Source organism: Streptomyces sp. NPDC051909 (assembly GCF_040681095.1).
Lineage (GTDB): Bacteria > Actinomycetota > Actinomycetes > Streptomycetales > Streptomycetaceae > Streptomyces.
On the sequence record NZ_JBFAYA010000003.1, the window covers coordinates 56,241 to 280,898 of the forward strand.

The following is a 224,658-nucleotide window of genomic DNA, read 5'->3' on the forward strand; positions in this document are numbered from 1 at the left end:
TACCGCCGCGGCATGCCCTCCGCGCCCAGCCAGTGCTGCACGAGGAAGGTGGTGTGGAAGCCGACGAACAGCGTCCAGAAGTGCGCCTTCCCGAGCCGTTCGTCGAGCATCCGCCCGGTGAACTTGGGCCACCAGAAGTAGAAGCCGGCGAAGGTCGCGAAGGCGACCGTGCCGAAGACCGTGTAGTGGAAGTGGGCCACCACGAAGTACGAGTCGGTGACCTGGAAGTCCATCGGCGGCGAGGCCAGGATCACCCCGGTCAGCCCGCCGAACAGGAAGGACACCAGGAAGCCGACCGCCCACAGCATCGGCGTCTCGAAGGACAGCGAGCCGTTCAGCATCGTGCCCGTCCAGTTGAAGAACTTCACTCCGGTCGGCACGGCGATGAGGAAGGAGAGCAGCGAGAAGAAGGGCAGCAGCACCGCCCCGGTCGCGAACATGTGGTGCGCCCACACCACCACCGACAGGCCGGTGATCGTCATGGTGGCGGCGATCAGGGTCACGTAGCCGAAGATCGGCTTGCGGGAGAAGACCGGGATGATCTCGCTGACGATGCCGAAGAACGGCAGGGCGATGATGTACACCTCGGGGTGCCCGAAGAACCAGAACAGGTGCTGCCACAGCAGCGCCCCGCCGTTCTCCGGCAGGAAGACCACCGAGCCGAGCCGCCGGTCGGACTCCAGGACGAGCAGGGTCGCCGCGAGCACCGGGAAGGCCATCAGGACCAGGATCGTGGTGAAGAGCACGTTCCAGGTGAAGATCGGCATCCGGAACATCGTCATGCCCGGGGCCCGCATCCCGATGATCGTCGCCAGGAAGTTCACCGAGGCGAGGATGGTGCCGAAGCCGGAGAGCGCGAGCCCGACGATCCACAGGTCGACGCCCACGCCGGGCATCCGCAGCTGGCTGTTCAGCGGGGCGTAGGCGGTCCAGCCGAAGGCGGCGGGCCCGCCGGGGGTGAGGAAGGAGGCGACCACCAGCAGGCCGCCGAAGAGGAACAGCCAGTACGAGAACATGTTGAGCCGCGGGAAGGCCACGTCGGGGGAGCCGATCTGGAGCGGCACCAGCTCGTTGGCGAAGCCGGCGAAGGTGGGCGTCGCGAAGAGCAGCAGCATGATCGTGCCGTGCAGGGTGAAGGCCTGGTTGTACTCGAGATTGGTCACCAGCTGGAGCCCCGGCCGGGCCAGCTCGGCCCGCATCACCATGGCCAGCACCCCGGCGATCAGGAAGAAGGCGAACGAGGTCACCAGATAGAGGTGGCCGATCTTCTTGTGGTCGGTCGTGGTGACCCAGTCGATCAGCACCCGGCCATGCCGCTGCCGCGGTGGTTCGACGCCGGCGGTCTCGGTCTCGGTAGCCATCCCCGGATGATGGCCCCGGCCGGGCGGGCAGCGGGGGAGGCGGACCGGCGGGTCGTCCGGTCGGCGGACGGTGTGGACGGGGTGCGGGGAAATCGTGAATGCCGCGCGGGCGGCGCGGTCCGGTGGGGGCCCGTCCCGGCCCCCGGCCGAATTACCAGGCGGGGCACATGTGTACGGAATTCGGGAAGCGCTTTCCGGAGGTGCGCGCGACGGGCGCGGGAGAACGCCGGACCCGGTCGGGAATTACCACGGAAACGGCTGGAAACCGTCGTTGCCGATCGGCGCGGTCTCGCCAAACATATGTCGAGAAGCTGTGACACAAGCGTGACCGGCGGGGTACTAACGTGAGCTGTATGACACCCGAACACACACCCGACCACGCCGACGAAACGTATGTGGGGCTCACGGAGGAGGAAGCCGAACGGCTGGCCAGGATCCGCGGCCACCATGTCGTCCGCGCGCTTCCGCCGGGCTCGATCATCACCATGGAGTACCTGGAGGGGCGCATCAACTTCGAGGTCGAGGGCGGTGTCGTCACCCGCGTCTGGCACGGCTGAGCGGCGCCGGGCGGGCGCGGGCCGGGCCGCCGCCCGCGGGACGCGAGAGGGCCCCGGCCGAGGGATCGGCCGGGGCCCTTCGTCGTACCCGGGTCGCGGCGGCTCAGCCGCCGGTCGCGGGCCGTGAGTGCGGCGGGCGGCGGCTGCCGGCCGGACCGACCGGGCCGCGCTCCGCGCGCACCGCGTGATGCGCGCCGTGGTGCGCCGGGTGGGCCCGCGGCGCCGCCAGCGGCTGCCCCGCGCGCGGCGGGCCGCCCCGGGTGGCCGTGGCGCGGCCGGAGCCCGAGCCGGCGCCGACGGCCTCGCGGACCGGCTCCTCCGCCCCGGTCGGGCGCTGCGGGAACAGGCCCGGCAGCGGGCCTCCGCTCGCCACCGGCAGCGAGGGCACCAGGCGCCGGCGGGACCGCAGCTGCTCGCGCAGCCGGTCGCGCAGGGCCAGGATCCAGGCCTCCGCCACCGCGAGCACCGGCTCGCACCAGGGCAGCGCGAGCAGGACGACCAGGCCGGCGGCCCAGCCGAGCAGCACATCGCTCAGCCAGTGCGTACCGAGGTACACGGTGGTGAGGCCGACGCCGAGCGCGACCACCGCCGACAGGGCGGAGAGATAGCGGCGGGCCCTCGGCGTGGTCGCCAGATAGGCCAGGATGCCCCAGGTCACGACCGCGTTCGCGGTGTGCCCGGACGGGAATATGTCGCCGCCCGCGAAGAGCTCGGCGGAGCCGACCTGCGTCGCGTAGTGGGGGCCGAGCCGGCCGAGTCCGAGTTTGACCGCGCCGACGGTCGCGTTGAGCAACAGCAGCGCGGCGCCGAGGCAGAGCAGCGGTCGCAGCGTGTGCTGGCGCCAGGAGCGCCAGCCCAGCCACGCCGCCACCATCACGGCCGTGGGGCCGCGCTGGCCGAGGACGACGTAGTAGTCGAGGAAGGCGTGCAGCCCCTGCCACTGCTGGTAGGGGCGGAAGAGCATGATCTTCCAGTCGAGGGTGACCAGCCAGGTCGACAGCAGCACGGCGACGACGATGGCCAGATAGAACGCCAGCGTCCCGCCGAAGAGGGCGAGACGCGTGCGGGTCATCCGCGGGACCTCTATCTTCGGCGGTTCCGGCTCCCGGTCCAGCCGGGCAAAGATGTCGGTACGCACCCAATCGACGTTACAGGGAGTGAGTAGCGACCTTGGTCGTTCCCGTGCCTTCGTGATGACGATGTGATGTGGAGTTGCTCTCAGCCGGGCGTTTGTTCCCGTCACCCGTCGGAATATCCGATGACCTCCGGCCCTATTGACCGACCGGTTTATCCGGAAGCCTGTTTGAGGCCCCGGAGTAATCCCCCGAACGGCTCCGGAGGTGGAATTCACCCCGGTCACCGGCCGGTTCGCCGGTCGGCCGGAGTGGCGTACGCCACACCGTGCGGCCCGCCGGGGTGAGAGCTGCACCACGCGCTCGGGCCTTGAACTCGCGTACGCTGACGGCTCACTCGCCCGTCGATGCCGGGCCGTCCCGGGACCGCTCCCGGCCGGGCCCGCCGAGCGCGAGGGCTTCACTGGGAGGTACGTACATGGCGCGGACGAACACGGCCGGAGCACGTCTCCGCACCGCCGGCGGTGGTGCCAACCGCTGGGTCGTCCTCGTCGTCCTCTGCGTCAGCCTGCTGCTGGTCGCGCTGGACTCGACCGTGCTGCACGTCGCCGTCCCCTCCCTCACCGAGGACCTGCACCCCAGCTCCACCGCGCTGCTGTGGATCGTCGACGCCTATCCGCTGATCTGCGCCTCGCTCCTGATCCTCTTCGGCACCCTGGGCGACCGGGTCGGCCGCAGACGGGTGCTGCTGCTCGGTTACGCGCTGTTCGGCCTCGCCTCCGCGATCGCCGCGCTCGCCACCGCGCCCGAGGTGCTGATCGGCGCCCGCGCGCTGCTCGGTGTCGGCGGCGCGATGATCATGCCCGCCACGCTCTCCATCCTGCGCGCCGTCTTCCCCGACCGGCGCGAGCGGGCCACCGCCATCGGCATCTGGACGGCCACCGCCGCCATCGGCGCCGCCACCGGTCCGGTGCTCGGCGGCTTCCTCGTCGAGCACTTCTGGTGGGGCTCGGTCTTCCTCGTGAACATCCCGCTGATGGTGCTGATGCTGCCGCTCGGCCGGCTGCTCCTGCCCGAGTCCCGCGGTGACGCGGACGGACCCTGGGACGTGCTCGGCGCGCTGATGGCCGCGGCCGGCGTGCTCGGCGTGGTCCTCGGCGTGAAGCGGCTCGGCGCCGGCGACCCGCCGCTCGCCCTCGCCACCCTCGGCCCGCTGCTGCTCGGCGCCGGGCTGCTCGTCCTCTTCGTACGGCGCCAGCGGCGGCGCCCGTACCCCCTGATCGACATGCGGCTGTTCGCCCGCCCGGCCTTCACCACCTCGGTGGGCTGCGTGGTGCTCGCCATGCTCGCCCTGGTCGGCCTCCAGCTGATCGCCGTCCAGTACCTCCAGCTGATCCTCGGCCTCAGCCCCGTCGAGACCGGCCTGCGGCTGCTGCCGCTGACCTTCGCCGCGATGGCGGCCGGCGTCACCGGCTCGTACACCCTGCGCCGGCTCGGCCCGCGCCGGATGGTCTGCTGGGGCTTCCTGCTGACCGCCGCCGCGGTGCTGCTGCTCGTCCTCATGGGCCAGCACGACCGGCCGCTGCTGCTCACCGTGGGCTTCGTCCTGCTCGGCTTCGGCCTGCAGACCACGCTCTTCTCGGCGTACGAGTCGATGCTCAGCGAGGCCCCGCCGGAGAGCGCGGGCGGGGCGGCGGCGATCGGCGAGACCTCGTACCAGCTCGGCGCCGGCATGGGCACCGCACTGCTCGGCAGCGTGATGAACGCGGCGTACGCGCCCGGTCTGAGCGGGGTGCCGGGAGTGCCGGACGGTACGGCGAAGGCCGCCACGAACTCGCTCGGCGAGGCCTACCAGGTCGCCGCCCGGCTCGGCGGCGCGGCCGGGGACGCGCTGCACCACGCGGCCCGGCACGCCTTCGTGAACGGACTGCACGTGACGCTGTTCGTGAGCGCCGGGCTGCTCCTGGCCGGCGCGCTGATGGCGCTGCGCCTGCCGCGGGTGATGGAGTGCCCGGCGGTCGACCCGCGCCTCGCGGACGCGGTGGACACCAGGGGCGGCGTGGCCGCCGGGGCGGGCCCGGCGGCCCGGACGCTGCCGGGACCGGACGGTGAGCCGCGGACGGGGGGCGGGGCCGCGGATGCCGTACGGGTCCCCGCCACGCGGGGCCGGACCGAACCGGCCGGCTCGGGAACGCCGAGCCACTGACCGACCCGAGGGCGTCGGTCAGGACTGGTTGAAGAAACCGCCCTGCGAGCGGCCGCCGGACTCGCCGCTGACGATCTCGGTGTCGGCCGGGGTCAGCAGGAAGACCCGGGTCGCCACCCGCTCGATCGAGCCGCGCAGGCCGAAGGCGAGACCGGCGGCGAAGTCGACCACGCGCTTGGCGTCGTTCGGCTCCATCGCGGTCAGGTTCACGATCACCGGGACGCCGTCCCGGAACAGCTCGCCGATGCCCCGGGCGTCCCGGAACCCGTCCGGGGAGACGGTCGCGATCCGACGGCCGTGCTCCTGCGCCGTGTCGGTCGCCACCCGCACCCGCGGGTCCGTCACCCAGGCGTCGTTGCTCTCGGCACCGTCGGCGTACTCGTCGTCGTAGTAACGCTCGTCGTTGTCCTCGACGAGTCCCAGCCAGGCACTGGCCTTGCGCACCGATCCCATGGACGCCTCCTTTCGCGCGGTCACTCGTGGTTCCGCAATCCCTATCGTCGTCCATGATGCGGATCGCGCGCCAAGTGGATAGTCGGCGCGCAGGGGATTCGTGACGGTACTGGTGCAGAACGTGAGGGTCGAAATCTGGCGATTCGTCAGGGATCTTGCGGTATGCGGGGGCTGACTGGGGGTCGGATCGAGCCGCGCAACTTAAATGACGAACGTCGGGCCGGAAGGGTGACGGCCGGGGCGTACGGGTGAACAGACCGGCTGGGTACGATGCCCGTCGCAGTCGCGCGGAGCCCCGCGCCGGTCCACGGGGGAGTGTCTTGTTCGGAATCGTCAGGCCCTGCGCGCACCGTCTCACCGAGCGTCTGAAGACCGAGTGGATGGCCCATCTCTGCGGACTCTGTCTGGCACTTCGGGCCGACCACGGGCAGTTCGCCCGGGTGGTCACCAACTACGACGGCCTGATCGTCTCGGTTCTGACGGAGGCTCAGACCGGCCGCACCGAGACCGGCCGGCGCACCGCGGGCCCCTGCCCGCTGCGCGCCATGCGGACCGCGCCCGTCGCGCGCGGCGAGGGCGCGCGGCTCGCCGCCGCCGTCTCCCTGGTGCTCGCCTCCGCGAAGATCCGCGACCATGTCGCCGACCGGGACGGGCTGCTCGCCCGCCGCCCGGTCGCCGCCGCGGCCCGCCGGGTGGCCCGCTCCTGGGACCGGGCCGGTGCCCGCACCGGCCGCGAGCTCGGCTTCGACACCGCCGTCCTGGTCGACGCGGTCGACCGGCAGACCGGCCTGGAGGCCCTGGCCGGGCCCGGCACCCCGCTGCTCGTCGTCACCGAGCCGACCGAGACCGCGACCGCGGCCGCCTTCGCGCACACCGCGGTGCTCGCCGGGCGCCCCGGCAACGCCGAGCCGCTCGCCGAGGCCGGCCGGCTCTTCGGCCGGCTCGCCCACCTCCTGGACGCCGTCGAGGACCAGGCCGCCGACGCCGCCGCCGGCGCCTGGAACCCGCTCACCGCGACCGGCACCTCCCGCGAGGAGGCCCGCCGGCTCGCCGACGACGCCCTGCACGGCATCCGCCTCGCCCTGAAGGACGCCGAGTTCGCCGACGGACATCTCGCCCATGTGCTCCTCGCCCATGAGCTGCGGGTCTCGGTCGACCGGGCCTTCGGCACGACGACCTGCGCGCACGGGGTGCCGGGGCCCGCGCAGGGCAATCCGTACGGCGGCGGCGCCCCCGGTCCGTACGACTCGTACAACCCCTACGGCGGTGGCGCGGGGAACCCCTACGGCGGGCCGGGCGGCGGCCAGGGCGGCCCCGGCGGTCCGAGCGGTCCCGGCGGCGGGCTGCCGCCGCAGTTCGGCGCCGGCGGACCCCAGCAGCCCAAGCCCCGCGGCTTCCTCGCCGGCTGCGCCATGTTCACCTGGCTGTTCTGCACCTGCCAGATCTGCTGTGCCAAGGAGTACGAGGGCCCCTGGTCCCGGAAGAAGCGCGAGGGGTGCTGCCGGGACTGCGACTGCAACTGCAACTGCGACGGCTGCGACTGCTGCTGCCCCTGCGACGGCTGCTGACGCCCCGCCCGGCCTGCCCCGTACCGGGAACCGTGCTGTGGAAAGCTGACGCACCATGAGCACGGATGACACGGACCGGGGCGCGCTGGACGCCGACCCCCGGCAGGAGTGGCAGCACTGGCACGAGCAGCGGACGGCGGCGGTCGCCTCGTCCTACGGACCGCTCTCGCTGACCGGCACCTACTGGCTCTCCGACTTCCCGGAGGGTCGGATTCCGGCCGTTCCGGGGCTGTGGCGGGCCGAGGGCGACGAGGTCGTCCTCACCGCGGGCGCCGAGGACGCGATCACGGTCGACGGGGAACCGCTCATCGGCACGGTCCGGCTGACCGCCGACCACGCCCCGATCCACGAGTCGCGGGCCGAGTCCGCCGGGCGGCGCCTGGTGGTGCTGCGCCGCGAGGGCGAGTGGGCGGTACGGGACTTCGACCCCGAGTCGGAGGCGCGGCGCGCCTTCCGGGGCATCGAGGCCACGCCGTACGACGAGAAGTGGGTGCGGCCGGGCGTGTTCCGTCCGTACGCCGAGTCCCGCAGCGTCCGGGTGGAGAACGCGGACGGCAGGGAGCGCGGCCTCGGGCTCGCCGGCGAGGTGGTCTTCGACCTGGACGGCACCGACCACAGCCTGCAGGTGGCGATCGAGGAGGACGGCTCGCTGTGGGCGGTGTTCGCGGACGCCGGCAGCGGCAAGGACAGCTACCGCTTCCGCTTCCTGCGGCCGGCCGCCCCGGCCGCGGACGGCTCGGTGACGGTGGACTTCAACCGGGCGCTGCTGCCGCCGTGCGCGTTCGCGGCGCACTTCATCTGCCCCTTCCCGCCGCCGGGGAACACCCTCGACGCGGAGATCGCGGCGGGGGAGCGGCGGGTCGCCGGGAGCTGATCAGGCCGGTCGCGGACGGCGCGGGCCCACGGGGGGCGCGCCGTCCACGCGGGGCCACGTCGCCGCCACGCGCGTAGACCGGGCGTGCGGGCGGTCTTGTGCGTTCCGGATGGAGGGGCCAGTATCGCTCGCGGTGCATGTCAGGAACACGTCACCTGACAGTGCCTCATGGACCCGCCACCCACGGGTCCCTCTCCGCCGTACCCGAAGGAGAACAGTGAGGACCACGCGCATCCGCCTGCTCGCCGTCGCCGCCGCCGTCGCGGCCGCCACCGCCCTCGGACTGCCCGGCGCCCAGGCCGCCCCCGCCCCCGGACTGGCGAGCGCCCAGGCGCTCGCCCGCGCCGACGCCGCCGTTCTCACGGCCGATGTCGGCGGCACCGCCTGGTACGTCGACAGAGCCGCCGGCCGGGTCGTCGTCACCGCCGACTCGACGGTCTCCGAGGCCGGACTCGCCAAGATCCGCCGGGCCGCCGGGGCCGACGCCGGCGCGCTGCGCGTCGAGCGCGCCCCCGGCGTCTTCAAGCCCCTGCTCGCGGCCGGTGACGCCATCTACGGCAACGGCTACCGCTGTTCGCTCGGCTTCAACGTGCGCAGCGGCAGCACGTACTACTTCCTCACCGCCGGCCACTGCGGCAACGTCGTGAAGACCTGGTACGCCAACTCGGCCCAGTCCACGCTGATCGGCCCCACCGTCGGGTCCAGCTTCCCGGGCAACGACTACGCCCTGGTCCGCTACGACAACGCCTCGCTCAGCCACACCGGCGGCTTCACCGCGGCCGACGCCTACGTGGGCGAGTCCGTCAAGCGCTCCGGCTCCACCACCGGTACCCGCAGCGGCACCGTCACGGGCCTCGACGCGACCGTGCACTACTCCGGCGGCGGCACCGTGCGCGGCATGATCCAGACCAACGTCTGCGCCGAGCCCGGCGACTCGGGCGGTGCCCTCTACGACGGCACCAAGGCGCTCGGCATCACCTCCGGCGGCAGCGGCAACTGCTCGACCGGCGGCACCACGTTCTACCAGCCGGTGCCCGAGGCGCTCGCCAAGTACAAGGTCAGCCTGTACTGAGCAACTCCCTTGCCCGGATGGTTGGTTGAAGGCTGCACGGCTGAAAGCCGCCCTTGCGGCCCGAAGCCGTGCGACCCGAGACTCCCCCACAGCGCAGGCCCCCCAAGGCCGCGCCTCACGGGTCCGTCACCCCACGGCGGGCCCCCGATTCCCCTCTGGAGGAACGAGAAGTGAGGACCACGCGCACCACCCCCACGAGAACGGTCCGGATGCTCGCCATCGCGACCGGTCTGGTCGCCGCGGCGGCGATCGCCGTTCCCACCGCCAGCGCCGACTCCGCCGCGTCGGCCGGCACCTTCAGCGCCTCCCAGCTCTCGGCCGCGGGCGACGCCGTGCTCGCCGCCGACGTGCCGGGCACCGCCTGGAACCTCGACCCGGCGACGAACAAGATGGTCGTCACCGTCGACTCCACCGTCTCCCAGGCGGAGATCGCCAAGATCAAGCGCCAGGCCGGCGCCAACGCCGGAGCCCTGCGCATCGAGCGCACCAACGGCACCTTCAGGAAGCTGATCTCGGGCGGCGACGCCATCTACGCGAGCAGCTGGCGCTGCTCGCTCGGCTTCAACGTCAAGGACAGCGCCGGCAACTACTACTTCCTCACCGCCGGTCACTGCACCGACGGCGCGGGCACCTGGTGGTCCAACTCCTCCCACAGCACCGTGCTCGGCAGCACGGCCGGGTCGAGCTTCCCGACCAACGACTACGGCATCGTGCGCTACACCAACAGCACGATCACCAAGTCCGGCACGGTCGGCAGCGTCGACATCACCAGCGCCGCCAACGCCACCGTAGGCATGTCCGTCACCCGCCGCGGCTCCACCACCGGCATCCACAGCGGCTCGGTCACCGGCCTCAACGCCACGGTGAACTACGGCGGCGGCGACATCGTCTACGGCATGATCCGCACCAACGTGTGCGCCGAGCCCGGCGACTCCGGCGGCCCGCTCTACTCCGGCAGCCGCGCCATCGGCCTCACCTCGGGCGGCAGCGGCAACTGCTCCTCGGGCGGCACCACCTTCTTCCAGCCCGTGACGGAGGCGCTGAGCGCGTACGGCGTGAACGTCTACTGATCCCACGCCCATGTGTGAGTGCCCCCGGCGGACGCGCCGGGGGCACTCACGTGCCCGGCTCCGCCGCCGGCTGCCGCTTCAGCGTGGACATCACCAGGGTGACGGCCGCGCCGACCACCGCCCAGGCGGAGAGCACCAGCATCGACGCGGTCATGTCGTTGCCCTTGAAGTACGCGATCGAGCGCGCCGCCCAGGTGCCCGCGCCCGGGGGCAGGGCCGGGCCGATCGCCTTCCAGAACGGCGGCAGCATCGGCAGCGGGAAGGCGCCGCCCGCGCTGGGATTGCCCGCGACGACGATCAGCAGGATCGCCAGGCCGATGCCGACGATCCCGAAGAGGGACTGCAGGGCGAGGGTCGCGGCGCCGACCGCGAAGACGACGAGGGCGCCCAGGCCCCACAGCGCGGCGACGCTGCCGGGCAGCGCGCCCAGGATCGGGCCGACGATGACCGCGCCGCCCAGACCGCCGAGGACCGCGTAGAGCGCGAGCACCCCGAGCCGGATGACCGCCCGGTGCGGGTTCGCGGGCCGGGCGCCGGCGCTGATCGCCAGGATCGCGGCGCAGATGTAGCCGCCGACGCACCAGCCGACCACCAGGTAGAAGGCGGAGAGCCCGTCGAAGTCCTGCGGGGAGGCCGGGGCCACGTCGACGGTGCGGATCGTGCGCTGGTTGGCCGCCTCCACCTGGGTGAACATCTTCTCCAGGGCGGAGGAGAGCACCGTGCCGCCGCCGGAGGCGACGAGCAGGGTGTCGGTGCGGCCCCGCGGGTCGACGATCAGGGCCCCGTCGATGTCCCGGTTCAGGATCTGGTCCCGCGCCTCGGCCGCGTCGGTGACCGTCCGTGGGTCGAGCGGATCGCCGGGCAGCTTCTCCAGGCGTTCCATGAGGACGGTGGAGACCTGCTGCGGGGCGACCACGCCGAAGGGCACGTCCGTCGGCCTGGGGTTGTGCAGGGCCCCGACGTACGAGGCGATGAACAGGAGCTGGAGGGCGAGGACGCCGACGACCAGCAGGGCTGCTCGGGGGGTGACGGCGCTCTTCAGTTCGTCGACGAGGCTCATGCCCCCACGCTCGGGCGGCGCCGGTGTCCGCGCAGGTGGGACGGGCCCGAACGGATGACGGGAGGTGAGGGTGGGGAGACCCGACCCGGTTATCGCACGCACGTTCGAAAATGAGCTAGGGTGGGGATGAGGGGGTGGGAACGTACGTACGATTTTGCTGTGGGAGGTGGGACGGCGCATGCCGGGCTTCACGCATCTGCACACCGCGTCGGGCTTCTCCCTGCGCTACGGCGCCTCGCACCCCGCCCGCCTCGCCGAGCGCGCCGCCGAGCGCGGCATGGACGCCCTCGCCCTGACCGACCGCGACACCGTCGCGGGCACGGTCCGCTTCGCCAAGGCCTGCGAGCAGGCGGGGATCCGCCCGCTCTTCGGCGTGGACCTCGGCTGCGAACCCTTCCTCGCCCCGGTCCCGCACGGCGCCCGGCCCGCCGGCCGCGCCGGTGCGGCAGCACCGGCCGGGGGTGCGGGTGCCGGACCGGCCGCCGGCGGGGTCGGCTCCGCCCGGCGGGTGCCCGTGCGCGGCGGCGCCTTCGTCGACGAGTCCGCGCCCCGCGCCGTCTTCCTCGCCCGCTCCCGTACCGGCTGGGCCGAGCTCTGCGCGCTGGTCAGCGCCGCCCACGCCCACGCGGGGGAGGGGCGGCCCCTGCTGCCCCGCACCGCCCACCCCGACGCCGGGGCCGACGCCGGGCTCCTCGTCCTGCTCGGGCCCGGCTCCGACGTCGGGCGCGCGCTCGCCGCCGGCCGGCCCGACCGGGCCGCGCGGCTCCTCGCGCCCTGGCGCGAGCGGTACGGCGACGCCCTGTGCCTGGAGGTCGTGCACCACGGGCGCACCGGCACCGGGCCCGGCTCGCTGCGGCTCGCCGCCCGCACCCTCGGCTTCGCCGCCGAGCAGGGCGTGCGGCCCGTGCTCGGCAACGAGGTGCGGTACGCCGACCCCGGCCAGGGCCCGGTCGCCGACGTGCTCGACGCCGCCCGCCGCCTGGTGCCCGTCGACCCGCGGGCCGGGCTCGACAGCGGCGAGGCCTGGCTCAAGGACGCCGGCACCATGCTGGACGTCGCCGAGCGGGTGGTGGAGGCCACCGGCTTCCGCCGGGACGCCGCCCACCGGCTCCTGGAGCACACCGAGGGCGTCGCCGCGGCCTGCCGGGTCGACCCCGAGGACGACCTCGGCATGGGCTCGGCGCACTTCCCGGAGCCGTATCTGGTCGGCGCCGCGCACCGCACCGCCCAGCGGGTGCTCGCCTCCCGGGCCGCTGCCGGCATGGTCCGCAAGGGGTACGAGAAGCGGCGTGACTACTGGGACCGGATGCACCGCGAGCTCGACGTCATCGCCCACCACGGCTTCGCCACCTACTTCCTGACGGTCGCCCAGGTCGTCGACGACGTACGCGGCATGGGCATCCGGGTGGCCGCCCGCGGCTCCGGCGCCGGCTCCCTCGTCAACCACCTCCTCGGCATCGCCCACGCCGACCCGGTCGAGCACGGCCTGCTGATGGAGCGCTTCCTGAACAAGCGCCGCACCGCGCTGCCCGACATCGACATCGACGTGGAGTCCGCCCGCCGCCTGGAGGTCTACCGGACGATCCTCGACCGCTTCGGCGCCGAGCGGGTCGCCGCCGTCGCCATGCCCGAGACCTACCGGGTCCGCCACGCGGTACGGGACGTGGGCGCCGCCCTGTCCATGGACCCGGCCGAGATCGACCGGATCGCCAAGGCCTTCCCGCACATCCGCGCCCGGGACGCCCGTGCCGCCCTCGACGAACTGCCCGAACTGCGCGGACTCGGAGGGGAGCTGGAGCGGACGGCGGGCCACGAGCGCTTCTGGCGGCTGGTGGAGGCGCTCGACGCGCTGCCCCGCGGCATCGCCATGCACCCGTGCGGGGTGCTCCTCTCGGACGCCTCGCTGCTCGCCCGTACCCCTGTCGTCCCCACCAGCGGGGAGATCCCCGCGGGCCCCGGCGGCCCGGGCCCCTCCCCGATGCCCATGGCGCAGTTCGACAAGGAGGACGTGGAGGACCTCGGGCTGCTCAAGCTCGACGTCCTCGGCGTGCGGATGCAGTCCGCGATGGCGCACGCCGTCGCCGAGGTCGAGCGCGCCACCGGCACCCGGCCGGACGTCGACGCCATCCCGCCCGGCGACCCCGACACGTACAAGCTCATCCGCTCCACCGAGACCCTCGGCTGCTTCCAGATCGAGTCCCCGGGCCAGCGTGACCTGGTCGGCCGGCTCCAGCCCGAGACCTTCCACGACCTCGTCGTCGACATCTCGCTCTTCCGGCCCGGACCGGTCGCCGCCGACATGGTCCGCCCGTTCATCGAGGCCCGGCACGGCCGCGCCCCGGTCCGCTACCCGCACCCCGACCTGACGGAGGCCCTGAAGGAGACCTACGGCGTCGTCGTCTTCCACGAACAGATCATCAAGATCGTGAGCATCATGACCGGCTGCGGCCGCGACGAGGCCGACCAGGTGCGCCGCGGGCTCTCCCACCCCGAGTCGCAGGGCCGGATCAAGGCCTGGTTCGCGGAGCGGGCCGAGCGGCAGGGGTACGCGGACGAGGTCGTCGCCCGCACCTGGGAGATCGTCGAGGCCTTCGGCTCGTACGGCTTCTGCAAGGCGCACGCGGTGGCCTTCGCCGTGCCGACCTACCAGTCGGCCTGGCTCAAGGCGCACCACCCGGCCGCCTTCTACGCCGGGCTGCTCACCCACGACCCCGGCATGTACCCCAAGCGGCTGCTGCTCGCGGACGCCCGGCGGCGCGGGGTGCCCGTGCTGCCGCTCGACGTGAACCGGTCGGCGGCCGCTCATCGTATCGAACTGGTGTCCGACGTGCCTGCGGTGTGGGGACTCCGGCTCGGGCTCGCCGACGTCCACGGCATCAGCGAGGCCGAAAGCGCCCGCATCGAGGCCGGACAGCCCTACGCCTCCCTGCTCGACTTCTGGGAACGGGCCCGCCCGCGCAAACCCGTCGCCGAACGCCTCGCCCAGGTCGGCGCGTTGGACGCCTTCGGCGCCAACCGCCGCGACCTGCTGCTCCACCTCACCGAACTGCACCGGACACAGCGCGGCGCCGCCTCCTACGGCGGACAGCTCCCGCTCGCCCAGGGCCGGAAGACCGCCCCCGTCGGCCTGCCCGACCTCGACGAGACCGAACGGCTCAGCGCCGAACTCGGCATCCTCGGCATGGACGCCTCCCGCCACCTCATGGGCGACCACCGGGCCTTCCTGCGCGAACTCGGCGTGGTCTCCGCCGAGCGGCTGCGCTCCGCCCGGCACGGCCAGACCGTCCTGGTCGCCGGCGCCAAGGCGGCCACCCAGACCCCGCCGATCCGCTCCGGCAAGCGGGTCATCTTCACCACCCTCGACGACGGCACCGGCCTGGTCGACCTCGCCTTCTTCGACGATTCGCACGAACGCTGCGCCCACACCGTCTTCCACTCCTGGCTGCTGCTCGTCCGTGGCGTGGTGCAGCGGCGCGGACCGCGCAGTCTCAGTGTGGTCGGAGCCGCCGCCTGGAACCTCGCCGAGCTGGCCGAACTGCGGGAGAGCGGTGGCCTGGCGGCGGTGGGGGAGCGGCTCTCGGAAGAGCCCGTTCCCGTGGCGAGCGACACCGACACCGACACCGACACCGATGCCGACGGCGGGCGGCGGATCACCCTGTCCACCGGCTACACGATGAACCCCTGGGCCGACCTCCAGCCGGCCGGGGAAGGCGCCGCGACACCGTCGCGGAAGCTGTGGCACAGCAGCCCCGGGAGCGCCGGATGATCCTCTGCGTACGGTTCCGACTGGAGGCGGCGGGGGAGGTCGTGCTCCCCCGACTGCTCGACCTGCTTGGCGAGTTCACCCCGCTCGTCGAGGCGGCCCCGCCCGACGGGGCGCTCGCCGACGTGCGCGGCGCGCTGCGCTACTTCGGCTGGAGCCCGGCCGAACTCGGCTCGGTGATCCGGGTCAGAGCGCTCGCCCTGTACGGCGTCGACTGTGTCGTCGGCGCCGGACCCAACCCGATGCTGGCCCGGATGGCGGCCCGCGAGGCACGCCCCGGCACCACCCTGGTCGTCGAGGACCCGGCGGCCTTCCTGCGCGACCGGCCGGTGGCCGCCCTGGACGGCGTCGGCCGCGCCACCGCCCGTACCCTCTGCGGCTACGGCCTGGACTCCGTCGGCCGGGTCGCCGACGCGCCGCTCGCCGTGCTCCAGCGGCTCGTCGGCGCCAAGGCCGGCCGCGAGCTGTGGGAACGGGCCCGCGGCATCGACCGCACCCCTGTCATCCCAGGCGAGGTCTCCCTCCCCCACAGCTCAGCGCGTGGGGGGACCCTCATGGCCGCCGAACGGTCCTTCCCACGCGACGAGTTGAACACCGCCGAGCACCGCAGGGCGCTGCTCTCGCTCACCGAGGAACTGGGCGCCAGGATGCGCACCGAGCACCAGGTGTGCCGCTCCCTGACGGTGACCGTCCGCTACGCCGACCGCACCACGACGACCCGCACCCGCACCCTGCGCGAACCCACCGCCCACTCGACGGACCTCAGCACGCTCGCGTACGCGATCCACGCCTCCTTCGGCCTCCAGCGCGCCCGGGTCCGGGGCATCGCCCTGCGCGCCGAGGGCCTGGCCCCGGCCGAGTCCGCCGCCCATCAGCTCACCTTCGACCCGGCCGACGACAAGGCCCGCCGCATCGAGGCGGTGGCGGACCGGGCCCGCGCGAAGTACGGCCCGCGGGCGGTGCTGCCTGGCTCCCTTGCGGCGTGAGCGCGGCGGCGCAAGCACGACGGTGTAGGTGACACGGGACTTTTTACCGACGCGTAACTTCCCACCGGGGCTACCCATCCGTAACTTGGCGGAAAGCGCACATCCCCACTTGTGGTCCGGACCGCAGGGCGTAGCACTCCCTCATACCCCTTGAGCCGCAAGGAGATCGCCCGATGCTGCCCTGGAAACGGCCCTGGAAGCACATCGCCCGAGCGCTGTCCGTCCTGCTCCTGACCGCCGCCGCCATCCTCGTCCCCGCCGCCGCCGCACAGGCCGACGCCCCCAGCCGCGGCTGGAACGACTACACCTGCAAGCCGTCCGCCGCCCACCCCCGGCCCGTCGTCCTGGTGCACGGCACCTTCGGCAACTCCGTGGACAACTGGCTGGGACTGGCCCCCTACCTGGTCAACCGGGGCTACTGCGTCTTCTCGCTCGACTACGGGCAGCTGCCCGGCGTCCCGTTCTTCCACGGACTCGGCCCGATCGACCAGTCCGCCGCCCAGCTCGACGCGTACGTCGACACGGTCCTGGCCGCCACCGGCGCCGCCGAGGCCGACCTCGTCGGGCACTCGCAGGGCGGCATGATGCCGCGCTACTACCTCAAGTTCCTCGGCGGCGCCGACAAGGTGAACGCCCTCGTCGGCATCGCCCCCGACAACCACGGCACCACGCTCAGCGGCCTCACCCGGCTGCTGCCGTACTTCCCCGGCGCCGAGGACCTGCTGACCAGCGCGACCCCGGGGCTCGCCGACCAGATCGCCGGCTCCCCGTTCATCACGAAGCTCAACGAGGGCGGCGACACCGTGCCCGGAGTGCGGTACACGGTGATCGCCACCAAGTACGACGAGGTCGTCACCCCGTACCAGTCGGGCTGGCTGTCCGGCCCGAACGTCAGCAACGTGCTGCTCCAGGACCGGTGCGCGCTCGACCTGTCCGAGCACGTGGCCATCGGCACGGTGGACCGGATCGTCTTCCACGAGGTGAACAACGCCCTCGACCCGGCCCACGCGACCCCGACGACCTGCGCCTCGGTCTTCGGCTAGCCCTTCGGCACGCTACTGGTGCTGCCGGCGGCGGGCGGTGACGAACAGCACGGCCGCGCCGAGACCCAGGACGGCGGCGCCGCCCATCGCCAGATACGGCGTGGCGGCGTCGCCACCGGTCTCCGCCAGCTCCTCGCCGGAGTCCGCGCCCTGGGGTGCGGGGGCCGGGGCGACGGGGGCTTCGCTCGCGGGAGCGGTGGCCTCCGGAGCAGTGGCCTCCGGAGCGGTGGCCTCCGGAGCGGCGGTCTCCGGCGTGGCCGTGTGCCCGGCGTGCTCCTCGTGCCCGGTGGTCGGCGCGTCCGTGGGCGCGCTCGGCGCCGGCGCCGGGGCGGCGCCACCGGTGTCCTTGCCGAACACCACGTCCGAGCAGGTGTAGAAGGCCTCGGTGGAGTCGGACCGCTGCCAGATCGAGTAGATCAGGTGCCGCCCCGACTTCTCCGGGATCGTGCCGGCGAACACGTAGTCGCCGTTCTGCATCCCCGGGTCGACGACCGTCGCGAACGGCTTCGCCTCCAGGTCCGACCACTTCAGCGGCTTCGACGGGTCGTACCCGTCCTTCGTCACGTACAGCTCGAACCTGCCCCGGTGCGGCGCGGTCCCCTTGTAACGGAAGGTGTGCGGACCGGGGTTCAGCGAGGTCGCCGGCCAGTCCGTCCGCGCCAGGTCGAGGCCCTTGTACGTGTCGTTCCCGGCGCTGCACAGCTCGCCGTCCGGGATGATCTCGCGGTGCCTCCCGGCCGCGTTCGCGATGTTCACCCCGTTCCAGTCGTACAACGCCTGTGTCCCGCCCGCGGCCACCGCCGCCTTGCACGCCGCCGACTTCGGGTTCTCCGGGCCCTCCGCGTGACAGCCGGCGACCCGGCTCACCGGATCGGTCATCGACCCGTGCGCGAGGGCGGGCGCGACGGCGAGCCCGGACAGCGCGAGGACGGCGGTGGAGGTGACGGCCGCGGCCGCCGTACGGCGTGAGGTCATGGGGGGACGACTCCTTCACGAGGGTGGGGTGTGGGGGGTTGCCAAGGAAACTAGCCCTCGAAAAGCCCCGATCCGGGCCCCGGACGCCGCACCGGCCGATCCTTATGGTCGCGTTAAGGAGCGCCTAAGCGGGGGCACAGACAACGCCCTCGCCTTCGCGTCAGCCCACCCGGCGGTAGCGCCGCTCGGGCCGTCCCGTGCCGCCGTAGCGCAGCGAGATCTCGGCCCGGCCGGTCGCCGCGAAGTACTCCAGATAGCGGCGGGCGCTCACCCGGGACAGCGAGCCGGCCTCCGCGCACTCGGTGGCCGACAGGCCCTCGGGATGCGCGCGCAGAATGGCGTCGACGAGGTCGGCGGTCGGGGCGGCGAGGCCCTTGGGCAGCTCGCGCGAGCCGCGCGGGCGCGCCCCGAAGATACGGTCGACGTCCTCCTGACGGGCCTCCGCCAGGTCGTCGAGCCGCCCGTGCAGGGCCGCCACGTGCCGCAGCTGCTCCTGCAGCGCCGCCTGGTTGAACGGCTTGATCAGATAGTGCAGGGCCCCGGCGCGCAGCGCCGAGCGGATCGTGTCGGCGTCCCGCGCCGCCGTGATGAACAGCGCGTCCGTCGCGAGCCCCGCCGCCCGCAGCTCGCGCAGCACCGCGACCCCGTCCATGTCCGGCAGGAAGATGTCGAGCAGCAGCAGATCGGGCCGCAGCGCGTGCGCCGCGCGCAGCGCCTCGGCGCCGGTGTGCGCCACCCCGGCGACGGCGAAGCCCGGCACCGCCGACACATAGCGGCAGTGCAGCTTGGCCACCATGAAGTCGTCGTCGACCACCAGCACCTTCGTCACGCCGACAAGGTAGGACGCGACCACAAGGACCACAACGTCCGTTGGTTGCGGAAGAGAGACAGCTTCCTCACGCGCAGGCAACATGTGGGCCACCTCACATCCCCCGTTCCCCTTCGAGAGGCGGCACCCGTGCGCCTGCGCACTCCCCTCGCCCTGCTCGGGGCGGCGCTGCTCGTGCTCGTCGGACCGCCGCTGCTCACCCCCGGCAGCGGCGCCGGCACCGGCACACAGATACCCGGCCTGCGCTTCATGGTCCCCAACACCCCCGGCGGCGGCTACGACATCACCGCCCGCACCGCGGCGAAGAACGCCGAGGACGCCGGACTCACCTCCGGCATCGAGGTCTTCAACCTGCCCGGCGCCGGCGGCACCGTCGGCCTCACCCGGCTCGTCGGCGAGCACGGCAACGGCCGGCTCGCCATGTCCATGGGCCTCGGCGTCGTCGGCGCCGTCCACACCAACAAGACCCCGAAGACCCTCGCCGACACCACCCCGATCGCCCGGCTCACCATGGAGCAGGACATCGTCGTGGTCGGCAAGGACTCCCCGTACAAGACCATCCAGGACCTGCTCGCCGCCTGGCGGAAGGACCCCGGCAAGCTGCCCGTCGGCGGCGGCTCCTCGCCCGGCGGACCCGACCACCTCGCCCCCATGCTGATGGCCCGCGCCGCCGGCATCGCCCCGAAGAGCGTCAACTACGTCCCCTTCGACGGCGGCGGCGAGCTCCTCGCCTCCATCCTCGGCGACAAGGTCGCCTTCGGCGTCTCCGGCGTCGGCGAGTACCTCGACCAGATCAAGGCCGGCGAACTGCGCCTGCTCGCCGTCACCGGCGCCGAGCGGGTCCCCGGACTCGACGCGCCCACGCTCCGCGAGGCCGGACTCGACACCGAGTTCATCAACTGGCGGGGCATCGTCGCCCCGCCCGGCCTCACCGACGCCGAACGCGACAAGCTCGTCGGCCTCGTCACGAAGCTGCACGCCTCGAAGGAATGGCGGGAGTCGCTGAAGACCCACGGCTGGAGCGACGCCTTCCTGCCCGGCGAGGAGTTCGGCACCTTCCTCACCGCCCAGGACAGGCAGGTCGGAACCGTCCTGAAGGAGCTCGGCCTGTGACCACCACGACACCCACGACCACCGAGACCCCCACCGCCAGGAGGTCCTGGCTGCGCGAGCACTCCGAACTCGGCGTCAGCGCTCTGCTGTTCCTCCTCGGCGTCCTCGTCCTCACCGACGCCCTGGCCATGAACATCGACATGGGCCGGCGCGGCCCCGTCGGCCCCCGCACCGTCCCCCTCGTCGTCGGCACCGGCCTGCTCGTCGTCGCCGTCCTCCTCGCGGTCGACGTGCTGCGCGGCGGCCGCGGCGAGGCCGAGGGCGGCGAGGACGTCGACCTGTCCGAGCCGGGCGACGGACGCACCGTGCTGCTCCTCGCCGGAGTCTTCCTCGGCTTCGCCGTGCTCATCGGCCCGCTCGGCTTCCCGATCTCCGGCGCCCTGCTCTTCTGGGGCGCCGCCTACGCCCTGGGCAGCCACCACCACCACCGCGACCCGCTGATCGCCGCCACCCTCTCCCTCCTCACCTATGCCGTGTTCGACAACCTGCTCGGAGTCCCGCTGCCCGGCGGCCCGCTGATGGGAGTGCTCTGACCCATGGACTCGCTCACCTCCCTGCTCGACGGGTTCGGCACCGCGCTGACCCCGATGAACCTGCTGTGGGCCGCCGTCGGCGTCCTGCTCGGCACCGCCATCGGCGTGCTCCCCGGCATCGGCCCCGCCATGGCCGTCGCCCTGCTGCTCCCCGTCACCTACGGCCTGGAGCCGACCGGCGCCTTCATCATGTTCGCCGGCATCTACTACGGCGCCATGTTCGGCGGCTCCACCACCTCCATCCTGCTCAACACCCCCGGCGAGAGCGCGGCCGTGGTCGCCGCCATCGAGGGCAACCCCATGGCCAAGGCGGGCCGCGGCGCCCAGGCCCTCGCCGCCGCGGCCATCGGCCACTTCACCGGCGGCCTGGCCGGCACGATCCTGCTCGTCGCGCTCGCCCCGACGGTCGCCGCGCTCGCCGTCGACATCGGCGCCCCCGACTACCTCGCCCTCATGGTCCTCGCGTTCATCGCGGTGACCTCCGTCCTCGGCTCCTCCCGGATCCGTGGCCTGGCCTCCCTCCTCATCGGCCTCACCATCGGCCTCATCGGCCTCGACCAGATGACCGGCCAGCAGCGCCTCACCTTCGGCTCCCTCCAGCTCGCCGACGGCGTCGACGTCGTCATCGTCGCCGTCGGACTCTTCGCCATCGGCGAGGCCCTGTGGGTCGCCGCCCATCTGCGCCGCACCACCGGCGAGGCCATCCCGGTGGGCCGCCCCTGGCTCGCCCGCTCCGACGTGAGGCGCACCTGGAAGGCCTGGCTGCGCGGACCGCTCATCGGCTTCCCGTTCGGCGCGATCCCGGCCGGCGGCGCGGAGATCCCCACCTTCCTGTCGTACGTGACGGAGAAGCGCCTCTCCCGGCACAGGGACGAGTTCGGCAAGGGCGCCATCGAGGGCGTCGCGGGCCCCGAGTCCGCCGCCTCCGCCTCCGCCGCCGGCACCCTGGTCTCCATGCTCACCCTCGGGCTTCCGACCACCGCCGTCGCCGCCGTGATGCTCGCCGCCTTCCAGCAGTACGGCATCCAGCCCGGCCCGCTCCTCTTCGAACGCGAACCCGACCTGGTCTGGGGCCTGATCGCCTCGCTGTTCGTCGGCATGGTGCTGCTGCTCGCGCTCAACCTGCCGCTCGCGCCGGTCTGGGCGAAACTGCTGCGCATCCCCCGCCCGTACCTCTACTCCGGCATCCTGTTCTTCGCCGCCGTCGGCGCGTACGCGGTCGGCGGCGAGGCGCTCGACCTGGTGATCCTCCTGGCCATCGGCCTCGTCGGCTTCGGCATGCGGCGCTACGGCCTGCCCGTGCTGCCCGCCGTCATCGGCGTCATCCTCGGCCCGGCCGCCGAACAGCAGCTGCGCCGCGCCCTGCAGATCAGCGACGGCTCGCCGGCCGGGCTCGTCGACACCCCGTTCTCGGTCACCGTGTACGCGGTGGTGCTGATCCTGCTGGCCTGGCCGCTGCTGCGGACGTCTATCGCCCGCCGTCGTAACGTGACGGTATGACGAGTCACCCGCTCCGCCCCGCGACCGCGGCCGACGTGCCCGCCGTGAAGGCCGTGATCGACGCGGCCTTCCGGCACTACATCGAGCGGATCGGCCTCGTGCCGGCACCGATGGAGGAGGACCACGCGGCCAACGTCGAGGCGGGCCGGGTCTTCGTCGCGGGCGAACCGGTGACCGGCCTCGTGGTGGTGATCCCCGAGGCCGGTCACCTCTACCTCGACACGATCGCCGTCCACCCGGACGCCCAGGGCACCGGCCTCGGCCGGACCCTGCTGGCCTGGGTCGAGCAGCGGGCCCGCGCACTCGGCCTGCCGGAGGTGCGGCTGCTCACCAACGCGATGATGTGGGAGAACCAGAAGCTGTACGAGCGGTACGGCTACGAGGTCACCGAGCGCCGGCGGACCGGCCCGTACGACCGTATTCATTACCGGAAAGTCCTCAACGCGCCCCCGATGGGGTGAGTTTCGGACCGTCGGCGTCCTGATCCGGTATCCCTGGCGGGCAGCGTCCCACCCCCACCCCGAAGGGATCCCCCTCGATGCGTGCTCGCCTAGTCCTCGCCGGCGCCCTGCTCGCCACCGCCGCGGCCACCGCCCCCACCGCCTACGCCGGCCCCGCCGACGGGCTCTCCGTCGACCCGCGGGGCACGGTCGCCGCGGACGGCACCGTCACCCTCTCCGGCACCTACCGCTGCGTCGACGACAGCGCCGGACCGGTCTTCGTCAGCTCCCGGCTGATCCAGGCGGACCACGACTCCGGGATCGGCGGCACCCGGGCCGTCTGCGACGGCATGGTGCACCCCTGGACCAACACCGCCGTGGTGAAGGAGCCCGCCTACCGGGCCGGCACGGCACGGGTGGAGGCCACCCTGATGCAGCTCACCGCCACCGGCCCGATGGGCCTGCCGATGCCCGGCTTCCTCGCCACCGAGGGCGCGGACGTCACCCTCGGCTGAGCAGCCCGATCAGCCCGTCCCGCCCGAGCAGCTCCAGCTCGTCGAGGGCGCGTACGGCACGCTCGGCCGCCTCCGGGTCGGAGGCGGCGAGCCCGCTCGCCGCGAACTCGTCCTCGTCGAGCCGCAGCACCTCGCGCCCGTCGGCCGACACCCACAGGTCGAGGTCCAGGTCCTCGACCACCACCCCTGTGCCGTCCGCGGCCACGACGGCCGGCCGGGTCACGTCGCAGTACCAGCCCTTGAGCGTGCCGTCGCCCGCCCGGACCTCCTTCACCGCGTACCACCGGTCGCGCCAGTAGTGCTCGGTGAAGACGTCGCCCGGCTCGAAGCGCACGAAGCCGAAGTCCCGGACGCCCTCGGCGGCCCACGGCGCGCGGACCGTCAGCCGCACCCCGTCGTCGGCGAGCAGCTCCGCCGGATACCGGATCTTGGTCCGACCGGCCTTCACCAGGGCGATCTCGATCTCGACCTCAACCGATGCGGCGGACATGACGGGTCTCCTTCGCGCGGATCTCGTAGCCGAACCATCGGTTGACGGCCAGCATGGGGGCGTTCTCGGCGTCGTTGCCGGTGACGGCCTCCGTACAGCCGGCCGACCGGGCCAGATGCAGCGAGGCGTTCTTCACCAGCTTGGCCAGGCCCCGGCCGCGGAAGTCCGGGGCGGTGCCGGTCATGCCCGAGCCGTAGCGCCCCGCGCCGTCGGTACGGGCCGCGCTGAAGGCGACCGGCCGGCCGTCGACCACCGCCACCGTGGTCAGCGCGTGGTCCAGCAGCGGATGCTCCCAGGTGGTGGCCAGCCAGTGCGCGTAGTCGTCGAGTTCGGCCGCCACGTCGCCCGGCTCGTCGGCCGTGGTCAGCGCGTCCAGCTCGAACAGCGGGCGCGGGTCGGCCGCGAACTCCGCCGCCGTGCGCAGCTCCACCCCGGCCGGCGGCTCCTGGAGCGGCGGCAGTTCGGCCGTCGTCAGGTCGAGGCACAGGAAGTAGGCCGAGCGACTGCCCCGGTAGCCGTGGCGTCCGGCGAAGGCGAGGTTCGCGGGTCCGTCGAGCACCCAGCTGTAGAGGGTGTCCGCCCCGGCCCGCGTCAGGTGCTCCTCGGCGGCGCGCAGCAGCAGCGCCCCGGCGCCCCGGCGGCGGTGCGCGGGGTCGACGAAGATGTTGACGCCGCCGATGCCCGGCTCGGGCGACTCGTGGGCCAGCGACACCTCGGCGGTGCCGATCACCTGCCCGTCGGCCTCGGCGAGCAGCGGCCGGGCGCGGGCGTCGGGATGGGCGTTCGCCCAGTCGTGGGCGACCTGCGGGCCGGTCGCGAGCATGAAGGGCAGCGCGGCGCGCCGTACCCGGGCGAAGGCTTCGGCGTCCTCCGGGACCGAGGGCCGTACATCGCGGACGATCACAGTCATGTCACCGCACGGTATGCGCCGGGCGGCGCCGCCCGCCTCCCATTTTCCGGCGGGCCGGGTGCAGAATCAGGCGGGTGACGCTTCGAATCAGCGTGGATCCCCGTTCCACCACCGCTCCGTACGAACAACTGCGCGCCCAGATCTCGGAGAGTGCCCGCTCGGGCGAGCTGCCCGTCGGCTACAAGCTTCCGACGGTGCGCGGTCTCGCGGAGGACCTGGGCCTCGCGGCGAACACGGTCGCCAAGGCGTACAAGGCCCTTGAGTCGGACGGTGTGATCGAGACCCGCGGCCGCAACGGCACCTTCGTCGCCGCCGCCTCCGACGCGGCCTCCCGGCTCGCCGCCACGGCCGCCGCGGCCTACGCCACGGAGGCCCACCGGCTCGGCCTCAGCCACGAGGCGGCGGGCGCCGCGGTCCGGGACGCGCTGCGGGCCGCGTACGAGGAGTAGGCCGGGTACGGCGTACGAGGCGGGGGAGCCGGAAGGTCCGCGTACCCCTCCTGCGGATACAGCCCCTACAGATACAGCCCCTACAGATACAGGCCCGCGGCGGCGGTGCGCGGCTCCGGAAGGCCCGGCGCGTGCGTGCCGCGCCGCAGGGCGAACAGCTCGGCGAGGGTGGCCCCGTCGCGCCCGACGCCCTCCTCGCGGCCCAGCCACTCCACCGCCTCGGCCCGGCTGAGCGGCCCGACCTCGACCCGGGCCAGACAGCGGCCGGGGCGCACCACGGCGGGGTGCAGGCGCTCCAGGTCCTCGTTGGTGGTGACGGCGACGAGGACGTTGCGCCCCTGTCCGAGCAGTCCGTCGGTGAGGTTGAGCAGCCGGGAGAGGGCCTGGCCCGCGGTGTGCTTGGCCTCGCCGCGGATCAGTTCGTCGCAGTCCTCCAGGAGCAGCAGCCGCCAGCGGCCCTTGGCGGTGCCCTCGTCCTCGCCGATGGCGATGTCCATGAGATAGCCGACGTCGCTGAACAGGCGCTCGGGGTCGAGGACGCAGTCGACCTGGCACCAGTCGCGCCAGGAGCGGGCGAGGGTGCGCAGCGCGGAGGTCTTGCCGGTGCCGGGCGGGCCGTGCAGGAGCAGGAGCCGGCCGGAGATGTCCTCGGGGGTGACGGTCATCAGGCGGTCCATCGCCTCGGCGACCGGCGCGGTGTAGTTGGGGCGGATCTCGTCCCAGGTCCCGGCGCCGATCTGACGGGTGGTCCGGTACGGGCCGCGGCGCGGCGACACGTACCAGAAGCCCATGGTCACGTTGTCCGGCTGCGGCTCCGGCTCGTCCTTGGCCCCGTCCGTGGCCTCCTTGAGCACCCGTTCGGCGAGCTCGGGGTCGGTGGCGGTGACCGTGACGTCGGCGCCGCGACTCCAGCGGGAGACCAGCAGGGTCCAGCCCTCGCCCTCGGCGAGCAGTGCGCTGCGGTCGTCGTCCTTGGCGGCCCGCAACACCCGGGCGCCGGCGGGCAGCAGGGTCGCGTCCGGCTTCACGCGGTCCAGGTTGGTGCTGTGACTGTGGGGCTGCTCGCCGGTGGTGAAGCGGCCGAGGAACAGCGCGTCGAGGACGTCGATCGGGGAATCGTCGTCGTCGATGTGGAGGTGGACGGGCAGCGCCCGTTCGGGCGAAGCGGGGGCAGACATGCGCCCATGATCCGGGACGGGGACGCGTGGCGCACCGGGTTTTGGATGCTCGTCGTACTTCGTGACGGTTCGTCGACTGGCTTGAAATCATTGGTTCCTGAAGAGGTTTCAACGCGCGTCCACCACGAGTTTTGACATGAACACTTCCGAAAGGCCGGATCCGCTGCTACTACCTGGTAACGCAGAGATCCTGCTACAGGGAGGTTCCATGAAACTGTCCCGATTCACGGCTTTCACGTCCTCGCTACTTCTCGGCGCCGTCCTCGCCCTCACCGGGGCCGGGGTCGCTCAGGCCGCCGAGACCGCCGCGGTGGACTACGTGGCCCTGGGCGACTCGTACTCCTCCGGTGTCGGAGCCGGGAGTTACGACAGCGCCAGCGGCGACTGCAAGCGCTCCACCAAGGCCTATCCGGTCCTCTGGAAGAACGCCCACGCGCCCTCCTCCTTCGCCTTCACCGCCTGCTCGGGCGCCCGAACGGGTGATGTCACGGCGAATCAGCTCGGACCCCTCAACACCGGCACCGACCTGGTCTCCCTCACGATCGGCGGCAACGACGCCGGTTTCGCCGACGTCATGACGACCTGTGTCCTGCAGTCCGAGTCGACCTGTATCAACCGAGTGAATCAAGCCAAGAGCTACGTCGACACCACCCTGCCCGGCAAGCTCGACTCGGTCTACAACGCCATCCGCAACAAGGCCCCCAACGCGCGCGTGGTGGTGCTCGGTTACCCGCGCTTCTACCAGCTCAACGGGACCTGTATCGCCGGCCTGAGCGAGAACGAGCGCCGCGCCATCAACGACGCCTCGGACTACCTCAACGCCGCCACCGCGAAGCGCGCCGCGAACCACGGCTTCCCCTTCGCCAGCGTCGTCCCCGCCTTCACCGGACACGAGATCTGCTCCGGCTCGGCCTGGCTCCACAGCGTCAACTGGCTCAACATCGGCGAGTCGTACCACCCGACCGCGGCCGGCCAGTCCGGCGGCTACCTGCCGACCTTCAACGGCGCTGCGTAGCCGAAGCCGTACCCGCACCCCCGTCCGGCGCACCGCCGGGAGCACCACCCGGGGAGGCGGTCCCGCCCGAAGGAGTCGCCGTCGTCGCGGGCGGCGACGACGGAGGCGGGGCCGTCTCCTCGCACGTCACCGAGAACGCCACCCAGTTCGACCGCCGTTCCACCGGCTCCCGCACCTCCAGGCGGATCCGGTCGCCGACCTGCGCCCCCGCCGGATAGTCCGCCTGCGTCCGGGTCAGCCGCTGCTCGGTCGGCCCGCCCTCGGGGAAGTCCAGGGTCCGCCAGGCCGCGTCCTGCTTCTCGCCGCTCTCCGTCGCCCAGCGGTACGACACGGTCGCCGGCGTCCGGTCCACCGTCACCGCCGCCGTGAACTCCGGGGCCGCGTCGAGCGGCGGCGGACACGCGCCCTCGTACGCGTCACGCACCGCCCGCACGCTCACGATCACCGACACCGGGGGAGTGGTCGTCGCGCTCGGCGAGGTGGTGCTCGGCGCCGCCGACGTGGACGGCGAGGGTGTGCTCGGCGCCGTCGTCGCGCTCGGCGTCACCGACGGCACCGGCGAACCGCCGTTGTCCGCATCCGAGTCGCGCAGCGTCGCGTAGGTCAGCCCGCCCGCCACCAGGAGCAGCGCGGCGATCCCGGCCACCAGGCCCCACCGCCGGCGCGACGGCCCGCCGGACCCCTCCGGGCCCGGGCCGGGCACCGGGGCCGGTACGGGCATCGGGGGGGTCGGCCCCGTCCCACCGGGTCCGCCCGGTCCGCCCGGGCCTCCTGTCGGGAGCGGTGCGTACGCCCCCGCCGGCGGCGGCTCCGTGCGCGGCGCGCCGCCCGCGCCGACCAGGCGCAGCTGATCCTCCGCCACCCGCGCGGAGAGCCGCTGCTCCGGGTCCTTGCGCAGCAGCCCCTCGATCACCGGCGCCAGCGGGCCCGCGTGCGCGGGCGGCAGGGGCTCCTCGTCCACCACCGTCCGCAGGGTGTCCAGGGGAGTCTCCCGCCGGAACGGCGACGCACCCTCCACCGCCGCGTACAGCAGCACGCCGAGCGACCACAGGTCGGCCGCGGGCCCCGGTGTGTGCCCCAGCGCCCGCTCGGGCGCGAGGTACTCGGGCGAGCCGATCAGCTCGCCGGTCATGGTCAGCGGGGACACGCCCTCCACGGCCGCGATCCCGAAGTCGGTGAGCACCACCCGCCCGTCGTTCGAGAGCAGCACGTTCGCCGGTTTCACGTCCCGGTGCAGCACCCCCGCCTCGTGCGCCGCGCGCAGCGCCGCGCACACCTCGGCGCCCACGTGCGCGGCCCGGCGCGGCGGCAGCGGCCCCTCGGCCTCCAGGGTCTCGGCCAACGTGAGCCCGCGGACCAGCTCCATCACGATCCACGGGCGGTCGTCGTGCAGCGCCACGTCGTAGACGGTGACGACATTGCGGTGGGTGATCCGCGCGGCGGACCGGGCCTCCCGCTCCAGGCGGGCGAACAGCCGCTCGCGGTCCGCGTCCGGCAGGCCGGCCGGGGCGCGCACCTCCTTGACCGCCACCTCGCGCCCCAGGACCTCGTCCCGGGCGCGCCAGACGGTGCCCATCCCGCCCTCGCCGAGCACGTCGAGCAGCCGGTAACGCCCCGCGATGACCGTCATCTCTCCACGGTAGCGGAGCGTCGCCGCTTTTGGTGGCGGAGATCACACCCGGTTGCGGGCCCGCAGGCGGGAGTCGTGCGGGCAGGATGGTTCGTGACGGTTCGACAGGTGTTCGATCGCTGTCCAACTCACCCTGGAATCAGACGGATTCGGACAGTGATCGTCAACCCCCGTACACAAGCGGTGAATCCTGCGGCCGGAATACACGGGTGTCGTAGCGGAGCGATAGGGTTAACCTGCCCGGGCCGGGTGCCCTCGTACGGGTGGGGAGTGACATGGAACAGATAGCAATGCGCAGCAGGCCGCGAGTGCCTGCCATCACCTGCGGGAGCAGCGCGACCAGTTCGCGACTCGACCGCCATCTCGCGGTGCTCGGCGGCCCCGCCGTGCCGCAGCGCGAGGCGGCCGAGGCCACGCTGCTCATGCGGGAACTGACGACGCGTACGCGTGAGGTGCCGATGCAGGGCCACCGCAGCCGCAGCTCGCGGGTCTCGCTCTTCGCCCCGCTCCGCCGACTGCGCCGCTCGCTCTTCGGCAGCCACCACTGACCCTCGACGCCCCGCGCTGACAGGCCGTCCGGGCCGGGCTCCCGCGTACCCCGACGCACCACTCCCGCCCGCACCCGCTCGGCCCACGACCCGCTTCCGACCCGCCGCCGGACGTGTCCCCGCCCGTCCGGCGCCTTCCCTCACCCGGCCCAGGGCCTCCCGACGCCCGTCGTCGTCTCGGCTCACCCCCGTGCGTAACGCCTGACCGCCGCCGGGACGCACAGCGCGAGCAGCGCCAGCGACCAGAGCAGCGCCCCGGCCACCGGGTGCGTCACCGGCCAGGCGGCCTCGCCGGGCGCCGGCACCGGCGCGTTCCCGAACAGGCCCCGGACGGCGGTCGTCACCGCCGAGATCGGATTCCACTCCGCGACCGTGCGCAGCGGGCCCGGCATGCCGTCGGTCGGCAGATACGCGTTCGACAGCAGCGGCAGCATGAAGGTCGCGCTGCCCAGCTGACCGGCCGCCTCCTCGCTCTTCGAGGCGAGCCCGAGCAGGATGCCCACCCAGGTCGCGGTGAACCGGAAGAGCAGCAGCAGCCCGAGCGCGCCCAGCGCCTCGACGGCCGTCCCCTCGATCCGCCAGCCCATCGCGAGGCCGACGAGCAGCAGCGGCACCGTGCCCACCGCGGTGGTGACCAGATCGGCGAGCGCCTGTCCCAGCGGCACCGCCGCCCGGCTCACCGGCAGGGTGCGCAGCCGGTCCGTGACGCCCCGGTGGGTGTCCTGGGCGGCCTGGAACATCCCGGTCATCATCCCGTTCGCGGCCGTCGCCACCAGCATGCCCGGCACCAGGAACGCCCGGTAGTCGGCGCCCGGCATGGCGAGCGCGCCGCCGAAGACGTAACCGAAGAAGAGCAGGAAGACGATCGGCATGGTCTGCGTCATGACGGTGATCGCCGGGGCGTGCCGGACCCGCAGCAGATTCCGCCCGAGCATCGCCGTGCCGTCGTGAACGAGGGTGCTCATGCGGCCGGCTCCTTGCGGTCGGTGAGGCGCAGGAACACCTCGTCGAGGGTCGGCGGGCGCAGCGAGGCGTCCAGGACGGGGACGCCCGCCGCGTCGATCTCCCGGACGAGGCGCGGCAGGGTCAGCGAGGGGTCGGTGGCGACCGCGCCGACCGTGCGGCGCTCCGCGTCCAGGACCGGCAGCGAGCCGGTGAGCCGGTCGAGCACGGCCGCGGCGGCTTCGAGGGGCGCCGGTTCGGCGACCACGACCTCGGCGTGGTTGCCGATCAGCGCCTTGAGTTCGGCCGGGGTGCCGCGCTCGGCGGCCCGGCCCCCGTCGATCAGGACGACCTCGTCGGCGAGCCGGTCGGCCTCCTCCAGGTACTGGGTGGTGAGCAGCACGGTCGTGCCGCCGGCCGCCAACTCCCGTACGGCGTCCCAGATCCCGTTCCGGCTGTGCGGGTCGAGGCCGGTGGTCGGCTCGTCGAGGAAGAGCACCCGCGGCGGCACGATCAGGCTCGCCGCCAGGTCGAGCCGGCGGCGCATGCCGCCGGAGTAGGTGCGGGCCGGCCGGTCGGCGGCCCCGGCGAGGCCGAAGCGCTCCAGGAGTTCGTCGGCGCGCGAGCGCGGGGCACGCAGGAGCCGGGCGAAGAGCCGCAGGTTCTCGGCGCCGGTGAGATCGCCGTCGACCGAGGCGTACTGCCCGGTGACCGCGATCCGCCGCCGCACCCCCGCCGGGTCGCGGACCACGTCGCACCCCGCCACCCGGGCGCTGCCGGCGTCCGGCCGCACCAGCGTGGTGAGCACCCGGACCGCGGTGGTCTTCCCGGCGCCGTTGCGCCCGAGGATCCCGCAGACGGTGCCCTCGGGGACGGCGAGGTCGAGCCCGCGCAGCGCGCGCACCTCGCCGTAGCGCTTCTCCAGGCCCTCACTAAGTACAGCGTACGTAGTTGTTGTCATGAGGTGACCCTAGCGCATTACGTACGGTGTACGTAACGGCTGGGCGGGGGCGGCGGCGTCGTTACGATGGGGCGACGAGGTGATGAGTGATGGCGGGCCGAGCGGCCGAACCCGAAGTGATCTGGGCGCGCCCCGAGCGCACCGGCCGCGGCCCCAGGCCGGCCCACAGCCGGCGCGACGTCGTCGACGCCGCCGTCCGCATCGCCGACGCCGAGGGCATCGACGCCGTCTCCATGCGCCGCATCGCCGCCGAACTGGGCTGCGGCACCATGTCGCTGTACAACTACGTGCCGCGCAAGGAAGACCTCTACGAGCTGATGGTCGACGCGGCGAGCGAGGAGTACGAGCTCCCCGACCGGCCCAGCGGCGACTGGCGGGCCGACATGACCGGCATCGCCCGGCAGACCCGCGCCATCATGGAGCGGCACCCCTGGCTGACCCGGATCATGACCACCGCCTACGGCTTCAGCCCCAACGCCCTGCGCTTCCTGGAGTGGTGCCTCGGCGCCCTGGACCCGCTCGACCTCGAACCCGGTCTGAAGATGCAGCTCATCGCCATGATCAACGGCACCGTCATGGCCACCGTGCGCAACGAGCAGGCCATCGCCGAACGTGCCCGCGGCCTGCCCTGGTCCGAGGCCGAGGAACAGACGGTGCGCGGCACCTACCTCATGGGGCAGCTCGCCACCGGCGCCTACCCGCACCTCGCCGCGCTGCTCGCCGCCTCCCCGGCACCCGTCGACACCGACGAGATCTTCGAGCTGACCCTCGCCCGGCTCCTCGACTCCTTCACGCCGAGAGACGCCTGACCGCAGGAGCCTGACTACAGCAGCATGAACTGCCCCTCCGGGCCCTCCTCCTGATGGTCGAGCACGGACGCGGGGCGCCGCGCCGCCGCCGGTACCGGCAGCACCCCGGCCTCCCGCAGGGCGCCCGCCCCGAGGCCGTCCGCCCCGGCGCGTGCGAGGAGCGCCGCACGCTCCTCCTCGCGCCCCGCGAGCAGCGCCAGGACCGTGATCAGCTCAAGGAGTTCCGAGGTCCACTCCTGCGGCCAGGCCGCCGGGCCGATCGCCTCCAGCGTCCCCGGCTCGGCGCTCGCGGTCCGGTGCGCGAACCACTGCTCGAGCACCCGCACCCCGCCGACCTCGAACTCCCACGCCGCCGCCGGCACCGGTGAGATCCGGCCCTCGTCCAGGCCCAGCACCTCGCCCTCCGGGTCGTACGAGAGCGTCGTCGGCCGGGCCGGAACCGCCGCCCGTACGTACGGCCTGCGGCCCCCGGGGAGCCGCGGCCGGGCCCCGCCGCGCGCCCCGCGCAACTGCGTCTCCATCAGCTCGCGCCCCAGTGCCACGCCCGCCGTCCACACCTCCGGATCCGCCGGCAACGGCACCCGGCATCCGGCGGCGGACGGCCGCGCCACCGCCGTCGCCCACGCCGCCACATCCGCCGGGGCCACCCCGTACCCGTACCGCCCGCCCAGCAGATCGAGCAGCCCCGGCGCCAGATTCGGCTCCCGCCCCTCCGGCCGCCGGAACAACGGCCGGATCCGGCCCGGCCGGCCCGCGGGGGAACGCCCGTCGGGCAGCGCCGCCGTCACAAGCAGCGCGGGCCCGGCCGCGCCCGGCACGTACCCCTGCTCGACGACGAACAGCTGCCGCTCGTCCGCCACCCGCCACAACTCCGGCCGCGCGGCGTCGATCAGCCGGTGGTCCGGCAGCAGCCACTGCTCGTCGAACGGCCCGTGCACGAGGCGCACGGGCTCCGGGCAGGGGCCCGGCTCACGGGCGAGGCGCCCGGTCCCCGTCCGCTGCCCGGGCAGCGCCGCCACCGAACTCCCCGTCGTCCGCGCCCGGCTGCCCCGGAACAACGCCTCCCGCCCGGCCCCCTCCGCCGCCACCAGCCGCGCCCAGCGCTCGCGGAGCGTACGGGGATCCGGGGCGACGATCCACGAGCGGCCGAGCCGCAGCGGCGCCACGGACCACGGCATGAGGTCGTCGAGCAGGGGCGCGTCGAGCAGCGGCAGGTCCTCCGTCACGGCCCGCATGCTAACGATGTCCCTCAGTGGGCTTCCACCGTCACTGCGCCTCGACCGTCACCGTGAAGGAGAACCGGTCGCCGCGGTAGCGGATCCGGGCCACGTCCACCACCCGCCCGTCCTCGTCGTACGTCACACCCGTGTAGTGGAGGATCGGCGACAGGAGCGGGACCCGCAGCAGCTGGGCCGTCTCCGGGTCGGCGAGCCGCGCCTCGACGGTGTCGGTGATCCGGCTGATCCGGACCCCGACCACGTCGCGCAGCACCTTCGTCATCGGCCAGCGCTCCAGATCCGCCGGGTCGATGCCCGCCGCGATCTCCGGGAGCACCGCGTTCTCCGCCCAGTTCGTCGGCTCGCCGCTCTCCCCGTCGGCGCGCAGCCGCCGGAAGACCGCGACCTCGGCGACCTCGGGGAAGTGCTCGGCGAGTTCGCCCGGCACCGGCTCGGGGCCGTGGCCGAGCACCGTGGTCCGCTCGCCCGACTGCTGGGCCACGATCGCGTCGATCGAGCCCAGCAGCCGGCGCGGCGTGGAGCGCCGGGCGCCCGGCTCGATGAACGTGCCGCGCCGCCGGTGCCTGCTGATCAGGCCCTCCTCCTCCAGCTCCTTGAGGGCCTGGCGCATGGTCAGCACACTCACCCCGTAATGCGCGGCGAGCTGCTCCTCCGTGGGCAGCCGCAGCGAGGAGTCGGGGGTGCGGCCCAGTATGGAGGCGCGCAACGACTGCGAGACCTGGTACCAGAGCGGCAGCTTCCGGTTCAGGACCAGCGAGTCGGGAGCGAAGGCGGTCACGGTCTACTCCGTACGACGGCTACGGGACAACCGGTCGAACAGGTCGAACAGTACGTCGTACCGTACGCCTGTTCACGGTCGGAAGTGGCGCTCAAGACCCTGCCATACGTCGTCGTAGCCGCGCTGCAGGTGGTCGGCACCGGCCGCCTGCGCGGTCGCCGTGACCGGCCAGCGGGTCTCGAACATGAAGGCCAGGCCGTCGTCGATCTTCTGCGGCTTCAGCTCGGCGGCGCTCGCCCTGTCGAAGGTCTCCCGGTCCGGTCCGTGCGCGGACATCATGTTGTGCAGCGAACCGCCGCCCGGCACGAAGCCCTCCGCCTTCGCGTCGTACGCGCCCTCGATCAGGCCCATGTACTCGCTCATCACATTGCGGTGGAAGTACGGCGGCCGGAACGTGTCCTCGCCCACCAGCCAGCGCGGCGCGAAGACGACGAAGTCGACGCCCGCGAGCCCCGGGGTGTCGGACGGCGAGGTCAGCACCGTGAAGATCGACGGGTCGGGGTGGTCGTACGAGATCGTCCCGATGACATTGAAACGGCGCAGGTCGTAGACGTACGGGGTGTGGTTGCCGTGCCAGGCGACCACGTCGAGCGGGGAGTGGGCGTACGTCGCGGACCACAGGTTGCCGCAGTACTTGTTGACCACCTCCACCGGGCCCTCGACGTCCTCGTACGCGGCGACCGGCGCCCGGAAGTCACGCGCGTTGGCCAGGCCGTTCGCACCGATCGGGCCCAGGTCGGGCAGCTGGAACGGGGCGCCGTAGTTCTCGCAGACGTAACCGCGGGCCGTCTCGTCCAGGAGCTCGACGCGGAAGCGCACACCGCGCGGGATCAGCGCGACCTCGCCGGGGCCGGCCGCCAGGTCGCCGAGCTCGGTGCGCAGCAGCAGCCCGCCGCGCTCGGGCACGATGAGCAGCTCGCCGTCGGCGTCGCTGAACACCCGCTCCATGGGCGCGTTCGCGTGGTAGAGGTGCACGGCGATGCCGGCGCGCTGCGTCGTGTCACCGTTGCCGCCGAGGGTCCACAGACCGGCCAGCCAGTCGGTGCCGGCCGGCGGCTGCGGCAGCGGGTTCCAGCGCAGCCGGTTCGGATCGGGCACGGTCTCGGTGAAGGGCGCGCTGCGCAGCGCGCCGTTGTCGATCCGCGCGAACGGCGGGTGCGCCGCCGAGGGACGGATCCGGTACAGCCACGAACGCCGGTTGTGGGCCCGGGGCTCGGTGAACGCGCTCCCGCTCAGCTGCTCCGCGTACAGGCCCAGCGGCGCCCGCTGCGGCGAGTTCCGGCCGTCGGGGAGGGCGCCGGGGACGGCCTCGGAGCTGTGCTCGTTGCCGAAGCCCGTGCTGTAGCTCAGCGCTTCGGCCGTCTTTCTCGCCCGTTCCGCGTGGGTCTCCGCGTTCATCGCGTGCTCCTGTCCAGACGCTCACAACAATCCTATGCATGACCGTAGGATTCCGCTCCCGCTCGCGTCAACGGGGCGCCGTGCCGGGTCTTCCCGACGGGCGCGCCGGGGCGACTTGGACGTGGTGCGTGCACGGGGGGTTCCAAAAGATGAACATTGCTCTACTCTCTCGCGCATGCCTCCGCTGCCCCCGCGGTCCCCGCGCATGTCATGGACCCGACGGTTCGCCCTCGCGCTCTCGGTCGTGCTCGCGGCACTCGCCGCCGCACTCCTCACCGCTCCCGCCGCCCAGGCGCACGAGGAGCGGCCCGTCACCCTTCCCGACGGCACCGGCAGCGTCCCGACGCTGCGCACCGCGGAACCCGACCTGCTCGTGTGCAAGAGCGACCGGGCCGACTTCGCGCGGCGGACCGCCGGCTTCCCCGCCGACCTCAAGGCCCGCAACCTCGCCCTCTACGAACGCTGCCAGACGCGGGGCCACCGCCACCTCCAGCAGGCCGTCGACGCCGTCGACCGCCCCGGCATGACCATCGCGATCCTCCCCGGCCTCTACGAGGAGGAGCCCTCGCTCCCCGCGCCCACCGGCGCCTGCGCCACCCTCGAAGCGCCCAGGTCAGCCCTCGGCTACCAGATCCTCAGCTACGAACAGCAGGCGCGCTGCCCGCACAACCAGAACCTGGTCGCCATCCTCGGCAAGAAGAACCTCCAGATCGAAGGCACCGGCGCCTCCCGCCTCGACGTCGTCATCGACGCCAAGTACGCCAAACTCAACGCCATCCGCGCCGACAGGTCCGACGGCGTGTACTTCCGCAACTTCACCGCCCAGCGCACCACGTTCAACTCGCTGTACGTCCTCGCCGCCGACGGCTTCGTCATCGACGATGTCCTCACCCGCTGGAACGACGAATACGGCTTCCTCACCTTCGCCTCCGACCACGGCCTCTACAAGAACTGCGAGTCCTACGGCAACGGCGACTCCGGCATCTACCCCGGCTCGGCCTCCGACATCAACGACGGACACGGCTACGACGTCCCCCGCTACTCCATCGAGATCACCGGCTGCCGAAGCCACCACAACATGGTCGGCTACAGCGGCACCGCCGGAGACTCCGTCCACGTCCACGACAACGAGTTCGACCACAACATGGGCGGCGCCTCCATGGACTCCGCCTTCCCCGGCCACCCCGGACTCCCGCAGAACCACGCCCGCTTCGAACGCAACCTGATCCACGACAACAACCAGAACTACTACCCGAACGTCGCCGACGGCACCTGCGCCAAACCCCCCGTCGAGCGCGGCTACGAACAGGGCGTCGTCTGTCCCCAGATCTCCATGCCGCCCGGCACCGGCATCATCACCGCGGGCGGCAACTGGAACCTCTACGAGAACAACTGGATCTACGGCCACCAGCGCGCCGCCTTCTTCCTCAGCGCCGTCCCCGCCTTCATCCGCGGCGAATCCGCCTGGGGCAAGCAGACCGACACCTCCCACCACAACCGCTACGCCGGCAACCACCTCGGCACCGACCGCGCCGGCAACGCCCGCCCCAACCGCACCGACGTGTGGTGGGACGGCCAGGGCGGCGGCAACTGCTGGCAGTCCGACACCGGAGCGAGCACCCCGCGCTCCCTGCCCGCCTGCGGCAGCCGCCGCGGCGAGGTCACCGGCGCCACCGACCGCCTCGCCGGCGAACCCGTCAAACTCGCCCAACTCCTCGTCTGCGCCGACTACAACGTCCAGGCCCGCCGGCTCCCCGCCGGCTGCGACTGGTACGGCGCCCGCGGCCTCCAGCGCGTCGAGACCCAGCTCACCCTCGGCATCGCCGCCGTCCTCGCCCTGGTCGGCACCACCCTGTGGTGGCGCCGCCTCCGCCCCAGCCGCCTCGCCGGAGCCGCCACCCTCCTCGGCCTCGCCGGACTCGCCCTCGACGTCGTCGCCTCCACCCTCGCCCTCACCCCGACCCTGCTGCCCGCCCTCGCCCTCCTCCTCACCGGCCTGTGGTGGACCACCCTCGGCCTCCTGCTCCGCCCCCACCACCGCGTCTTCGCCTGGACCACCCTCGCCCTCGGCGCCCTCACCCTCCTCGACGCCTTCGACAAGGCCGTCCTGATGATCCCCTGGATCCCGCTCAGCCCCGCGTGGGTGCGCGGACTGCTCGGGGTGGTGTGGGTGCTGTGGGCGGTGGCCGTCGCGGGAACCCGCCGCCCGGCCCCCTCCGAGCCCCCCGCCCCCGCCCCTCCCGCCTCCGCCACCCCCTCCGGTCCCTCCGCGCCCGCCGGCGGTGCCGTGTGACCGGCCGCCGCCGGGCGGCCCGCGCCGTGCTCGCCCTCGCCGTGGGCACGGCGCTGCTCACCGGCTGCGGCGGGCGCCCGACCACTCACCACAAGCCCGGCACCAGCCACCAGGAGGCCACCGGCGCCAACGGCACCCTCCTCACCGCCCGGGACAGCACCGGCCACCGCCTTCGCGAGGTGCCCGCCGCGGGCGCCCCCGCCCTACGGATCGAGACCCGGCCCGACACCGAGGGCGGCTGGAACGTCCACCTCCAGGCGGAGAGGTTCCGCTTCACCCCCGAGAGCACCGGCGGCGCCGCCCTCCCCGGGCGCGGCCACGCCCGGCTCCTCGTCGACGGCCGCGAGGCCGCCCGCACCTACGGCCCCTGGGCGCACATCCCCGCCGGCGCCCGCACCCTCACCGCCCGGCTCTACGCCGACGACCACACCGCCTGGGCCGTCGCCGGCCGCCCCGTCGAGGCCACCGTCCGCCTCGGCGCCCCCGCCGACACCCCCGCGAGCCCCGCCCCGACATTCACCGCCGCCCCCGGCCGTACCCTCGCCGTCACGATCACCGGCGACTCGGTCCAACCACCCCCTTCCCGGGTCGAGGTGAGACAGGGTGAGCGGATCACCCTCCAGGTCACCGGCGACCACACCGACACCGTCCACGTCCACGGCTACGACCGCGAACTGCCCCTCACCCCCGACCGCACCGCCACCCTCACCTTCACAGCCGACCGCACCGGTCTCTTCGAGGTGGAGACCCACGAGTCCGGACTCGTGCTGACCCAACTCGTCGTCCGATGACGGCACTCACCGCGCCCCCGCCGCATCCGCTGCTCCTCGCACACGGCGTGGGCGCCCAGCACGACCTCCCCCTCTCGCCCTTCTACGCCTACGCCGGCGCCTTCGCCGCCCTCTTCGTCTCCTTCCTCTCCCTCGGCCTGCTCTGGTCAGCCTCCCGCTTCCGCGGCGACCGGGCCGGCCGTCCGCTGCCCGCCGCCGTCCAGCGCCTCGCCGACGCCCCCGCCACCCGCACCGCCCTGCGCCTCGCCGGCGTCGCCGCCGGACTCGCCCTCGTCCTCCACCTCCTCCTCGGCCCCGACGACCCGGACCGCAACCCCGCGCCCGGCGCGGTCTACGTCCTGCTCTGGGTCGGCCTCGTCCCCGCCTCCCTCCTCCTCGGCCCCGTCTGGCGCCTCGTCAACCCCCTGCGCACCCTCGCCGGCCTGCTTCCCGCCCGCCGCCCGCCCCGCCCCGTCCCCGCCCGCGTCGGCATCCGGCCGGCCGCCGCCGGACTCCTCCTCTTCACCTGGCTCGAACTCGTCGCCCCCGGCAACACCGCCACCCCCGTCCTCCTGGCCGCCCTCGCCCTCCACACCGCCGTGCAGCTCCTCGGCGCCGCCCGCCACGGCGCCGACTGGCTCGCCCACGCGGACCCCTTCGAGGTCTACTCCTCCCTCCTCGCCCGGCTCTCCCCGCTCGGCCGCCGCGCCGACGGCCGGCTCGTGCTGCGCTCCCCCTTCGACGGCCTGGACGCCACCCCGCCCGGCCCCGGCCTCGTCGCCACCGTCTGCGTCCTCCTCGGCTCCACCGCCTACGACGGCTTCTCCGACAACCCCCGCTGGCTCACCCTCCTCCAGACCTCACCCCTCGGCCGCACCCCCACCGCGACCCTCGGACTGCTCGGCGCCGTCGCCCTCGTCGCCGCTCTCTACGGACTCTGCGCCGGCGCCCTCCGGCTCGTCGACCGCGAACTCACCACCCCGCTCACCTCCTTCGCGCACTCGCTGCTGCCCATCGCCCTCGGCTACCTCGTGGCGCACTACTTCACACTCTTCGTCACCGAAGGACCACGTACCGTCATCATGGCAGGGGGCACTGACAACGCCCCCGCGCCCGCCCCGCCACTGGGTCCCGCGGGCCTCGCGACCCTCCAGGTCGCCGCGATCGTCACCGGCCACGTCCTCGGTGTCGTCGCCGCGCACGACCGCTCGGTGCGCCTCCTCCCGGCCGCCCGCGCCGTGGCCGGCCAACTCCCGCTGTTCGTGCTGATGATCGCGTACACCCTCGGCGGGATCGGCCTGCTGATCGCCTGACCCCGGCGGGCCGGTCGGCTCCGGTCACCCGCCCCGTCCACCCGGCTCCGGCCCCCGCCCTCCATCGCCCCCGCCCGGGCGGGAACGGCATGATGGTCCCGTGCCCCAGCCCACCCCGAAACCCCCCACCTCCCAGAGCCGCCGACCGGCCGCCGGACCCGCCCTGCGTCGCGCGCCCGTCCAGCAGCGCAGCGCCGAACGCCTCGCCCGGATCCTCGACGCCTGCGCCGAACTCCTCGACGAGACCGGCTACGAGCAGCTGAGCACCCGGGCCGTCGCCACCCGCGCCGGCGTCCCCATCGGCTCGGTGTACCGGTTCTTCGGCAACAAGCGGGCCATGGCCGCCGCCCTCGCCCACCGCAACCTCGACAGTTACGCCGCCCGCATCAGCGCCGGACTCGCCGCGCTCCCGGCCGTCGACGGCCACGCCGCCATCGACACGGTCCTCGACGCGTACATCGCGATGAAGCGGACCGTCCCGGGCTTCGGCCTGGTCGACTTCGGGGTCCCGGCCGGCGCCCCCGGCGAGCCCGGCGGCGACGAGGACCCCAACCACCTCGTCGCCGACCGGATCTGCGGACTGCTCGCCGCCCCCCTCGGCCGCCCCGCCGACGCGGTCCTGCTGCGCAAGGTGCTGGTCGGCGTCGAGGCCACCGACGCCCTGCTCCGGCTCGCCTTCCGCACCGACCCGGCCGGAGACCCCGCGCTCATCGCCGAGACCCGGGAACTCCTGCACGCCTACCTCGCGCCCTCGCTGCGCTGACCGCACCCCACGACGCCCGGTCGGTACACCCGGTCGGTACAGGGGCCTGTCGAACCTCCCTACCGGTCGGTATGCTCGCGGCCTGCCGGTGTGACGGCGCGCCGGCCGGCGCGTCACCGCACCGCGCCTCACCGCACCCCGCCGCGTCCGCCGCTGCCGCCCCAGGGAGACCGCCATGTCCACCGCCCTGCGCATCTGCCCCCTGTGCGAAGCGACCTGCGGGCTGACCCTCACCCTCGACGCCGGCCGGGTCACCGGCGCCCGCGGCGACCGCGACGACATCTTCAGCCAGGGCTTCATCTGCCCCAAGGGCGCCGCGTTCCCCGAGGTCGACGCCGACCCCGACCGGTTCGTCCGCCCGCTGATCCGCGAGAACGGCGTACTGCGCGAGGCCGACTGGACCGAGGCCTTCGACCTGATCGCCGCCCGCATCCGTCCGCTGGTCGAGGAGCACGGACCGAACACCGTCGCCCTCGTCCTCGGCAACCCCAACGTGCACACCATGGCGGGTGCCCTCTACCCGCCGCTGCTCATCGGTGCCCTGGGCACCCGCAACCTCTACACCGCCTCCACGCTCGACCAGATGCCCAAGCACGTCTCCAGCGGACTGCTGTTCGGCGACGCCTTCGCCGTCCCCGTACCCGACCTTGACCGCACCGACCACCTCCTGATGCTCGGCGCCAACCCCCTGGACTCCAACGGCAGTCTGTGCACCGCCCCCGACTTCCCCGGCCGGCTCAAGGCCCTGCGGCGGCGCGGCGGCACCCTCACCGTCGTCGACCCGCGGCGCACCCGCACCGCCCGCCTCGCCGACCGGCACCTCGCCATCCGCCCCGGCGCCGACGCCCTCTTCCTCGCCGCCCTCGCCCACACCCTCTTCGCCGAGGACCTGGTGAACCTCGGTCCGCTCGCCGAGCACGTGGCAGGGGTCGAGGAAGTACGGGACGCGGTACGGGACTTCAGCCCCGAGGCCGTCGCCGCCGCCTGCGACCTGGACGCGGACACCATCCGTACCACCGCGCGCGAACTCGCCGCCGCGCCGGCCGCCGCCGTATACGGCCGGATGGGCTCCTCCACCGTCGCGTTCGGCACCCTCGGCAACTGGCTCGTCGACGTCCTCAACGTCCTCACCGGCAACCTCGACCGCCCCGGCGGCGCGCTCTTCCCGCTCTCCGCGACCGCCCCCGCACCCCGCCCGGCCGGTCCCGGCAGGGGCTTCACCCTCGGCCGCTGGAAGAGCCGGGTCTCCGGCCACCCCGAGGCCAAGGGCGAACTCCCGCTCGCCGCCCTCGCCGAGGAGATCGACACGCCGGGTGAGGGCCGGGTGAGGGCGGTCGTCACCATCGCCGCCAACCCCGTCCTGTCCGCCCCCGACGGCGACCGCCTCGACGCCGCCCTGGGTTCCCTCGACTTCATGGTGGCCGTCGACCCGTACCTCAACGAGACCACCCGGCACGCCGACGTCGTCCTGCCCCCGCCGCCGCCCTCGCGCAGCGCGCACTTCGACTTCGCCTTCAACGGCTTCGCCGTCCGCAACCAGGCGCGCTACTCGCCGCCCGCCCTCCCGCTGGAGGAGGGGCGGATGGACGAATGCGAGATCCACGCCCGGCTGATCCTCGCCGTCTCCGGAATGCACGGCGCACCGCCGTCCGCCGTCGACGACCTCGCGATCGACCGCACCCTGGCCAAGGCCGTGACGCAGGAGCACTCGCCGCTCTACGGCGCCGACCCGAAGGAACAGGCGCGACTCCTCGCGGGCCGCGCCGGCCCGGAACGGCGGCTCGACCTGATGCTCCGGCTCGGCCCGTACGACCTCATCCTCGAGGACCTCCTGCAGGCCCCGCACGGCTTCGACCTCGGCCCGCTGAAGCCCCGGCTGCCGGACTCCTCAAGACCCGCAGCGGACGGATCGAACTGCTTCCCGCGCCGATCGCCGCCGATCTGCCGCGGCTGCGCGCCGCCCTGGACGACGTACCGGAGCCGGACTCCGTCCGGCTCGTCGGACGGCGCCACCTGCGCTCCAACAACAGCTGGCTGCACAACATTCCGTCCCTCAACGGCGGTTCGAACCGCTGCACCCTCCAGGTGCACCCCCGGGACGCCGAACGGCTCGGCCTGGCCGACGGCGCCCCCGCCCGCGTCAAGGGGGACGGCGGCGAGCTGACGGCCGAGGTGGAGATCACCGAGGCGGTCCGCCCCGGCGCGGTCAGCCTGCCGCACGGCTGGGGCCACGACCGCCCCGGCACCCGGCTCGGCGTGGCCGCCGGACGCCCCGGGGTCAACGTCAACCAGCTGCTCGACGGCTCCCTGCTCGACCCGCTCTCCGGCACCGCCGTCCTCAACGGCTTCCCCGTCCAGGTGAGCCCCGTCGCCACACCTGGCCTGTGACCTGGGGTTTTGCTCGTATTGCTCACACGTCAACGTCTTGTTAACGCGGGAAGGCCGCACCTACCGTCATCCGCACCGCCGCTCTGGCGGGAGTTCAAGGGTGAACGTGAGGTGTCCTCCCATGCTGACCGTCCTCGGCTTCGCCATGATCGCGACCTTCCTGGTCCTGATCATGCTGAAGAAGATGTCGCCGATCGCGGCGCTCGTGCTCATTCCCGCGTTGTTCTGCGTCGCCGTGGGGCAAGGCGCCCAGCTGGGCGACTACGTCATCGACGGAGTCGGCAAGCTGGCGCCCACGGCCGCGATGCTGATGTTCGCGATCGTCTACTTCGGCGTGATGATCGACGTCGGTCTCTTCGACCCGATCGTCCGCGGCATTCTGCGCTTCTGCAAGGCCGACCCCGTGCGCGTGGTCGTCGGTACGGCGGTGCTCGCCGCGATCGTCTCGCTGGACGGCGACGGCTCGACCACCTTCATGATCACGGTCTCGGCGATGTACCCGCTCTACAAGCGGCTCGGCATGAGTCTGGTCGTCATGACGGGAGTCGCCGCCACCGCCAACGGCGTCATGAACACCCTTCCCTGGGGCGGCCCCACCGCCCGCGCCGCCACCGCGCTCAAGCTGGACGCCGGCGACATCTTCGTCCCGATGATCCCCGCGCTCGGCGTCGGACTGCTCTTCGTCTTCGCCCTCGCGTACGTCCTCGGCCGCCGCGAGCGCAAGCGCATCGGCTACCTCAGCCTGGACGAGGTGCTGGTCCGCGACTCCGAGACGGTCCTGGTCGCGGCGGGCGGCGGCAGCGGAGACGGAGACGGAGACGCGAAGGCGGGTACGAAGGCGGGCGCGGCGGCCGGTGCGGCCGGGGGCGCCCGGGGCGAGGGCGGCGAGTCCGGGGGCGGCGAAGGCGGCTTCCAGGGGCTCGACCCGCACCGCGCGACCCTGCGCCCCAAGCTGTACTGGTTCAACGCCGCGCTGACCGCCGTCCTGCTGGTCGCGATGATCATGGAGCTGCTGCCGATCCCGGTGCTGTTCCTGCTCGGCGCCGCGCTCGCGCTCACCGTCAACTACCCGAACATGGCCGAGCAGAGGGCCCGGATCGCCGCCCACGCCGACAACGTCCTCAACGTCGCCGGAATGGTCTTCGCCGCCGCCGTCTTCACCGGAGTGCTCGCCGGCACCGGCATGGTCAAGCACATGGCGGACTGGCTCGTCGGCGCCGTCCCCGAGGGCATGGGCCCGCACATGGCCCTGGTCACCGGCCTGCTGAGCATCCCGCTCACCTACTTCATGTCCAACGACGGCTTCTACTTCGGCGTGGTGCCGGTGCTCGCCGAGGCCGGCGCGGCGCACGGGGTGTCCCCGCTGGAGATCGCCCGCGCCTCCCTGGTCGGCCAGGCGCTGCACATGTCCAGCCCGCTGGTTCCCGCGGTCTATGTGCTCGTCGGCATGGCGAAGGTGGAGTTCGGCGACCACACCCGGTTCACCGTGAAGTGGGCCGCGCTGACCTCGCTGGTGGTGCTCGCCGCGGGCATTCTCTTCGGGATCATCTAGGCCCTGATCGGAAAGACGCCTGCGGTCCGGGGGCGGCACCTAGGGCCGGACGGGTGGAAGTCGGAGGGTGGCACGGCACGGTGCCACCCTTCGTAGCCATGTTGTGACCAATAGTCAGATTATCGGCACACGAATTCCGAGATCTGTACGACTGGAGGAACCACGCATGACCGCTCCGGCGCTCCGTCCCCTGCTGTCCGCCGCCGTCACCGCGCTCGCCCTCGGCTCCGCCGCCCTGGTCGCCGCGCCCGCCGCGTACGCCGTCCCCGGTGACAACGGCGACGTGAAGGTCCACGACTCGAACACCGGGGAGTTCGACCAGCGCGACGACCCGAAGGTCTGCAAGTTCTATCTCGACGCCTTCAACTTCGACAGCAACCAGCAGGTCAGCTGGACGATCGCCCCGCAGCCGCCCAAGGCCGAGGACCCGCACCTCAGCGGCTCTCTCATCACGGACGCCAACGGGCACAAGCGGACCGAGAACCTCACGCTGCCCGAGGGGATGTACAAGCTCGACTGGACCTTCGTGGGTGAGCAGGGCGCGGGCAAGCACAAGGTCTTCAAGGTCGACTGCCCGAACGGCAACGGGGGTAACGGCAACGGCGGCAACGGGAACGGCGGGCCCGGCGGCGGCCACGGTCACAAGCCACCGCACGGTCCGGTCGGGGCGGGCGGCGGCGGTGCGGCCGACACCACGACCACGGCCGACGACTCGGGCTTCGGCGTCGCCTCGGCCGTCGCGGCGGGACTCGCCGGCACCGCCGGCCTGATCCTCATCCGCCGTTCCCGCCGTCGCAACGATGGCGCCGCGTAGGTCCGTCCCCCCGCGTGCAGCGGCCCCTGGCGGCCGGGCCACGGCCCGTCCGCGCGGGGCCGCCCGGCGCGGGCGCACCACCCGGCGGCAGCGCCGGCTCTACCGGCTCGCCCGCACCGTCGCCGTGACCCTCACCCTCGTCGTCGGCGCCGTCTGGTGGGCCGGTGACGAGGAACCGGGCGGCTCCGCCCTCGCCGCGGGACCCGCCGCGCACGGCGCCCCGTCGGCGGTGGCCAAGGCCGGCGCCGACGGAGCGAACGGAGCGCGCGGCGTGTCGGGCGGGGCCGGGCACAAGCCCGCGGCCAAGGCCCCGGCGAAGCCCCAGCCGCCGCCCGCCCCCCTGGCCCGCTCCCGCCCCACCACCCTCGCCGTCCCCGCGATCACCATCGAGGCGCCCGTCGTCGGCCTCGGACTGGAAGCCGGCGGGAGCCTCGCCACCCCGCCCGTCGACAACCCCCGGGTCGTCGGCTGGTACGCCAACGGCGTCACCCCGGGCGAGCGCGGCACCGCCGTCGTCGTCGGCCACCGCGACACCCGCACCGGCCCGGCGATCTTCCTCAACCTCGACTCGCTCGACCCCGGCAACACCGTCCGGGTCGCGCGTGCCGACGGCCGCGTCGCCGTCTTCACCGTCGACCGGGTCCGTACGTACGCCAAGTCGGCCTTCCCCGACGAGGAGGTGTACGGCGCCGCCAAGCGCCCCGAACTGCGCCTGATCACCTGCGGCGGAGCCTTCGACCGCAAGGCGGGCTACGCGTCCAACATCGTGGTCTTCGCCCATCTCACGGACGTCGACCGGCAGATCTGACCCGGTCCGGTCCGGCGGGCGGCCCGCTCCCACCGGCTCCGCCCGCGCCGTCTTCCGCCTGTGGCGCCAGGTCCTGTACGCCCGTCGCTCCCGGTCAGCCGGGGGCGGCGGGCGTCGTGCGTGGCGAGAACTCGCCAGGCCCTTCCGTTCCCCTCCGCCGGGAGCGCACGATGGCCGAGGAGCAGGACACGACACGGCACGAAGCACGCATCCGCCGCGTGCGGACCGTCCGATCGGCTGGTGCCCGATCGCCAGAGTCCCGACCGCACGCGTCACTGCTCTCTCTCCCCCCCCGCCGAGCGGCCCCGCCGCCGCTCGGGACGCCCGGTCCCGCCCCTCCTCCTCGGGACCGCGGCTCGCCCCCGCGCCCTCGCGCGGCACATCCGCCCGCTGCCCGCACCCTCGTGCCCCCGCGTCCGCATCCAGCGGGCGCGGGCGGGCCGGGCAAGGCGGAAACCGCCAGTTCGGGGACGCCCGGGCTGTCCGGGCGGGCCGTGGACAGGGCGGGCGGCCGCGGGCGACGATCGGTCCGTACCGGCGAGAAGGGGCCTGGCGCCAGAAAACTAACAGCGCTAGTTTGGAGTGCCCGTGCACCCGGCACCCGTGCCCCAGGCGAGGAGAGACAGCGGATGAAGGCCCACGACGCGATGTACATCGGCGGGGAGTGGCGCCCCGCCGCCTCCACGGAGACCATCCCCGTGACCGACCCGGCGACCGAGCAGGTCGTCGCCCATGTCCCGGCCGGCACCGCCGAGGACGTCGACGCCGCAGTACGTGCCGCCCGCGCCGCCTTCCCCGGATGGGCCGCCACCCCGCCCGCCGAGCGGGCCACCCGGCTCGCCGCGCTGCGCGACGCCCTCACCGCCCGCGCCGAGGAGATCGCCGCCACCGTCGCCACCGAGCTCGGCGCCCCGCCGCAGCTCGCGGCCGCCGTGCACACCGGGCTGCCGATCGCCGTCGCCGGCTCCTACGCCGAACTCGCCGCCACCCACCCCTTCGAGGAGAAGGTCGGCAACTCCACCGTCTACTCCGAGCCGGTCGGCGTGGTCGCCGCGATCACCCCCTGGAACTACCCGCTGCACCAGATCGTGGCCAAGGTCGCCCCCGCCCTCGCCGCCGGCTGCGCGATCGTCCTCAAGCCCGCCGAGGACACCCCGCTCACCGCCCAGCTGTTCGCCGAGGCCGTGCACGAGGCGGGGATCCCGGCCGGTGTGTTCAACCTGGTCACCGGCCTCGGCGCGGTCGCCGGACAGGCCCTCGCCGAGCACCCCGGCGTGGACCTGGTCTCCTTCACCGGCTCCACCGCCGTCGGCAGGAAGATCGGCGCGCTCGCCGGCGGCGCCGTCAAGCGGGTCGCCCTCGAACTCGGCGGCAAGTCCGCCAACGTCATCCTGCCCAGCGCCGACCTCGGCAAGGCCGTCGCCGTCGGCGTCGCCAACGTCATGTCCAACTCCGGCCAGACCTGCAGCGCCTGGACCCGGATGCTGGTCCACACCGAGCAGTACGAGGAGGCCGTCGCCCTCGCCGCCGCGGCCGTCGCCAAGTACGTGCCCGGCGAGCGGGTCGGCCCGCTCGTCAACGCCAAGCAGCGCGACCGGGTCCGCGGCTACATCGAGAAGGGCCTCGCCGAGGGCGCCCGGCTCGTCGCCGGCGGCACCGAAGCCCCGCACGACACCGGCTACTACGTCACCCCGACCGTCTTCGCCGACGTCACCCCCGAGATGACCATCGCCCAGGAGGAGATCTTCGGCCCGGTCCTCTCGATCATCCGCTACGAGGACGAGGCCGACGCCCTGGCCATCGCCAACGGCACCGTCTACGGGCTCGCCGGCGCCGTCTGGGGCGAGCAGGCCGAGGCCGTCGCCTTCGCCCGCCGCATGGAGACCGGCCAGGTCGACATCAACGGCGGCCGCTTCAACCCGCTGGCCCCGTTCGGCGGCTGGAAGCAGTCCGGCGTCGGCCGCGAACTCGGCGCGCACGGGCTCGCCGAGTACCTCCAGACCAAGTCCCTGCAGTTCTAGGCCCCAAGACCCCCCACCGCCGCCCCACGTACCGGGAAACCGAGGAGACACCAGCGTGATCCGCGCCGCCGTCCTGCCCGCCGTCGGCTCCGCCCTGGAGATCACCGGCATCGAACTGCCCGAGCCCGGCCCCGGCCAGGTCCGGGTCCGGCTCGCCGCCGCCGGGGTGTGCCACTCCGACCTGTCGCTGTCCAACGGCACCATGCGGGTGCCCGTGCCCGCCGTCCTCGGCCACGAGGGTGCCGGCACCGTCGTCTCCGTCGGCGAGGGCGTCACCCATGTCGCCCCCGGCGACGGCGTCGTCCTCAACTGGGCGCCGTCCTGCGGCAGCTGCCACCCCTGCACCCTCGGCGAGGTGTGGCTGTGCACCAACGCGCTGGCCGGCGCCGCGAACGTGTACGCCCGCACCGAGGACGGCACCGAGCTCCACCCCGGGCTCAACGTCGCCGCCTTCGCCGAGGAGACCGTCGTGGCCGCCGGCTGCGTGCTGCCCGTGCCCGACGGCGTGCCGCTCACCGATGCCGCCCTGCTCGGCTGCGCCGTCCTCACCGGCTGGGGCGCCATCCACCACTCGGCCCGGGTCCGGGCCGGCGAGACCGTCGCCGTCTTCGGCGTCGGCGGCGTCGGCCTCGCCACCCTTCAGGCCGCGCGGATCGCCGGGGCCGCCACGATCGTCGCCGTCGACGTCTCGCCCGAGAAGGAGGCGCTGGCCCGGACCGCCGGCGCCACCGACTACGTCGTCGCCTCCGACACCACCGCCAAGGAGATCCGCGCGCTGACCGGAGGACACGGCGCCGACGTGGCCGTCGAGTGCGTCGGCCGCGCCGCCACCATCCGTACCGCATGGGAGTCCACCCGGCGCGGCGGCCGCACCACGGTCGTCGGCATCGGCGGCAAGGACCAGCAGGTCACCTTCAACGCCCTGGAGATCTTCCACTGGGGCCGCACCCTCGCCGGCTGCGTCTACGGCAACTCCAACCCCGCCGAGGACCTGCCCGTGCTCGCCGAGCACATCCGGGCCGGCCGCCTCGACCTGAGCGCCCTGGTCACCGACCGGATCACCCTGGAGGGCATCCCCGGAGCCTTCGACAACATGCTCGCCGGCAAGGGCGGCCGCGCCCTCGTCGTCTTCTGACGCCGCCGCTAACGCCGCACGGTCCCGGTCGCGGATCGCTCGACGCCCTGCGGCCGCGCCCCCGCCCGAGGCCGGGACCGGGACACCGCCACGCCCGCCAGGCACAGGGCGCCGCCGCCGAGCGTGAGCAGCCCCGGCAGTTCGCCGAGGAGCGCCCAGGCCATCAGGACCACCAGGGCCGGCACGGCGTACGTCGTCGCGCCCATCCGGCCCGCCGTGGTGCGCGCCAGGGCATAGGCCCAGGTGGTGAAGGCGAGGGCGGTCGGGAAGACCCCGAGATAGACCATGTTGAGGGTCGCCGAGATCGGGGCCCGGCCCGCCTCGGCGACCAGCTGCCCCGCGAACGGCAGACAGGCCACCGTGCCGACCAGACACCCGAAGGTCGTCACCTGCAGCGCACTGCCGTGCGCCAGCGCCGGCTTCTGCGCCACCACCCCGCCCGCGTACGCCACCGCCGCGAGCAGACACAGCAGCACCCCGAGCACCGAGGCGTGCCCGCCGCCCGAACCGGCGGACATCGACAGGCCCACCGCGACCGCGCCCGCGAAGGACACCGCCATGCCCGCGAGCAGCCGCGGCGGCAGCGCCTCGCCGAGCACCTTCGCACCGAGCAGCGCGATCAGGATCGGCCCGATGTTCACGACCATCGCCGCCGTGCCCGCGTCGACCTCCTGCTCACCCCAGTTGAGCACCACCATGTACACGCCGAACCACAGCAGCCCCGACACCGCGATCCCGCGCCACGCGGCCCGGGGCGGCAGCCCCTCCCGCCGGACCAGGAGCACGGCACCGAGGACGAGCGAACCGGCGAGCAGCCGGCCGAGCGCGAGGGCGCCGGGGGAGTAGGCGGCCCCGGCACTGCGGATGGAGACGAAGGCGGAGGCCCACAGGAGGACGGTGACGGCCGCGGCGGCGAGCGCGAGCCGCGAGGTGCGGCCGGGAGCGGATGAGGAGTTCGGCATGGGAGGACCGTAGGCCGTGAACCCTTCGGCGTTCACCGCAATATCGCCCGCCGCCCGCCACCCGCCGCCCGCCGCCCGCCGCCCGCCGCCCGGCCCCTGCCCCCCCCGGCGCGCCCGGGCCTCACCGCAGCTCCGCCGGCTCGATGCCGAGCGCCGTGTGCAGCGCCCGCTCCCCGGCCGCGGTCACCTTCACCGCGCGCTCGGACCCGATCCGTACGCACCAGCCGGCGTCCAGCGCGTGCCGGCACAGCGCCGCGCCCGCGAGGCCGGCCAGGTGCGGCTTGCGTTCGGTCCAGTCGAGACAGCCGCGCGCGACCGGCCGCCGTCCCCGGCCCGGTACGAGGGGCAGGCCCAGGCCCGCGAACCAGGCGAGCCCGGCGTCGGTGAGTGCGAAGCCGGTGTCCTGGCGCAGCAGTCCGCGCGCGGTCATCGCCTCGGCGATCGCGATCCCGAGCCGCCCGGCCAGATGGTCGTAACAGGTGCGCCCCCGCGCCATCGCCTGCCCGGCGCTCACCGCCCGGAGCCCACGCGGTGCCGCGGACACGGCCGGTTCGGCGCGGGCGGCCAGGTCCTCGACGAGATGCGCGATCCCCGGATCGGCGAGCCGGACGTACCGGTGCCGCCCCTGCCGTTCCTCGGCGAGCACCCCGCCCGCGACCAGCTTGCCCAGGTGCTCACTGGCCGTGGACGGCGCCACCCTCGCCTGCCGGGCCAGCTCCCCGGCGGTCCAGGCCCGCCCGTCGAGCAGGGCGAGCAGGAAGGCGGCGCGCGTCTCGTCGGCGAACAGGGAGGCCAGCGCCGCGAGGTCTCTGGGAGCCATGGCCCCAGCATGCCGCAGTCACTCTTCGGCGCGGGCCGAACCGTTCCGCCGCTCCCGGTCCCACCACCCCAGGGCGCACCAGCGGTGGTCGATCTCGTACCCCGCCTCCAGCGGCCCGATGCGGGCGTAGGCGTCGGGGGCGCGCGGGTCGTCGTGCCGCATCAGACCGTACGCGGCGATGATCCGTACCAGCCGGCGCTCCTCGCCCGCGAGTGCGGCGAGCGCGTCGGCCACCTCCGGCGCGTGGTCGTCGCCCTCGGCGAGGCGCTCCGCGGCCGGCCATCGCACCCCGTCGTCAGGGTCACCGGCCAGGCGGACCAGCGCCTCGCGGACGTCCGGCGAGCCGTCGAGGTGCCCGCCGAGGACCGCGGCCGCGGCGCCGCGCACCCCTGCGTCCGCGTCCCGGACGAGCCCGAGGAGCGCCGCCCGCGCCTCCGGGTCGAGCGGTGTTCCGTCGAGGCAGTCCGGCACCGCCGCGCGGACGTTCGCGTCGGGGTGGCCGGTGTACCGCAGGCCGGCCGCCACCATGTCCGGGTGCTCGTGTTCGGCGTACCACGCGCGCAGCACGTCGCCGAGCACCCGGCCGTCCTTCTCCTCCGTCGCCCACAGCGCGAAGAGCGCGTTGGTCTCCTTGTCGTACGCGTGCATGCCGCTGCCCCGGAACTGCGTCGTGCACCGCAGCACGTCCGCCGCGAAGCGCCGGTGCGCGGGGTCGGGGTGATGCCGCAGGGCCGCGACCGCGGTCCAGGTCTCCTTGCTGCGTCGCCGCGCGGCGAGCGTCCACACGGAGCTCCACCAGTCGACGTGCTCCTCGTCCGCATACCTCGCCGCGCGGTCCGCCAGCTCCTCGACGGGCGTGAGCATGCGCAGCCCCCACTCCAGCTCGGTGAGGATCGCGCCGTGCCCGGCCCGTACCGTGCGTCCGTCCAGGACGAGTTCGTCGACGTACTTGACCTCGTCGTCCGGTACCCGGGTCCGCTCTCCGGTCGCCGAACTGCTCCGTTCGTACCAGCTCCGCGCGGCGGCCAGGGCCCGGTCCGCGGCGGGTCCGCGCAGCCGCGGGCCGGGGTCGTGGGCCAGCGTCGCCGAGACGACCGCGGGCGAACCGCCCTCGATGGCCCGCAGCAGCGGGGTCGAGCCGTCCGGGAGCACCCGGTGCGGGTCGGCGCCGCCCTCCGCGAGCTCCCCGGCGACCTCCGCGTCGTACGCCGTGATCGCCGCGCACAGCACCGGCAGTCCGTCCTCGCCCGCCGTGTCCGGGCCGGCGCCCGCGTCGAGGAGCCGCCGGACCTCCTCCGCGTCCCCCGCCCGTACCGCCGCTACGAGCCGTCCGTCGGGTCCTGTCCGGTCCACGTCTCCCGTACCCCCGCGTCGTACTGCATCGCCAGCCCGTCGAGCAGGGCCCGCAGCCCCGTCTCGAACGCCCCCTCGTCGACCTGTTCGCGGCGCTCCGCGAGCAGGTGGGCCTGTCCCAGGTGAGGGTAGTCGGCGGGGTCGTAGGCGTCCTCGTCCTCGACGAAGCCGCGGGCGAAGGAGCCGAGCGCGGAGCCGGTGATGAAGTAGCGCATGAGGGCGCCGATACGGGTGGCCTGGGCGGGCGGCCAGCCGGCGCGGACCATCGCGCCGAAGACCGCGTCCGCGACCTTGAGGCCGGCCGGGCGGCGGCCCGGGCCCTGGGCGAGCAGCGGCACCAGGTTCGGGTGGTCGGTCAGGGCCGCGCGGTAGGAGACCGCCCAGTCGTGCAGCGCGGTGCGCCAGTCGCGCGGATCGTCCGGCGCGAACATCGACAGATCGACCTTCGCGCTGACCGCGTCCGCGACGGCGTCCAGGATCTCGTCCTTGGTGCGGAAGTGGTTGTAGAGCGACGGGCCGCTGACGCCCAGTTCGGCCGCGAGCCGCCGGGTGGAGAGGGCGGCCAGGCCCTCCGCGTCCACGAGCGTGCCCGCTGTCGCGACGATGCGGTCTCGGCTGAGCAGGGGCTTGCGCGGTCGGGCCATGGCGCACATAGTAGGCGGGGTCAAGAAAACTAGCAGTGGTAATTAAACTGGGGCGACCGGCCGCGACCGGCCCCGGCCCGGACCGATGGGGTGACGCCGTGAATCTGGAGCTCAGCGAGGAGCAGGAGGCCGTACGCCGGCTCGCCGAGGACTTCGTCGCCCGCGAGGTCGCCCCGCACGCCGTCGCCTGGGACCGGGCCGAGGAGGTCGACCGGGGCATCGTGAAGAAGCTCGGCGCCGTCGGCTTCCTCGGCCTGACGATCCCCGAGGAGTACGGCGGCTCCGGCGGCGACCACCTCGCCTACTGCCTGGTCACCGAGGAACTGGGCCGCGGCGACTCCTCGGTCCGCGGCATCGTCTCCGTCTCGCTCGGCCTGGTCGCCAAGACCGTCGCCGCCTGGGGCGACGAGGAGCAGAAGCGCGCCTGGCTGCCCCGGCTCGCCTCCGGCGAGGCCGTCGGCTGCTTCGGCCTCACCGAGCCCGGCACCGGCTCCGACGCGGGCAACCTCGCCACCCGCGCGGTCCGCGACGGCGACACGTACGTCATCGACGGCACCAAGATGTTCATCACCAACGGCACGTGGGCCGACGTGGTGCTGCTCTTCGCCCGCACCGGCGGCCCCGGGCACCGCGGCGTCTCCGCCTTCCTCGTCCCCGCCGACACCCCCGGCCTCACCCGCCGCCCCGTCCACGGCAAGCTCGGCCTGCGCGGCCAGGCCACCGCCGAACTCGTCCTGGAGGGCGTCCGCGTCCCGGCGAGCGCCCTGCTCGGCCCCGAGGGCAAGGGCTTCTCCGTCGCCATGTCCGCCCTCGCCAAGGGCCGGATGTCGGTCGCCGCCGGCTGCGTCGGCATCGCGCAGGCCGCCCTCGACGCGGCCGTCCGCTACGCCGGGGAGCGCGAGCAGTTCGGCAAGCCCATCGCCTCGTACCAGCTGGTGCAGGAGCTGATCAGCGACATCGCCGTGGACGTCGACGCCGCCCGGCTGCTGACCTGGCGGGTCGCCGACCTCGTCGACCGCGGCCGGGACTTCGCCACCGCCGCCTCCAAGGCCAAGCTGTACGCCTCCGAGGCCGCCGTCCGCTCGGCGAACAACGCCCTCCAGGTCTTCGGCGGCTACGGCTACATCGACGAGTACCCGGTCGGCAAACTGCTCCGCGACGCCCGCGTGATGACCCTCTACGAGGGCACCAGCCAGATCCAGAAGCTCATCATCGGACGCGCGCTCACCGGAGTCTCCGCCTTCTGAGTACGGGGGACCGAGTGCGTGAGTACGCGGGCGGATGTGGCGCGGGCCACATCCGCCCGATGCTGTCCGGCATGAGCGACACACCGGTCAAGCAACAGAACACCGCCGCCTACCACGCGCAGGCCGTCATCTCCTTCGGCCTCGCCCTGGCCGCCGTGGCCATCGGCGTCTACCAGCTCGACGCCAGCGCCTGGGTGCGGGCCTTCCTCGCCATCTCCGTCCTCTACCTGACCACCTCCGCCTTCACCCTCGCCAAGGTCGTCCGCGACCGGCAGGAGGCGGGCCAGATCGTCAGCAGGGTCGACCAGGCCCGCCTGGAGAAGCTGCTCGCCGAGCACGACCCGTTCCAGAAGCTCTGACGGCGGCCCGAGCTCCGACCCCTAAGCGCTTGCTCAGCTTCGTTGTATGGTGTTCGTCCCTGACGGCCCGAGGAGGAGCGTGCGATGAGCGTGGCGGAGGAGACGCCCGGCGGCGAGGACATGCCGTGGGGCGAGGTCACGCCCGAGGCCGCCCGGCGCCTGCTGGTCGCGGCCGTCGAGGCGTTCGCCGAGCGCGGCTACCACGCCACCACGACCCGGGACATCGCGGGCCGGGCCGGCATGAGCCCGGCCGCGCTCTACATCCACTACAAGACCAAGGAAGAGCTGCTCCACCGGATCAGCCGGATCGGCCACGACAAGGCCCTGGAGATCCTGCGGGCGGCCGCCGACGGCCCCGGCACCGCCGCCGAGCGGCTCGCCGACGCCGTACGGTCCTTCGTCCGCTGGCACGCCGAGCGGCACACCACCGCGCGGGTCGTGCAGTACGAGCTCGACGCCCTCGGCCCCGAGCACCGCACCGAGATCGTGGCGCTGCGCCGCGAGTCGGACGCCACCGTGCGGCGGATCATCGACGAGGGCGTGGCCGCCGGGGAGTTCGACGTGGCCGACGTGGCCGGCACCGCGGTCGCGATCCTGTCGCTCTGCATCGACGTCTCGCGCTGGTTCAACACCCAGGGCCGGCACACGGCCGACGAGGTCGGCGCGCTCTACGCCGGCCTCGTGCTCAGGATGGTCGGCGCCCAGGCGCCGGCGCCGCAGGGTTAGGGCCTGTCCGCCGGTTCAGAAGTAGTAGCGCGAGACCGACTCCGCGACGCAGACCGGCTTGTCGCCGCCCTCGCGCTCCACGGTCACCGTCGCCGTCACCTGCACGCCGCCGCCGGCCTCCGTCACGTCGGTGAGCACGGCGGTGGCCCGCAGCCGCGAGCCCACCGGCACCGGGGCGGGGAAACGCACCTTGTTCGTACCGTAGTTGAGGCCCATCCTCATGCCCTCGACCCGCATGATCTGCGGCACCAGGGTGGGCAGCAGCGACAGGGTCAGATAGCCGTGCGCGATGGTCCTCCCGAACGGGCCGCCGGCGGCGCGCTCCGGGTCGACGTGGATCCACTGGTGGTCACCGGTGGCGTCGGCGAACTGGTCGATCCGCTTCTGCTCGATCTCCAGCCAGTCGCTGTGTCCCAGCTGCTCGCCGACCCCGGCGCGCAGTTCCTCGGCGGAGGTGAAGATCCTCGGCTCGGCCATGTTCCGCTCCCTCTCTGATGCCAGCACTCGTGCATGTCTCTAAGCGACTGCTTAGCATGTTGTGGGAGTCGGCGGCTCCTGTCAACGGACCGGCCTCACGTAGGCTCGGACGGGTGCCGCAGATTCCCGAGAAGATCCACGAACTCACCGTCGGCCAGCTGTCCGCGCGCAGCGGCGCGGCCGTCTCCGCCCTCCACTTCTACGAGGCGAAGGGCCTGATCGGCAGCCGCCGCACCAGCGGCAACCAGCGCCGCTACGCACGGGACATCCTGCGCCGGGTCGCCTTCATCCGGGCCGCGCAGCGGGTCGGCATCCCGCTCGCCACCGTCCGCGACGCGCTCGCCCGGCTGCCCGAGGGGCGCACCCCCACCCGGGAGGACTGGGCGCGGCTCTCGGCGGACTGGCGGGCCGAGCTCGACGAGCGGATCACACAGCTCGGCCGGCTCCGGGACCACCTCACCGACTGCATCGGCTGCGGCTGTCTGTCCCTGGAGACCTGCGTCCTGTCCAACCCCGACGACGTCTTCGGCGAGCGGCTCACCGGCTCCCGCCTGATGCCGGAGCGCCGGGACGCGCAGGAGACGTGAGAGAGCGGGGCCCACCACCCCCGTGGGCGGGCCCCGCTCGGTCCTTACGGCCGCGCGGCCGGCATCACTCCGGCGTCACTCGTACTCGGTGCCGCCCTTGCGGGTCAGGTACGCCGGGCTGACCGCCTTCGCGATGGCACGCCCGCCGACCACCGGGCTGTGCCGCTCGGTCACCGGCCGGATCACCACGCCCTCGCGCAGATGCAGTTCGCGCCCGGAGACCGTCTCCCGGCCGCTCGCCAGGGCGAGGACGGTGTCCAGGTCGTACGGGCCGGTGTGCAGCCGCGGTACGAGGGGCAGCTCGCCCGGCTCCAGGACCTCGGCCGGGTCCAGCCAGCGCACCCGCCCGTCCACCTCGGCCGCCAGGTCGAACAGCGCGAAGCCGACGCCGTCCTCGGCGCGCGCGTTCGCCCCGTACGCCAGGTCCTGCACCCCCGCCCCGTACACCTCGCCGAACAGGCCCACCCGGGAGGCCCCGAGGCGTGCCGCGAGCCGCGCCGCGACGGCGGACAGACCGTGGCCGTGCACCGCGCGCCAGTACAGGTTGCGCGGGTCCTCCTTCAGCGCCAGGCCCTTCGAGCCGAAGCCCTTGGAGGAGACCAGGGTCCGGTCCTCCCCGGCGAGATAGGTGACGAGGCAGGCCGTGCCGTGCAGCTTCTCGGTGAGGACCACCGGCTCGCCCGGAGTGAAGACGTCCGGGAACCGGTGCAGGTTCTCGATCTCGACCCAGGGCAGCAGGTCCGGAGCCGACTCCACCTCCCCGCTCATGGTCGGCGGCACCGGCGGCGCCCACTTGACGATCCCGAGCAGCTCCGCGAAGTCCGTGCCGTCCTTCGCCGCCCGCTCCAGGTCCACCCCGTCGAGCGCCTTCGGCCGGCACACGAGTCCCTGGGACAGCTCGCCGCGCAGCCGCACCGCCTTCACCCGGTCCGAGGCCTTGCCCGCCAGCCGTCCGGTCAGCCCCAGCTCCTCGACCAACGGCGCGGGAAGCACCGCCTGTTCGGGGATGTAGACCGCCACGTCGCCCGTCCGGTAGCTGCCCTTGGCGACCACCGCCCGGTAGAGGCCGACCTGCGCGAGTTCGAGGGCGTCGGCGTTGGGATGCTCGTGGACGGTCAGGGTCTCGGCGGTGACGCGCAGCGTCGACATGTCAGAACTCCGGTCGTTTCGGGGAATCGGGTGGCGTGGTCATCGCCGCCCACTGTGCCCGGTCCGAATTCCCCTGGGCGAACGGATTGTCGCCTGGTAGCGTCCCCCTCTTCGCCCGGTGGGCGGCCGGCTACGCCGACACCGTCTCCGGGGCGGATGCGCCGGGCTCGGCGGACCCGGCGAGCGCAGCCGCCACCAGCCGGGTGTTGGAGACGGCCGGGGTGCCGTCCGGGAGCAACAGGGTGTCCTCCAGGCCGATCCGGGTGTCCAGGCCGAGACTCAGGGCCAGCCGAAGGACCGGCCAGGCCGAGCCGTCCTCGCCGTGCAGCAGCACCGGCCGGGCGTGCGGGGAGCGGGCGAGTGGCGCGAGCGTTGCGAGCAGGGCGCGCGCGGTGTCCTCGGCCGTGTCCGGCGAGGGGTCCGTCACCTCGGCCAGCACCCGCAGCACGCGCGGCGCCAAGGACGAGCGCAGGAACCGGGCCGGGCCGTCGGTGCCCGACCACAGGCCCGCCTCGACGGCGACGCCCCGGTCGAGCAGCGCCGCGGCGAGGGACTCGGCGCCCGGCTCGTGCCAGTTCACCGAGGCGTGGTCGGGCAGCACCGTCCACGACCGCACCCGGGCCAGCCGGCGCACCGGGTCGGGCTCCGCCCACGCCCCGGTCGTCACGCCCACCGGCACGTCCACCACCGCGCGGATCGCGGTCAGCGTCTCGGCGAGCACCCGCGGCGAGAGGGTGTCGCTCCCGCACGGCGTCCTCGGGTGCACATGCACGTCCTCGGCGCCCGCCGCCACGGCCGCGGCGGCGGCCTCGGCCAGCGCCCCGGGAACCACCGGAACCGCCGCCGAATCCCCGGGCCCGCGGCGGCCGTTGAGGCACACCTGGAGCATCACGCCACCGACGCGAGCCGGGCCGGAACAGCGCCGCGGGTCCGGGCGAGGGCCCGGGGCGTCAGCACCGCCCGCGGTATCAGCACCCCGCAGTCCTCACAGGCCGGACCGAACCACGGCTCGTCCGCCGGCCCGCCGCGCCACTCGATGCGCGGCCCCGCGCACACCGGGCACTGCTCGCCGGGGCCGCGCCGCAGCGCGGCCACCAGGCGCCCCACCACCTCGGGCAGCGGCTCGGCGGGGTGGTGCGCCGGGTCGTCGCAGCGGGCCACCCCGTTGCCGCCCCAGATCCTGCGGTGCCACTCGTCGAGCCCGCCCGGCCTGCGCAGTCCGCCGTGCTTCTCGCGGCGCCGCCGCGCGGCGAACTCCTCCTCGTACGCGAGCCAGACCGTCCGCGCCTCCTCCAGCTCGTCGAGCGCGGCCACCAGCCGGCTCGGATCGGCCTCCCGGTCCTCGGGACCGAAGCCGTGCCGGCGGCACAGATGGTCCCAGGTCGCCCGGTGACCGTAGGGCGCGAACCGCTCCAGACACTTGCGCAGCGAATAGCGCCGCAGCGCCGTGTCGCACCCTGGGTCGCGCACCTGTCTCGCGAGACTCCGGAACCCGGCCATCGTCTGCCACCTCCGTCGCTAGCACTCCGGCGATATGAGAGGGACGAACGAGAGCCGCATCGTGTTCCATCCTGTTCCGCCGGACTTCGGCGCATCGGCCGAAAACCGCCGTGGGCGGCCGTACGGAGCGGCGGGCGGATCAGTCGAAGCGGCCCGCCCGGGCCACCACCCCGGCCAGCTCGGCATGGCAGATGTCGCTGTGCTCGGACACCACCCGCGCCGCGTCCACGCTCACACAGCCCGTCCCGGGCAGCCCGTCGGCAAGGACGGCCGCGAGGGTGCGGGCCGCCGTGCCCGGGACGGCCTGGACGCCGTCGTACCCGATCGCCCACCAGCGCCGTTCGTCGCCGAACAGCGACTCGTCGTCCCGGGCGACCCGGGAGGCCAGCGGGTAGAAGACCCGCAGCGCCGTGTCGCGGTGGGAGTGGCAGGCCACCAGCGGGCCGTCGATCCGGTCCTGCAGGCCGGCCAGCGAGCCGCCGTGGTCGCGGTCGTGCGGCAGCCGGGCGGCGAAGGCGTAGTGCGAGAAGGCGCCCTGGAGCACGGTCACCGACTTCACGTTGCGGGTCCCGGCGGGCAGCCCGCGCAGGGCGTACGCGACGAGCCGGCCGCCGAAGCTGTGACCGACCAGATGCACCCGCAGCCCCGGTGCCGCCCGGCCGAGCTCGCCGAGCAGCGGACCGAGGCCCCGCTCGCCGACCACGCCGGCCCGGCGCTTCATCGTGAAGTACGTGGCCTGGCGCAGCGCCTCCCTGGCGCCCTTCCACAGCCGACCCGCCCGATCCCCGCCGAACAGCGCCTCGGCCCCGGCCGCACCTGCCCGCGGCGGGGCCTCGGCGGCCTCCAGGGCGTCGGCGAACATCCCGTACACCGTCGCCGGATCGCCGACCAGGAACTCCGGCATCGACGCGCCGGCTCCGGCCCCGGCTCCGACCGCCGCCCGGCCCTCGGAGCCGGTCCCGGTCCCGGTCCCGGTCCGGGCCCCGCTCCCGGTCCCGGTCAGCTCCCGCAGCAGCCCGGCGAACTCGGCCAGAGCCGCCTCGTCCGCCGGCTCCGCGGCGAGCAGTTCCTCGATCCGGTCCACCGCCGGCGCCCGCTCCGGGAGCACGGCCCGCAGCGCCGGATAGTCCGGCACGCGCTCGTCGGAGAACATGATCGAGGGCCACACCAGGCCCGCGTAGCCGAGCCGCCGACCGGGTCCGGACACCCTCGGGAACGGCTCGAAGAAGCGGTCGAAGAGACCCGTCGCCACGGACGGCGAGTTGTTCCAGCCGTGTGTGAAGAGCACCAGGTCCGTGCAGCCCGCGCGGGCGAGCCCGGCGAGCGCCCCCGCCTGGCCGGCCGGGCCGTCGCCGTCCTTGTCGAGGACCACCTCGCGGTACGGCTCGACACTCGTCACCGTCATGGGCCCGTCCCTCCGCGTCGAGGAGCGCCGTTGGCACCGGCATTCTTCCCGCGCGGAGGGACGGCCAGTCGTCACAATCGCGGCCGGACGTCGGGAGCCCGGCAGGAGCCGGAGGACACGGCCTAGTGGTACATCAGGTACTCCCGGCGCATCTCCCGGAAGGCCGCCAGGTCCGCGTCCCAGGCGCCGACCACCTCGTCGGTGCCGGCCCCCGCGTCGATCAGCGTGCGCACCCGGGCCGAGCCGGTGAGTCGGTCGATCCAGTTGTCCGGGCGCCAGGCGAAGCCGCTCCACGTCCGCCGCGCCGTGACGAGCAGCGCGATGCCGGTGCGGACCGGGTCGAAGGCCTCGCGGTCGTGCACCATCAGCTGCACCCCGCCGACCGTCCTGCCCTGGAACTTGGAGAAGGTGGGCGCGAAGTACGCCTCGCGGAAGCGCACGCCCGGCAGACCGAGTGCGTTCGCCGCCTCGGCCCAGCGCCCGTCGATCCCCTCCGCGCCGAGCAGCTCGAAGGGCCGGGTGGTGCCCCGTCCCTCGGAGAGGTTGGTGCCCTCGAAGAGACAGGTGCCGGAGTAGACGAGCGCCGTGTCGGCCGTCGGCATGTTGGGGCTCGGCGGCACCCACGGCAGCCCGGTCGCGTCGAAGAAGTCGGCGCGCCGCCAGCCGCTCACCGCGACCGTCTCCAGCGGCACCGGCTTCGCCAGGAACTCGGCGTTGAACAGCCGGGCCAGCTCCGCCACCGTCATGCCGTGCGCCTGCGCGATCGGCTCGCGGCCCACGAAGGTGGCGAACGCCCGGTCCAGGACCGGTCCGAGGGCGGCCCGCCCGGTCACCGGGTTCGGCCGGTCCAGGACCACGAAGCGCTTGCCCGCGAGCGCGGCGGCGACCATGCAGTCGTACAGCGTCCAGATGTACGTGTAGAAGCGGGCGCCGACGTCCTGGATGTCGAAGACGACCGTGTCCACGCCGGAGGCGGTGAACACGTCCGCGAGCGGCTGACCGCTCTTCAGATACGTGTCGTAGACGGGCAGTCCGGTCGCCGGGTCGTCGTAGCGGCCCTCCGAGCCGCCGGCCTGGGCGGTGCCGCGGAAGCCGTGTTCGGGGCCGAAGACGGCGACCAGGTCGACGCGTTCGTCGGCGTGCATCACGTCCACGAGGTGCCGGGCGTCGGCGGTGATGCCGGTCGGGTTGGTGACCACGCCGACCCGCTGCCCGGCCAGCGGTGCGTAGCCGTCGGCGGCCAGCCGGTCGAAGCCGGTGCGCACCGGGCGGCCCCGGCCTGGCGGTGCGTCGGCCGCGGCGCGGCCGCCCGACACGGCCACCGCCATCGCGCCGCTCGCGCCCGCGGCCAGCAGGCCTCGTCTGGACAGGTTCGTACGGCTCATGAGGAAACCTCCTTGATCGCCTTCCCTGACATGGCCACGCACGCTAGCGCCCGACGGGCCCGCGCGGAACGAGGCGTGCCACGACCTCTTCCACGACGACATACCGACTGGTTAGTCTGCCGGGAGAACCGCAACGGAGAGGTGGGCCGGATGAGTACGGTGCAGGGCACGGGAGTGGTCGTCACGGGTGCGGCGGGCGGCATCGGCGCCGCACTGGCCCGGCGGTTCGCCGCCGAGGGGGCGCGCGTCGTCGTCAACGACCTCGACCCGGACCGCACCAAGGCCGTGGCCGAGGAGATCGGCGCCCTCGCCGTGCCCGGCGACGCCTCGGCCGTCGTCGAGGAGGCCCGCGCCGCGCTCGGCGGCCGGATCGACGTGTGGTGCGCCAACGCAGGCCTCGCCTCGCCCGGCGACGCCTTCGCCGACGAGGCGGTCTGGGCCGCCGCCTGGGACGTCAACGTGATGGCCCATGTGCGCGCCGCCCGCGCCCTGCTGCCGGACTGGCTGGAGCGCGGCGAGGGACGCTTCGTGTCCACCGTGTCCGCCGCCGGACTGCTCACCATGGTCGGCGCCGCCCCGTACAGCGTCTCCAAGCACGGCGCGTACGCCTTCGCCGAATGGCTCTCGCTCACCTACCGCCACCGCGGCCTCAAGGTGCACGCGATCTGCCCGCAGGGCGTGCGTACGGACATGCTGACCGCGGCGGGCTCGGCCGGCGAACTCGTGCTCGCCCCCACCGCCATCGAGCCCGAGGACGTCGCCGACGCCCTCTTCGACGCCATGGCCGAGGACCGCTTCCTGGTCCTTCCGCATCCGGAGGTCGGCGCCTACTACCGGGCCCGGGCCGGCGACCCCGAGCGCTGGCTCGGCAATATGAACCACATCCAGCAGAAGTGGGAAGGGGCGGGCGCATGACCGCACACGAGGCCGCCGAGGGACCGATCACCGACGGACCGATCTCCGAGGGACCGTCCGCCCGGGGTTCGATCTACGCCGCCAAGCCCTGGCTCGGCCGACTCAGCGAGGCCCAGCGGGCCCCGATCGATCCGCCGCCGACCCTCCTGCACGCCTTCCGGGCCGCCGCCGCCCGCACCCCCGCGCACCCGGCGCTCGTCTACTTCGACGCGCGCCTCACGTACGCCGAGGCCGACGCCCTCTCCGACTCCGTCGCCGGACACCTCGCCGCCCGCGGCGTCGAACGCGGCGACCGGGTCGCGGTGATGCTCCAGAACAGCCCGCACTTCGTGCTCGCCCTGCTCGGCGCGTGGAAGGCCGGGGCCGCCGTCGTCCCGCTCAACCCCATGTACAAGGCGGCCGAGGTCGGCCACGCCCTGCGCGACTCCGGGGCCCGCGCCGTCATCTGCTCCGACCACGCCTGGACGGGCCATCTCCGCGACACCGCCGCCGCGGCCGGCGTCCGGATCGCCCTCACCGCCGACGAGCGCCAGCTCCAGACCCGGAACGACCCCCGCGTCCTCGGCTTCGAGCCGGTCCCCACCGAGGCCGACGACCTCCTCGCGGTCGCCCGCGCCGGGCACCCGGCCCCCGAAGGACGCGAGCTCACCACCGACGACATCGCCCTGATCAGCTACACCTCCGGCACCAGCGGCACCCCCAAGGGCGCCCTCAACCTGCACCGGGGCATCGTCCACAACGCCGAGCGCCAGCGCGCCGGCCATCCCGTCCCGCCCGGCGCCGGCTACTTCGTCCTCGCCCCGCTCTTCCACATCACCGGCCTGGTGTGCGAGCTCGGCGCCTGCTTCGCCAACGGCGGCACCCTCGTCCTCGCCTACCGCTTCGAGGCCGGAGTGGTCCTGGACGCCTTCCTGGAGCACCGCCCGGCCTACACCGTCGGCCCCTCCACCGCCTTCATGGCGCTCGGCGCCCACCCCGCCGCCACCCCCGACCACTTCTCGTCGTTCCTGGTCATCTCCTCCGGCGGCGCGCCCGTGCCGCCCGCGCTCGTCGAGAAGTTCCGGGCCGCCTTCGGCCCGTACATCCGCAACGGCTACGGCCTCACCGAGTGCACCGCGCCCTGCGCCTCCGTACCGCCGGAGCACGAGGCGCCCGTCGACCCCGTCTCCGGCACCCTCTCGGTCGGCGTGCCGGGACCCGACACGGTCGTCCGCATCGTCGACGAGACCGGCACCGACCTGCCCTTCGGCGAACAGGGCGAGATCGCCGTCCGCGGCCCCCAGGTCGTCCCCGGCTACTGGCGGCTGCCCGAGGCCACCGCCGCCGCCTTCCCCGACGGCGAGCTGCGCACCGGCGACATCGGCTTCATGGACGCCGACGGCTGGCTCTACGTCGTCGACCGCAAGAAGGACATGATCAACGCCTCCGGCTTCAAGGTCTGGCCGCGCGAGGTTGAGGACGTCCTCTACACCCACCCCGCCGTCCGCGAGGCCGCCGTCGTCGGCGTCCCCGACGCCTACCGGGGCGAGACCGTGAAGGCGTACGTGAGCCTGCGCCCCGGCGCCGCGGCGGAGCCGGCCGAGCTGTCCGCGTACTGTGCCGAGCGGCTCGCCGCGTACAAGTACCCGCGCGAGGTCGAGATCCTGCCGGAGCTGCCCAAGACGACAAGTGGGAAGATCCTCAGGCGGGACCTGCGGTCCCCGAAGTGAGCAGACGCATGAACGAAAGGCGGCGCAGCATGGCCAGGACGACGGAGGGGAACGGGGTGCCCGTTCCCCAGCGGCTCCTCGCCGCCGCCACCCGGCTCTTCGCCGAGCAGGGCTACGACCGGACCTCCGTGCAGGAGATCGTGGAGGCGGCGGGCGTCACCAAGGGCGCCCTCTACCACTACTTCGGCTCCAAGGAGGACCTGCTCCAGGAGGTCTACGCCCGGGTCCTGCGGCTCCAGCAGGAGCGGCTCGACGCCTTCGCGGAGGCGGACGCCCCGGTGGAGCGGCGGCTGCGGGACGCGGCCGCGGACGTCGTCGTCACCACCATCGACAACCTCGACGACGCCTCGATCTTCTTCCGCTCGATGCACCACCTGAGCCCGGAGAAGTACAAGCAGGTGCGCACCGAGCGGCGCCGCTACCACGAGCGCTTCCGCGCCCTGATCGAGGAGGGCCAGCGGACCGGGGTGTTCTCCGACGCGACCCCCGCCGACCTGGTGGTGGACTACCACTTCGGCTCGGTCCACCACCTGTCGACCTGGTACCGCCCGGACGGACCGCTGACCCCGCAGCAGGTCGCCGACCACCTGGCCGACCTCCTGCTGCGGGCCCTGCGTCCGTAGGAGCTACAGGTACTTCTTCAGCTCCCGGCGGGCCAGCGAGCGCTGGTGCACCTCGTCCGGGCCGTCGGCGAGCTTCAGGGTGCGGGCCGCGGCCCACAGCTCGGCCAGCGGGAAGTCCTGCGAGACGCCGCCGGCGCCGTGCAGCTGGACCGCCTTGTCGATGATGTCGACGACCGCCCGCGGGGTGGCGATCTTGATCGCCTGGATCTCGGTGTGCGCGCCCCGGTTGCCGACGGTGTCCATCAGCCAGGCCGTCTTCAGGACGAGCAGCCGCAGCTGCTCGATGCTCACCCGGGCGTCGGCGATCCAGGTCTGCACGACGCCCTGCTGGGCGAGGGCCTTGCCGAAGGCGGTACGGGAGACGGCGCGCCGGCACATCAGCTCCACGGCCCGCTCGGCCATGCCGATCAGGCGCATGCAGTGGTGGATGCGGCCGGGGCCGAGCCGGGCCTGGGCGATGGCGAAGCCGCCGCCCTCCTCGCCGATCAGGTTCGCGGCCGGGACGCGGACCCCGTGGAACAGCACCTCGGCGTGCCCGCCGTGGGAGTGGTCCTCGTATCCGTACACCTGCATCGCGCGGCGCACCTCGACGCCGGGGGTGTCGCGGGGGACCAGGATCATCGACTGCTGGCGCCGGATGTCGGCCCCGTCGGGGTCGGTCTTGCCCATCACGATGAAGATCTTGCAGTCGGGGTTCATGGCCCCGGAGATGTACCACTTGCGCCCGTCGACGACGTACGAGTCGCCGTCCCGCCGGATCCGGGTCTCGATGTTGGTCGCGTCGGACGAGGCGACCTCGGGCTCCGTCATCGCGAAGGCCGAGCGGATCTCGCCGGCGAGCAGCGGCTCCAGCCACTGCTTCTTCTGCGCCTCGTCGCCGAACTGGGCCAGCACCTCCATGTTCCCGGTGTCGGGGGCCGCGCAGTTGAGGGCGGTGGGGGCGAGGTGCGGGCTGCGGCCGGTGATCTCGGCGAGCGGCGCGTACTGCAGGTTGGTGAGCCCGGCGCCGTACTCCTCGTCCGGCAGGAAGAGGTTCCACAGGCCCTGGCGGCGCGCCTCGGCCTTCAGCTCCTCGACGATGGCGGGGGTGTCCCACGGGGAGGCGAGCGCGGCCCGCTGCTCCTCGGCGACCGGCTCGGCCGGGTAGACGTGCTCGTCCATGAAGGCGAGGAGTCTCGCCCGCAGTTCCTCGGTGCGGGCGTCGAACGCGAAGTCCATGGCGGATCAGCCTTCCTGGAGGTCCTGGAGGGTGGTGAGGCCGTGCTCGATGAAGACGGGCACGAGGTCGCCGATCCGGTCGAAGCCGGCGCCGACGGTCTGCCCGAGGGTGTAGCGGTAGTGGATGCCCTCCAGGATCACGGCGAGCTTGAACCACGCGAAGGCCGTGTACCAGGAGAGGGCGGAGACGTCGCGGCCCGAGCGGGCGGCGTAGCGCTCGATCAGCTCGGCCGTGCCCGGATGTCCGGCGGCCGTCGCGGTGGTGGACACCGGCGAGTCCGGGAGGCCGAGCGGTGTGCTGTACATGACGAGGAGACCGAGGTCGGTGAGCGGGTCGCCGAGGGTGGACATCTCCCAGTCCAGGACCGCCTTGATCCGGTCGTCCGTCCCGATGAGGACGTTGTCGAGCCGGTAGTCGCCGTGGATCACGGTCGGTGCGGGCGATTCCGGCAGGCTGCGGCCGAGCGCGGCGTGCAGCTCGTCGATGCCGGGCAGCTCGCGGCCCCGCGAGGCGTCCAGCTGCTTGCCCCAGCGGCGCAGCTGCCGGTCCAGGAAACCCTCCGGGCGCCCGAAGTCGCCGAGGCCGACGGCGGTCGGGTCCACGGCGTGCAGGTCGACCAGGGTGTCGACGAGCCCGAGGACGGCGGCGCGGGTGCGCTCCGGGCCGAGCGGGGCGAGCTGGGCGGCGGAGCGGTACGGGGTGCCCGCCACGTACTCCATGACGTAGAACGGCGCGCCGAGCACCGAGTCGTCCTCGCACAGCAGCACCGCCTCCGGCACCGGTACGGCGGTGTCGTGCAGGGCGCTGATCACGCGGTGCTCGCGCTTCATGTCGTGCGCGGTGGCGAGGACATGGCCGAGCGGCGGGCGGCGCACGACCCACTGGGCGGAGCCGTCGGTGACGGTGTACGTGAGGTTCGAGCGTCCGCCCTCGATCAGCCGGGCCGTGAGCGGGCCGGCGACCAGACCGGGCCGCTCGCGGTCGAGGTGGCGGCGCAGCGCCTCGGGGTCGAGGCCGGGTGGGGGAGTGGCGGTCATGCGGGCGTACCTCCGGGTTCGGCGTCGGTTCATGATGACCGACCAGTCGGTATGTCGTCCAGAGTGATCCGCGTCAAGCCCTGCCTGAAAGGACGTGCACGCCTCTGGCGCGGCATCCGAAGCCGTGAATAGGGTTCACATATGAATCCGGCGCTGTGTATCGACCACGTCCGCCTGACCCCCGTCCTCGTCGAGGACCCGCCGCTGCTCAACACCCAGGGCGTCCACCAGCCCCTCACCCCGCGCCTGGTGGTCGAGGTGGTCACCGCGGGCGGGGTCACCGGACTCGGCGAGACCTACGGCGACACGAGATACCTCGACCTCGCGCGCCCCCTCGCCGAGGCGCTGCCCGGCCGATCGGTCACGGATGTGAACGGCCTGTTCGCTCTGGCCGCCGAGGTGTGCGGCACGGCGGCCGGGAAGGACGCGGACGGACGGGTCGACGCCGGCGGACTGCGCGGGGTCCAGACCGCCGACAAGCTGCTGCTCTCCGTGGTCTCCGCCGTCGAGACCGCCTGTCTCGACGCCCTCGGCCGCAGCCTCGGACTGCCCGTGCACGCCCTGCTCGGCGGCCGGGTCCGCGACGAGGTCGAGTACAGCGCGTATCTGTTCTACAAATGGGCCTCACCCGGGCAGGCCGACCCTCCTCCTGCGCCCGGGGCGCGTGGTGGGGCCCCCAGGGCCGAGGCCCTCGACCCGGCCGGCCTCGTCGAGCAGGCCCGCCGCCTCGCCCGCCTCCACGGCTTCGGCTCGTTCAAGCTCAAGGGCGGGGTCTTCGCACCCGACCGGGACGTCGCCGCGATCCGCGCGCTCGCCGAGGCCTTCCCCGGCGCCCCGCTGCGCCTCGACCCCAACGGCGCCTGGTCCGTGGAGACCTCCCTCGCCGTCGCCCGCGAACTCGGCGACCTGCTCGAATACCTGGAGGACCCGGCCACCGGCACCGCCGCGATGGCCGAGGTCGCCGCCCGCACGGACGTGCCGCTGGCCACCAACATGTGCGTGACCACCCTGGACGAGGTCCCCGAGGCCTTCGCGCGCGGCGCCGTACGGATCGTGCTCTGCGACCACCACTACTGGGGCGGACTGCACCGCACCCGCGAACTCGCGGCGCTCTGCGGCACGTACGGCGTCGGCCTCTCCATGCACTCCAACACCCACCTGGGCATCAGCCTCGCCGCCATGACCCAGGTCGCCGCGACCCTCCCGGCGCTCCACCACGCCTGCGACACCCACTACCCGTGGCTCACCGAGGACGTGATCACCACCACCCCCGCCTTCCGGGCCGGCCGGCTCGCCGTCACCGACACACCGGGCCTCGGCGTGGAGCTCGACCGCGACCGGCTCGCCGACCTCCACCGCCGCTGGGCGGAGGACGACGGCCGGTACCGCGACCGCGACGACGTGGCCGCGATGCGCGCGGCGGACCCGGAGTGGCGGCCCGCCCGCTGGTAGCGCTACCTCTGCCTCACGCGTGACAGGCGACCGGCACGCCGCCGTTCATCGCCGCCATGTCCCCGAACACCGCCGCCGGGTCGAGCGGGTGGCCCTCCGGCAGCCCCTCCAGCTCCGCGTACGCGCGGTGCAGATTGGCGACGAGCCGCTCGCTCTCCTGCCAGGCCGCGAACTCGCCCAGGTCCGCCGCCCGGGCCGTCTCCAGCGGCAGGTCCCCCTTCGCGTACCCCTCGGCCGCCAACTCCCGCACCCAGCGCAGATAGCGCTCGGTCGCGTCGTACGCCGAGGGGTCGGTCACCCGCCCGTGCCCGGGCACCACGGTGGCGGCGTCCAGCGAGCGCAGCACCTCCAGGGCGCGCAGCGAACCCGCGAGCGAACCCATCGGCAGGAACGGCGTGCCCCCGTGGAACACCAGGTCGCCGGTGAACACCACGCCCTGCGCCGGGAGATGGACGACCGAGTCGCCGGTGGTGTGCGCCGGGCCCGGGTGCAGCACCCGTACCTCGGTCTCGCCGACGTACAGCGTCAGCGTGTCCGTGTACGTGAGGTCCGGCGGCAGGATCTCCACGGCGCCGAAGTCGGTCTGCGGCCACAGCAGATGCAGCTGCCGCCCGGCGGCCAGCTGCTCGGCCCGGCAGTTGGCGTGCCCGACGATCCGGGCCTCCGGGCGGAACACCCCGTTGCCGTAGGTGTGGTCGCCGTGGTGGTGGGTGGAGACGATCGTGCGGGGCAGCGCGAGCCCCGCGTCGAGGACGGCCGCGCGCAGCAGCCGGGCCCGGCGCTCGGTGGCGGCGGTGTCGACGAGCAGCGTCTCGCCGCCGCCGGGATCGCCGACGAACCCGGCGTTGTTCAGGCACCAGCCCCCGTCGGGCTGGACGAAGGCGTGGACGTGCGGCGCGAGCGCGACCACGTACGGATCGGTGGCAGGCAAAGGGAATCCCCCGGATGAGAGCCCGAATCGGACAGGGGAAGAGTGCCAGCAGGCGCGGGTCCAGGGGAAGTTGGAGAGTCCAGGTCCGCCGGCGGGGCTCCGTCAGAGCAGCACGGCGACCGCGAACCCCGCGAACGCCACCGTGCACACCGCCGCGAGCAGCGCGCCCCGGTGCGACAGCGCGCGCGGCCGGGCCGCGCCGAGGGACTGGATCCGGCGGTGCGCGACCGCGAGGAACCCGATCCACACCAGGGCCGACAGGCCCGCCGCGAGCAGGCCGGCGGCCGTCACGTCGTCGTGGATCGCCTGCTTGCCCGCGAGGACGGCCACCACCGTCGCCGACAGGGTGGTCCGCCGCCAGGCGAGGCGCGTTCGCTCGGGCTGCAGCCCCGGGTCCCGGTCCGCGACCGCGGCTCCGGCCCCGGCTCCCGCTCCGGTCATCGTCCGGCCCAGCCGAAGACCACGACCACCACCATCGCGAGCGCGACCACCGCCACCGCGAGACTCAGCACCGCCGGGAAGCGGGAGACGGGCAGGTCCTCGCCGCGCCGCATGGCCCGCTCGCAGCGCACCCAGTGGTTCACCGCCCGCAGCGCGCACAGCACGCCCGCGACGAGCAGCGAGACCGCGAGCCCGACCCGGACGCCCCAGCGCAGGTCCGGCAGGAACTGGTCCACGGCGAAACCGCCGCCGATGAGCGCCAGAGCGGTCCGGAGCCAGGCGAGGAAGGTCCGCTCGTTGGCCAGGGAGAACCGGTAGTCGGGAGTCTCCCCCTCCTCCCGGAGGCGCCGCGGCGCGAACCACAGCCGCAGGCTCTGTACGAAGTCGCTCACCAGGGCACCTTAACGGCCACGCCGGGCGAGGAGCCGCTCGTAGGCGGCACGCCCGTCCGGCACCCACTCCCACTCGCCGAGCCGCGCGGTCAGCTCCTCGTCGGTGAGGAAGCCGTGCCAGGCCACCTCCTCCGCCTGCGGGTTCACCGGCAGGTCGCAGCGCACCTCGTAGACCGCCGACCACCACTTGCCGGCCACGCCCCCGGAGTCGTACAGGAACTTCAGCACGGGCTCGGGCCGGGGCAGCCCGGACACGCCGAGCTCCTCCTCGGCCTCGCGCAGCGCGGCGGCGTCGTACGACTCGCCGGTGCCGACCACCCCGCCGACGAACATGTCGTACAGCGAGGGGAAGACCAGCTTGGTCGGGGTCCTGCGGTGCACGAAGGTCCGCCCCCGGGCGTCCCGCACCCGGATGAAGGTGCAGCGGTGGATCAGCCCCCGCGCGTACACCTCGCCGCGCGGTGCCCGCCCGATCACCCGGTCCTGCTCGTCGACGACGTCGAGTACCTCGTCCTCAGCGCTCATGCGCCCATGAAACCACCGGCACGACAGCAGGGAACCGGAACGAAACCACTGCCGGGCGTTGACTGGATACATCGGTGTATCCAAGATGCGGTGCATGCCTCATGAGTCGTACGACGCCGATGTGATCGTCATCGGGGCCGGCCTCGCCGGTCTCGCCGCCACCGCCGAACTGGTCGACGCCGGCCGCACGGTGCTGCTGCTCGACCAGGAACCCGAACAGTCCATCGGCGGCCAGGCCCACTGGTCCTTCGGCGGCCTCTTCCTCGTCGACTCGCCCGAGCAGCGCCGGATGCGGATCCGCGACAGCCACGCCCTGGCCCTCCAGGACTGGATGGGCACCGCGGGCTTCGACCGGCCCGAGGACGACGCCTGGGCGCGCCGCTGGGCCGAGGCGTACGTGGACTTCGCGGCCGGCGAGAAGCGCGCCTGGCTGCACGGGCTCGGGGTGCGCTTCTTCCCGGTGGTCGGCTGGGCCGAGCGCGGCGGTTACGACGCGAACGGCCACGGCAACTCCGTACCCCGCTTCCACATCACCTGGGGCACCGGCCCCGGCCTGGTCGCCCCCTTCGAGCGGCGGGTCCGCGACGGCGTCGCCCGCGGCCTGGTCCGCTTCCGCTTCCGGCACCGGGTGACCGGCCTCGCCCGTACCGCAGGTGCCGTCGACACCGTCACCGGCGAGGTCCTGGCGCCGTCCGCGGTCCCGCGCGGCACCGCCAGCGGCCGCGAGGTCACCGGGGAGTTCTCGTACCGCGCGCAGGCGGTGATCGTCACCACCGGCGGCATCGGCGGCAACCACGACCTGGTGCGCAAGCAGTGGCCCGAGCGGCTCGGCACCCCGCCCGCCCGCATGCTCTCCGGCGTGCCCGCGCACGTCGACGGCCTGATGCTGGGCATCGCCGAGGACGCCGGCGCCCACCACGTCAACCGCGACCGGATGTGGCACTACACCGAGGGCATCGAGAACTGGAATCCCATCTGGGCCAAGCACGGCATCCGGATCCTGCCCGGCCCGTCCTCGCTCTGGCTCGACGCGACCGGAAGGCGGCTGCCCGTGCCGCTGTTCCCCGGCTTCGACACCCTCGGCACCCTCGAACACATCATGCGCACCGGCCACGACCACACCTGGTTCGTGCTCGACCGGAAGATCATCGGCAAGGAGTTCGCGCTCTCCGGCTCCGAGCAGAACCCCGACCTCACCGGCAGGTCCGTCCGCGGCGTCATCGGCCGCGCCCGCGCCGACGTCCCCGGACCGGTGCAGGCCTTCATGGACAAGGGCGCCGACTTCGTCGTCGAGAACGACCTCGGCGCCCTGGTCCGCGGCATGAACCGGATCACCGGCGAGGACCTGATCGACGAGACCGCGCTGCGCCGGGAGATCACCGCCCGCGACCGCGAGATCGCCAACCCCTTCACCAAGGACCTCCAGGTCACGGCGATCCGCGGGGCCCGCCGCTACCTGGGCGACAAGCTCATCCGTACGGCGCCCCCGCACCGCATCCTCGACCCCAAGGCCGGCCCGCTCGTCGCCGTACGCCTCAACATCCTGACCCGCAAGTCGCTCGGCGGACTGCAGACCGACCTGTCCTCGCGGGTGCTCACGGCGGACGGGGAGCCGCTGCCCGGTGTGTACGCGGCGGGCGAGGCGGCCGGCTTCGGCGGCGGCGGCGTCCACGGCTACCGGTCCCTGGAGGGCACCTTCCTCGGCGGCTGCCTGTTCTCGGGGCGGGCCGCGGGGCGGGCGGCGGCGGATGCGGTGGGCTGACGCGCGCGGGCAGCAGCGCGGACGGCAGGACGCGGGCCGGTCGTCGGGGGGAACGACCGGCCCGCGTGACTGAGGGGGCCCGCGCGACTGAGGGCGGCGGGGGTTACAACACCAGGGACAGCAGCAGCACGATCCCGATACCGACCACCGAGATGATCGTCTCCATCACCGACCAGGTCTTGACCGTCTGGCCGACGCTCATCCCGAAGTACTCCTTCACCAGCCAGAAACCGGCGTCGTTGACGTGGCTGAAGAAGAGCGAACCCGCACCGATCGCGAGGACGAGGAGGGACACCTCACCGGTCGACATGCCCTCGGCGAGCGGGGCCACCAGGCCGGCCGCCGAGATCGTCGCCACCGTCGCCGAGCCGGTCGCGAGCCGGATCGCGACCGCGATCAGCCAGGCGAGCAGCAGGGCCGGGATGGACCAGTCCTTCGAGAAGTCCAGGATCATCTGGCCGACGCCGATGTCGATCAGGGTCTGCTTGAAGCCGCCGCCCGCGCCGACGATCAGCAGGATGCCCGCGATCGGGGCGAGCGACCTGTCGACGGTGGAGGACAGCCGCTCCCTGGTGAAGCCGGCCGCGCGGCCCATCGTGAACATGGCCACTATGACGGCCGCGAGCAGGGCGATCAGCGGCGAGCCGATGACGTCGGTTACCTTCTGCACGCCGTTCTCGGGGTCGTCGACCACGATGTCGACGAGCGCCTTGACCAGCATCAGGACGACGGGCAGCAGGATGGTCGCGACGGTGATGCCGAAGCCGGGGCGCTTCTCCAGGTCGTCGGAGTTACGGGCCGGGATCATCCGGTCCGGGGCCTGGATGTCCACCCAGCGGGCGGCGTACTTGGAGAAGAGCGGACCGGCGATGATCACGGTCGGGATCGCGACGAGCAGGCCGAGGGCCAGGGTGACGCCCAGGTTGGCGCCGACCGCGTCGATCGCGACGAGCGGGCCGGGGTGTGGCGGGATCAGGCCGTGCATCACGGACAGGCCGGCCAGGGCCGGGATGCCGATCCGCATCAGCGAGTAGTTGCCGCGCTTGGCGACCATCAGGACCACCGGGATCAGCAGCACGATGCCGACCTCGAAGAACAGCGGCAGACCGATCACGGAGGCGATCAGCACCATCGCCCAGGGCATGGCCCGGCCGCTCGCCTTGGCGAGGATCGTGTCGACGATCTGGTCGGCGCCGCCCGAGTCGGCGAGCAGCCTGCCCAGGATCGCGCCGAGCGCGATGAGCACACCGACACCGGCGACGGTGGCGCCGAGTCCGGTGGTGAAGGACTTCATGGCGTCCGCGAGCGGGGCGCCGGCGAACGCGCCGAGCGCCAGCGACCCGATGGTCAGCGCGAGGAACGCGTGCAGCTTGAACCTGGTGATGAGCAGGACGATGACGGCGATGCCTGCGAGTACGGCGATACCGAGCTGAGCGTTGCCCGCCGAGGTGATCGGTTCGACGGCATCCGCTGCCAGGGTCTCGACGCTGAGACTGGTCACGGTGGGTCCCTTGGGGGTCAGGGGGGGGCAGGGGGACAGTGGCCCCGGGGCCCGGGAGGGCTCGGGGGCCGGTGGAGCCAGGGGGCCGGTGGCGGCCGGCGGGTGGTTCTCGGCCAGGGCCCTGGGGGAGACCCGGGGCCTTGAGGCGGTGGCCGGGGTGGCCGGCCGGGCCTGATCGGGAAGGGGGCCTGATCGGGAAGGAGGTCCGATCGGGCGTCCGGTCAGGCCGGGGTGGGGCAGTCGGTCAGCCGCCGCAGAGCGGCGACGGCCCGGGCGGTGATCTCCTCCGGGGTGCCGGAGACGTCGACGGCGACGCCGGCCTCGTCCTCCCGCAGTGGCTGCAGGGCCGCGAACTGGGAGTCGAGGAGCGCGGTCGGCATGAAGTGCCCCTTGCGGGCCTTCATCCGCCGCTCGATCAGCTCCCGGTCCCCGGTCAGATGCAGGAAGACCACACCGGGGGCAGCCGCGCGGAGCCGGTCACGGTAGACCCGCTTGAGCGCGGAGCTGCTCACCACCCCGCCGAGCCCGGCCCGGTCGTGCGCCCACGCGCCGATCGCGTCGAGCCAGGGCTCGCGGTCGCGGTCGTCGAGCGGAATGCCGGCGGACATCTTGGCCACGTTGGCCGCCGGGTGGAAGTCGTCGCCCTCCGCGTAGGGGAGGCCGAGCGCCTCGGCGACCAGCGGGCCGATCGTCGTCTTGCCGGTACCTGCGACGCCCATCACGACGACGACCGGGGGACGGCCGGTCGCCGACGCGGTGTGGGGGGTGGTGCTCATGGGTGGTGCCTCGCTGTCTTCTTCGACATCGATCCGTCGCGCTCATGAAACCCATTGAGTACGACGTATTCAAGAGTCTGTGACATAAACGTCGTACTTTTTGTTCCCGCCGGGGCGCGCCCGAGGCTACGGCCGCTCTCGGGTGTGATCACCGGGCCCTGCGCGCATAGGCTTGCGGCCATGACGACACCGGCCGCTCAGGGGCTCCATCCGCAGGTCCTGGCCACCCTGGGCCTGGCCATCACGGCCGGGGAGCACCCGCCCGGCACCGTGCTGCGCTCCGACGAGATCGCCGAACGCTTCGAGGTCTCCCGGACCGTGGTGCGCGAGGTCGTCCGCGTCCTCGAGTCCATGCACCTGGTCGAGTCCCGGCGCCGGGTCGGCGTGATCGTGCTGCCCACCGAGCGCTGGAACGTGTACGACCCCCAGGTCATCCGGTGGCGCCTGGCCGGCGCCGACCGCCCCCGCCAGCTCCGCTCGCTCACCGTGCTGCGCTCCGCGATCGAGCCGGTCGCCGCCGGGCTCGCCGCCCTGAACGCCACCCCCGAGCAGTGCCGCGAGCTCACCGAGCAGGCCCTCGGCATGGTGGCCACCTCGCGCGGCCGGCAGCTGGAGGCGTACCTGGTGCACGACATCGCCTTCCACCGGGTCGTCCTCGACGCCTCCGGCAACGAGATGTTCGCCCGGCTCGGCGACGTCGTCGCCGAGGTGCTCACCGGCCGCACCCACCACCAGGTGATGTTCGAGGACCCGGACCCGGCCGCGGTGACCCTGCACGTCCAGGTCGCCGAGGCGGTACGGGAGAAGGACGCGGCGCGCGCCGAGGAGCTGACCCGCCAGATCGCGGTCGGCGCCCTGAAGGAGCTGGACGTCCTCGCCCCGTAACGCACCGTCGGCCTCCCCTGGTTAACCCGCGCGTAACCTCTGAACTACCTCAAATCCGGCTCTTCAGTGATTTCGGCCACAGTCAGTGACCGGGTGTTGCCGTGAGGATGTGCGCTGGCCGTGCCGGAATGCCCCACAAGGGCACGGCCGGGTACCGCACAGACCCTCCCCCTCACGAAGGCGAACAACTCCATGAGTGACCGCATCACTGCGGCCGACCCGCTGTCCGCCACCCCGGCGGCCCCCACGTCGGCGCCCGCCCACGTGGACGCCGGAGACCACGGCTACCGCAAGGACCTCAAGTCCCGGCACATCAACATGATCGCCATCGGCGGCGCGATCGGCACCGGCCTGTTCCTCGGCGCCGGCGGCCGCATGGCCAACGCCGGACCCTCCCTCTTCATCGCGTACGCGGTGTGCGGCGTCTTCGCCTTCTTCGTGGTCCGCGCCCTCGGCGAGCTCGTGCTCTACCGCCCCTCCTCCGGCGCCTTCGTCTCCTACGCCCGTGAGTTCATGGGCGAGAAGGGCGCCTACACGGCCGGCTGGCTCTACTTCCTCAACTGGTCGACCACCGCCGTCGCCGACATCACCGCCGCCGCGACCTACGCTCACTTCTGGTCGATGTTCAGCGACGTCCCGCAGTGGATCCTCGCGCTGATCGCCCTCGCGATCGTCCTCGCCGCCAACCTCATCTCGGTGAAGTACTTCGGCGAGATGGAGTTCTGGTTCGCGATCATCAAGGTCGGCGCCCTGGTCGCCTTCATGCTCGTCGGCATCTACCTCGTCGTCACCCAGCACGAGGTCGGCGGCCACACCCCGGGCCTCGCCAACATCACCGAGAACGGCGGCATCTTCCCCAACGGCGTCATGCCGATGCTGCTGCTCATCCAGGGCGTCGTCTTCGCCTACGCCTCCGTCGAGCTGTGCGGCGTCGCCGCCGGTGAGACCGAGAACCCCGAGAAGATCATGCCGAAGGCGATCAACTCGATCATGTGGCGCGTGGGCCTGTTCTACGTCGGCTCCGTCGTCCTGCTCGCGCTGATCCTCCCGTTCACGGCGTACTCCGGCGACCAGAGCCCCTTCGTCACCGTCTTCGACAAGCTCGGCATCCCCGGCGCCGCCGGCGTGATGAACCTGGTCGTGCTCACCGCCGCCCTCTCCAGCCTCAACTCGGGCCTCTACTCCACCGGCCGCATCCTGCGCTCGATGTCGCTGGCCGGCTCCGCGCCCAAGTTCACCGGCGTGATGAACCGAGGCGGCGTCCCGTACGGCGGCATCCTGCTCACCGCGGGCTTCGGCGTCGTCGGTGTCTTCCTCAACTACCGGATGCCCGGCGAGGCCTTCGAGCTCGTGCTCAACTTCGCGTCCATCGGCATCATCGGCACCTGGGCCATGATCATGGTCTGCTCGCTGCTGTTCGTCCGCCGCGCCAAGGAGGGCAAGCTCGTCCGGCCCTCGTACCAGCTGCCCTGGGCCCCGTACACCCAGATCGTGACGCTGCTGTTCCTCGGCTCCGTCCTGGTCCTCATGTGGATGGACGGCGGCGTCGGCCGCACCACCGTCGCCTGCCTGCCGCTCATCGCGGCGGCGCTGGTCGGCGGCTGGTTCCTGGTCCGCGGCCGGGTCCGCGCGACGCAGGGCGCCGTCGACCGGGACTGACCCCCCCCGCACCCCCCACGGGACAAGAGACCCCCGCAGGCACGAACTGCGGGGGTCTCGCGTTTTGTCAGGAGATAGTGGTACGCAAGATCCTTACAGCGTCGGTGAAGGGAAGTCCACGATGTCGCAGCAGGTCCTGGGGGTCGTCGCCCCCGGCAGGAACGAGCCGGTACGGGTGGAGACGATCGTGATCCCCGACCCCGGTCCGGGCGAGGCCGTGGTGAAGGTGCAGGCCTGCGGGGTCTGTCACACCGACCTCCACTACAAGCAGGGCGGGATCAACGACGAGTTCCCCTTCCTGCTCGGCCACGAGGCCGCCGGAATCGTCGAGTCCGTCGGCGCGGGCGTCACCGACGTCGCGCCCGGCGACTTCGTGATCCTCAACTGGCGCGCGGTCTGCGGCCAGTGCCGCGCCTGCCGCCGCGGCCGCCCCTGGTACTGCTTCGACACCCACAACGCGCAGCAGAAGATGACCCTGACCGACGGAACGGAGCTGTCTCCCGCCCTCGGCATCGGAGCCTTCGCCGAGAAGACCCTCGTCCACGCCGGACAGTGCACCAAGGTCGACCCGTCCGTCGCCCCCGAGATCGCCGGCCTCCTCGGCTGCGGCGTCATGGCCGGCATCGGCGCCGCGATCAACACCGGCGACGTCGGCCGCGGCGACACCGTCGCCGTCATCGGCTGCGGCGGCGTCGGCGACGCGGCCGTCGTCGGCTCCCGGCTCGCCGGAGCCGCCCGGATCATCGCCGTCGACATCGACGACCGCAAGCTCGCCAAGGCGAAGGAGATGGGCGCCACCCACACCGTCAACTCCCGCACCGCCGACCCCGTCGAGGCGATCCGCGAGCTCACCGGCGGCTTCGGCGCCGACGTCGTCATCGAGGCGGTCGGCCGCCCCGAGACGTACGAGCAGGCCTTCTACGCCCGCGACCTGGCCGGCACCGTCGTCCTGGTCGGGGTCCCCACCCCCGAGATGAAGCTCGAACTCCCGCTGCTCGACGTCTTCGGCCGCGGCGGCGCGCTCAAGTCCTCCTGGTACGGCGACTGCCTGCCGTCCCGCGACTTCCCGATGCTCATCGACCTGCACCAGCAGGGCCGCATCGACCTCGGCGCCTTCGTCACCGAGACCATCGGCCTCGGCGACGTCGAGAAGGCCTTCGCCCGCATGCACGAGGGCGACGTGCTGCGCTCGGTGGTGGTCTTCTGATGGGCGCCCGCATCGACCGTCTGGTCACCTCCGGCACCTTCAGCCTCGACGGCGGCACCTGGGAGGTCGACAACAACGTCTGGATCGTCGGCGACGACACCGAGGCGCTGGTCATCGACGCCGCCCACGACGCCGAGGCCATCCTCACCGCCCTCGAAGGCCGCGCCCTGCGCGCCATCGTCTGCACCCACGCCCACGACGACCACATCGACGCGGCCCCGGCCCTGGCCGCCGCCACCGGCGCCCGGATCCTGCTGCACCCCGCCGACCAGCCGCTGTGGAAGCTGACCCACCCGGACCACAGCCCGGACGGCGACCTCGCCGACGGCCAGGTCCTGACCATCGCCGGCACCGACCTGAAGGTCCTGCACACCCCCGGTCACGCGCCCGGCGCGGTCAGCCTCCACGCCCCCGAGCTCGGCACCGTCTTCACCGGCGACACCCTCTTCCAGGGCGGCCCCGGCGCGACCGGCCGGTCCTACTCGGACTTCCCGACGATCATCGACTCGATCCGCGAGAAGCTCCTCACCCTGCCGCCGGAGACGGTCGTCCGCACCGGCCACGGCGACACCACCACCATCGGCGCAGAGGCCCCGCACCTGGAGGAATGGATCACTCGGGGCCATTGAGAGCCAGCCGGCTCTCGAAGCGCATCTCGTCACCCGTGAACGGGTCGGTGAACTCCAGCGTCCGCGCGAGCAGTTGCAGCGGCCGCCCGAAGTCCTCCGGCCCGTCCTCCCGCACCACCGGGTACAGGGGGTCGTGGAGGATCGGCAGCCCGAGCGCGTTCATGTGCACCCGCAGCTGATGGGTCTGCCCGGTCACCGGCGCCAGCCGGTACCGGGCGAGCCCGTCCGCGTGCGCGAGGAGCTCGATCCGGCTCTCGGCGTTCGGCTCGCCCGGCACCTCCCGGGCGGCCGGCACGCCGCGCTCCTTCTCGATCCGGCTCCGCACGGTCACCGGCAGCTCCACCGCCGGGCCGTACGGGGCCACCGCCTCGTACGTCTTGCGCACGGCCCGGTCCCGGAACAGCGTCTGGTACGCCCCCCGGTCCTCCGGCCGTACGACGAACAGCACGAGCCCCGCCGTCAGCCGGTCAAGCCGGTGCGCCGGCTGGAGCTCCGGCAGCCCCAGCCCCCGCCGCAGCCGCGCGACCGCCGTCTCCGTCACATGCCGCCCGCGTGGCATCGTCGCCAGGAAGTGCGGCTTGTCCGCCACCACGATCCGCTCGTCCCGGTACACCACCCCGACCTCGAACGGCACCCGCTCCTCGGCCGGAAAGTCCCGGTGGAACCACAGATACCGCCCGGCCTCGTACGCCTCGTCGCCCGCGAGGGCCCGCCCGTCGGCCCCGACGAACCGCCCCTCCCGCAGCATCTCCTCGACCCGCCCCACCCCGACGGCCGCCCCGTACCGCCCGAGCAGATGCTCCCGCACGGTGGCCCAGAGCCCCTCAGGATCACCGGGCAGCCGCACCCGCACGGCGTCGACCCCGTCACGCTGGGGGAGAGGAGAGGAGGGGGCCTTGGCTCTGCGTCGCACGCACCCACCGTAAGGGAGGCCGTGACAGGACGCCGACGTGCGAAGACGCCGGTATGTGAAGGCGCCGACATGCGAAGAGGCCCCACATTGCTGTGGGGCCTCTTCGGCTGCTGTGTCCGAGGGGGGACTTGAACCCCCACGCCCGATAAAGGGCACTAGCACCTCAAGCTAGCGCGTCTGCCATTCCGCCACCCGGACGGGGTGTGTCTTTCGGGGCTCTCGGCCCCTTCCGACGAGGAAAACCATAGCAAACATCTGGGGTGGTCGATCACCACCCGGGGGCGGGGGCCCTTGGGCCGGACCGGGGCGGCGGGCGAGGATAGGGGCGACCACAGTCATGGGGTACGCAGTGGGAGGAAGCAGCGTGAGCGAGTCGAACACCGGCCGGGGCGTGACGGGCGAGGACGAGGTCGTCGACCTGTGCCGGGACCTCATCCGTATCGACACCAGCAACTACGGCGACCACTCGGGGCCCGGCGAGCGGGCGGCGGCCGAGTACGTCGCCGAGAAGCTCGCCGAGGTCGGCCTGGAGCCGAAGATCATCGAGTCGCACCGGGGCCGGGCCTCCACCGTGGCCCGGATCGAGGGCGAGGACCCCTCCCGGCCGGCCCTGCTCATCCACGGGCACACCGACGTCGTCCCGGCCAACGCCGAGGACTGGACCCACCACCCCTTCTCCGGCGAGATCGCCGACGGGTGCGTGTGGGGCCGCGGCGCGGTCGACATGAAGGACATGGACGCGATGACCCTCGCGGTCGTCCGCGACCGGATGCGCAGCGGCCGCAAGCCCCCGCGCGACGTCGTCCTCGCCTTCATGGCCGACGAGGAGGCCGGCGGCACCTACGGCGCCCGCCACCTGGTCGACCACCACCGCGACCTGTTCGAGGGCGTCACGGAGGCGATCGGCGAGGTCGGCGGCTTCTCCTTCACGGTGAACGAGAACCTGCGGCTCTACCTGGTCGAGACGGCCCAGAAGGGCATGCACTGGATGCGGCTGACCGTCGAGGGCACCGCCGGGCACGGCTCGATGACCAACAACGACAACGCGATCACCGAGCTGTGCGAGGCCGTCGGCCGGCTCGGCCGCCACCAGTGGCCGGTGCGGGTCACCAAGACCGTGCGGTCCTTCCTGGACGAGCTCTCGGACGCCCTCGGCACCCCGCTCGACCCCGAGGACATGGACGCCACCCTCGCCAAGCTCGGGGGCATCGCCAAGATGGTCGGCGCGACCCTGCGCAACTCCGCCGCCCCCACCATGCTCGGGGCCGGCTACAAGGTGAACGTCATCCCCGGCCAGGCCACCGCGCACGTCGACGGCCGCTTCCTGCCCGGTTACGAGGAGGAGTTCCTGGCCGACCTCGACCGCATCCTCGGCCCGCGCGTGAAGCGCGAGGACGTGCACGGCGACAAGGCCCTGGAGACCAGCTTCGACGGCGCCCTCGTCGACGCCATGCAGCTGGCGCTGCGCGCCGAGGACCCGATCGCCCGGGCCGTGCCGTACATGCTCTCCGGCGGCACCGACGCCAAGTCCTTCGACGACCTCGGCATCCGCTGCTTCGGCTTCGCACCGCTTCAGCTGCCGCCGGAGCTGGACTTCGCCGGTATGTTCCACGGCGTGGACGAGCGGGTCCCGGTGGACGGGCTCAGGTTCGGCGTCCGCGTCCTGGACCGCTTCCTCGACGCGAGCTGAATTCGACCGCACGTCCACGGGATACCGGAAAGAGTGAATGCCCGAGGGGGCTCGTAGCCCCCAACATTCCCCCTCGTTACAGGTGGTGCGGTCCGCGGCTGGGACCGCATTGCCAACAAGGAGGAATAATGATCAAGAAGGTCGTCGCTGCTGCGGCTGCCACCGGCGGTCTCGTTCTCGCGGGCGCGGGCATGGCCGTTGCCGACGCGGGTGCCCAGGGTGCCGCCATCGGTTCCCCCGGCGTGCTCTCGGGCAACGTCGTCCAGGTGCCGATCCACGTCCCGGTGAACGTGTGCGGCAACACGGTCTCCGTGATCGGGCTGCTGAACCCCGCCTTCGGCAACACCTGCGTCAACGCCTGACGTTCCGTCTCGACCCCCTGAGGGTCCGAGCCCAGTCCGGCCCCGGAGTGCGTGCCATGCACTCCGGGGCCGGTGGCCATTTCGTCACGAGCCGAGAAGCAGGGAACCAGCAATGCGACAGGTCACACGCGTCATCACGCGCAAGAGCATCATCACGGTCGCCGCGGCCGGCGGCATGATCGCCCTCGGCGGGGGTTACGCCCACGCCTCGTCCGGCGCGAGCGGCGCCGCGTCCGACTCGCCGGGCGTCGCGTCCGGCAACACCGTGCAGGTCCCGGTCCACGCGCCGGTGAACGTCTGCGGCAACACCGTCTCCGTCATCGGGCTGCTGAACCCGGCGTACGGCAACTCCTGTGCCAACCAGAGTGGTTCCGGCACTTCCGACACTCCTGACAGCCCCGGCGGTTACGGAGACGAGGGCTCGGGCGCCGACGGCCACACCTCCGACTCCCCGGGTGTGGGCTCCGGCAACACCGTCGAGGTCCCGATCGACGCGCCCGTCAACATCTGCGGGAACAGCGTCGACGGCGTCGGCGCCGGGAACGCGGCCTACGGCAACGACTGCGGCTACGGAGTCGAGCCGACGCACCCGGGACACCCCGGCACACCGGAGACCCCCGGCACCCCGAGCACGCCCCCCGGCGGCGAGGGCGAGCACCCGGGCACGCCGGAGACGCCCGGCACCCCCGGCGGCTCGCACGGGCCGAACACGCCCAGTACGCGCTCGATCACGCCGGACCGGCCCACCGAGGAGCTCGCCAGCACCGGTGCCGGCCCGCTCGGCCTGATCGTGCCCGCCGGCGCGGGCCTGCTCCTCGCCGGCTCCGTGATCTACCGCCGGGCCCGCAGCGCCGCGTAGCGGCGAGCCGGCGCACGAGAGAGCACGAGAAAGAAGGGGCCCCGCGGTCGCGGGGCCCCTTGCTCATGTCACCAGGTGGCGCGGAGCTGACGGATGATGCGGCGCTTCAGCCGCACCCTGCGGCTGCCGTCCCGGCGCAGGCTCAAGCGGTCCAACTCCCAGTGTCCGTACTCGGCATGGTCGGTCAGGAGCCGCGTCGTCTCCTTGCGGGAGACGCCACGCGGCACGTACACGTCGACAAATTCGTATTCCGGCATCGCATCTATTGTGCGGCCAAGGGCCAGGTACGGATAGCGTCTGTCCTATGTCTGATGCTGCGCAGCCCACCGCTGCCGAGGTACGCGCCGCCGCCGAGGCGGTCAAAGCCGCACTGGACCGTCACCTCGCGGCGGTCGAACGCCGCACCGGGGACGACGACCCGGCCGTCTACGAGGCCTTCAACGCGCTCGCCGCGGCGGCGGAGGCGTACGACGAGGCCCTCTACGACCGGTACGACGAGGTCACGCCCTTCGAGATCCCGGGCGCCGACGACTCCCTGCCGCCCTACGCGGGCCCGGAGGAGCCACATGCCCTCAGCGTGCTGATCCGCCGCGACTACGCCGTGGTGGAGCCGCAGCGCCTCATCGCCCAGGCCCGCCGGGTCACCGACCTGGACCGGGAGGAGGGCGCGGGGACCACGCACGCGGCACTCGGAATCGTGTTCGGCGAGTACGAACCTGACGAAATCGCGTCCCGGCACAAGGAATTCGGCCTGGAGGAGGGCGACTCCACCCTCTGGGTCGAGGCCGCCGACGACCTGCCCGAACCGGGGGAGTGGCTGAACGCCCCCTTCGACCAGGCCGACCCCGAGCACCTGGTGTGCCGCTTCGACATCAGCGCCGTCTTCGACGACGAGACGGACGAGGAGGAGCCGGAGGTCCGGGCCCGCCAGGCCTGAGCAAGGGCGATCCGGCCCCCGTACGCACAGGGCGCCCTCCCCGCGGCGAGCGGGGAGGGCGCCCTGTCCTCGTTCCGGGCCCCTGTCCGGGCGGCTACGCCTGGGGCTCGTCCTCGTGCAGCAGGACCTCCAGGAGGGGGCGCAGCCGGGTCGTGCGCTCCGGGTCGCGGCCCTCGGCCACCGCCCTCGGCAGCGCCTGCTCGACGCCGTGCACGACGGACAGATGGCGCTCCGCGCGCCCGAAGGCCGTGTAGACCCAGGAGCGGGTGAGGCCGCCGGCCGCGTCGCCGGGCAGCACCACGACCGCCGCGGGCCAGCGCACCCCGGCGGCCTGGTGCGCGGTGAGCGCCCAGCCGTGCCGCAGCGCGGACTCGACCCGCTCCTTCGGTACGACGACCCGCTCGCCCGCGCAGTCCAGGTGCAGGCCCTCGACGTCGGCCGAGACGACCGTGCCGGTCGCCGTACGGCCCGGGGCGGGGGAGTGGGCGACCCGGTCGCCCGGGTCGAAGCCGCCGAAGCGGCCGGGACCGGGGTTGAGGCGCTCCTTCAGTGCCGCGTTCAGCGCGCGGGTGCCCGCCGAGCCGCCGTGGCCCACCGTGATCACCTGGGTCTGCTCGGTCGGCACGCCGATGGCCCGCGGGATCGAGTCGGCGACCAGCTGCACCGTGCGGTGCACCGCCTCGCCGGCGTCCCGGACCGGGACGATCACGACCTCCTTGCCGGGCGCGGCCACCTGGTTCAGCTCGCCGACGCCGACGCCCGAGACGAGCTCGCCGACCGGGCCCGGGTCGGGCACGCGCGAGGCGATCTGCGGGGCGACCTTCGCCGCGAGCAGGTCGGCGAACACCCGGCCGGGGCCCGCCGCGCCCAGCACGTACGGATCGCCGCTGAGGACCAGCCGGCAGCCGTCCGGAAGCGCCTCGACCAGCGTGGCCGCGGTCTCCACGTCGAGCAGCGGCGCGTCCAGGACCACGAGCAGGTCCAGGGCGAGGGCGCCCTCGGCGTCCCGGCCCGGTCCGGCCGCGCCGGACAGCAGCACGGCCACGGGCAGGGCGCCGTCCCGCGCGGTGTGCGCCGCGAGCGCGACCCGCAGCCCGCGCGCGCGGGCGGCCTCGGCCAGGGCGGCCGGTTCGGCGCGGGCGGCCTCGCCGCCCGTGTGCAGCACGAGTCCGTGCGTCCCGGCGGCCCGGGCCAGCTCGGGGCCGTCCCACTCCGCCGTCCCGGCCGTGCGGATCAGCCGGGCGAGCCCGTCGGCGAGGCTCTCCTCCGCGAGCGCGTACCGCTCCAGGCCTAGCAGCACCGGCACCTCGGGCCCGGGGGCCGGCGCGGCGGCGGCCTCGTCCTCGCCCTCGACCGCGTCCTCCGGCTCCTCCTGCTCCTCTTCCTGGAAGACCAGCACCGCGGCCTCGGACACCGCCAGGTCGACGGCCTTGTCCGGCTCGGGCACCGACAGCTTGGCGAGGGCGTCCCGGACGGCGCCGATCTCCAGGGCGGTGTGGCCCTTGAGCGCCGCCTGCTCCAGGAGCCAGGCGGTGAGGGCCACCGCGCGGCGCGGGTCGGCGGGACCGCACTCCGCGCCGAGCAGCGCCCGGGCGAAGCCGTCGGCCTGCTCGGGGCGCACACCCGGCACCGCGAGCAGCTGCCAGGGGTCGTCCGCCAGCGCCCGGGCGGCGCCCTCGCCGAGCACGGCGGCCACCGGGGCGGCGAGCGTGTCGGGTGCCCCACCGCGCTGGAGGACCTGCCGGACGGCGGCCGTGGTCTCCTCGGTCACCACCGGGGCCTCGGGGGCCGGCGGGCGCACGGTCGTCTCCGGCGGCGCCGCCGGGGCGGTGCGCTCCGGCGTGGGCGCGGGAATCGGCGCCGCCGCCTGCGGGACGGAGACCGGCTTCTCGCCGCTCTCCACCGCGCGTACGGCGGCGAGCAGGTCGGCGGCGGTGCCCGTCAGCTTGCCGCCCGCCTCGACGGGAGCGCCCCGCTCGGCCTTGCGGCGCTCGATCTTCTCCCGCAGCTCCCGCTGCGCGGCCAGCTCGGCCTGCGCCTCGGACAGCCCGGGCGCGGCCTCCTGGGTGCCGGCCTCCTGGGTGCCGGCCTCCTCCGCCGTCCCGGACTGCTCCGGCTCCGGCTCCGCGCCCTCCGTCCGCTCGTCCGACTCCTCGTCGGCCGCGGGCTCCGCACCGGGTGCGTCGGGCGGCGCGACGGGCGCCTCCTGGGCGTCGGCGGTGGGCTCGGCGGCCTCGGGCGGCGCGGTGTCGCCGGAAGGCTCGGTCACAAGGTGCTCCAGTCGTGATCCGGATAGCGGTGCACGGGCGCCGACACGTCGTCGAGGGCCCGGCAGATCTCGTCAGGAAGACTAAGGCTCTCCACTGACAAAGCGGTCGCGAGCTGCTGCGCGTTGCGCGCGCCGACGACCGGGGCGGTGACCCCGGGGCGGTCGCGGACCCAGGCGAGCGCGACATGCAGCGGGGTGGTGGCGAGGCCGTCCGCGGCCGTGCGCACCGCGTCGACGATCCGGCTCGCCGTGTCGTCGAGATAGGGCTCGACGAAGGGAGCCAGGGCCTCCGAGCCGCCGCGCGAGTCGGCCGGGGTGCCGTGTCGGTACTTCCCCGTGAGCACCCCGCGCCCGAGCGGAGAGGAGGGCAGCAGCCCGATGCCGAGGTCGAGCGCGGCCGGCAGCACCTCGCGCTCGACGCCCCGCTGCAGCAGCGAGTACTCCATCTGCGTCCCGGCGAGGCGCGTCCGGTCCCCGGCCAGCTGCCAGGTGCCGGCCCTGGCGAGCTGCCAGCCGCAGAAGCCGGCCACCCCCACATAGCGCGCGCGGCCGGTGCGCACCGCGATGTCCAGGGCCTGCAGGGACTCCTCCATCGGGGTGTGGGGGTCGGGGGCGTGCAGCTGCCACAGGTCCACGTAGTCCGTGCCGAGCCGGGCGAGCGAGGCGTCGAGCGCGGCCAGCAGGTGCCCGCGCGAGCCGTCCGTGCGCCGGTCCGGGTCGGGCACGCTGCCGGCCTTGGTGGAGATCACCAGGTCCTGGCGCGGCACCAGGCCGGACCGCTCGTCGATCAGCCGCCCGAGCAGATACTCCGCCTCGCCGCCCCCGTACACGTCCGCGGTGTCCACGAGCGTGCCGCCCGCGTCCCAGAACGCCTTCAACTGCTCGGCCGCGTCGTGCTCGTCGGTGTCCCGGCCCCAGGTGAGGGTGCCGAGCCCGAGCCGGGACACGCGCAGGCCGGTACGTCCGAGATGCCTCTGCTCCATGGCCGCGAGATTACTGGCCACGGCACCACGCGGAGAGACCCTGTGGACAACCTGTCCACAGCCCACCCGTTCGAGGAGCCGGCACCCCCGCTCCGACCTGTCCCCGGTCGGCTCCTGACGAATGCCGGGGCCGCGCGCTAGAGTCCCTGCACAGGGACGTTACCGATGGGTAAGGGGTACGTGGCATGCGGCTCGGCATCAACCTCGGCTACTGGGGCGCGGGCATGGACGGCGACAACCTGGCCGTGGCCCAGGAGGCGGACCGCCTCGGCTACGACGTGTGCTGGGCGGCGGAGGCTTACGGCTCCGACGCCCCCACCGTGCTCTCCTGGGTCGCCGCCAAGACCGAGCGGATCGACGTCGGCTCGGCGATCATGCAGATCCCGGCCCGGCAGCCCGCGATGACGGCGATGACCGCCGCCACCCTCGACTCGCTCTCCGGCGGCCGCTTCCGGCTCGGCCTCGGCGTCTCGGGCCCGCAGGTCTCCGAGGGCTGGTACGGCGTCAAGTTCGACAAGCCGCTCGCCCGCACCCGCGAGTACGTCGAGATCGTCCGCAAGGCGATGACCCGCGAGCGCCTCACCCACCAGGGCGAGCACTGGACGCTGCCGCTGCCGGACGGCCCGGGCAAGCCGCTCAAGCTCACCGTCCACCCGACCCGCCCGCACATCCCGCTCTACATCGCGGCCATCGGCCCGAAGAACCTGGAGCAGACCGGCGAGATCGCCGACGGTGCCCTGCTCATCTTCCCGGCCGCCGAGCACCTGGAGGAGACCACGCTCCGCCACCTGCGCGCGGGCCGTGAGAAGGCCGGGCTGACGCTGGACGGCTTCGACGTCCACCCCACCCTGCCGATCGCCCTCGGCGACGACATCGACGCGCTCGCCGACATGTTCCGTCCCTACACCGCGCTGTACGTGGGCGGCATGGGCAGCCGCAAGCAGAACTTCTACAACCAGCTCGCCCAGCGGATGGGCTACGAGAAGGCCGCCGCCGAGATCCAGGACAAGTACCTGTCCGGCGACAAGCAGGGCGCCGCGGCGGCCGTGCCGCGGCAGCTGATCGACCAGACCGCGCTGCTCGGCGGCGTCGACCGGATCGCCGACCGGATGAAGGCCTACGCCTCCGCCGGAGTCACCACCCTGACGCTCTCCCCGGCCGGCTTCACGCTCGACGAGCGGATCGCGGCGCTGCGGGCGGGTGTGGAGGCCCTGGAGCGGGCCGGCCTCGCGTCGTAACGCGTCCTCGCGCGCCGTACGGAGCTCTGCGGCCGTGGTGGGGGCTCGGGGGTCTTCCCCGCCACGGCCGTCACGGAGCACAACGCGTGAGGGCGCCCGGGGTTACGCGCCCCCGCGCCCCGCGCGCCCGGCCCGGGCCCCGCGCGCTGCCTCGTTCGGCGCAGTCCGCGCCCTCCTCCTGTTGCCCGACCCCGCGCGGCGCACTTGACTCGTACTCCACGGGCGTGCGGAGTGCGGACGTCCGCATGGAGGTGGCAGGCATGCTCACGGCCAAAGGCCTGTTCCAGGAAATCATCGACAACGACGACTCCTTCCGGCTCTTCTGCTCCATCGCCGCCAGTGGCGAGGCCCAGGGCGGCTGGGAGAACGGCCGGATCGCGGCCCTCGTCCCCCCCGGCATGCGGGACATGGCTCCCAAGATCAGCCGGCACGGCGCCGACGAGGACAAGCACGGCCGGATCTTCAACGCCCTGCTGAAGAAGCGCGGCCTCGAACCGGTGCCCGTGCCGCCCGAGACCGACTACACGATGCTCCTGGAGCGGCGCGGGATCGGCCTGGCGCACGAGAAGCTGCGCCGTGACGAGCCGCTGACCGAGGAGGACATCGTCGTCTACCTCGCGCACAGCCGGGTCACCGAGCAGCGCGCCGCGGACCAGATGATCATGCTGGTCAGGTACTTCGGGGACCACCCCGAGCTCGGCAAGGCCATCCGCATGATCGACAACGACGAGACCAACCACCTCGCGTACTGCCACGAGGAGCTGCTGCGCCTCAACTACGAGGGGTACGGGCGGCTCATCCAGCGCACCCTCAGGGAGTCCGCGCTCGCCGAGATCCAGGTCTACCGCGACGTCAGCCTCGCCGTCATGAGCCACATGGGCCGCATCCTGCGCTGGCCGAAGGCCAGGGCCGCCACGCTCGCCGCAGGCATCCACGGGATGTACGCGTGGGAGCGCGCGGCCGGCTGGCACAAGATGGTGGACCTCAGGATGCCCGAGCGCCGGGACGCCCTCGGAGGTCCCGCCGCGCCCCTCCCGGCCTTCTGAGCCGGACGGCCGGTAAACCCCCGAACCTCCTGTAAACCCCGGATCCCCCCTGGGAATCCGGGTGATCCGGGAGATTCGCAGGATTCGCGGGATCACATCCAGCCGCGCCGCTTGAACAGCCGGTACAGACCCGTCACGATCCCCGCCATCAGCAGGATCACCGCCGGGTACGACCACACCCACCGCAGCTCCGGCATGTGGTCGAAGTTCATGCCGTAGATCCCCGCGACCATCGTGGGGACCGCGGCCATGGCCGCCCAGGCCGAGATCTTCCGCATGTCGTCGTTCTGCCGCACGCCCATCTGCGCCAGATGCGCCGACAGCACGTCCGAGAGCAGCCGGTCCAGGCCCTCGACCTGCTCGTTGGCGCGCAGCAGATGGTCCTGGACGTCGCGGAAGAACGGCATGGCCTTGTCGTGCACGAAGGGCACCGTGCCCGTCGCGAGCCGGGCCATCGGCGCGGTCAGCGGGCTCGCCGCCCGGCGGAACTCCAGGACCTGTCGCTTGGCCGTGTAGATCCGCTCCGCGGTCCGCTTCGGGCTGCCGCCGGACGGCGCGAAGACATCGGCCTCCAGCTCCTCCAGGTCGATCTGGAGCTCCCCGGCCACCTCGATGTAGTGGTCCACGACCGCGTCACAGATCGCGTACAGGACCGCGGTCGGCCCGTGCCGGAGCACGTCCGGTGTGGCCTCCATGCGCTTGCGCACGGCCGTCAGCGGGCTGCCCGCCCCGTGCCGTACGGTCACCACGAAGGAGTCGCCGACGAAGACCATCACCTCGTCCGAGCTGACCCGGTCGCTCTCCGGCTCGTACACCACCGGCTTGAGCACGACGAACAGGCAGTCGTCGTACACCTCCAGCTTGGGCCGCTGATGCGCCTTCAGGGCGTCCTCCACGGCCAGCGGGTGCAGCGCGAACTCCGAGGAGACATGGCCGAACTCGGCCTCGGTCGGCTCGTAGAGCCCCACCCACAGGAACGTGTCCCCGGTCGCCCGGGCCTCCGCCAGGGCGTCCGACAGGTCGGCGGGGCTCTCCATCCGTTGCCCGCGCCGATAGATGGCAGAGTCGACGATCACGGGCCGTATTCTCCCCCGCCCGTCGCCCGGGCGCACCCGCCGGCCGTCCCCACGCGCGCGTGCGGGCGCTTACGCTGGCCCCCATGGCCACCCTGATCCTCGTCCGGCACGGACGCTCCACCGCCAACACCTCCGGAGTGCTCGCCGGGCGGACGCCCGGGATCGCACTCGACGAGCGGGGCGCCGCGCAGGCCGCCGCCCTGCCCGGGCGGCTCGCCGGGGTGCCGCTCGCCGCCGTCGTCTCCAGCCCGCTCCAGCGCTGCCGGGAGACCGTGCGGCCGCTGCTCGACGCCCGCCCCGGGGTGCCGCTGCACACCGAGGAGCGGATCAGCGAGTGCGACTACGGCGACTGGTCCGGCCGCAAGCTCGCCGAGCTGATGGACGAGCCGCTGATGCAGGTGGTCCAGGGACACGCCTCGGCCGCCGCCTTCCCCGGCGGCGAGTCCATGCGCGCCATGCAGGCCCGCGCGGTGGACGCGGTGCGGGACTGGAACGCCCGGATCGAGGAGGAGCACGGCGAGGACGCCGTCTTCGCGATGTGCTCCCACGGCGACATCATCAAGGCGATCGTCGCCGACGCCCTCGGCCTCCACCTCGACCTCTTCCAGCGCATCCAGGTCGACCCCTGCTCGGTCACCGCGATCCGCTACACCCGGCTGCGGCCCTTTCTGCTGCGCCTCGGCGACACCGGCGACCTGTCCGGCCTCGCCCCGCGCGAGACACCGGCCGGCGAGGGGGCGGCGGAGGTCGGGGGCGGTGCGGGCGCACCGTGATCCATCCGCGCAGTAGGGTGGACGCGCCGCGGTAGACCGCTGCGCGCGACCGCCGACGGCAGCGGCACCCGCCCACGGCAGCGGCATCCGCCCACGGCCGTGGCAGCACAGTCGAGACAGTCGAGACCCGAGGGAGTCAGGAACGTGTCCCGTCAGGTGTTCCTCTACGACCCGCCGGAGCGGTTCGTGGCCGGCACGGTCGGGCTGCCTGGCCGCCGTACGTTCTTCCTGCAGGCGTCCGCGGCCGGCCGCGTCACCAGCGTCGCCCTGGAGAAGACACAGGTCGCGGCCCTCGCCGAGCGGATCGACGAACTGCTCGACGAGGTCGTGCGCCGCACCGGCGGCAACGCCCCGGTGCCGGCCGTCGCCCCCGCCGAGATCGCGGACACCGCCCCGCTGGACACCCCCGTCGAGGAGGAGTTCCGGGTCGGCACCATGGCGCTCGCCTGGGACGGCGAGGAACAGCGCATGATCGTCGAGGCGCAGGCGCTCGTCGAGCTCGACGCGGACTCCGAGGAGGACCTCGCCGAGGCCGAGGAGCGGCTGCTCCAGGACGAGGAGAACGGCCCGCCGATGCTGCGGGTCCGGCTCAGCGGCGCGCAGGCCCGGGCCTTCGCCAAGCGCGCCCTCGACGTGGTCAACGCCGGCCGCCCGCCGTGCCCGCTGTGCAGCCTCCCGCTCGACCCCGAGGGCCATGTCTGCCCCCGCCAGAACGGATACCGTCGCGGCGCATGAGCGGCCAGGGGACCCCGAGTGCCATCGAACTGCTCGCCGCGGGGGAGCTGACCGTCGTCGGCCGGGTCCGTGAGGCGTCCAACGCGGTGCTGTTCTGCTCCGTCGCGTACGAGGGCGAGCGGGCGGACTGCGTCTACAAGCCGGTCGCGGGGGAGCGCCCGCTGTGGGACTTCCCGGACGGCACCCTCGCCCAGCGCGAGGTGGCCGCATTCGAGTTGTCCGAGGCGACCGGCTGGGGTCTGGTCCCGCCGACCGTGCTCCGGGACGGGCCGTACGGCGAGGGCATGGTCCAGCTGTGGGTCGAGCCCGACCCCTCGGCCCAGCTGCTCGCGCTCGTCGAGGACGACGAGCCGGGCGAAGGCTGGAGGGCGGTGGGGCCCGCGCAGATCGCCGAGGACCGCACCGCGCTGCTCGTGCACGCCGACACCCCCGAGCTGCGCCGGCTCGCCGTCCTGGACGCCGTCATCAACAACGGCGACCGCAAGGGCGGGCATCTCCTGCCCGCGCCGGACGGGCGCCTGTACGGGATCGACCACGGCGTCTCGTTCCATGTCGAGGACAAGCTGCGCACGCTGCTGTGGGGCTGGGCGGGCGAGGACCTGACGGACGAGGCCGTGACGGTCCTCACTCGTCTGTACGCACTGCTCGCGCCCGGCACTCCGCTGGCGGAACGGCTCGGCGCGCTGCTGACCGAGGCCGAGGTGGCCGCACTGCGGGAGCGGGTGGCCGTGCTGCGTGGGACCGGGCGGCATCCCGTACCGTCGGGGCAGTGGCCCGCCATTCCCTGGCCCCCGGTGTAGCGAACCGGCCGGCTTCGAACGGTGGCCGATGCTTTTCGGTCAACCTTCCCAAGGCCCGGAACACCCCCCGGGGGTATGTGTCGCCATGCATGAGAGCGGGTGAGAGCGCAAGACCGCCTCCTCGGCCAAGATCCTGGATGCGGTTCGTATCCGGAACACCTGTCCGGTTACGCTCAGGACATGCATGCCTGGCCCGCTTCTGAGGTCCCCGCCCTGCCCGGCAAGGGCCGCGACCTCCGGATTCACGACACCGCGACCGGCGGGCGAGTGACCCTCGCCCCCGGCCCCGTCGCCCGCATCTACGTCTGCGGCATCACGCCGTACGACGCGACCCACATGGGTCACGCGGCGACCTACAACGCGTTCGACCTCGTTCAGCGCGTGTGGCTCGACACCAAGCGGCAGGTCCACTACGTCCAGAACGTCACCGACGTGGACGATCCCCTCCTGGAGCGGGCGCTCCGCGACGGCATCGACTGGGTCGGGCTCGCCGAGCGCGAGACCGCCCTGTTCCGGGAGGACATGACCGCCCTGCGGATGCTGCCCCCGCAGCACTACATCGGCGCGGTCGAGGCGATACCCGGCATCGTCCCGCTCGTCGAGCGGCTGCGGGACTCCGGTGCCGCCTACGAGCTCGACGGCGACATCTACTTCTCCGTCGAGGCCGACCCGCACTTCGGCCAGGTGTCGAACTACGACACCGAGCTGATGCGCCACCTGTCCGCCGAGCGCGGCGGCGACCCGGACCGCCCGGGCAAGAAGAACCCGCTCGACCCGATGCTGTGGATGGCCGCCCGTGACGGCGAGCCGAGCTGGGACGGCGCCAGCCTCGGCCCCGGCCGCCCCGGCTGGCACATCGAGTGCGTCGCCATCGCCCTCGACCACCTCGGCATGGGCTTCGACGTGCAGGGCGGCGGCTCCGACCTGATCTTCCCGCACCACGAGATGGGCGCCTCCCACGCCCAGACCCTCACCGGCGAGTTCCCCATGGCCAAGGCGTACGTGCACGCCGGCATGGTCGCCCTCCACGGCGAGAAGATGTCCAAGTCCAAGGGCAACCTGGTCTTCGTCTCCACCCTGCGCAAGGAGGGCGTCGACCCGGCCGCCATCCGGCTCGCCCTGCTCTCGCACCACTACCGGGCCGACTGGGAGTGGACCGACCAGGTGCTCCAGGACGCCGAGGCGCGCCTGGGCCACTGGCGCGCCGCCGTCTCGCGCCCCGACGGCCCGTCCGCCGACGCGCTCGTCGAGGAGATCCGCGAGGCGCTCTCCGACGACCTGGACGCCCCGGCCGCGCTCGCCGCGGTCGACCGCTGGGCCGCCCTCCAGGAGGCCGACGGCGGCACCGACGAGTCCGCCCCCGGCCTCGTCTCCCGCGCCGTCGACGCCCTTCTCGGCGTCGCCCTGTAGCGGTCCGCCCGCGCAACGTCCGTTCACGCAACCTCCGTTCACGCAACCGCCCTCGGACTTCCCGCGAAGTCCGAGGGCGGTTGCGTTCTGCCTCTGGTCGGATGCTTGAATCTGCGCTAAGAACGCCACATGCAATCATCAATGCGCATGAGAGCTGCCATCGGTGGTGCCATGCTCGGGCTGCTCGCGGTCTTCGCGGGCCCCGGAAGCACGGCGTCCGCCGTCCCCACCGACACCACGGTGGGCGACCTCACCGGCTTCGCCGACGACGGAGCCGACCGAGGCGTCTACCGGCTCACCGCCGGCCGCGCCGAGGCCCGGGTCAGCTTCGTCACCGACGAGACCTTCCGCCTCGAACTCGCCCCCGACGGAAAGTTCACCGACCCCACCGGACAGGACATCGTCCAGCCGCAGGGCCCGCCGCCCGCCACCCACTGGACCGACCGCGGCGACCGCTACGAGCTGAGCACCGCACAGGTCACCCTGCGCGCCTACAAGTCGCCCCTGCGCTTCGCCGCGTACCGCGCCGACGGCACCCCGCTGTGGTCCGAGACCCGAGGCCTCACCTGGAACCAGGACCGCACCGTCCAGACCCTCGCCCGCGGCGCCGACGAGCAGTTCTACGGCGCCGGCATGCAGAACGGGCGCGGCAACACCTCGCACCGCGGCAAGACCGTCGAGGTCGGCGTCGACTACAACTGGAACGACGGCGGCCACCCCAACTCCGTCCCGTTCTACCTCTCCTCCGCCGGCTACGGCGTCTACCGCAACACCTACGCCCCCAACACCTACGCGTTCGGCGAGCCCGTCACCACCAGCGCCCGCGAACAGCGCTTCGACGCCTACTACTTCGCCGGCGACGGCGACGACGCGGTCAAGGACGTCATCGGCCAGTACACCGCGCTCACCGGCAAGCCCTTCCTGCCGCCCGTGTACGGTCTGGAGATCGGCGACGCCGACTGCTACCTGCACAACGCCAACCGCGGCGAACGCCACACCCTCGACGCCCTGAAGATCGCCGACGGCTATGTGCAAAACGACATGCCCAACGGCTGGATGCTCGTCAACGACGGCTACGGCTGCGGCTACGAGGACCTCGCCGAGACCGCCCAGGGCCTCCAGGCCCGCGGCACCCGGCTCGGCCTGTGGACCGAGGACGGCATCGACCGGCTCGGCGAGCAGGTGAAGGCCGGCCAGCGGGTCGCCAAGCTCGACGTGGCCTGGGTCGGCGCCGGCTACAAGTTCGCCCTCGACGGCTGCAAGGGCGCCTACGCCGGCATCGAGGCCAACTCCGACGCCCGCGGCTTCACCTGGGCCCCCGAGAGCTGGTCCGGCGCGCAGCGCTGCGGCGTCCAGTGGTCCGGCGACCAGTCCGGCAGCTGGGAGTACATCCGCTGGCAGATCCCCACCTACGCCGGCGCATCGATGTCCGGCCTCGCCTACACCACCGGCGACGTCGACGGCATCTTCGGCGGCAGCCCCAAGACGTACACCCGCGACCTGCAGTGGAAGACCTTCCTCCCGGTCACCATGACCATGGACGGCTGGGCCGCCCAGGACAAGCAGCCCTTCCGCCAGGGCGAGCCCTACGTCTCGGTCAACCGGGCCTCCCTCAAGCTCCACGAGGCGCTGCTGCCGTACATCTACTCGCACGCCCACCAGGCCACGAAGACCGGCGTCGGCCTCGCCCGCCCGCTCGCCCTCGAACACCCCGACGACCCGGTGGCCGCCTCCGACGCCGCGAAGTACGAGTTCCTCAGCGGCGAGGACTTCCTCGTCGCGCCCGTCTACCAGGACGCCGTAGAGCGCGACGGTATCTATCTCCCCAAGGGCACCTGGATCGACTACTGGAACGGACGCACCTACCAGGGCCCGGTCACCCTGAACGACTACAGCGCCCCGCTCGACACCCTGCCCGTGTTCGTCCGGGCCGGCGCCGTCGTCCCGATGTGGCCCGGAGGCATCCGCTCGTACACCGACCGCAAGCCCGGCGACCCGATCGCCTGGGACGTCTACCCGCAGGGCGACTCCTCCTTCGAGCTGTACGAGGACGACGGCGTCACCCGCGAGCACCGCGGCGGCCGGTACGCCACCCAGCGGGCCGAGGTCACCGCGCCCGAGCGCGGCGCCGGCGACGTGACCGTGCGGATCGGCGCGAGCACCGGCACGTACACCGGCAAGCCGGCCGCCCGGCCGTACCTCTTCACCGTCCACACCGGCGACGCGCCCGGCGCCGTGACCCTCGCCGGCCGCGCCCTGCCCCGCCACACCACCGAGGCCGCCTTCGAGGCCGCCGAACAGGGCTGGTGGTACGACCGGGACGATCGCGGCGGAGTGGTGCGGGTCAAGACCGCCGCCCAGCGCACCGACCGACCCTTCACCCTGCTCCTCGCCGGCACCAGCGCCGTCGGCGGCGCACAGCCCGGGGCCACGGCGACCCTCGCCGCGCCGGCCGCCCAGGAGCTGGGCGCGGGCATGCCCGGCACCGTCGCCGTGGACGTCACCGCCGGCGACCGGGACGCCACCGGGGCCGAGGTCGCACTGACCGTCCCGGCCGGCTGGCAGACCACCCCGGCCACCCCGATCGCCCGGATCCCGGCCGGCACCACCCGCCGGGTGGAGGTCGCCGTCACGCCCGCCCGGGACGCCCTGCCCGGCGAGGTCACGCTCACCGCGAGCGTCCGGCACCGCGCCGCCGGCACCGACCGGACCGCGGCCCAGCGGTTCGCGGTCGGCGTGATGCCGCCCCCGCCGACCGCCCCCGCCTGGGCGAGCGACCTCGTCTGGCTGAAGTCGTCCAACGGCTGGGGACCGCCCGAACGCGACCGCTCCAACGGCGAGTCGGGCGCCGCCGACGGACACCCCCTCACCCTGGCCGGGCAGACCTACGAGAAGGGCGTCGGCGCGCACGCCGACTCCGACATCGAGGTCTACCTCGGCGGCCGGTGCACCTCCTTCACCGCCGATGTCGGCATCGACGACGAGATCAACGGCTACGGCGAGGTGGCCTTCTCCGTGGAGGCCGACGGCACGGTGCTGTGGACCTCGCCCCGGCTGACCGGGGCCTCCGCCACCGTCCCGGTGGACGTCGACGTGACCGGCGCCCGCCACGTACACCTGCGGATCACCGACACCAACGGCTCCAAGAGCGGTGACCACGGCGACTGGGCGGGCGCGCGGTTCGACTGCGCCTGAGCCCGGAACGCGTACGGGAGGGGTGGCCGCGCCACCCCTCCCGTACGGCCGCTCAGTCCTCCTCGGACCCCTCGCCGCTCTGGCCGCTCTCGCCGTCCTGGTCGGCCGGCGGTTCCGGCTCCGTGCCCGGGACCGCCTCGGGACCCGGTTGCTGGGGCTTCGGCGGGCGGGTCCGCTCGCTCGGGGCGTCCCGCAGGTACGAGGCGTCGCCGCCCTCCGTCGCCACGCCCTGGCCCGGCCCCTGACCGGGCTCGCGACGGCGCAGATAGCGCTCGAACTCGCGGGCGATGGCCTCGCCGGAGGCCTCCGGCAGCTCCGCCGTGTCCCGCGCCTCCTCCAGGGTCTGCACGTACTCGGCGACCTCGCTGTCCTCGGCCGCCAGCTGGTCCACGCCCACCTGCCAGGCACGCGCGTCCTCGGGCAGCTCGCCCAGCGGGATGCGCAGCCCGAGCAGGTCCTCCAGGCGGTTGAGCAGCGCGAGCGTCGCCTTCGGGTTCGGCGGCTGCGACACGTAGTGCGGCACCGCCGCCCACAGGCTCACGGCCGGGACACCGGCGTGCGTGCAGGCCTCCTGGAGGATGCCGACGATGCCCGTCGGGCCCTCGTAGCGGGTCTCCTCCAGGTCCATCGTGCGGGCCAGATCGGGGTCGGAGGTGACACCGCTGACCGGTACCGGACGGGTGTGCGGGGTGTCGCCGAGCAGCGCGCCCAGGATCACCACCATCTCCACGCCCAGCTCGTGCGCGAAGCCGAGCAGCTCGTTGCAGAACGAACGCCAGCGCATCGACGGCTCGATCCCGCGTACCAGGACCAGGTCACGGGGCTTCTCGCCGCCGATCCGCACCACCGAGAGCCGGGTCGTCGGCCAGGTGATCTTCCGGACGCCGCCGTCCATCCACACCGTGGGACGGTTGACCTGGAAGTCGTAGTAGTCCTCGGCGTCGAGCGCCGCGAACACCTCGCCCTTCCACTCCCGGTCCAGATGGGCGACCGCGGCGGAGGCGGCGTCACCGGCGTCGTTCCACCCCTCGAACGCGGCCACCATGACCGGGTCGATCAGCTCGGGAACCCCCTCGAGCTCGATCACCCAGCGCCTCCTTCGTCGAAGTTCCTGTCGTACGGACCAACCCTATGCCTTCCGGGCGCCGCGTCGGCCTTGATCGACTACCCAGGAACCGGCCTCCGCACACGGGGCATACGCGTAAGGGGCGGCCTCCGTGGGAGACCGCCCCTTACCCAGGCGCGCTCTACCTGCGCAGCATGTCCTCGACCTTGCCGCGGATCTCGTCGTTCGCGAGACCGCGGATGGTCAGGGTGGTGCGGCGGCGCAGCACGTCGTCCGCGGTCTCGGCCCACTCGTGGTCGCGGGCGTAGGCGACCTGGGCCCAGATCTCGGGGGCGTCGGGGTGGACGCGCTCGGCGAGCTCGGGGTTCTCGTTGGCCATGCGGGCGATGTCGAAGGCCAGCGAGCCGTAGTGGGTGGCGAGGTGCTTGGCGGTGTCGGCGGACATCCGCGGGCCGGGCGCCGGGCCGTCCACGAGCAGCCGGTGGGCCACCGCGTTCGGGTTGGCGATGCCGGGCAGCGGCAGCCGCTTCGGCAGCGTCGACACCGGCTCGTAGTCCTCGCCGAGCGGGTGGCCCGGCAGCGACTCCAGCTTCTTCATGATGGTGCGGCCGATGTGCCGGAAGGTGGTCCACTTGCCGCCGGCCACCGACAGCATGCCGCCGCGGCCCTCGGTGACCACCGTCTCGCGCTTGGCCTTCGAGGTGTCGCCCGGACCGCCCGGGAGCACCCGCAGACCGGCGAAGGCGTAGGTGATCAGGGAGCGGTCGAGCTGCTGGTCGCGGATCGAGAAGGCGGCCTCGTCCAGGATCTGGGCTATGTCCTTGTCGTTGACCGCGACCTCGCCCGGCTCGCCCTCGTACTCCTCGTCGGTGGTGCCGAGCAGGAGCATGTCCTCCCAGGGGAGGGCGAAGGTGATCCGGTACTTGTCGATCGGGGTGGCGAGCGCGGCCTTCCAGGGGGAGGTGCGCTTGAGGACCAGGTGCGCGCCCTTGGAGAGGCGGATGGAGGGGGCCGCGTTCGGGTCCTCCATCCTGCGCAGGTGGTCGACCCACGGGCCGGTGGCGTTGAGCACCAGGCGGGCGTCGACGCCGAACTCCTCGCCGGACAGGCGGTCGCGGAGCTCGGCGCCGGTGACCCGGCCCCGGGTGAAGCGCAGACCGGTGACCTCGGCGTGGTTGAGGACGACCGCGCCGGCGTCGACGGCGGCGCGCACCGTCATCAGCGCCATGCGGGAGTCGTTCATCTGGTCGTCGCCGTAGACGGCGACCGCCTTGAGGTTGTCGGTGCGCAGCTCCGGCACGTCCTGGGCGGCCTTGGCGGGGCTCAGCAGGTGCCCGACGCCGTCGCCGAACGCGGACAGCGCGCTGTAGGCGAAGACACCGGCGCCGAGCTTGGCCGCGCCGTGCGGGCCGCCCTTGTAGACGGGCAGGTAGAAGGTGAGCGGGTTGGACAGGTGGGGGGCCACCTGACGGGAGACCGCGCGCCGCTCGAAGTGGTTCTCCGCGACGAGCTTGACCGCGCCGGTCTGCAGGTAGCGCAGACCGCCGTGGAGCAGCTTGGAGGAGGCGGAGGAGGTGGCGCCGGCGAAGTCGCCGGCGTCCACCAGGGCCACCCGCAGCCCGGACTGCGCGGCGTGCCAGGCGGTGGAGATGCCCAGGATGCCGCCGCCGATCACCAGGAGGTCGTACGTCGCCTTGGACAGCTGCTCCCTGGTCTCGGCGCGCGTCGGAAGGGAACCGGCAGCCGGGTGCATCCCCAGGGAGGGGAGGCTCTGCAGGGTGGTCATCGCGAATTGCTCCTCGTCAGTTCTCTTCTGCTTCGATCCAGCCCATGGAGCGCTCTACGGCCTTGAGCCAGTTCTTGTACTCGCTGTCGCGCTTGTCGGCGTCCATGCGAGGGGTCCATTCGGCGGCCCGGCGCCAGTTGGCGCGCAGGGCGTCGGTGTCCGGCCAGAAGCCGACGGCCAGACCGGCGGCGTAGGCGGCGCCGAGGCAGGTGGTCTCGGCGACCATCGGGCGCACCACGGGGGCGTCCAGGAAGTCCGAGAGGGTCTGCATCAGCAGGTTGTTGGAGGTCATGCCGCCGTCGACCTTGAGGGCGGTCAGCTCGACGCCCGAGTCCTTGGTCATGGCGTCGGTGATCTCGCGGGTCTGCCAGGCGGTGGCCTCGAGCACGGCACGGGCGATGTGCGCCTTGGTGACGTAGCGGGTGAGGCCGGCGATCACACCGCGGGCGTCGGAACGCCAGTACGGGGCGAACAGCCCGGAGAAGGCCGGGACGAAGTAGGCGCCGCCGTTGTCCTCGACGGAGGAGGCGAGCGTCTCGATCTCGGCCGCGGACTTGATCAGACCCATCTGGTCGCGCATCCACTGCACGAGCGAGCCGGTGACGGCGATCGAGCCCTCCAGGGCGTAGACCGGCTTCTGGTCGCCGATCTGGTAGCCGACCGTGGTCAGCAGGCCGCTGTAGGAGTTGATGATCTTGTCGCCGGTGTTCATCAGCATGAACGTTCCGGTGCCGTACGTGGACTTGGCCTCGCCCTCGGCGAAACAGGTCTGGCCGAACAGGGCGGCCTGCTGGTCGCCCAGCGCGGAGGCGACCGGGACGCCGTCGAGGACGCCGCCCTTGACCGTGCCGTACACCTCGGCGGAGGAACGGATCTCCGGCAGCACCTCGGCCGGGATCTCCATGGACTGCAGGATCTTGTCGTCCCAGCCCATGGTGTGCAGGTTCATCAGGAGGGTGCGCGAGGCGTTGGTGACGTCGGTGACGTGCACGCCGCCCTCGGTGCCGCCGGTCAGGTTCCAGATGACCCAGGAGTCCATGGTGCCGAAGAGGATGTCGCCGCGCTCGGCGCGCTCGCGCAGGCCCTCGACGTTGTCCAGCAGCCAGCGGACCTTGGGGCCGGAGAAGTACGAGGCGAGGGGCAGGCCGGTCTCGCGGCGGAAGCGGTCCTGGCCGACGTTGCGGCCGAGCTCCTTGCACAGGGCGTCGGTGCGGGTGTCCTGCCACACGAGCGCGTTGTGCACCGGCTCACCGGTGTTCTTGTCCCACATCAGCGTGGTCTCGCGCTGGTTGGTGATGCCGATCGCCTTGACGTCGGCGGCGGTGATGCCCGCCTTGGCGATGGCGCCGGCGACGACCTCCTGGACGTTGGTCCAGATCTCGGTGGCGTCGTGCTCGACCCAGCCCGGCTTCGGGAAGATCTGCTCGTGCTCCTTCTGGTCGACGGAGACGATGCGTCCGTCCTTGTCGAAGACGATGCAGCGCGACGAGGTGGTGCCCTGGTCGATGGCGGCGATGAACGGGCCGGCGGTGTGGGCGTCGGTCACGGTGTACTCCAAGGGAAGTCTGGAAGAAGGACGGCTCAGGCGAACACGAGGTTGTAGATACCCGCGGCGATGGCGCCGCCGATCAGCGGACCGGCGACCGGGATCCAGGCGTAGCTCCAGTCGGAGCCGCCCTTGTTCGGCAGCGGGAGAAGGGCGTGCACGATGCGCGGACCGAGGTCGCGGGCCGGGTTGATGGCGTAGCCGGTCGGGCCGCCGAGCGAGAGGCCGATGGACACCACGACGAAGGCGGTGATCAGGGCGCCGATGACGCCGAGGCCCTTGCCGCTGTCGTTGAGGCCCTGGGTGAGCACGGCGAGCACGAGCACCACGGTGCCGATGATCTCGGTGGCCAGGTTCTGCCAGGTGTTACGGATCTCCGGGCCGGTGGAGAAGATGCCGAGCACCGGGCCCGGGCCCTCGACCGGCTTCTCGCCGACCGTCTCGGGGTCGGTGAGGTGCGACTGGAACTGCCCGTAGTAGGTGATCCAGACCAGCGCCGCGCCGATCATGGCGCCGAGCATCTGACCGGCGATGTACACCGGAACGTTGCTCCAGTCGCCGTCCTTGATCGCTATGCCGATCGTGACGGCGGGGTTCAGATGGGCGCCGGAGAGGGAAGCGGTCATGTAGACCGCCGTCATGACGGCGAAGCCCCACCCGAAGGTGATCGCGAGCCAGCCCGCGTTGCGGGCCTTCGAGTTCTTGAGCGTCACGGCGGCGCAGACACCGCCGCCGAGCAGGATGAGTACGGCGGTACCGATGGTCTCGCCGATGAAGATGTCGGAGCTGGACACCCGCGACTCCTTTGTCCTTCGTCCAGGGGAAGGCGAACCACGGGTGACTCCGGTGGTTCGCGCCCTCAGGTGAGGGCGTTGCCGGCCCTTGGCACTGTCACACCTTAGCGCGTATTGCCGGTAGCTGTTCGACAATGCCGACCGATGAACGGAAGTTTTGCGCCAGGGTTAACAGCGCGTCAAGGGTCGCGGGAACGAAAAACCCGCCGATAACGCGATCGTTACCGACGGGTTCAGGCGTGCTCGGGCGCAGCCGCCCGGCACGGTCAGAAGCGGCCCGCCCCCAGGTCGCGGGAGACCGCGCGGGCGCAGTCCCGCACGGCGGCCACGAGCTCCGAGCGGAGCTCCCCGCCCGCGCAGACCCGCTCCACGGCGCCCGTGATGGCCACCGCGCCCACCGGCATCCGGCGCCGGTCGTGGATCGGGGCGGCCACCGAGGCCACGCCCTCCCAGGTCTCCTCCACGTCCGCCGCCCAGCCGCGCGCCCGGGTCATGTCGAGCAGCGTCTCGAAGTCCGCGAGCTCCGTGACCGTACGGGGCGTGAAGGGCTCCCGCTCGATCTCCAGGGCCTCGGTGTGCGCCACCGGGTCGTAGGCCGAGAGCACCTTGCCCAGGGCCGTGGAGTGCAGTGGCTGCATGGCGCCCACCTCCAGGACCTGACGGCTGTCGTCGGGCCGGAAGACGTGGTGGACGATCAGTACGCCGCTCTGGTGGAGCACGCCGAGGTGGACGCTCTCGCCGCTGGACCGGGCCAGGTCGTCCGTCCACACCAGGGCCCGCGCACGCAGCTCGTGCACGTCCAGATAGCTGTTGCCCAGGCGCAGCAGCTCCGCGCCCAGCTGATAGCGGCCCGAGGCCGGGTCCTGCTCCACGAAGCCCTCGGCCTGGAGGGTGCGCAGGATGCCGTGCGCCGTTCCCTTGGCGAGCCCGAGGGAGGAGGCGATGTCGGACAGGCCGAGCCGGCGCTCGCCGCCCGCGAGCAGTCGCAGCATCGCCGCCGCCCGTTCAAGCGACTGGATGTTCTTCGCCATCGCCCGGCCTTTCTCCTCACATGCTGTTCGACAATGCTGAACACTATCGGTCGATGTCGACCTTGTGTCACACCTGACAGTGTCGGACATGAACGGGCCGGACCGGGAGTCCCCGGACACAGGATGCCGTCCACCTGCTGGAACCCCATGTCCACCCCGCCCCTCGCACGGCTACGCTGGGCCCGTGCACCCTCTGCCGAGGGCGCAAAGCCGACAGCCGTCGCACTCCAGGGAGCCCCATCCATGGCCTCGTCGCCGACCCCTTCCACCGCATCCGCGACCGCCGCCCAGCGGGCCGACGCCCTCCGCGAGGCCCTCGCCTCCCGGGTCGTCGTCTCCGACGGCGCGATGGGCACCATGCTCCAGGCACAGGACCCCTCCTTGGAGGACTTCCAGAACCTGGAGGGCTGCAACGAGATCCTGAACGTCTCCCGCCCGGACATCGTCCGCTCGGTCCACGACGCCTATCTCGCGGTCGGCACCGACTGCGTCGGCACCAACACCTTCAACTGCAACTTCTCCGCGCTCGGCGAGTACGACATCGCCCACCGCATCCAGGAGCTCTCCGAGGCCGGCGCCCGGCTCGCCCGCGAGGTCGCCGACGAGTACACCGAGCGGACCGGACAGCAGCGCTGGGTGCTCGGCTCCATGGGTCCCGGCACCAAGCTGCCGACCCTCGGCCACGTCGAGTACGCCACCATCCGCGACGCCTACCAGCGGAACGCCGAGGGCCTCCTCGCCGGCGGTGTCGACGCGCTGCTCGTCGAGACCACCCAGGACCTCCTCCAGACCAAGGCCGCGGTCATCGCGGCCCACCGCGCCATGGAGATCGCCGGCTACACCGTCCCGCTGATCACCTCGGTCACCGTGGAGACGACCGGCACCATGCTGCTCGGCTCCGAGATCGGCGCGGCCCTGACGGCCCTGGAGCCGCTCGGCATCGACATGATCGGCATGAACTGCGCCACCGGCCCCGCCGAGATGAGCGAGCACCTGCGCTACCTCGCCCGGCACTCCGGCATCGCGCTCTCCTGCATGCCGAACGCCGGTCTGCCGGTCCTGACGAAGGACGGCGCGCACTACCCCCTGTCCCCGGCGGAGCTGGCCGACGCCCACGAGACCTTCGTGGCCGAGTACGGCCTCTCGCTGGTCGGCGGCTGCTGCGGTACGACTCCGGAGCACCTGCGGCAGGTCGTGGAGCGGGTCCGCGGGGTCGTCCCGCCGGTGCGGGTGCCGCATCCGGAGCCGGGCGCCGCCTCGCTGTACCAGACGGTGCCGTTCCGGCAGGACACCTCGTACCTGGCCATCGGCGAGCGGACGAACGCGAACGGTTCGAAGAAGTTCCGTGAGGCCATGCTGGAGGGCCGCTGGGACGACTGTGTGGAGATGGCGCGCGACCAGATCCGCGAGGGCGCCCACATGCTCGACCTGTGCGTCGACTACGTCGGTCGTGACGGTGTCGCGGACATGAAGGAGCTGGCGGGTCGTTTCGCCACCGCCTCCACCCTCCCGATCGTGCTCGACTCCACCGAGGTGGACGTCATCGAGGCGGGTCTGGAGAAGCTGGGCGGCCGGGCCGTCATCAACTCCGTCAACTACGAGGACGGCGACGGGCCCGAGTCGCGGTTCGCCAAGGTCACGCGCCTGGCGAAGCAGCACGGCGCGGCGCTGATCGCGCTGACGATCGACGAGAAGGGCCAGGCCCGGACGGTCGAGGACAAGGTCGCGATCGCCGAGCGGATCATCGAGGACCTGACCGGCGACTGGGGCATCCTCGAGTCCGACATCCTCATCGACACCCTGACGTTCACCATCTGCACCGGCCAGGAGGAGTCCCGGGGCGACGGTGTCGCGACGATCGAGGCGATCCGCGAGCTCAAGCGCCGCCACCCCGACGTCCAGACCACCCTCGGCCTCTCCAACATCTCCTTCGGCCTGAACCCGGCCGCCCGCATCCTGCTCAACTCCGTCTTCCTCGACGAGTGCGTGAAGGCCGGTCTGGACTCGGCGATCGTGCACGCCTCGAAGATCCTGCCGATCGCCCGCTTCGACGACGAGCAGGTGACCACCGCCCTCGACCTGATCTACGACCGGCGCAGCGAGGGCTACGACCCGCTGCAGAAGCTGATGGCCCTCTTCGAGGGCGCCACGGCGAAGTCGCTGAAGGCCGGCAAGGCCGAGGAGCTGGCCGCCCTCCCGCTGGAGGAGCGGCTCAAGCGGCGGATCATCGACGGTGAGAAGAACGGCCTGGAGGCGGACCTCGACGAGGCCCTGACCACCACCCCGGCCCTCGACATCGTCAACAACACGCTCCTCGACGGCATGAAGGTCGTCGGCGAGCTGTTCGGCTCCGGCCAGATGCAGCTGCCGTTCGTGCTCCAGTCCGCCGAGGTCATGAAGACGGCGGTGGCCCACCTCGAACCGCACATGGAGAAGACCGACGCGGACGGCAAGGGCACCATCGTGCTCGCGACCGTGCGCGGCGACGTGCACGACATCGGCAAGAACCTCGTCGACATCATCCTGTCGAACAACGGCTACAACGTGGTCAACCTGGGCATCAAGCAGCCCGTCTCCGCGATCCTGGAGGCCGCCGAGGAGCACTCCGCCGACGTCATCGGCATGTCCGGTCTCCTGGTGAAGTCGACCGTGATCATGAAGGAGAACCTGGAGGAGCTCAACCAGCGCGAGCTGGCGGCCAAGTACCCGGTGATCCTCGGCGGCGCCGCCCTCACCCGCGCCTACGTCGAACAGGACCTCCACGAGATCTACCAGGGCGAGGTCCGCTACGCCCGCGACGCCTTCGAGGGCCTGCGCCTCATGGACGCCCTCGTCGCCGTGAAGCGGGGCGTCCCCGGAGCCGTACTCCCCGAGCTGAGGCAGCGACGGGTCGCCGCGAGCTCCGCCACCCTCCAGGTCGACGAGCCGGAGCCCGGCGGCCGTTCCGACGTGGCCGTCGACAACCCCGTGCCCACCCCGCCGTTCTGGGGCACCCGCGTCGTCAAGGGCATCCCGCTGAAGGACTACGCCTCCTGGCTCGACGAGGGCGCGCTCTTCAAGGGCCAGTGGGGCCTGAAGCAGAACCGGGCCGGCGACGGGCCGTCGTACGAGGAACTGGTGGAGACCGAGGGCCGGCCGCGGCTGCGCGGCTGGCTGGACCGGCTGCACACGGAGAACCTGCTCGAAGCGGCCGTCGTCCACGGCTACTTCCCGTGCGTGTCCAAGGGCGACGACCTGATCATCCTGGACGAGGCGGGCAACGAGCGCACCCGCTTCACCTTCCCGCGCCAGCGGCGCGGCCGCCGCCTCTGCCTGGCGGACTTCTTCCGGCCGGAGGAGTCCGGCGAGACCGACGTCGTCGGCCTCCAGGTCGTCACCGTCGGCTCCAGGATCGGCGAGGCCACCGCCGAGCTCTTCGCCTCCGACTCCTACCGCGACTACCTGGAACTCCACGGCCTGTCCGTGCAGCTGGCCGAGGCCCTGGCCGAGTACTGGCACGCGCGCGTGCGTGCCGAGCTGGGCTTCGGCGGCGAGGACCCCCAGGACATCCGGGACATGTTCGACCTCAAGTACCGCGGCGCGCGGTTCTCGCTCGGCTACGGCGCGTGCCCCGACCTGGAGGACCGGGCCAAGATCGCCGAACTGCTCCGGCCGGAGCGGATCGGCGTGCACCTCTCCGAGGAGTTCCAGCTGCACCCCGAGCAGTCCACGGACGCCATCGTCATCCATCACCCGGAGGCGAAGTACTTCAACGCTCGGTAATCGGGGCAGGAGTAAATCCATGCGTTCGATGTGAACCGGACGTACACTGGTCGGTCCAGTGCAGGCCGGTCGCCACCCCCGTACCGGGGAGGGTGACCGGCCTCTTCGTCCCTTCGTGGAGGTGTGCCGGATGACCAGTACGGTCCCCGCGTCCCTGTCCCGTGCCAACGGCAGCCCCGCGCTGCAGGCGGTCTTCCTCGACATGGACGGCACCCTCGTCGACACCGAGGGCTTCTGGTGGGACGCGGAGGTGGAGGTCTTCGCGGACCTCGGGCACCGGCTCGACGAGTCCTGGCGGGACGTCGTGGTCGGCGGCCCCATGACCCGCAGTGCCGGCTATCTGATCGAGGCCACCGGGGCCGACATCACCCTGGAAGAGCTCACCGTGCTGCTCAACGAGAAGTTCGAGCTGCGCATCGACCGCGGCGTGCCGCTGATGCCCGGCGCCGACCGGCTGCTCACCGAGCTGGCCCGGCACAACATCCCCACCGCCCTGGTCTCCGCCTCGCACCGGCGGATCATCGACCGGGTGCTCGCCTCGCTGGGCCGCGACCGCTTCGCGCTGACCGTCGCGGGCGACGAGGTGGCCCGTACCAAGCCGCACCCGGAGCCGTATCTGACCGCCGCCCGGGGCGTGGGCGCCGACCCCCTGCTGTGCGCCGTCGTCGAGGACACCGCGACCGGTGTCGCCGCCGCCGAGGCGGCCGGCTGCCGGGTCGTCGCCGTGCCCTCCGTCGCCCCCATCGCGCCCTCCGCGGGCCGCGTCGTCGTGCGCTCCCTGGAAGACGTCGACGTGCCCTTCCTGCGCACCCTGATCATCTAGGGCGTGTCCGCAGGGACCGCGCGGCGGACCAGGGCCTCACGGGCCCGCGCCCGGCGCCCCGCCGCGCGGGATCCGAACCGCCCCGCTTCGCGTCCGGAAACGAACAGGCCACTCGCCGAAAAGAACCCTGCGTGACCTTGCTCACGCAGAGTGCCGACCGGCGAGTGGCCTGTCTGCGTGCCGTGTCCGAAAACCGGCGGTTACACCCCGCCTTTGTGTCCCGATTCGCTCGCCCCCGTACGAATCATTCCCCTGCATGACTATCGAACGCACCGTATTCATGATCGGCCCCGGACGACGACCGCGATTGCTTCCGTCCAGTAACACCGACGCCGCCCACTACGCTTTCGCGAGTACTCCGCCGCACCCACCGCGTGCCCCGGCGCCCACCCAAGTCGCCGCGTACACAGGACCGATCGCACCCCCATCCCGGCCCGATCGCCACCGCCCCGACCGGGCGGCCGACGGAGTGCCCGAAAGCCGCTGTACCACTGCCGGCCGTCACCCCGTGCCGGATGAGGAGAACGTCCCTGATGAACCGCAAGACCCTGGTGCTGCCCACCGTGGCCGCCCTGCTCACCCCCCTGCTCGCCGGCTGCGGCGGAGGGGACGACAGCGGAGCGATCGTCGTCGGCACCACGGACCAGTTCGTCGCCACCGAGGACGCCCCCGCCCCGCTCGACCCGGCCTTCGCCTACGACACCGGCGCCTGGAACATCCTGCGCCAGACCGTGCAGACCCTGATGCACGCGCCCCGCGGCGGCGGCGCCCCGGTCCCCGAGGCCGCCCAGAGCTGCGGCTTCTCCGACAAGGAGAGCGAGAGCTTCCGCTGCAAGCTGCGCGAGGACCTCACCTTCGCCGACGGCACCCCGATCACCGCCGCGGACGTCAAGTTCTCCGTCGAGCGCGTGCTCGCCATCAAGTCCGACAACGGCACGTCCGCGCTGCTCTCCAACATCGACACCGTGGAGACCCAGGGCGCCCTCGAGGTGATCTTCCACCTCAAGACGCCCGACGCCACCTTCCCGTACAAGCTCTCCACCCCCGTCGCCGGCATCCTCAGCAAGGCCAAGTACGACGGCAAGGCACTGCGCGAGGGCTTCGACGTGGACGGCTCCGGCCCGTACACCCTGAAGACCGAGGTCTCCGGCGACACGGTGACCAAGTTCGTCTTCTCCAAGAACCCGAAGTACAAGGGCGACATCAGCCTGCGCAACGACAAGGTCGAACTGCGCTCCTTCGCCGACGCCGGCGCCATGGACAAGGCGCTGCGCGCCGACGACATCGACATGGCCGCCCGCGCCATGTCGCAGCCGCAGATCAAGGAACTCACCGAGCAGCCCCAGGACGGCATCAACCTCACCGAGGTCCCCGGCCTGGAGATCCGCTACCTCGGCTTCAACACCAAGGCCCCGGCCGTCAAGGAGAAGGCCGTCCGCCAGGCCATGGCCTCCGTCGTCGACCGCGGCAAGCTGATCGACCAGGTCTACGGCCCCACCGCCCAGCCGCTGTACTCGCTGATCCCCTCCAGCGTCACCGGCCACGCCACCTCGTTCATCGACACCTACGGCGAGCCCGACGCCACGAAGGCCGCCAAACTGCTGCGCGACGCCGGCGTCAGGACGCCCGTACCGGTCACCCTGAACTACACCACCGACCACTACGGCACCGAGACGGCCCGGGAGTTCGAGACGCTGCGCGCCCAGCTCAACGCCTCCAAGCTCTTCGACGCCAAGATCCAGGGCACCGAGTGGTCCAAGTTCCGCCCCGCCCAGAAGCGCGGCGACTACGCCGTCTACGGCCTCGGCTGGTTCCCCGACTACCCGGACCCGGACAACTACATCGCGCCGTTCCTGGACAGCGACAACTTCCTCAACACCCCCTACGTCAACCAGTCCGTCCGTGACCGGCTGATCCCGCAGTCGCGCCGCCAGGCCGACCGCACCGCCGCGACCCCGGTCTTCGAGCAGATCCAGAAGATCGTCGCCAAGGACGTCCCGGTGCTGCCGCTGTGGCAGGGCAAGCAGTACGTCGCCGCCCGCGACGACGTCACCGGCGTCGAGTGGGCGCTGAACACCTCCTCCGACCTGCTCCTGTGGGAGCTGGGCCGCGGCACCGCCTGACCCTTCGTTGTACCGGCCGCGCACTGCCCGCGCGGCCGGCCTGGCAAGAGAGCAAGAGGCAAGTTCTGTGAAGGCACACAACAAGTGGCTGACCGCCCCGCTCGCCGCGGGCCTCGCCGCGACCCTGCTCAGCGGCTGCGGCACCGAACAGGGCGGTGACTCCGGCGAGGCCGGGACCACCGTCCGGGTCGGCATGTCGGACGAGATCGTCGCGACCGACCCGGCCGCCGGCTACGACCCCGGTTCCTGGCTGCTGTTCAACAACGTCTTCCAGTCCCTGCTCGCCTTCCCCAAGGGCGGCTCCGAGCCCGAGCCCGACGCCGCCGACGAGTGCGCCTTCTCCGGCGGCAGCAAGGTCTACACCTGCACCCTGCGCGAGGGCCTGAAGTTCTCCAACGGCAACCCGCTCACCTCGGAGGATGTCAAGTTCTCCTTCGAGCGCGCCCTGAAGATCGCCGACCCCAACGGCCCGGCTCCGCTGCTCTCCTCGATCGCCTCCATCGAGGCCCCCGACGCCAAGACCGTCGTCTTCAAGCTGAAGGTCGCCGACGCCACCTTCCCCAGCAAGATCGCCTCGGGCGCCGGCTCCATCGTCGACCATCGCGAGTACCCGGCCGACGCGCTGCGCACCGACGGCAAGGCGGTCGGCTCCGGCCCGTACAAGCTCGACTCCTTCAGCGAGACCGAGGCCGTCTTCACCGCCAACACCGGCTACCAGGGCACCGCCAAGCGGAAGAACGGCGGCGTCACGCTCAAGCTCTACCGCGGCGACCGCGAGGCCCTGTCCAAGGCCCTCTCCGGCGGTGACGTCGACGTCGCCTACCGAGGCCTCTCCGCCGACGACATCGCCGCCCTGGAGAACGCCCAGACCGACGCCGACGGCATCCAGGTCGTCCAGGGCTCCAGCGCCGAGGTCCAGCACCTGGTCTTCAACGTCAAGGACCCGGTCGCCGGCAAGCTCGGCGTCCGCAAGGCCATCGCCCACCTCGTCGACCGCGAGGCGCTCGTCCAGAACGTCTACAAGTCGACCGCGACGCCGCTGTACTCCATCGTCCCGGCCGGCATCGCCGGACACGCCACCTCCTTCTTCGACACCTACGGCGAGCCCGACAAGGCCAAGGCGAAGCAGGCGCTGCGCAAGGACGGCATCACCGGCAAGGTCGAGCTCACCCTCTGGTCCACCCCGAACCGCTTCGGCCCCTCCACCGACCAGATGATGGAGGCCATAGCCGGCCAGCTCAACGCCAGCGGCCTGTTCGACGCCAAGGTGCAGTCGGTCGCCGACTACGAGCAGTACGAGAAGGACATCGACGCCGGCAAGTACGGCGTGTACGTCCGCGGCTGGGTCCCCGACTACCCGGACGCCGACAACTTCACCTCCCCGTTCTTCGGCGACGACAACGTCCTCGGCAACCGCTACAAGAACGCCCTGATCACCGGCGAGCTGCTGCCGGCCGTCGCCGCCTCGCCCGACCGGTCCCAGACCGGCTCCACCTACAACAAGGTCCAGGACCTCGTCGCCGACGAGCTCCCGCTGCTGCCGCTGTGGCAGGGCAAGCAGTACGCCGTCGCCCGCGAGGGCGTCACCGGCCTCGAATGGACCCTGGACGCCTCCACCGTCTTCCGCTTCTGGGAGATCAAGAAGGGCTGAGCAGGCGCCCCGATACGGGAAAGGGCCCGGCGCGCGACACGCGCGCCGGGCCCTTCGCCGTACCGGACAGGGCGGTCACTGCGCGCCGGGACGCACCAGACCGCTCTCGTACGCGTACACCGCCGCCTGCACCCGGTCCCGCAGGCCCAGCTTGGTCAGCACATGCCCGACATGGGTCTTCACCGTCGTCTCGCTGACGAACAGATCCGCCGCGATCTCCGCGTTCGACAGCCCCCGCGCCACCAGCTTCAGCACCTCGACCTCGCGGTCGGTCAGCGTGTTCAGGGTGTCCGGCACCTGCTCCTCGCCCGAGGGCAGATGCGCCGAGTACTTGTCGAGCAGCCGCCTGGTGATCGACGGGGCCAGCATCGCCTCGCCCGCCGCCACCACCCGGATCGCCTGCACCAGCTCGGTCGCCGGGGCGTCCTTCAGGAGGAAGCCGCTCGCCCCCGCCTTCAGCGCCTCCACCACGTACTCGTCGAGGTCGAAGGTGGTCAGCACCAGCACCTTCGCCGGGCCGTCGCGGCCCGGGCCGGTGATCTGCCGGGTCGCCTCCACCCCGTCCATCCGCGGCATCCGGATGTCCATCAGCACCACATCGGGCTGCAACGCCCGCACCTGGTCCAGGGCCTGGAGACCGTCCCCGGCCTCACCCACCACCGCGATGTCCTGCTCGGCCTCCAGGATCATCCGGAAACCGGTGCGCAGCAGCGGCTGGTCGTCGACCAGTAGGACGCGGATAGCCACGGACAACTCCTTCACGGGGCGGGCTGGACCTGATCCATTCTGCCCTGGGTCTACTCGGCCGACTCCGCCGGGCGCGCGGGCACCACCGGCAGCGGATACACCGGGGGAGTGCCGCCGAACTCCGGGCACACCGCCTGGTGGTCGCACCAGCCGCACAGCTTCGTCGGCCGGGGACGCCAGTCACCCGACTCCGTCGCCAGCCGGATCGCCTCCCACAGCGCGTGCAGCTTGCGCTCCACCCGCAGCAGATCGGCCTCCACCGGGTCGTACGTCAAAACGTCGCCGCTGCCCAGATACACCAGCTGCAGCCGGCGCGGCACCACGTTCTTCAGCCGCCAGACCACCAGCGCGTAGAACTTCATCTGGAACAGCGCGCCCTCGCTGTACTCGGGGCGGGGCGCCTTGCCCGTCTTGTAGTCGACGATCCGCACCTCACCCGTCGGCGCCACGTCCACCCGGTCGATCACCCCGCGCAGCCGCAGCCCCGAGGCCAGCTCCGTCTCCACGAACAGCTCACGCTCGGCCGGCTCCAGACGCGTCGGATCCTCCAGCGTGAACCACCGCTCGACCAGCGACTCCGCCTCCATGAGCCACTGCGCGAGCCGCTCGCCCTCCGCGTCCCCCTCGAACAGCTCGCCCAGCTCCGGCCGCGAGGCAAGCAGCCGGTCCCACTGCCCCGGCACCAGCGCCTTCGCGCGCGGCGCCGTCCGCTCCACCGCCGGCGCGTCGAACAGCCGCTCAAGGACCGCGTGCACCAGCGTCCCCCGGGTCGCCGCCGCACTCGGCTTCTCCGGCAGCCGGTCGATCACCCGGAACCGGTAGAGCAGGGGGCACTGCATGAAGTCGCTCGCCCGCGACGGCGACAACGACATCGGGGCCCGTGCCTCCACCGCCGCCACGGGCGGCTGCTCGCTCGTACTCATGACACAGACCCTACGGCCCGCCACCGACAGCGAGCACCGCTCCACCCTGATCCCGTCCACAGGCGCGCGCGGAATACCATCGACGCGGGACCCGTCGCGCTGCATGATCGAACCGTGACCGAGTGCGCGGGCCCGACGGCCCGGCGACGAAAGGAACCCGTGAACCAGGACGAGTCCAAGCCGCAGCGGACCGAGGAGCCGGGCGGCGGCATCCTGATGGGCCGCCCCTTCGGCGTGCCCGTCTACGTCGCGCCCAGCTGGTTCCTGGTCGCCGCCCTCATCACCTGGGTCTTCGGCGACCAGATCGAACGCGTCCTGCCCGAACTCGGCGCGGCCCGCTACCTGGTCTCCCTGTTCTTCGCCATCGCCTTCTACGCCTCCGTGCTCGTCCACGAACTGGCGCACACCCTCGCCGCGCTCCGCTTCAAGCTCCCCGTGCGCCGCATCCAGCTCCAGTTCTTCGGCGGCGTCTCCGAGATCGACAAGGAGACCGAGACCCCCGGCCGCGAGTTCGTCCTCGCCTTCGTCGGCCCCCTGCTCTCCCTCGTCCTCGCCGGCGTCTTCTACGCCAGCCTGTACGCCGTCGAGCCCGGCACCGTCCCCGCCGTACTGCTCGGCGGACTGATGATCTCCAACCTGATCGTCGCGATCTTCAACCTGCTGCCCGGCCTCCCCCTCGACGGCGGCCGGATGTTCCGCGCCGTCGTCTGGAAGCTCACCGGCAACGCCATGACCGGCACCGTCGCCGCCGCCTGGGTCGGCCGCGCGCTCGCCGTCACCGTCCTCATCGGACTGCCCCTGCTCACCCGCACCGGCCTCCTCGGCAACTCCACCGACGACATCAGCGGCTTCACCACCGTCACCGACGCCCTGCTCGCCGCGATCCTCGCCGCCATCATCTGGACCGGCGCCGGAAACAGCCTGCGCATGGCCCGGCTCCGCGAACACCTCCCCGAACTGCGCGCCCGCACCCTCACCCGCCGCGCCATCCCCGTCGAGACCGCCACCCCGCTCTCCGAGGCACTGCGCCGCGCCAACGAGGCCGGCGCCCGCGCCCTCGTCGTCGTCGACGGCCAGGGCGCCCCCACCGGCATCGTCCGCGAGACCGCCATCGCCTCCGTCCCCCAGCACCGCCGCCCCTGGGTCGCCGTCAGCGCCCTCGCCCAGGACCTCGCCGACGGCATGCGCGTCCCCGCCGACCTCGCCGGCCAGCCCCTCCTCGACCACCTCCGCGCCAGCCCCGCCACCGAATACCTGGTCGTCGAGGACGGCGGCGAGATCTACGGAGTGCTCTCGACCGCCGACGTGGAGCGGGCCTTCGTCAAGGCCATGGCACGCCCTTCTTCGTAGGCTCGGTTCGCCTCCGGGGCGCTGCAGCCGCTGTCGACGGTCGACCGTGCTCGACTGCTCGTTCCTCGCAGCCTCCGCGCGCTCTTCCTTTCGACAGCGTCGCGCCCCTTCGGCTCACTCGCCCTCGGGGCGAGACGGCAAAGGGCCTGCCACGCCCTTGATAGGGTGCTCACATGTCCGAACCGACCGGTGCCGCCCGCCGTCGCGGGCCCTTCAAGGTCGGGGACCAGGTCCAGCTCACCGACCCCAAGGGACGCCACTACACGTTCACGCTCGAGGCCGGGAAGAACTTCCACACCCACAAGGGTTCCTTCCCGCACGACGAGCTGATCGGTGCTCCCGAGGGCAGTGTTGTCCGTACCACGGGAAACGTCGCCTACCTGGCGCTGCGCCCCCTGCTCCCCGACTACGTCCTGTCCATGCCCCGCGGCGCCGCCGTGGTCTACCCCAAGGACGCGGGGCAGATCCTGGCCTTCGCCGACATCTTCGCCGGCGCCCGCGTCGTCGAGGCGGGCGTGGGCTCCGGCTCGCTCAGCGCCTTCCTGCTGCGCGCCATCGGGGACAGCGGCATGCTGCACTCCTACGAGCGCCGCGAGGACTTCGCCGAGATCGCCAAGGGCAACGTCGAGCGCTACTTCGGCGGCCCGCACCCCGCGTGGCAGCTGACCGTCGGCGACCTCCAGGACAACCTGTCCGACACCGAGGTCGACCGCGTCATCCTCGACATGCTCGCCCCCTGGGAGTGCCTGGAGGCCGTCTCCAAGGCCCTCGTCCCCGGCGGCATCCTGTGCTGCTACGTGGCCACCACCACGCAGCTCGCCCGCACCGTGGAGTCCATCCGCGAGTTCGGCTGCTACGCCGAGCCGCAGCCCTGGGAGTCCATGATCCGCAACTGGCACGTCGAGGGTCTGGCCGTGCGCCCCGACCACCGCATGATCGGCCACACCGGATTCCTGGTCACCGCCCGCCGGCTCGCCGACGGCGTGGAGCCCCCGATGCGCCGCCGCCGCCCCGCCAAGGGCGCCTACGGCGAGGACTACGAGGGCCCCAACAAGGGCTGACGCCCAGGGGCTGACGCCCCGACAACGCGCGCGTGCCGCCGTCGAGTTCCCGCCCCAGAGCGCCGGAACCGACGGCGGCACCTTCATGCGCGGCACCCGACCGCGCACGCGACCGCGGACACCCCCCGGCCCGCGGCGGCCCGTCCGCACCCCGCCTGTTCCGCCCTCCTGTGACGTGTGGCACGATGCCCGTCACCGTACGAACTCCTTCCGCACCACCTCACAGGAGACGCCCCGCGTGCAGACCTCCGCCGTCCCGGACCTCGCGCACACCCACGCCCGGCCGGTGCACTGGCTGGCCACCGCCGCCGCCATGGCCGGAGTCGTCGCCCTCGCCGGACTGCTGCAGCCCGACCCGGCCGGCGCGACCGCCGCGCCCCCCGCACCGCTGCCCGCCCCCGACGCCGCGACGGCCCACTACCCCCTCGAATGCGGGGGAGCCCCCAGCACCGTCGCCCAGCAGGCCAGCGGCGACCTCGACGGCGACGGAAACCCCGAGACCGTCGCAGTCGTACACTGCGAAGCCGGCTCCGGTACGCCGCCGAGCGGCATCTACGTCCTCACCCGCGGCAAGGGCGCCGACGCCCCCGCCGCCCGCGTGGTGGCGACCCTCGTCGAGCCCTCGCAACTGAAGAACGTCGGCGACTTCGCCGTACGCGACGGAGCCGTCCACGCGACCCTGCTCGGCTACTCCTCCCCGGACGTCCCGAGCTGCTGCCCCGACGAGCGCGAGCAGGTGAAGTGGCGCTGGCGCGGCGGCGCCTTCGTACGCAGCACCCAGGACACCGCCCAGGACGCGGCCCGCGCCGTCTGACCGGCCAGGCCGCCCGCCCCCGGGGAGCGGTCCGTCACCAGACGGTCACTCCGCGTCGGGACCGTACACCTCGACGCCGTCGGCGGCCCGCCGCACATGAATGCAGTCGCCCGGACACTCCTTCGCGGAGTCCACCACGTCCTGCAGCAACGGCAGCGGAACCGGCGTCGTCGCACCCGGCTCCTGAAGCAGTTCGTCGTCCGCGCTCTTCACATAAGCGAGCCCGTCGATGTCGAGTTCGAAGACCTCCGGGGCGTACTGCGCGCAGATTCCGTCCCCCGTGCACAGGTCCTGATCGATCCAGACCTCCAGCGCCTCCTGGGCGCCCGTGGCGAGGGCCTCCTGCTGCACGGTCATGTCGCCTGCCGTTTCTGCGTCGATTCTCTAAGTCCGGTCACGCCTGACGGGTGTTGACCACCCACGACGATACAACCGGGCGCTTTTGCAATGACCGCCGGTGGGTATTCCCCTGGCGTGAGGGGAAGCGCAAGGGTGAAGATCGGACACACCTCGGAGTCTTTTTGATCTAGGGGTTTCAATCATCACCCACCCAGGTAGGGTCAGGAAGCGTCCAGCTCCCCTTGGAGGAGGTGAGGACCGTGGCAGCCCACGACGACGACATCAACCGCGGCATCCGGCCCGGGCGGGGGTCTGACGACCCCGCCGGTCAGGTTGCCTATCTCGAGCAGGAAATCGCCGTCCTGCGCCGCAAGCTCGCCGACTCTCCGCGTCACACGAGGATTCTCGAGGAGCGGATCGTCGAGCTGCAGACGAACCTGGCCGGCGTGTCCGCTCAGAACGAGCGGCTCGCCAACACCCTCCGTGAGGCCCGCGACCAGATCGTGGCCCTCAAGGAGGAGGTCGACCGGCTCGCACAGCCGCCGGCCGGCTTCGGTGTCTTCCTGCAGGCCAACGAGGACGACACCTGCGACATCTTCACCGGGGGCCGCAAGCTCCGGGTGAACGTCAGCCCCGGCGTCGAGCTCGACGAGCTCAGGCGGGGCCAGGAAGTCATGCTCAACGAGGCGCTCAACGTGGTCCAGGCCATGGAATTCGAGCGCGCCGGGGACATCGTCACCCTCAAGGAGATCCTCGAGGACGGCGAGCGCGCCCTGGTCATCGGACACACCGACGAGGAGCGGGTGGTCCGGCTCGCCGAACCGCTCCTCGACATCACCATCCGCCCCGGCGACGCCCTGCTCCTGGAGCCCCGCTCGGGATACGTCTACGAAGTCGTCCCCAAGAGCGAGGTCGAGGAACTCGTCCTCGAAGAGGTCCCGGACGTCGACTACGACAAGATCGGCGGTCTGGGCAACCAGATCGAGCTGATCCGCGACGCCGTCGAGCTCCCCTACCTCTACCCGGACCTCTTCAAGGAGCACGAACTGCGGCCCCCGAAGGGCATCCTGCTCTACGGCCCGCCCGGCTGCGGCAAGACGCTGATCGCGAAGGCCGTCGCCAACTCCCTTGCCAAGAAGGTCGCCGAGGTGACCGGACAGCCCGCCGGGAAGTCCTACTTCCTCAACATCAAGGGCCCCGAACTCCTCAACAAGTACGTCGGCGAGACCGAGCGGCACATCCGCCTCGTCTTCCAGCGTGCCCGCGAGAAGGCGAGCGAGGGCACCCCCGTCATCGTCTTCTTCGACGAGATGGAATCCCTCTTCCGCACCCGCGGATCCGGAGTCAGCTCGGACGTGGAGAACACCATCGTCCCGCAGCTGCTCGCCGAGATCGACGGCGTGGAAGGCCTGGAGAACGTCATCGTCATCGGCGCCTCCAACCGCGAGGACATGATCGACCCCGCCATCCTGCGGCCCGGCCGGCTCGACGTGAAGATCAAGATCGAGCGCCCGGACGCGGAAGCGGCCAAGGACATCTTCGCCAAGTACCTCACCTCCACCCTCCCGCTGCACTCCGACGACCTCGCCGAGCACAGCGGATCCAAGGAGGCCGCCGCCCACGCGATGATCCAGTCCGTGGTCGAGCAGATGTACGCGGAATCCGAGGAGAACCGCTTCCTCGAGGTCACGTACGCCAACGGCGACAAGGAAGTCCTCTACTTCAAGGACTTCAACTCCGGCGCGATGATCCAGAACATCGTCGACCGGGCCAAGAAGATGGCCATCAAGGCATTCCTCGACCACGACCAGAAGGGCATCCGCGTCTCCCACCTCCTCCAGGCCTGCGTGGACGAGTTCAAGGAGAACGAGGACCTGCCCAACACCACCAACCCGGACGACTGGGCCCGCATCTCCGGAAAGAAGGGCGAGCGGATCGTCTTCATCCGCACCCTCGTCACCGGAAAGCAGGGCGCGGACACCGGCCGCTCCATCGACACGGTGGCCAACACCGGTCAGTACCTGTAGGGACGCGCACCGGCTGCGGATGTCCGGAATTCCGGCATCCGCAGCCGTCGTTTTCCACTCACCGAATCGCATTCGATCTCCCCGACGACGCGCGGCCGCTCTAGGCTCGTGGGTACCGCCGAATCACGCACCGTGCGGGGAGCGGCGCCGGGCAAGGAGGGCCGCATGACCGTACGGCGAGTAATGGGCATCGAGACGGAGTACGGGATCTCCGTCCCCGGGCACCCCAACGCCAATGCCATGCTCACCTCGTCCCAGATCGTCAACGCCTACGCGGCGGCGATGCACCGGGCGCGCCGCGCCCGCTGGGACTTCGAGGAGGAGAATCCGCTGCGGGACGCCCGCGGCTTCGACCTCGCCCGCGAGGCCGCCGACTCCAGCCAGCTCACCGACGAGGACATCGGCCTCGCCAACGTCATCCTCACCAACGGCGCCCGGCTCTACGTGGACCACGCCCACCCCGAGTACAGCGCCCCCGAGGTCACCAACCCCCGCGACGCCGTCCTGTGGGACAAGGCCGGCGAGCGGATCATGGCCGAGGCCGCCGAGCGGGCCGCCCAGCTCCCCGGCGCCCAGCCGATCCACCTCTACAAGAACAACACCGACAACAAGGGCGCGTCCTACGGCACGCACGAGAACTACCTGATGAAGCGGGAGACCCCCTTCTCGGACATCGTGCGCCACCTCACGCCCTTCTTCGTCTCCCGGCAGGTCGTCACCGGCGCCGGCCGCGTCGGCATCGGCCAGGACGGCCGCGACGACGGCTTCCAGATCAGCCAGCGAGCCGACTACTTCGAGGTCGAGGTCGGCCTGGAGACCACCCTCAAGCGCCCCATCATCAACACCCGCGACGAACCGCACGCGGACGCCGAGAAGTACCGGCGGCTGCACGTGATCATCGGGGACGCCAACCTCTCCGAGATCTCCACGTACCTCAAGCTGGGGACCACCGCGCTGGTGCTCTCCATGATCGAGGACTCCTTCATCACCGTCGACCTCGCCGTCGACCAGCCCGTGCGCACCCTGCACCAGGTCTCCCACGACCCGACCCTGGAATACCTGGTCACGCTGCGCAGCGGCCGGACACTCACCGCCGTCCAGCTCCAGATGGAGTACTTCGAGCTGGCCAGGAAGTACGTGGACGAGCGCTACGGCTCGGACGCCGACGAGCAGACCAAGGACGTGCTCACGCGCTGGGAGGACACCCTCAACCGGCTCGAGAACGATCCGATGAGCCTGGCCGGCGAGCTGGACTGGATCGCCAAGCGGGAGCTCATGGAGGGCTACCGCCGGCGCGACGGCCTGGACTGGGACGCGGCCCGGCTGCACCTGGTGGACCTCCAGTACGCGGACGTGCGCCCCGAGAAGGGCCTGTACAACCGTCTGGTGGCCCGTGGACGCATGAAGCGCCTGCTGGACGAGACCGAGGTGGTACGGGCCGAGACGAGCCCTCCGGAGGACACCAGGGCCTACTTCCGCGGCCGCTGCCTGGAGCAGTACGCGGACGACGTGGCCGCGGCCTCCTGGGACTCGGTCATCTTCGACCTCCCCGGCCGTGACTCCCTCCAGCGAGTCCCGACCCTGGAACCCCTCCGGGGTACCCGGAACCACGTCAAGGAACTCCTGGACCGGTGCCGCACGGCCGAGGAACTGGTCCGCGTGCTTTCCGGCACCGAGCGCGGCTGAAATGCCCGGGCGCTGGGAATCATGAGACCAGTGCCCGGTCGTTGTGAAAACTGCGGGGCCGATGTCAGTCCCGGCTTGTAGGGTCGGATCTTGTACAGACCCACACGAGCGGGCAGATTCGAGCGGGGTGAGGTTTATGGCGACCAAGGACACCGGCGGCGGACAGCAGAAGGCGACGCGTTCCACCGAGGAGGTCGAGGAGACCACGGCGGAGGCGAGCTCCGACCTCAAGGAACGCCAGGAGAAGCTTTCGGACGACGTGGATTCCGTTCTGGACGAAATCGACGACGTCTTGGAGGAGAACGCTGAGGATTTCGTTCGAAGCTTCGTGCAAAAGGGTGGCGAGTGAGGGGCTGTGGGCTCCTTTCTCCTTTGAATTGAAGGCCGGCGGGGTGGGGTGTGGTCGAGGCCGATCAAGAAGCGAAGCGCTGCTCGCGGTGCGGAGAGCGGAAGCCGCGAGCAGCGTTCGCCAGCAACAAAGCCATGTCCGATGGACTGCAGGCCTATTGCAGAGAATGTTCGGCCGAGTACTACCGGCAGCGGCAGGAAGCCAAGGGCCGTGTGGTGCGGATCAAGGTGCCCGTCCCGCCCGGACACAAGCACTGCCGGGGGTGCGGCAAGACGAAGCCCCACAGCGAGTGGCACCTCAAGAACAGTGCGTCGGACGGTCTCGCGAGCCGCTGCAAGGAGTGCAAGGCGGCTGTGGGACCGGCTGGCCACCTGCGCAGGAAGTACGGCATCACCGAGGCCGAGCGCGATCAGATGATCCGAGATCAGGGCGGCGTCTGCATCATCTGCCTCCAAACCCCTGCCGTGCATGTGGATCACTGCCACAAGACGGGTAAGGTCCGAGGCGTACTTTGTCTCAACTGCAACATTGGCCTAGGCCTGTTGAAGGAAAGCCCCGACCGCATCCGTCGGGCCATCGCATACTTGGAGGGATCGCGTGGAAGCCAATCCTCGTAGCATCGGGCGGCTGCCGGCGGCCTTCCTGACGCCGGGCTCGTCCTCCTTCATGGACTTCCTGGCCGACCACTCGCCGGAGATGCTCCCGGGGAACCGGAAGCTCCCGGAGGGGATCGTCGAGGCGCCGCACGGTACGACCATCGTCGCCGCCACGTTCCCCGGGGGCGTGGTGCTCGCCGGTGACCGGCGAGCGACCATGGGGAACATGATCGCGCAGCGGGACATCGAGAAGGTGTTCCCGGCCGACGAGTACTCCGCGGTCGGCATCGCCGGCACCGCCGGCCTGGCCGTGGAGATGGTGAAGCTGTTCCAGCTGGAGCTGGAGCACTTCGAGAAGGTGGAGGGCGCGACGCTCTCCCTGGAGGGCAAGGCGAACCGCCTGTCCACGATGATCCGCGGCAACCTCGGCATGGCCATGCAGGGCCTGGCCGTCGTCCCGCTGTTCGCCGGCTGGGACGAGGGCAGGGAGAAGGGCCGGATCTTCTCCTACGACGTCACCGGCGGCCGCTCCGAGGAGCACGGCTACGCCGCCACCGGCTCGGGCTCGATCTTCGCGCGCGGGTCGATGAAGAAGCTCTACCGGGACGACCTGACCGAGCAGCAGGCCACCACCCTCGTCGTCCAGGCGCTGTACGACGCCGCGGACGACGACTCGGCGACCGGCGGCCCGGACCTGGCCCGCAGGATCTTCCCGATCGTCACCGTCATCACCGAAGAGGGCTTCCGCAGGCTCACCGAGGCGGAGTCCTCGGACCTGGCCCGGTCGATCACCGAGCGGCGTCTGGAGCAGCCCGACGGGCCGCGTGCCGCCCTGCTCTGACCACTCGTCGACCGATGAAGCCCTCCAGCGCCCTTCAGACCGGAAGAAAGGGACGGTAGCCGGTGTCCACGCCGTTCTATGTCTCACCCCAGCAGGCCATGGCCGACCGGGCGGAATACGCCCGCAAGGGCATCGCCCGAGGCCGCAGCCTCGTCGTCCTCCAGTACGCCGACGGCATCGTCTTCGTCGGCGAGAACCCGTCCCGCGCACTCCACAAGTTCAGCGAGATCTACGACCGGATCGGCTTCGCCGCCGCCGGCAAGTACAACGAGTACGAGAACCTGCGAATCGGCGGCGTGCGCTACGCCGATCTGCGCGGCTACACCTACGACCGCGACGACGTCACGGCCCGTGGCCTGGCCAACGTCTACGCCCAGACGCTCGGCACCATCTTCTCCAGCGCGGGGGAGAAGCCCTACGAGGTGGAGCTGGTCGTCGCCGAGGTCGGCGCGGAGCCGGAGGGCGATCAGATCTACCGGCTGCCGCACGACGGTTCGATCGTCGACGAGCACGGCTCGGTCGCGGTCGGCGGCAACGCGGAGCAGATCAGTTCCTTCCTGGACCAGCGGCACCGGGACGGGATGTCGCTCGCGGAGGCCCTGAAGCTGGCCGTGCAGGCGCTGTCCCGGGACACCAACGGCAGTGAGCGGGAGATCCCCGCGGAGCGCCTGGAGGTGGCGGTCCTGGACCGGACCCGCCCGCAGCAGCGCAAGTTCAAGCGGATCATCGGCCGGCAGCTGAAGCGCCTCCTGGAGGCGGACGACGCGGCGGTGGCGAAGACGGACGACCCCTCCGACGAGGCCGAGGAGGCCACGGAGGAGTAGGCCGTACTTCGCGAGGGCGAGGGCCCCGGAGCCGTACGCACGTGTACGACTCCGGGGCCCTCGTGCGTGCGTGCGGCGGCGGGGCCTCAGACGGCCGGTGCCGGGCCCGTGGAGCCGCGGACGGTCAGGGTGACGGGCAGGTCGCCGCGCTCGGGCTCGCGGCCGTCCAGGACGGCGAGGAGGGCGGCCATGCCGCGCTCGCCGATGTGCTCGGCGGGCAGGGCGACGGTGGTCAGTTCCGGTTCGACGGCGGTGGCGAGCGCCAGGTCGTCGAAGCCGGTGACGGAGAGGTCCTCGGGCACCCGCAGGCCGAGTCGCCGGGCGGCCTTGCAGGCTCCGGCGGCGAGGATGTCGTCGTCGCAGACGATCGCGGTGGGGCGGGGCCCCGGTCCGGCGAGGGCGCGTTCGACGGCCTCGCGGGCCCCCTGGACGTCCAGGGGCGCCCGTACCGGTGTCACCGAGGTGTCGGCGAGGGCGTCGGCGAGGGCGTCCCCGCGTACGTCGAAGGTCCAGGAGGGCACGGCCGAGGCCAGGTGCAGGAAGCGGCGGTGGCCGAGGGCGAGCAGGTGTCGGGCGATCTGGCGCATGCCGTCGGCGATGTCGAGGTTGACGTGGGCCGCGGCGCCGCCGCCGGCGGGGTCGCTGTCCAGCATGACGAGGGGCAGGTCGGTGCCGCCGAAGGCCTTGAGGGCGTCGGTGGCCATGGAGGAGGCGATGACCCCGTCGAGGGCGGCGCGGGCGGAGGCGAAGGGGTCGCGGGCCGGGCCGACGCCGTCGGGGGAGGGGTAGAGCACCACGCCGAAGCCGTGCCGGGCGGCGACCGTGGCGGCGCCGGTGTAGACGCGGGCGAAGAACTCGTTGGTGAGCGCGGGGACGACGAGGAGCGCGGTCCGGGTGCGGCCGAGGCGCAGGTTGCGGGCGGCGAGGTTGGGGCGGTAGCCGAGTGCGGTGGCGGCCTCGCGGACGGCGGCGGCGGTGGGCTCGGAGACCCGGCCGCGCCATTTGTCGCCGAGCACCAGGGAGACGGTGGCCTGCGAGACCCCGGCCGCCCGGGCGACGTCCCGGCTGGTGGGCCGAGTGGCGGCGGGCTGTTCCGGCGTGTGCACTGGAGCCTCCGGGTCGGGGACGGTCCCGCACGCGGGGTGGACCGGCGTGCTCCCGACATGGTACGTATGACGGAACGCGTTATACGTAAAACCTCGGGCGGACGCCCCGGGAGGGGAGACCAACATGGCCGGCGCTGCCCCGGCGAACGGCGGCTACCTCGACATCCTGCGGGCGCCCCACGCCGCACGGCTGCTCGTCGGCACCCTCGTCGGCCGCCTCCCCAACGGCACCGGCCCGGTCGCCATCACCGTCTTCACCCGCGCCGAGGGCGGCAGCTACAGCCTGGCCGGCGGCCTGATCGCCGCCTACGGCCTCGCCACCGCCGTCGGGCAGCCGCTCCTCGGCCGGGCCGTCGACCTCAAGGGGCAGCCCCGCGTCCAGCTGCCCGCCGCCGTGATCTCCGCGCTCGGCATGGTCGCCCTCGCCGTCACCGGCATCGGCGACCTGCTCCTCGCGTACACCGCCGTCCTGGTCGCCGGTCTGTTCACCCCGCCCCTCGAAGGCGGGTTGCGCGCCCTGTGGCCGAGCGTCCTGGGCCGCGAGGACCGGGTGCACCGCGCGTACGCGCTGGACGCCGTCGCGCAGGAGGTCATGTTCACCGTCGGGCCGCTGCTGCTCACCGTGCTCGTCTCGCTGTGGTCGCCCGCCGCGGCGCTGTTCGTCATCAACCTGCTCGGCGTCCTCGGCGCCCTGTCCGTGGTGCTCTCCAAGCCCTCTCGGGCCTGGCGCTCCGCGCCCCGCGAGGCACACTGGCTCGGCGCCCTGCGCTCGCCGGGACTCCTCGCGCTGCTCGCCTCGTTCTTCTTCGTCGGCCTCGCCCTCGGCTCCATCACCGTCGCCGCCGTCGCCTACGCCGACGAGCGCGGCAACGAGGCCGTGTACGGCTGGCTGATGGCCGCCCTGGGCCTCGGCGCCCTGGTCGGCGGCGTCGCCTACGGCGCGCGGCAGTGGGCCGGCGCGCCCGAGCGGCGGCTGCGGGTCCTGGTGCTGCTGCTCGCGCTCGGCTACCTGCCGTTGCTCCTCGTGCCCGGGCCGGCCGCGATGACCGCGCTCGCCGCCCTCGCCGGTGTCTTCCTGGCGCCCGCCATCGCCTGTGCGTTCATCGTGGTCGACCGGCACGCCCCGGCCGGCACCGTCACCGAGGCCTTCTCCTGGCTCGTCACCACCTTCGGCGTCGGCGCGGCCCTCGGCTCCGCCGTCTCCGGGCCCGCCGTCGAACTCTTCGGGACCCCGGCCGGATTCGCGGTGGCCGGCCTCGGCGGCTTCATCGCCTTCCTCGTCCTCCTGGGCACCGGCCGGGTGCTCGGCCCGGACTCCGTGCCGCGCCCGCGACACGCCGTCAGCGGGGGCGCCCAGGGCCCCGGCCCCGGCGCCGCCGGGGCCGAAAACAGCCCGCACTCATCGGAAAATGATCGGAACGGGGCGGTCGAACCCGGTTTCAGCTCAGGGCTTCAGGCGTAATGTTCAGACATGGACCGCCGCATTTTCGGGCTGGAGAACGAGTACGGCGTCACGTGCACGTTCAGGGGACAGCGCCGACTGTCTCCTGACGAAGTGGCGCGCTACCTCTTCCGCCGTGTCGTGTCATGGGGCCGCAGCAGCAATGTCTTCCTGCGGAACGGCGCCCGCCTGTACCTTGACGTGGGTTCGCATCCGGAATACGCAACTCCCGAATGCGACAACGTGGTCGAACTGGTCACCCACGACAAGGCCGGCGAGCGCATTCTCGAAGGACTCCTCGTCGACGCGGAACGCCGCCTGCACGAGGAGGGAATCGCGGGCGACGTCTATCTCTTCAAGAACAACACCGACTCCGCCGGAAACTCCTACGGCTGCCACGAGAACTATCTGGTGGCCCGCCACGGGGAGTTCTCCCGGCTCGCGGACATCCTCATTCCGTTCCTCGTCACCCGCCAGCTCATCTGCGGTGCGGGAAAGGTGCTGCAGACCCCGCGCGGCGCCGTCTACTGCGTCTCCCAGCGCGCCGAGCACATCTGGGAGGGCGTCAGCTCCGCCACCACCCGCTCGCGCCCCATCATCAACACCCGCGACGAGCCGCACGCGGACGCCGAGCGCTACCGCCGCCTCCACGTCATCGTCGGCGACTCCAACATGTCCGAGACGACCATGCTGCTCAAGGTCGGCGCCACCGACCTCGTACTGCGCATGATCGAGGCGGGCACCGTGATGCGCGACCTCACCTTGGAGAACCCGATCCGGGCCATCCGCGAGGTCAGCCACGACATCACCGGCCAGCGCAAGGTCCGCCTCGCCAGCGGCCGCGAGGCCTCCGCCCTGGAGGTCCAGCGGGAGTACTACGAGAAGGCCGCCGACTTCGTCGACCGCCGCGGCATCCGCAGCGGCACCGTCGCCCAGGTCCTGGAGCTGTGGGGCCGTACCCTCGACGCCATCGAGCAGGAGCAGCTCGAGCGCATCGAGACCGAGATCGACTGGGTCATGAAGTACCGGCTCATCGAGCGCTACCGGGCCAAGCACAACATGACCATGTCGCACCCGCGGGTCGCGCAGATAGACCTCGCGTACCACGACATCCACCGCCGCCGCGGCCTGTACTACCTGCTCCAGAAGAACGGCCAGGCGGCCCGGGTGTGCAACGACGTGAAGATCTTCGAGGGCAAGTCGGTGCCCCCGCAGACCACCCGCGCCCGGCTCCGCGGCGACTTCATCCGCCGCGCCCAGGAGCAGCGCCGGGACTTCACGGTCGACTGGGTCCACCTCAAGCTCAACGACCAGGCGCAGCGCACCGTGTTGTGCAAGGACCCGTTCCGCTCGGTCGACGACCGGGTGGAAAAGCTGATCGCCGGAATGTAGGACCCACGGCGGTCCGCGTACTCGGCCCCGCACGCCAGGCGTGCGGGGCCGAGTGCATCACAGAGTGGTCCCCTAGAGTGTCGGGACAACTACTGTGCCGTCTGAGATCTGAGGAACTAGTGCGCCGACTTGCCGGCCTGCTCGTCGTCCCGCTTCTGCTGCTCACCACAGCGGCCTGCGGCAGCGACGACAAGGGCTCCGATTCCGGTTCGATGAAGAACGGGCTTCCCGCCATTACCGCGGGGGAGAAGTTCGGCGAGAAGCCGACCCTCTCGAAGGGCGTGGGCGACCCGCCCGAGTCCCTCAAGGTCAACGTGATCAGCGAGGGCGACGGCGCGGTCACCAAGAAGGGCGACGCGCTCTCGGTCAACTACCTGGGTCAGGAGTGGGACGAGTCCACCCCCTTCGACAACAGCTTCGACCGGAAGCAGCCGTTCTCGCTGACCCTCGGCGAGGGTCAGGTCATCCAGGGCTGGGAGAAGGGCCTGGAGGGCCAGAAGGTCGGCAGCCGCGTCGAGATCGGCATCCCGCCGGAGCTCGGTTACGGGGCGCAGGGCCAGGGCGACATCAAGGCGAACGCGACGCTGGTCTTCGTGGTCGACATCCTCAAGGCGGTCACGATCCCGAAGTCCGCGAGCGGCACCGTGGTGGCCCAGGACAACAAGGACCTGCCGAAGGTCGGTGTCAACACCGACGGCAAGCAGCCCTCGCTGACCGTGCCCAAGGTCGATCCGCCGACCAAGCTGGTCTCCAACTACGTCCTGGAGTCCACGGGCGAGGTCGTCAAGGACACCGACACGGTCGTCGTGAACTACGTCGCCGCCCTGTGGAAGGACGGCAAGGTCTTCGACTCGACCTACACCATGGGCAAGCCGGCCAACTTCCCGCTCGGCCAGCTCACCCTGAAGGGGCTGAAGGACGGCATCGCCGGCAAGAAGGTCGGCAGCCGCATCCTGATCGTGGCCCCGCCGTCGGAGGCCTTCGGGGACCAGGAGAAGCAGGGCATCCCGAAGAACTCCACGCTGGTCTTCGCCGTCGACATCCTGGCGAAGGTCTGACCCCGGAGAGAATGAAAGACTGTCCCGGTCGCGCGGGCCGTCGTCCGCGCGGTTCATCGGTATGAGGAGCACACTGCAGTGAGCATCGAGAAGCCCGAGGTCGACTTCCCGGGCGGCGAGCCGCCGGCCGACCTGGAGATCAAGGACATCTGGGAGGGCGACGGCGCCGTCGCCAAGGCCGGGGACAACATCCTGGTCCACTATGTGGGTGTCCTCTTCGAGTCCGGCGAGGAGTTCGACGCCTCCTGGAACCGCGGCACGCCGCTGCCGTTCCAGCTCGGTGTCGGCCAGGTCATCCCGGGCTGGGACCAGGGTGTGCAGGGCATGAAGGTCGGCGGTCGCCGTCAGCTGGTCATCCCGCCGCACCTGGCGTACGGCGAGCGCGGCGCCGGTGGCAAGATCGGCCCCGGTGAGACGCTGATCTTCGTCTGCGACCTCGTGGACGTCCGCTAGCACCCTGCTCGACCGCTTGTACGACCCTGAGGGCCCCCGCCTCCCGGCGGGGGTCCTCGGCGTTCCGGCCCGGCTTTTGTCCGGACACCGCGGAGCGGTACGGTCGGACGTCCGAGAAGTCAATCCGGCAGAAGAGGGTGCGGGGCGTCGATGGCGATTGCCAAGGCCGAGCGGCTGATGAATCTTGCGCTGTGCCTGCTCGGAACGCGCCGTCCGCTGAGCAAGCGGGAGCTGCGGTCCTCCATCGAGGCCTATGTCGAGGCCTTCGGACCGGGGTACGGCGCGGCTTTCGGCGCGGGCCAGGGCTCGGGCGGCGGCGAGGACGCCTTCAACCGCATGTTCGAGCGCGACAAGGACGATCTGCGCGAGCTCGGCCTGGTCATCGAGACCGTGGAGAACCTCGACGGCGAGACCGGCTATCTGGCCCGCCGCGACTCCAACCGGCTGCCGCCCATCACCCTGGACGCCGAGGAGGCCGCCGCCCTCGGCCTGGCCGCCAAGGTCTGGCAGCAGGCCCGGCTCGCCGGCGCCGCGAGCGGCGCCCTGCAGAAGCTGCGCGCCGCCGGGATGCCCGAGGCGGAGGACGCGTACGACGCGCACGCCAGCGCCCTGGAACCGCGCATCCCGGTCCACGAGGCCGCCTTCGAGCCGCTGATGCTGGCCTGCCGCGACCGCCGGCCGGTCGTCTTCGACTACCGCAAGGCCACCGCCGCCCGCCCCGAGACCCGGCATGTCGAGCCGTGGACCCTGGAGTGCTGGCGCGGCCACTGGTACCTGGCGGGCTGGGATCGCGACCGGAGCGCCGAGCGGGTCTTCCGGCTCTCCCGTATCACCGGCAAGGTCCGCTCCCGGGCCGGCGCCTTCACCGCGCCCGTGCCCGACGTCGTCACCGTCCGCGAGACCGTGGAGAGCTGGGCGGGGGAGACGGCCACCCGCTCCGCGCGGATCCGGCTGCGGGCCGGCTGCGGCTATCCGCTGCGGTCGCGCGCACTGTCCGTGACCGAGGGCTCCGACGGCTGGGACGAGCTGGAGATCCCGTACGGGCACGGCCTCGACGCCTGGCTCGTCGAGTTCGGGCCCGACGTGGTCGTCCTGGAGCCCGCGGACCTGCGGGCCGACGTGGTGGAGCGGCTGCGCGCCGTCGCCAAGGGCTGAGGGGGAAGGAACGACCGTGGCCGCCAACGCCATCGACCAGACGAGGCGCATGCTCTCCCTCGTCACGTATCTCCGGGAGCGTCCCGGCGCGCACGTCGCCGACGTCGCCCGGGCCTTCGGGATCACCGAGGACGAGCTGATCTCGGACCTCGACGTGCTGCCCATGTGCGGCACCAGCTTCCGGGGCGGCGACCTCCTGGACATCGACACCGACGGGGACCGCATCTGGTGGCACAATCCCGATGACGTCGCCGCGCCGCTGCGGCTCGCCGCCGACGAGGCCACCGCCCTGCTGGTGGCCGCGCGCGCGGTGGCGACCCTGCCGGGGCTGCGCGAGAGCGACCGCGAGGCGCTGCTGCGTGCCACCGCCAAGCTGGAGGCGGCGGCCGGCGAGGCGGCCGGGGCCAGCTCCCGGCTCTCGGTGACCTTCGAGTCCGAGGGCGGTGTCTTCGCCGAGGTCGACCGGGCCATCTCCGAGCGCAAGCGCCTGTGGCTGCGCTACTACTCGCCCGCGCGGGACGAGCTCACCGAGCGCGAGGTGGACCCGATCCGGCTCTTCGCCGTCGGCCACACGTACATGGAGGCGTGGTGCCGGCTCTCCGAGGCGCGCCGCACCTTCCGGCTCGACCGGGTCGCCGAGATCCGGATCCTGGACGACCACGCCGCGCCGCCGGAGATCGAGCTGCGGGACCTGTCGGAGGGGCTGGTACAGCCGTCCGCCGAGGACCCGGAGGTCGTGGTCGAGGTCGGTCCCGGCGGCCGCTGGGTCGCCGAGTACTACCCGCACGACCGGGCCGAGGAGCTGCCGGACGGCGGGCTGCGGATCACGCTGCGCACCCCGGCGCCCGCCTCGCTGCGGCGGCTCGCGCTGCGGCTCGGCAGCGACGGCCGGATCGTCGCCCCCCAGGAGCTCGCGGACAGCGCCCGGGAGGCCGCCGCGGCCGCCCTGGCCGCCTACGAGGGCTGAGCGCCGGCGCCGGGGAGCGCGGCGCCGGTAGGGGGAAGTCAGTAGGGGGGGAACGTGACGTTCCGCGGTCGCGGGGCGCTGTTTCCAGTGAGAGCCGAGAGCCGTACCCGTACCGCAGTGGGGAGTGTCGAGGGAAATGTCCGTGATGCCCGACCTTTTGGCGCCGGTCGCCCCGGTCCTCTTCAAGGCCGCCTGCCCCGACTGCCGTTCCCGCTTCGAACTCTCCGCCGGCGCCCTGCGGCTCGCCATCGGCGCCAGCCGCCGCACCACCTTCTACTCCTTCACCTGCCCCGAGTGCGGCAGCGCCGTACGCAAACCGGCCGGCGAGCGGATCGTCGAACTGCTCACCGGCGGCGGCGTCAACACCCTGCGCCTGCACACCACCGGATGAGGGCGTTCCGCACCGGCCGACGGCCTGCGGGCGGCAGCGTCTAGGCTCGGCACATGTTCTGGCCCATGCTCGCCGTCGCCCTCGGCTTCCTCGGCATCGCCGTCCTCGGCGTCCTCGGCATCAAGGTGTTCCTGGAGGCCCAGCGCCTCGGCCGTCAGGTGGCTCACGCCACAGAGCGGATCCAGCAGGTCTCCGAGGACCTCGAACGCGCCGCGTACGCTCTCGCGCGAACCGGCGAGACCCTGCGCTGACTTCGCACCGGGCCCGGCACACACCGCCCGCGACGGCCGGTCCTGGACGCAATGGCGAGTATGCACAGGCATTGCCGCCCGTTTACTCCTGCGGGTTACGATCGCTAGCAGCGCGGAGGGCCGGACGCATGTCCGACCGGCCGGGCACGCACTCCAATGTCGCCTCGGTGAAGAAGGTAAACAGCTATGGGTAGGCTCGGCCCCACCGAGATCATTCTGATCCTCGTCGTGATCATCCTGCTGTTCGGCGCCAAGAAGCTCCCGGACATGGCGCGTTCGCTCGGCAAGTCCGCCCGCATCCTCAAGAGCGAGGCCAAGGCGATGAAGTCCGACGACCAGCAGAGCGCCCCCGCCGACCCGCCTGCCCCCGCGTCCCAGGACCAGGCCGCGCCGCGCACCATCCAGGCCGCCCCCGGCGACGTGACCAGCTCGCGTCCGGTGACCGAGCCCACCGACTCCACCAAGCGCTGACCCGGTCCGCCGCGGCCGCCGCCGAGCGCGGCGGTCGCCGCACGAGATGAGGACGTGGGTTGCTCAAGTCTGCCCGCAAGCAGGAGAAGGATCCCGAGGGCCGGATGCCCCTCGTGGAGCACCTGCGTGAGCTCCGCAACCGCCTGGCGAAGGGCCTCCTGGCCATCGCCGCGGTCACCGTCGTGGCCCTCGTGTACAGCGAGGACCTGATGCAGTTCCTGACGAAGTCGGTGCCCAAGTGCGGCCAGGGTGTCACCAGTGACGGCGGCAACTGCGCCATCGTCTCCTTCAACACCCTGATGGCGCCCTTCAGCACGACGATCCAGCTCTCCCTCACGGCGGGCCTGGTCGTCGCGAGCCCGGTCTGGCTCTACCAGCTGTGGGCCTTCGTCGCGCCCGGCCTGCACCGCAACGAGAAGAAGTACACGTACGCCTTCGTCGGCGCCGCGGTCCCGCTCTTCGCGGCCGGCGCCTACCTCGCGTACCTCATCCTCCCCATCAGCGTGAAGGTGCTCATCAGCCTCACGCCGGGCGGCTCCGCCAACATCCTCTCGCTCGGTGACGTCCTCGACTTCACCCTGCGCATGGTGCTCGTCTTCGGCCTCGCCTTCGAGCTGCCGCTCGTGCTGGTCATGCTCAACCTCACCGGAGTGCTGAGCGGCAAGCGCATGGCCCGCTGGTGGCGCGGTGTGATCATGGGCGTCTTCGTCTTCGGCGCCGTCATCACCCCGACCACCGACCCGGTCGGCATGCTCGCCCTCGCCGGTCCGATCACGCTGCTCTACCTCGCGGCCGTCGGCTTCTCGCTGCTCAACGACAAGCGGCGGCGGCGCAACAACCCGGACGCCGAGCTCGACGACGACGAGGCGTCCAGCCTCGACCTGACCCCCGAGGCCGTCGGAGAGGTCGAGACCGTCGGCGCCGCCCGGGCCCTGCCCGAGCAGGCCACCGGCGAGTCGGACGGCGCCAGGGCGCACCGGGTGAACGGGTACGACGACATCACCTGATCTCGTCGGCTCCCCTGATCTCGTCGGTTCCCCTGATCTCGTCGGCTCCCCCGGACACCCTCCGGGGGAGCCGCCGTAGCTGCCCCGATAAAGATCGCGTCACTGTCAGAGGTGGCGGGTAGGCTCGACAACAAGATGACAGAGGACCTCACACCAGCCGAGGCGTATGCCGCCGCCCGCGCGCGCAACGCGGATCAGGCGACCGCGCTGGCCCCCTTCCGCGAGTTGTACGACTTCGGTCTGGACCCCTTCCAGATCGAGGCCTGCCAGGCCCTCGAAGCGGGCAAGGGCGTGCTCGTCGCCGCGCCCACGGGCTCCGGCAAGACCATCGTCGGCGAGTTCGCCGTCCACCTCGCCCTCCAGCAGGGCCGCAAGTGCTTCTACACCACGCCGATCAAGGCGCTCTCCAACCAGAAGTACGCCGACCTCGTGAAGCGCTACGGCCACGACAAGGTCGGCCTGCTCACCGGCGACAACAGTGTCAACGGTGACGCCCCGATCATCGTCATGACCACCGAGGTCCTCCGCAACATGCTCTACGCGGGGTCCCAGGCGCTCTCCGGCCTCGGCTACGTGGTCATGGACGAGGTGCACTACCTCTCCGACCGCTTCCGCGGCGCCGTCTGGGAGGAAGTGATCATCCACCTCCCCGAGTCCGTGACCCTCGTGTCGCTCTCCGCGACCGTGTCGAACGCCGAGGAGTTCGGCGACTGGCTCGACACCGTCCGCGGCGACACCGAGGTCATCGTCTCCGAGAGCCGCCCCGTGCCGCTGTGGCAGCACGTCCTCGCCGGCCGGCGGATGTACGACCTCTTCGAGGAGGAGACCGACCACGGCGGCCGCGGCTCCGCCCGCCGCGAGGTCAACCCCGACCTGCTGCGCCTCGCCCGCACGGAGAACTCGCGCACGTACAACCCGCGCGAACGGCGCCGCGGCAAGATGGTCCGCGAGGCCGACCGCGAGCGCGAGCGGCGCGCCCGCTCCCGCATCTGGACGCCCGGCCGGCCCGAGGTCATCGAGCGCCTGGACGCCGAGGGCCTGCTGCCCGCGATCACCTTCATCTTCAGCCGGGCCGGCTGCGAGTCCGCCGTCCAGCAGTGCCTCTACGCGGGACTCCGGCTCAACGACGACGAGGGACGCCGCCGGGTCCGCGAGATCGTCGAGGAGCGCACCGCCGCCATCCCCAGCGAGGACCTGCACGTCCTCGGCTACTACGAGTGGCTGGAAGCCCTGGAGCGGGGCATCGCCGCGCACCACGCCGGCATGCTCCCGACCTTCAAGGAGGTCGTCGAGGAGCTGTTCGTCCGCGGCCTGGTCAAGGCCGTCTTCGCCACCGAGACCCTGGCGCTCGGCATCAACATGCCGGCCCGCTCCGTGATCCTGGAGAAGCTGGTCAAGTGGAACGGCGAGCAGCACGCCGACATCACCCCCGGTGAGTACACCCAGCTCACCGGCCGGGCCGGCCGCCGTGGCATCGACGTCGAGGGCCACGCCGTCGTGCTGTGGCAGCGCGGCATGGACCCCGGGCACCTCGCCGGACTCGCCGGCACCCGTACGTATCCGCTGCGCTCCAGCTTCAAGCCCTCGTACAACATGGCGGTCAACCTGGTCGACCAGTTCGGCCGGCACCGCTCGCGCGAGCTCCTGGAGACCTCCTTCGCGCAGTTCCAGGCCGACCGCTCGGTCGTCGGGATCTCCCGGCAGGTGCAGAAGAACGAGGAGGGTCTGCAGGGCTACCGCGAGGGCATGACCTGCCACCTCGGCGACTTCGAGGAGTACGCGCGGCTCCGCCGCGAACTCAAGGACCGCGAGACCGACCTGGCCCGGCAGGGCGCCGCGCAGCGGCGCGCCCAGGCGGCGGCCTCCCTGGAGCGGCTCAAGCCGGGCGACGTCATCCACGTGCCGACCGGCAAGTTCGCCGGCCTCGCCCTCGTCCTCGACCCGGGCGTCCCGGCCGGCCGGACCAACGGGCACCGCGGCTTCGAGCACCACGACGGGCCGCGCCCGCTGGTGCTCACCGCCGAGCGGCAGGTCAAGCGGCTCGCCTCGATCGACTTCCCGGTGCCGGTGGAGCCCCTGGAGCGGATGCGCATCCCGCGCTCCTTCAACCCGCGCTCCCCGCAGTCCCGTCGCGACCTCGCCTCCGCGCTGCGCAGCAAGGCCGGGCACATCAACCCGGAGCGGCACCGCAAGCAGCGTTCGGCCGCGGCCGACGACCGCGAGATCACCCGGCTGCGCACCGCGATCCGCGCGCATCCCTGCCACGGCTGCGACGAGCGCGAGGACCACGCCCGCTGGGCCGAGCGCTACCACCGGCTGCAGCGCGACACCAAGCAGCTGGAACGGCGCATCGAGGGCCGCACCAACACCATCGCGCGCACCTTCGACCGGATCGTCGCGCTGCTCACCGAGCTCGACTACCTGCGGGCCGACGAGGTCACCGAGCACGGCAAGCGTCTCGCCCGGCTCTACGGCGAGCTGGACCTGCTGGCCAGCGAGTGCCTGCGCGAGCGGGTGTGGGAGGGGCTGAGCCCCGCCGAGCTGGCGGCCTGTGCCTCGGCGCTGGTCTTCGAGGCCCGGCAGTCCGACGACGCCGTCGCGCCCAAGCTGCCCACGGGCCGCGCGAAGGTCGCGATGGGCGAGATGGTGCGCATCTGGGGCCGACTCGACGCGCTGGAGGAGGAGTTCAAGCTCCACCAGGCGGAGGGCGTCGGCCAGCGCGAGCCGGACCTCGGCTTCGCCTGGGCCGCCTATCAGTGGGCCTCCGACAAGGGGCTCGACGAGGTGCTGCGGGAGGCCGAGATGCCGGCCGGCGACTTCGTGCGCTGGTGCAAGCAGGTCATCGACGTGCTCGGCCAGATCGCGGCGGCCGCGCCGCGGGAGGACAGCACGGTCGCGAAGAACGCCCGCAAGGCGGTCGACAGCCTGCTGAGGGGCGTCGTGGCCTACAGCTCGGTGGGCTGACCGCTGGGCTGACGGCGTGGGCTCACCTGTGTGGGTTTGGCTGTGTCGGCTCGACTGTGTGGGCTCGACTGTGTGGCTGACGGTGAACTGACAAGGGTTTTCCACAGGGCTGGCGGAGTGTCACATCCTTCCGCTTCCATGGACTCGTACGGACGAACGAGATCATGGGGCAATTCCGCTGGAGGGAAGCACAGTTGACCACGCACGCCGGTCCGTCCGCCGTCGGCACCACGACGGCGGACGGACGGAAGACCGTCCCGGGACCCCGCGGCGTCCCGGGACTGGGCAACCTGCCGGAATTCGGCAAGGACCCGCTCGCCTTCTTCGAACGGCTGCGTGAGCGGGGCGACTTCGTCCGCTGGCGCTTCGGCCGCACCCCGGCGCTCTTCATCGCGCACCCGGAGACCATCGGCGAACTCCTCACCGAGGTCGAGCGGACCTTCGACCAGTCGGACCTCGGCATCGCCTTCCGCACCCTGCTCGGCAACGGGGTCGTCGTCGCCAAGGGCGCCGACTGGCGTCGCAAGCGTTCCCTGGTCCAGCCCGCGGTGCGGCCGAAGCAGGTGAAGTCGTACGCGGCGACCATGGCCGAGTGCGCGGTCGACCTGGCCGGGCGCTGGTCCGACGGGCAGCGGGTCGACGTCAAGAAGGAGATGGCGGCGCTCACCCAGCTCATCGCCGTCCGCACCATCTTCGGCGTCGACACCGCGGCCGACGCGGACTCCATCGGCCGCGCCATGGACGTGGCACAGCACGAGATCGGCGCCGAGTTCAGCGGCCTCGGCGCGATCCTGCCCGACTGGCTGCCCACCCCCGGGCGGGCCCGCATCAAGCGCGCCACCGCCGTCATCGACGCCGAGGTCGCCCGGATCGTCGCCCGGCACCGCGACGGCGACACCGAGCGCCCCGACCTGCTCAGCCGGCTGCTCGCCGCGCGGGACGAGACCGGCGCGCCCCTCTCCGACCGCGAGATACGCGACGAGTGCGTCACGCTCTACATCGGCGGGCACGAGACCACCAGCACCACCCTCGTCTGGGCCTGGTATCTCCTCTCCCGCAACCCGCGCGTGGCCGACGCCCTGACGGCCGAGCTCGACCGGGTGCTCGGCGACCGCGACCCGGGCTTCGACGACTACGCCCGACTCTCCTACACTCAGGCTCTGGTGAAGGAGACGCTCCGTCTCTACCCGGCGGTCTGGCTGCTCACCGGCACCGCCAAGGAGGGCGCCGAGCTCGGCGGCGTCCCGGTCGCGCCCGGCACCCGGGTCTGGAGCAGCCAGTGGGCCACCCACCGGGACGCCCGCTGGTTCCGGGAGCCGCTGGAGTTCCGCCCGGAGCGCTGGCTGGCGACGGGGGAGGGCGAGGAGGTGAAGGAGGCCGAGGAGATACCGGAGTACGCCTGGTATCCCTTCGGCGGCGGCCCCCGGGTGTGCCTGGGCACCCGGTTCGCCATGGTGGAGGCGGTCCTGATCCTCGCGGTCCTCGCCCGCCGCTTCCGCCTGGCCCTCGACCCCGCCGAGATCCGCCCGGTCCCCGGCCTCACCCTCCAGCCCGACCGCGAGGTCCTGGCGACGGTGCGGGCCCGCTAACCGCCCGTGGCCACGAGCGCCCGTGCGAGATCGGCCAGTTCGGGGGCGCGGAGCACCCGGCCGCCGGACCCCGGCAGGGGCACGTGCAGGTGCTCGGTCCAGCGGGGCGGGATGGCGGCGGGGCCGTGGACCGCGCCGGCGAGCATCCCGGTGACGGCGGCGACGGTGTCGGTGTCGCCGCCGAGGTCGATCGCGGCGGCGAGGGCCGCCTCGAAGGTGGGGGTGGTGCGCAGGGCCCACAGGGCGGAGCCGAGGCAGGGCCAGACGGCACCGTTGAACTCGGTGGCGTCCTCGGGCCGCCAGCCGGGGGCGAGGACGGTGGCCCAGCGGTCCCGGTGTGCCGGCGCCACCTCGGCGAGGGCGGTGGGGACGGCGGCGAGCGGGTCCTCGCCGAGCAGGGCGACCCGGACCAGTTCGTGGAGGACCGCGGTGCCCTCCCAGGCGGCGGCGTCGCCGTGGGTGAGCGCGGCGATCTGCCGGGCCGCGTCCATGGTGGCGGCGCGGCCGGCGGAGGCGAAGCGCACGGCCGGGGTGGCGGCCCGCATCAGCGAACCGTTGCCCGCGCCACGGCCGTTGACCTGGAAGTGCAGGGCGGCGGCCAGGTCCCAGGGCTCGCCCCCGAGCAGCACCGCCTCGGTCAGCAGCCCGATGTCCCGGGGCGTGTCGTGTGGATCATGGTCGGGTCCGCGACGCCTGGCACGGCACCTCGCCGCGTTGCCGAAGCGCCCCGATAGCTCCGCTATCGAGACGCTCCGGCGCCTTGCGATGCACCGCACCAGACCCCGCGGCCTGTCCGACCCTGATCCACACGACACGCCCTGGGTTCGGCCGCCGCCCAGCGCCGGAAGCGGTCGAAGACGTCGGGCAGGTCGAGCCCGCCGCGTTCGAGCAGCGACTCCCCGACGAGCACGGCCATCTGGGTGTCGTCCGTGGCCTCGCCGGGCTCCCAGCCACCCCCGCCGCACATCTCCCCGCGCCCGTCGGGGAACCGCTCCCGGAACACCCCGGGCAACCCGAACTCGAAGGGCGCCCCGAGCGCGTCCCCGACGGCGGAGCCCAGCACGGCGCCGACGGCGCGGTCCTCGTATCGCATGTGGCGAGGCTACAACCGGGCCGACTGGGCCGACCGGGGCGGCTGGACCTGCTGGGCGGCGCGGGGTTTTCGGAGGGCGCGGATCGGGAGGAAGAGGAGGAGGGCGAAGGGGGAGAGGAGGATCGTCAGGACGAGGAGGGGGCCGGTGAGGAAGGGGGAGAGGGACAGGCGGCGGGACTCGCGGTAGATCCACTGGCCCAGGAGGAGGTCCCAGGCGATGATCTGGGCCCAGACGGCGCCGGCGCCGTTCGCGAGGGCGGTGAGGTCGCGGAAGGCGTCGAGGTCCGGGCTGCTGACCGCGGTCCAGAGTTCCGGGAGGACCGGGGCCACGAGGGTCAGGTAGACGACGAGGACGGGCAGGACGGTCAGGGGCGAGGCGGCCACGCGGTCGGTGATGCCACGGCCCGGGGCGAAGATCATCAGCAGCCAGACCGGGGCCGCGAGGAAGAAGGTGAGTTCGAAGAGGAAGCCGGTCATGCCACGAGCTCCTGGTTGTCGGTGGGCGCGGCGGGGTGCGGGGTGCGGAGGGCCCAGGCGGTGGCCGCGAGGGCGAGGACCGCGAGGACGCCGGCCGCGGTGAGGGTGAGGGCGTCGGGGGAGAGCAGCGGCTGACCGCGCAGGGCCTGCCAGGTGACCAGGGCGAAGACCGCGGCGTAGGCGCCGGCGGTGACGAGGACGAGCCGCAGCCGGATCCGGTCGTCGGCGAGCCGGCCGAGGCGCGGGGCGAGGGCGGCGAGCAACAGCAGGACCAGCGGGACGAGTTGCAGCGCGTGCATGCCGAAGAAGTGCGCGATGCGCAGGTCGCCGCCGGTGGTGGACCAGCCGAGCAGCGGCACGCCGGGGCCGCCGTCGGGCACGCCCACGTTGTGGGCGCCGGTGATCGGCGGGTTCTCCCGCGCGAGCTGCTGCGGGGTGGGCCGGACCATCACGAAGCCGACGGCCGCGCCGGCCAGCGCGATCAGCGAGGAGAGCCGTACGGCCCAGGCGGTGGCGCGGTCCAGGATGCGGGCGCGCAGCAGCAGGACGGCGATCACCAGGGCGGCCAGCCACAGGATGACGACGGTGCCGCCCATGAGCTGGAAGACGGCCGCGTCGAAGGGCGTCGCGACGTTGAAGTGGCTCTGGGTGCCCCGCACCACCTGCAGGGTGATCAGCACCATCTCGAGGAGGCTGGCGACGGTGAGCACGGTCCCGGCCCACCAGCCGATCCGGCGGGCCCGGGTGCCGGGCAGCAGGGAGAGCATCCAGGCGAGCGTGAGCGCGTACGCGATGAACGAGACGGAGAACTTGAAGGGCTTGGCCCAGATCGGCGCGCCGACCAGGATCCGGTCGTCGAGGAGCAGCCCCCCGGCCGAGACCAGCGCGAGCAGGACCATCGAGCCGGTGAACCAGACCAGGGGCCGGTGCAGGGTGCGGAGTTGTGGTGCCGAAGTCGCTGACGCCACTGACGTCGCTGAGGTCGCTGAGGACATGGCGAGATATCCCCCCGTGGGATGGGTGTGGACTGCCGCGAAGGCAGAATAGATAGTGGCACTTGCCACTATCTGATAGTGCCACTATCTATGATGGAGGGGCGGTCGGCAAGACCGGAGCCCGACCGGAAAGGTGAACACGCGGTGCGAATCGGAGAGTTGAGTCGGAGGACCGGGGTGTCGGTGCCGACGATCAAGTACTACGTACGGGAGGGGCTGCTGCCCGCCGGGCAGCTCACGAGCCCGAACCAGGCCTCGTACGACGAGGCGCACGTCCGGCGGCTCCGCCTGATCCGTGCCCTGCTCGACGTCGGCGGGCTGTCCGTCGCCGGCATCCGCGAGGTGATCGAGGCCGTCGACGACCCCGAGCAGCCGGTGCACAAGATGCTGGGCTCGGTCGCCGACCAGGTGGTCCCGCAGTACGGGGACGGGGGCGAGCCGGGAGAGCGGCTCACCGCCGCCCGCAAGACCGTCGCCGGTCTCATCGAGCGGCGCGGCTGGCGCAGTTACCCCGAAGCCGCGGCCGCCGAGGCGCTCGCCGTGGCCCTCGCCGCCCTTGAGGACGCCGGGCACGGTGCCTTCGCCGTCGAGGTCCTCGACGACTACGCCGCCGCCGCCGAGCGGGTCGCCCAGGTCGACCTCGACTATGTCGCCCGCAATGTCGTGCGCGAGGAGCTCGTCGAGAGCGTGGTCGTCGGCACCGTCCTCGGCGACGCCATGTTCGCCGCCCTGCGCCGCCTCGCCCACATCGACGCCTCCGGCCGGATCTTCGGCCCGGGGGACTGAGCCGGGACTGAGCCTGGGGGATGGTCTCGGGCCACGCCGGGCCCGGGAGCGCCGGGCCCAGGATGCCGGCCCGTCGAACGTCGGTCCCGGGGCTCCGCCCCCCCGAACGCCGGCCCCCGGAAACGCCGGAGGGGCGGGAGCCCGTCGGCTCCCGCCCCTCCGGCGTACGGCGTGGGGCCCGCGTCAGTTCTCCTGCTCGCGCTCCACCTGCTCGTTCCACTCGCGCTTGATCGCGCGCCAGGCCTCGTCCGTCTTGCCGAGCCGCCAGTAGCCCGAGATCGAGAGACGCTCGCGCGGCACCTCGCGGTCGAGCCGCAGATGACGGCGCAGCTCCTTCACGAAACCGGCCTCGCCGTGCACGAAGGCGTGTACCTCGCCGGCCGGGAAGTCGAGGCCGCGCACCGCCTCCAGAAGCGCCTCGCCCACCGGACGGGAGCCCCGGTGCAGCCAGGCGACGTCCACTCCGGCCGCGGTCGCGAACTTCTGCTCCTCGGACGCGTCCGCGACCTCGAGGAAGGCGTGCACCGTCGCGCCCTCGGGCAGCCGCTCCAGGGCGGTCGCGATCGCCGGCAGGGCGCTCTCGTCACCGACGAGCAGGTGCCAGTCGGCGGCCGCGTCCGGCGCGTAGCCGCCGCCGGGGCCGAGGAAGCGGATCGTGTCGCCGGGCTGCGCCCGCGCCGCCCACGGCCCGGCCAGGCCCTCATCGCCGTGCACCACGAAGTCCACCGTCAGCTCGCGGTGAACCGGGTCCCAGGCCCGCACCGTGTACGTACGGGTGGTCGGCCACTGCTCGCGCGGGAACTCCGTGCGGATCCGCTCCATGTCGAACGGCTCCGGGTAGCTGACGCCCTCGGCCGCGAAGAGCAGCTTCACGTAGTGGTCGGCGTACTCGCCGATCTCGAAGGTGTCCAGACCGGGTCCGCCGAGCACCAGGCGCACCATGTGCGGGGTGATCCGCTCCGTGCGGACCACCCGGGCCTCGTGCGCCTTCGGCGCCTTGCGTGCGGGCTGTTCTGCCACGGCGGTCTCCCGTTTTCCCCGACCGGATTACTTAGGTGTGCCTAAGTTAACACCTCGGACGGGTCAGGCCCACACGGTTCACGGCGTCGCCGTCCGTGCCCTCAGCGCGCGAGCACCGGCAGCAGCCGGGCCACCGCCCCGCCCAGCCCCCAGCGCTCCACCAGGGCCGCCAGCGCCTCCGGGTCCCGGGGCGCCGACGGCAGCGCCGCCGAGAACTCCGGCAACGGCACGTCCCGCGCCACCCGCACCACCGCCGGGGCCACGTCCAGATACTCCGCCGCCTCCACGATGCCCCTGCGCTTCGCCGGGGTCAGCTTCGTCGTCCGGTCGGCCGCCGCCGCCCGGACCCCCGCCAGGTCCCCGTACTCCGTGATCAGCTGCGCCGCCGTCTTGTCGCCGATGCCCTTCACTCCGGGCAGCCCGTCGCTGGTGTCCCCGCGCAGCGCCGCCATGTCCGCGTACTGGTCGGGGCGCACCCCGTACTTCACGCGGATCAGCTCGTCGTCCACAAGGTCGCAGTCGCCGACACCCTTGCGCGGGTACAGCACCCGCACCCCGCGCGCGTCGTCCACCAGCTGGAACAGGTCCCGGTCTCCGGTGACGATGTCCACCGGGCCGGTCGCCCGCTCCGTCAGCGTGCCGATCACGTCGTCCGCCTCGAAGCCCGCCGCGCCGACCCGCGCGATGCCGAGCGCCGCGAGCACGTCCACGATCACCGGCACCTGCGGCGACAGCGTGTCCGGCACCTCCTCCACGTCCGGACCGGACGGCGTCTCCTCGGCCACCCGGTGCGCCTTGTACGAGGGGATCAGGTCCACCCGCCACTGCGGGCGCCAGTCGTCGTCCCAGCAGGCCACGAGCTCGTCCGGCCGGTGGTCCTGGACGAGCCGGGCGATGAAGTCGAGCAGCCCCCGCACCGCGTTGACCGGCGTCCCGTCCGGCGCCCGGACCGAGTCCGGCACGCCGAAGTACGCGCGGAAGTAGAGGCTGGCGGTGTCGAGGAGCATCAGGCGTCGCGTCACACCCCGATCATGCCGCACCCCACCGACAACACCCGCCTCGCTCGTGACGCCGGTCACCTTCGCGTTTGCACGGCGCCGACCCGGGCAGGCGCGAGCCCGGAGCGGACCCGGTACGGAATTCAACCAAAGGATTCCGTACGCGACGGGCACGCGGGCAGATCCCGCCCCGCTCCACGGCCCGGCTGCGCGGGGGTGGCGGGCCGTTTTCGTTGCTACCCGTGAGGTGTATGTGTCCAGGCTCCAGGCCGACCATCTGTACAAGGTGTTCGGCAGACGACCCGACGAAGCAGTCCGCAAACTCGCCGAAGCAGGTGCCGAGCGCGACGCCCTGCGGGCCGACGGCACCACGGCGGCCGTGATCGACGCCTCCTTCACGGTCGAATCCGGCCAGATCTTCGTCGTCATGGGTCTCTCGGGGTCCGGCAAGTCCACCCTCCTGCGGATGCTGAACGGACTGCTCGCCCCCACCGCGGGCCGCGTCCTCTTCGACGGCCGCGACCTCACCGCGCTCAGCCCCCGCGAGCTGCGCGAGGTCCGCTCCCGGAAGATCAGCATGGTCTTCCAGCACTTCGCCCTCTTCCCGCACCGCAGCGTCCTCGAGAACGCCGCCTACGGCCTGGAGGTCCAGGGCGTGCCGCGCGCCGAGCGCGAGAAGCGCGCCGCCGAGGCCCTGGAACTGTGCGGCCTGGCCGGCTGGGAGAAGTCCTGGCCCGACGAGCTCTCCGGCGGCATGCAGCAGCGCGTCGGCCTCGCCCGCGCGCTCGCCACCGACGCCGACCTGCTCCTCATGGACGAGTCGTTCAGCGCGCTCGACCCGCTGATCCGCCGCGACATGCAGGACCAGCTCCTCGTCCTCCAGCGGAAGCTGAAGAAGACCATCGTCTTCATCACCCACGACCTCAACGAGGCCATGCGCCTCGGCGACCGCATCGCCGTCATGCGCGACGGCCGGATCGTCCAGCTCGGCACCGCCGAGGACATCCTGGTGCGCCCCGCCGACGACTACGTGGCCTCCTTCATCCAGGACGTCGACCGCACCCGGGTGCTCACCGCCGCCGCCGTCATGACCGACGGCGCGCTCGCCCCCGGCGACTGCCCGCCCGACTGCTCCTGCGAGGCCGTCGCCGCCGACACCCCGCTCACCGAGCTGTGCGCGGTCTCCGCGCGCGCCCCGCACCCCGTGGCCGTCAAGGACCAGGGCGGCGCCGTCCTCGGAGTCGTACCGCGGGAGGCCCTGCTCGCCGCCATGGGCGGCCTGACCGGTCAGGAGGTGACCGCCCGTGCCTAGGGTCCCCCTCGGCCAGTGGGTCGACAGCACCGTCGACTGGCTCCAGGCCCAGTTCTCCTGGCTGTTCGACGCCGTCAGCACCGGCGTCACCGGCCTCTACGACGGCATCGACGCCGTCCTGTCCGCGCCGCAGCCGCTGCTCTTCGCCGGCATCCTCGCCGTCGTCGCCTGGTGGCTGCGCGGCCTCACCGCCGGTGTCCTCGCCTTCGCGGGCCTCGCCCTCGTCGACTCCATCGAGCTGTGGGACGACGCCATGTCGACCCTCTCGCTGGTGCTCGTCGCCACCCTCGTCACCCTGGCGATCGCGGTGCCCCTCGGCATCTGGGCGGCCCGCTCCAAGACCGTCAGCGCCGTGCTGCGCCCGGTCCTGGACTTCATGCAGACCATGCCGGCGATGGTCTACCTCATCCCCGGCATCATCTTCTTCGGCGTCGGCGTCGTCCCCGGCATCATCGCCACCATCGTCTTCGCCCTGCCGCCCGGCGTCCGCATGACCGAACTCGGCATCCGCCAGGTCGACGGCGAACTCGTCGAGGCCGCCGAGGCCTTCGGCACCACCCCACGCAACACTCTGCTGCGCGTCCAGCTGCCACTCGCCCTGCCCACCATCATGGCCGGCGTCAACCAGGTGATCATGCTGGGTCTGTCCATGGTCGTCATCGCCGGCATGGTCGGCGGCGGCGGACTCGGCGGCGCCGTCTACCGCGCCATCGGCAACGTCGACATCGGCCTCGGCTTCGAGGCCGGCATCTCCATCGTCATCCTCGCCATGTACCTCGACCGGATGACCGGCGCCCTCGGCCGCCAGGTCTCCCCGCTCGGCCGCCGCGCCGCCGCCAAGGCCGGTGCCGCGCGCGCCGCCCGGGCCGGCGCGAAGATCTGGGGCCACCGCCCGCAGCCCGTCACCGCCCTCGTCGGCGTCGTGATCCTCGCCCTCGTCGCCGGCGGCACGGGCTTCCTCGGCGGTGGCGGCGGCTCCTCCACCACCGCCTCCGGACCGGACTCCGGCCACGGCAAGAAGATCAGCCTCGGCTACATCCCCTGGGACGAGGGCATCGCCTCCACCTTCCTCTGGAAGGAACTCCTGGAGCGCCGCGGCTACGAGGTCGACACCAGGCAGCTGGAGGCCGGCGCCCTCTACACCGGCCTGGCCGGCGGCCAGATCGACTTCCAGACCGACTCCTGGCTGCCCGTCACCCACGCCCAGTACTGGCAGAAGTACCGGAACAGGCTGGAGGACCTCGGCTCCTGGTACGGCCCCACCTCCCTGGAGCTCACCGTCCCCTCGTACATGAAGGACGTGAACAGCCTCGCCGACCTCAAGGGCAAGGCCGGGCAGTTCAAGGGCCGGATCGTCGGCATCGAGCCGAGCGCCGGAATGATGGGCATCCTCAAGGACAAGGTCCTCAAGGACTACGGCCTGGAGGGCGAGTACAAGGTCGTCGACGGCTCCACGCCCGGCATGCTGGCCGAACTCGAGCGCGCCTACGACAAGAAGGAGCCGATCGCGGTCACCCTCTGGTCGCCGCACTGGGCCTACTCCGCCTACGACCTCAAGAAGCTGAAGGACCCGAAGGCCGGCTGGGGCAAGGGCGACGGCGTGCACACCCTGGCCCGCAAGGGCTTCGCCGCCGAGAACCCCGAGGTCGGCGCCTGGCTGAAGAACTTCAAGCTCAGCGAGAAGGAGCTCACCGGCCTGGAGGCCGTCATCCAGGAGACCGGCAAGGGCAGGGAGCAGGACGCCGTCCGCACCTGGCTCGACAGGAACCCGGGTGTCGCGGAGCGGCTCGCGCCGCAGTAGAGCCCGACCGGATCTCCTGATCCGCCGATCCCGCGGCGGTCGCGAAAGATCCGATTTCGCTCCGAAAAGGGGTGGTCGCCGAGCGTGTTCGGCGACCACCCCTTTTCGCCACGACGCGAAACCCCGCCCCAAAGCTGCGTAAGGTGCAGGTAACCGACCGGTACGAGAACACGTACGCGCACGAGGGAACGAGGGAGGGGTCGACATGGACGACAAGGAGTCGTTGCGCGTGGGCGCGGCCGTCAAACGGCGCCGCCGCGCACTCCAGCTCACCCTGGCCGTCGTGGCCCGGCGGAGCGGCCTGTCCGTGCCCTTCCTCAGCCAGGTCGAGAACGAACGGGCCCGCCCGAGCGACCGCTCCCTCCAGCTGGTCGCCGAGGCCCTGGAGACCACCGCCGCCGAACTGCTCGCCGCCGCCGAGGCCGCGCGCACCGTCGACGTCGTCCGCTCCGACGAGGAGCTGTGGGACATGCCCCCGGGCGTACGGCCGCTGGTCCGCGGCCGGCACCAGCTGCAGGCCCTGGAGTTCACCGGTGAACGGGACGCCGGGCGCGAATTCCTGCACCGCAACGACGAGTTGCTGTACGTCGCGGACGGCGCGGCCGAGATCGAGGCCGAGGGGCAGGCCTACCGGCTCGAACGCGGCGACAGCCTCTACCTGTCGGGTGGGGTACGGCACCGGTGGCGGGCCACCGCCCCCGCCACGCGGCTCGTCTTCGTCTCCGTCGCCGACCACGTCGAAGCGACCGAGGAATAGGCGCAGGGCGAGGATGGGCGTGCGGGTCGTCTCCCTGGTGCCCTCCCTGACGGAGGCCGTCGCCGTCTCCGCGCCGCCGGGCACGCTGGTCGGCGCCACCGACTGGTGCAGCCACCCGGCCCGGCTCGGGGACGGAGTGGTGCGGATCGGCGGCACCAAGAATCCGGACACCGCCGCCGTCGCGGCCCTCCGGCCCGACCTGGTGATCGCCAACGAGGAGGAGAACCGGGGGCCGGATCTGGAGGCGCTGAGGGCGGCCGGGATCGACGTGCTCGTCACCGAGATCCGGACGCTCGATCAGGCGTTCACCGAGCTGGAGCGGATGCTGCTCGCCTGTGGAGTACGGAACCGGCCGGGGTGGCTGGACGCCGCCGAGGGCGCCTGGGCGGGGGTCGCGGGCGACGAGCCCCCTCGTACCGCCGTCGTGCCGATCTGGCGGCGGCCCTGGATGGTCCTCGGCCGCGACACCTTCGCCGGCGACCTGCTCGCCCGGCTCGGTGTGCGCAACCTGTACGCCGACCACCCCGAGCGCTACCCCAGGGTGCCGCTCGACGAACTCCGCGCCGCCGTGCCGGACCTCGTCGTCCTGCCCGACGAGCCCTACCGTTTCACCCGCGACGACGGCCCCGAGGCCTTCCCCGGGACCGCCGCGGCGCTCGTCGACGGACGGCACCTCACCTGGTACGGGCCGTCACTGGCCGAGGCGCCCCGGGTGCTGCGAGCAGCGCTCCGCTCAGCAGCCCCCGCGCCGTCCTGAACGCCGCGAACAGCCAGGCCGCCACGAGCAGTGCGTAAAGGCCGACCGCCAGCCAGCGGAAGGCCGCCAGACCGGTGTGCCGGGCCAGGCCCTCGGCACCCGTCACACAGGTGCCGACCGGGAAGGTGAACGCCCAGAAGGTCATCGCGAACCCCATGCCCTGCCGGCGGGCCCGCAGCACCAGCGCCCCGGCGAGGGCCAGCCACAGCAGCGCGAACCCCATCACCGGCACCCCGTACAGCACCGCGAAGGCGGAGAAGCCGGAGGCGTACGGGGCGGGCAGCAGGCCCGGGGCGGCGTCGGCGAACTTGTTCGCGGCCGTCGTCGACTGGCCCAGCGGGCCGAGCACCAGGAACAGCGTCGGGGTCAGCGCGAGGGGCAGCGGGGCGCCGGTCACCAGGCGGCCGAACACCAGCGGCAGCATGACCAGGGTCGCGAGCAGACTGATCCCGAACATCGCGTAGCAGGCCAGGAGGAGCGTGGTCCGGGCCTGCCCCTCCGGCACGTGGGGGAGGAGTAGCGGGCCCAGCGCCGCCGAGACCATCGGGGCCACCACCGGCAGCAGCCACACCGGCGACGCCGCCTCGATCCGGTGCCGGGCCACCATCAGGTACGGCACCGCCACCGCGGCGGCCAGGCCGATCGCCGTTCCCGCCGTGAACAGCACCGCGTCGACGGCCACGGCGGCGGTCGGCCCGATCCAGTCGCGGCCCACCACCAGCGTGCCGCCGCCCACCGCGAGCAGCGCCATCGACAGACAGCCGTAGAACGGGGCCATCGCCGGGTCCAGGAGATGCGCCCGCGCCTGGTCGCGGTGGTGGGTCCAGTGCAGCGCCCGGGCGGCGAGCAGCACCGGCAGCATCAGGAACGAGAGGGCCCAGACGAAGGTGCAGGCCGTGCGCAGGCCCGGGACGTCGACGGGGAGGGTGGCGCCGGCCGTCGCGACGATGGCCGTGCCCATCACCGAGGCGTACCAGTTGGGTCCGAGGTGACGGACCGCGGTCCAGCGGGCGTCGGGGGTGGTGACGCCGGGGACCGCATGTGCGGGTGCGAGTGTTGCCATGGCCTCACTGTCGTCCGCGATCACGGCCCCCACCAGGGACGTCGCGACTATGAGGCCATAAGCTGGGTTTATGAGCAGTGTGCCGCGCGTGTCGATGCCGGGTGACGTCCCCCCGGCCCTCCTGTCCCACCGGGTCCCCGACCTCGGCGCGCTCGAACTCCTCCTCGCCGTCGCCCGCCACGGCAGCCTCGGCCGCGCCGCGCGCGAGGTCGGCATCACCCAGCCCGCGGCCAGCAGCCGCATCCGCTCCATGGAACGGCAGCTCGGCGTCGCCCTCGTCGACCGCTCCCCCCGCGGTTCGCGGCTCACCGACGCCGGGGCGCTCGTCACGGACTGGGCGCGGCGGATCGTCGAGTCGGCGGAGGCCTTCGACGCGGGCGTCCAGGCGCTGCGCGGGCGGCGGGACTCGCGGCTGCGGGTCGCCGCGTCCATGACCATCGCCGAGTACCTGCTGCCGGGGTGGCTGATCGCACTGCGCGCGGAGCGCACGGACACGGCGGTCTCGCTGCTCGCCGGGAACTCCGCGGCCGTGGCGGAGCGGCTGCTCGGCGGGGACGCGGACCTCGGCTTCGTGGAGGGCCTCGCCGTGCCCGAGGGCCTGGACGGCACCGTCGTCGCCCACGACCGGCTCGCCGTCGTCACCGCGCCCTCGCACCCCTGGGCGCGGCGGCGCAAGGCCCTGGACCCGGCGGAGCTGGCGGCGACGCCGCTGGTGCTGCGGGAGCGGGGCTCGGGGACGCGGCAGGTCCTCGACGCGGCGCTCTCCGGGTACGGGGGGCTGGCGCAGCCGCTCCTGGAGCTGGCCTCCACGACAGCGGTGAAGGCGGCGGCGGTGAGCGGGGCGGGCCCGGCCGTCCTGAGCGAACTGGCCGTCGCGGAGGAACTGGCCTCGCACCGCCTGGTGGCGGTGCCGGTGGCGGGCGTGCTGCTGCGGAGGGACCTGCGGGCGGTCTGGCCGACGGGCCACCGGCCGACGGGCCCGGCGCGGGACCTGCTGTCGCTGACGAGGGCGAGACCGGCGGGGTGAGCGGTGGCGCCACGCCACCCCACGCGCGGCGCACCTGGTCCGTGGGTTGGGCGCGGTGACCGCTCCGGAGGGCGCGTTCGGGACTGCATGATTTACGGCGCGGCCAACTCCGACGAGTCCTGAACGTCCCTCGCCCCGCGCCACACACTACGCTTCACGTCCCGAACGCGCCCTCCTGCGCGGTCCCCGCTCACCCCGGAACGCGGCTGCGGGCCCGTTCTCAGACGGTCCGGTATGTCACCCGGCCGTTCACCGCGGTGAGGACGACCGGAACGTCCGCCAGCTCCGTCGACCGCGTCGTCAGCGGATCCGCCCCCAGCACCGTCAGATCCGCTCGGTGGCCCACCGCGATCCGGCCCGCCCCGTGCTCCTCGGACGCGGCAAACGCCGGGTTGACGGTCATGGCGCGCAGCGCCTCCAGAGGGGTGAGGGCCTGGTCGGGGTTGTGCGGGGGCTGGGTGAGGTCGTTCGTGGGGCGGCGGTGGCGGGCGCCCGCCATGACGCCGAGGGGCGGGAAGGGGGCGATCGGCCAGTCGGAGCCCAGGACGACGGTGGCGCCGGAGTCCCACAGGTCGCGGCAGCGCCAGGCGCGGGCGGCGCGCTCCTCGCCGAGGCGGCGGGACCAGTTGTCGGTGTGGTCGGCGCGGGTGAAGTCGCAGCAGTGGGTGGGCTGCATGGAGGCCAGGACGCCCAGTTCGGCGAACCGGGGCAGAGTGTCGTCCGGGACGGTCTCGATGTGTTCGATGCGGTGGCGCACGCCTCGGCCGGCCTTCTCGACCGCGTCGAGGGCGTGGCGTACGGCCGCGTCGCCGATCGCGTGGGTGGAGGTGGGGACGCCGGCGCGGTGCAGCTCGCCGATGATGTGGGTGTAGGCGGCGGGGTCGGGCCAGAACGCGTGGGTCGACTCGCCGTGGCAGTCGGGGCGTTCCAGCCACGCCGTGCCGTTGTCGATGGTGCCGTCCATGAAGAGCTTGACGCCGTCCACGCGCCACAGCGCACCGCCCGTGCCCTGCTGCTCGATGAGCGCGCGTACCCCGTCGGTGTCGGTGCCGGGCTGGCACCAGGGGGCGACGCGGAGGCGGAGCGGGAGCTCGCCGGCCTCGTCGAGTTCGGCGAGGAGGGCGAGGCTGTCGCCGTTGGCGTCCATGACGTGGCCGCCGGTGAGGCCGGACGCGGCCATGGCGCGCAGGGCGGCGGCGAGGCGTTCGCGCTGCTCGCCACGGGTGGGGCGGGGCGCGATGCGCTCGACCAGTTCGCAGGCGGCGTCCTCCTGGAGCAGGCCGGTGGGGCGGCCGTGTTCGTCGCAGACGACTTCGGCGGAGGCCTGGTCGAAGGTGCGCGGGCCGTCGATCCCGGCCAGTTCGAGGGCGCGGCGGCTGGCGAGCGCCGAGTGCGCGTCGAAGAGGAGCAGGAAGGCGGGCACGTCGGCGAGGACGGTGTCGAAGGGGGCGATGCCGACGGGTGTGTCGCCGAAGACGTTCGGGTCGAGGCCCCAGCCGAACAGCCAGTCACCGCGCCCCAGTTCGCGGACGGCTCCGGCGAGCGCGGCGCGGACGTCGTCGGGGTCGGTGCAGCGGGACAGGTCGAGGCCGTGGGTGAGCTCGGCGCCGGTGACCGGGTGGAGGTGTCCGTCGACGAGTCCGGCGGTGAGCACGGCGCCGCCCAGGTCGATCACCTCGGCGCCCGGGCCGGCGAGGGCGCGGATCTCCCGGTCGTCGCCGAGCGCGGCGATCCGGCCGGTCTCGGACACGGCGAGTGCGGTCTCCGGCAGGAAGGTGCCGGTGCCGGGGTCGAGCAGCCGGGCGGAGGACAGGACGAGACGGGTACGCACACGGGCTCCTGGGAGGGGTCAGCGAGGGGTGAGAGCGGGCGGCAGCTGGGCGGCCGTGCGGTCGAGCAGGCCGGGTGCCAGGCCGAGTTCGCGTTCGGCGGTGGTCACGGCCATCCGGAGGACCGGCTCGGGGCGGTTCTCGCGGTCGGTGTTGGCGTGGGCGCCGAGGCCGTCGACGACGACCAGGATCTGGATCGCCGTCAGGTGAGGGTCGGGCGTGGTGAACTCGCCGCGCTCCACGCCCTCGCGGATGAGGTCTTCGAGGCGCTGGTCGTTGGCCCGTTCCTGCTCGTGGACCTGGTCGCGCAGCAGGGGGCGGTAGCGGCTGAGGTGGCGGGCGTTGATCCAGAGGCGGCTGATGTCGTCGTAGGCGGTGCCCCGGGAGAGCGCGAAGTAGCGCGCGAGGTACTGGGTGGGCGTGCCGTCGGGCCGGTCGGCCGGCAGGAGGGCGTCGAGTTCGCCGGTGGCCGCGGTGCCGAAGGCCTCGGCCACCAGGTTCTCCGCCGACGGGAAGTAGTGGCTGATGAGCCCGGGCCGGACGTCGAGTTCCTCGGCGATGCGGCGCAGGGTCACGCACTCCAGGCCTTCGGTGAGGGCGACGGCGGCGGCCGACTCGACGATCTCGGCCCGGCGGGCCTCGGGGGACTTGCGAACGCGTTTGCGCGGGACGCTTGACGACATGGTGGCGATGCTATTGAGTGTGCGACCAATAAGCAACCAGGTGTGCACGACCCGCTCCCCGGAGGGCCGTATGGCTTCCAGCACCCCCGCCCCGACGACCCGGTCGGCCACCGCGCCGGACAGCGACCGGCCCACGCGGATCGAATCCCACGGCATCGACCACATCCCCGAGGACGAGCGCTACGGACATCCGCGCGAACTCTTCTCCATCTGGGCCGCCGCCAACGTCAACTACCTCAGCCTGGTGATCGGCGGGGCCCTCGTCCTGATGGGCCTGAGCCTGGTCCAGGCGCTCGTGGTGATCGTGATCGGCAATCTGTTCTGGCTGCTCACCGGCGTGCTCGCGATCTCCGGGCCCGCGGCGGGAGCGCCCAGCGAGGTGATCACCCGGGCCATGTACGGCGTGCGCGGCAACCGCGTGAACAACGCCGTGACCGGCTGGATGATCTCCGTCTGCTACTTCGCGCTCAATCTCGCGGCGGCCGCCGGCGCCGCCTTCGCCCTGGTCGAGAAGGCCGGGATCGCCGCCTCGACACCGGTGAAGATCGTCGTCGTCCTCGTCATCGCGGGGCTCACGCTCACCATCGGTGTGTACGGGCACGGGCTGATCGTGCGGCTCTACCTGCCCATCACTATCGCCCTGACCGCGGCCTTCGGCGTCGTCGCCTACGCGGTGCTCCTGAAGGCCGACTTCGGCTACGCCCCGGACGCGCCGCTGGGCGGAACGGAGCTGTGGGCCACGGTGATCGGCGGCGTCACCCTGATCGCGGCCGGCCCCCTCTCGTACACCACCAGCGCCGACTTCTCGCGCTATCTGCCCAGCGCCACCTCGGCGAGGGCGGTCATCGGCTGGACCGCGCTCGGCGGCTTCGTGCCCAGCGTCGTGGTCTGCTCGCTCGGCGCGCTCGCCGCCACGGTCGTCGACATGACCGACCCGCAGACCGCGCTGCAGTCCGTGCTGCCCGGCTGGTTCGCGCCGGTGTTCCTGCTCGCGCTGGTGGTCGGCACGATCGCCATCAACGCGATGACCGCGTACAGCGCGGGCCTCGCCCTCCAGGCCGTGGGCCTGCGGATCCGGCGCTCCCGCAGCGTCCTCGTCGACGGCACGGTCGCCGTCGCCCTCACGCTGTACGCGCTGCTCGTCTCCAACTTCCTGGACACCGTGAGCAATGTGCTCCAGCTGACCGTCGTCCTGCTCGGGCCGGCCATGACCGTGTACGCCGTCGACATCCTGCTGCGCCGCAACCGCTACGACGGCGCCGCGCTCATGGACGAGAACCCCGGCGGCCGCTTCTGGTTCGCCGCGGGCTTCAACCCGGCCGGGGCCGTCGCGGTGCTCGGCGGGGGAGCGGCGGCGGCGCTGTGCGTCGACACCGCCTACACCGGGCCGATCGCCGAAGCCCTCGGCGGCGTCGACCTCGCCCTGCCCGTCGGCATGGTCCTCTCCGGAGTCCTCTACGCCCTGCTGATGCGCGGGCGGGTCAGCGCCTGACCGCCTCCGCCACGAGGGCCCGCATCACCCGCAGGTCCTCGCCCATCTCCGGGTGCCACTGGACGCCGAGCGCCCAGGTGGGGGAGGGGAGCTCGATCGCCTCGATCGTGCCGTCGTCGGCGTGGGCCGAGGCGAGCAGGTCCTTGCCGAGGACGTCGACGCACTGGTGGTGGTACGTGGGGACCTCGGTCCGCTCCGGCGCCAGGGCCGCGTAGCGGGTGCCCGGCACCGGGCTCACCGGGTGGCGGCCCATCACGCCGACCGCCTCCGTGTGCCCGTCGAGGTGCTGGACCAGGGTGCCGCCGAGGGCCACGTTGAGCAGCTGCATGCCCCGGCAGATGCCGAGCAGCGGGGTGCCGGCGGCGAGGGCCGCGTCGATCAGGGCCAGCTCCCAGGAGTCCCGGTCCCGGGCCGGCGGTCCGGTACGGGCGTCGGGCTCGGCCCCGTACCGTGCCGGCTCGACGTCCGCGCCGCCCGCGACCACCAGGCCGTCGAGCCGCGCCACGGCCTCGGCCGCGGCCGACGGGTCGTCCGGCGGCAGCATCACCGCGAGCCCGCCGCTCGCCTGCACAAGCCGTGGGTACGCCGCCGGCAGCAGCGCCGCCGGCAGGTCCCACACTCCCCACCGGGCCTGGTTCAGATAGGTCGTCACACCGATGAGCGGCTTGGGCACGGGGTTCTCCTCCGTTGCGGTTACGGGACCGGGGTCAGCGTTCGAGTTCCGCCTCGGCCGCGGCGAGCGCGGCGAACTCCTCCTCGGGCGCCTTCGCCACCAGGTGGTGGCGACTGTAGAACGCGAAGTAGGCGAGCGCGATCACGTACACGGCGAGGGCGATGAAGGCGGCGTCCTTGTCCACCAGGAAGGTCGCCACCAGCGCCGAGAGGGCGAGGACGAAGGCGACCGAGGAGGTCAGCACGCCGCCCGGGGTGCGGTACGGGCGGGCGAGGCCGGGCTCGCGGCGCCGCAGCACGATGTGGGAGAGCGCCATCAGCGCGTACGAGATGGTCGCGCCGAACACCGCGATGTTCAGCATCCGGGCCCCGTCGCCGGTGCCCGCGGCGAGCGCGAAGCCGATCGCGCCGGGGATCAGCAGGCCCAGGTAGGGCGACTTGCGGCGGCTGGTGAGGGACAGGAAGCGGGGCAGATAGCCGGCCCGGGACAGCGCGAACAGCTGGCGCGAGCCCGCGTAGATCAGGGAGAAGAACGAGGCCACCAGGCCCGCCAGACCCGCGTAGTTCACGAAGCGGCTGAGCGCCGTCGGCTCCCCGTCGCCCTGCAGTGCCACCACCAGCGGGTTGCCGGCCTCCTGGATCGCGGCCGAGCCACGCGCCCCGGTCGCCGCGAAGAAGGTCACCACGGCGAGCAGCACCAGGATGCCCATGGACAGCGCCAGCGCCCGCGGCATCGAGCGCACCGGGTCCTTGGCCTCCTCGGCGGCCAGCGGCACGCCCTCGACCCCCAGGAAGAACCACATCCCGAACGGGAACGCGGCCCAGATGCCGAGCAGTCCGAACGGCAGCCACGAGTTCGAGCCGGTCGCGGCCCTGTCGACCGGGATGTCGTCCAGGCCGCTGACGTGGAAGTCGCTGAGCGCGCCGAGCGCGAAGACCAGGAGCGCGGCCACGGCGATCGCGGTGACGATCAGACTGAAGCGCAGCGCCTCGCCGACGCCCCAGAGGTGGATGCCGATGAAGAGCGCGAAGCAGACCAGATAGACCGGCCAGCCCGACTCCAGGCCGAAGAGGCCGAGGGATTCGACGTAGTCGCCGATGAAGATGGAGATCGCGGCGGGCGCGAGGACGTACTCGATGAGGATCGCGGTGCCGGTGAGGAAGCCGCCCCAGGTGCCGAGCGCGCGCCGGGCGAAGCCGTAGCCGCCGCCCGCGGTGGGCAGGATCGCGGACAGTTCGGCGAGCGAGAAGACCAGACAGGCGTACATCGCGCCCATCAGGACCGTCGCGACGGCGAGCCCGCCGAACCCGCCCTTGGACAGGCCGATGTTCCAGCCGGAGAAGTCGCCGGAGACGACGTAGGCGACGCCGAGCCCGGTCAGGAGCAGCCAGCCCGCGCTGCCCCGGCGCAGCGTGCGCCGCTCCAGATAGTCGTCCTTCGCCTGAGTGGTGCTCCCGGTGGTGTCTTCCAGCGTCATGGCAGCGTCAGCTCCCCGCAACGAGCCCAATGGATTGGTGCCATACCTTTGCGGCCGCCGGGCGGAGAGCGCAAGTCCCGTGCGTTACTTTCGGGTTACGTGCGCGGGCCCGCCCGGTCAGGTCAGGAAGCCGCGAAGCAGCGCCGCCGTGCCCGCGCAGTGCTCCCGCATCACCTCGCGCGCCGCGTCCGCGTCACCCTCCAGGACCGCCTCCACCAGTGCCTCGTGCTGGTGCTGCGAGTGCTCCAGGTTCCGTACGAGCAGCGGGATGCAGTCGAGCAGGTCGTTGACGGTCGCCCGGACCGCCGCGTACTGCGCGGTCAGGGTCGGCGAGCCGGACAGCTCGGCGAGCGTCAGATGGAGCAGGGTGTCCTGCCGCCGGTAGTCGTCCAGCGGCGCGTCATGCGTCGCCGCGAGCGCCGCCCGCAGCCGCTCCGCGCCCTCCGAGGACAGGCCGTGGGCAGCGCAGAGTCCGGCCGCGCCGGTCTCCAGGACCTCGCGGAAGCGCAGGGTGTCCTCCACGTCCACGGCCGCGATCCGGCGCCGCAGCTCGGCCTCGTCGGCGGTCTGCGGGCGCTGGAGCACGAACGTTCCGCCGTACCGCCCGCGCCGGCTCTCCACCAGGCCCTGCTCCTGGAGCACCTTCAGGACCTCCCGCAGGGTGACCCGGCTGATCCCCATCCGGTCGGCCAGCTCCCGCTCGGCCGGAAGCCGCTCCCCGCCCGGCACCAGGCCGAGGCGCACCACCTGCAGGATCTGCTCCAGGGCCTCCTCGAACCCGTTGCCCGCGCGCACCGGCCGCAGCACGGGCGTCAGCCGGTCCGCCGATTCACTCGTACTGGCCACCTCGTCGTTTCCCCTTCCCAAGCAATGGTTCTTCGCAATACCTTATGGCTCCCGGCAGGCCGAAGGAGGAGTAATCCCGTGGCAGACCGCACACCCCCGCTCTCCGTCGACGAGCTCCGCTCGCTCGTCGCGAGCGGCGAGATCGACACCGTCGTCCTGGCCTTCCCCGACATGCAGGGCCGGCTCCAGGGCAAGCGGTTCGCCGCACCGTTCTTCCTCGACCAGGTGCTCGACCACGGCACCGAGGGCTGCAACTATCTTCTGGCCGTCGACACCGAGATGAACACCGTCGACGGCTACGAGATGTCCTCCTGGGACCGCGGCTACGGCGACTTCGCCATGCGCCCCGACCTCTCCACCCTGCGCCGGCTGCCCTGGAACGAGGCCACCGCCATGGTGACCGCAGACCTCGCCTGGGAGGACGGCAGCCCCGTCGTCGCCGCCCCGCGCCAGATCCTGCGCCGCCAGCTCGACCGCCTCGCCGCCCACGGCTACACCGCCCACGTCGGCACCGAGCTCGAGTTCATCGTCTTCCGGGACACCTACGAGCAGGCCTGGGACGCGAACTACCGCGGCCTCACCCCCGCCAACCAGTACAACATCGACTACTCGGTGCTCGGCACCGGCCGGATCGAGCCGCTGCTCCGCCGCATCCGCAACGAGATGGCCGGCGCCGGCCTCACCGTCGAGTCCGCCAAGGGCGAGTGCAACCCCGGCCAGCACGAGATCGCCTTCAAGTACGCCGAGGCCCTGGTCACCTGCGACCAGCACGCCGTCTACAAGACCGGCGCCAAGGAGATCGCCGCCCAGGAGGGCTGCTCGCTCACCTTCATGGCGAAGTACAACGAGCGCGAGGGCAACTCCTGCCACATCCACCTCTCCCTCCAGGACGCCGACGGCGTGAACGTGATGGCGGGCGACGGGCCCGACGGCATGTCCGAGGTCATGCGGCACTTCCTCGCCGGACAGCTGGCCGCGCTCCGGGACTTCTCGCTGCTCTACGCGCCCAACATCAACTCGTACAAGCGCTTCCAGCCCGGCTCCTTCGCCCCCACCGCCGTCGCCTGGGGCCGCGACAACCGCACCTGCGCCCTGCGCACCGTCGGCCACGGGCGCTCCACCCGCTTCGAGAACCGGCTCCCCGGCGGCGACGTGAACCCGTACCTGGCCGTCGCCGGACTCGTCGCCGCCGGCCTCTACGGCATCGAGCAGCGCCTCGAACTCCCGCCCGCGTGCACCGGCAACGCCTACGCCGCCGACTACGCGCACGTCCCCACCACCCTGCGCGAGGCCGCCGAGCTCTGGGAGAACAGCGAGATCGCGAAGGCCGCCTTCGGCGCCGAGGTCGTCGCCCACTACCGCAACATGGCGCGCGTCGAACTCGACGCCTACGACGCCGCCGTCACCGACTGGGAACTGCGCCGCTCCTTCGAACGCATGTGAGGACCACCCCCTTGGAACGCACCGAGCTCCAGGTACTGAACCCGGCGACCGAGGAGGTCGTCGCCACCGTCCCGGCCGCCACCGCGGCCGACGTCGACGCCGCCGTCGTACGGGCCACGGCCGCCCAGAGGTCCTGGGCCGCCGCCGCGCCCGCCGACCGGGCCCGGATCCTGCGCCGCTTCGCCGCCGTCGTCGACGCCCATGTCGAGGAACTCGCCCTCCTGGAGGTCCGCGAGGCCGGCCACACCCTCGGCAACGCCCGCTGGGAGGCCGGCAACGTCCGCGACCTCCTCGACTACGCGGCCGGGGGAGTCGAACGCCTCAACGGGCGGCAGATCCCCGTCCCCGGCGGCCTCGACATCACGATCCTCGAACCCCTCGGTGTGATCGGCGTCATCGCGCCCTGGAACTTCCCGATGCCGATCGCCGCCTGGGCCACCGCCCCGGCGCTCGCCGCCGGCAACGCCGTGCTCCTCAAGCCGGCCGAGACCACCCCGCTGACGGCGCTGCGGCTCGCCGAACTCGCCCTGGAGGCCGGACTGCCCGAGGGCCTCTTCCAGGTCCTCCCCGGCGAGGGCCCGGTCACCGGCACCGCCCTCGTCGACCACCCCGGCGTCGCCAAGATCGTCTTCACCGGCTCCACCCGGGTCGGGAAGAGCATCATGGCGAGGGCCGCGGACCAGGTGAAGCGCATCACCCTCGAACTCGGCGGCAAGAGCCCCAACATCGTCTTCGCCGACGCGGACCTTCAGGCCGCGGCCGCGGCCGCGCCGATGTCCTTCCTCGACAACAGCGGACAGGACTGCTGCGCCCGCACCCGCATCCTCGTCCAGCGCAGCGTGTACGAGCGCTTCCTGGAGCTCCTCACCCCCGCCGTCCAGGAGATCGTCGTCGGCGACCCCCTGGACGAGCGCACCCAGATGGGCCCGCTGATCTCCCGCGTCCAGCTGGAGCGGGTCCGCTCGTACGTGCCCGACACGCTGCCCGGCATCCGCGGCAAGGCCCCCGAGGGCCCCGGCTTCTGGTTCCCGCCCACCGTCCTCACCGGCCTTCCCGAGGACGCGCCCTGCGCCGTCGAGGAGGTCTTCGGGCCCGTCGCCGTCGTCCTACCCTTCGAGGACGAGGCCGACGCGATCCGGCTCGCCAACGCCACCCCGTACGGCCTGTCCGGCTCGATCTGGACCCGCGACGTCGGCCGCGCGCTGCGCGCCTCCCGCGCCGTCCGGGCCGGCAACCTCTCCGTCAACTCCCACTCCAGCGTCCGCTACTGGACCCCCTTCGGCGGCTTCGGCCAGTCCGGCCTCGGCCGCGAACTGGGCCCCGACGCCCTGACCGCCTTCACCGAAACCAAGAACGTCTTCATCAGCACGGAGGCCTGAGCACCATGACCGACACCACCGAAGAGATCATCTGCCGCCGGCTCGTCGGCCGCACCGCCGTCATCACCGGCGCCGGCAGCGGCATCGGCCTCGCCACCGCCCGCCGGCTCGCCTCCGAGGGCGCGCACGTGGTCTGCGGCGACATCGACGAGCGGGCCGGCAAGGCCGCCGCCGAAGAGGTGGGCGGCACCTTCGTGAAGGTCGACGTCACCGACCCGGAGGAGGTCGAGAACCTCTTCAAGATCGCCTTCGACACCTACGGCTCCGTCGACATCGCCTTCAACAACGCCGGCATCTCCCCGCCCGACGACGACTCCATCCTGGAGACCGGCCTTGAGGCCTGGAAGCGCGTCCAGGACGTCAACCTCACCTCGGTCTACCTGTGCTGCAAGGCCGCCCTGCCGTACATGCGGCGCCAGGGCAGGGGCTCCATCATCAACACAGCCTCCTTCGTCGCCATCATGGGCGCGGCCACCAGCCAGATCTCCTACACCGCCTCCAAGGGCGGCGTGCTCGCCATGTCCCGCGAGCTCGGCGTGCAGTTCGCCCGCGAGGGCATCCGCGTGAACGCGCTCTGCCCGGGGCCGGTCAACACCCCTCTGCTCCAGGAGCTGTTCGCCAAGGACCCCGAGCGCGCCGCGCGCCGCCTGGTGCACATCCCGGTCGGCCGCTTCGCCGAGGCCGAGGAGATCGCCGCCGCGGTCGCCTTCCTCGCGAGCGACGACTCCTCGTTCATCAACGCCACCGACTTCCTCGTCGACGGCGGCATCTCCGGCGCGTACGTGACCCCCCTCTAGACCCTGCTCCAGACCTCCTCTAGAGGAAGGTCCGACCCTCGCCCCGGTACGTCGGGACGGCGGCCGTCACCCGGTCGCCGTCCACCAGGTGCAGCGTGTCGAAGCGTTCGCACAGCTCGCCGGCCTTCGCATGGCGGAACCACACCTTGTCGCCGATGCGGAGGTCGTCGGCCGGGGAGCCGAGCAGCGGCGTCTGCACCTCGCCCGGACCCTCCTGCGGGTCGTAGCGCAGACCCTCCGGGAGGTACGGGACGGGGAGCCGGTCCGGGCCCGCGGCGCCCGACGCGGGGTAGCCGCCGCCGAGCACCGTCACCACACCGACGCCCGGGCGGCGCACCACCGGCTGCGCGAACAGCGCCGCCGGCCGGCCGGTGAACGAGGTGTAGTTGTCGAACAGGCGCGGCACATAGAGCCCCGAGCCGGCCGCGATCTCCGTCACCGCGTCCTCGGCCGCCGTGTGCTGCACACTGCCGGTGCCGCCGCCGTTCACGAACTCCAGGTCCGGCGTCACCGCGCGCACCGCCCGCACCACCGCGGCCCGGCGGGCCGCCAGCTCCTTGCGGGCCGCCGACTGCATCAGCCGGATCGCCCGCGAGCGCAGCGGCCGGCCCGAGACCGCGTCGCCGACACCCGCCACATGCCCCTCGTACGCCATGATCCCCACCAGCCGGAAGCCGGGCCGGCGCACCACCGAGCGGGCCAGCTCGGCCAGCTGGGCGGGCTCGCGCAACGGCGAGCGCAGGGCCCCTATCCGCACCCGCCCGCCGAGCAGACGCAGCGCGGTGTCCAGCTCCAGACAGACCCGCACCTCCTCCGTCCCACCCGCGCGCGAGGCCTCGATGAGATCGAGCTGGGCCACGTCGTCCACCATCACGGTCACCGCCGCCGCCAGCTTCGCGTCCCCGGCGAGCTCCGCGAACCCGGCCCGGTCGGCCGACGGATAGGCGAGCAGCACGTCCTCGAAACCGGCCCGCGCCAGCCACAGCGACTCCGCGAGCGTGAACGACATCACGCCCGCGAACCCCTCCCGGGCGAGCACCCGCTCCAGGAGCGCCCGGCACCGCACCGACTTGCTCGCGACCCGGATCGGCTTCCCGCCGGCCCGGCGGACCAGGTCGTCGGCATTGGCGTCGAAGGCCTCCAGGTCGACAATGGCGACGGGCGCGTCGAGATGGGCGGTGGCCCGGTCGTACCGGGCACGGTCGGCGGCACGGGGAGTCATGGGCCGAGCTTGCCAGACGGGTTTACGCGTGGGTAGCCCCTGCGTTCCCGCACCGCGCGGAACAGCCCGTAGAGTGACGCCCATTGCTTTCGCGGAACGACCAGGGGGGACGGGGATGAGCACCGAGCCGCAGCGGCCCGTGTCCCGCATCACCGAAGCCCTCCTTCCGCCCGAGCCGAGGCTTCCGCCGGCGCCCGCCCCCAAGGCTCCGGGCCGGAGCGCTGCCGTGCCCGAGGCGAGGCCGGCCGTCCGGCCGCCCGCCGTGGCGCCCGCACCGCATCCCCCCGCCCGGAGCGCCGCCGCGCCCGACACGACGGCCGGGCCGAGGCCCGAGGCGAGGTCCGCCGCGCGGCCCGCCGGTGCGCCCGAGCCGAAGTCCCCGGCCGGACCCGCCCCGGCCCGCCCGCGCTCCCTCTCCCAGCCGCTCCCGCCGGAGCGCCCGATGCCTGCCGCACCCGGCGGGCCGGGAGCCCCCGCCGAGACCCCGGTGGAGACCACGACCCGGCTCCGCCCCGTACGGGACCACCGCGCCGCCGCACCGTCCGGCGCCGTCCACGGCCCGCGCCCGCGCCTGCCCCAGGCCCCCGGGCCCGGCCGCGCCCCTGAGCCCGCCTCGCGACCGGTCCCTGGTGCCCGCACGCCCCACGCATACGCAGAGGCCTCCACCCCGAGTCCGGCGCACGCGCCCGCGCAGGCCCCGCGCCCGGCTGCCGCCCCCGTTCCCCCGTACGCGTACGACCCCTGGGCCCTCGGCGGCGAGACGCCCGTCGAGACCACCACCCGGCTGCGGCCCGTCCGGGACCGCGACCCGCGCCGGACCGTCGCCGCCGCGGTCTGCGGCGTGCTCTCCCTCGGACTCATCGGCGGCGCCCTCGCGGGCGCGCTGCTCGCCGACAGCGGCGCGGGCGAGCCCGCCGAGCCGCGTGGCTACGCGGAGGCCCGCGCCCTCTGGCACGACGCCCCCGTCGACACCCTCTTCCCGCAGACCCTCGCCGGACCCGGCGCGGGACCCGGCGGCGCCACCCGCACCTGGACCCGGATCGTCGTCGCCCCCGACGCGCCCTGCGGCCCCGCCACCCTGCCCCGCGCCCTGAACACCGCGCTCGCCGCCGCCGGCTGCGAGCGCGTGCTGCGCGCCACCTACACCGACGCCACGTCCTCCCGCGTGATCACCGTCGCCCTCGTCTTCACCGCGGCCGACCCCGCCACCATGCGCACCCTCGGCTCCCGCGCCGCCGACGAGCCCGGGCCCGCGCTCGCCGCCCCCGGCACCGTCGCCGCCGGCTTCGGCGCCGCGCAGCGGGCCAGCTGGTGGCGGCACGTCCTGCCCGACCTGCCCGTCGTCGTCACCGCCGTCTCCGGCTTCGCCGACGGCCGCGCCGTCGCCGCGCCCGAGCCCGCCGACCGGGCCATGTCCGCCAAGCGGGACACCCCCGTGGCGCAGGCCGGCCTCGGCCACGAGGCCAAGGGCGTCGCCGACGCCGTCGAACGCGCCCTGCGCCAGACCGTCGCCGCCACCCTCGACGGGAAGGACCAGGGGTGACCCCGCGCCCGCGCCGTACCGCCGCCGTCTCCGCCCTGCTCGCCGCCGCCTTCACCGTGCTGCCGGCCACGACCACGCCCGCGTACGCCGACACCATCCGCGCCCGCCAGTGGGGCCTGGAGGCCCTGCACACCGGCAAGGCCTGGCAGACCACCCGCGGCTCCGGCATCACCGTCGCCGTCCTCGACACCGGCGTCGACGCCACGCACCCCGACCTGGCCGGCTCCGTGCTGCCCGGCACCGACCTCGTCGGCTTCGGCGCCGAGCGCGGCGACCGCGCCTGGGCCCGGCACGGCACCGCGATGGCCGGGATCATCGCCGGGCACGGCCACGGCCCCGGCGGCCAGGACGGTGTCCTCGGCATCGCGCCGAAGGTGCGGATCCTGCCCGTCCGGGTCATCCTCGAAGGCACCGACAAGGCGCGCGACAAGGCGCGCAAGACCCGCGGCGCCGCGCTCGCCGAAGGCATCCGCTGGGCCGCCGACCACGGCGCCGACGTCATCAACCTCTCCCTCGGCGACGACTCCGAGTCCGCCCACCCCGACGCCGGCGAGGACGCCGCCGTGCAGTACGCCCTCGGCAAGGGCGTCTCCGTCGTCGCCTCCGCCGGCAACGGCGGCGAGAAGGGCGACCACATCTCGTACCCCGCCGCCTACCCGGGCGTCATCGCCGTCGCCGCCGTCGACCGCTACGGCACCCACGCGTCCTTCTCCACCAGCCGCTGGTACGCCACGGTCAGCGCCCCCGGCGTCGACATCGTCATCGCCGACCCCGACCGCCGCTACTACGAGGGCTGGGGCACCAGCGCGGCCTCCGCCTTCGTCTCCGGCGCCGTCGCCCTGGTCCGGGCCGCCCACCCCGACCTGACGCCCGCGCAGATCCAGCGGCTGCTCGTCGACACGGCCCGCAGCCGCCCCAAGGGCGGGCGCAGCGACGACAAGGGGTACGGCACGGTCGACCCGGCCGCCGCGATCGAGGCCGGCAAGAAGCTGAAGGGCGCCGACCCCAAGGCGGCCGTCGCCGGCTTCACCGGCCGCCACTTCGGCCCCGGGCCGCAGCCCGCCCCCGAGGAGAGCCGGCCCATCGGCCTGCTCGCCCCGCTGGTGGGCGGCGTCGGCGTGCTGCTGCTCGCCGCGGCGGTCGCGCTGTGGCGGGGCGCGCGGCGCTGACGGCGGTCGTTCCCGGGGGTGGCCGACGGTGGGCCGTTCGGCCCGGGTCCGTCGGCCCGGCGGGCGGCGGTTACGCTCGGGGCGTGGCGCTCAAGAACATCCCCGACCATGCGTACTCCGACGACGACGGCACCGCCGACCCGGCGCTCGCCGCGGCCCTGGCGGCCTGGGCGGAGGACAGAACGGCCCACGGGCCGGTCCTGGAGGCGCTCCAGGGCGCCCGGCTCCTGGTCCCGGTCGTCGCCGTCCTCGGCGAGGTCGAGATCGACCCCGAGACCGGGATCAAGAAGGAGAAGACCAGCGACATGGCCGTCCCCACGCTGAACGCGGGGGACCGGCGGGCGCTGCCCGCCTTCACGTCGATGGAGTCGCTCCACCGGTGGGACCCCGCGGCCCGGCCCGTCGCCGTCCCCCTGCACCAGGCGCTCGCGGCCCTCGTCCACGAGAAGGCCGACACCCTCGTCCTCGACATGTCCGGCCCGGTGCCCTACCAGGTGACCGGCACCGCCCTGCTCGCCCTCGCCGAGGGCCGCGCCGGCACCGACCCGCTGGACGACCCTGCGGTACGGGACGCGGTCCGCGCCGCCGTCGCCGCCGAGCCCGCGGTCCTGCGCGCCCACCTGGGCCCCGGCACCGCCGACGGCACCCTCGCCCTCGTCCTCGCCGACGGCGCCGCCCCCGCGGAGGCCGCCCAGCGCGTCGCCCGCGCCCTCGCCGCCGACGAGACACTGAGGGCCCGCCTGGTGCGCGGCCTCGACCTGGCACTGCTGCCGGCCGGGGCGACGCCCCCTGGCGAGCCCTTCTACGTGAGGAACTGATCCGGTCGGATTCCCCGATCGCACGAGCCGTACGAGCCCTGCGGGCCCGCTCCTAGCCGTTAACGGGCCCCGTGGCTGTCTTCTCCCGGGGGGCGACCCCCGCGGCCCTGCGGGCCCGCTAGCCGTAAACGGGCCCGGTGGCTGTTTTCTCCCGGGGGGCGACCCCCGTACCCCCGCGGCCCTGCGGGCCCGCTAGCCGTAAACGGGCCCGGTGTACTTCTCGCCCGGGCCCTGGCCCGGCTCGTCCGGGACGAAGGAGGCCTCGCGGAAGGCGAGCTGGAGGGACTTCAGGCCGTCGCGGAGCGGGGCGGCGTGGAAGGAGGAGATCTCCGTCACGCCGGCGTCGAGCAGACCGGCGAGGGCGTGGATCAGCTTGCGGGCCTCGTCGAGGTCCTTGTGCTCGTCGCCCTCCTCGGTGAGCCCGAGCTTCACCGCGGCGGCGCTCATCAGGTTGACGGCGACCGTGACGATCACCTCGACCGCCGGCACCTCCGCGATGTCGCGGGTCATGGCTGCGAAGTCGGCGGTCTCGGGGGATTCCGAGGTCTCGGGGGACTCGTTCTGGGGCGTCTCGCTCATGCCCCCAACCCTAAGCGGACGCGCGGTTCGCGCCGACCGCCGGGTCCTGCTAACCTTGTGTGACGACCGGCTGGACACCTGAGTGCCCGGCCCACAAGTGGAGGCTCCGATCTCCCACCTGGCCGCCCTCCGGGGCGGCGGGTCACCGGTCAGGTGGCGCCCATCGTTCCGTACGGACGATGGAGCCGCCCGATGTGCGCCCCGCGATGGCATCGCGACGGTGCTCCGGTTTCTTTGGAGCCCCGCCTGTGTCCCGTCCGGGGCATTTTTCATGCTCCCGCTCGGTTGGTCTCGACAGTTCTACCGTGACGTGTCCGTCCGCCAGGCGGTCGCGTGGTGCTACCGAGGAGGATCCATCAGCGCCGAGCCCCGCATCAACGAGCGGATTCGCGTTCCCGAGGTGCGTCTTGTCGGCCCCAGCGGCGAGCAGGTGGGCATTGTTCCGCTTGCCAAGGCCCTGGAGCTCGCGCAGGAGTACGACCTCGATCTGGTTGAGGTCGCGGCGAACGCCCGTCCGCCCGTGTGCAAGCTCATGGACTACGGGAAGTTCAAGTACGAGTCGGCCATGAAGGCCCGTGAGGCGCGCAAGAACCAGGCGCACACGGTCATCAAGGAGATGAAGCTCCGGCCGAAGATCGACCCGCACGACTATGACACCAAGAAGGGTCACGTCGTCCGGTTCCTCAAGCAGGGCGACAAGGTCAAGATCACGATCATGTTCCGTGGTCGTGAGCAGTCCCGGCCCGAGCTCGGTTACCGACTGCTGCAGCGCCTCGCGGAGGACGTTCAGGAGCTTGGCTTCATCGAGTCCAACCCGAAGCAGGACGGCCGGAACATGATCATGGTTCTCGGTCCTCACAAGAAGAAGACCGAGGCCATGGCCGAGGCCCGCGAGGCCCAGGCCGCGCGCAAGGCCGAGCGCCAGGGCGGTTCGTCCGAGGCGCCCGCCGCCGCGGACGCCCCGGTCGAGGAGGCTTCGGCCGACACGTCGGCCGAGAACGCCGAGGCGTGATCCCGAGGGGCTGCCACCCGGCAGCCCCGGGGTTCCGCCCGGAACCACCAAACGAAGAATTGACGCTCCCGGACGCCCGGTGTCCGCACCGGGGGGAGCGCCACTGACGAGGAGATAACGGCGCTATGCCGAAGAACAAGACGCACTCCGGTGCCAAGAAGCGCTTCAAGGTCACCGGCTCCGGCAAGATCCTGCGGGAGCGCGCCGGCAAGCGCCACCTGCTCGAGCACAAGTCGTCCAAGCTGACCCGTCGCCTCACCGGCAACGCGGAGATGGCCCCGGGTGACGCCGCCAAGATCAAGAAGATGCTGGGCATCTGATCTGATCTCCCGCCCTCGGCACTGACGAGGGCATCCGGCTCAGACCGGGACCCATCCGATTTCCGGGTCGTGTGAACACACCACGGCCCCGCTACAAGGAGTTAAGAAGTGGCACGCGTCAAGCGGGCAGTCAACGCCCACAAGAAGCGCCGGGCGATCCTCGAGCAGGCCTCCGGCTACCGCGGTCAGCGTTCGCGCCTGTACCGCAAGGCCAAGGAGCAGGTCACCCACTCGCTGGTCTACAACTACAACGACCGCAAGAAGCGCAAGGGTGACTTCCGTCAGCTGTGGATCCAGCGCATCAACGCTGCTGCCCGCCTGAACGGCATGACGTACAACCGCCTCATCCAGGGCCTCAAGGCCGCCAACATCGAGGTGGACCGCAAGATCCTGGCCGAGCTCGCCGTGAACGACGCCAACGCGTTCGCCGCCCTCGTCGAGGTCGCGCAGAAGGCCCTCCCGGCCGACGTCAACGCCCCGAAGGCCGCCGCCTGATCTTCCAGGCCGCAGTACTTCTGCCCGGACCCGCAGGCCTCGCGCCTGCGGGTCCGGCGCGTTGACCGCCCCTTCCCCACGTGATTCCGTCCGACGAGTCAGAGAGCCGCAGGCACATGTCCACCCCCGAGCTGATCTCCCCGCGTTCGCCGCGCGTCGTCGCCGCCCGGAGGCTCGCCAAGCGCAATTTCCGGGGCAAGGACCGCCTCTTCATCGCCGAGGGCCCGCAGGCCGTCCGTGAGGCCGTCGAGCACCGCGGTGCCACCGGAGAGCCCACCCTCGTCGAGCTCTTCAGCACCGTCGAGGCCGCCGAGCGCTACGCCACGATCGTCGACGCCGCCCGCGCCGCCGGCGCCCGCGTCCACCTCGCCTCCGACGCCGTCCTCGCCGAGGTCTCCCAGACCGTCACCCCGCAGGGCCTCGTCGGCGTCTGCCGCTTCCTCGACTCGCCGTTCGAGGACATCCTCGCCGCCCGGCCCCGGCTGGTCGCCGTCCTCGCGCACGTCCGCGACCCCGGGAACGCCGGCACCGTGCTGCGCTGCGCCGACGCCGCCGGCGCCGACGCGGTGATCCTCACCGACGCGTCCGTCGACCTCTACAACCCGAAGTCCGTGCGCGCCTCCGTCGGCTCCCTGTTCCACCTCCCGGTCGCCGTGGGCGTCCCGGTCGAGCAGGCCGTCGCCGGCCTCAAGGAGGCCGGCGTGCGCATCCTCGCCGCCGACGGGGCCGGCGAGGACGACCTGGACGACGAGCTCGACGCCGGCACCATGGGCGGCCCCACCGCCTGGGTCTTCGGCAACGAGGCCTGGGGGCTGCCGGAGGAGACCCGGGCGCTCGCCGACGCCGTCGTCCGCGTCCCGATCCACGGCAAGGCCGAGAGCCTCAACCTGGCGACCGCCGCCGCCGTGTGCCTCTACGCCTCGGCGCGCGCCCAGCGCACCCGCACCACCGGCTGACACCCAATCCGCCACGCCACCACTGCACCTGACGGCCTTTCGCCTAGTAGGGTGACGTTCTCGGGGCCCACTGCGGTACACGGAGGGGTGGGATTACGGGGATGACGGTCGGCACGGGCAGTCCCGCACAGGCACGGAGCGCCGCGCCGCACGCGCCGGAACCCCCTGCGGCGCCCGACCCCGCCGAGCCCCCGGCCGTCCCCGAGCCGCGCCCCGCGCCCGAGGCCGGCGCCACGGCCCCCGTCCCGTACGAGAAGCCGGGCGCCCCGCGCCGTACGACCCCGGACAGCGGCGCGAGCGCCGCCACCGGCCTCGGTCTCGACCCCGACGACCTGCCCGACGGGCTCGTCGTCGCCGACGAGACCGGACGCGTCATCTGCTTCAACGCCGCCGCCGGCCGCATCACCGCCGTGCCGCCCGCCGGCGCGCTCGGCCGGCCGCTCGACGAGGCGCTGCCCCTGGAGGATCTCAAGGGCAGCCGCTGGTGGACCCTGACCGACCCCTACGGGGGCCTGGCCACCCGGCGCGGGCAGCCCGAGCGGAACCTGCTGCTGCCCGGCGGGCGCGAGGTCCTCGTCTCCGCCCGCTACGTCCGCGCGCGCCCCGGCGGCCCCGTGCGCCGCGTCGTCGTCTCCCTGCGCGGCACGGAGGCCCGGCGGCGCACCGAGCGCAGCCACGCCGAGCTCATCGCCACCGTCGCGCACGAGCTGCGCTCTCCGCTGACCTCGGTGAAGGGCTTCACCGCCACCCTGCTCTCCAAGTGGGAGCGGTTCACGGACGACCAGAAGCGCCTGATGCTGGAGACCGTCGACGCCGACGCCGGCCGGATCAAGCGTCTGATCGCCGAGCTCCTGGACATCTCCCGGATCGACTCCGGGCGCCTGGAGGTGCGCCGGCAGACCGTGGACATCGCGGCGGCCGTCAGCCGGCACGTGCACGCGCACACCACCGGCGGCCAGTCCCCGGACCGCTTCTTCGTCCGGGTACGGCCCGGGCTGCCCGAGCTGTGGGCCGATCCCGACAAGATCGACCAGATCCTCGGCAACCTGCTGGAAAATGCGGTGCGCCACGGCGAGGGAACCGTCACCATCGAGGTGGCACCCACCACGGCCACCAGCGACGGAGAGAAGGGGACGGAGGTCACCGTGAGCGACGAGGGCCCCGGCATCCCCGAGGAGTCGATGGGCCGTGTCTTCACCCGCTTCTGGCGGGGCAGCAAGCGCGGCGGCACCGGGCTCGGCCTCTACATCGTCAAGGGCGTCGTCGAGGCCCACGGCGGGACGATCACCGTCGGACGCGGTCCCCGTGGCGGGGCCGAGTTCCGATTTATCCTGCCCGTCGGCACCCCGGCACACCTCCTCTGACGTCTCACCCAGCGAGACTTTCGGACTCAGGAGCCGTCCGGCCCGCCCACGGGCTCATTCGCGTCCCCTCACCCCGTTAGACTCGACCTTTGGCACGTTTGCGCCCTTGACGTCGAGCTCGGGGGTCGCCCAGCCAAGCCAACGGAAGCACGGGAAGAGATGTCGGCACCCAATAAGTCGTACGACCCGGTCGAGGTCGAGGCCTTGAAACCGGAAGAGATCGAGCGCATGCGGGACGAGGCGGTCGCCGCCTTCGCCGCCGCAGGCGACCTCGACGCGCTCGCCCACGCGAAGACGGCGCACACCGGCGGCACCTCGCCGCTGGCGCTCGCCAACCGCGAGATCGGCGCCCTGCCCCCGCAGGCCAAGGCCGCCGCCGGCAAGCTCGTGGGCCAGGCCCGCGGCGCCGTCTCCAAGGCCCTGGCCGCCCGCCAGGCCGAGCTGGAGGCCGAGCGCGACGCCCGCGTCCTCGTCGAGGAGGCCGTCGACGTCACCCTGCCGTACGACCGTGTCCCGGCCGGTGCCCGTCACCCGCTGACCACGCTCATGGAGCGCGTCGCCGACGTGTTCGTGTCCATGGGCTACGAGGTCGCCGAGGGCCCCGAGGTCGAGGCCGAGTGGTTCAACTTCGACGCGCTGAACTTCGTGCCGGACCACCCGGCGCGCCAGATGCAGGACACCTTCTTCGTCCAGGGCCCTGAGGGCACCACGGGCGACGAGTCCGGTGTCGTGCTGCGCACCCACACCTCGCCGGTCCAGGCCCGCACCCTCATCGACCGGGAGCCCCCGGTCTACGTGGTGTGCCCCGGCCGCGTCTACCGCACCGACGAGCTCGACGCGACCCACACCCCGGTCTTCCACCAGATCGAGCTGCTGGCCGTCGACGAGGGCCTGACGATGGCCGACCTCAAGGGCACCCTGGACCACATGGTCCAGGCGCTCTTCGGACCCGACATGAAGACCCGGCTCCGCCCGAACTTCTTCCCCTTCACCGAGCCGTCCGCCGAGATGGACATGCTCTGCTACGTCTGCCGCGGCGAGTCCGTCGGCAACCCCGACCGCCCCTGCCGCACCTGCGGCAGCGAGGGCTGGATCGAGCTCGGCGGCTGCGGCATGGTCAACCCGAAGGTGCTCGTCGCCACCGGTGTGGACCCCGAGAAGTACAGCGGATTCGCCTTCGGGTTCGGCATCGAGCGGATGCTGATGTTCCGCCACAACGTCGAAGACATGCGAGACATGGTCGAGGGTGACGTCCGGTTCACCCGGCCTTTCGGGATGGAGATCTGATGCGGGTCCCGCTTTCCTGGCTGCGGGAGTACGTCGACCTGCCGGCGACCGCGACCGGCCGTGACGTACAGGCCAAGCTCATTTCGGCGGGCCTCGAGGTCGAGACCGTCGAGCAGCTCGGCGCCGGCCTCACCGGCCCGCTGGTGGTCGGCAAGGTCCTCACCATCGAGGAACTGACCGAGTTCAAGAAGCCGATCCGCTTCTGCACGGTCGACGTCGGTCAGGCCAACGGCACCGGCGAGCCGCAGGAGATCATCTGCGGCGCCCGGAACTTCGCCGAGGGCGACAAGGTCGTCGTGGCCCTGCCCGGCGCCGTGCTGCCCGGCGACTTCCGGATCGCCGAGCGCAAGACGTACGGCAGGGTCTCGCGCGGCATGATCTGCTCGGGCGACGAGCTCGGCATGGGCGACGACGGCACGCACGGCATCATCGTGCTGCCGCCGGAGCACGAGGTCGGCATCGACGCCACGGCCCTCCTGGAGCTGTACGACGAGGTCCTCGACATCGCCGTCACCCCGGACCGCGGCTACTGCCTGTCGATCCGCGGCGTCGCCCGCGAGACCGCCATCGCGTACGGCCTGCCGCTGCGCGACCCGGCGCTGCTCGACGTGCCCGCGCCCAACGCATACGGCTACCCGGTCAAGATCGCCGACCCGATCGGCTGCGACCGCTTCACCGCGCGCACGGTCACCGGTCTCGACCCCGAGGCCGTCAGCCCGATCTGGCTCAAGCGCCGCCTCCAGAAGGCCGGCATGCGCCCGATCTCGCTCGCCGTCGACATCACCAACTACGTGATGATCGAACTCGGCCAGCCGCTGCACGCCTACGACCGCACCCTGGTCGACGGCCCCATCGGGGTCCGCCGCGCCGCCGCCGGCGAGAAGATCACCACCCTCGACGGCACCGCGCGCGTCCTCGACTCCGGCGACCTGGTCATCACCGACAACCGCGGGCCGATCGGCCTCGCCGGTGTCATGGGCGGTGCCAACACGGAGATCGCCGACCCGGTGACCGACCCGGAGACCGGCATCGTCACCGGCACCACCGAGGTCGTCATCGAGGCCGCGCACTTCGACGCCATCTCGATCGCCCGCACGGCCCGCCGTCACAAGCTGTCCTCCGAGGCGTCCAAGCGCTTCGAGCGCGGTGTCGACCCGCAGGCCGCCGCCGCTGCCGCGCAGCGCACGGTCGACCTGCTCGTGCTGCTCGCGGGCGGCACCGCCGAGGCCGGCGTCACCGAGGTCGTCGCCCCGTCCGCGCCGCACACGATCACCATGCCGGCGAACCACCCCGACAAGGTCGCGGGTGTCGACTACGGTCGCGAGACCGTCGTCCGCCGTCTCCAGGAGATCGGCTGCGACGTCTACGGCCAGGACGAGCTGGTCGTCACCGTGCCCTCGTGGCGTCCCGACCTCTACGTGCCGAACGACCTGGCCGAAGAGGTCATCCGCCTGGAGGGTTACGAGAACCTGCCCTCCACGCTGCCCAAGCCCCCGGCGGGCCGCGGCCTGACCGAGCGCCAGCGCGTCCACCGCCGGGTGGGCCGCACGCTGGCCGGCGCCGGCTACGTCGAGGCGCTGAACTACCCGTTCATCGGCGAGCAGGTCTTCGACCAGCTCGGCCTGGACGCGGACGACGCCCGCCGCCGGGTGGTCAAGCTGGTCAACCCGCTCTCCGACGAGGAGCCCGCGCTCCGTACGACGCTGCTGCCGGGCCTGCTCGGCGCGCTGCGCCGCAACGACGGGCGCGGCAGCCACGACCTGGCGCTGTTCGAGACCGGTCTGGTGTTCCGGCCCACCGAGGGCCAGCCGGGTGTCGCCGTCCGGCTGCCCGTCGACCACCGCCCGAGCGACGAGGACATCGCCCGCGTCAACGCCGTGCTGCCCGCGCAGCCGCGCCGCGCCGCCGTCGTCCTGGCCGGCTCCCGCGAGCAGGCCGGCTGGTGGGGCAAGGGCCGCCCGGCCGACTGGGCCGACGCGATCCAGGCCGCGCGCCTGGTGGCCGCCGAGTCCGGTGTCGAGCTGCTGATCGAGGCCGACCAGCACGCCCCGTGGCACCCGGGCCGCTGCGCCTCCTTCCACGTCGTGATCGACGGCGAGAAGGTCCTGGCCGGCCACGGCGGCGAGCTCCACCCCCGCGTGGTCAAGGCCCTCGGCCTGCCGGCCCGCACCTGCGCGATGGAGCTGGACCTGGACATCCTGGAGCGCGCGGGCGAGGGCCCGCTGAAGGCCCCGCGCATCTCGGCCTTCCCGGTCGCCACCCAGGACGTCGCCCTGGTCGTGGACCAGGACGTGCCCTCCGCCACGGTCGAGCACCACCTGGCCGCCGGCGCGGGCGAACTCCTGGAGTCCATCCGGCTGTTCGACGTCTACACCGGAGACCAGGTCGGCGAGGGCAAGAAGTCGCTGGCCTACGCCCTCCGCTTCCGGGCCCCCGACCGCACCCTGACGGTCGACGAGGCCACCGCGGCCCGCGACGCCGCGGTCGCCGCGGCGGCGGAGCACACGGGCGCGGTGCTGCGCGGCGCCTGAGCGCGCCGGTGACACGGCAGGGGCCCTGCCCGGGGTGAACAACCCGGGGCAGGGCCCCTTTCCCGTGCGCCCGCGCCCCCGTGCGCCCGCGCCCCCGTACGCCCGCGCTCCCGCGCTCCCGCGCTCCCGCGTTCCCGTACCTCCGTGCGGGACACCCCGAGGGTTACTCACTCCTTCGGGTGAGATCACCGGGGGAGGGTGTCCCCGGTCCGTCGCGGGTCGCGAGAATCGACGCGGCCACAGGGGCGGGCCTGTGTGCCGCAGGGTCTTCGGGCGCTGGCGGGCCTCGGGAAGGGCCGTGGATGTTCCGTGACAGGGCAGTGGTTGCCGAAGGCTCCCGGCTGAGGCGGAGCGGTCCGCTGGTGGCCCCGGTGGTGTGGGGCGCGCTCGCCGTCGCATGGCGGTTGTGGTGTCCGCTGGCCCGGGAGCCCGGGCTGCCGATGCGGGTGGCCACCAGTGTCGTCTTCCTGACCGTCGGGATCGGGCTGCTGCTCGGGGTGCGGTGCGGGCTCGTGCGGGAGCTGGCGCGGGTGCGGGCCGTCGCCGACGCGGCGCAGCAGGTGCTGCTGCGGCCGCCGCCGGACCGGATCGACGGGCTCGCGGTCGCCGCCGGTCAGCTGTCGGCCGCGCGGGGCGCGGTGGTCGGCGGGGATCTGTACGAGGCGGTGGCCACGCCGTACGGGGTGCGGATCGTGATCGGGGACGTGCGCGGGCACGGGCTCGCCGCACTCGGCACGGTGGTCGCACTGCTCGGGAGCTTCCGGGAGGCCGCCCACGACGAGGCCGAACTCGGGGGCGTGCTCAGGAGGTTGGAGCGGGCGCTCGGCCGGCATCTGTGCGAGCGGGCGCGCGAGGAGCATCCGGTGGCCGAGGAGTTCGCCACCCTGCTGCTCCTGGAGGTCCGGCCCGACGGGGAGGTCCGGGTCCTGGACTGCGGGCACCCCGGCCCGTACCGGATCGGCGGCCGGCGCGTGGAACCCGTACCCGTCGGCGATCCGCTGCCCCCGCTCGGCGCCTTCCCGCTGCCCGCCGACCTCGTGCCGTACGCCGCCGGCCGGCTGCTGCCCGGCGAGACCCTGGTGCTGCACACCGACGGTGCCGAGGAGGCCCGGGACCACCGGGGCCGGTTCTTCCCGCTGCCCGCGGTGCTCGCCGGCGCGGCCCGGGAGGCCCCGGCGGAGCTCGTACGACAGGTGCACACCGCCCTGTTGCGGCACACGGGCGGCCGGCTCGCCGACGACGTGGCCCTGCTCGTCGTCCGCAACGACCGGGTACGGGTACCGGCGCAGCCCGCCGAACCCGGGCTGCGCCGTACCCGGCCCGCGCCCTCCCCTCATTAGATGGGACAGGACAGGTGGCCGGCGCCGCCCGCGCTGCCACGGAGTGTCGGGCAGATCAGCAGCACGGACGGCGCGCGGACCGGGCGACCGCACTGTACGAGGGGGAGCCGGCGGCCCGGTCCTCGCCCTTCGGCGAGGGAGCCAAGTCAACCCGTACCGGGGCGACTTCGACAGCGCACACAGAAGGGAACAACGAGTACTTCATTCACACCCCGTGCGAAAGCGACACGTACCGGGTCCTGATCCGCCGGACAGGCCCCAGGACCTGTCCTAGTCTGAGCGCACCGAATCACCGGAGCGGTTCCATGCACCCCAACACCCTCCTCGACGCGATGCTCGCCGAAGCGGGCATCTCCCACGCCGGCCTCGCCGCCCGGGTGAACCAGGCGGGCCGTGCCCGTGGGCTCGCCCTGCGCTACGAACACACCGCGGTCGCCCGCTGGTTGAAGGGCCAGCGGCCGCGCGGCCAGGTGCCCGACCTGATCTGCGAGGTGCTCGCGGGCCGGCTGCACCGCGCCGTCACCCTCGACGACATCGGCCTCGGGGTGCCCGGCACGGTCCTGCCCGCGCCCGGCACCCCGCTCGCCGGCTTCGTCGAGCGGGCCACCGCCCTGTGGCGCTCCGACGAGCAGCGCCGCCCGCAGGTCATCGACGCGCCCGCCGTGACCGGCAACACCGCCGTGATGCCGGTGTGGGAGTGGGAGAACCCGCCGGAGGACGCCGATGTCTCCCGGGCCGGCCGCACCCGGGTCTCGGCCGCCGACGTGTCGATGCTGGCGGCGGCCCGGGCGCACTACGAGCAGATGTACCGCAAGGCCGGCGGCATGGCCACGCGCGCCCGGATCGTCGGCTTCCTCAACGCCGAGACCGCGCCGCTGCTGCGCGGCGGGTACGGCGACGCGCTCGGCCGGCAGCTGCACCGGGCGACCGGCGGACTGGTGGCGGTGGCCGGGATCTGCGCCTACGACTCCGACGCCCACGGGCTCGCCCAGCGCTATTTCCACCAGGCGCTGCGGCTCGCCAAGGCGAGCGGCGACCGCGGCCTCGGCGCCTATGTGGTCGCGTTGCTCGTCAACCAGTGCCTGTTCATGGGGGAGTACCGGCAGGCGGTCGCCTTCGCGGAGGCGGCGCTGCGCTCCGCGCACCAGGAGATCACGCCCGCGCTCGCCGCCGATCTGACGGCGATGCAGGCGAAGGCGTACGCGCATCTCGGCGACGGCGCCGCGGCCCTCGCCCGGATCCGGCGGGCGGAGGCCGAGGCGGAGCGGATCAGCCCGGGCAGCGAGCCGGCCGAGACCGGCTATGTGCAGCCGGGCCTGGTCAATGTGCAGGCGGCGGAGGCCCTGCTCAGTCTGGGCGAACTGGCCGCGGCCCACGAGCACGCGGCCGCCGCCGTCGGCACCCCGGCCCATGACCGGGGCCGGGTGCACCGGCTCGCCATCCTGTGCCAGATCGAGCTGCGGCAGGGCGAGCCGGACCGCGCCGCGGGCACCGCGGTGGAGATGACCGAGCGGGTCCGGGGCATGGAGTCGCGGCGGCTGCGGGACCGGTTGCTGCTGGTTCGCGAGCAGTTGCTCGCGAGCGGCGGAGCGGACGCGCGCCGGGCGGCCGAAATCGTCGACAGTGCGCTGCGCGTGCCTCTGTGAGCGTGTCCTTGCGACCTGGTCGCACCTGCGATATTGCCACCAAGTAATCACCGACCTGTCGAAGGTTGTCGGAAGGTGGCAAAAACGTGCAGTGGACGAAACTGAACGAACAGCCCGTGTATGAGAACCGCTGGTTCCGGGTCAACCTCGCGGACGTCGAACTCCCCGACGGCCGACGCCTCGACCACTATCTGATCCGGCTGCGCCCCGTCGCCGCCGCGACCGCCGTCAACGCCGCCGACGAGGTCCTGCTGCTCTGGCGCCATCGCTTCATCACCGACAGCTGGGGCTGGGAGCTCGCCGCCGGCGTCGTCGAGGACGGCGAGGAGCTCGTGGCCGCCGCCGCCCGCGAGATGGAGGAGGAGACCGGCTGGCGCCCAGGACCGCTGCGCCCGCTGCTCACCGTGGAGCCCTCCAACGGCCTCTCGGACGCCCGCCACCACCTCTACTGGAGCGAGGAGGCCACCTGGACCGGTCCGCCGCAGGACGCCTTCGAGTCCTCGCGCCTGGAATGGGTGCCGCTCAAGCTCGTGCCCGACATGATCGCCCGTGGCGAGGTCCCGGCCGCCAACATGGCCGCCGGGCTGCTGATGCTGCACCACCTGCGGCTGGGGTGAGCCACCCGCGGCCCGATGCGCCGCGAAAAACGCCGGATGCGCCGCGAAAAGCGCCGGATGAGCCGCGAAGAAAACGCCGGACGGCCCGTACCTGTGCGGTGTACGAGCCGTCCGGCAAGCACTCCCGGGGTCTCAGGAGTACGTCTCGGGGGGGCGATCCCGGGGGATCGCCCCGTCAGGAGTACGGGTAGAAGCCCGAGCCGGTCTTCCGGCCGAGGCGGCCCGCGTCCACCATGCGCTGGAGCAGCGGGGGAGCGGCGTACAGCGGCTCCTTGTACTCGGCGTACATCGAGTCGGCGATCGAGGCGATCGTGTCCAGGCCGATCAGGTCGGAGAGCTTCAGCGGGCCCATCGGGTGGGCGCAGCCGAACTCCATGCCGTTGTCGATGTCCTCGCGGCTGGCGATGCCCGACTCGAACATCCGGATCGCCGAGAGCAGGTACGGCACGAGCAGGGCGTTCACCACGAAGCCGGAGCGGTCCTGCGCGCGGATCGCGTGCTTGCCGAGGGTCTTCTCGGCGAACAGCTGGGCCCGGCTGATCGTGCCCTCGGAGGTGGTGAGGGCGGGGATCAGCTCGACCAGCTTCTGCACCGGCGCCGGGTTGAAGAAGTGGATGCCGATGACGTTGTCGGGGCGGGAGGTCGCCACGGCCAGCTTCACCAGCGGGATCGAGGAGGTGTTGGAGGCCAGGATCGCGTCGGGCCGGGTGACCACCTGGTCGAGCACCTGGAAGATCTCGGTCTTGACCTGCTCGTTCTCGACGACGGCCTCGATGACGAGATCGCGGTCGGCGAACTCGCCCAGGTCGGTCGTGAAGCTGAGCCGCGCGAGCGTCGCGTCGCGCTCCTCCTCGCTGATCTTGCCGCGTTCGGCGGCCTTCGCGAGCGAGTTGTAGAGCCGCGTGCGGCCGATCTCCAGCGCCTCGCCGGTGGTCTCGGCGACCTTCACCTCGAGACCGCTGCGGGCGCACACCTCGGCGATGCCCGCGCCCATCTGGCCGCAGCCGACCACTCCGATGCGCTCAATGTCGGCCATGGAGTCCGTCACCTCGTGCCTTTCGCTTCTCTGCTGGCGGCGGGGGCCCGTGTGATTCCGGTGCGCGTCCGCCTCGACTCCACGACGTTACTCCCGACACGCCCGATGATCGATCGTTCTGGGGTGGGCATGCTGTCCGATGGGCTGTGACGTATCCGATAGCGAGGGGTGACAAATGCCGCCGATCGGTAGAAGAGGGTTCATGGCGGGTGCGGCCCTGACCGCGCTCGGCCTCCCGTCAGGGGCCGCGGGAACGGCCACCGCGGCCACCGCGACGGCCGCGCGGCCGAAGGACTCCCACCCACGGGCCGCGGCCGGGTTCCGTGGCATGTGGATCGCCACCATCACCAACCGCGACTTCCCGTCCCGACCCGGACTGACCGCCGCCGAGCAGCGCGCCGAGCTGGTCGGGTGGCTCGACCTCGCGGTACGGCGCCGGATGACCGCCGTCATGCTCCAGATCCGGCCCTCCGCCGACGCCCTGTGGCCCTCGCCGTACGAGCCCTGGGCGCAGTGCCTCACCGGCGTGCAGGGCCGCGATCCCGGCTGGGACCCGCTCGGCACGGCGGTGGCCGAGGCGCACGCGCGGGGCCTGGAGCTGCACGCCTGGTGCAATCCGTACCGGGTGGCCGGCCACGCCGACCCGCGGCGGCTCGCCCCGGACCATCCGGTGCGCCGCCACCCCGGGTGGGCGCTCGTCCACAACGGGCGGCTGCTCTACAACCCGGGCCTGCCCGAGGTCCGGCGGCACGTCCAGGACGCCATGCTCGACGCCGTACACCGCTATGACATCGACGCGCTGCACTGGGACGACTACTTCTATCCGTATCCGGTGGCCGGGCAGGTCATCGACGACGACGAAGCCTTCGCGCGGTACGGGGCGGGCTTCGCGGACCGCGCGGCCTGGCGGCGGAACAACACCGACCTGCTGGTCGCCGAGACGGCGGCGCGGATCAAGGAGGCCAGGCCGGGTGTGGCCTTCGGCATCAGCCCCTTCGGGGTCTGGCGCAACGCGTCCGCGGACCCGGCCGGCTCCGCCACCCGCTCCGGTGTGCAGACCTACGACGACCTGTACGCGGACACCCGGCGCTGGATCCGCGAGGGCTGGATCGACTACGTGGTCCCGCAGCTCTACTGGAACATCGGCTTCCCGTCCGCCGACTACGCCGAGCTCGTGCGCTGGTGGGACGCGACCGTGCGCGGCACCGGGGTGAACCTGTTCCTCGGCGAGGCGCTGTACAAGGTGGGCGACCCGGCGCAGCCGGAGGCCTGGCGGGACCCGCGCGAGCTGGCCCGGCACGTGGAGCTCGCCCGCTCGTACGAGAACGTCGGCGGGCATGTCTACTTCGCGGCCCGTGAGGTGGCGAAGGATCCGCTGGGCGCGCTCACCGCCGTGCTCGACGCCTCACCCTGACCCCGCCCGCGGCGGCTGCGGCCGGTCCGGGGCGGGTGTACGGGCCGGTCCGGGGCACGGGTACGGCCGGTCCGGGGCGGGGGTTCAGCGGCCCCCGGCCCGACCGGCCTCCGGTCTCACTGGCCCCCGGCCTCCGGACGGTGGCGGACGGTGGTGTCGGGGCCCGGCGACATCACGGCCTCGTGGCCGTCGTCGTCGAACTTCACGCGGAACGGGGGGTTGCCGTTCTCGCCCATGACCTGCACGACCTCGGCCGTACGCTCGTGCTGTCCGACCGTACGGCCGTGCACGACCAGCTTGTCGCCCTTGGACGCACGCATCGGTTCCTCCTGGCGTCGGCGCCTTGGCTTCCCTACTCGGAGTCTACGTCTGCCATTGTGACCTGGCTCTCAGCTCTTCGCCCGCTGGGTCACGGCGATGCAGACCAGGACGGCGACGGCGGCGATCGGGGCGGCCGGGACCAGGTCCTCGCCGAGCACGGTCACCGACCAGAAGAGGGTGAGCAGCGGCTGGGCGAGCTGGAGCTGGCTGGCGCGCGGGATGCCGATCCGGGCCATGCCCCGATACCAGACGTACAGACCGAAGAAGGTGGAGCCGGCCGCCACCCAGACCAGACCGGCGACGCCGTGCGCGGTGAGGTGGACCGGCTCGTACGCGAGGGCCACGGCCGCGCCGGCCGTCGTCAGCGGCAGGCACAGGACCAGCGCCCAGCCGACCACCTGCCAGCCCGGCATCAGCCCGGCGAGCCGCCCGCCCTCGGTGTATCCGGCGGCGCACACCAGGAGCGCGCCGAAGAGGTGGAGGTCGCCGGCGGACAGGGCGCCGCCGCTCTGCTGCACGGTGAAGGCGAGCACGACGACCGCTCCGGCGACGGCCGCGAACCAGAAGGTACGGGACGGGCGGCGGCCGGTACGGACCGCGGCGAGGGTCGCGGTGGTGAGCGGCAGCAGGCCTACGACCACGGCGGCGTGCGAGGTGGTGGCGGTCCGCAGGGCCAGTGTGGTCAGCAGCGGGAAGCCGACCACCACGCCGCCGGCCACGACCGCGAGCCCGGCCCAGTGGCGCCGGTCCGGCAGCGGCACCCGGCCGGCGAGCAGGAAGGCGCCCGCGACCAGCGCGGCGAGCACCGAGCGGACGGCGACGAGCGACCAGGGGCCGAAGCTCTCCAGGCCCCACACGGTGGACGGGAAGGTGAGCGAGAAGGCGAGCACGCCGAGCGCGGCGAGCAGGGTGCCGGTACGGGAGTCGGGGGCCGCCACGACGCGGGGCGGCGCGGTGTCGGTGGCCGGTCGGGTGGCGGTGACCGCTATCGTGCTCGATCCAGTAGCGCTATTCTGTGCTCTCATGCACGAGCGTAGCAGTGTCGCCGAACTGGTGGGATCCCTGAAAGCGGAGCTGAACCGCTACTCACCAGGTGAGAAGCTGCCGTCGAGCCGTGCGCTCGTCGAGCGCTACCGCGTCTCCCCGGTGACCGTCACCCGCGCCCTCGCCCGGCTCGCCGCCGAGGGCCTCGTCGTCACCCGGCCCGGCGCCGGCGCCTACCGGGCCGAGGCGCGCCCCGCCGCCCCCGCCACCGGCGACACCTCCTGGCAGGAGCTCGCGCTCAGCGCCGACGGCGCCACCGACCTCGTACCGCGCGCCGTCGACGCCTCCGGCGTCCTCGTCACCCTCGCCGCGCCCCCGCCCGGCGTCGTCGAGTTCAACGGCGGCTACCTCCACCCCGCCCTCCAGCCCGAGCGGGCCCTCGCCGGCGCCCTCGCCCGGGCCGGCCGCCGGCCCGGGGCCTGGGGCCGCCCGCCCACCGACGGGCTGCCCGAACTGCGCGCCTGGTTCGCCCGCGAGATCGGCGGCGGCGTCACCGCCGCCGAGGTCCTGGTCACCGCCGGCGGCCAGTCCGCCCTCACCACCGCGCTGCGCGCGCTCGCCGCGCCCGGCACCCCCGTGCTCGTCGAATCGCCCACCTACCCCGGCATGCTGGCCGTCGCCCGCGCCGCCGGACTGCGCCCGGTCCCGGTGCCCACCGACGCCGACGGCATCCGCCCCGACCTCCTCGAAGCCGCCTTCCGCGCCACCGGCGCCCGCGTCCTGGTCTGCCAGCCGCTGTTCCAGAACCCCACCGGCGCCGTCCTCTCCGCCGAACGCCGGACCGCCGTCGTCCGGATCGCCCGCGCCGCCGGCGCCTTCGTCATCGAGGACGACTTCGCCCGCCGGCTCGTCCACGCCGACGCCGCGCCCCTGCCGCCCACGCTCGCCGCCGACGACCCCGACGGCGTCGTGGTCCATGTCTGCTCGCTCACCAAGGTCACCTCGGCCAGCCTCCGGGTGGGCGCGCTCGCCGCGCGCGGCCCGGTCCTCGAACGCCTCCGCGCCATCCAGGTCGTCGACAGCTTCTTCGTACCCCGCCCGCTGCAGGAGGCGGCGCTCGAACTCGTCGGCTCCCCGGCCTGGAACCGGCATCTGCGCGCCGTCTCCGAGGAGTTGAAGCACCGCCGCGACACCATGACCGGCGCGCTCGGGCTGCACCTGCCCGAACTCGCCCTGCCGCACGTCCCGTCCGGCGGCTACCACCTGTGGCTGCGCCTGCCCGACACCCTCCCCGAGAGTGCCCTGCTGCCCGCCGCGATGCGCGCCGGGGTCGCGGTCGCCCCCGGCCGCCCCTACTTCTGCGCCGAGCCGCCCGCCGGACACATCCGGCTGAGTTTCGCGGGTGTCGCGGGCCCCACGGAGATCGTCGAGGGAGTGCGGCGGCTGCGCGCAGCCGTGGACGAGGCCGACGGCCAGGCCCTGTCCGGCGCGTGACGGCCGGGCGCGCGTCGGAGGCGAATTCGCCTGACACGGGACGGCGGTCCTGGAAACCCTGCGCCCATGACCGACACCACCGCCCCGGCCGCCCCGCCCACCCCCGTCCTGCACGGGGCGTACGAGATCTCAGCCGACCCCGCCCGCCTCGACCCGGCCCGTATCCACCACTGGCTCTCGACGGACGCGTACTGGGCCGAGGGCCTGTCCGGCGGACCAGCAGGACCGGGCCATCGCCGGGTCGCTCAACTTCGGCGCGTACCGCCGTGACACCGGGGAGATGAGCGCCTACGCCCGGATCGTCACCGACTACGCCACCTTCGCCTGGCTCTGCGACGTCTTCGTCTACCGCCCCGCCCGCGGCACCGGACTCGGCACCGCGCTCGTCAGCGCCGTCCGCGACCACCTGGAGCCGTACGGGCTGCGCCGGATCATGCTCGCCACCGCCGACGCGCACGGCGTCTACGAGAAGGTCGGTTTCACGCCACTGGAGAATCCGGACAAGTGGATGGCTCTCGGACTGCACTGAGCACACGCCCCCGCCGAACCGGCAAATGACCCCTTGACCTGCGGGCCCACCGGCCTCACGATCGCGGCCATGGGTCTTCGGGTCACGCTGGTCGCGGCGGCACGCAGCTCCTCTCTGCTCGCCGAACGCTTCGACGACGACCGGCCCCTCGACGAGGCCGGCTGGTACGAGGTGCAGCTCGCCGCGCCCCGGCTGGTTCCGCTCGGTGCGGCCGAGCTGCGCTACTGCTCGCCCACGGCCCGCAGCCGCGCCACCGGCACCGCCCTCGGCTACGCCCCGCTCGCCCAGCCCGCCCTGCGCGACTGCGACATGGGCCGCTGGCGCGGGCTCACCCTCGCCGAGGTCGCCGCCCTCGAACCGGCCGCCGTCGACGCCTGGCTCGCCGACCCGCGCACCGCCCCGCACGGCGGCGAGACCCTGCTGTCCTTCATCACCCGCGTCGGCGGCTGGCTCGACACCCGACCGGCCGCCGACGGCGAGATCGTCGCCGTCGCCGAACCCGCCGTCGTCCGGGCCGCCCTCGTCTACGCGCTGAAGGCCCCGCCCGCGACGTACTGGAACGTCGACGTCCGCCCCCTGTCGACGGTCACGCTGACCGGGCGCCCGGGGGCCTGGCACCTGGAGCTCGCGGCCGCGATGTCGTAGGGACGGGGGAGCGGGTACGACCGGATAGCCTGGTGGGCACGATGAACCGTCTGACCACGTCCTGGGGCACCTTCCCGCTCACCCGCTTCCCCGCCGACCCGCGCGACACGCTGCGCGCCTGGGACGCGGCCGACGAGTATCTGCTCACGCACCTCGCCGAAACGGGCACCGACCTGTCCGGGACCGTCGCCGTCGTCGGCGACCGGTGGGGCGCGCTGGCGACCGCGCTCGCCGCCCGTACCGGCACCGGCGCGCTGGTGCAGATCTCCGACTCGTACCTGGGACGGACCGCCACCGCCGAGAACCTGGCCCGGTCCGGGGCCGCCCCGGACGCGGTCACCCTGCTCACCACCCAGGACCCGCCGCCCGAGCGGATCGACGTGCTGCTCGTGCGCGTCCCGAAGAGCCTCGCGCTCCTGGAGGACCAGCTGCACCGGCTCGCTCCGGCGGTGCACGAGCACACGGTGATCGTCGGCACCGGCATGGTGAAGGAGATCCACACCTCGACGCTCTCGCTGTTCGAGCGGATCCTGGGGACCACGCGCACCTCGCTGGCGGTGAAGAAGGCCCGGCTCATCCACACGACGCCGGACACGGCCCGGGTGGGCGAGGAACTCGCACGGGACGCCAACCCCTGGCCGTACGCGTACGAGCTGCCCGCCGACGCCCCCGCCGGGCTCGCGGGCCGCACCGTCGTCAACCAGGCCGGCGTCTTCTGCGCCGACCGTCTCGACATCGGCACCCGTTTCCTCCTCCAGCACCTGCCGACCGGCCTCGGCGCCGCCCGCGTGGTCGACCTCGGCTGCGGCAACGGCGTCGTCGGACTCGCCGTCGCGCTCGCCGAGCCCGAGGCCGAACTCCTCTTCACCGACGAGTCGTACCAGGCCGTGGCCTCCGCCGAGGAGAACTTCCGCACCCACGCGGGGGAGGGCCGCAAGGCGGAGTTCACCGTCGGCGACGGGCTCGCCGAGGCCGCCCCCGGCTCCGTGGACCTGGTGCTCAACAACCCGCCGTTCCACAGCCACCAGGCCACCACCGACCGCACCGCCCGCCGGATGTTCGCCGATGCCCGCCGGGCCCTGCGGCCCGGCGGGGAACTGTGGGTGGTCGGCAACCGGCACCTCGGCTACCACGTCACCCTGCGCCGGATCTTCGGCAACAGCGAGCTCGTCGCGAGCGACCCGAAGTTCGTGGTGCTCCGGGCCGTCAAGCGCTGACGGGCCGCGCCAGGGAGCGGGCGACGGTCGAGGTCCGGGCCTTCGTCTTGTCTGCTTGTCTGCCTGCGCGTGCGGCGCCGCCGCCTTGCGCTCGGCGATGGCCCGCTCGCGGGTGCGGCGCCGCTCGTCGGCGGCCCGCTGGACGAGGTACGACCGGTCCCGCCGGGTGCGGCCCGGTCAGCGGTCCGGGAACACCAGGCTCAGCCCCCGTACCCGCTCCTCGCCGAGGGTGATGTCGAGCGCGGCGATCCGGCCCGCGCGCACGGTGAACGCCACTGCCGAGACCGCCCGCCCGTCTGCCATGGCGACCGCCCCGAGCGCCCCGCCGACCAGCGCGGGCCGCACCACCTGACCGGCCCGCCGGGCGAACGCGGCGGCGGCCCCCTCGGCGACGGCCGGCGCGCCCCGCACGGTGCCGTGCTCCGAGCGCGCCACCACCTCGGGGTCGAGCACGGCCGCGAGCGCCCGCGGATCGCGCATCCGCAGCGCGGCCAGGAACACCTCGACCACGGCCCGCTCCCGCGTCGGATCCCCGTCCCCGGCCCGGCGCGGTCCGCCACCGCCGGACGCCCGCCGCGAACAGGTGTGCGCCACCAGGGTCGTCAGCCACGCCTCGACGCCGGCCCCGCCCTCCCCCATCCGGCCCCGCGCCTCGGCGAGCGCGCCGTCCACATCCCCGTACGGCCCGAGCACTCCCCGGGCGACCTCCCGCAACCGCTCCTCGTACGCGTCGAAGCACGCGCTCAGGAAGGTCTCCTCGTCCATCGTCCGTCCTCGCTTCGTGTGCTTCGTGTACTCCGTGTGCAGGGGCACAGGGGTGACGAGGCGGGGCGCCCGGTTGTGACAAGAGGCGGACCTTCCGCGCCCGCCGCGCGGCTACGGTTGTCGCGCATGGCCCATACCGAGATCGAGATCACCGCGGAGCTGATCCGCGACCTGCTGCGTGAGCAGCATCCCGACCTGGCCGATCGTCCTGTACGGCTCGGGGCGCGGGGCTGGGACAACCAGTTGTGGCGGCTCGGCGACGACCTGGCCGTGCGGCTGCCCTGGGCGACGGAGTCCGCGGACGGGCTGCTGCGCAAGGAGCACGCCTGGCTGCCCGAACTCGCCCCCGGGCTCCCGCTGCCGGTGCCCGTGCCGCAGCGGCTCGGGGAGCCGTCCGGGCGGTATCCGCGGCCGTGGATCGTGACCACCTGGGTGCCGGGGGAGCCGGCCGACCGCGTTCCCGTCACCCGCGGCGCGGAGGCGGCCGACGGCCTGGCGGCCTTCCTCACGGCGCTCCACCGGCCCGCTCCCGCGGCGGCGCCGACCGGCCGCGGGCGCGGCGGCCCGCTGGCGGACGTCGCCGAGCGGGTCGTCGAAGGGCTCGCCGAGGCCGGCGACATGGGGCTGATCGCCGAACCGGACACCGTCCGCGCCGTCTTCGAGGATGCTCTCGCCGCGCCGAAGTGGGACGGGCCGCCGATGTGGATCCACGGAGACCTGCACCCGGCCAACGTCCTCACCGCGAACGGCACTCTCTGCGGAGTCGTCGACTTCGGCGACCTCTGCGCGGGCGACCCGGCCTGCGACCTCGCCGCCGCGTGGGGGCTGCTGCCGGACGGGGCCGCGGACCGCTTCCACGCCGCCTACCGCCCCGCCCCGGACACCGCGATGCTCCGCCGCGCCCGCGGCTGGGCGGTCTGGCGCGCCCTCGGCGGCCTCCTCGTCGGCGAGGCCGGCGTCCGGGGCCGCCCCGGCGGCAAGCCCACCTGGGGCCCACCCGCCCGGGCCGCCCTGCGCCGCCTCGCGGCCGCGCCGCACCTGGGCTGAGCGCATCCATCGTGCCGGGGGCGCCCGGTATGGCGGAACGCCGCCTCGGCGGCACGGCGATGTTCCCCACGGCCCGGCGGACCTGGGGAGTTCCCCCGCCTCCGCCTCGCGTTCCACGGCCCCTGGCACCGCTCCCTGATCCAGCCCGATCGACGGGACACGCCTAGGATCGCCGTCATGGCGCTGCGCCCCGTCCAGGTGAACATCAAGGCCCTCGACGCCCGGGCCGTCGGCCGGTTCTGGGCGGAGGCGCTCGGCCGGGGCGCGTACGACGCGGGGGCGACGACCTGGGTCGGGCCCGCCGGGGGCCTCGTACGACCGGAGCCGGGCGGCCTCGGGATCGGCGTCGTTGCCGTCCCGGAGGGCAAGACGGCGGTGAAGAACCGCACGCACCTCGATCTCGCCACCACCTCCGCCGCCCACCACGCCGAGCTGGTCGCCCGCCTGAAGGATCTCGGCGCCACGCCCGTCGCCCTGGGGCAGGGCGAGGTGCCGTGGACGGTGCTCGCCGATCCCGAGGGCAACGAGTTCTGCGTCCTGGAGCCCCGCGAGGTCTACCGGGACACCGGGCCGATCGCCGCCGTCGTGGTCGACTGCGCGGATCCGCGGGCCATGGCCCGGTTCTGGGGCGAGGCGATCGACTGGACCGCGCACGAGGTGACCGACGACCTCGCGCGCTTCCGCTCCGCCGCCGGCACCGGCCCGTACCTCGAACTCCTCCGCGTGCCCGGCGCGCGAGCCGTGCCGACCGTGCCCGACCGGGTCCACCTCGGCCTGCTGCCGTACCCCGGCGACGACAGGGCGGCCGAGGTGGCCCGCCTGCGCGCCCTCGGCGCCACCGATCTCGCCACCGACGCCGCCACCGACGCCGACGCCGACGCCGACATCGACATCGACCTCGGCACCGGCCTCGGCCAGCGTGACGCCCCGTGGACGTGCCTCGCCGACCCGGAGGGCCACGAGCTCCGCGTCCTCGCCCCGCGCTGACGCGGACGACCGGCACCCGCCCCCGCCCTCCCACCACCTCATTGCATAAAACTGCGGACGCACGTATAGTCATGCCATCCATGAGGAGGGTGTTCGATGACGGTACGAGCAGCAGTCGCGGGCGCGAGCGGATACGCGGGCGGAGAGCTCCTGCGCCTTCTCCTCGCGCACCCCGAGGTCGAGATCGGCACGCTGACCGGGCACTCCAACGCCGGGCAGCGGCTCGGCGGGCTTCAGCCGCACCTGCTGCCGCTCGCCGACCGGGTGCTCACCGAGACCACCCCGGAGGCCCTCGCCGGCCACGACGTGGTCTTCCTCGCCCTGCCGCACGGGCAGTCCGCCGCCGTCGCCGAGCAGCTCGGGCTCGACACCCTCGTGGTCGACATGGGCGCCGACTTCCGGCTGAAGGACGCGGCCGACTGGGAGACCTTCTACGGCTCCCCGCACGCCGGCACCTGGCCGTACGGCCTGCCCGAACTGCCGGGCGCCCGCGCCGCGCTGGAGGGGTCCAAGCGCATCGCGGTGCCCGGTTGCTACCCCACCGCCGTCTCGCTGGCCCTCTTCCCCGCGTACGGAGCCGGGCTCGCCGAGACCGAGGCCGTGATCGTCGCCGCCTCCGGCACCTCCGGCGCCGGCAAGGCCGCCAAGCCGCACCTGCTCGGCAGCGAGGTCATGGGCAACATGTCCCCGTACGGCGTCGGCGGCGGCCACCGGCACACCCCCGAGATGATCCAGAACCTCAGCGCGGCGGCCGGGGAGCGCGTCACCGTCTCCTTCACGCCCACCCTCGCACCGATGCCCCGCGGCATCCTCGCCACCTGCTCGGCCACCGCCCGGCCCGGCGTGACCGCCGAGGCCGTGCGCGCCGCGTACGAGAAGGCCTACGCGGACGAGCCCTTCGTCCACCTCCTCCCCGAGGGGCAGTGGCCCGCCACGGCCTCCGTCCACGGTTCCAACGCCGTTCACGTGCAGGTCGCGTACGACCCGGCCGCGAACCGGATCATCGCGATCAGCGCCATCGACAACCTCGCCAAGGGCACCGCCGGCGGCGCGGTGCAGAGCATGAACATCGCCCTCGGGCTCCCCGAGACGACCGGACTCTCCACGATTGGAGTCGCTCCATGAGCGTCACCGCAGCGAAGGGATTCACGGCCGCGGGCATCGCGGCCGGGATCAAGCAGAACGGCAACCCGGACCTGGCCCTCGTGGTCAACACCGGGCCGCGCCGCGCCGCCGCGGGAGTCTTCACCTCCAACCGCGTCAAGGCCGCCCCGGTCCTGTGGTCGCAGCAGGTCCTCGCCGACGGCGAGCTGACCGCCGTCGTCCTCAACTCCGGCGGCGCCAACGCCTGCACCGGCCCGCAGGGCTTCCAGGACACCCACGCCACCGCCGAGAAGGTCGCCGAGGTCCTCACCAAGGCCGGCCGCGAGACCGGCGCCGGTGACGTCGCCGTCGCCTCCACCGGGCTCATCGGCGTGCTCCTGCCGATGGACAAGCTGCTGCCCGGCGTCGAGAAGGCCACCGCCGAACTCTCCGAGCACGGCGGCGAGAAGGCCGCCATCGCCATCAAGACCACCGACACCGTCCACAAGACCGCGGTCGTGACGAAGGGCGGCTGGACGGTCGGCGGCATGGCCAAGGGCGCGGGCATGCTCGCCCCCGGCCTCGCCACCATGCTCGTCGTCCTCACCACCGACGCCGACGTCGACGCCGCCGGCCTCGACGCCGCCCTGCGCCACTCCACCCGGCTCACCTTCGACCGGGTCGACTCCGACGGCTGCATGTCCACCAACGACACCGTGCTGCTGCTCGCCTCCGGCGCCGCCGGCGTCACGCCCGCCCAGGACGAGTTCGCCGCGGCCGTCCAGGAGGTCTGCGCCGACCTCGCCCGCCAGCTCATCGGCGACGCCGAGGGCGCCAGCAAGGACATCCGGATCGAGGTGATCAACGCGGCCACCGAGGGCGACGCCGTCGAGGTCGGCCGGTCCATCGCCCGTAACAACCTCCTCAAGTGCGCCATCCACGGCGAGGACCCCAACTGGGGCCGGGTGCTCTCCGCCATCGGCACTACCGCCGCCGCCTTCGACCCGGACAGGCTCAACGTCGCCATCAACGGCGTCTGGGTCTGCAAGAACGGCTCCGTCGGCGAGGACCGCGAGCTCGTCGACATGCGCTACCGGGAGGTCGTCATCACCGCCGACCTCGCCGCCGGCTCCGAGACCGCCGTCATCTGGGCCAACGACCTCACCGCCGACTACGTCCACGAGAACAGCGCGTACTCGTCATGAGCAACAGCACGCGGAAGCACACCGCGCTCCCCAAGGCACGGATCCTCATCGAGGCGCTGCCCTGGCTCACCCGCCACCGCGGCAAGACCGTCGTCATCAAGTTCGGCGGCAACGCCATGATCGACGAGGAGCTGAAGGCCGCCTTCGCCCAGGACGTCGTCTTCCTGCACCACGCCGGCCTCCGGCCGGTCGTCGTGCACGGCGGCGGCCCGCAGATCAGCGCCGCCCTCGACAAGCACGGCATCGTCAGCGAGTTCAAGGCGGGCCTCAGGGTCACCACCGAGGACGCCATGGACGTCGTACGGATGGTGCTCGCCGGCCAGGTCCAGCGCGAGCTGGTCAACCTGCTCAACGAGCACGGCCCGCTCGCCGTCGGACTCACCGGCGAGGACGCCCACACCATCACCGCCACCAAGCACCTGCCGGAGATCGACGGCGAGCCCGTCGACATCGGGCGGGTCGGCGAGATCACCCACATCGACACCGGTGCGATCGAGGCCCTGCTCGCCGACGGGCGCATCCCCGTCGTCTCCTCGATCGCCCGCTCCCAGGACGACGGACATGTCTACAACGTCAATGCTGATACGGCGGCTGCGGCACTCGCTGCGGCGCTGGACGCCGAGACGCTGATGGTCCTCACCGACGTCGAGGGCCTCTACGAGGACTGGCCGAACAGCGACGAGGTCATCAGCCGGCTCACCGCGAGCCAGCTGGAGAAGCTGCTGCCCGACCTCTCCAGCGGCATGGTCCCCAAGATGGAGGGCTGCCTGCACGCCGTCCGCAACGGCGTCACCACGGCGCGCGTGATCGACGGGCGCGTCCAGCACTCCATCCTGCTGGAGATCTTCACCGACGAGGGCATCGGCACCATGGTCGTGCCCGACGAGACCACGGACGCGGCCAAGGGGGAAGCGTGAGCGGCAACCAGGACCTGACCCAGCGGTGGCAGGGCTCGCTGATGGACAACTACGGCACCCCCCGGCTGCCGCTGGTCCGCGGCGAGGGCGCCAAGGTCTGGGACGCCGACGGCAAGGAGTACCTCGACTTCGTCGGCGGCATCGCCGTCAACGCCCTCGGCCACGCCCACCCGGCCGTCGTCGAGGCCGTCACCCGGCAGATCCAGAGCCTCGGCCACGTCTCCAACCTCTTCGTCGCCGAACCCCCGGTCGCCCTCGCCGAACGGCTGCTCCAGCTCTTCGGCCGGCCCGGCAAGGTCTTCTTCTGCAACTCCGGCGCCGAGGCCAACGAGGCCGCCTTCAAGATCGGCCGGCTCACCGGCCGGAGCCACATGGTCGCCACCACCGGCGGCTTCCACGGCCGCACCATGGGCTCCCTCGCGCTCACCGGCCAGCCCGGCAAGCAGGCCCCGTTCCTGCCGCTGCCCGGCGACGTGACACATGTGCCGTACGGCGACGTCGAGGCCCTGCGGGCCGCCGTCACCGAGGAGACGGCGTTCGTGATCATCGAGCCCGTCCAGGGCGAGAACGGCGTCGTCGTGCCACCCGCCGGCTATCTGACGGCGGCCCGCGAGATCACCCGCGCCACCGGCACCCTCCTCGTCCTCGACGAGGTGCAGACCGGCATCGGCCGAACCGGCACCTGGTTCGAGCACCAGGCCCACGCCGGGGTCGAGCCGGACGTCGTGACCCTCGCCAAGGGCCTCGGCGGCGGTCTACCGATCGGCGCCACCGTCGCCTTCGGCAAGGCCGCGGAGCTCTTCACGCCCGGCCACCACGGCACCACCTTCGGCGGCAACCCCGTCGCCTGCGCCGCCGGACTCGCCGTCCTGGACACCCTCGGTGCCGACGGCGCCCTCGACGAGGTGAAGCGGCTCGGCGAGAAGCTGCGCGACGGAATCGAGGGCCTGGGCCACCCGCTGGTCTCCCATGTCCGTGGCTCCGGCCTCCTGCTGGGTATCGTGCTCACCGAGTCCCTCGCACCCCAGGTGCAGCAGGCGGCTCAGGACGCCGGCCTCCTGGTGAACGCGCCCGCCCCCGATGTCGTACGGCTCATGCCGGCGCTCGTCATCGCAGACGCGGAGGTGGACGCCTTCCTCCGGGCACTGCCCGGCGTCCTGGACGAGGCGAACGGGCAAGGACGAACCGGAGAATGAGACGACGATGACCGACGCGCAGGAACCCGAGCACGGCGGGCCGTCCGTTCCGCAGACCCGCACCGCACGCCACCGCAGGATCGTCGACATCCTCAACCGGCAGCCGGTGCGCTCGCAGAGCCAGCTCGCCAAGCTCCTCGCCGACGACGGGCTGAGCGTCACCCAGGCGACGCTCAGCCGCGACCTCGACGAGCTCGGCGCGGTGAAGATCCGCAACACCGGAGGCGAACTCATCTACGCGGTGCCCAGCGAGGGCGGCTTCCGCACCCCGCAGGCACCGCTCGGCGAGTCCGCCAAGGAGGAGCGCATGCGGCGCCTCTCCGGCGAACTGCTGATCTCCGCCGAGGCCTCGGCCAACCTGGTGGTGCTCCGCACCCCGCCGGGCGCCGCCCAGTTCCTCGCTTCGGCCATCGACCAGGCCGAACTCCACGCGATCCTCGGCACGATCGCGGGCGACGACACCCTGCTGCTCATCTCCCGCGACCCGGCCGGCGGGCAGGCGCTCGCCGACCACCTCCTGCGCCTCGCGCAGAAGGAACGCTAGACACGTCGAGCTAGTAGCGCGTGATCGCCGTCGGCCCGCCCCGCGTGCCGACGGCGATGTGCGGCCGGCGGCCCGGATCCGCCCAGGCCAGGATCCTGCGCATCGCGTCGGCCGGCACCGACACACAGCCGGCCGTCGCCCCGCGCCCGCTCACATGCAGGAAGATCCCGGCTCCGCGCCCGCGCACCGGGCGCGCGTAGTTGAAGCCGATGACGAGGGCGTGCGCGTACTGCGTCCCGTAGTCGGCCAGATGCTCGGACTCGGCGGCCCGGCAGTCCTCCGGCAGCCCCTCCACCCAGCGGTTGTACGAGGCCGACTCGTTGTCCTGGCACCACCAGGAGCGGTCCGTCACCCGCGCGTAGCCGTACGCCGTCCCGGCCGGCGCCGGCTCGGTTCCGAAGGCGTACGGCAGGCCGTACAGACCGGTCGGCGTGGTGCTGGTGCCCTGCCGCCGCGCCGCGCCCTCGGCCAGGCCGTTGGCCCCGAACCGCGCCTCCGCGGACCCCGCCCGCACCCACCGCCCGCCGTGCCGGTCCCACCAGGTGACGGTCCCGGTGGTGGCGGACGTGCCGGCGGCCACCGCCGTGATCAGCTGCGAGCCGCCGCCGGTGTCCGCCATCCGCTCCGGCAGGGGTGTCGGCGACCCGGGGGAGGCGAGCGTCGCCACCAGGGCTCCGAGTACGAGAAGGGTGCGCATGGCGCGAGGCTAGGGCGCCGCCGGGCCCGCCGCCCGGCTACTCACCCGAGCGGGGGAGCGGCGGCAGTGGCAGCGGCAGCCCGGGCAGGCCGTCGATGCTGGTCGCGATGTGGTCCTTCTTGGCGAAGTACGCGTCCAGGGAGGCGTCGTCCTCGCGGGCGAAGCGCTTGCGGTGCAGATCGCGGTCCTCGTCGTACGACATGAACGGCACGGCGTACCCGCAGGTGTCCCGCACGAGTTCGGCCCGCACGACGATGACCGCCCGCAGCCCGTGCGGCTCCGGGTCGATCCCGGGGAAGTGTCCGAGCAGCCCGCCCCAGCGCGGGTCGTCCCGGAACACCGGCTCGCCGCGCCCGTGGACCCGCACGATGTTCGGCGGCCCCTGGAAGGCGCACCACATGAGCGTGATGCGCCCGTTCTCGCGGAGGTGCGCCACGGTCTCGGCGTTGGACCCGGCGAAGTCCAGGTAGGCGACGGTGTGTTCGTCGAGGACGGCGAAGGAGCCGCTCACGCCCTTCGGCGAGAGGTTGACCGTGCCGTCCCCGGCGAGCGGCGCGGTCGCGGTGAAGAAGACCGGCTGGGCCTCGATGAAGGCGCGAAGTCGTCCGTCGATGCGGTCATACGTTTTTCCCATGGTGCCCATTCTGTGTGCGGGGCACGGCACTCGAACGGGTGTTTCGCCATACGGTCGCCCGCCGGCCCTCAGGCGCGCCACCGGGGCAGGAAGCCCGGCGGTCGCGGTACGGGCTCCTCCCTGCCGAGGACGCGGCGGACCCGCAGGCGCAGCACCGGGTCGGGGTCGGCGACGAGCCGTTCGGCCGTCTCCCGGTACACGGCGGAGGCGTGCTCCCGCAGCAGGAGCAGGGCCCGGACGCGGACGTGCACCGGCCGGCCCGGCCCGGTGCGGCGCAGGAACTCCTCCTCCCTCACCCGGTCCGCCCAGGGCAGCAGGGTCCGGGCCGTCTCCCGTACGACGCCGGGCGCCGGGTCGTCGAGCAGCGGCAGCAGTCGGGCGAAGTCCGCGACCTCGAACATCCGCAGACCCGCGACGGCGGAGGACCGCACCAGCGGGTCCGGGTGCCCGGTGAGGTCCCACAGCACCTCCATGTCCTGTTTCCGCTCGCCGCACTCGGCGAGCCCGAGCGGCGCCCGGCCGGGCACGACCGCCGGATCGGCGCAGGCCGCCCGGTAGAGCGCGAGCGGGTCGCGGCCGTCCTGGCGGAGCACCCAGCGGGCGCAGGCCCGCACCATGCCCGACCGGTCGTGGAGGAACGGCTCGGCCTCGGCGGCCCGGCCGGCCTTCCGCAGCGCGGTCACCCCGGCCGAGCGCACCCGGCCGGAGCGGGCGGCGAGCAGCAGCGGCAGCGTCTCGTCGGGGACGCCGGCGGCGAGCGCGGCGTTCGCGGCCGTGTCCTGGATCGCCAGGTCGTTGTCGTACGCGGCGAGCCGGGCCAGTTCGGTGGGGGAGAGCAGCCCGCGCTCGACGGCGAGGCCGAAGGCGATCCGCCGGGTGGGCCGGTCCCGGTTGAGGAACAGGTCGGTGAGGCTTGCGTCCGGTGCGGCGCGCAGCAGCTCCTGGAGCAGGTCGGCCGCCCGGCCGCCACGCATCCGGTCGCGGAGCCGGAGGATGACGGGGGCGGTGACGGCCAGCGTCCGCGCGTCGGCCCCGGACAGGGCTTCGGCGAGGACTGCGAGTGCCCGGTCCCGTACCGCCGGAACCCAGTCGGTGGTGCGGACGGCGACGAGGGGGAGGACGGCGGGGCAGAGGGCGGCGTGGGCCAGGGCGGCCTCGCGGATGCGGCCGTCGCCGTCGCACAGGGCGAGGACGAGCTCCGCCTCGGTCGGCGGGCGGCTCACCGGGACCCGCAGCACGGTGGGGCGAAGTCCCTTGGCGAGCCATGTGTGGGTCGGGAGCCCCGGGCCCCGCCACTCGTGGGCGGACCGGATCCGCTCGTCGAGTTCCAGCCACGTCTCCGGCCGCCGGACCTCGATCACCCGGTCGAGCGCGCGCCCCCGCGCGAGCCCCCGTATCGCCGCGTCCAGCGGCGTCTCCTCGCTCGTCATGGACGGAGCCTAGGGCTCACCCACCCGCTCCGGCCTGCGATTTTCCGCTACTCCGGAGACGCGTTGACAAAACATACGGAGGACTGCATAGTTATACCCATCAGTGGTTGCAAGGTAAGGAGAACCCCGTGACCGAGCGCGTCGTACTCGCCTACTCGGGCGGCCTGGACACCTCCGTCGCCATCGGCTGGATCGCCGAGGAGACGGGTGCCGAGGTCATCGCCGTCGCCGTGGACGTCGGCCAGGGCGGCGAGGACCTGGACGTCATCCGCAAGCGCGCGCTCGCCTGCGGTGCGGTCGAGGCCGAGGTCGCGGACGCCAAGGACGAGTTCGCCGACGAGTACTGCCTCCCGGCGATCAAGGCCAACGCCCTCTACATGGACCGCTACCCGCTGGTCTCGGCGCTCTCCCGGCCGGCCATCGTGAAGCACCTCGTCGCCGCCGCCAACAAGCACAACGCCTCCATCGTCGCCCACGGCTGCACCGGCAAGGGCAACGACCAGGTGCGCTTCGAGGCCGGCATCCAGGCCCTCGGCCCGGACCTGAAGTGCATCGCCCCGGTCCGTGACTACGCGATGACCCGCGACAAGGCCATCGCCTTCGCCGAGAAGGCGAACCTGCCGATCGCCACCACCAAGAAGTCCCCGTACTCCATCGACCAGAACGTCTTCGGCCGGGCCATCGAGACCGGCTTCCTGGAGGACATCTGGAACGCGCCGATCGAGGACATCTACGAGTACACCCAGAACCCGGCGGTCGCCCGCGAGGCCGACGAGGTCGTCATCTCCTTCAAGGAGGGCGTCCCGGTCGCCATCGACGGCAAGCCCGTCACCGTCCTCCAGGCCATCCAGCAGCTCAACGAGCGCGCCGGCGCCCAGGGCATCGGCCGGATCGACATGGTCGAGGACCGGCTCGTGGGCATCAAGTCCCGCGAGGTGTACGAGGCTCCCGGCGCGATCGCCCTGATCACCGCCCACCAGGAGCTGGAGAACGTCACCGTCGAGCGCGAGCTGGCCCGCTACAAGCGGCAGGTCGAGCAGCGCTGGGGCGAGCTGGTCTACGACGGCCTGTGGTTCTCGCCGCTCAAGCGCGCCCTGGACGGCTTCATCGACGAGGCCAACCAGCACGTCACCGGCGACATCCGGATGACCCTGCACGGCGGTCGGGCCGTCGTCACCGGCCGGAAGTCCGCCGAGTCGCTCTACGACTTCAACCTCGCCACCTACGACACCGGCGACACGTTCGACCAGTCGAAGGCGCAGGGCTTCATCGACATCTTCGCGCTCTCGTCGAAGATCGCCGCGAAGCGTGACCTCGCGTAAGAATCCGTCGTTCGACAGCCGCCTCCCTGTTCCGTACGCGGCAGGGAGGCGGCCGCACATCCAGACACGGTCCTCAAGGAGCACAGCAGTGAGCAGCAACAACGGTGACGTCCGGCTCTGGGGCGGCCGGTTCGCCGACGGGCCCGCCGAGGCCCTGGCGAAGCTGTCCGCGTCCGTCCACTTCGACTGGCGGCTCGCGCCGTACGACATCGCCGGTTCCCGTGCCCACGCGCGCGTGCTGCACAAGGCCGGGCTCCTCACCGAGGACGAGCTGACCCGCATGCTGGCCGGCCTCGACCAGCTGGAGGCCGACGTCGCCGACGGCTCCTTCGTCGGCACCATCGCCGACGAGGACGTGCACACCGCCCTGGAGCGCGGCCTCCTGGAGCGGCTCGGCGCCGAGCTCGGCGGCAAGCTGCGGGCCGGCCGGTCCCGGAACGACCAGGTCGCCACGCTCTTCCGGATGTACCTGCGGGACCACGCCCGGATCATCGGCGGGCTGATCGCCGAGCTCCAGGACGCCCTCGTCGGCCTCGCCGAGGCGCACCCGGACGTCGCCATGCCGGGCCGGACCCACCTCCAGCACGCCCAGCCGGTGCTCTTCGCCCACCACGTGCTCGCCCACGTGCAGTCGCTCTCCCGGGACGCCGAGCGGCTGCGGCAGTGGGACACCCGGACCGCCGTCTCCCCGTACGGCTCCGGCGCGCTCGCCGGCTCCTCGCTCGGGCTCGACCCGGAGGCGGTCGCCAAGGACCTCGGCTTCGAGCGGGGCTCGGCGGGCAACTCGATCGACGGCACGGCCTCGCGCGACTTCGTCGCCGAGTTCGCCTTCATCACCGCGATGATCGGCGTGAACCTGTCCCGCATCGCCGAGGAGATCATCATCTGGAACACGAAGGAGTTCTCCTTCGTGACCCTCCACGACGCCTTCTCCACCGGCTCGTCGATCATGCCGCAGAAGAAGAACCCGGACATCGCCGAGCTGGCCCGGGGCAAGTCCGGCCGGCTCATCGGCAACCTGTCCGGCCTGATGGCGACCCTGAAGGCGCTGCCGCTCGCCTACAACCGGGACCTCCAGGAGGACAAGGAGCCGGTCTTCGACTCCTGCGACCAGCTGGAGGTCCTGTTGCCCGCCTTCACCGGCATGATGGCGACCCTCACGGTCAACCGGGAGCGCATGGAGGAGCTCGCCCCGGCCGGCTTCTCGCTCGCCACCGACATCGCCGAGTGGCTGGTCAAGCAGGGTGTCCCCTTCCGGGTCGCGCACGAGGTGGCCGGCGAGTGCGTCAAGGTCGCCGAGGCGGAGGGCAAGGAGCTGGACGACCTGACGGACGAGCAGTTCGCCAAGATCTCCGAGCACCTCACCCCCGAGGTCCGCTCCGTGCTCAACGTGCCCGGCGCCCTCGCCTCCCGCGACGGCCGGGGCGGCACCGCCCCCTCGGCGGTCGCCGCGCAGCTGGTCGAGGTCAAGGCGGACCTGGTCATCCAGCACGCCTGGGCCACCGCCAAGCAGTAGCCGCTCAGCCCGTCACAGCGCCGCCGCCCACTCCGCGAGCGCGTCGAAGTCCGGCCGGGTCAGCCCGACCCGTTCGTCGACGCGCAGCAACAGGGCGGCGGCGAGGTGGTTCTGCTCCACGTACTCGTGGTCGTACGACGTGATGTCGTCGTCGACCCAGGCGAACGGCCGCCCCTGTGCGTACTCCAGGATGTACTGCGTCTTCCAGAAGGTCCCGCGAGGGGCCTTTCCGTGCATCTGGGGCCAGTCGATGAACGGCAGCTCCGGCAGCCCCAGATGCGGCCCGATCCAGTCGTTGGCCTCGCCCTTCCAGGTCGTCGCCCAGACCAGCTCGTACGCCTCGGCGAGCGCCAGCAGCTCCGCGCCGTGCCCGTGGTTCAGCCACACCCGCAGCGGCCTCGCCCCGGTCCAGCCCGTCGGGCTCATCCGGTGCGTCGTATACCCCTCCGGACGGCGCTCGCGCTGCGCCGCGTACGGATTCAGCGGGCCGTCCACGTCGATCAGCAGCAGCGGTCTTGTCATGTGCACAGGATTCCCTCCCACGCCCCGTGAGGCATCGATTTATTGAATGAGACATGGATGTCTCATTCGGTGTATGGTCGTCTCATGGCAGTCGATCGCACCCATGTCCTCCGCTCCGCCGCCGCCACGCTCTCCGTGAAGGCGACCGCCACCATGGACGAGGTCGCCCGGGCCGCCGGCATCGGCCGCGCCACCCTCCACCGGCTCTTCGCCGGCCGGGAGGCGCTGATCCGCGCGCTGGAGGAGATGGCCATCGCGGAGCTGGAGACCGCCCTCGACCGGGCGCGGCTCGACGAGGGGCCCGCCGACGACGCGCTGCGCCGGCTCGTCGGCGAAGTGGAGCCCGTCGCCCCGCTGCTGTCCTTCCTCGTCACCGAGAACCAGCTGTTCGAGGGGGAGGAGCAGAACGCGGGCTGGGCCCGGCTCGACGCCCGGATCGCCGCGCTCTTCCGGCGCGGTCAGGAGCAGGGCGTCTTCCGCATCGACCTGACCCCCGCCTGGCTGTGCGAGGCCTTCTACGGCCTGGTCGGCTCCGGCGCCTGGGCCGTGATGGACGGCCGGGTCGCCGCCAAGGACTACCAGTACATGATCACCGAGCTGATGCTCGGCGGAGCACGCAGGAGCGTGGAGAAGTGACCAGCGACAGCCTCATGAGCGCGCAGCAGCACGAGAGCCATACGGAGGGCGTGCGCCGGCCCGGCCGGTGGCTCGCCCTCGCCGTGCTCGTCCTGGCCGTGCTGCTCGTGGCGGTCGACGCCACGGTACTCGGCCTGGCGACCCCGTTCCTCTCCGAGGACCTGAAGCCGTCCGGCACCCAGCTGCTCTGGATCGGCGACGTCTACTCCTTCGTCATCGCCGGCCTCCTGGTCTCCATGGGCAGCCTCGGCGACCGCATCGGCCGCAAGAGGCTGCTGCTCACCGGAGCCCTCGCGTTCGGCGCGCTCTCCGTCCTGAACGCCTACGCGAGCAGCCCCGAGATGATGATCGTGGCCCGCGCCCTGCTCGGCGTCGCCGGCGCCACCCTGATGCCGTCCACCCTGGCCCTGATCCGCAACCTCTTCCACGACCCGCGCGAGCGCAGCCTCGCCATCGGCATCTGGGGCGCCATGGCCTCGGCCGGTGCCGCGGTGGGCCCGGTCGTCGGCGGATTCCTGCTCGAACACTTCTGGTGGGGCTCGGTCTTCCTCATCAACCTGCCCGTGATGGGCGTCCTGGTCCTCGTCGGCGCCAAGCTCATCCCCGAGTCGAAGAACCCGAACCCGGGCCCCTGGGACCTGCCGAGCGTCGTCCTGTCCCTGGCCGGCGTGATCGGCGTCGTCTACGCGGTCAAGGAGCTGGCCGCCCACGGCCCCACCCTGGACGTGGTGGCCGCGCTGGCCGTCGGCATCGGCGGTCTGACCTGGTTCGTACGCCGTCAGCTCACCCTGCCGGCCCCGCTCCTGGACATGCGCCTGTTCCGCAACCGAGGCTTCTCCGCCGCCGTGGTCGCCGACCTGCTGACCATCCTCGGCCTGTCCGGCCTGGTGTTCTTCCTGTCCCAGTTCTTCCAGCTGGTCCAGGGACGGGCACCCCTGGAGGCGGGCCTCGCCGAACTGCCCGCCGCCGTCGGCGCGGTGACGGCCGGTCTGGTCGCGGGCCACGTCGCCCGCCGGTTCTCCGTGCGCTCGGTCGTCGCCGGCGGCCTCGCCGCCATCGGTCTCGCCCTCGCGGTGCTGACCGCCATCGGCCAGTCCACCGGCTACCCGCTGCTCGGCGCGAGCCTGCTCGTCGTCGGCGTCGGCGCGGGCTTCGCCTTCACCGTCACCGCCGACGTGATCCTCTCCGGCGTCCCCAAGGAGCAGGCCGGTGCCGCCTCCGCCGTCTCCGAGACGGCCTACGAGCTGGGCGCGGCCCTCGGCATCGCGCTGCTCGGCTCCGTCGTGACCGGTGTCTACCGGGACTTCACCACCCCGGCGGGCATCCCGGCCGACACCGCCGCCGCGGCCCACGACTCGCTCGGCGGCGCCGTGGAGGCCGCCGCGGGCCTCGCCCCGGCCCAGGGCGGCGCGCTCGTCACCGCCGCCCAGGACGCCTTCGTCGACGGCCTGCGCATCGCCTCCGGCGTCGGCGCGGCGGTGCTCCTGGCGACGGCGGTCGCGGCCTGGTTCCTGCTGAAGGGCCAGAAGCTGGCGGACGGCCCCGTCGAGCACTGACGCGTCAGCACACGCGAAGGCGCCCCGCACGGAACGTTCCGTACGGGGCGCCCTCGCGTTCGCGTCCGCTACGCGGCTTCCTTCGCCTTGGTGGCGTACATGTCCACGTACTCCTGGCCCGACAGCCGCATGACCTCCGCCATCACCGAGTCCGTCACCGCGCGCAGCACGTACCGGTCGCGGTCCATGCCGTCGTAGCGGGAGAACTCCATCGGCTCGCCGAAGCGGACCGTCACCCGGCCCGGGCGCGGGATGCCCGCGCCGCCCGGCTGGACCTTGTCGGTGCCGATCATCGCGAACGGCACCACGGGCGCGCCGGTCATCAGGGTGAGCCGGGCGATGCCGGTGCGACCGCGGTAGAGCCGGCCGTCGGGGGAGCGGGTGCCCTCCGGGTAGATGGAGAAGATCTTGCCCTCCTCCAGGACCCGGCGGCCGGTCATCAGCGCGGCCACACCGCCGCGGCCGCCGTCCCGGTCCACCGGGATCATGCCGACGCTGGTGAAGAACCAGGCCATCAGACGGCCCTTGAGGCCGGTGCCCTTCACGTACTCGTCCTTGCCGATGAAGTAGACCGGACGGTCCAGGCAGATCGGCATGATCATCGAGTCGATGAAGGTCAGGTGGTTGCCCGCGAGGATGACCGGCCCGGTGCCAGGGACGTTCTCGGCGCCCTCGACGCGGGGACGGAACATGAGGCGCAGGACCGGACCGAGGGTGGCCTTCATGATCGCGAGACGGGACAACGGTTCCTCCGTGTCGGGCGGGCGGCTGCGGCTCGGCGAGCCGACGGTGCAGATCGCGACGATACTCGCGGGTCACCACGCTCCGCACATCGGGTTCACGCAACGGATACGCCGTGTTGACGTGTGTTTCCGCCATGTTCCGCGCAGGTCTGCCGGGTGTAGGGGCTGACTGCCTAGCGTCGGGGGCGCAGTTGACAGGTGCGGGACATCACACGGAGATCACACCGAAGGAGTGTTCATGACACAGCCCGAGCGCCCGACCCCGGCCCGACGCGCGGTCCTCGGCGCGGCCGGCGCCGCCGTCCTCGGCGGATCCACCGTCCTCGCCGGCGGCACCGCCCAGGCCGTCCAGTCCGCCGTCGCCGCCGACGGCGAGCCGGGCGCCCGCGCCCAGGGCCACGGCCACGGCGGCTACCGCTCGCTGCCCGTCCCCACCGTCATCGGCCACCGCGGCGCCAGCGGCTACCGCCCCGAGCACACCCTCGGCTCCTACCAGCTCGCCCTCGACCTCGGCGCCGACGTCGTCGAGCAGGACCTCGTCCCCACCAAGGACGGGCACCTGGTCTGCCGCCACGAGAACGACATCACCGGCACCACCGACGTCGCCGACCACCCCGAGTTCGCCTCCCGCAGGACCACCAAGACCGTCGACGGTGCCGCCCTCACCGGCTGGTTCACCGAGGACTTCACGCTCGCCGAGCTCAAGACCCTGCGGGCCGAGGAGCGCATCCCCGCCACCCGCCAGAAGAACACCCTCTACGACGGGCGCTGGGCCGTCCCCACCTTCGAGGAGGTGCTGCGCTGGGCCGAGCTGGAGGGCCGCCGCCGCGGCCGCCCGGTGTGGCTGCACGTCGAGACCAAACACCCCACCTACTTCCGCTCGATCGGCCTCGCGCTCGAAGAGCGGCTCGCCAGGCTGCTGCGCCGCTACGGCCGCCACCGCGCCGACTCCCCGGTCTTCCTGCAGTCCTTCGAGCCCGGCAGCATCCAGTGGCTCGCGAAGCTCGTCGACTCCCCGCGCGTCGTGCTGCTCTCCGGCGCCGCCACCCGCCCCTGGGACTTCGTCGAGGCCGGCGACCCGCGCACCGTCGCCGACCTGGTCACGCCCGCCGGCCTGCGCTGGATCGCCTCGTACGCGCAGGGCATCGGCCCCACCCTCGACCTGATCCTGCCGCGCGACGCGAGTGGCCGGCTCGGCGCCGAGACCACGCTGGTGCGCGACGCCCACGCCCAGGGCCTGATCCTCCACCCGTACACCCAGCGCAACGAGAACACCTTCCTGCCGGCCGAGTACCGCCGGGGCACCGACCCCAACGCGTACGGCGACGCCTTCGGCGCGCTCAAGCGCTTCTTCGCGACCGGCATCGACGGCATCTTCTCCGACAACGCCGACACGGCCGTGCTGGCGGCGGCCGACTTCCGCGCCCGCTGACGACCGTTGACGAGCGCTGACGACCGCTGAGTCCGCGTACGATCGCGGCCCCCGGCCCGTACCCCCGACCGGGTGGTTTCGGGCCGGGACCGCAACCGGCCCGGCCCCCACCCGCATCGTCGCGGGCATGACCTCCCACAGCACCACGCACAACACCCCCGAGGCCCTGCTCGCCACCCTCACCCCGCTGCTCGCCGCCGAGTCGCAGGCCGAGGCACCCGCCGCCGGAGTCGAGCCCGACGACCTCGAACAGGCCGTGCTGCTGCGCCTCCTCGAACGGATCCGGGACGACGACGCACCCGAGCGGCCCGCCGACTGGCTCCGCCGCGCGGTCCGCGCCGAGGCCCGCCGCGCCCGCCGGGCCACCCTCCACGAGCGGCCCCTCCACGGCGAACCCGCGCACGAACCCGCGCACGAACCCGCGCACGAGCCCGCGCACGAACCCCCGGCGCACGGCTCGCCCGAGAGCCACGCGCTGTACTCCGAGCGCCGTCGCACCCTGCGCGCCGCCGTCCGCCGCACCCCCGGCCACTGCCCCCGGCTGCTCACCGCGATGCTCCACCCCGACGACCCCACCTACCGGGAAATCGCAGGGGCGTTGGGTATCTCACAGGGCAGTCTGGGGCCGATGCGTTCCCGTTGCCTGGGATGCCTGCGCAGAATGCTGGCTGCGGAGGTTCCCGGTGCGGGTGCGCGGGGAATGGTGCCGTAGACCCACGGCGGACAGACGAGCGGGAGGCATGCGCACATGGGCATGAGCGTGACCATCTCAGCGGCGGACGCGACGAAGGACGCGGAGAGCATCCTGAAGCTCCAGTACCTCTGCTATCAGCGCGAGGCCGAGATCTACCAGGACTGGTCGATCGAGCCGCTGACCCAGTCGCTCGACGCCCTGCGCGCCGAACTCGCCGAGGGCCGCGCCTTCGTCGCCAGGCTGGGCGAGGAGGTCGTCGCCTCCGTGCGCGGCCGGCTCGGCGAGGACGGCACCGTGCGCATCGCCAAGCTCATCGTCCACCCGCGCATGCAGCGCCACGGCATCGGCGGCCGGCTGCTCGACGCCATCGAGCGCCACTACGCGCAGGAGCCCGCGCCCGCCGCCAAGCGCTTCCAGCTCTTCACCGGCCACCGCAGCGAGGGCAACCTGCGGCTCTACCGCAGCAAGGGGTACGCCCAGGTCTCCACCCGCGCGGTCGGCCCCCGGCTCACCCTCGTCACCCTGGAGAAGGCCGCCTAGGCGGCCTTGGACCGCCGCAGCCACCAGATGCCGCTCAGCGGCAGCAGCACCGGGATGAAGACGTAGCCGTACCCGTACTGGGACCAGACCGTCGCGTCCGGGAAGGCCGAGGGCTCGACCAGCGTCCAGGTACCGACGATCAGCACGCCCGCGAGCTCGGCGGCGCAGCACACCAGCGCCGCCCTGCGGGCCGTCTCGCCGCCCCGTACCAGCGTGTACGTGATGAAGGCGTACACGACCGCGGCCACCGCCGACAGCCCGTACGCCAGCGGCGCCCGGTCGAACTCGGTGGCGATCTGGTAGATCGAGCGGGACACCGCGCCCACCGACATCACGCCGTACAGCCAGACGAGCAGCACGCCCGGGCCCTTCACCAGCCGGCCCGGCCTGTCGGTGCCCGGGGCCCCGGTCTCGGTCGCGGTCATGATCAGCCCACCGTCCAGATGTCGTAGAGACGCACTTCGAGCACCGCGAGCACGACCGCGCCCGCCGCGACCGTCGTCGAGCCCCACTTGCTGCGCTCGGTCAGCGAGAGCAGCCCGGCGGCCGGCACCGCGCACAGCGCGCCCAGGAGATAGGCGATGAAGATCGTGGTGCCCTCCTCCGCCTTCTCGCCGCGCACCAGCTGCACGATGCCGACCACCAGCTGCACCAGGGCGAGGAAGGTCACCACGGCCATGCCGATGAAGTGCCAGTCCTTGGTGGGCTGGTTCCGATAAGCGGCGAAGCCGCACCAGGCGGCGAGGGCGAGCGCGGCCACCGAGACCGCGACCGTCAGGGCGTCAAGCATGCGCCCGAGGGTATTACGGCCCGAACGCCCCGATGCGCCCGGCCCCCGCGACCCACGCGGCCCGGCCCCCGCCGCCTGGGGCGTGCTCAGCCCCGGACAGTGGTCTTGACCACATCCCCCGTTCCTGGCCGACCCGCCGCGGCCCCCCGGCCACCGGTTCGCGGCCGCTCCCCGCCCAGGCCACGCCCGGGGGAGCGGAGCCCGCCGCCACCTCCGGCACGAACCCGGTCCGTCCGCATGCCGTCTCACTGCTGTCCGGTATGCGGACAGCTCCCTTCCGTTCGCACATTTGCATGCTTTACTTACCGACATGACCACGACGAGCAGCCGCACCCTTGCGACCGAGGCGAACCAGACGCCCGGTGCTCGCTGTATGTGTCGAATGTGCGCCAACTGAGGGCCCCCGCCTGAGACTCGCGCCCCGAAGCGAGCCCCACGGCCGAGCCGATCCGCCGCCCCTTCCGGCACCGGACCGAGCCCGCCCCACGCGCACGCGCTGCCTCCCGGCCACCGCCGTGACCAGCCGCCCTGCGCCTGACTGTCCCGAAAGACGAATGCCGTGCACGGCGGACCCAGCGCCGCGCACTCGACAGTGACGGAAACCCTGTGATCACCACTTCGGGCCTGACCAAGGTCTACGAGTCGCGAGGCCGCCAGGTCACCGCTCTGGACGGCGTCGACCTCCACGTTCGCGAAGGCGAGGTCTTCGGCGTGATCGGACAGAGCGGCGCCGGCAAGTCCTCGCTCATCCGCTGCGTCAACCTCCTGGAGCGCCCCACCTCCGGCACCGTGACCGTCGACGGCGTCGACCTCACCGCCCTCGCCGGGAAGAGCCGCCGCGCCGGCAGGGAACTGCGCCGCGCCCGCAGCAGCATCGGCATGGTCTTCCAGCACTTCAACCTGCTGTCCTCACGCACCGTCAAGGACAACATCGAGCTCCCCCTGGAGATCCTCGGCGTCTCCGGCGCCGAACGCTCCCGCCGCGCCCTGGAACTCCTCGACCTCGTCGGCCTCGCCGACAAGGCCAAGGCCTACCCCGGCCAGCTCTCCGGCGGCCAGAAGCAGCGCGTCGGCATCGCCCGCGCCCTCGCCGGCAAGCCCAAGGTGCTGCTCTCCGACGAGGCCACCAGTGCCCTCGACCCCGAGACCACCCGCTCCATCCTCCAGCTGCTGCGCGACCTCAACCAGCAGCTCGGCCTCACCGTCCTCCTCATCACCCACGAGATGGACGTCGTCAAGACCATCTGCGACTCGGCCGCCCTCATGCAGAAGGGCCGCGTCGTCGAGTCCGGCACCGTCGGCGAACTCCTCGCCACCCCCGGCTCCCAGCTCGCCGCCGAACTCTTCCCGGTCAGCGGCGCCGCCACCGGACTCGACCGCACGGTCGTCGACGTGACCTTCCACGGCGACACCACGGGCCAGCCGGTCATCTCGCAGCTCTCCCGTACGTACAACATCGACATCTCGATCCTCGGCGCCGCCATGGACACCGTCGGCGGACGCCAGATCGGCCGCATGCGGATCGAACTCCCCGGCCACTACGAGGAGAACGTCGTCCCGGTCGGCTTCCTGCGCGAGCAGGGCCTCCAGGTCGAGATCGTCGAACCGCCGGCCGCCGCACCGGCCCCCGCCGCCGCGCCCGTCCTGGTGAAGGAAGGTGCCAAGTGACCTGGTCCGAGATGCAGCCGCTGCTCGAGCAGGGCACCGTCGACACCCTCTACATGGTCCTGTGGGCCACCGTCGTCACCATCGTCGGCGGCCTCCCGCTCGGCATCCTGCTCGTCCTCACCGACAAGGGCGGACTGCTGCAGAACCGACCGGTGAACAAGATCGTCGGCGCGATCGTGAACGTGGGCCGCTCGCTCCCGTTCATCATCCTGCTGATCGCCCTGATCCCCTTCACCACCCTCGTCGTCGGCACCTTCATCGGCCCCACCGCGATGATCGTGCCCCTCGCCATCGGCGCCATCCCGTTCTTCGCCCGGCTCGTCGAGACCGCCATCCGCGAGGTCGACCACGGGCTCGTCGAAGCCGTCCAGTCCATGGGCGGCGGCATCCCCACCATCGTCCGCAAGGTCCTGCTCCCGCAGGCCCTGCCCTCCCTGGTCTCCGCCGTCACCACCACCGTCATCGTGCTCATCGGCTACTCCGCCATGGCCGGCGCGGTCGGCGGCGAAGGACTCGGCTCCAAGGCCATCACCTACGGATACCAGCGCTTCGACACCACCTTCATGCTGGTCACCGTCGTCGTCCTGGTCGTGATCGTCACCGTCGTCCAGCTCATCGGCGACGGCGTCGTCCGCCTCCTCGCCCGCCGCGGCCGCACCGCGTGACCCGCACCGCGTAGCCGCCAGGCGCCCCCGACTTCGTACCCCGAAGAACAGCCCGGACTTGTTGTCCAGGCGAAGCAACCGCTCCACCGGAAAGAGGCACTCTTCGTGCGCAAGAACATCAAGCTCTCCGCCGGCATCGCCGCCACCGCCGCCCTCGCCCTCGGCCTCACCGCCTGCGGCACCTCCTCCGACCCGTCCTCCGCCAAGGACGCGGCCGGCTCCGCCGACAAGCCGCTCGTCGTCGCCGCGTCCCCGACGCCGCACGCCGACATCCTCGACTTCGTCAAGGACGAGCTCGCCGCCAAGGAGGGCCTGAAGCTGGAGGTGAAGGAGTTCACGGACTACGTCCTGCCGAACACCGCCACCGAGTCCGGCCAGGTCGACGCCAACTTCTTCCAGCACAAGCCGTACCTCGACGACTTCAACAAGAAGAACAACACCCACGTCGTCCCCGTGGTGAACGTGCACCTGGAGCCGCTCGGCCTCTACTCCAAGAAGGTCACGTCGGTGAAGGACATCAAGGCCGGCCAGACCGTCGCCGTCCCCAACGACACCACCAACGAGGGCCGCGCGCTCCACCTGCTCGCCGACAACGGGCTCATCACCCTCAAGGCGGGTGTCGGCACCGACGCCAAGCTCTCCGACATCACCGACAAGAAGGGCCTGGAGTTCAAGGAGCTGGAGGCCGCCACCGTGCCCCGCGCCCTGAACGACGTCGACGCCGCCGTCATCAACGGCAACTACGCGATCGAGGCCAAGCTTTCGCCGGCGAAGGACGCCCTCGTCCTGGAGAAGGCGGAGGGCAACCCCTACGCCAACTTCCTCGCCGTCAAGGCCGGCAACGAGAACGACGCCCGGGTGCAGAAGCTCGTCAAGCTGCTCAACTCCCCCGAGGTGAAGAAGTACATCGAGGACACCTACAAGGGCTCGGTCGTCCCGGCCTTCGGCGCCCCCGCCAAGTAAGGCCCGCGGCACGCCCCTTGGCGCCGTCCCCGTCCCGAAGGCCCCGCCCGCCCCGTACCGGCGTGCGGGGCCTTCGGGTTCACCCCGCGCATGCGCGCGACCACCGCATGCTGCATGCTGTGCGTTCACGGTCTTCACGTATGGAGTTGCGCATGACTACGACCTTCCCGTCCATCTCCATCAGCACGGACCGGTTGGTGCTGCGCGCGTTCGAAGAAGCCGACATCCCCGCGTTCGTGGAGATGATGAACGACGAACTCGTCGTCGCCTGGACCTCGGTCCCGCACCCCTACACCCCGCACGACGCCGAGGACTGGGTCCGCAGGATCGCTCCTGCGGAACGCACCGATGGCCGCGGCATCGTCTTCGCCGTCACCGAGTTCCTCACCCAGCGCCTCGTCGGCATCGTCCACCTCCACAGCACCGACTGGCGCACCCGCGCCACCGAGGTCGCCTACGTCACCGCCCCCTGGGCCCGTGGCGAGGGCTACGCCACCGAATCCGTCCTCGCCGTCGCCCAATGGCTCTTCGGCGACCGCGGCTTCGAACGCCTCGAACTGCGCACCGCCGCCGACAACACGGCCTCCCAGCAGGTCGCCCAGAAGATCGGCTGCATCAGCGAGGGCGTCCTGCGCAACGCCTGGATAGCACGCAGCCAGACCGAGACCGGCGCCTGGACCGACGTCCGCACCGACCTCATCGTGTGGAGCCTCCTCCCCGAGGACCTCGACGCCGACCAGATGGCCGAGGCCGGCCTCTCCACCTACGCCGACTGGAGCTGACCGCCCCCGCGAGGCCCCCGCCCAGGTAGGCTCGAACCGCCCCGACCTGCACACACGCCCAGGGAGACAGACACAGATGGCCGACCGGGTCACGGTGATCGGCTGGGACGGCTCGCCCCTCACCGCGGCGGCCCGGTCCGCGCTCGCCGCCGCCACCCTGGTGGCCGGCGCCGCCCACCACCTCGCCCTGCCCGAGGTCCCGGCCGCCGCCGAACGCATCCGCCTCGGCAGCGTCGACCTCGCCGCCCGCCGCATCGCCGGCCACCGCGGCACCGCCGTCGTCCTCGCCGACGGCGACCCCGGCTTCTTCGGCGTCGTCCGCACCCTGCGCGCCCCCGAACACGGCCTGGAGGTCGAGGTCGTGCCCGCCGTCTCCAACGTCGCCGCCGCCTTCGCCCGGGCCGGCATGCCCTGGGACGACGCCCGGGTCGTCGTCGCCCACCAGCGCACCCTGCGCCGCGCCGTCAACGTCTGCCGCGCCCACCCCAAGGTCGCCGTCCTCACCTCGCCCGGCGCCGGACCCGCCGAACTCGCCCTGCTCCTCGACGGGGTCCACCGCACCTTCGTCATCTGCGAGGAACTCGGCACCGACCGCGAACAGGTCACCGTCGTCACCTCCGACAAGGCCGCCGACCACGCCTGGCGCGACCCCAACGTCGTCCTTGTCATCGGCGGCATCGGCGCCGGTGCCACCGGCGGCTGGCTCATGGGCCACGACACCCCGGCCGTACGCGGCTGGGCCCTGCCCACCGAGGACACCGGCGGCCGCACCGGCCAGGACCCCACCCTGCGCGCCGCCCAGCTCGCCCGGCTCGGCCCCCGCGACGGCGACCTCGTCTGGGACATCGGCTGCGCCGACGGGGCCTTCGCCGTCGACGCGGCCCGCTTCGGCGCCGCCGTCATCGCGGTCGACACCGACCCCGCCGCCTGTGCCCGCACCGAGGCCGCCGCCCGCGCCGCCGGCCGCCGGCTCCAGACCGTCATCGGCAGCGCCCCGCACGTCCTGGAGAGCCTTCCCGAACCCGATGTCGTACGCATCGGGGCCGGGGGAGTGCCCGTCGTCACCGCCTGCACCGACCGCAGGCCCGAACGGATCGTCACCCACGCCGCCACCCGCGACGAGGCCGAGGCGATCGGCGCGGCACTGGCCGACGGCGGCTACACGGTCGAGTGCGCGCTGCTGCAGACCGTGGGCCTCGACCCGGCCGAATGGACCGAGCTCGGGCGCTCCGTGGTCTTCCTCCTGTCCGGCGACCGAACGGATGCTCCCCGTGATCGCGGAGGCCATCGGGGGAGGTAGGCTGGCCGATTGTTGTACCGCACCGGGACGTTCGGCGTGTTGTTCGTCAATGTCCTGGACCAGGGGCCTTTTTGCCTCTCACCGGGTGCGGGACGACGGGGGGACGGCGCGACGTGGCGCAGTCCACAGCCAAGGGTGGCGGATCCGCCTGCCAGGATGGCCGAAGGCCGCGACAATGCATGGGTGTCCGCGCGAGCTTCGTGCCGCGCGGCGCGCGAGCTCGTTCTTGTCGACGGGCGAAGGTCTGAAGGAGCACAACCGATGGGCGAGGGGTACGCAGCATGACGGACACCGGCCAGGTCCCGGCCGAGGGGCTGCCGGAGAACGCAGGCACGGGCGAGCAGCCGGGCATCCCCGCCCCGGGCGCGTACGCCTACCTGGACCCCTCCGAGAACGCGGACGACGAGGTACTGCTGATGCCGGGCGCCCAGGGCGCCTGGAGCGAGCTGCAGCCGGGCGTCGTGCCCGCGCCGCCGGTCACCGTGCCCGCCCCGGCCCCGGCCGTCGATCCGCTGACCGCCCCCATCGAGCAGGTCACCGCCACCCCGCCGCAGGGCGTACCGGTGCCGCCGCAGGCCACCCCGGCGCACGGCGTGCCGCACGAGCAGCTCCTCACCGACCACGGCTATGAGCCCGGCATCCTCGACACCGGCGCCCACGAGGCGGCCGGCCGCGACTCCGGCTCCGTCGACCTCGGCGGTGTCCGGATGCCCGCCCCGGGGCCCGCGCAGGCCCCGCAGCCCGCGCGCCGCCCGCTGCACATGGGCCCGCCGATGCCCGACGCCACCGGCGGCGTGGTGCGCTCGCTCGCCGACCGCGGCCCGGCCGCCGCCCCCGCCGCGCAGCCCGCGCCCGCCCCGTCCCAGGTCGCCGCCACGGCGCCCGCGCCGGAGCCGGTACGGACCCCGGGCCCGCCGACCATCGGCCCCGAGTACCTGGACGTGCCGCCGCAGGACCAGCAGACGGCCCCGCAGGGCGCCGTGCCGTGGACCGCGCAGCCCCAGGAGCCCCAGCCCCCCGTAGCGGCCGAAGCGGTCGCCCCGCAGGCCGTCCAGTTCGTCCCGGTCGAGGGCTCCGTCCCGACCGCCCCGCACCTGGCCCCGACGCCCGCCCCGGAGCCGGTCCTCCCGGTCCAGGAGCCGCAGCCGGAGCAGCCGCCGGTCGTGGCCGAGGCCGTCGTCGAACCGGTCGCCGTCGAACCGGTCGTCGTGGAGCCGCCGGTCGCCGAGCCGCCCGTCGCGGAGCCGGTCGTCCAGGAGGCCCAGGTCCCCGCCCCGCGCGAGGCCGAACCGGAGCAGCAGCCCGAGGCGCCGGTCGCGGTCGAGGCTCCCGCCGAGCCGATCGCGGTCGAGCCGGTCGTGGCCGAGACCCCGGTCGTCGCCCCCGAGGAGCAGTCGGCCCCGGCCCCGGTCGAGGTCGCGGCCGAGGAGATCCCGGTCGTGGCCGAGGACGCCCCCGAGGCGCGGCCCGAGGTCCCGGTCGTGGTCGAGCCCGAGCCCGAGCCCGAGCCCGAGCCCGAGCCCGAGCCCGAGCCCGAGCCCGAGCCCGAGCCCGAGCCCGTGGTCGAGGTCGCCCCGGAGCCGGTCGCGGAGACTCCGGCGGAGCCCGAACTCCCGGCCGAGCCCGTCGTCGAGGCTGTCGTCGAGGCCGAAGTGGCCGCCGAGCCCCAGCCCGAGCCGGTCGCGGAGGCCCCGGCGGAGCCGGAGGCCGAGGTCGAACCGGCACCGGCCGGCGACCGCGCCCCTGGTTACGACGAGGCCGAGCGCGAGGCCGTGCTCCGCGTGATGCGCGAACGCCGCGACATCCGCAACGGCTTCCGCCCCGACCCGATCCCGCACGAGGTCCTGCTCCGGGTGCTCGAAGCGGCCCACACGGCACCGTCCGTCGGCCACTCGCAGCCCTGGGACTTCGTCGTCATCCGGTCCGCGGAGACCCGCCGGACGATGCACGAGCTGGCCCAGACCCAGCGCGACGCGTACGCCAAGTCGCTGCCGAAGGGCCGGGCGAAGCAGTTCAAGGAACTGAAGATCGAGGCCATCCTCGACACCCCGGTGAACATCGTCGTCACCGCCGACCCGACCCGCGGCGGCCGGCACACCCTCGGCCGCTACACGCAGCCGCAGATGGCCCCGTACTCCTCGGCCCTCGCGGTCGAGAACCTGTGGCTCGCCGCCCGCGCCGAGGGCCTCGGCGTCGGCTGGGTCAGCTTCTTCGACGAGCGTGAGATGGTCCGCGCCCTCGGCCTGCCCGAGCACCTCGAAGTGGTCGCGTACCTCTGCGTCGGCTACGTCGACGAGTTCCCCGAGGAGCCCGAGCTGATGCAGGCGGGCTGGTCCAAGCGCCGCCCGCTGTCCTGGGTCGTCCACGAGGAGACGTACGGCCGCCGCGCGCTGCCCGGCGAGGAGCCGCACGACCTGCTCCAGGAGACCGTCGCCAACATCCGCCCGCTGGACGCCAAGGCGCTCGGCGAGGCCTGGGAGCGCCAGAAGCGCATGACGAAGCCCGCGGGGGCGCTCGGCATGCTGGAGATCATCTCCGCGCAGCTCTGCGGCCTGTCCCGGGTCTGCCCGCCGCCGATCCCCGAGCCGGCCGCCGTCGCGATCTTCGCCGGCGACCACGGGGTGCACGCCCAGGGCGTCACCGCCTGGCCCCAGGAGGTGACCGGCCAGATGGTCGCGAACTTCCTCGGCGGCGGCGCGGTCTGCAACGCCTTCGCCAACCAGGTGGGCGCCGAGGTCTGCGTCATCGACGTCGGCGTGGCCTCCGACCTGCCCTCCACGCCCGGTCTTCTCCCGCGCAAGGTCAAGGCCGGGACCGCCGACTTCACCATCGGCCAGGCCATGACCCGCGAAGAGGCGGTCGCCGCGATCGAGGTCGGCATCGAGACCGCCCGTGACCTGGTGGCGGCCGGCAACAAGGCGCTGCTCACCGGCGAGATGGGCATCGCGAACACCACCGCGTCCGCCGCGCTGATCTCGGTCTACACCGGTGTCGACCCGGTCGAGGTCACCGGCCGCGGCACCGGCATCAACGACGAGATGCACGCCCGCAAGGTGGACGTGGTCCGCCGAGCGCTCGACCTCCACAAGCCGGACCCGGCGGACCCGATCGGTGTCCTCGCAGCCATCGGCGGCCTGGAGCACGCGGCGCTCGTCGGCCTCATCCTGGGCGCGTCCTCGCTCCGTACCCCGGTCATCCTCGACGGCGTCTCCACCGGCGCGGCGGCCCTGGTCGCCCGCGCCATCGCGCCCGAGTCCCTCGCGGCCTGCATCGCGGGCCACCGCAGCGCCGAGCCGGGCCATGTCGCGGCCCTCAACAAGCTGGGCCTGCGCCCCCTGGTCGACCTGGACCTCCGCCTCGGCGAGGGCACCGGTGCGCTCCTGGCCCTCCCGGTGGTCCAGAGCGCCGCGCGGGCGATGCACGAGGTGGCGACGTTCGACTCGGCGGGCGTCACGGAGAAGTAGTCCCGCGGCCCGCACGCCCCCACGGTCCACGGACGGAAGTGGGGGACGTGCAGGGCACCGACGTTCGGGACGTGAAGCGTGATTTGTGGCGCGGAACAAGGACGTTCCGCGCTGGTCGGACCTGACCGCGCCGTAAATCATGCAGTCCCGAATGCGGTGCCCGGAACGTTCCACACGCACCCTCCCACCGACGCGAGGGACATCGATCACAGCGAGAGACCCGCAGGTCACCGATATCGTGAGGTGCCAACAGCACCGCCCCTCCAGAGGAGCCGCCCGCACCATGGCCGAGCACGCCGACACCGCAGAGCACCCCGCCTACCCCGTCGGACTCCGCCTCGCCGGCCGCCGCGTCGTCGTGTTCGGCGGTGGCCAGGTCGCGCAGCGCCGGCTGCCCGCCCTGATCGCGGCCGGCGCCCAGGTGACCCTGATCTCGCCCTCCGCGACCCCCTCCGTGGACGCGATGGCCGAGACCGGCGAGATCACCTGGATCAGGCGACGGTACGAGGAGGGCGACCTCGCCGACGCCTGGTACGCCCTGGTGGCGACCACGGACCCGGCGGCGAACGCCGCCATCTCCGCCGAGGCCGAGCGCACGAAGACCTGGTGCGTCCGCTCCGACGACGCCGAGGCGGCCACCGCGTGGACCCCGGCGACCGGCCACAGCGAGGGCGTGACGGTCGCCGTGCTCACCGGCCGCGACCCGCGCCGCTCGGCCGCCGTCCGGGACGCGATCGTCGAGGGCCTGCACGACGGTTCGATCGCGGCTCCGGCGCAGCGCGCCCGTACCCCGTTCGTCGCGCTCGTCGGCGGCGGCCCGGGCGACCCGGACCTGATCACGGTCCGCGGCCGCCGTCTCCTCGCGGAGGCGGACGTGGTGATCGCGGACCGGCTCGGCCCGCGCGACCTGCTCTCGGAGCTCCCCCCGCACGTCGAGGTGATCGACGCGGCGAAGATCCCGTACGGCCGGTTCATGGCCCAGGAGGCCATCAACAACGCGCTGATCGAGCACGCCAAGGCCGGGAAGTCCGTCGTCCGCCTGAAGGGCGGCGACCCGTTCGTCTTCGGCCGCGGCATGGAGGAGGCCCAGGCGCTGGCCGCCGAGGGCATCGCCTGCACGGTGGTCCCGGGCATCTCCAGCTCGATCTCGGTCCCGGGCGCGGCCGGCATCCCGGTCACCCACCGCGGGGTGGCGCACGAGTTCACGGTGGTCAGCGGCCATGTGGCGCCGGACGACCCGCGCTCGCTGGTCGACTGGGCGTCGCTCGCGCGGCTCACCGGAACGCTCGTCATCCTCATGGGCGTCGACAAGATCGGCAAGATCGCGGAGGCGCTGATCGCGAACGGCAAGGCGCCTCAGACCCCGCTCGCGCTGATCCAGGAGGGCACCACGGCCACCCAGCGCCGGGTGGACGCGACGCTGGCGACGGTCGCCGAGACCGTCACGGCCCAGGACGTCCGCCCCCCGGCCGTCATCGTCATCGGCGACGTGGTCCACGAGTCCCCGGCCAAGAACCCGACGGCCAAGCCGACCCACTGACGCGGGGCGTACCCGGAGTAACCCGGATGCGCCCACCCCACCCGCACGCATTGGCACCACCCACCGGACAAGGCAGTATCACCCCGTGGCCGAACTCATCACGATCGACGACCCCGACGACCCGCGCCTGCGCGACTACACCGGACTGACCGACGTCGAACTGCGGCGCAGACGCGAGCCGGCCGAGGGGTTGTTCATCGCCGAAGGCGAGAAGGTGATCCGCCGCGCCAAGGACGCCGGCTACGAGATGCGCTCGATGCTGCTCTCCGCCAAGTGGGTCGACGTCATGCGCGACGTCATCGACGAACTCCCGGCCCCGGTGTACGCGGTGAGCCCTGACCTGGCCGAGCGCGTCACCGGCTACCACGTGCACCGCGGCGCGCTCGCCTCGATGCAGCGCAAGCCGCTGCCGTCCGCGGCGGACCTGCTGACGACGGCCCGCCGGGTCGCGGTCATGGAGGCGGTGAACGACCACACCAACATCGGCGCGATCTTCCGCAGCGCCGCCGCGCTCGGCATGGACGCGGTGCTGCTGTCCCCGGACTGCGCGGACCCGCTGTACCGCCGCTCGGTGAAGGTGTCGATGGGCGCGGTGTTCTCGGTCCCGTACGCCCGCCTGGACACCTGGCCGCGCGGTCTGGAGGCGGTGCGGGAGGCGGGCTTCAAGCTGCTTGCGCTGACCCCGGCGGACCGGGCGGCGTCGATCGACGACGCGGCCCCGCACAAGCTGGACCGGGTGGCCCTGATGCTGGGCGCGGAGGGCGAGGGCCTCTCGACGCAGGCGCTGCGCGCGGCGGACGAGTGGGTGCGGATCCCGATGGCGCACGGCGTGGACTCGCTGAACGTGGGCGCCGCGGCGGCCGTCGCCTTCTATGCGGTGACGAGCGGCCGCCCGCAGGCGTAAGCAGACGGGGGAGCTCCCAGGGGATCTCCGGCCCTACCCCTGGAGCGCCTGCGCCGCCGCGATCCCCAGCGCCACCACCAGCGTGACGACGACGAAGACGAACAGCCGCTGACGCAGCAGCCGCGGGTTCGCGGGCCGGCGCCCGGTGGAGGTGCCGCGGGCCCCGGTGCGGGTGCCCGGTCGGGTGCCGGGCCGGGACTGCCCGCCACGGGCGCCGCCGCCGGCGCCGGCACCCGTACGGGACGAGGACGGCCGGGCGGCCGAGGGGCGGGCCGACGCGGAGGCGCGGCCACCGCCGGTGGGCCGGTCGGTCGCCGGGCGCTCGCCGGCCCCCTCCGCGCCGCGGTCGAGCGACCGCTCGGTGTACCGCTCCGTGGGCCGGACGGGGCTGCGCTCCTCGGTCCGCTCGCGCTGGCCGGGCGGCCGGGCGGCGGCGGGCAGCCCCTGTGCCTCCCGCGCGGCGATCTCCTTCAGCCGCATGGAGAGCTGGAGGGTGCTGGGCCGCTCCTCCGGATCCTTCGCGAGGCAGGCCCGCACCAGCGGCGCGAGCGCGTCCGGCACCCCGTGCAGCTGCGGCTCCTCGTGCACGACCCGGTAGAGCATGACCTCGGAGCTGCCGTGCCCGAAGGGGGAGTCGCCCATCGCCGCGTACGCGAGGGTCGCGCCGAGCGAGAAGACGTCGGTGGCGGCGGTGACGGGGGCGCCCCGGACCTGCTCGGGCGCGAGGAAGCCGGGGGAGCCCACGGCGGTGCCGACATGGGTGAGGGTGCTGGCGCCGGTCGCCCAGGCGATCCCGAAGTCGATGATCCGGGGGCCCTTGGGCGAGAGCAGGATGTTGGACGGCTTGAGGTCGCGGTGCACGACCCCGGCCTCGTGCACGGCGACCAGGCCCTCGGACAGCGCGGCACCGATCGAGGCCACGTCGGCGGCCCGCAGCGGACCCTCCTCGGCGACCCGGTCGTGCAGCGAGGGCCCGGGCACGTACTGGGTGGCGAACCAGGGGCGCTCGGCCTCCAGGTCGGCGGCGACCAGGCGGGCGGTGCAGCCGCCGCGGATCCGCCGGGCCGCGGACACCTCACGGGCGAAGCGGGAGCGGAACTCCTGGTCCTCGGCGAGGTCGGGGCGGATCACCTTGAGCGCCACGCGCTGTCCGCGCCGGTCCGAACCGAGGTACACGACCCCCATCCCGCCGGCGCCCAGCCGGCGGTGCAGCCGGAACGACCCGACGATCCGCGGGTCCTCGCGCCGGAGCCGCATCATCGCCATGTCCGTCCCCTCGTCCGTTCGACGTGGCACAGCTTACGTACCCCTGCCCCGGCCCGCTCACAGGCCGCGCCCTCGGGGCGGCATCGATTGTCAGTGCTGAGGGGGACACTTGAGGCCGGGTCAGCCGTACCACTCGCCAACACTCCCTCATATCAAGGGCGTTGACTGAAGGCGAGTGCGACACCCCGACGGGCCGCGCCGAACGTGGGACAGCTCACACGGCCGCACCGGAGCGGCGTCCGGGCATCCCCTCCGGGAAGACCCCCAGTGCGGACGATCCGTCTCCACCCAGGGGAGTACGCCGTTCGGAGGCCCGTCATCCTCCGGGAGGCCCGGAAGTCGGTACGCGGGCATGACGCCCGAAGTCCGCCCGCTGCCTAGATTGGTTGTCGAGCGGCGGGTGCAGCACTCGTCCCCCGAGGTCACCGCACCCGCCGCCTCCGACACGACAGGAGAGGAACCATGGCGTATTCGGCCCCGCGGATGCACACCACCCGCCCTTCGAGCCGCCGTCACCCGCTGGTGGCGACCGCCATGGTCCTCCCTCTCGCGGCCCTGCTCGTGGTCGTCTTCGGCGGCTGGGACGCGGTGGTCACTCAGGCGTCGTCCGTGGGCGTGATGCTGGGGCGCTGAACAGCGCCCCGGACCCGGGAGAGCGGCCCGGGTCGGGGACATCCGGCCAACAACCCCGTGGGGACGGGGGTGCGGCGGACGGCAGCGTGCGGCCGGTCAGCTGGGGAGCTGACCGGCCCTCGCGCTTTCCCGGGGCCCGCCCCCTTACGCCGACCGGCCGCCGCCACACGCCGCCGCGTAGGCTCCAGGCCGTGGACGACACCGCCCTGCGCCAACTGCACAGCCTCGCCCGCGCCGCCGCGCATCCCGGCGAGCCCGACGGGGCGCCGTGCCCGTGCCGGGCGGGCCTGCTCGCCGACCGGGCCGACGGCACCGTCGTACGGCACGGGCGGCTCGTCCTGAAGGCGCACGGGCCCGACGGAGACCCGGCAGACCTGCGGGCGCGGATATCCGTGGCCGCGCTCCCGGCCCTCGCCGACGTCCTGCTGCCGCCGCTTCCCGCACCTCGCGCACCTCGCGCACCGCACGCCGACCGGCCGCTGAGCCTGTGGCCGTACGGGAGCCCCGTCGACCCCGAGGACCCCGGCGCCGCCCCCTGGGAGGCGGCCGGCCGGTTGCTCGCCCGGCTGCACCGCGCCCCGGCCCCGCCCGGCACGCCGCCGATGCGCGCGCCGCTGAAGGCCGCCCTCGCCGTGGACCGGATGCGCCGCGCGGCCCCGGACCACCCCGCGACCGCCGTGGTGCTGCGCGCCTGGGTCACCCTCCCCGACTTCGCCGCCGGCCCCGCCGCGCCGCCGGCCCTCTGCCACGGCGACTTCCACCTCGGCCAGCTCGTACGACTCGGGGAGCCGGGTCCGGACGTCCGCTGGCGTCTGATCGACCTGGACGACCTCGGCCTCGGGGATCCGGCCTGGGACCTGGCCCGGCCGGCCGCCTGGTTCGCGGCCGGACTGCTGGCCCCGGAGGTCTGGTCGCGCTTCCTGGCCGCGTACGAGACGGCCGGCGGCCCCGCCACCCGCGGCCCCGGCCGCGGAGACGCCGACCCGTGGGCGCGGCTCGACGTCCCGGCCCGCGCGCTCACCGTGCAGACGGCGGCGCTGGCCGTCGCCAAGTCCACGGCCGAGGGGCGCCCGCTGGACGAGGTGGAGGACGTGATGATCGACACCTGTGCCCGAATCGGTTCGCTCCGAACCGAGTTGCCGCCGCCGGCGTCCACGTAATGTGAGAGCCCCATTCGAACGGCAGGGAGTTGAGTCCGCATGCAGTGTCCCAAGTGCCACGCGGCCATGCACACGTACAACCGCAACGGCGTCCAGATCGAGCAGTGCAGCGGCTGCCGCGGCATCTTCCTGGACTACGGCGAGCTGGAGGCCCTGACCCGCCTGGAGTCCCAGTGGGTCCAGCAGGCGCCGCCGCCGCAGGCCTACCCGGCGCAGCCCGCCGCCCCGGCCTGGGGCGCCCCGCACCACGGCGGTCACCACGGGCACCACGGCCACCGCGGCTTCGGCCGGATGCTCTTCTCCTCCTGAGCCTCGCCCGAGCGCGCGGCCGGGCCCTCCGGGGCCTGGCCCCACGCCGGACCTCTCGCGGCACGACGAAGCCCCCGGTCGCCAGTGCGACCGGGGGCTTGTGTCTGGTGCGCGATACTGGGATTGAACCAGTGACCTCTTCCGTGTCAGGGAAGCGCTCTCCCGCTGAGCTAATCGCGCGGGACGACCCGAAGGTCCGGGACCCGAAGGTCCAGTGCGCGATACTGGGATTGAACCAGTGACCTCTTCCGTGTCAGGGAAGCGCTCTCCCGCTGAGCTAATCGCGCGGGGGATCCGAAGATCCGGGACCCGAAGGTCCAGTGGACGATACTGGGATTGAACCAGTGACCTCTTCCGTGTCAGGGAAGCGCTCTCCCGCTGAGCTAATCGTCCTTGGAGGTGGAGACGGGATTTGAACCCGTGTAGACGGCTTTGCAGGCCGTTGCCTCGCCTCTCGGCCACTCCACCAGGAGTGTGATTCGGGGGTTCGGGAAGATCCCCCACATCGAGCGGACGACGAGATTCGAACTCGCGACCCTCACCTTGGCAAGGTGATGCTCTACCAACTGAGCCACGTCCGCTTGTCGTTTCCGTTTCGCTTGCGCGTCCCGGCGACGTGTTGAACTCTAGCGGATTCCTGGGCCAGCACAAAAACGCGTTTCCGCAGCGTGCTGACCTGCGCCCCCGCGAGGGCGTCCGGGAGCGTTCGTACGGCGTTCACTCCATGTGTCCCCGAGGTGGCTCCCAGCGCCCCCTCGCACCTCTGCCGCCCCACACCCCCCTCCTTCCCAGGGGACTTCCCGCGGCCCCGGCCGCTCCCCTCCCGCCCTCCTCCCGCCGACCTAGACTCGCTCTGTGCACCCCCTCGCTCCTCTGGCCCGCTTCGGCGGCCTCCTCGCCACCGACCTCCGGGACGTCACCCGCGACCCCGAGGCCCTGGACTCCTCCGGTTTCTGGGCGGTCGTCGCGGACTTCGAGGGCCGGCTGACCTGCGCGCGCTTCGGCGACGTGCGGCCCGATCCCGTCCCCGCGCCCGTCCCGGGCGCCTGGCGCGGACCGGCGGCCGGCGACTGGACGTCCTCGCTCGACCGCGCCGCGTACACCGCGGGCGTACGCCGCGTGCGCGACCACATAGCGCGCGGCGAGGTCTACCAGGCGAACCTCTGCCGTGTGATGTCCGCGCCGCTGCCCGACCCGGCCGGCGCCGACGTCGACGCCCTCACCGCCCTCCTCGCGCGCGGGAACCCCGCTCCGTACGCCGGCACCGTCCGGCTGCCCGCGCACGGCGTGGAGATCGCCACCGCCTCGCCCGAGCTCTATCTGCGGCGCACCGGCGCCGTCGTCGAGTCCGGACCCATCAAGGGCACCGGCCGGACCGCCGACGACCTCCTGGAGAAGGACCACGCCGAGAACGTGATGATCGTGGACCTGGTCCGCAACGACCTCGGGCGGGTCTGCGCCACCGGCTCCGTCACCGTGCCCGAGCTGTGCGCCGTCGAGCCGCACCCGGGCCTGGTCCACCTGGTCTCCACCGTCCGCGGCGAACTGCGCGAGGGCGCGGGCTGGCGCGAGCTGCTCGACGCCACCTTCCCGCCCGGCTCCGTGACCGGCGCCCCCAAGTCCAGCGCCCTGCGGATCATCGAGGCCCTGGAGACCGTGCCGCGCGGCCCCTACTGCGGCGGCATCGGCTGGGTCGACGCCGACCGGGGCGCCGCCGAGCTCGCCGTCGGCATCCGTACCTTCTGGATCGACCGGGCCGAGGGCGTGCTGCGCTTCGGCACCGGCGCCGGCATCACCTGGGGCTCCGACCCCGAGCGCGAATGGGCCGAGACCGAGCTCAAGGCCGCCCGCCTGGTCGCGATAGCGTCGGGCGCGTACGAGGCGACTGGAAGGGTCATATCTCGATGAAACTGTGGGTCAACGGCGCGCTGCACGACGCCGAGAGCGCGCGGGTCTCGGTCCTCGACCACGGGCTGACCGTCGGCGACGGCATCTTCGAGACGGTCAAGGCCGAGCGTGGTGAAACGTTCGCCCTCACCCTCCACCTGGAGCGGCTGACCCGCTCCGCGCGCGGTCTCGGGCTGCCCGACCCGGACCTCGACGAGGTCCGGCGTGCGGTCGCCGCCGTGCTCGACGCCAACCCGATGGAGCTCGGCCGGCTGCGCATCACGTACACCGGCGGGCTCTCCCCGCTCGGTTCCGAGCGCGGCGACTCCGGCCCCGGCCTGGTCGTGGCCCTCGGCGAGACCCGCCGCCGCCCGGACGGCACCGCCGTGATCACGGTCCCCTGGACCCGTAACGAGCGCGGCGCCCTCACCGGCCTCAAGACCACCTCGTACGCGGAGAACGTCGTCGCGCTCGCCCGCGCGCACGAGCGGGGCGCCTCCGAGGCGCTGTTCGCCAACACCGTGGGGCAGCTGTGCGAGGGCACCGGCTCCAACGTCTTCGTGGTGATCGACGGGCGCATCCTGACCCCGCCGGTGTCCTCGGGCTGCCTCGCGGGCATCACCCGCGCCCTGGCCGCCGAGTGGACCGGCGCCGAGGAGGCCGACCTGCCGCTGGACGTCCTGGAGAGCGCCGACGAGATCTTCCTGACCTCGACCCTGCGCGACGTGCAGGCCGTGCACCGGGTGGACGACCGGGAGCTCGCCGGGGCGCCGGGGCCGGTCACGGCCAAGGCGATGCGGATCTTCGAGGAGCGGGCGGCCCGGGACCGGGACCCGAAGCTCGGCTGAGACCGGATCCCGGCCGAAATCCGGATGACGGGTGGGGCCGGCGCGGGTAGAACACCCGTGATGACCACCACCCTGCGGCCGTCCGAGCCGCTTCAGCAGTCCGCCGACGGCAGCCGTTCGCGCACGTACGACATCTGCGTGAACAGCCGCCGGGTCGGTTCCGTCCGGCTCTCCACGGACCCCGCCTTCGGGGCGGCCTCGGGCGTGATCGACCACCTCGGGGTCCACCAGCCGGACCGTGGGCGCGGCCGGGCCACGGTCGCGGCGCTCGCGGCCGAGGAGGTGCTGCGGAGCTGGGGCTGTGTCCAGGTGCGGATATCGGTGCCCGCGGAGGCGGCGGTCGCGCTCCGGATGGCGGACTCGCTCGGCTACACCGAGCGAAGCCGGAACATGGTGAAGGCACTGCCGTCCGAGCCGCCCGCACTGCCGGACGGTGTCGAGGTCCGGCCGATGACCGAGGCCGAGTTCGTGGTGTGGGCGGCGCGGTCCAAGGAGGTCTTCGCGCAGGACTGGATCGACCGGGGCGTCCCCGAGGACCAGGCCCGCGCCAAGTCCGAGGACAGCCACCGGAGGTATCTCCCGGACGGCCTGGCCTCGCCCGGCGTCGCCTTCCACGTGATCGTGAAGGACGGGCGGCCGGCCGGCCATCTGTGGACGGGCCGGATCGAGCTCGAACCGGGGCGGTGGGCGGCTTTCGTGTACGACATCGAGGTCGACGAGGCGCAGCGCGGGCGCGGCTGCGGCCGGGCGCTGATGCTGCTCGCCGAGCGGGTCGCGCGGGAGGCCGGGGAGACCCGGATCGGACTGCATGTCTTCGCGGGCAACACCCCGGCGATCCGGCTCTACGAGTCGCTGGGCTACCGCACGACCTTCGTGAACAGCGCGAAGGAACTGCGCTGACGATCTCCCCGGCAGAGGGGTGGGGTCAGGCGCCGAGGAGACGGTCGGCGATCTCCGTGATGCGCTCGCGCAGACCGTCCTGGCTCTGGCCGCCGTCGAGGCGCTCGCCGCCGATGACGTACGTGGGGGTCCCGGTGACCTTGATCGCCTTGCCCTCGGCCTCGTCGGCGTCGACCGTCAGGAGGTGCCGGCCGTCGATCAGGGCGGTGTCGAACTCCTCGGCGTCCAGGCCGAGTTCGCCCGCCACCTCCAGGAGCACCGGCTCGCCGCGGTCGGCGAGTTCGGCGGTCCGGGCGAGCAGGGCCTCGGCGTACGGCCAGCCCTGCCCCTGGGCGAAGGCCTCCTCGGCGGCCTGGGCAGCGGCGTACGCGTGCTTGTGCTTGGGCAGCGGGAAGTGGCGCAGCTGCACGTCGAGGCGGTCGCCGTACGCGGCGCGCAGGGCGCGGACGTCGTCGAGGGCCTGGAAGCAGTCGGGGCACTGCAGGTCGAACCAGGCCTCCAGGACGACCGGGGAGGCGGGGGTGGTGGACTCACTCATGGGAAGAGTCTCCCATCCGGTCCTCCCTGGGGGACGACCCGGAGATCTCCCTGATCCCGGGCCCGAGGCATGGCCCGGCGGGGTGGGTGCGGTGCAGGATGGAAGGGACGTATCGCCCGGGACCTGGAGGATCGCATGCTTGCCGAGACCGTTTGCTCCGCGGTGGCCGCGGCGGGCCTGGGCATCGCCG

Annotated in this window: 204 protein-coding genes, 6 tRNA genes and 4 pseudogenes (2 of these 214 running past the window's edge); 134 read left to right on the forward strand and 80 right to left on the reverse strand. The window is 72.9% G+C overall.

Annotated elements, in window-relative coordinates; translation table 11 throughout:
* A protein-coding gene (gene ctaD / locus AB0M18_RS05765; RefSeq protein WP_365755547.1) for a cytochrome c oxidase subunit I crosses the window boundary here: on the reverse strand, positions 1 to 1,361 show its 5' portion. Its footprint begins 367 nt before the window's first position; the window shows 1,361 of its 1,728 coding nt (coding positions 1-1,361); it begins with the start codon at positions 1,359 to 1,361; the stop codon falls past the left edge of the window.
* Between the two features lie 353 nt (positions 1,362 to 1,714).
* On the opposite strand from ctaD, the gene AB0M18_RS05770 reads away from it, so the two are divergent.
* Positions 1,715 to 1,918 carry an I78 family peptidase inhibitor gene (locus tag AB0M18_RS05770; protein ID WP_365755548.1) on the forward strand — a complete coding sequence of 68 codons (204 nt, stop codon included), beginning with the start codon at positions 1,715 to 1,717 and terminating at the stop codon, positions 1,916 to 1,918.
* Positions 1,919 to 2,021: 103 nt separating this feature from the next.
* Here the strand turns inward: AB0M18_RS05770 and AB0M18_RS05775 are convergent, their stop codons facing one another.
* Positions 2,022 to 3,056 carry a phosphatase PAP2 family protein gene (locus tag AB0M18_RS05775; RefSeq protein WP_365755549.1) on the reverse strand — a complete coding sequence of 345 codons (1,035 nt, stop codon included), beginning with the start codon at positions 3,054 to 3,056 and terminating at the stop codon, positions 2,022 to 2,024.
* A 413-nt stretch (positions 3,057 to 3,469) separates the two neighbouring features.
* Here AB0M18_RS05775 and AB0M18_RS05780 point away from each other — a divergent pair, with 413 nt between their 5' ends.
* Positions 3,470 to 5,197 carry an MFS transporter gene (locus AB0M18_RS05780; RefSeq protein ID WP_365755550.1) on the forward strand — a complete coding sequence of 576 codons (1,728 nt, stop codon included), beginning with the start codon at positions 3,470 to 3,472 and terminating at the stop codon, positions 5,195 to 5,197.
* A gap of 18 nt (positions 5,198 to 5,215) precedes the next feature.
* On the opposite strand, the gene sepF is transcribed toward AB0M18_RS05780, so the two are convergent.
* Positions 5,216 to 5,650, reverse strand: coding sequence for a cell division protein SepF (gene sepF / locus AB0M18_RS05785; RefSeq protein WP_365755551.1), 435 nt, complete (start codon positions 5,648 to 5,650; stop codon positions 5,216 to 5,218).
* A gap of 320 nt (positions 5,651 to 5,970) precedes the next feature.
* Here sepF and AB0M18_RS05790 point away from each other — a divergent pair, with 320 nt between their 5' ends.
* The 4 genes from AB0M18_RS05790 (at position 5,971) to AB0M18_RS05805 (ending at position 10,234) form a co-directional block, all read left to right on the forward strand.
* Positions 5,971 to 7,218 (forward strand): DUF5685 family protein, encoded by a 1,248-nt coding sequence (locus AB0M18_RS05790; RefSeq protein ID WP_365755552.1) that lies wholly within the window; start codon positions 5,971 to 5,973, stop codon positions 7,216 to 7,218.
* A 55-nt stretch (positions 7,219 to 7,273) separates the two neighbouring features.
* Positions 7,274 to 8,092, forward strand: a complete 819-nt coding sequence (locus tag AB0M18_RS05795) for a DUF1684 domain-containing protein (RefSeq protein ID WP_365755553.1) — start codon at positions 7,274 to 7,276, stop codon at positions 8,090 to 8,092.
* 217 nt (positions 8,093 to 8,309) lie between these two features.
* Complete coding sequence (locus AB0M18_RS05800; protein WP_365755554.1) at positions 8,310 to 9,164, forward strand: S1 family peptidase; 855 nt, start codon at positions 8,310 to 8,312, stop codon at positions 9,162 to 9,164.
* 170 nt (positions 9,165 to 9,334) lie between these two features.
* Positions 9,335 to 10,234 (forward strand): S1 family peptidase, encoded by a 900-nt coding sequence (locus AB0M18_RS05805; RefSeq protein ID WP_365755555.1) that lies wholly within the window; start codon positions 9,335 to 9,337, stop codon positions 10,232 to 10,234.
* 46 nt (positions 10,235 to 10,280) lie between these two features.
* Here AB0M18_RS05805 and AB0M18_RS05810 read toward each other — a convergent pair whose 3' ends face one another.
* Complete coding sequence (locus tag AB0M18_RS05810; protein ID WP_365755556.1) at positions 10,281 to 11,294, reverse strand: DUF3533 domain-containing protein; 1,014 nt, start codon at positions 11,292 to 11,294, stop codon at positions 10,281 to 10,283.
* Between the two features lie 178 nt (positions 11,295 to 11,472).
* Between AB0M18_RS05810 and AB0M18_RS05815 the strand changes: the two genes are divergently transcribed.
* From AB0M18_RS05815 to AB0M18_RS05825, 3 genes are all read left to right on the forward strand, one after another.
* Positions 11,473 to 15,060, forward strand: a complete 3,588-nt coding sequence (locus AB0M18_RS05815; protein WP_365755557.1) for a DNA polymerase III subunit alpha — start codon at positions 11,473 to 11,475, stop codon at positions 15,058 to 15,060.
* Complete coding sequence (locus AB0M18_RS05820) at positions 15,057 to 16,043, forward strand: hypothetical protein (protein ID WP_365755867.1); 987 nt, start codon at positions 15,057 to 15,059, stop codon at positions 16,041 to 16,043. The genes AB0M18_RS05815 and AB0M18_RS05820 overlap by 4 nt, the downstream gene beginning before the upstream one ends.
* A 173-nt stretch (positions 16,044 to 16,216) precedes the next feature.
* On the forward strand, positions 16,217 to 17,086 hold the full coding sequence (locus AB0M18_RS05825; protein ID WP_365755558.1) for an alpha/beta fold hydrolase: 870 nt from the start codon (positions 16,217 to 16,219) through the stop codon (positions 17,084 to 17,086).
* Between the two features lie 12 nt (positions 17,087 to 17,098).
* Here AB0M18_RS05825 and AB0M18_RS05830 read toward each other — a convergent pair whose 3' ends face one another.
* Together AB0M18_RS05830 and AB0M18_RS05835 are read right to left on the reverse strand one after the other, a co-directional pair.
* The gene (locus AB0M18_RS05830; RefSeq protein ID WP_365755559.1) at positions 17,099 to 18,061 is read right to left on the reverse strand and encodes a lytic polysaccharide monooxygenase; all 963 of its coding nucleotides are present in this window, start codon (positions 18,059 to 18,061) and stop codon (positions 17,099 to 17,101) included.
* Positions 18,062 to 18,221: 160 nt separating this feature from the next.
* Entirely contained in the window at positions 18,222 to 18,890 is a 669-nt protein-coding gene (locus AB0M18_RS05835) for a response regulator (protein ID WP_365755560.1), read from the reverse strand.
* A gap of 129 nt (positions 18,891 to 19,019) precedes the next feature.
* Here AB0M18_RS05835 and AB0M18_RS05840 point away from each other — a divergent pair, with 129 nt between their 5' ends.
* The 5 genes from AB0M18_RS05840 (at position 19,020) to AB0M18_RS05860 (ending at position 22,991) form a co-directional block, all read left to right on the forward strand.
* Positions 19,020 to 20,003 (forward strand): tripartite tricarboxylate transporter substrate binding protein, encoded by a 984-nt coding sequence (locus tag AB0M18_RS05840; RefSeq protein WP_365755561.1) that lies wholly within the window; start codon positions 19,020 to 19,022, stop codon positions 20,001 to 20,003.
* A complete protein-coding gene (locus AB0M18_RS05845; protein WP_365755562.1) occupies positions 20,000 to 20,536 on the forward strand; it encodes a tripartite tricarboxylate transporter TctB family protein in 537 nt (178 codons plus the stop codon). Before AB0M18_RS05840 ends, AB0M18_RS05845 begins: the two co-directional genes overlap by 4 nt.
* Before the next feature lie 3 nt (positions 20,537 to 20,539).
* Entirely contained in the window at positions 20,540 to 22,036 is a 1,497-nt protein-coding gene (locus tag AB0M18_RS05850) for a tripartite tricarboxylate transporter permease (RefSeq protein WP_365755563.1), read from the forward strand.
* Positions 22,033 to 22,497, forward strand: a complete 465-nt coding sequence (locus AB0M18_RS05855) for a GNAT family N-acetyltransferase (RefSeq protein WP_365755564.1) — start codon at positions 22,033 to 22,035, stop codon at positions 22,495 to 22,497. The genes AB0M18_RS05850 and AB0M18_RS05855 overlap by 4 nt, the downstream gene beginning before the upstream one ends.
* Before the next feature lie 77 nt (positions 22,498 to 22,574).
* On the forward strand, positions 22,575 to 22,991 hold the full coding sequence (locus AB0M18_RS05860; RefSeq protein WP_365755565.1) for a DUF6299 family protein: 417 nt from the start codon (positions 22,575 to 22,577) through the stop codon (positions 22,989 to 22,991).
* On the opposite strand, the gene AB0M18_RS05865 is transcribed toward AB0M18_RS05860, so the two are convergent.
* Together AB0M18_RS05865 and AB0M18_RS05870 are read right to left on the reverse strand one after the other, a co-directional pair.
* Positions 22,978 to 23,481, reverse strand: a complete 504-nt coding sequence (locus tag AB0M18_RS05865) for a DUF402 domain-containing protein (protein ID WP_365755566.1) — start codon at positions 23,479 to 23,481, stop codon at positions 22,978 to 22,980. The genes AB0M18_RS05860 and AB0M18_RS05865 overlap by 14 nt on opposite strands.
* Entirely contained in the window at positions 23,462 to 24,391 is a 930-nt protein-coding gene (locus AB0M18_RS05870; protein WP_365755567.1) for a GNAT family N-acetyltransferase, read from the reverse strand. The genes AB0M18_RS05865 and AB0M18_RS05870 overlap by 20 nt, the downstream gene beginning before the upstream one ends.
* A gap of 74 nt (positions 24,392 to 24,465) precedes the next feature.
* Here AB0M18_RS05870 and AB0M18_RS05875 point away from each other — a divergent pair, with 74 nt between their 5' ends.
* The gene (locus AB0M18_RS05875; protein WP_365755568.1) at positions 24,466 to 24,840 is read left to right on the forward strand and encodes a GntR family transcriptional regulator; all 375 of its coding nucleotides are present in this window, start codon (positions 24,466 to 24,468) and stop codon (positions 24,838 to 24,840) included.
* A gap of 80 nt (positions 24,841 to 24,920) precedes the next feature.
* Here the strand turns inward: AB0M18_RS05875 and AB0M18_RS05880 are convergent, their stop codons facing one another.
* Positions 24,921 to 26,018, reverse strand: coding sequence for a DUF5925 domain-containing protein (locus AB0M18_RS05880; protein WP_365755569.1), 1,098 nt, complete (start codon positions 26,016 to 26,018; stop codon positions 24,921 to 24,923).
* A 208-nt stretch (positions 26,019 to 26,226) separates the two neighbouring features.
* Here AB0M18_RS05880 and AB0M18_RS05885 point away from each other — a divergent pair, with 208 nt between their 5' ends.
* Complete coding sequence (locus AB0M18_RS05885) at positions 26,227 to 27,033, forward strand: SGNH/GDSL hydrolase family protein (protein WP_365755570.1); 807 nt, start codon at positions 26,227 to 26,229, stop codon at positions 27,031 to 27,033.
* Here the strand turns inward: AB0M18_RS05885 and AB0M18_RS05890 are convergent.
* Positions 27,017 to 28,663, reverse strand: a complete 1,647-nt coding sequence (locus tag AB0M18_RS05890; protein ID WP_365755571.1) for a serine/threonine-protein kinase — start codon at positions 28,661 to 28,663, stop codon at positions 27,017 to 27,019. The two genes, AB0M18_RS05885 and AB0M18_RS05890, sit on opposite strands and share 17 nt — an antisense overlap.
* Positions 28,664 to 28,938: 275 nt before the next feature.
* Here AB0M18_RS05890 and AB0M18_RS05895 point away from each other — a divergent pair, with 275 nt between their 5' ends.
* The gene (locus AB0M18_RS05895) at positions 28,939 to 29,211 is read left to right on the forward strand and encodes a hypothetical protein (RefSeq protein ID WP_365755572.1); all 273 of its coding nucleotides are present in this window, start codon (positions 28,939 to 28,941) and stop codon (positions 29,209 to 29,211) included.
* Positions 29,212 to 29,393: 182 nt separating this feature from the next.
* Here the strand turns inward: AB0M18_RS05895 and AB0M18_RS05900 are convergent, their stop codons facing one another.
* Positions 29,394 to 30,176 (reverse strand): ABC transporter permease, encoded by a 783-nt coding sequence (locus AB0M18_RS05900; protein ID WP_365755573.1) that lies wholly within the window; start codon positions 30,174 to 30,176, stop codon positions 29,394 to 29,396.
* Complete coding sequence (locus AB0M18_RS05905; RefSeq protein ID WP_365755574.1) at positions 30,173 to 31,114, reverse strand: ATP-binding cassette domain-containing protein; 942 nt, start codon at positions 31,112 to 31,114, stop codon at positions 30,173 to 30,175. The genes AB0M18_RS05900 and AB0M18_RS05905 overlap by 4 nt, the downstream gene beginning before the upstream one ends.
* 89 nt (positions 31,115 to 31,203) lie before the next feature.
* Here AB0M18_RS05905 and AB0M18_RS05910 point away from each other — a divergent pair, with 89 nt between their 5' ends.
* Positions 31,204 to 31,923, forward strand: a complete 720-nt coding sequence (locus tag AB0M18_RS05910) for a TetR/AcrR family transcriptional regulator (RefSeq protein WP_365755575.1) — start codon at positions 31,204 to 31,206, stop codon at positions 31,921 to 31,923.
* 14 nt (positions 31,924 to 31,937) lie between these two features.
* Here the strand turns inward: AB0M18_RS05910 and AB0M18_RS05915 are convergent, their stop codons facing one another.
* The 3 genes from AB0M18_RS05915 to hmgA all read right to left on the reverse strand — a co-directional run bounded on the left by AB0M18_RS05915 (position 31,938) and on the right by hmgA (position 35,337).
* Entirely contained in the window at positions 31,938 to 33,158 is a 1,221-nt protein-coding gene (locus AB0M18_RS05915; RefSeq protein ID WP_365755576.1) for a type ISP restriction/modification enzyme, read from the reverse strand.
* 31 nt (positions 33,159 to 33,189) lie between these two features.
* On the reverse strand, positions 33,190 to 33,939 hold the full coding sequence (locus tag AB0M18_RS05920) for a GntR family transcriptional regulator (protein WP_365755577.1): 750 nt from the start codon (positions 33,937 to 33,939) through the stop codon (positions 33,190 to 33,192).
* A gap of 72 nt (positions 33,940 to 34,011) precedes the next feature.
* Positions 34,012 to 35,337 carry a homogentisate 1,2-dioxygenase gene (gene hmgA / locus AB0M18_RS05925; RefSeq protein WP_365755578.1) on the reverse strand — a complete coding sequence of 442 codons (1,326 nt, stop codon included), beginning with the start codon at positions 35,335 to 35,337 and terminating at the stop codon, positions 34,012 to 34,014.
* 205 nt (positions 35,338 to 35,542) lie between these two features.
* Between hmgA and AB0M18_RS05930 the strand changes: the two genes are divergently transcribed.
* The 10 genes and pseudogenes from AB0M18_RS05930 to AB0M18_RS05975 all read left to right on the forward strand — a co-directional run bounded on the left by AB0M18_RS05930 (position 35,543) and on the right by AB0M18_RS05975 (position 49,194).
* A complete protein-coding gene (locus AB0M18_RS05930) occupies positions 35,543 to 37,630 on the forward strand; it encodes a right-handed parallel beta-helix repeat-containing protein (protein WP_365755868.1) in 2,088 nt (695 codons plus the stop codon).
* Positions 37,627 to 38,421, forward strand: a complete 795-nt coding sequence (locus AB0M18_RS05935) for a hypothetical protein (RefSeq protein ID WP_365755579.1) — start codon at positions 37,627 to 37,629, stop codon at positions 38,419 to 38,421. The genes AB0M18_RS05930 and AB0M18_RS05935 overlap by 4 nt, the downstream gene beginning before the upstream one ends.
* Complete coding sequence (locus tag AB0M18_RS05940) at positions 38,418 to 39,713, forward strand: hypothetical protein (RefSeq protein WP_365755580.1); 1,296 nt, start codon at positions 38,418 to 38,420, stop codon at positions 39,711 to 39,713. Before AB0M18_RS05935 ends, AB0M18_RS05940 begins: the two co-directional genes overlap by 4 nt.
* Before the next feature lie 163 nt (positions 39,714 to 39,876).
* Positions 39,877 to 40,476, forward strand: a complete 600-nt coding sequence (locus tag AB0M18_RS05945; protein WP_365755869.1) for a TetR/AcrR family transcriptional regulator — start codon at positions 39,877 to 39,879, stop codon at positions 40,474 to 40,476.
* 175 nt (positions 40,477 to 40,651) lie between these two features.
* Positions 40,652 to 42,864: pseudogene (locus AB0M18_RS05950) on the forward strand (molybdopterin oxidoreductase family protein).
* Between the two features lie 121 nt (positions 42,865 to 42,985).
* Complete coding sequence (locus AB0M18_RS05955) at positions 42,986 to 44,416, forward strand: citrate:proton symporter (protein WP_365755581.1); 1,431 nt, start codon at positions 42,986 to 42,988, stop codon at positions 44,414 to 44,416.
* 166 nt (positions 44,417 to 44,582) lie between these two features.
* A complete protein-coding gene (locus tag AB0M18_RS05960; RefSeq protein ID WP_365755582.1) occupies positions 44,583 to 45,230 on the forward strand; it encodes a hypothetical protein in 648 nt (215 codons plus the stop codon).
* Positions 45,217 to 46,038, forward strand: coding sequence for a class F sortase (locus tag AB0M18_RS05965; RefSeq protein ID WP_365755583.1), 822 nt, complete (start codon positions 45,217 to 45,219; stop codon positions 46,036 to 46,038). Before AB0M18_RS05960 ends, AB0M18_RS05965 begins: the two co-directional genes overlap by 14 nt.
* Before the next feature lie 629 nt (positions 46,039 to 46,667).
* On the forward strand, positions 46,668 to 48,059 hold the full coding sequence (locus tag AB0M18_RS05970) for an aldehyde dehydrogenase family protein (protein WP_365755584.1): 1,392 nt from the start codon (positions 46,668 to 46,670) through the stop codon (positions 48,057 to 48,059).
* A gap of 55 nt (positions 48,060 to 48,114) precedes the next feature.
* Positions 48,115 to 49,194 carry a Zn-dependent alcohol dehydrogenase gene (locus AB0M18_RS05975; RefSeq protein ID WP_365755585.1) on the forward strand — a complete coding sequence of 360 codons (1,080 nt, stop codon included), beginning with the start codon at positions 48,115 to 48,117 and terminating at the stop codon, positions 49,192 to 49,194.
* 8 nt (positions 49,195 to 49,202) lie between these two features.
* On the opposite strand, the gene AB0M18_RS05980 is transcribed toward AB0M18_RS05975, so the two are convergent.
* From AB0M18_RS05980 to AB0M18_RS05995, 4 genes are all read right to left on the reverse strand, one after another.
* Positions 49,203 to 50,156 carry a DMT family transporter gene (locus tag AB0M18_RS05980; protein WP_365755586.1) on the reverse strand — a complete coding sequence of 318 codons (954 nt, stop codon included), beginning with the start codon at positions 50,154 to 50,156 and terminating at the stop codon, positions 49,203 to 49,205.
* 121 nt (positions 50,157 to 50,277) lie between these two features.
* Positions 50,278 to 50,976, reverse strand: a complete 699-nt coding sequence (locus AB0M18_RS05985) for a winged helix-turn-helix domain-containing protein (protein WP_365755587.1) — start codon at positions 50,974 to 50,976, stop codon at positions 50,278 to 50,280.
* 18 nt (positions 50,977 to 50,994) lie between these two features.
* Positions 50,995 to 52,329 carry a HEAT repeat domain-containing protein gene (locus tag AB0M18_RS05990; RefSeq protein WP_365755588.1) on the reverse strand — a complete coding sequence of 445 codons (1,335 nt, stop codon included), beginning with the start codon at positions 52,327 to 52,329 and terminating at the stop codon, positions 50,995 to 50,997.
* On the reverse strand, positions 52,296 to 52,982 hold the full coding sequence (locus AB0M18_RS05995) for a TetR/AcrR family transcriptional regulator (protein WP_365755870.1): 687 nt from the start codon (positions 52,980 to 52,982) through the stop codon (positions 52,296 to 52,298). Before AB0M18_RS05995 ends, AB0M18_RS05990 begins: the two co-directional genes overlap by 34 nt.
* 89 nt (positions 52,983 to 53,071) lie before the next feature.
* Between AB0M18_RS05995 and AB0M18_RS06000 the strand changes: the two genes are divergently transcribed.
* The 3 genes from AB0M18_RS06000 (at position 53,072) to AB0M18_RS06010 (ending at position 55,305) form a co-directional block, all read left to right on the forward strand.
* A complete protein-coding gene (locus AB0M18_RS06000) occupies positions 53,072 to 54,220 on the forward strand; it encodes an acyl-CoA dehydrogenase family protein (protein WP_365755589.1) in 1,149 nt (382 codons plus the stop codon).
* Between the two features lie 71 nt (positions 54,221 to 54,291).
* Positions 54,292 to 54,579, forward strand: coding sequence for a YiaA/YiaB family inner membrane protein (locus AB0M18_RS06005; protein ID WP_365755590.1), 288 nt, complete (start codon positions 54,292 to 54,294; stop codon positions 54,577 to 54,579).
* A gap of 84 nt (positions 54,580 to 54,663) precedes the next feature.
* Positions 54,664 to 55,305 (forward strand): TetR/AcrR family transcriptional regulator, encoded by a 642-nt coding sequence (locus AB0M18_RS06010; RefSeq protein WP_365755591.1) that lies wholly within the window; start codon positions 54,664 to 54,666, stop codon positions 55,303 to 55,305.
* Positions 55,306 to 55,320: 15 nt separating this feature from the next.
* On the opposite strand, the gene AB0M18_RS06015 is transcribed toward AB0M18_RS06010, so the two are convergent.
* Complete coding sequence (locus AB0M18_RS06015) at positions 55,321 to 55,782, reverse strand: MaoC family dehydratase (RefSeq protein ID WP_365755592.1); 462 nt, start codon at positions 55,780 to 55,782, stop codon at positions 55,321 to 55,323.
* Between the two features lie 113 nt (positions 55,783 to 55,895).
* On the opposite strand from AB0M18_RS06015, the gene soxR reads away from it, so the two are divergent.
* Entirely contained in the window at positions 55,896 to 56,369 is a 474-nt protein-coding gene (gene soxR, locus AB0M18_RS06020) for a redox-sensitive transcriptional activator SoxR (protein WP_365755594.1), read from the forward strand.
* Positions 56,370 to 56,444: 75 nt separating this feature from the next.
* Here soxR and AB0M18_RS06025 read toward each other — a convergent pair whose 3' ends face one another.
* The 5 genes from AB0M18_RS06025 to AB0M18_RS06045 form a co-directional block, all read right to left on the reverse strand.
* Positions 56,445 to 57,518 (reverse strand): RNA ligase (ATP), encoded by a 1,074-nt coding sequence (locus AB0M18_RS06025; RefSeq protein WP_365755595.1) that lies wholly within the window; start codon positions 57,516 to 57,518, stop codon positions 56,445 to 56,447.
* A 130-nt stretch (positions 57,519 to 57,648) separates the two neighbouring features.
* The gene (locus AB0M18_RS06030) at positions 57,649 to 58,407 is read right to left on the reverse strand and encodes a 3-keto-5-aminohexanoate cleavage protein (protein WP_365755871.1); all 759 of its coding nucleotides are present in this window, start codon (positions 58,405 to 58,407) and stop codon (positions 57,649 to 57,651) included.
* The gene (locus AB0M18_RS06035; protein ID WP_365755596.1) at positions 58,407 to 59,018 is read right to left on the reverse strand and encodes a hypothetical protein; all 612 of its coding nucleotides are present in this window, start codon (positions 59,016 to 59,018) and stop codon (positions 58,407 to 58,409) included. The genes AB0M18_RS06030 and AB0M18_RS06035 overlap by 1 nt, the downstream gene beginning before the upstream one ends.
* Positions 59,019 to 59,157: 139 nt before the next feature.
* Positions 59,158 to 60,423 carry a serine-threonine protein kinase gene (locus AB0M18_RS06040; RefSeq protein ID WP_365755597.1) on the reverse strand — a complete coding sequence of 422 codons (1,266 nt, stop codon included), beginning with the start codon at positions 60,421 to 60,423 and terminating at the stop codon, positions 59,158 to 59,160.
* A 122-nt stretch (positions 60,424 to 60,545) separates the two neighbouring features.
* Positions 60,546 to 61,808 (reverse strand): DUF1343 domain-containing protein, encoded by a 1,263-nt coding sequence (locus tag AB0M18_RS06045; RefSeq protein ID WP_365755598.1) that lies wholly within the window; start codon positions 61,806 to 61,808, stop codon positions 60,546 to 60,548.
* A 150-nt stretch (positions 61,809 to 61,958) separates the two neighbouring features.
* Here AB0M18_RS06045 and AB0M18_RS06050 point away from each other — a divergent pair, with 150 nt between their 5' ends.
* The 3 genes from AB0M18_RS06050 to AB0M18_RS06060 are packed head-to-tail and all read left to right on the forward strand — an operon-like array spanning position 61,959 to position 65,055.
* Positions 61,959 to 62,723 carry an SDR family oxidoreductase gene (locus AB0M18_RS06050; RefSeq protein WP_365755599.1) on the forward strand — a complete coding sequence of 255 codons (765 nt, stop codon included), beginning with the start codon at positions 61,959 to 61,961 and terminating at the stop codon, positions 62,721 to 62,723.
* Complete coding sequence (locus AB0M18_RS06055; protein ID WP_365755600.1) at positions 62,720 to 64,432, forward strand: AMP-binding protein; 1,713 nt, start codon at positions 62,720 to 62,722, stop codon at positions 64,430 to 64,432. Before AB0M18_RS06050 ends, AB0M18_RS06055 begins: the two co-directional genes overlap by 4 nt.
* Positions 64,433 to 64,461: 29 nt before the next feature.
* Entirely contained in the window at positions 64,462 to 65,055 is a 594-nt protein-coding gene (locus tag AB0M18_RS06060; RefSeq protein WP_365755601.1) for a TetR/AcrR family transcriptional regulator, read from the forward strand.
* Positions 65,056 to 65,058: 3 nt separating this feature from the next.
* Here AB0M18_RS06060 and AB0M18_RS06065 read toward each other — a convergent pair whose 3' ends face one another.
* Entirely contained in the window at positions 65,059 to 66,273 is a 1,215-nt protein-coding gene (locus tag AB0M18_RS06065) for an acyl-CoA dehydrogenase family protein (RefSeq protein ID WP_365755602.1), read from the reverse strand.
* Positions 66,274 to 66,279: 6 nt separating this feature from the next.
* On the reverse strand, positions 66,280 to 67,311 hold the full coding sequence (locus tag AB0M18_RS06070; protein WP_365755603.1) for a phosphotransferase family protein: 1,032 nt from the start codon (positions 67,309 to 67,311) through the stop codon (positions 66,280 to 66,282).
* 141 nt (positions 67,312 to 67,452) lie between these two features.
* Between AB0M18_RS06070 and AB0M18_RS06075 the strand changes: the two genes are divergently transcribed.
* Positions 67,453 to 68,763, forward strand: a complete 1,311-nt coding sequence (locus AB0M18_RS06075; protein ID WP_365755604.1) for an enolase C-terminal domain-like protein — start codon at positions 67,453 to 67,455, stop codon at positions 68,761 to 68,763.
* Positions 68,764 to 68,776: 13 nt separating this feature from the next.
* Here AB0M18_RS06075 and AB0M18_RS06080 read toward each other — a convergent pair whose 3' ends face one another.
* From AB0M18_RS06080 to AB0M18_RS06095, 4 genes are all read right to left on the reverse strand, one after another.
* Positions 68,777 to 69,694, reverse strand: a complete 918-nt coding sequence (locus tag AB0M18_RS06080; RefSeq protein WP_365755605.1) for an MBL fold metallo-hydrolase — start codon at positions 69,692 to 69,694, stop codon at positions 68,777 to 68,779.
* 102 nt (positions 69,695 to 69,796) lie between these two features.
* Positions 69,797 to 70,135: a DUF202 domain-containing protein gene (locus AB0M18_RS06085; RefSeq protein WP_365755606.1), complete on the reverse strand. Its 339-nt coding sequence runs from the start codon at positions 70,133 to 70,135 to the stop codon at positions 69,797 to 69,799.
* The gene (locus AB0M18_RS06090; RefSeq protein ID WP_365755607.1) at positions 70,132 to 70,527 is read right to left on the reverse strand and encodes a DUF202 domain-containing protein; all 396 of its coding nucleotides are present in this window, start codon (positions 70,525 to 70,527) and stop codon (positions 70,132 to 70,134) included. Before AB0M18_RS06090 ends, AB0M18_RS06085 begins: the two co-directional genes overlap by 4 nt.
* Before the next feature lie 9 nt (positions 70,528 to 70,536).
* Positions 70,537 to 71,052, reverse strand: a complete 516-nt coding sequence (locus AB0M18_RS06095; RefSeq protein WP_365755608.1) for an NUDIX domain-containing protein — start codon at positions 71,050 to 71,052, stop codon at positions 70,537 to 70,539.
* Between the two features lie 94 nt (positions 71,053 to 71,146).
* Here AB0M18_RS06095 and AB0M18_RS06100 point away from each other — a divergent pair, with 94 nt between their 5' ends.
* Positions 71,147 to 72,814, forward strand: a complete 1,668-nt coding sequence (locus tag AB0M18_RS06100; protein WP_365755609.1) for an FAD-binding dehydrogenase — start codon at positions 71,147 to 71,149, stop codon at positions 72,812 to 72,814.
* Positions 72,815 to 72,917: 103 nt separating this feature from the next.
* Here AB0M18_RS06100 and AB0M18_RS06105 read toward each other — a convergent pair whose 3' ends face one another.
* Positions 72,918 to 74,315 (reverse strand): gluconate:H+ symporter, encoded by a 1,398-nt coding sequence (locus tag AB0M18_RS06105; protein WP_365755610.1) that lies wholly within the window; start codon positions 74,313 to 74,315, stop codon positions 72,918 to 72,920.
* Positions 74,316 to 74,536: 221 nt separating this feature from the next.
* Positions 74,537 to 75,091, reverse strand: a complete 555-nt coding sequence (locus tag AB0M18_RS06110; protein ID WP_365755611.1) for a gluconokinase — start codon at positions 75,089 to 75,091, stop codon at positions 74,537 to 74,539.
* A 180-nt stretch (positions 75,092 to 75,271) separates the two neighbouring features.
* Here AB0M18_RS06110 and AB0M18_RS06115 point away from each other — a divergent pair, with 180 nt between their 5' ends.
* From AB0M18_RS06115 to AB0M18_RS06130, 4 genes are all read left to right on the forward strand, one after another.
* A complete protein-coding gene (locus AB0M18_RS06115; RefSeq protein WP_365755612.1) occupies positions 75,272 to 75,976 on the forward strand; it encodes an FCD domain-containing protein in 705 nt (234 codons plus the stop codon).
* A gap of 192 nt (positions 75,977 to 76,168) precedes the next feature.
* Positions 76,169 to 77,635: an amino acid permease gene (locus AB0M18_RS06120; protein ID WP_365755613.1), complete on the forward strand. Its 1,467-nt coding sequence runs from the start codon at positions 76,169 to 76,171 to the stop codon at positions 77,633 to 77,635.
* 121 nt (positions 77,636 to 77,756) lie between these two features.
* Entirely contained in the window at positions 77,757 to 78,842 is a 1,086-nt protein-coding gene (locus AB0M18_RS06125; protein WP_365755614.1) for an S-(hydroxymethyl)mycothiol dehydrogenase, read from the forward strand.
* The gene (locus AB0M18_RS06130) at positions 78,842 to 79,471 is read left to right on the forward strand and encodes an MBL fold metallo-hydrolase (RefSeq protein ID WP_365755615.1); all 630 of its coding nucleotides are present in this window, start codon (positions 78,842 to 78,844) and stop codon (positions 79,469 to 79,471) included. The genes AB0M18_RS06125 and AB0M18_RS06130 overlap by 1 nt, the downstream gene beginning before the upstream one ends.
* Here the strand turns inward: AB0M18_RS06130 and AB0M18_RS06135 are convergent.
* Together AB0M18_RS06135 and AB0M18_RS06140 are read right to left on the reverse strand one after the other, a co-directional pair.
* A complete protein-coding gene (locus AB0M18_RS06135) occupies positions 79,455 to 80,384 on the reverse strand; it encodes an RluA family pseudouridine synthase (RefSeq protein WP_365755616.1) in 930 nt (309 codons plus the stop codon). The two genes, AB0M18_RS06130 and AB0M18_RS06135, sit on opposite strands and share 17 nt — an antisense overlap.
* A gap of 113 nt (positions 80,385 to 80,497) precedes the next feature.
* Positions 80,498 to 80,582, reverse strand: a tRNA-Leu gene (locus tag AB0M18_RS06140).
* Positions 80,583 to 80,748: 166 nt separating this feature from the next.
* Here AB0M18_RS06140 and AB0M18_RS06145 point away from each other — a divergent pair.
* From AB0M18_RS06145 to AB0M18_RS06155, 3 genes are all read left to right on the forward strand, one after another.
* A complete protein-coding gene (locus AB0M18_RS06145) occupies positions 80,749 to 82,074 on the forward strand; it encodes a M20/M25/M40 family metallo-hydrolase (protein ID WP_365755617.1) in 1,326 nt (441 codons plus the stop codon).
* A gap of 128 nt (positions 82,075 to 82,202) precedes the next feature.
* Positions 82,203 to 82,436 (forward strand): chaplin ChpH, encoded by a 234-nt coding sequence (gene chpH / locus AB0M18_RS06150; protein WP_365755618.1) that lies wholly within the window; start codon positions 82,203 to 82,205, stop codon positions 82,434 to 82,436.
* Between the two features lie 112 nt (positions 82,437 to 82,548).
* Entirely contained in the window at positions 82,549 to 83,295 is a 747-nt protein-coding gene (locus tag AB0M18_RS06155) for a chaplin family protein (protein WP_365755619.1), read from the forward strand.
* Positions 83,296 to 83,363: 68 nt separating this feature from the next.
* On the opposite strand, the gene AB0M18_RS06160 is transcribed toward AB0M18_RS06155, so the two are convergent.
* Complete coding sequence (locus AB0M18_RS06160; protein WP_365755620.1) at positions 83,364 to 83,552, reverse strand: DUF5703 family protein; 189 nt, start codon at positions 83,550 to 83,552, stop codon at positions 83,364 to 83,366.
* Positions 83,553 to 83,599: 47 nt separating this feature from the next.
* Between AB0M18_RS06160 and AB0M18_RS06165 the strand changes: the two genes are divergently transcribed.
* Positions 83,600 to 84,232, forward strand: coding sequence for a hypothetical protein (locus tag AB0M18_RS06165; protein ID WP_365755621.1), 633 nt, complete (start codon positions 83,600 to 83,602; stop codon positions 84,230 to 84,232).
* Positions 84,233 to 84,326: 94 nt separating this feature from the next.
* On the opposite strand, the gene AB0M18_RS06170 is transcribed toward AB0M18_RS06165, so the two are convergent.
* Positions 84,327 to 86,501 (reverse strand): helix-hairpin-helix domain-containing protein, encoded by a 2,175-nt coding sequence (locus tag AB0M18_RS06170; protein ID WP_365755622.1) that lies wholly within the window; start codon positions 86,499 to 86,501, stop codon positions 84,327 to 84,329.
* Complete coding sequence (locus tag AB0M18_RS06175) at positions 86,498 to 87,484, reverse strand: aldo/keto reductase (protein WP_365755623.1); 987 nt, start codon at positions 87,482 to 87,484, stop codon at positions 86,498 to 86,500. Before AB0M18_RS06175 ends, AB0M18_RS06170 begins: the two co-directional genes overlap by 4 nt.
* Before the next feature lie 185 nt (positions 87,485 to 87,669).
* Here AB0M18_RS06175 and AB0M18_RS06180 point away from each other — a divergent pair, with 185 nt between their 5' ends.
* Together AB0M18_RS06180 and AB0M18_RS06185 are read left to right on the forward strand one after the other, a co-directional pair.
* A complete protein-coding gene (locus tag AB0M18_RS06180) occupies positions 87,670 to 88,722 on the forward strand; it encodes an LLM class F420-dependent oxidoreductase (protein ID WP_365755625.1) in 1,053 nt (350 codons plus the stop codon).
* A 260-nt stretch (positions 88,723 to 88,982) separates the two neighbouring features.
* Positions 88,983 to 89,768 (forward strand): ferritin-like domain-containing protein, encoded by a 786-nt coding sequence (locus AB0M18_RS06185; protein WP_365755626.1) that lies wholly within the window; start codon positions 88,983 to 88,985, stop codon positions 89,766 to 89,768.
* Between the two features lie 92 nt (positions 89,769 to 89,860).
* Here the strand turns inward: AB0M18_RS06185 and corA are convergent, their stop codons facing one another.
* Positions 89,861 to 90,853, reverse strand: coding sequence for a magnesium/cobalt transporter CorA (corA, locus tag AB0M18_RS06190; protein WP_365755872.1), 993 nt, complete (start codon positions 90,851 to 90,853; stop codon positions 89,861 to 89,863).
* A 74-nt stretch (positions 90,854 to 90,927) separates the two neighbouring features.
* Between corA and AB0M18_RS06195 the strand changes: the two genes are divergently transcribed.
* From AB0M18_RS06195 to AB0M18_RS06215, 5 genes are all read left to right on the forward strand, one after another.
* The gene (locus AB0M18_RS06195; RefSeq protein ID WP_365755627.1) at positions 90,928 to 91,617 is read left to right on the forward strand and encodes a histidine phosphatase family protein; all 690 of its coding nucleotides are present in this window, start codon (positions 90,928 to 90,930) and stop codon (positions 91,615 to 91,617) included.
* A gap of 144 nt (positions 91,618 to 91,761) precedes the next feature.
* Positions 91,762 to 92,352, forward strand: a complete 591-nt coding sequence (locus tag AB0M18_RS06200; protein ID WP_365755628.1) for a DUF3090 domain-containing protein — start codon at positions 91,762 to 91,764, stop codon at positions 92,350 to 92,352.
* A complete protein-coding gene (locus AB0M18_RS06205) occupies positions 92,349 to 93,152 on the forward strand; it encodes an SCO1664 family protein (RefSeq protein WP_365755629.1) in 804 nt (267 codons plus the stop codon). The genes AB0M18_RS06200 and AB0M18_RS06205 overlap by 4 nt, the downstream gene beginning before the upstream one ends.
* 180 nt (positions 93,153 to 93,332) lie before the next feature.
* Entirely contained in the window at positions 93,333 to 94,562 is a 1,230-nt protein-coding gene (gene mshC, locus AB0M18_RS06210; RefSeq protein ID WP_365755630.1) for a cysteine--1-D-myo-inosityl 2-amino-2-deoxy-alpha-D-glucopyranoside ligase, read from the forward strand.
* 129 nt (positions 94,563 to 94,691) lie between these two features.
* A complete protein-coding gene (locus AB0M18_RS06215; RefSeq protein ID WP_365755631.1) occupies positions 94,692 to 97,757 on the forward strand; it encodes an NPCBM/NEW2 domain-containing protein in 3,066 nt (1,021 codons plus the stop codon).
* A 52-nt stretch (positions 97,758 to 97,809) separates the two neighbouring features.
* On the opposite strand, the gene AB0M18_RS06220 is transcribed toward AB0M18_RS06215, so the two are convergent.
* The 5 genes from AB0M18_RS06220 to AB0M18_RS06240 form a co-directional block, all read right to left on the reverse strand.
* A complete protein-coding gene (locus AB0M18_RS06220) occupies positions 97,810 to 98,844 on the reverse strand; it encodes a PAC2 family protein (RefSeq protein WP_365755632.1) in 1,035 nt (344 codons plus the stop codon).
* A gap of 160 nt (positions 98,845 to 99,004) precedes the next feature.
* Positions 99,005 to 100,609, reverse strand: coding sequence for a glycerol-3-phosphate dehydrogenase/oxidase (locus AB0M18_RS06225; RefSeq protein ID WP_365755633.1), 1,605 nt, complete (start codon positions 100,607 to 100,609; stop codon positions 99,005 to 99,007).
* 16 nt (positions 100,610 to 100,625) lie between these two features.
* Positions 100,626 to 102,155 carry a glycerol kinase GlpK gene (gene glpK, locus AB0M18_RS06230; protein ID WP_365755634.1) on the reverse strand — a complete coding sequence of 510 codons (1,530 nt, stop codon included), beginning with the start codon at positions 102,153 to 102,155 and terminating at the stop codon, positions 100,626 to 100,628.
* A 35-nt stretch (positions 102,156 to 102,190) separates the two neighbouring features.
* Complete coding sequence (locus tag AB0M18_RS06235; RefSeq protein ID WP_365755635.1) at positions 102,191 to 102,949, reverse strand: MIP/aquaporin family protein; 759 nt, start codon at positions 102,947 to 102,949, stop codon at positions 102,191 to 102,193.
* Positions 102,950 to 103,215: 266 nt separating this feature from the next.
* The gene (locus AB0M18_RS06240) at positions 103,216 to 103,980 is read right to left on the reverse strand and encodes an IclR family transcriptional regulator (RefSeq protein ID WP_365755636.1); all 765 of its coding nucleotides are present in this window, start codon (positions 103,978 to 103,980) and stop codon (positions 103,216 to 103,218) included.
* A 243-nt stretch (positions 103,981 to 104,223) separates the two neighbouring features.
* Between AB0M18_RS06240 and metH the strand changes: the two genes are divergently transcribed.
* The 4 genes from metH to AB0M18_RS06260 all read left to right on the forward strand — a co-directional run bounded on the left by metH (position 104,224) and on the right by AB0M18_RS06260 (position 112,339).
* The gene (gene metH, locus AB0M18_RS06245; protein WP_365755637.1) at positions 104,224 to 107,742 is read left to right on the forward strand and encodes a methionine synthase; all 3,519 of its coding nucleotides are present in this window, start codon (positions 104,224 to 104,226) and stop codon (positions 107,740 to 107,742) included.
* 130 nt (positions 107,743 to 107,872) lie between these two features.
* On the forward strand, positions 107,873 to 108,565 hold the full coding sequence (locus AB0M18_RS06250) for an HAD family phosphatase (RefSeq protein WP_365755638.1): 693 nt from the start codon (positions 107,873 to 107,875) through the stop codon (positions 108,563 to 108,565).
* 533 nt (positions 108,566 to 109,098) lie between these two features.
* Positions 109,099 to 110,688 carry an ABC transporter substrate-binding protein gene (locus AB0M18_RS06255; protein WP_365755639.1) on the forward strand — a complete coding sequence of 530 codons (1,590 nt, stop codon included), beginning with the start codon at positions 109,099 to 109,101 and terminating at the stop codon, positions 110,686 to 110,688.
* 67 nt (positions 110,689 to 110,755) lie between these two features.
* The gene (locus AB0M18_RS06260) at positions 110,756 to 112,339 is read left to right on the forward strand and encodes an ABC transporter substrate-binding protein (protein WP_365755640.1); all 1,584 of its coding nucleotides are present in this window, start codon (positions 110,756 to 110,758) and stop codon (positions 112,337 to 112,339) included.
* 75 nt (positions 112,340 to 112,414) lie between these two features.
* On the opposite strand, the gene AB0M18_RS06265 is transcribed toward AB0M18_RS06260, so the two are convergent.
* Together AB0M18_RS06265 and AB0M18_RS06270 are read right to left on the reverse strand one after the other, a co-directional pair.
* On the reverse strand, positions 112,415 to 113,086 hold the full coding sequence (locus AB0M18_RS06265) for a response regulator transcription factor (RefSeq protein WP_265865528.1): 672 nt from the start codon (positions 113,084 to 113,086) through the stop codon (positions 112,415 to 112,417).
* 50 nt (positions 113,087 to 113,136) lie between these two features.
* A complete protein-coding gene (locus AB0M18_RS06270) occupies positions 113,137 to 114,009 on the reverse strand; it encodes a PD-(D/E)XK nuclease family protein (RefSeq protein ID WP_365755641.1) in 873 nt (290 codons plus the stop codon).
* A 159-nt stretch (positions 114,010 to 114,168) separates the two neighbouring features.
* Between AB0M18_RS06270 and AB0M18_RS06275 the strand changes: the two genes are divergently transcribed.
* From AB0M18_RS06275 to AB0M18_RS06285, 3 genes are all read left to right on the forward strand, one after another.
* Positions 114,169 to 115,359: a site-2 protease family protein gene (locus AB0M18_RS06275; RefSeq protein WP_365755642.1), complete on the forward strand. Its 1,191-nt coding sequence runs from the start codon at positions 114,169 to 114,171 to the stop codon at positions 115,357 to 115,359.
* Positions 115,360 to 115,532: 173 nt separating this feature from the next.
* Complete coding sequence (locus tag AB0M18_RS06280) at positions 115,533 to 116,420, forward strand: tRNA (adenine-N1)-methyltransferase (protein WP_365755643.1); 888 nt, start codon at positions 115,533 to 115,535, stop codon at positions 116,418 to 116,420.
* A gap of 238 nt (positions 116,421 to 116,658) precedes the next feature.
* Entirely contained in the window at positions 116,659 to 117,234 is a 576-nt protein-coding gene (locus tag AB0M18_RS06285) for a hypothetical protein (RefSeq protein WP_365755644.1), read from the forward strand.
* 45 nt (positions 117,235 to 117,279) lie between these two features.
* Here AB0M18_RS06285 and AB0M18_RS06290 read toward each other — a convergent pair whose 3' ends face one another.
* The gene (locus tag AB0M18_RS06290; protein WP_365755645.1) at positions 117,280 to 117,591 is read right to left on the reverse strand and encodes a ferredoxin; all 312 of its coding nucleotides are present in this window, start codon (positions 117,589 to 117,591) and stop codon (positions 117,280 to 117,282) included.
* A gap of 242 nt (positions 117,592 to 117,833) precedes the next feature.
* Here AB0M18_RS06290 and arc point away from each other — a divergent pair, with 242 nt between their 5' ends.
* The 6 genes from arc (at position 117,834) to prcA (ending at position 123,896) form a co-directional block, all read left to right on the forward strand.
* A complete protein-coding gene (gene arc / locus AB0M18_RS06295) occupies positions 117,834 to 119,600 on the forward strand; it encodes a proteasome ATPase (RefSeq protein ID WP_365755646.1) in 1,767 nt (588 codons plus the stop codon).
* 165 nt (positions 119,601 to 119,765) lie between these two features.
* Positions 119,766 to 121,286, forward strand: coding sequence for a depupylase/deamidase Dop (dop, locus tag AB0M18_RS06300; protein ID WP_365755647.1), 1,521 nt, complete (start codon positions 119,766 to 119,768; stop codon positions 121,284 to 121,286).
* A gap of 136 nt (positions 121,287 to 121,422) precedes the next feature.
* A complete protein-coding gene (locus AB0M18_RS06305; protein WP_030759619.1) occupies positions 121,423 to 121,635 on the forward strand; it encodes a ubiquitin-like protein Pup in 213 nt (70 codons plus the stop codon).
* A 134-nt stretch (positions 121,636 to 121,769) separates the two neighbouring features.
* The gene (locus AB0M18_RS06310) at positions 121,770 to 122,252 is read left to right on the forward strand and encodes an endonuclease VII domain-containing protein (RefSeq protein ID WP_365755648.1); all 483 of its coding nucleotides are present in this window, start codon (positions 121,770 to 121,772) and stop codon (positions 122,250 to 122,252) included.
* Positions 122,233 to 123,072 carry a proteasome subunit beta gene (gene prcB, locus AB0M18_RS06315; protein ID WP_365755650.1) on the forward strand — a complete coding sequence of 280 codons (840 nt, stop codon included), beginning with the start codon at positions 122,233 to 122,235 and terminating at the stop codon, positions 123,070 to 123,072. The genes AB0M18_RS06310 and prcB overlap by 20 nt, the downstream gene beginning before the upstream one ends.
* Positions 123,073 to 123,134: 62 nt before the next feature.
* On the forward strand, positions 123,135 to 123,896 hold the full coding sequence (gene prcA, locus AB0M18_RS06320) for a proteasome subunit alpha (RefSeq protein ID WP_365755652.1): 762 nt from the start codon (positions 123,135 to 123,137) through the stop codon (positions 123,894 to 123,896).
* Positions 123,897 to 123,982: 86 nt separating this feature from the next.
* Here prcA and AB0M18_RS06325 read toward each other — a convergent pair whose 3' ends face one another.
* Positions 123,983 to 125,002, reverse strand: coding sequence for a LacI family DNA-binding transcriptional regulator (locus AB0M18_RS06325; protein ID WP_365755653.1), 1,020 nt, complete (start codon positions 125,000 to 125,002; stop codon positions 123,983 to 123,985).
* A gap of 124 nt (positions 125,003 to 125,126) precedes the next feature.
* Between AB0M18_RS06325 and AB0M18_RS06330 the strand changes: the two genes are divergently transcribed.
* From AB0M18_RS06330 to AB0M18_RS06385, 12 genes are all read left to right on the forward strand, one after another.
* Positions 125,127 to 126,464 carry an MFS transporter gene (locus AB0M18_RS06330; protein WP_365755654.1) on the forward strand — a complete coding sequence of 446 codons (1,338 nt, stop codon included), beginning with the start codon at positions 125,127 to 125,129 and terminating at the stop codon, positions 126,462 to 126,464.
* 9 nt (positions 126,465 to 126,473) lie between these two features.
* Positions 126,474 to 127,835, forward strand: a complete 1,362-nt coding sequence (gene pafA, locus AB0M18_RS06335) for a Pup--protein ligase (protein WP_365755655.1) — start codon at positions 126,474 to 126,476, stop codon at positions 127,833 to 127,835.
* 119 nt (positions 127,836 to 127,954) lie between these two features.
* Positions 127,955 to 128,893: an FKBP-type peptidyl-prolyl cis-trans isomerase gene (locus tag AB0M18_RS06340; protein ID WP_365755656.1), complete on the forward strand. Its 939-nt coding sequence runs from the start codon at positions 127,955 to 127,957 to the stop codon at positions 128,891 to 128,893.
* Between the two features lie 78 nt (positions 128,894 to 128,971).
* A complete protein-coding gene (locus tag AB0M18_RS06345; RefSeq protein ID WP_365755657.1) occupies positions 128,972 to 129,346 on the forward strand; it encodes an FKBP-type peptidyl-prolyl cis-trans isomerase in 375 nt (124 codons plus the stop codon).
* Positions 129,347 to 129,496: 150 nt separating this feature from the next.
* The gene (locus AB0M18_RS06350) at positions 129,497 to 130,501 is read left to right on the forward strand and encodes a WYL domain-containing protein (RefSeq protein ID WP_365755658.1); all 1,005 of its coding nucleotides are present in this window, start codon (positions 129,497 to 129,499) and stop codon (positions 130,499 to 130,501) included.
* A gap of 16 nt (positions 130,502 to 130,517) precedes the next feature.
* Positions 130,518 to 131,468 carry a WYL domain-containing protein gene (locus AB0M18_RS06355; RefSeq protein WP_365755659.1) on the forward strand — a complete coding sequence of 317 codons (951 nt, stop codon included), beginning with the start codon at positions 130,518 to 130,520 and terminating at the stop codon, positions 131,466 to 131,468.
* Between the two features lie 136 nt (positions 131,469 to 131,604).
* On the forward strand, positions 131,605 to 131,859 hold the full coding sequence (locus AB0M18_RS06360; RefSeq protein ID WP_365755660.1) for a hypothetical protein: 255 nt from the start codon (positions 131,605 to 131,607) through the stop codon (positions 131,857 to 131,859).
* Between the two features lie 53 nt (positions 131,860 to 131,912).
* Positions 131,913 to 132,110, forward strand: a complete 198-nt coding sequence (locus AB0M18_RS06365) for a hypothetical protein (protein ID WP_365755661.1) — start codon at positions 131,913 to 131,915, stop codon at positions 132,108 to 132,110.
* Between the two features lie 186 nt (positions 132,111 to 132,296).
* Positions 132,297 to 132,581 carry a Sec-independent protein translocase subunit TatA gene (tatA, locus tag AB0M18_RS06370; protein WP_365755662.1) on the forward strand — a complete coding sequence of 95 codons (285 nt, stop codon included), beginning with the start codon at positions 132,297 to 132,299 and terminating at the stop codon, positions 132,579 to 132,581.
* A gap of 104 nt (positions 132,582 to 132,685) precedes the next feature.
* Positions 132,686 to 133,588: a twin-arginine translocase subunit TatC gene (tatC, locus tag AB0M18_RS06375; RefSeq protein ID WP_365755873.1), complete on the forward strand. Its 903-nt coding sequence runs from the start codon at positions 132,686 to 132,688 to the stop codon at positions 133,586 to 133,588.
* A 135-nt stretch (positions 133,589 to 133,723) separates the two neighbouring features.
* On the forward strand, positions 133,724 to 136,552 hold the full coding sequence (locus AB0M18_RS06380; RefSeq protein WP_365755663.1) for a DEAD/DEAH box helicase: 2,829 nt from the start codon (positions 133,724 to 133,726) through the stop codon (positions 136,550 to 136,552).
* Positions 136,553 to 136,746: 194 nt separating this feature from the next.
* Positions 136,747 to 138,141, forward strand: a complete 1,395-nt coding sequence (locus AB0M18_RS06385) for a cytochrome P450 (RefSeq protein WP_365755664.1) — start codon at positions 136,747 to 136,749, stop codon at positions 138,139 to 138,141.
* Here the strand turns inward: AB0M18_RS06385 and AB0M18_RS06390 are convergent.
* The 4 genes and pseudogenes from AB0M18_RS06390 to AB0M18_RS06405 form a co-directional block, all read right to left on the reverse strand.
* A pseudogene (locus AB0M18_RS06390) lies at positions 138,138 to 138,800 on the reverse strand (ADP-ribosylglycohydrolase family protein); the annotation flags it as partial. The gene AB0M18_RS06385 and the pseudogene AB0M18_RS06390 sit on opposite strands and share 4 nt — an antisense overlap.
* Before the next feature lie 158 nt (positions 138,801 to 138,958).
* Positions 138,959 to 139,234: pseudogene (locus AB0M18_RS06395) on the reverse strand (ADP-ribosylglycohydrolase family protein); the annotation flags it as partial.
* A gap of 9 nt (positions 139,235 to 139,243) precedes the next feature.
* On the reverse strand, positions 139,244 to 139,711 hold the full coding sequence (locus AB0M18_RS06400) for an ABA4-like family protein (RefSeq protein ID WP_365755665.1): 468 nt from the start codon (positions 139,709 to 139,711) through the stop codon (positions 139,244 to 139,246).
* The gene (locus tag AB0M18_RS06405; RefSeq protein ID WP_365755874.1) at positions 139,708 to 140,610 is read right to left on the reverse strand and encodes a hypothetical protein; all 903 of its coding nucleotides are present in this window, start codon (positions 140,608 to 140,610) and stop codon (positions 139,708 to 139,710) included. Before AB0M18_RS06405 ends, AB0M18_RS06400 begins: the two co-directional genes overlap by 4 nt.
* Positions 140,611 to 140,850: 240 nt before the next feature.
* Here AB0M18_RS06405 and AB0M18_RS06410 point away from each other — a divergent pair, with 240 nt between their 5' ends.
* Positions 140,851 to 141,492: a MerR family transcriptional regulator gene (locus AB0M18_RS06410; RefSeq protein ID WP_365755666.1), complete on the forward strand. Its 642-nt coding sequence runs from the start codon at positions 140,851 to 140,853 to the stop codon at positions 141,490 to 141,492.
* 183 nt (positions 141,493 to 141,675) lie between these two features.
* On the opposite strand, the gene AB0M18_RS06415 is transcribed toward AB0M18_RS06410, so the two are convergent.
* A complete protein-coding gene (locus tag AB0M18_RS06415) occupies positions 141,676 to 142,512 on the reverse strand; it encodes a siderophore-interacting protein (protein ID WP_365755667.1) in 837 nt (278 codons plus the stop codon).
* Positions 142,513 to 142,613: 101 nt separating this feature from the next.
* Positions 142,614 to 143,519 (reverse strand): 5'-3' exonuclease, encoded by a 906-nt coding sequence (locus AB0M18_RS06420; protein WP_365755875.1) that lies wholly within the window; start codon positions 143,517 to 143,519, stop codon positions 142,614 to 142,616.
* A gap of 244 nt (positions 143,520 to 143,763) precedes the next feature.
* On the opposite strand from AB0M18_RS06420, the gene AB0M18_RS06425 reads away from it, so the two are divergent.
* From AB0M18_RS06425 to AB0M18_RS06440, 4 genes are all read left to right on the forward strand, one after another.
* Positions 143,764 to 144,822 carry a glycine betaine/L-proline ABC transporter ATP-binding protein gene (locus AB0M18_RS06425; protein WP_365755668.1) on the forward strand — a complete coding sequence of 353 codons (1,059 nt, stop codon included), beginning with the start codon at positions 143,764 to 143,766 and terminating at the stop codon, positions 144,820 to 144,822.
* Positions 144,815 to 146,623, forward strand: a complete 1,809-nt coding sequence (locus AB0M18_RS06430; RefSeq protein ID WP_365755669.1) for an ABC transporter permease/substrate binding protein — start codon at positions 144,815 to 144,817, stop codon at positions 146,621 to 146,623. The genes AB0M18_RS06425 and AB0M18_RS06430 overlap by 8 nt, the downstream gene beginning before the upstream one ends.
* Before the next feature lie 205 nt (positions 146,624 to 146,828).
* Positions 146,829 to 147,380, forward strand: coding sequence for a cupin domain-containing protein (locus AB0M18_RS06435; protein ID WP_365755670.1), 552 nt, complete (start codon positions 146,829 to 146,831; stop codon positions 147,378 to 147,380).
* 13 nt (positions 147,381 to 147,393) lie between these two features.
* A complete protein-coding gene (locus AB0M18_RS06440) occupies positions 147,394 to 148,137 on the forward strand; it encodes a helical backbone metal receptor (protein WP_365755671.1) in 744 nt (247 codons plus the stop codon).
* On the opposite strand, the gene AB0M18_RS06445 is transcribed toward AB0M18_RS06440, so the two are convergent.
* A complete protein-coding gene (locus AB0M18_RS06445) occupies positions 148,055 to 149,200 on the reverse strand; it encodes a TDT family transporter (protein ID WP_365755672.1) in 1,146 nt (381 codons plus the stop codon). The genes AB0M18_RS06440 and AB0M18_RS06445 overlap by 83 nt on opposite strands.
* A 94-nt stretch (positions 149,201 to 149,294) precedes the next feature.
* On the opposite strand from AB0M18_RS06445, the gene AB0M18_RS06450 reads away from it, so the two are divergent.
* On the forward strand, positions 149,295 to 150,227 hold the full coding sequence (locus tag AB0M18_RS06450; protein WP_365755876.1) for a LysR family transcriptional regulator: 933 nt from the start codon (positions 149,295 to 149,297) through the stop codon (positions 150,225 to 150,227).
* Between the two features lie 220 nt (positions 150,228 to 150,447).
* On the opposite strand, the gene AB0M18_RS06455 is transcribed toward AB0M18_RS06450, so the two are convergent.
* Both AB0M18_RS06455 and AB0M18_RS06460 read right to left on the reverse strand, forming a co-directional pair.
* Positions 150,448 to 152,058 carry an amidohydrolase gene (locus AB0M18_RS06455; protein WP_365755673.1) on the reverse strand — a complete coding sequence of 537 codons (1,611 nt, stop codon included), beginning with the start codon at positions 152,056 to 152,058 and terminating at the stop codon, positions 150,448 to 150,450.
* Between the two features lie 18 nt (positions 152,059 to 152,076).
* Positions 152,077 to 152,739: a TetR family transcriptional regulator C-terminal domain-containing protein gene (locus AB0M18_RS06460; RefSeq protein ID WP_365755674.1), complete on the reverse strand. Its 663-nt coding sequence runs from the start codon at positions 152,737 to 152,739 to the stop codon at positions 152,077 to 152,079.
* Positions 152,740 to 152,809: 70 nt separating this feature from the next.
* On the opposite strand from AB0M18_RS06460, the gene AB0M18_RS06465 reads away from it, so the two are divergent.
* Complete coding sequence (locus AB0M18_RS06465) at positions 152,810 to 154,231, forward strand: cytosine permease (RefSeq protein ID WP_365755675.1); 1,422 nt, start codon at positions 152,810 to 152,812, stop codon at positions 154,229 to 154,231.
* On the opposite strand, the gene AB0M18_RS06470 is transcribed toward AB0M18_RS06465, so the two are convergent.
* The 3 genes from AB0M18_RS06470 to AB0M18_RS06480 all read right to left on the reverse strand — a co-directional run bounded on the left by AB0M18_RS06470 (position 154,221) and on the right by AB0M18_RS06480 (position 157,227).
* Positions 154,221 to 154,904, reverse strand: coding sequence for a gamma-glutamyl-gamma-aminobutyrate hydrolase family protein (locus tag AB0M18_RS06470; protein ID WP_365755676.1), 684 nt, complete (start codon positions 154,902 to 154,904; stop codon positions 154,221 to 154,223). The genes AB0M18_RS06465 and AB0M18_RS06470 overlap by 11 nt on opposite strands.
* A gap of 34 nt (positions 154,905 to 154,938) precedes the next feature.
* The gene (gene eat / locus AB0M18_RS06475) at positions 154,939 to 156,381 is read right to left on the reverse strand and encodes an ethanolamine permease (RefSeq protein WP_365755677.1); all 1,443 of its coding nucleotides are present in this window, start codon (positions 156,379 to 156,381) and stop codon (positions 154,939 to 154,941) included.
* Between the two features lie 117 nt (positions 156,382 to 156,498).
* A complete protein-coding gene (locus AB0M18_RS06480) occupies positions 156,499 to 157,227 on the reverse strand; it encodes an FCD domain-containing protein (protein ID WP_365755678.1) in 729 nt (242 codons plus the stop codon).
* 78 nt (positions 157,228 to 157,305) lie between these two features.
* Here AB0M18_RS06480 and AB0M18_RS06485 point away from each other — a divergent pair, with 78 nt between their 5' ends.
* From AB0M18_RS06485 to AB0M18_RS06495, 3 genes are read left to right on the forward strand one after another with little or no spacing between them, the layout of a single operon-like run.
* Positions 157,306 to 158,670, forward strand: coding sequence for a glutamine synthetase family protein (locus AB0M18_RS06485; RefSeq protein WP_365755679.1), 1,365 nt, complete (start codon positions 157,306 to 157,308; stop codon positions 158,668 to 158,670).
* Between the two features lie 11 nt (positions 158,671 to 158,681).
* Entirely contained in the window at positions 158,682 to 160,049 is a 1,368-nt protein-coding gene (locus tag AB0M18_RS06490; RefSeq protein ID WP_365755680.1) for an aldehyde dehydrogenase family protein, read from the forward strand.
* A 5-nt stretch (positions 160,050 to 160,054) separates the two neighbouring features.
* The gene (locus AB0M18_RS06495; protein WP_365755681.1) at positions 160,055 to 160,846 is read left to right on the forward strand and encodes a 3-oxoacyl-ACP reductase; all 792 of its coding nucleotides are present in this window, start codon (positions 160,055 to 160,057) and stop codon (positions 160,844 to 160,846) included.
* A 19-nt stretch (positions 160,847 to 160,865) separates the two neighbouring features.
* Here the strand turns inward: AB0M18_RS06495 and AB0M18_RS06500 are convergent, their stop codons facing one another.
* A complete protein-coding gene (locus tag AB0M18_RS06500; protein WP_365755682.1) occupies positions 160,866 to 162,068 on the reverse strand; it encodes an amino acid deaminase/aldolase in 1,203 nt (400 codons plus the stop codon).
* A 115-nt stretch (positions 162,069 to 162,183) separates the two neighbouring features.
* Here AB0M18_RS06500 and AB0M18_RS06505 point away from each other — a divergent pair, with 115 nt between their 5' ends.
* From AB0M18_RS06505 to AB0M18_RS06515, 3 genes are all read left to right on the forward strand, one after another.
* Positions 162,184 to 163,611, forward strand: coding sequence for a hypothetical protein (locus tag AB0M18_RS06505; RefSeq protein WP_365755683.1), 1,428 nt, complete (start codon positions 162,184 to 162,186; stop codon positions 163,609 to 163,611).
* Positions 163,608 to 164,780 (forward strand): type VII secretion-associated serine protease mycosin, encoded by a 1,173-nt coding sequence (gene mycP / locus AB0M18_RS06510; RefSeq protein ID WP_365755684.1) that lies wholly within the window; start codon positions 163,608 to 163,610, stop codon positions 164,778 to 164,780. Before AB0M18_RS06505 ends, mycP begins: the two co-directional genes overlap by 4 nt.
* 83 nt (positions 164,781 to 164,863) lie before the next feature.
* Positions 164,864 to 165,598, forward strand: coding sequence for an SseB family protein (locus AB0M18_RS06515; protein ID WP_365755685.1), 735 nt, complete (start codon positions 164,864 to 164,866; stop codon positions 165,596 to 165,598).
* Positions 165,599 to 165,790: 192 nt separating this feature from the next.
* On the opposite strand, the gene AB0M18_RS06520 is transcribed toward AB0M18_RS06515, so the two are convergent.
* Positions 165,791 to 166,177, reverse strand: coding sequence for a DUF1844 domain-containing protein (locus tag AB0M18_RS06520; RefSeq protein ID WP_365755686.1), 387 nt, complete (start codon positions 166,175 to 166,177; stop codon positions 165,791 to 165,793).
* 271 nt (positions 166,178 to 166,448) lie between these two features.
* Here AB0M18_RS06520 and infC point away from each other — a divergent pair, with 271 nt between their 5' ends.
* The 10 genes from infC to AB0M18_RS06570 all read left to right on the forward strand — a co-directional run bounded on the left by infC (position 166,449) and on the right by AB0M18_RS06570 (position 177,745).
* Positions 166,449 to 167,189, forward strand: a complete 741-nt coding sequence (infC, locus tag AB0M18_RS06525) for a translation initiation factor IF-3 (RefSeq protein ID WP_365755877.1) — start codon at positions 166,449 to 166,451, stop codon at positions 167,187 to 167,189.
* A 125-nt stretch (positions 167,190 to 167,314) separates the two neighbouring features.
* Entirely contained in the window at positions 167,315 to 167,509 is a 195-nt protein-coding gene (rpmI, locus tag AB0M18_RS06530) for a 50S ribosomal protein L35 (protein WP_015032399.1), read from the forward strand.
* Between the two features lie 108 nt (positions 167,510 to 167,617).
* The gene (gene rplT / locus AB0M18_RS06535; protein WP_019884941.1) at positions 167,618 to 168,004 is read left to right on the forward strand and encodes a 50S ribosomal protein L20; all 387 of its coding nucleotides are present in this window, start codon (positions 167,618 to 167,620) and stop codon (positions 168,002 to 168,004) included.
* 116 nt (positions 168,005 to 168,120) lie between these two features.
* Positions 168,121 to 168,960, forward strand: coding sequence for an RNA methyltransferase (locus tag AB0M18_RS06540; protein WP_365755687.1), 840 nt, complete (start codon positions 168,121 to 168,123; stop codon positions 168,958 to 168,960).
* Positions 168,961 to 169,061: 101 nt separating this feature from the next.
* Entirely contained in the window at positions 169,062 to 170,324 is a 1,263-nt protein-coding gene (locus AB0M18_RS06545; RefSeq protein WP_365755688.1) for an ATP-binding protein, read from the forward strand.
* A gap of 159 nt (positions 170,325 to 170,483) precedes the next feature.
* Positions 170,484 to 171,611, forward strand: coding sequence for a phenylalanine--tRNA ligase subunit alpha (gene pheS, locus AB0M18_RS06550; protein WP_265865475.1), 1,128 nt, complete (start codon positions 170,484 to 170,486; stop codon positions 171,609 to 171,611).
* The gene (pheT, locus tag AB0M18_RS06555) at positions 171,611 to 174,142 is read left to right on the forward strand and encodes a phenylalanine--tRNA ligase subunit beta (protein WP_365755689.1); all 2,532 of its coding nucleotides are present in this window, start codon (positions 171,611 to 171,613) and stop codon (positions 174,140 to 174,142) included. Before pheS ends, pheT begins: the two co-directional genes overlap by 1 nt.
* A 359-nt stretch (positions 174,143 to 174,501) precedes the next feature.
* Entirely contained in the window at positions 174,502 to 175,482 is a 981-nt protein-coding gene (locus AB0M18_RS06560) for a PP2C family protein-serine/threonine phosphatase (RefSeq protein ID WP_365755878.1), read from the forward strand.
* A 305-nt stretch (positions 175,483 to 175,787) separates the two neighbouring features.
* Complete coding sequence (locus AB0M18_RS06565) at positions 175,788 to 177,128, forward strand: transcriptional regulator (protein ID WP_365755690.1); 1,341 nt, start codon at positions 175,788 to 175,790, stop codon at positions 177,126 to 177,128.
* A gap of 86 nt (positions 177,129 to 177,214) precedes the next feature.
* On the forward strand, positions 177,215 to 177,745 hold the full coding sequence (locus AB0M18_RS06570; protein ID WP_365755691.1) for an NUDIX domain-containing protein: 531 nt from the start codon (positions 177,215 to 177,217) through the stop codon (positions 177,743 to 177,745).
* Between the two features lie 175 nt (positions 177,746 to 177,920).
* On the opposite strand, the gene AB0M18_RS06575 is transcribed toward AB0M18_RS06570, so the two are convergent.
* Positions 177,921 to 178,781 (reverse strand): 3-hydroxybutyryl-CoA dehydrogenase, encoded by an 861-nt coding sequence (locus AB0M18_RS06575; RefSeq protein ID WP_365755692.1) that lies wholly within the window; start codon positions 178,779 to 178,781, stop codon positions 177,921 to 177,923.
* A gap of 202 nt (positions 178,782 to 178,983) precedes the next feature.
* Between AB0M18_RS06575 and AB0M18_RS06580 the strand changes: the two genes are divergently transcribed.
* A complete protein-coding gene (locus AB0M18_RS06580; protein WP_365755693.1) occupies positions 178,984 to 180,195 on the forward strand; it encodes a family 10 glycosylhydrolase in 1,212 nt (403 codons plus the stop codon).
* A 116-nt stretch (positions 180,196 to 180,311) separates the two neighbouring features.
* Here the strand turns inward: AB0M18_RS06580 and AB0M18_RS06585 are convergent, their stop codons facing one another.
* Both AB0M18_RS06585 and AB0M18_RS06590 read right to left on the reverse strand, forming a co-directional pair.
* On the reverse strand, positions 180,312 to 180,515 hold the full coding sequence (locus AB0M18_RS06585; RefSeq protein ID WP_365755694.1) for a DUF1918 domain-containing protein: 204 nt from the start codon (positions 180,513 to 180,515) through the stop codon (positions 180,312 to 180,314).
* A gap of 69 nt (positions 180,516 to 180,584) precedes the next feature.
* Positions 180,585 to 181,541 (reverse strand): DMT family transporter, encoded by a 957-nt coding sequence (locus tag AB0M18_RS06590; RefSeq protein ID WP_365755695.1) that lies wholly within the window; start codon positions 181,539 to 181,541, stop codon positions 180,585 to 180,587.
* Between AB0M18_RS06590 and AB0M18_RS06595 the strand changes: the two genes are divergently transcribed.
* From AB0M18_RS06595 to AB0M18_RS06610, 4 genes and pseudogenes are all read left to right on the forward strand, one after another.
* Positions 181,540 to 182,994, forward strand: a complete 1,455-nt coding sequence (locus AB0M18_RS06595; protein ID WP_365755696.1) for a PLP-dependent aminotransferase family protein — start codon at positions 181,540 to 181,542, stop codon at positions 182,992 to 182,994. The two genes, AB0M18_RS06590 and AB0M18_RS06595, sit on opposite strands and share 2 nt — an antisense overlap.
* Before the next feature lie 66 nt (positions 182,995 to 183,060).
* Positions 183,061 to 183,523 (forward strand): annotated as a pseudogene (locus AB0M18_RS06600) (GNAT family N-acetyltransferase).
* Positions 183,524 to 183,592: 69 nt separating this feature from the next.
* Positions 183,593 to 184,168 carry a histidine phosphatase family protein gene (locus tag AB0M18_RS06605; protein ID WP_365755697.1) on the forward strand — a complete coding sequence of 192 codons (576 nt, stop codon included), beginning with the start codon at positions 183,593 to 183,595 and terminating at the stop codon, positions 184,166 to 184,168.
* 41 nt (positions 184,169 to 184,209) lie between these two features.
* Positions 184,210 to 185,385, forward strand: coding sequence for a methyltransferase (locus AB0M18_RS06610; RefSeq protein ID WP_365755698.1), 1,176 nt, complete (start codon positions 184,210 to 184,212; stop codon positions 185,383 to 185,385).
* A gap of 177 nt (positions 185,386 to 185,562) precedes the next feature.
* Here the strand turns inward: AB0M18_RS06610 and AB0M18_RS06615 are convergent, their stop codons facing one another.
* A complete protein-coding gene (locus AB0M18_RS06615) occupies positions 185,563 to 186,150 on the reverse strand; it encodes a hypothetical protein (protein WP_365755699.1) in 588 nt (195 codons plus the stop codon).
* 126 nt (positions 186,151 to 186,276) lie between these two features.
* Here AB0M18_RS06615 and AB0M18_RS06620 point away from each other — a divergent pair, with 126 nt between their 5' ends.
* The 7 genes from AB0M18_RS06620 to AB0M18_RS06650 all read left to right on the forward strand — a co-directional run bounded on the left by AB0M18_RS06620 (position 186,277) and on the right by AB0M18_RS06650 (position 193,129).
* Entirely contained in the window at positions 186,277 to 187,197 is a 921-nt protein-coding gene (locus AB0M18_RS06620; RefSeq protein ID WP_365755700.1) for an aminoglycoside phosphotransferase family protein, read from the forward strand.
* A 177-nt stretch (positions 187,198 to 187,374) separates the two neighbouring features.
* Positions 187,375 to 188,184 carry a VOC family protein gene (locus AB0M18_RS06625; protein ID WP_365755701.1) on the forward strand — a complete coding sequence of 270 codons (810 nt, stop codon included), beginning with the start codon at positions 187,375 to 187,377 and terminating at the stop codon, positions 188,182 to 188,184.
* A gap of 96 nt (positions 188,185 to 188,280) precedes the next feature.
* Positions 188,281 to 189,309: an N-acetyl-gamma-glutamyl-phosphate reductase gene (argC, locus tag AB0M18_RS06630; RefSeq protein ID WP_365755702.1), complete on the forward strand. Its 1,029-nt coding sequence runs from the start codon at positions 188,281 to 188,283 to the stop codon at positions 189,307 to 189,309.
* Positions 189,306 to 190,472 (forward strand): bifunctional glutamate N-acetyltransferase/amino-acid acetyltransferase ArgJ, encoded by a 1,167-nt coding sequence (gene argJ, locus AB0M18_RS06635; RefSeq protein WP_365755703.1) that lies wholly within the window; start codon positions 189,306 to 189,308, stop codon positions 190,470 to 190,472. The genes argC and argJ overlap by 4 nt, the downstream gene beginning before the upstream one ends.
* Entirely contained in the window at positions 190,469 to 191,389 is a 921-nt protein-coding gene (gene argB, locus AB0M18_RS06640) for an acetylglutamate kinase (protein ID WP_365755704.1), read from the forward strand. The genes argJ and argB overlap by 4 nt, the downstream gene beginning before the upstream one ends.
* Complete coding sequence (locus AB0M18_RS06645; RefSeq protein ID WP_365755705.1) at positions 191,386 to 192,585, forward strand: acetylornithine transaminase; 1,200 nt, start codon at positions 191,386 to 191,388, stop codon at positions 192,583 to 192,585. Before argB ends, AB0M18_RS06645 begins: the two co-directional genes overlap by 4 nt.
* A gap of 7 nt (positions 192,586 to 192,592) precedes the next feature.
* Entirely contained in the window at positions 192,593 to 193,129 is a 537-nt protein-coding gene (locus AB0M18_RS06650; protein ID WP_265865455.1) for an arginine repressor, read from the forward strand.
* Between the two features lie 10 nt (positions 193,130 to 193,139).
* Here the strand turns inward: AB0M18_RS06650 and AB0M18_RS06655 are convergent, their stop codons facing one another.
* The 3 genes from AB0M18_RS06655 to AB0M18_RS06665 all read right to left on the reverse strand — a co-directional run bounded on the left by AB0M18_RS06655 (position 193,140) and on the right by AB0M18_RS06665 (position 195,890).
* A complete protein-coding gene (locus tag AB0M18_RS06655) occupies positions 193,140 to 193,826 on the reverse strand; it encodes a L,D-transpeptidase family protein (RefSeq protein WP_365755706.1) in 687 nt (228 codons plus the stop codon).
* A 37-nt stretch (positions 193,827 to 193,863) separates the two neighbouring features.
* A complete protein-coding gene (locus AB0M18_RS06660; RefSeq protein WP_365755707.1) occupies positions 193,864 to 194,460 on the reverse strand; it encodes a pyridoxamine 5'-phosphate oxidase family protein in 597 nt (198 codons plus the stop codon).
* A 68-nt stretch (positions 194,461 to 194,528) separates the two neighbouring features.
* Positions 194,529 to 195,890 carry a hypothetical protein gene (locus AB0M18_RS06665; protein ID WP_365755708.1) on the reverse strand — a complete coding sequence of 454 codons (1,362 nt, stop codon included), beginning with the start codon at positions 195,888 to 195,890 and terminating at the stop codon, positions 194,529 to 194,531.
* Positions 195,891 to 196,018: 128 nt separating this feature from the next.
* Here AB0M18_RS06665 and AB0M18_RS06670 point away from each other — a divergent pair, with 128 nt between their 5' ends.
* Together AB0M18_RS06670 and argH are read left to right on the forward strand one after the other, a co-directional pair.
* Positions 196,019 to 197,212, forward strand: a complete 1,194-nt coding sequence (locus AB0M18_RS06670; RefSeq protein WP_365755709.1) for an argininosuccinate synthase — start codon at positions 196,019 to 196,021, stop codon at positions 197,210 to 197,212.
* A gap of 88 nt (positions 197,213 to 197,300) precedes the next feature.
* Complete coding sequence (argH, locus tag AB0M18_RS06675; protein ID WP_365755710.1) at positions 197,301 to 198,728, forward strand: argininosuccinate lyase; 1,428 nt, start codon at positions 197,301 to 197,303, stop codon at positions 198,726 to 198,728.
* Between the two features lie 12 nt (positions 198,729 to 198,740).
* Here the strand turns inward: argH and AB0M18_RS06680 are convergent, their stop codons facing one another.
* Positions 198,741 to 199,250, reverse strand: coding sequence for an HAD domain-containing protein (locus tag AB0M18_RS06680; protein ID WP_365755711.1), 510 nt, complete (start codon positions 199,248 to 199,250; stop codon positions 198,741 to 198,743).
* A gap of 84 nt (positions 199,251 to 199,334) precedes the next feature.
* On the opposite strand from AB0M18_RS06680, the gene AB0M18_RS06685 reads away from it, so the two are divergent.
* Both AB0M18_RS06685 and AB0M18_RS06690 read left to right on the forward strand, forming a co-directional pair.
* Positions 199,335 to 199,886 (forward strand): TetR/AcrR family transcriptional regulator, encoded by a 552-nt coding sequence (locus tag AB0M18_RS06685; RefSeq protein ID WP_365755712.1) that lies wholly within the window; start codon positions 199,335 to 199,337, stop codon positions 199,884 to 199,886.
* 14 nt (positions 199,887 to 199,900) lie between these two features.
* Positions 199,901 to 201,442: an MFS transporter gene (locus AB0M18_RS06690; protein ID WP_365755879.1), complete on the forward strand. Its 1,542-nt coding sequence runs from the start codon at positions 199,901 to 199,903 to the stop codon at positions 201,440 to 201,442.
* Between the two features lie 68 nt (positions 201,443 to 201,510).
* On the opposite strand, the gene AB0M18_RS06695 is transcribed toward AB0M18_RS06690, so the two are convergent.
* A complete protein-coding gene (locus AB0M18_RS06695) occupies positions 201,511 to 202,185 on the reverse strand; it encodes a lysophospholipid acyltransferase family protein (RefSeq protein ID WP_356069611.1) in 675 nt (224 codons plus the stop codon).
* A gap of 238 nt (positions 202,186 to 202,423) precedes the next feature.
* Here AB0M18_RS06695 and AB0M18_RS06700 point away from each other — a divergent pair, with 238 nt between their 5' ends.
* The 3 genes from AB0M18_RS06700 to AB0M18_RS06710 all read left to right on the forward strand — a co-directional run bounded on the left by AB0M18_RS06700 (position 202,424) and on the right by AB0M18_RS06710 (position 204,851).
* Positions 202,424 to 203,617: a glycerophosphodiester phosphodiesterase gene (locus tag AB0M18_RS06700; RefSeq protein ID WP_365755713.1), complete on the forward strand. Its 1,194-nt coding sequence runs from the start codon at positions 202,424 to 202,426 to the stop codon at positions 203,615 to 203,617.
* Positions 203,618 to 203,744: 127 nt separating this feature from the next.
* Entirely contained in the window at positions 203,745 to 204,329 is a 585-nt protein-coding gene (locus AB0M18_RS06705) for a sigma-70 family RNA polymerase sigma factor (protein WP_365755714.1), read from the forward strand.
* A gap of 36 nt (positions 204,330 to 204,365) precedes the next feature.
* Positions 204,366 to 204,851 carry a GNAT family N-acetyltransferase gene (locus AB0M18_RS06710; protein WP_365755715.1) on the forward strand — a complete coding sequence of 162 codons (486 nt, stop codon included), beginning with the start codon at positions 204,366 to 204,368 and terminating at the stop codon, positions 204,849 to 204,851.
* Here AB0M18_RS06710 and AB0M18_RS06715 read toward each other — a convergent pair.
* Both AB0M18_RS06715 and AB0M18_RS06720 read right to left on the reverse strand, forming a co-directional pair.
* The gene (locus tag AB0M18_RS06715; RefSeq protein WP_365755716.1) at positions 204,848 to 205,276 is read right to left on the reverse strand and encodes a hypothetical protein; all 429 of its coding nucleotides are present in this window, start codon (positions 205,274 to 205,276) and stop codon (positions 204,848 to 204,850) included. The two genes, AB0M18_RS06710 and AB0M18_RS06715, sit on opposite strands and share 4 nt — an antisense overlap.
* Positions 205,277 to 205,278: 2 nt before the next feature.
* On the reverse strand, positions 205,279 to 205,641 hold the full coding sequence (locus AB0M18_RS06720) for a hypothetical protein (protein ID WP_365755717.1): 363 nt from the start codon (positions 205,639 to 205,641) through the stop codon (positions 205,279 to 205,281).
* A gap of 606 nt (positions 205,642 to 206,247) precedes the next feature.
* Between AB0M18_RS06720 and AB0M18_RS06725 the strand changes: the two genes are divergently transcribed.
* The 8 genes from AB0M18_RS06725 (at position 206,248) to AB0M18_RS06760 (ending at position 216,927) form a co-directional block, all read left to right on the forward strand.
* Positions 206,248 to 207,309, forward strand: a complete 1,062-nt coding sequence (locus tag AB0M18_RS06725; protein WP_365755718.1) for an ATP-binding cassette domain-containing protein — start codon at positions 206,248 to 206,250, stop codon at positions 207,307 to 207,309.
* Positions 207,306 to 207,974 (forward strand): methionine ABC transporter permease, encoded by a 669-nt coding sequence (locus tag AB0M18_RS06730; protein ID WP_365755719.1) that lies wholly within the window; start codon positions 207,306 to 207,308, stop codon positions 207,972 to 207,974. Before AB0M18_RS06725 ends, AB0M18_RS06730 begins: the two co-directional genes overlap by 4 nt.
* Before the next feature lie 105 nt (positions 207,975 to 208,079).
* Complete coding sequence (locus AB0M18_RS06735; RefSeq protein WP_365755720.1) at positions 208,080 to 208,937, forward strand: MetQ/NlpA family ABC transporter substrate-binding protein; 858 nt, start codon at positions 208,080 to 208,082, stop codon at positions 208,935 to 208,937.
* A 140-nt stretch (positions 208,938 to 209,077) separates the two neighbouring features.
* Positions 209,078 to 209,719, forward strand: coding sequence for a GNAT family N-acetyltransferase (locus AB0M18_RS06740; RefSeq protein ID WP_365755721.1), 642 nt, complete (start codon positions 209,078 to 209,080; stop codon positions 209,717 to 209,719).
* A gap of 76 nt (positions 209,720 to 209,795) precedes the next feature.
* Positions 209,796 to 211,019 (forward strand): precorrin-6y C5,15-methyltransferase (decarboxylating) subunit CbiE, encoded by a 1,224-nt coding sequence (cbiE, locus tag AB0M18_RS06745; RefSeq protein ID WP_365755722.1) that lies wholly within the window; start codon positions 209,796 to 209,798, stop codon positions 211,017 to 211,019.
* A 281-nt stretch (positions 211,020 to 211,300) separates the two neighbouring features.
* Positions 211,301 to 214,483, forward strand: a complete 3,183-nt coding sequence (gene cobT, locus AB0M18_RS06750; RefSeq protein WP_365755723.1) for a nicotinate-nucleotide--dimethylbenzimidazole phosphoribosyltransferase — start codon at positions 211,301 to 211,303, stop codon at positions 214,481 to 214,483.
* A 283-nt stretch (positions 214,484 to 214,766) separates the two neighbouring features.
* A complete protein-coding gene (gene cobA / locus AB0M18_RS06755; RefSeq protein ID WP_365755724.1) occupies positions 214,767 to 216,023 on the forward strand; it encodes a uroporphyrinogen-III C-methyltransferase in 1,257 nt (418 codons plus the stop codon).
* Between the two features lie 85 nt (positions 216,024 to 216,108).
* Positions 216,109 to 216,927, forward strand: a complete 819-nt coding sequence (locus tag AB0M18_RS06760; protein ID WP_365755725.1) for an RNA methyltransferase — start codon at positions 216,109 to 216,111, stop codon at positions 216,925 to 216,927.
* Positions 216,928 to 216,960: 33 nt separating this feature from the next.
* On the opposite strand, the gene AB0M18_RS06765 is transcribed toward AB0M18_RS06760, so the two are convergent.
* Complete coding sequence (locus AB0M18_RS06765) at positions 216,961 to 218,193, reverse strand: serine/threonine-protein kinase (RefSeq protein ID WP_365755726.1); 1,233 nt, start codon at positions 218,191 to 218,193, stop codon at positions 216,961 to 216,963.
* Positions 218,194 to 218,655: 462 nt separating this feature from the next.
* Here AB0M18_RS06765 and AB0M18_RS06770 point away from each other — a divergent pair, with 462 nt between their 5' ends.
* From AB0M18_RS06770 to AB0M18_RS06780, 3 genes are all read left to right on the forward strand, one after another.
* Positions 218,656 to 218,826, forward strand: coding sequence for a hypothetical protein (locus AB0M18_RS06770; RefSeq protein ID WP_365755727.1), 171 nt, complete (start codon positions 218,656 to 218,658; stop codon positions 218,824 to 218,826).
* A 191-nt stretch (positions 218,827 to 219,017) separates the two neighbouring features.
* The gene (locus AB0M18_RS06775) at positions 219,018 to 219,986 is read left to right on the forward strand and encodes an aminoglycoside phosphotransferase family protein (protein ID WP_365755728.1); all 969 of its coding nucleotides are present in this window, start codon (positions 219,018 to 219,020) and stop codon (positions 219,984 to 219,986) included.
* Between the two features lie 39 nt (positions 219,987 to 220,025).
* Positions 220,026 to 220,295 (forward strand): zf-TFIIB domain-containing protein, encoded by a 270-nt coding sequence (locus AB0M18_RS06780; protein WP_265865430.1) that lies wholly within the window; start codon positions 220,026 to 220,028, stop codon positions 220,293 to 220,295.
* Between the two features lie 105 nt (positions 220,296 to 220,400).
* On the opposite strand, the gene AB0M18_RS06785 is transcribed toward AB0M18_RS06780, so the two are convergent.
* The 5 genes from AB0M18_RS06785 to AB0M18_RS06805 all read right to left on the reverse strand — a co-directional run bounded on the left by AB0M18_RS06785 (position 220,401) and on the right by AB0M18_RS06805 (position 220,876).
* Positions 220,401 to 220,475: transfer RNA gene (locus AB0M18_RS06785), tRNA-Val, on the reverse strand.
* A 35-nt stretch (positions 220,476 to 220,510) separates the two neighbouring features.
* Positions 220,511 to 220,582: transfer RNA gene (locus AB0M18_RS06790), tRNA-Val, on the reverse strand.
* 34 nt (positions 220,583 to 220,616) lie between these two features.
* A tRNA-Val gene (locus AB0M18_RS06795) sits at positions 220,617 to 220,688 on the reverse strand.
* 1 nt (position 220,689) lies between these two features.
* A tRNA-Cys gene (locus tag AB0M18_RS06800) sits at positions 220,690 to 220,763 on the reverse strand.
* A 40-nt stretch (positions 220,764 to 220,803) separates the two neighbouring features.
* Positions 220,804 to 220,876, reverse strand: a tRNA-Gly gene (locus AB0M18_RS06805).
* Positions 220,877 to 221,150: 274 nt separating this feature from the next.
* Between AB0M18_RS06805 and AB0M18_RS06810 the strand changes: the two genes are divergently transcribed.
* From AB0M18_RS06810 to AB0M18_RS06820, 3 genes are read left to right on the forward strand one after another with little or no spacing between them, the layout of a single operon-like run.
* Positions 221,151 to 222,203, forward strand: a complete 1,053-nt coding sequence (locus AB0M18_RS06810; RefSeq protein ID WP_365755729.1) for a chorismate-binding protein — start codon at positions 221,151 to 221,153, stop codon at positions 222,201 to 222,203.
* The gene (locus tag AB0M18_RS06815) at positions 222,200 to 223,030 is read left to right on the forward strand and encodes an aminodeoxychorismate lyase (RefSeq protein ID WP_365755730.1); all 831 of its coding nucleotides are present in this window, start codon (positions 222,200 to 222,202) and stop codon (positions 223,028 to 223,030) included. Before AB0M18_RS06810 ends, AB0M18_RS06815 begins: the two co-directional genes overlap by 4 nt.
* A gap of 60 nt (positions 223,031 to 223,090) precedes the next feature.
* Positions 223,091 to 223,930 (forward strand): GNAT family N-acetyltransferase, encoded by an 840-nt coding sequence (locus AB0M18_RS06820; protein ID WP_365755731.1) that lies wholly within the window; start codon positions 223,091 to 223,093, stop codon positions 223,928 to 223,930.
* A 25-nt stretch (positions 223,931 to 223,955) separates the two neighbouring features.
* On the opposite strand, the gene AB0M18_RS06825 is transcribed toward AB0M18_RS06820, so the two are convergent.
* Complete coding sequence (locus AB0M18_RS06825) at positions 223,956 to 224,468, reverse strand: DsbA family protein (protein ID WP_365755732.1); 513 nt, start codon at positions 224,466 to 224,468, stop codon at positions 223,956 to 223,958.
* A gap of 135 nt (positions 224,469 to 224,603) precedes the next feature.
* On the opposite strand from AB0M18_RS06825, the gene AB0M18_RS06830 reads away from it, so the two are divergent.
* Positions 224,604 to 224,658, forward strand: partial view of a hypothetical protein gene (locus AB0M18_RS06830; protein WP_365755733.1) — the 5' end (the start) only. Its footprint extends 374 nt past the window's final position; 55 of the gene's 429 nt are visible here — the first part of the coding sequence; it begins with the start codon at positions 224,604 to 224,606; its stop codon lies beyond the right edge, outside the window.

Coding starts and splice junctions, on each gene's coding strand:
- AB0M18_RS05770 (WP_365755548.1), top strand. CDS start 1,715: ATGACACCCGAACACACACCCGACCACGCCGACGAAACGTATGTGGGG.
- AB0M18_RS06450 (WP_365755876.1), top strand. CDS start 149,295: ATGCCGGGTGACGTCCCCCCGGCCCTCCTGTCCCACCGGGTCCCCGAC.
- AB0M18_RS06060 (WP_365755601.1), top strand. CDS start 64,462: ATGGCCAGGACGACGGAGGGGAACGGGGTGCCCGTTCCCCAGCGGCTC.
- AB0M18_RS05855 (WP_365755564.1), top strand. CDS start 22,033: ATGACGAGTCACCCGCTCCGCCCCGCGACCGCGGCCGACGTGCCCGCC.
- AB0M18_RS06680 (WP_365755711.1), bottom strand. CDS start 199,250: ATGACAAGACCGCTGCTGCTGATCGACGTGGACGGCCCGCTGAATCCG.
- AB0M18_RS06070 (WP_365755603.1), bottom strand. CDS start 67,311: ATGACCGCCACTCCCCCACCCGGCCTCGACCCCGAGGCGCTGCGCCGC.
- AB0M18_RS05930 (WP_365755868.1), top strand. CDS start 35,543: ATGTCATGGACCCGACGGTTCGCCCTCGCGCTCTCGGTCGTGCTCGCG.
- AB0M18_RS06770 (WP_365755727.1), top strand. CDS start 218,656: ATGGCGTATTCGGCCCCGCGGATGCACACCACCCGCCCTTCGAGCCGC.
- AB0M18_RS06290 (WP_365755645.1), bottom strand. CDS start 117,591: ATGACCGTGCAGCAGGAGGCCCTCGCCACGGGCGCCCAGGAGGCGCTG.
- AB0M18_RS06655 (WP_365755706.1), bottom strand. CDS start 193,826: ATGCGCACCCTTCTCGTACTCGGAGCCCTGGTGGCGACGCTCGCCTCC.
- AB0M18_RS06045 (WP_365755598.1), bottom strand. CDS start 61,808: ATGAGCCGTACGAACCTGTCCAGACGAGGCCTGCTGGCCGCGGGCGCG.
- AB0M18_RS06595 (WP_365755696.1), top strand. CDS start 181,540: ATGCACGAGCGTAGCAGTGTCGCCGAACTGGTGGGATCCCTGAAAGCG.
- AB0M18_RS06575 (WP_365755692.1), bottom strand. CDS start 178,781: ATGGCCGACATTGAGCGCATCGGAGTGGTCGGCTGCGGCCAGATGGGC.
- AB0M18_RS06590 (WP_365755695.1), bottom strand. CDS start 181,541: ATGAGAGCACAGAATAGCGCTACTGGATCGAGCACGATAGCGGTCACC.
- AB0M18_RS05970 (WP_365755584.1), top strand. CDS start 46,668: ATGAAGGCCCACGACGCGATGTACATCGGCGGGGAGTGGCGCCCCGCC.
- cobA (WP_365755724.1), top strand. CDS start 214,767: ATGGCCGAGCACGCCGACACCGCAGAGCACCCCGCCTACCCCGTCGGA.
- AB0M18_RS06545 (WP_365755688.1), top strand. CDS start 169,062: ATGACGGTCGGCACGGGCAGTCCCGCACAGGCACGGAGCGCCGCGCCG.
- chpH (WP_365755618.1), top strand. CDS start 82,203: ATGATCAAGAAGGTCGTCGCTGCTGCGGCTGCCACCGGCGGTCTCGTT.
- AB0M18_RS05850 (WP_365755563.1), top strand. CDS start 20,540: ATGGACTCGCTCACCTCCCTGCTCGACGGGTTCGGCACCGCGCTGACC.
- AB0M18_RS05815 (WP_365755557.1), top strand. CDS start 11,473: ATGCCGGGCTTCACGCATCTGCACACCGCGTCGGGCTTCTCCCTGCGC.
- AB0M18_RS06440 (WP_365755671.1), top strand. CDS start 147,394: ATGGGCGTGCGGGTCGTCTCCCTGGTGCCCTCCCTGACGGAGGCCGTC.
- AB0M18_RS05810 (WP_365755556.1), bottom strand. CDS start 11,294: ATGAGCCTCGTCGACGAACTGAAGAGCGCCGTCACCCCCCGAGCAGCC.
- AB0M18_RS06005 (WP_365755590.1), top strand. CDS start 54,292: ATGAGCGACACACCGGTCAAGCAACAGAACACCGCCGCCTACCACGCG.
- eat (WP_365755677.1), bottom strand. CDS start 156,381: ATGACGCTGGAAGACACCACCGGGAGCACCACTCAGGCGAAGGACGAC.
- AB0M18_RS06305 (WP_030759619.1), top strand. CDS start 121,423: ATGGCGACCAAGGACACCGGCGGCGGACAGCAGAAGGCGACGCGTTCC.
- AB0M18_RS06420 (WP_365755875.1), bottom strand. CDS start 143,519: ATGCTCCTCGACACCGCCAGCCTCTACTTCCGCGCGTACTTCGGCGTG.
- AB0M18_RS06780 (WP_265865430.1), top strand. CDS start 220,026: ATGCAGTGTCCCAAGTGCCACGCGGCCATGCACACGTACAACCGCAAC.
- AB0M18_RS06025 (WP_365755595.1), bottom strand. CDS start 57,518: ATGTCGACGCTGCGCGTCACCGCCGAGACCCTGACCGTCCACGAGCAT.
- AB0M18_RS05860 (WP_365755565.1), top strand. CDS start 22,575: ATGCGTGCTCGCCTAGTCCTCGCCGGCGCCCTGCTCGCCACCGCCGCG.
- AB0M18_RS06185 (WP_365755626.1), top strand. CDS start 88,983: ATGCTCACGGCCAAAGGCCTGTTCCAGGAAATCATCGACAACGACGAC.
- AB0M18_RS06065 (WP_365755602.1), bottom strand. CDS start 66,273: ATGGACTTCGCGTTCGACGCCCGCACCGAGGAACTGCGGGCGAGACTC.
- AB0M18_RS06505 (WP_365755683.1), top strand. CDS start 162,184: ATGAGCACCGAGCCGCAGCGGCCCGTGTCCCGCATCACCGAAGCCCTC.
- metH (WP_365755637.1), top strand. CDS start 104,224: ATGGCCTCGTCGCCGACCCCTTCCACCGCATCCGCGACCGCCGCCCAG.
- AB0M18_RS06520 (WP_365755686.1), bottom strand. CDS start 166,177: ATGAGCGAGACGCCCCAGAACGAGTCCCCCGAGACCTCGGAATCCCCC.
- AB0M18_RS05830 (WP_365755559.1), bottom strand. CDS start 18,061: ATGACCTCACGCCGTACGGCGGCCGCGGCCGTCACCTCCACCGCCGTC.
- AB0M18_RS05865 (WP_365755566.1), bottom strand. CDS start 23,481: ATGTCCGCCGCATCGGTTGAGGTCGAGATCGAGATCGCCCTGGTGAAG.
- AB0M18_RS06050 (WP_365755599.1), top strand. CDS start 61,959: ATGAGTACGGTGCAGGGCACGGGAGTGGTCGTCACGGGTGCGGCGGGC.
- cbiE (WP_365755722.1), top strand. CDS start 209,796: ATGGCCGACCGGGTCACGGTGATCGGCTGGGACGGCTCGCCCCTCACC.
- AB0M18_RS06700 (WP_365755713.1), top strand. CDS start 202,424: ATGACACAGCCCGAGCGCCCGACCCCGGCCCGACGCGCGGTCCTCGGC.
- AB0M18_RS05890 (WP_365755571.1), bottom strand. CDS start 28,663: ATGACGGTCATCGCGGGGCGTTACCGGCTGCTCGACGTGCTCGGCGAG.
- argC (WP_365755702.1), top strand. CDS start 188,281: ATGACGGTACGAGCAGCAGTCGCGGGCGCGAGCGGATACGCGGGCGGA.
- AB0M18_RS05965 (WP_365755583.1), top strand. CDS start 45,217: ATGGCGCCGCGTAGGTCCGTCCCCCCGCGTGCAGCGGCCCCTGGCGGC.
- rpmI (WP_015032399.1), top strand. CDS start 167,315: ATGCCGAAGAACAAGACGCACTCCGGTGCCAAGAAGCGCTTCAAGGTC.
- AB0M18_RS06040 (WP_365755597.1), bottom strand. CDS start 60,423: ATGACGGTGACGAGTGTCGAGCCGTACCGCGAGGTGGTCCTCGACAAG.
- AB0M18_RS06540 (WP_365755687.1), top strand. CDS start 168,121: ATGTCCACCCCCGAGCTGATCTCCCCGCGTTCGCCGCGCGTCGTCGCC.
- AB0M18_RS06055 (WP_365755600.1), top strand. CDS start 62,720: ATGACCGCACACGAGGCCGCCGAGGGACCGATCACCGACGGACCGATC.
- AB0M18_RS06715 (WP_365755716.1), bottom strand. CDS start 205,276: ATGACCGCGACCGAGACCGGGGCCCCGGGCACCGACAGGCCGGGCCGG.
- AB0M18_RS06330 (WP_365755654.1), top strand. CDS start 125,127: ATGGCCGGCGCTGCCCCGGCGAACGGCGGCTACCTCGACATCCTGCGG.
- AB0M18_RS06815 (WP_365755730.1), top strand. CDS start 222,200: ATGAAACTGTGGGTCAACGGCGCGCTGCACGACGCCGAGAGCGCGCGG.
- mshC (WP_365755630.1), top strand. CDS start 93,333: ATGCATGCCTGGCCCGCTTCTGAGGTCCCCGCCCTGCCCGGCAAGGGC.
- AB0M18_RS06085 (WP_365755606.1), bottom strand. CDS start 70,135: ATGACCGGAGCGGGAGCCGGGGCCGGAGCCGCGGTCGCGGACCGGGAC.
- AB0M18_RS05825 (WP_365755558.1), top strand. CDS start 16,217: ATGCTGCCCTGGAAACGGCCCTGGAAGCACATCGCCCGAGCGCTGTCC.
- AB0M18_RS06100 (WP_365755609.1), top strand. CDS start 71,147: ATGCCTCATGAGTCGTACGACGCCGATGTGATCGTCATCGGGGCCGGC.
- AB0M18_RS05900 (WP_365755573.1), bottom strand. CDS start 30,176: ATGAGCACCCTCGTTCACGACGGCACGGCGATGCTCGGGCGGAATCTG.
- cobT (WP_365755723.1), top strand. CDS start 211,301: ATGACGGACACCGGCCAGGTCCCGGCCGAGGGGCTGCCGGAGAACGCA.
- hmgA (WP_365755578.1), bottom strand. CDS start 35,337: ATGAACGCGGAGACCCACGCGGAACGGGCGAGAAAGACGGCCGAAGCG.
- AB0M18_RS05905 (WP_365755574.1), bottom strand. CDS start 31,114: ATGACAACAACTACGTACGCTGTACTTAGTGAGGGCCTGGAGAAGCGC.
- pheT (WP_365755689.1), top strand. CDS start 171,611: ATGCGGGTCCCGCTTTCCTGGCTGCGGGAGTACGTCGACCTGCCGGCG.
- AB0M18_RS06195 (WP_365755627.1), top strand. CDS start 90,928: ATGGCCACCCTGATCCTCGTCCGGCACGGACGCTCCACCGCCAACACC.
- AB0M18_RS06615 (WP_365755699.1), bottom strand. CDS start 186,150: ATGGACGAGGAGACCTTCCTGAGCGCGTGCTTCGACGCGTACGAGGAG.
- AB0M18_RS06445 (WP_365755672.1), bottom strand. CDS start 149,200: ATGGCAACACTCGCACCCGCACATGCGGTCCCCGGCGTCACCACCCCC.
- argB (WP_365755704.1), top strand. CDS start 190,469: ATGAGCAACAGCACGCGGAAGCACACCGCGCTCCCCAAGGCACGGATC.
- pheS (WP_265865475.1), top strand. CDS start 170,484: ATGTCGGCACCCAATAAGTCGTACGACCCGGTCGAGGTCGAGGCCTTG.
- AB0M18_RS05820 (WP_365755867.1), top strand. CDS start 15,057: ATGATCCTCTGCGTACGGTTCCGACTGGAGGCGGCGGGGGAGGTCGTG.
- AB0M18_RS06465 (WP_365755675.1), top strand. CDS start 152,810: ATGGCTTCCAGCACCCCCGCCCCGACGACCCGGTCGGCCACCGCGCCG.
- AB0M18_RS06380 (WP_365755663.1), top strand. CDS start 133,724: ATGACAGAGGACCTCACACCAGCCGAGGCGTATGCCGCCGCCCGCGCG.
- AB0M18_RS06625 (WP_365755701.1), top strand. CDS start 187,375: ATGGCGCTGCGCCCCGTCCAGGTGAACATCAAGGCCCTCGACGCCCGG.
- AB0M18_RS05870 (WP_365755567.1), bottom strand. CDS start 24,391: ATGACTGTGATCGTCCGCGATGTACGGCCCTCGGTCCCGGAGGACGCC.
- AB0M18_RS06250 (WP_365755638.1), top strand. CDS start 107,873: ATGACCAGTACGGTCCCCGCGTCCCTGTCCCGTGCCAACGGCAGCCCC.
- AB0M18_RS06280 (WP_365755643.1), top strand. CDS start 115,533: ATGTCCGAACCGACCGGTGCCGCCCGCCGTCGCGGGCCCTTCAAGGTC.
- AB0M18_RS06610 (WP_365755698.1), top strand. CDS start 184,210: ATGAACCGTCTGACCACGTCCTGGGGCACCTTCCCGCTCACCCGCTTC.
- AB0M18_RS06240 (WP_365755636.1), bottom strand. CDS start 103,980: ATGGCGAAGAACATCCAGTCGCTTGAACGGGCGGCGGCGATGCTGCGA.
- AB0M18_RS06125 (WP_365755614.1), top strand. CDS start 77,757: ATGTCGCAGCAGGTCCTGGGGGTCGTCGCCCCCGGCAGGAACGAGCCG.
- AB0M18_RS06350 (WP_365755658.1), top strand. CDS start 129,497: ATGGCGATTGCCAAGGCCGAGCGGCTGATGAATCTTGCGCTGTGCCTG.
- AB0M18_RS06825 (WP_365755732.1), bottom strand. CDS start 224,468: ATGAGTGAGTCCACCACCCCCGCCTCCCCGGTCGTCCTGGAGGCCTGG.
- AB0M18_RS05780 (WP_365755550.1), top strand. CDS start 3,470: ATGGCGCGGACGAACACGGCCGGAGCACGTCTCCGCACCGCCGGCGGT.
- AB0M18_RS06310 (WP_365755648.1), top strand. CDS start 121,770: ATGTCCGATGGACTGCAGGCCTATTGCAGAGAATGTTCGGCCGAGTAC.
- AB0M18_RS06620 (WP_365755700.1), top strand. CDS start 186,277: ATGGCCCATACCGAGATCGAGATCACCGCGGAGCTGATCCGCGACCTG.
- AB0M18_RS06660 (WP_365755707.1), bottom strand. CDS start 194,460: ATGGGAAAAACGTATGACCGCATCGACGGACGACTTCGCGCCTTCATC.
- AB0M18_RS05960 (WP_365755582.1), top strand. CDS start 44,583: ATGACCGCTCCGGCGCTCCGTCCCCTGCTGTCCGCCGCCGTCACCGCG.
- AB0M18_RS06435 (WP_365755670.1), top strand. CDS start 146,829: ATGGACGACAAGGAGTCGTTGCGCGTGGGCGCGGCCGTCAAACGGCGC.
- AB0M18_RS06365 (WP_365755661.1), top strand. CDS start 131,913: ATGTTCTGGCCCATGCTCGCCGTCGCCCTCGGCTTCCTCGGCATCGCC.
- AB0M18_RS06180 (WP_365755625.1), top strand. CDS start 87,670: ATGCGGCTCGGCATCAACCTCGGCTACTGGGGCGCGGGCATGGACGGC.
- AB0M18_RS06720 (WP_365755717.1), bottom strand. CDS start 205,641: ATGCTTGACGCCCTGACGGTCGCGGTCTCGGTGGCCGCGCTCGCCCTC.
- AB0M18_RS06405 (WP_365755874.1), bottom strand. CDS start 140,610: ATGGTCCTGCTCGCGCTGGTCTCGGCCGGGGGGCTGCTCCTCGACGAC.
- AB0M18_RS06270 (WP_365755641.1), bottom strand. CDS start 114,009: ATGAGTACGAGCGAGCAGCCGCCCGTGGCGGCGGTGGAGGCACGGGCC.
- AB0M18_RS06115 (WP_365755612.1), top strand. CDS start 75,272: ATGACGACACCGGCCGCTCAGGGGCTCCATCCGCAGGTCCTGGCCACC.
- AB0M18_RS06690 (WP_365755879.1), top strand. CDS start 199,901: ATGAGCGCGCAGCAGCACGAGAGCCATACGGAGGGCGTGCGCCGGCCC.
- AB0M18_RS05910 (WP_365755575.1), top strand. CDS start 31,204: ATGGCGGGCCGAGCGGCCGAACCCGAAGTGATCTGGGCGCGCCCCGAG.
- AB0M18_RS05955 (WP_365755581.1), top strand. CDS start 42,986: ATGCTGACCGTCCTCGGCTTCGCCATGATCGCGACCTTCCTGGTCCTG.
- sepF (WP_365755551.1), bottom strand. CDS start 5,650: ATGGGATCGGTGCGCAAGGCCAGTGCCTGGCTGGGACTCGTCGAGGAC.
- AB0M18_RS05895 (WP_365755572.1), top strand. CDS start 28,939: ATGGAACAGATAGCAATGCGCAGCAGGCCGCGAGTGCCTGCCATCACC.
- AB0M18_RS06165 (WP_365755621.1), top strand. CDS start 83,600: ATGTCTGATGCTGCGCAGCCCACCGCTGCCGAGGTACGCGCCGCCGCC.
- AB0M18_RS06665 (WP_365755708.1), bottom strand. CDS start 195,890: ATGACGAGCGAGGAGACGCCGCTGGACGCGGCGATACGGGGGCTCGCG.
- AB0M18_RS06740 (WP_365755721.1), top strand. CDS start 209,078: ATGGAGTTGCGCATGACTACGACCTTCCCGTCCATCTCCATCAGCACG.
- AB0M18_RS06820 (WP_365755731.1), top strand. CDS start 223,091: ATGACCACCACCCTGCGGCCGTCCGAGCCGCTTCAGCAGTCCGCCGAC.
- AB0M18_RS05995 (WP_365755870.1), bottom strand. CDS start 52,982: ATGTGCGCCATGGCCCGACCGCGCAAGCCCCTGCTCAGCCGAGACCGC.
- dop (WP_365755647.1), top strand. CDS start 119,766: ATGACCGTACGGCGAGTAATGGGCATCGAGACGGAGTACGGGATCTCC.
- AB0M18_RS06120 (WP_365755613.1), top strand. CDS start 76,169: ATGAGTGACCGCATCACTGCGGCCGACCCGCTGTCCGCCACCCCGGCG.
- AB0M18_RS06460 (WP_365755674.1), bottom strand. CDS start 152,739: ATGTCGTCAAGCGTCCCGCGCAAACGCGTTCGCAAGTCCCCCGAGGCC.
- AB0M18_RS06500 (WP_365755682.1), bottom strand. CDS start 162,068: ATGACTCCCCGTGCCGCCGACCGTGCCCGGTACGACCGGGCCACCGCC.
- AB0M18_RS06035 (WP_365755596.1), bottom strand. CDS start 59,018: ATGGCCGGGTTCCGGAGTCTCGCGAGACAGGTGCGCGACCCAGGGTGC.
- AB0M18_RS06705 (WP_365755714.1), top strand. CDS start 203,745: ATGACCTCCCACAGCACCACGCACAACACCCCCGAGGCCCTGCTCGCC.
- AB0M18_RS06605 (WP_365755697.1), top strand. CDS start 183,593: ATGGGTCTTCGGGTCACGCTGGTCGCGGCGGCACGCAGCTCCTCTCTG.
- AB0M18_RS05980 (WP_365755586.1), bottom strand. CDS start 50,156: ATGCCGAACTCCTCATCCGCTCCCGGCCGCACCTCGCGGCTCGCGCTC.
- AB0M18_RS06110 (WP_365755611.1), bottom strand. CDS start 75,091: ATGAGCACCACCCCCCACACCGCGTCGGCGACCGGCCGTCCCCCGGTC.
- AB0M18_RS06685 (WP_365755712.1), top strand. CDS start 199,335: ATGGCAGTCGATCGCACCCATGTCCTCCGCTCCGCCGCCGCCACGCTC.
- AB0M18_RS05985 (WP_365755587.1), bottom strand. CDS start 50,976: ATGGCTCCCAGAGACCTCGCGGCGCTGGCCTCCCTGTTCGCCGACGAG.
- tatC (WP_365755873.1), top strand. CDS start 132,686: ATGCCCCTCGTGGAGCACCTGCGTGAGCTCCGCAACCGCCTGGCGAAG.
- AB0M18_RS06710 (WP_365755715.1), top strand. CDS start 204,366: ATGGGCATGAGCGTGACCATCTCAGCGGCGGACGCGACGAAGGACGCG.
- AB0M18_RS06765 (WP_365755726.1), bottom strand. CDS start 218,193: ATGGCGATGATGCGGCTCCGGCGCGAGGACCCGCGGATCGTCGGGTCG.
- AB0M18_RS06095 (WP_365755608.1), bottom strand. CDS start 71,052: ATGAGCGCTGAGGACGAGGTACTCGACGTCGTCGACGAGCAGGACCGG.
- AB0M18_RS06360 (WP_365755660.1), top strand. CDS start 131,605: ATGTCCGTGATGCCCGACCTTTTGGCGCCGGTCGCCCCGGTCCTCTTC.
- AB0M18_RS05885 (WP_365755570.1), top strand. CDS start 26,227: ATGAAACTGTCCCGATTCACGGCTTTCACGTCCTCGCTACTTCTCGGC.
- AB0M18_RS06580 (WP_365755693.1), top strand. CDS start 178,984: ATGGCGGGTGCGGCCCTGACCGCGCTCGGCCTCCCGTCAGGGGCCGCG.
- AB0M18_RS05915 (WP_365755576.1), bottom strand. CDS start 33,158: ATGCGGGCCGTGACGGAGGACCTGCCGCTGCTCGACGCGCCCCTGCTC.
- AB0M18_RS06160 (WP_365755620.1), bottom strand. CDS start 83,552: ATGCCGGAATACGAATTTGTCGACGTGTACGTGCCGCGTGGCGTCTCC.
- AB0M18_RS06585 (WP_365755694.1), bottom strand. CDS start 180,515: ATGCGTGCGTCCAAGGGCGACAAGCTGGTCGTGCACGGCCGTACGGTC.
- AB0M18_RS06565 (WP_365755690.1), top strand. CDS start 175,788: ATGCACCCCAACACCCTCCTCGACGCGATGCTCGCCGAAGCGGGCATC.
- AB0M18_RS06030 (WP_365755871.1), bottom strand. CDS start 58,407: ATGCTCCAGGTGTGCCTCAACGGCCGCCGCGGGCCCGGGGATTCGGCG.
- AB0M18_RS06015 (WP_365755592.1), bottom strand. CDS start 55,782: ATGGCCGAGCCGAGGATCTTCACCTCCGCCGAGGAACTGCGCGCCGGG.
- AB0M18_RS05795 (WP_365755553.1), top strand. CDS start 7,274: ATGAGCACGGATGACACGGACCGGGGCGCGCTGGACGCCGACCCCCGG.
- AB0M18_RS06255 (WP_365755639.1), top strand. CDS start 109,099: ATGAACCGCAAGACCCTGGTGCTGCCCACCGTGGCCGCCCTGCTCACC.
- AB0M18_RS06075 (WP_365755604.1), top strand. CDS start 67,453: ATGAATCCGGCGCTGTGTATCGACCACGTCCGCCTGACCCCCGTCCTC.
- AB0M18_RS06130 (WP_365755615.1), top strand. CDS start 78,842: ATGGGCGCCCGCATCGACCGTCTGGTCACCTCCGGCACCTTCAGCCTC.
- AB0M18_RS06010 (WP_365755591.1), top strand. CDS start 54,664: ATGAGCGTGGCGGAGGAGACGCCCGGCGGCGAGGACATGCCGTGGGGC.
- pafA (WP_365755655.1), top strand. CDS start 126,474: ATGGACCGCCGCATTTTCGGGCTGGAGAACGAGTACGGCGTCACGTGC.
- AB0M18_RS06175 (WP_365755623.1), bottom strand. CDS start 87,484: ATGGAGCAGAGGCATCTCGGACGTACCGGCCTGCGCGTGTCCCGGCTC.
- AB0M18_RS06400 (WP_365755665.1), bottom strand. CDS start 139,711: ATGACCGGCTTCCTCTTCGAACTCACCTTCTTCCTCGCGGCCCCGGTC.
- AB0M18_RS06205 (WP_365755629.1), top strand. CDS start 92,349: ATGAGCGGCCAGGGGACCCCGAGTGCCATCGAACTGCTCGCCGCGGGG.
- AB0M18_RS06155 (WP_365755619.1), top strand. CDS start 82,549: ATGCGACAGGTCACACGCGTCATCACGCGCAAGAGCATCATCACGGTC.
- AB0M18_RS06225 (WP_365755633.1), bottom strand. CDS start 100,609: ATGACCACCCTGCAGAGCCTCCCCTCCCTGGGGATGCACCCGGCTGCC.
- AB0M18_RS06215 (WP_365755631.1), top strand. CDS start 94,692: ATGCAATCATCAATGCGCATGAGAGCTGCCATCGGTGGTGCCATGCTC.
- AB0M18_RS06495 (WP_365755681.1), top strand. CDS start 160,055: ATGACCGACACCACCGAAGAGATCATCTGCCGCCGGCTCGTCGGCCGC.
- argJ (WP_365755703.1), top strand. CDS start 189,306: ATGAGCGTCACCGCAGCGAAGGGATTCACGGCCGCGGGCATCGCGGCC.
- tatA (WP_365755662.1), top strand. CDS start 132,297: ATGGGTAGGCTCGGCCCCACCGAGATCATTCTGATCCTCGTCGTGATC.
- AB0M18_RS05940 (WP_365755580.1), top strand. CDS start 38,418: ATGACGGCACTCACCGCGCCCCCGCCGCATCCGCTGCTCCTCGCACAC.
- AB0M18_RS06650 (WP_265865455.1), top strand. CDS start 192,593: ATGACCGACGCGCAGGAACCCGAGCACGGCGGGCCGTCCGTTCCGCAG.
- infC (WP_365755877.1), top strand. CDS start 166,449: ATGCTCCCGCTCGGTTGGTCTCGACAGTTCTACCGTGACGTGTCCGTC.
- AB0M18_RS05880 (WP_365755569.1), bottom strand. CDS start 26,018: ATGTCTGCCCCCGCTTCGCCCGAACGGGCGCTGCCCGTCCACCTCCAC.